The following is a 227251-nucleotide window of genomic DNA, read 5'->3' as shown; positions in this document are numbered from 1 at the left end:
TCGTCGATCTGGCCTTCCACCGGGCGCACCTCGATCTTGGGGTCCAGCAGGCCGGTGGGGCGGATGACCTGCTCTACGATCTGGCCGGAGCGCTCCCGCTCGTACTCGCCGGGGGTGGCGGACACGTACACCACCTGGTTGAGCCGCTTCTGGAACTCCTCAAACTTCAGGGGCCGGTTGTCGAAGGCGCAGGGGAGACGGAAGCCGTAGTCCACCAGGGAGGTCTTTCGTGCCCGGTCGCCGTTGTACATGGCCCGCACCTGGGGCAGGGTCACGTGGCTCTCGTCGATGAAGAGAACAAAATCCTTGGGGAAATAGTCCAGCAGGGTGTGGGGAGGCGACCCGGCGGGGCGTCCCTCAATGACCCGGCTGTAGTTCTCGATGCCGGTGCAGTAGCCCAGCTCCTGCATCATCTCCACGTCGTACATGGTGCGCTGCTTGATGCGCTGGGCCTCGATGAGCTTGCCCTCCTTTTCGAAGAAGGCCACCCGCTCCTCCAGTTCCTTATAAATCTCCTGGATGGCGGCGTCCATCTTCTCCTTGGGGGTGACGTAGTGAGTGGCGGGCCAGATGGGGATGGTATTCAGCCGCCGGATAGGGGTGCCGGTGACCACGTTGATCTCGCTGATGCGGTCGATCTCGTCGCCGAAAAACTCCACCCGGATGGCGGAATCCTTCCAGTAGGCGGGGAAGATCTCCACCGTGTCTCCCCGGACTCGGAACATATTGCGCTCAAAGGCGATATCGTTGCGCTCATAGCGGATGGCTACCAGCTTTTTTAAGAGTTCATCCCGCTCCATCTGGGCGCCTACCCGGAGGGACACCATCATTTTGGCAAAATCCTCCGGCTCGCCCAGGCCGTAGATGCAGGACACCGAGGACACCACGATCACGTCCCGCCGCTCCATCAGGGAGGCGGTGGCCGCCAGCCGCAGCCGGTCGATCTCCTCGTTCACCGCCGAATCCTTTTCAATAAAGGTGTCGGTGTGGGGGATATAGGCCTCGGGCTGGTAGTAATCGTAGTAGGACACGAAGTACTCCACCGCGTTGTTGGGGAAGAACTCCTTGAACTCGGCGCACAGCTGGGCGGCCAGGGTCTTGTTGTGGGCCAGCACCAGGGTGGGGCGCTGAACCGCCTCGATGACCTTGGCCATGGTGAAGGTTTTGCCCGAACCGGTGACGCCCAGCAGGGTCTGCTCATCCAGACCGTTTTCAATGCCCGCCGCCAGGGCAGCGATGGCCTCGGGCTGATCGCCGGCGGGGGAGTATTCGCTGACTACTTCAAATTTGGGCATACCATCACCTCGTGGTCCCATTGTATCAGAACATCAGTTCCATTGCAACGGGTAATCGAATAAATGTTCCTATGGCTTGTAGAAGCCGCTGTCCCGCAAAGACACCATGTCGTCATCTACGAAGATCACGTGGTCCACCAGCTCCACGCCCAGCTTGGCCAGGATGGGGGCCAGACTGTTGGTGGTGGCGATGTCGTCCCCGGAGGGGAAGGCGATGCCGGAGACGTGGTTGTGGGCCAGCACCACCCCGGCGGCGTTGAGGGAGAGGGCTGCCTCGGCGATGAGCCGGGTGGTGACGTTGACAGCGTTCACGTTGCCCTCGCCCAGCTTGCGGATGCCTAGGACTTTGCCTTTGCCGTCCATGCATAGCAGGCAGAGCTGCTCGTTGCGGGCCCCGAAAAAATAGGGCTGAAGCAGGGCAAAATAGTCCCGGGAATTGCGGGCGATGTCGTCCATCTGGGTGCGGGCGGTGAGATACCGGCCCGCCAGCTCCTTGGCTGTTTTGAAGAGCACAGCGGCGTGCTCGCCCACCCCTTTGACCTTCTGCAGCTCCTCAGGGGTGGCGTCCAGCACGCCGGCCAGTGATCCGAACCGGTCCAGCAGCTCATGAGCCAGGGGATTGGTGTCACTGCGGGGATTGGCGTAAAAGAGCAGCAGCTCCAGCAGCTTATGGTCGGGGAAGGAGTCCGGCCGGGCCAGAAATTCAGTTTTCAGCCGCTGACGGTGACCGTCGTGGGTACCCATGGCCGGACTCCTCCTCCTTTCATACCGGAATGCTTAGGCCTTGGCGCCGTACTGGGCCAGGTAGGCTTCCATCTTGCCCTTCATCTCGTCGTCGATGTACACCTTGCCGTCGATCTCCTTGTTGTGGAGGAAGGAGATGATCTCCTTGACGGTGACGATGGGGAACACCTGGATGCCATAGTCCTCACGCAGCTCGTCCAGGGTGGAGCAGTCCTTGGTGCCCCGCTCCATGCGGTCCACGGACACGATGAGGGCCTTCATGTTCACGTTGGCCACGTGCTTGAAGAGCTCGATGGTCTCGCGCACGGCGGTGCCGGCGGTGACCACGTCCTCCACGATGACCACATCGTCCCCGTCCTGGGGCTTGTAGCCCACCATGGAGCCGCCCTCGCCGTGGTCCTTGGCCTCCTTGCGGTTGAAGCAGTAGGGCAGGTCGCGGTCGTAGTTGCGGTACAGGGAGGCGGCGGCGGTGACAGCCAGAGGGATGCCCTTGTAGGCGGGGCCAAACAGGCAGGTCACGCCCTCAGGCAGGTTCTCCTGGATGCAGGCGGCGTAGTAGTCGCCCAGCTTGGCGGCCTGAGCGCCGGTCTTGTAGTTGCCGGTGTTAATGAAATAGGGGGTCTTGCGGCCGGATTTGGTGGTGAAATCACCAAAAGTGAGCACGCCGGAGCGCACCATAAAGGTAATGAATTCTTCTTTGTAGGTCATGTCAGAAAACCTCACTTCCCGAAATTGTCGAACTATTATATCATTTATTACGGAACAGAACAAGAGCCTGTGCCGTCTAAAAAAACGTCTGCTTTCATCATTTTTAAATGGTCTTTTTATTCACCCTGTGATACAATACAGAAACTGACATAGCGAGGTGTTTCGGTTTTGGATCTGTTAGAATGGTTTACGCACAATGATCTGGGCGAAATGTTGTTTACCATGCTGGTCTCCATGGTGCCCATCATCGAGCTGCGGGGCGGTGTGCCCTTCGGTACCGCACTGGGACTGGCCCCGGCGCAGGCCCTCATTGCCGCCATCATCGGCAACATGCTGCCCATCCCCTTTATTATTGTCTATATCCGCCGGATTTTTTATTGGATGCGCCGGAAATCGGCCAAACTGAACCGGCTGGTGGATAAGCTGGAGAAGAAGGCCCACCTGAAGGGGCAGAAGGTAACCAAGTACAAGTATATCGGCCTGTGGCTCTTTGTGGCCATCCCGCTGCCCGGTACCGGCGCCTGGACGGGCGCTCTGGCGGCCGCTTTTCTGAATATGCCTCTGCGGAAGGCCCTGCCCTCCATCTTCCTGGGCGTGATTACCGCCGGGCTTATTATGACCTTCGCCACCGGCGTGGTGGTGTCCACCGTAGGAGGCTGAGTCCCTTTTGCCCCTCCTTGCATAGGATAATGCGGAGGTGAAGGGACTTGGACGGAATTTTACAGGTGGTCCTGGCCCTGCTGGCGGCCATCGGACTGCTGGCTCTGGGCTGGGCCCTCTTTGGTCAGATGCTGCTGCCGGAGGACTGGAGCGGCCCGGTGTACGCCGTGGTCCCGGCGGCGGGGGAGGGGGAGCATCTGGAACAGGATGTGAAGAGCCTTCTCTGGCTGCGGGGCCATAAGAAGAAGCAATTCACCATTGTCATTGCCGATGGCGGCCTGGACCCCACAGGAAAGGCTGTGGCCGCCGCGCTGCTGTCTGGCGCCACCGGGGTGGTGGTCTGTCCCGCCGACCGTCTCAGCCAGTACATCACAGAAAAATAGCGTTCGACAAATCCGCCGCCAGATGGTATCATATTCTCCGAGTAACACAAGGAGGGGCAGCCATGCAGGAGGCGGAACAGGATTATATGCAGGGCACCGTGTCAGCCGTCATCTACCAGAACGAGGAGAACGGCTACACGGTGCTTCGTCTTGACATCGGGGACGGGGCGCTGGTCACCGTGGTGGGCTGTATGCCGGGAGTAGCCCCCGGCGAGGGCATCTCGGTCCAGGGCACCTGGACCCGCCATGCCTCCTACGGCGAGCAGTTCAAGGCGGAGACGGTGGAGCGGCGGCTCCCCGCCGGGGCCAAGGCCATCTTCGATTACCTGTCCTCCGGCGCGGTGCGGGGCATCGGCGCTGCCACTGCCCGGAGGATGATCGAGGAGTTCGGGGAGGATGCCCTCACCGTGCTGGAGGAGAACCCGGAGCAGCTCACCAAAATCCGCGGCATCACCCGCAAAAAGGCCCTGACCATCGGCGAGAATTTCCGGCTCCAGATGGGTATGCGGCGGCTGCTGGCCTTCCTGGGGGAGCATGAGGTGCCCCTCCAGCTGGCCATGCCCCTGTACCGCCGGTACGGGGACCGGGCTCTGGAGGTCATCCGGGGCAACCCCTACCTGATGGTGGACGAGGAGCTGGGGGTGGATTTCTCCACTGCCGATGCCCTGGCCCTGTCCATGGGCATGGAGGGGGACGACCCCCAGCGCATTGAGGCGGCCCTCCTCTTTGAACTGACCTACAATCTGGACAACGGCCACGCCTTCCTGCCCCGGCGCAAGCTGCTGATGGCCACCGGCCAGCTCATTGGCGTGGAGGGGGAGAGCCTGGAGGACGCCCTGGAGACCCTGCTGGAGCGGGGCGAGGTGATCCAGGAACCGGTAGCAGGGGAGGAGGCCGTCTACCTCCAGGCCCTGTGCGAGGCCGAGCAGTATGTGGCCTGGCGGCTCACCGAGATGTCCCGTGGGGAGCTGGTGGCCCCCCACGGGCTGGACGATCTCATCGACCGCATCCAGGAGGATCAGGGCATCGTGTATGCTCCCCAGCAGCGGGAGGCGGTGGCTCTGGCGGCAACCAGTCAGGTGATGCTTCTCACCGGCGGCCCCGGTACCGGTAAGACCACCTCACTGCGGGGTGTGCTGGCCCTCTTTGACCAGCTGGGGCTGGAGACTGCCCTGGCCGCCCCCACCGGCCGGGCCGCCAAGCGGCTGGGAGAGCTGTGCGGGGCGGAGGGGTACACCATCCACCGACTGCTGGAGACCCAGTACGACCCCCGCTCCGGCAAACTGATCTTCGCCCACGACGAGAGCGATCCCCTGAAGGCGGACGCCGTCATCGTGGATGAGACCTCCATGGTGGACATCGTGCTGATGCAGGGGCTGCTGGCCGCCCTACGGGACGACTGCCGCCTGATTTTGGTGGGAGACCCGGACCAGCTTCCCAGCGTGGGCCCGGGCAATCTGTTTTCCGATCTCATCCGCAGCGGAGCCATTCCCATGGTGCGGCTCACCGAAATTTTCCGGCAGGCCGCCGAGAGCGCCATCGTCCGCAACGCCCACGGGGTCAACCAGGGCAAGCTGCCCGACCTGAAGGACCGGGAGCATGATTTCTTCTTCCTCCGCCGGAAGGACCCGGCCCGGGCGGCCGAGACCATTGTGGAGCTGATCCAGACCCGGCTGCCCAACAATATGGGCATTCCCGCCGACCAGATCCAGGTTCTGTCGCCCACCCGCAAGCGGGTCACCGGTACCGCCTCCCTCAACCGGGCCATTCAGGAGGCGGTGAATCCGCCCGGAGCCGACAAGCCGGAGAAGCGGTTCGGCGAGTACGTGTTCCGTCAGGGGGACCGGGTCATGCAGGTGCGCAACAACTACGACGTGCTCTGGCGGGACGGCGCGGACAGCGGCATGGGTATTTTTAATGGAGATATCGGTACCATTACCCGGGTGGACAACCGGGAGGGGACCCTCACCGTGGACTTTGAGGGCAGGGTGGTGGAGTACACCCAGGATATGCTGGTGGAGCTGGAGCCAGCATATGCCATCACCGTCCACAAGGCCCAGGGCAGCGGTGCGACTCGTTCCTTAGTGAAAAGCTAAGGCACTTAAGAAGTCGAAGTAGTAAAGTAAAATTGGTACAAAAGTGGTTAGAACCCGCCTGTTTGAAATGCTACGATAGATAATTAAGGAGAACTCTTAACTTGAATAGTCAAATGATAGAGCCAACGAAAGTTGGGCAACCCTCTTGAAGGACTATCCCTAATCCTCCGACTGGCTATATATAGCGAAAGCTAAATAGTCAGAAGCTCGGTGAAGTCGGCAGAAAGAGTACCTAAGTCAATGAAATAGGTAAGTAAAGATTGGTACACAAGTGGCTAGAGCCCACCTGTCAAGAAAACCTAAAGTAAAAGATATGGGAAATGATATGTCGGGGGTCTATAAATCTCTCATGGTTAGAATGTACGAAATGTACTGACGAATCTGCGAATGTACGGGTCTAAACTGGCGAAACGTGGAAACACGGAGATTCCCCTTAGAGGGACGTCGGTGAGGTAAAGTAAAAATCTGCTACTATGAAATACCTTATATGCGGCAGGCGCATATGAATCCGACAGGCCTATAGCAGAAACCTAAAAGAGAAAATGCACAGATAAAGTTAAGGGAACGAGGAAAGGTATCAGGTTCTCGAAATGAGAATAGGCGGACGAAGAATAATAAGCCGTCGAACTGGTGCTGAAAAGTAGTGGTCGAACCGTAGATAGCCTTTGTAATGAAGGCAGAAGGAATGGCCACAAGTCGTTACACTAATATACACTAAACATCACTTAGCATTGGATGTGAGTAAGCCTAAAAGAGGCACCTCAAACAATGGAGGTGATGAACCAGTGGATGAACAACTTTCAGCAAGACCGCCTGTAGAAATACAGAAGGTCAAAAAGATTAAGCAGAAGAAAATTAACAAACTTCGATATGCTGAATACTACGACCAGCAAGAGTTATTAGATAGTCTGTATAAGGACAGTCAAAACGGTGCTATCTTTGATAAGCTGATGAAGCATATTGTTTCGGATGCAAATATATTGATGGCATACCGTTCCATAAAACGGAACGCAGGTAGTAAAACACCTGGAACTGATGGCCTGAACATCACAGATATTGAGAAACTTGAACCGGAAGTAGTATGCAAACGAGTGCGTAATATTCTTAACAACTATCAGCCCAGAAATGTCCGAAGAAAGGATATTCCAAAACCCAACGGAAAAACAAGACCACTTGGTATTCCGTGTATATGGGATAGATTGATACAACAATGTATCCTTCAAATACTCGAACCTATTTGTGAAGCAAAGTTCTTCGATGGTAGTTTTGGTTTCCGTCCACTAAGGTCTGCGGAAAATGCAATAAATGAGGTCTACCGATATATCAATCGGTCAAATCTGTATTATATGATTGAAGTAGACATAAAAGGATTTTTCGATAATGTCAACCACTCAAAGTTGATTCGACAAATGTGGGCTATGGGTATAAGGGACAAACAACTCCTATGTGTTATCAAGAAAATACTAAAGGCAAAAATACTAATGCCAGACGGTACAATCTTAGAACCCACAAAAGGCACACCGCAAGGTGGTATTATATCTCCTCTCCTTGCTAACATCGTTCTTAATGAACTGGACTGGCATATGGAAAGCCAATGGGGAGAAAATCCACTTGCGTACAAATGGAAAGGTGGAGTAGCACCAAACGGAACATTCAGTAAAGGAAGTTCCTTTCGGGAAATGCGAAAAACCAATCTAAAAGAAATGCACACCATCCGCTATGCGGATGACGTGCGCATACTATGTGCCACAAAAAGTGAAGCACACAAAACATTATACGGAGTTGCGGAATGGCTCAAAAAACGCCTTGACCTTGATGTTTCAATGGAAAAGACCAGAATCGTAAATCTTCGGAAACAATCTGGAGAATTTCTGGGAATTGAGATTAGAACAAAAAGAAAAGGCAACAAAGATGTCATTGCGTCCCATATGTGCCCTAAAGCGATTGAGCGCACAAAGGTTGCATTGAAAAAGCAAATCAAAGTCATTCAACGAAGCGGTAATAGCAATCAAGCCATTGCTAACATTCGGTTGTACAATTCCGAAGTCAGAGGAATACACAATTACTTCTGTATGGCAACGGATATTACAACGGATTGTCAAGAGATACACAACTCGATCTACAAGGCATTGTATAATCGGCTGAAACCCTTAAAGAAATGTTCCTTATCTCCAAAACTTGGAGATTACAAAAACTATGGGAAGTGCAAGCGGATAATGGAATGTCAAGGACATTACATTTTACCGATAGCGTATGTACACCATCGGAAAACCGCAGGCAAAAAGAAAGCCGTAAACCTATACACGCCGGAAGGTCGAAAGTGGAAACACGACAATCTAATGTTTAGAAATGCCTGGTTACTTGGGGAACTGTATAAGTACCCTGTTGGAAATCGCTCGATTGAGTATAACGATAACCGTGTATCGCTCTTCTCAGCACAAAGAGGTCGATGTGCCATAACTGGCAGAGACTTTCTGTGTCAAGAAGAAATACATTGCCACCACAAAACTCCAAGAGCCAAAGGCGGCAAAGATGGTTATAACAATCTTGTGCTTATACTGGAAGATGTGCATAAACTGGTACATTCTACAAAGAAAAGCACAATAGATTTCTATTTGGGTTTACTCAAGTTGAATGGCAAGCAACTCAAAAAGCTTAATCACTTAAGGGAACTCGCAGGATTGCCTGCAATTAGCCAAGAGTAAAATCCTCAAGGCGAATAAATGCTGAAATCTTGTAAAATTGTGATGTTAAAGTGATATTAAGTGAAACGATGGAACGCCGTGTGCGGTGAAAGTCGCACGCACGGTGTGGACCGGGGGAAAAGCCGGACGAATTAAGCCAAACAACCTATCAAAAAGCGAGTGCTTAAAGAGCACTCGCCGAAGACGAAAAGTGAGAATTATCTAACAAGCTTTTCAACTGCTTCATCAAGAGTAGTTACAAAGAATACGTCACTACCCTTGTTACTTTCATAAATGAAATCGTGCAAAGGCTTACTGGTATAGTGGGAATAATCGCCGTAAATGGCAATACGACCACCATAATTGATGTATTTCTGTAACATCTCACCAGCAAACCCAGAGCTGAGAATAAAGAAGTCATCGCAAATCAAGGATTTACTGATTGCAATGTTCTTTGTTCCAACTTCATATTTTGCACTCATAAGTAAGTCAAGAGCAGAAGAAGTATCTGTTATCACCTTATCTTCGCTGTGTACTACGGCGCAGACGGTGTTATTTCTCACAACCTTCTCAATAGTCAAAATTATCCCTCCTTCTGATAGAATTGTGCTATATTGTAGCATAAACTATCAATGAAAGCAAGGGCTTTGACAAAAACAGGAAGTTTTAGCTTAATTCCAAGGTTTACCTATCGGTATAGTACCGGGCGGTGATCCTGGCGGTGAGCGAGGGGGCACCCATGCTGCTTACCCGGGGGGTGCTGTACACCGCCATCACCCGAGCCCGGGAACTGCTCATCCTGGTGGGGGACGAGGAGGTTGTGGCCACCATGACCGCCAACGACCGCCAGCAGCGGCGGTATTCCGGCCTGCGGTGGCGGCTGGTGCAGATGAAAGAGGATTCCATATGAAAGATGCTTTTATGGCAAGTCTGTTCCATAAGGGTGTCCATGGCGGCGCGCTCTATCTCCAAAGGGATAACGTGTTATACAGGACCAATAAGAGCCTGCTGGAAGCAGAATATCGCAGCCTGGAACTGCCGTATCACAGGATCGAGACGGTGAAAACAGGATGGGCACTCTGTTTTCCGACGGTCACATTCTCCATGAAAAATGGTGTTTCCTACCGGTTTCTTGTATTCCGTCGCAAAACGTTTTTATCCAGATATCATGTACTTGCCGGGGGAGCGCGATGACTCCGGCACACCAATAAAAAAGGTCCTCTTCCTGATGGAAGAGGACCTTTTCGCTTATTCTCTTACTTCGTGCCGAAGATGCGGTCGCCGGCGTCACCCAGTCCGGGAACGATGTAGCCGTGCTCGTTCAGCTTCTCATCCAGAGCGGCGCAGTAGATGTCCACGTCGGGATGATCGTGATGGACGCGCTCGATGCCCTCGGGGGCGGCGATGATGTTCATCAGCTTAATGTGCTTGACCTCGTAGTTCTTGATGAACTGGATGGCAGCGGAGGCGGAGCCACCGGTGGCCAGCATGGGGTCAAGGATGATGACCTCGCGGTCCGCGATGTCGTTGGGCATCTTGCAGTAGTACTCCACGGGCTCCAGGGTGTCGGGGTCGCGGTACAGACCGATGTGGCCCACCTTGGCGGAGGGGATCAGGGTCAGGATGCCGTCCACCATGCCTAGACCGGCCCGCAGAACGGGAACGATAGCCAGCTTCTTGCCGGCGATGGTCTTGAACTTGCCGGTGGTGATGGGGGTCTTGATCTCAACCTCCTCCATGGGCAGGTCGCGGGTAGCCTCATAGCACATGAGGGTGGCGATCTCGGAGACGACCTGACGGAAGTCCTTGACGCCGGTCTTCTCATCCCGGAGGATGGACAGCTTGTGCTGCAGGAGAGGGTGATCGAGAATGTGTACTTTTTCCATATCCATGGCGCTATTCCCCTTTGCTTTGTTCTTTTGTCAGCCGCTCCCGTTCAGCCTGGGAGAGCCGGTGGTAGTCGGGCGCCAGACCCGCCGCGTCGGTGAGTCTGTCCTGCCGAGCCAGCTCCAGACCACACCGGGCCACGCCCCATGCGCTCTGGAACCGGAGATGGGGGGGCGCCAGGCGGACGTCCAGCCCCAGCTCTTTGAGGGTAGTATAGCATAAAACCGCGCCGTCTCCAACCAGTAATTGCGTTTTTCCGCTGATTTTTAATTCTTCCCCCAGCTCCTCCAGGGAGATGGCCCGGTCGGGGGTCAGCCGTTCCAGGGTTTCGCCGTCGCTGGCAAAGCGGGCGTTGTACACCTGATGCCGCCGGGCGTCCATGACGGCGCAGATCTCCAGCCCGGTGTGGGCCAGGTTCCAGGCCATGGACTCCAGGGTGGAGCAGGCGGCGCAGGGCTTGTTGCCCGGCCAGGCCAGGCCCTTGGCGGCGGCCACGCCGATGCGCAGTCCGGTGAAGGAGCCGGGCCCCGCCGCCACGGCGATCACGTCCACATCCTCCAGGGTAAGGCCGCAGCCGGAGAGCAGGGAAGTGGTCATGGGCATCAGGGTGACCGAGTGGGTCAGGCCGTTGTTTTGGTAAGTCTGGGCGATGAGCTTTTCATCCTCGCACAGGGCCGCCGAGCAGGCGGTGGCGGAGGATTCCAGCGCCAGTATCTTCATGGTTGGGTCCCTCCCGTGATGGTGATGATGCGCTGGTCGTCGTGCGCTCCCCGGCGGATGTCCACCCGGATGGTGCCCTCCTCCAGCGCGTCGGCGATGTTTTCGCTCCACTCCACGGCGCACACGCCGCCACGGGCCAGGTAGTCCTCCCAGCCGATGTCGAAGAGCTCGTCCGCCGAGCCCAGCCGGTACATATCAAAGTGGAACAGGGGCAGCCGCCCCCCCTCGTATTCATTGACAATGGTAAAGGTAGGGCTGGTGACCCGTTCCTCCACCCCCAGGCCTCTGGCCAGTCCCCGGGTAAAGGCGGTTTTGCCCGCTCCCAGATCGCCGGTGAAGGCGATGACGCTCCCCGGTTTCAGCTCTGCGGCCAGTGCAGCGCCTGCCGCCTCGGTCTCAGCAGGGGAGTTGGTTATAATTTCCATACAGCACCTCTTCAAATGTGAAGATTCTGACAAGATTATATCACACCTGTTTACCAAACGCAAAAAAGATGGTAAACTAATTTGACGTACGCCCCGGACGGTGGGGCGAATGTGAGAAACCAAGGAGGTGGACCGGTGTCCTGGCTGAGAGATTCTATCCGCGCCTTCTGGCAGCAGGGTGACCGGCTGCTGCTGACCCTGTGCCTGCTGGCCAGCGGATATGGCATGGTGCTGATCTTCAGCGCCACCCGCTATCTGGAAACCAACCGCAATATGATTGTCCAGGGATTAGGCATCCTGCTGGGCGTGGCGGTCTATATCATTATGTCGTCGGTGGATATCGAACTGCTGACGGAAAAATCCTGGAAATGGCTGATCCTGTTTAATGTGGTTATCAACGCCCTGGTGCGTACCCCTCTGGGCGTGGAGGTCAACGGCAACCGCAGCTGGCTCCACATTCCCGGCTTTCCGGTCAACCTGCAGCCCGCGGAGATCGCCAAGCTGACCTTCGTGCTGCTGCTGGCCTGGCAGATGAGCCGCCTGCAGGAGCGGGGCATCAGTAAGCCATCCTCGGTATTCCAGTTTGCCGGGCACACCCTGTTCATGTTCGGCGTGGTGGCGGTAACCTCCGGCGACTTCGGTATGGGTCTGACCTATCTCATTATTTTTGTGATCATGTCCTGGTCCGCCGGGGTGAAGAAGCGCTGGTTCCTGCTGGCCGCCGTGGTGTGCGTGGTGGGTGTGGTGCTCATCTGGCCCCACGTGAAGGACCTGTATTTCATGAAGCGTTTTACGGTGGTCATCGACCACATCACCGGCAACCCGGATACCATCAGCGAGCAGACCCTGGGCCAGGGCTGGCAGCAGACCCGCAGCATCCTGGCCATCGGCAGCGGCGGACTCACCGGCATGGGCTACCTCCAGGGTATTCAGACCCAGAGTAGCTACAAGTCCAGCCTGCCCGCCCGTGAGACCGACGAGATCTTTGCTGTCTGCGGCGAGGAATTCGGCCTCATCGGCTGCCTGCTGCTGCTGGCCCTGCTGGCGGCCATCATCCTGCGGTGCGTCTGGGTGGCCCGCCGGGCCTGCTCTCCCCAGAGCGCCCTCATCGCCATGGGCTACGCCGGTATGCTGCTGGCCCAGGTGGGGGTCAACGTGGGCATGTGCCTCTATGTCTTCCCGGTGGTAGGCCTGACCCTGCCCTTCTTCAGCTATGGCGGCTCCTCCATTGTTACCATGTTTGCCGCCATGGGTGTGGTATCCAGCATTAAAATGCGTTCTTTGCCCAGCTGGCTGCGGGACCGCAGCAGGCTGTAAATGGATAGAGCCCGCCCAACGGGGCAGGCTATGGTGGTAAACAAGAAAGGACGGTTCGCAGCACATGAAGGTCACAAGGATCGAATTGCAGCCCGGCGTCTGGCTGACGGCGGTACAGACCAAAAAATTCAAGTCCAGCGTATTGGGGGCCCAGTTCCTCACCCCTTTGACGGCGGAGGACGCCTCCCGCAACGCACTGATCCCCATGGTGCTCCGCCGGGGCACCGCGCAGTATCCCGACATGGAGTCCTTGTCCGCCGCCCTGGATGAGCTGTACGGCGGCTCCCTGGAGCCCATGGTGCGCAAAAAGGGAGAGACCCAGTGCGTGGGCTTTGTGGGCAGCTTCCTGGACGACGCCTACACTCTGAATAAGGAGCAGGTGCTGGAGCCTGCCGCCGCCCTGCTGGCGGAGCTGGTGGGCAAGCCCTATACCAAAGACGGCGCCTTCTGCCCCGACTACACCAAGCAGGAGAAGGCCAATCTCATCGACCGCATCAAGGCCCAGGTCAACGACAAGCGGCAGTACGCCCAGATCCGGGTAGTGGCCGAGATGTGCGAGGAGGAGCCCTTTGGCGTGGACAAGCTGGGCAGCCAGGAGGCGGTGGAGGCCATTACCCCGGAGAAGCTGTGGGCAGGTTATCAGGACCTGCTGAAGGGTGCCCGGGTGGAGCTCTACTACTGCGGCTCGGCGGACGCGGAGCGGGTGCAGGCGGCCTTCGGGCCTCTGGTGGACCTGCTGCCGGAGGGGAAGCGGGCTGAGCTGGCCCGTCCCGCCAAGCAGAAGGCTCCCAAGAAGCCCCGCCGGGTGGAGGAGGCTCTGGACGTGACCCAGGGCAAGCTGGCCATGGGCTTCCGCACCAACTGCGATGCCTGGGATGAGCGGTACCCCGCCCTGATGCTGGTCAACGCCATCTACGGCGGCACCACCACCTCCAAGCTGTTCATGAACGTGCGGGAGAAGCTGAGCCTGTGCTACTACGCCAGCTCCGGCCTGATGAAATACAAGGACGTGATGCTGGTATCCTCCGGTGTGGAGTTTGACAAGGTGGGCCAGGCGGAGGCCGAGATCCTCTCCCAGCTCTACAAGTGCCAGAGCGGCGACTTCACCGACGACGAGCTGGAATGGGCCCGCCGGTCGGTGGTGAGCACGCTGCGCACCACCCTGGACACCCAGGGACGGCTGGAGGACTACTGGCTGGGCCAGTCCGCCGCCGGTCTCACCGACGGCCCCGACCAGGTGGCCCAGAAGGTGGAGGCCGTCACCCGGGCTCAGGCGGTAGAGGCCGCCCAGGACCTGACCCTGGACACCGTGTATTTCCTGAAAGGCAGGGAGTGATTCTATGGTAAGCAAGCAGTACCCCCGTCTGGGGGAGACCGTATTTCATGAGATCCTGGAGAACGGGCTTCACATCTACGTGGACCGCCGCCGGGATTTTCAGAAGAGCTACGCCTTCTTTGCCACCAACTACGGCGGCATGGACATGCGTTTTCACCAGGATAGCCGGTGGAAGGATACCCCGGCGGGTGTGGCCCACTTCCTGGAGCACAAGATGTTCGACACCGAGGACGGCAACGCTCTCCAGGACCTGGCGGCCAACGGAGCCTCTCCCAACGCCTTCACCAGCTCCGCCATCACCGGCTACTACTTTGAGAGCACCGAGAAGTTCTTCGACAACCTGAAGATCCTGCTCTCCTTCGTGTCCATCCCTTATTTCACCCAGGAGAGCGTGGACAAGGAGCAGGGCATCATCGGACAGGAGATCCGCATGGTGGAGGACGACCCGGACAACCAGGTGTTCTACGCCCTGATGGAGTGCCTGTACGACCACCATCCCATTCGGGTGCCCATTGCCGGTACCCAGGAGTCCATCTCCCACATCACCGCCGGTACTCTGTACGCCTGCCACAAGGCCTTCTATACCCCGGCCAACATGGTGCTTACTGTGGCGGGTGATGTGGACCCGGAGCAGGTGTGCGCCATTGCCAGGGAGATCCTGCCTAAGGAGTCCACCTGCCAGATCCAGCGGGACTACGGCGGGGAGGAGGCTCCCAAGGCGGCCTGTTCCGAGAAGGAGCTGACCATGGAGGTGTCCACTCCCATCTTCATGCTGGGCTTCAAGTGCGACCCTGCCAAGGCCGGCGAGGAGTGGATGCGTCGGGAGTTGGCGGGCGAGCTGGCCTGCGAGGCCCTGCTGGGCAACTCCACCCCTCTGTACGCCAAGCTGTACAGCGAGGGGCTCATCAACAAGAATTTCAGCTACGGCTTCGAGCTCTATCCCGGCTGCGCCATGATGGTGGCCGGCGGCGAGAGCCGGGACCCCAAGAAGGTGCGGGATGCGGTGCTGGCCGAGGGCGAGCGCCTGGCCAAGGAGGGCATCGACCCCGGCCTGTTCCAGCGGCTGAAGAAGGGTGTTTACGGCGCCAAGGTCCGTGGCCTCAACTCCTTTGAGTACACCTGCATCGCCATGGCCCAGTCCCACTTTGCCGGCATGGACTACCTTAAGTTCCCTGAGATCTTTGACTCCATCGACCAGGCCTATGTGGAGGACTGCATCCGCAGCTGGGTGACCGCTGAGCGGTGCGGCCTGGCTGTGGTCCGCCCGGGGGAGGGAGCGGTATGATGGGCACCGTCTCGTTCCCCGGCCTGGGGCTGGAATTTCAACTCAATCGGGTGGCCTTCCACCTGGGCAGCTGGCCCGTCTACTGGTACGGGATCATCATCGCCGCCGGCTTTTTGCTGGCGGTGGTGTTCTGCTCCCGGAAGGCCCCCCAGTTCGGTATCCGCCAGGATGATATCATCGACATGCTCTTTTTTGCCGTGCCCCTGTCCATCATCGGGGCCCGGCTGTACTACATCATCTTCTACCTGGATCTCTACCGCCGGGAGGACGGCTCCCTGGACTTCGGTGCCATGGTACGCATCTGGGACGGCGGCCTTGCCATCTACGGCGGCGTCATCGCCGCGGTGATCACCCTGTTCGTGTTCTGCAAGGTGCGCAAGATCAAGTTCCTGGCCTTTGCGGACCTGGGCGTCTTCGGCCTGCTCATCGGCCAGATGATCGGCCGGTGGGGCAACTTTGTCAATATTGAGGCCTACGGCGGGCCCACCGACCTGCCCTGGCGCATGGGCATCTACCAGTACGTGGACGGCGTGCGCCAGTATGTGGAGGTCCATCCTACCTTCCTCTATGAGTCTCTTTGGAACCTGGTGGGGCTGGGACTGCTCATCCTCATCGCCAAAAAGTGGCGCAAGTTTGACGGCCAGATGTTCCTGAGCTACTTCGCCTGGTACGGCGTGGGCCGGGGCTTCATTGAGGGCCTGCGTACCGACAGCCTGTACTTCTTCAACACCCCCATCCGGGTGTCCCAGGTGTTCGGCTTTGCCACTGCCGCCATCTCCATCGTGCTGCTCATCGTGCTGCTGGGCTTCCGCAAGCACGACCCCGCCGATCTGTGGGTGAATCAGATGAAGGCTCATCCCCGGCTGGTGGCTCTGGTGTATCCCGAGGGCAAGGGGGAGGCCTGGCTGGCCAAGCAGAAGAAGCGGCTGGAACAGGACTTTGCCCGCATCGAGTCCTACGCCCTGCCTGCCGACGTCCCGGCTGAGGACAAGGCGGAGCTCATCGCCGCCCTGAAGGAGCGTTCCGACCTGAAGGAAGTGCTGGTCATGGACGAGAAAAAGAAATAACGATGTCTGTTTTACAAAGCGTCTGCCGCGTCTGCGGCAGGCGCTTTTTTGCGGTCATAAATGGGGACGGGCCCTCATAGGTATGTTGCAGATACCAAAGAAGGATGTGACGACATGAGGGAACAAGGGGACGGGAAGCGCTACTTACAGGCGGCGGCCCTGCTGCCGCCCCATCTGCGCCGGCAGGCGGAGGGGGTGGACAAGGCCACTCAGGCGGTGGCGGAGGAGCTGCGGCTGCGCTCCGGCTGGCCCATGACGGTGGTGTGCCCCCAGGGGGAGCGGCAGGTGCCGGGGGAGGAGCCAGTGACGCCGGGAGATTTGGAGCTGGTACTGGAGATCGCCACCAGGGCCTCCGCCCACACCGCTCTGGAGCGGATGCGCAGCGGCTTTTTCACCGTGCAGGGGGGCCACCGCATTGGTATCTGCGGCAGTGCGGTGGTGAAGGATGGTGCGGTATACAACCTGCGGCAGCTGTCCTCCCTGGCCATCCGCATTGCCCGGCAGGTTCCGGGCGCTGCTGCCTCGGTAGCGGACAGGCTGTGGGAGGGGGAGCGCTTTCAGAGCACCCTCATCCTCTCCCCGCCGGGAGGCGGCAAGACCACCCTGCTGCGGGATCTGATCCGGCGGCTATCCGATGGGGAGGGCCATCCTCCTCTGCGGGTGGGCATCGCCGACGAGCGGGGAGAGCTGGCCGCCATGTGGAACGGCATGCCCCAGCTTCAGGTGGGGCGGCGCACCGATGTGATGGACGGTTGCCCCAAGGGGACTGGGCTGCTTATGCTGCTGCGGGGCATGAACCCCCAGGTGCTGGCCGCCGACGAGATCACCGCCTCGGAGGATTGCGCCGCCCTTTTGGCAGCCGCCAACTGCGGGGTAAGCCTGGTGTGTACTGCCCACGCCGCCGATCTGGCCGATCTGGAGCGCAGGCCATTATACCGGCCCCTTCTTGAGAACCACTGCTTTCAAAAGCTGGTGGTGCTCACCCGGGGGGAGACCGGGCGGGCCTGCCGTGTGAGCGGGCTATGATCCGGCTGGTGGGGGCCCTGCTGACGGCGGTGGGCGGGGCCTATCTGGGCTTTACCGCTGCCCGGCGGCTGAAACGGCGGGCCGCGGTGCTGCGGCAGCTGGCCGGGGCCATGGAGCAGATGGAGCGGGAAATTTCCTTCCGGCTCACCCCCATGCCGGAACTGATGGAGCGTCTGGCGGCGGAGTACCCGCCCCCGGTGGGGGAGCTGTTTGCCAACTGCCGGAAGGGGATGGACCAGCTGGGAGAGCGGTCCCTGGCAGAGATCTGGCGGCAGGCCCTGGCGGACACCAACCTGGACCTGGAGGGCCGGGGAGGCGCCGTGTTGGACGAGCTGGGGGAGGTGCTGGGCCGGTTCGAGGAGTCCGGCCTGCGCACAGCCTTGGCCCATGCGGGAGCCGAACTGACCCGGGAGGGCGAGCTGGCCCGGGAGGATGGAGAAAAACGGGGCAGGATGTATCAGGTGCTGGGGCTGGCCTCCGGCGGGCTGCTGGTGATCCTGCTGCTGTGAAGGAGCGAAGCATATGGATGTGGATCTGATCTTCAAAATTGCCGCCATCGGGATTCTGGTGTCGGTGCTCAATCAGGTACTCTCCCGGTCGGGCCGGGACGAGCAGGCCACCATGACCACCCTGGCGGGGCTGGTGGTGGTGCTCATGATGGTGGTCCAGCAGATCAGCAGTCTGTTTGAACTGGTCAAGGACCTGTTCGGGCTGTAACCATGGAGACCATGCTGAAGGTGGGGGCGGTGGCGGTCATCGCCGCCCTATGCGCTGTCATGGTCAAGGGGACCGCCCGGCAGCTGGCCCTGGCCCTCTCCCTGGCCGCCGCCGCCGTCATTCTGGGACTGGCCCTGGGGGCCCTGGAGGATGTGGTGGCCATGGCGGAGGATTTACAGGACATGGCGGGGCTGTCCCCGGCGGTGGTGGCCCCCGTCCTCAAGACGGTGGGCATCGCCATCCTCACCCACATTGCCGCCCAGGTGTGCAAGGACGCGGGTGAGGGGGGCATCGCCGCTGTTACCGAGACAGCCGGCTCCGCCATGGCGCTGTGCACCGCCCTGCCGCTGCTGCGGGCGGTGCTGGACACGGTGGAGGCGCTGCTGTGAGTTTGTACCAAAGAGGAGGGAAAGACCATGATACGGCGGCTGGCGGCTTTGGCGGTACTGCTGCTGGTGCTGACGGGGACGGCCTCCGCCAGCCAGGGGGTGCTGGAGGCCCAGTCAGAGGCCCTGGGCCTGGACGAACTGGAGGAAGCCGGGTCGGAGTGGATGCCCGACGTGGACCTCGCGGCCGGGCTGGATCTGGACGAGAGCATCAGCCAGATCCTGGACACCGGCAGCGCCGAGCTGGGAGGGGTGATCCGCAAGGCTCTGCGCAGCGGCGCCCTGCTGCTGGTGGTGGTGCTGGTCTGCTCCCTGGCTGAGGGCATGGGAGCGGGGAATGGACCGGTGGACGCGGCGGCGCTGGTGGGGGCTCTGGCGGTGACGGCGGTGGCGGCCACCGACGCCAACTCCCTCATTGGAATGGGGCGGGAGGCCATCGAGCGCATGGAGACCTTCTCCAAGCTGCTGCTGCCGGCGGTGACAGCGGCGGCCTCCGCCGCCGGGAATCCCAGCGGCGCGGTGGCCCGGCAGCTGGCCACCATGCTCTTCTCCGACCTGCTCATCACCCTCATCAACCGGGTGCTGCTCCCCCTGGTGTACACCTATATCGCCGCCAGCGTGGCCTGGGCGGCGGTGGGCAACGAGGGGCTCAAGCGGATGGCGGCCACCCTGAAATGGGCGGTGACCACGGTGCTCACCGGTACCCTCATCCTCTTTGTGACCTACCTGACCATCAGCGGGGTCATTGCGGGCACCACCGACGCCCTCACCGTCAAGGCCGCCAAATTCACCATGTCCAGCATGGTGCCGGTGGTGGGCGGCATCCTGTCCGATGCAGCGGAGACCGTGCTGGCCGGGGCGGGGGTGCTGAAAAATACAGTGGGGGTGTTTGGTATGCTGGTGGTCATCGGCATCTGTCTGATCCCATTTTTTCAGCTGGGGTTCCACTATCTGACCTATAAGGTGGCCTCCGCCCTCAGCGCCGCCCTATCGGGCAGTCGGGTGGCCGCCCTCATCGACCAGATTGGCGGCGCCTTTGGCCTGATTCTGGGCATGACCGGCTCCTGCGCCCTGCTGCTGCTCATTTCCATGATCACCGCCGTGTCGGTCACAGGGGGGTGAGGATATGGTAGAGCTGTTGGGCAACTGGCTCATGGGGATGACCTGCGCAGCCATGATCCTGGCGCTGGCGGAGGGCCTGTCCCCGGCAGGGGGGCCCAAGCGGGCGGCCCGGCTGGCGGGAGGGCTGCTCCTGCTGCTGGCGGTGATCAAGCCCCTGCTCAGTCTGGACGGCACCGCCCTCACCCGGGCCATGACGGAATACCGCCTGGAGGCGGAGTACTCCGCCCAGGCCTTGGAGGGGGAGAACAAAACCCTGATGAAGGACATCATAGAAGCCCAGACCGCCGCATATATTCAGGACAAGGCGGCGGCGTTGGGCATCACCTGCACGGTACAGGTGGAGGCCGACGAGGCGGCGGAATACCCCGTCCCCGAGGTGGTCACCATCACCGGGGAACTGAGCCGGGAGGAGCGGCAGACCCTCACCGAGCAGATCGAGGCCGATTTTGCCATTCCGGCGGACCGGCAGTATTACGAAAGCGGGGGAACAACATGAACGGGCAGGAACCGGAGGCGGGCAAGGCCCTGAAGCTATGGAAGGAGCGGCTGTGGAAGCTGCTCCAGCGGTATAAATACGCGCTGCTGGTGGTGGCGGCGGGGGTGCTTCTCATGGCGCTGCCCGCCCTGGGCGGGGAAGAAGCTCAGGAACCCGACCGGCAGAGCGTCCAGGAGGTGGAGTTTGGAACGGAGGAGCTGGAGGGGCGTCTGGAGGAGGCCCTGTCTCAGATGGACGGCGTGGGTGAGGCCCAGGTGGTGCTCACCCTGCGGGGCGGTCCCGCCCAGGTCCTGGCCCAGGACACCCAGAACGCGGTACGGGAGGATCAGAGCGAGTCCTCCCAGACCACGGTGGTGGTCTCCAAGGGCTCGGGAAATGAGGAGCCGGTGGTCCTCCAACAGCTTTCGCCCCAATATCAGGGGGCCCTTGTGGTATGCTCCGGCGGGGACGACCCCTCGGTGCGGCTGCGGGTGGTGGAGGCGGTGGCCGCCCTCACCGGTCTGGGGGCCGACAAGATCTCAGTATCAAAAGGAAAGTGAGGCAGTAACAGTATGAACGTATGGAAACGCAACGCGGTGGTGGCCGCAGTGGTGCTCTTCGTGTGCGGCGCGGTGTATCTCAACTGGTCCTATCAGAAGGGTCAGACGGAGGCGGCGGGCAAGACCCTGGGGGAGGCGGAGCTGGTGTCCATGCAGACCAGCGATCCGCTGCTCTCGGCCAGCCCGGACCCGTCGGCCTCTCCGGCAGCGTCGGCCGCCCCCAGTGACGCCGCCAAGGGCAGCGGCTACTTCGATTCCGCCCGGCTCAACCGGCAGGAGGCCAGAGACAGCGCCCTGTCCATCCTCCAGGAGGCGGTGGCCGATGAGAACGCCAGCGAGACCATGAAGAAGGAGAGCAGCGCGGCCATCCAGACCCTGGCCGATTACACCGTGTCCGAGGCCCAGATCGAGAATCTGGTCACCGCCAAGGGGTACGCCGACTGCGTGGCCTTCATCAGCGACGGCAGCGCCAGCGTGGTGGTGTCGGCCACTGAAGAGGGCCTTACCGACGCCGACGTGGCCCGCATCACCGAGATCGTCACCGACGAGACCGGCTTCGAGGCCAGCAGCATCAAGATCATCGAGGCTCAGCCCTGAGCCGTCGCCCCCGCCCAAAAATCAGTTGTAATTTTTCGGATTTGTGGTAAAATGGGTCCATAGCACACAAAAGGAGCGTGACCGGAATGGGCGACGGAAAGGAATATATCTCCCGGCCTGATGAGCTGGGCAACATCCACATCTCCGAGGATGTCCTGGCTGTCATCGCGGCGGCGGCCGCCACTGAGATCGAGGGCGTGGGCAGCCTGTCCACCAATCTGAGCAGTGACATCGCGGAGCTGCTGGGCGGGAAGAAGAACCTGTCCAAGGGCATCCGCATTACCATGGTGGAGGAGAGCGTCCGGGTGGACGTATCCCTGCTCATCAAATACGGCTACACCATCGTCGACGTGGCCAAAGAGGTACAGAACGCGGTGTACAACGCCATTGAGAACACCAGCGGCCTGTCCGTGGAGAACGTCAACGTCCACGTGGCCGGCATCGTGTTCGATAAGGACAACAAGTAAACAGCCGAAGACCCGGGGTGGAGACGCCCCGGGTCTTTTGTGCGTTTTGGCCGGACGGCTCCAGGAAAAGGGGCTGGAATCTGGAGTCTAATTTTGAATTAGCCCTTTTCTTTTTGTATATATTTGATGTATAATCATAGTAACTGTGAATATCACCGGCGCAGGACGCCGGAATGGAGGAACCATCATGACCAGAACTGCCGCCCGAGAGATCGCCGTTCACCTGACCTTTGAGCTGGGCTTTACCGGACAGACCGCCCGCGAGCTGCTGGAGGAGGCCCTGAACCGCAAGACCTTTGCCCTCATCGGGGAGGAGGAGCCCCTCTACGCCGAATTCCCCAACGAGGCCCAGCGCGCCTATATCACCCGCCTGGTGGAGGGGGTGTACGACCACGCCCCCGAGCTGGACGAGTATATCTCCAAGTACGCCATCGGCTGGAAGTTTTCCCGCATGAACCGGGTGGCTGTGGCCATTATGCGTGTGGCCATGTATGAGATCCTGTACATGCAGGACATCCCCAACGCCGCCGCCATCAACGAGGCCCTGGAGCTGGTGAAGCACTACGAGGAGCCCGAGGTGGTCTCCTTTGTCAACGGCATCCTGGGTTCCTTCGTCCGGGGTGAGCACATTCCCGACCCCGTGGGCCTGAAGGAGCAGCCGGAGGCCCAGGACTGATGCGTACCCTGGGCATCGACACCAGCAACTACACCACCTCCGCCGCCGTCTTTGACGGGGAGGGGGGCGAGAACGCCGGCCGCCTGCTGGAGGTGCGCCCCGGCGAGCTGGGCCTGCGGCAGAGCGACGCCCTGTTCCAGCACGTCAAGGCCCTGCCCGACCGCTTTGCCCAGTTGAAGGAGGGCGGCTGGCTGGACGGTATTGCTGCCGTGGGAGCCTCCACCCGCCCCCGGGCGGTGGAGGGCTCCTATATGCCCTGCTTCCTGGCGGGGGAGAGCCAGGGCCGCACCCTGGCCGCCGCGCTGGGGGTGCCCTTTTTTGCCTGCTCCCACCAGCAGGGCCACATTGCCGCCGCCGCCTGGTCGGCGGGCCGGATGGATCTGCTGGACAGGCCCATGCTGGCCTGGCACCTGTCCGGCGGCACCACCGAGCTGCTCCACGTGGAGCCGGAGGGTGTCAATGTAAAAGCCACCCTGCTGGGAGGCACCAGCGACATCTCTGCCGGACAGCTCATTGACCGCACCGGCGTGCTGCTGGGACTAGATTTCCCGGCGGGCAAGGCGGTGGACCAGCTGGCCCGGGAGGGTCAGGCCAAGAAATTTACCGTAAAGCTCAACGGCTTTACCTTTTCGCTCTCCGGTATGGAGAACAAGGTGAAGGCCATGGCGGAGCAGGGGGAGAAGCCGGCGGACATCGCTCGCTTTGCCCTGCTGACGGTGGCCGACGTGGTGCGCCGCACCACCCTGGCCGCTCTGGAGCAGTATCCCGGCCTGCCGGTGCTGTGCTCCGGCGGCGTAGCCTCCAACTCCCTGCTGCGGCAGGTGATGGAGCCCCTGGGCGCTGTGTTCGCCCAGCCCCGGTTCTCCACCGACAATGCCATGGGCACCGCCATTCTCACCTGGAGAGCCGTAAAGGCGGGTGACCTTACATGAGTAACATCTACACGGTCTCCCAGGTCAACCAGTATATCAAAGCCCTGTTGGACCGGGACCGGGAGCTCACCGCCCTGTACGTCCGGGGGGAGATCTCCAACTACAAGGCCTATCCCTCAGGCCACCATTATTTTTCCCTGAAGGACGGGGAGGGGGCCATCCGCTGCGTCATGTTCAAGCGGGAGGCCATGTCCCTCCGGTTCCGGCCGGAGAACGGCATGAAGGTCATTGCCTTCGGCCGGGTGGCGGTCTTTCCCCGGGATGGGCAGTACCAGCTGTACTGCTCCGCCCTCACTCCGGAGGGGGTGGGGGATCTGCATCTGGCCTTTGAGCAGCTGAAGCAGAAGCTGTATGCCGAGGGCCTTTTTGACTCGGCCCACAAAAAGCCTATCCCCAAATTCCCCAAGCGGATCGCGTTGATCACCTCCTCCGCCGGTGCGGCGGTGCGGGATATGCTGCGCATCCTGGGGGCCCGGTGGCCCATGGCGGAGGTCTTTCTCCTGCCGGTGCGGGTCCAGGGGGCGGAGGCCCCCGGTGAGATCTGCGCGGCTATTGCCTGGGCCAACCAGCATCAGGTGGCCGATCTTATCATCACAGGCCGGGGCGGCGGGTCCATGGAGGACCTGTGGGCTTTCAACGACGAAAATGTGGCCCGTACCATCTATCACTCGGCGATCCCGGTGATCTCGGCGGTGGGCCATGAGCCCGACGTGACCATATCCGACTTTGTGGCCGACCTGCGGGCGGCCACCCCCTCCAACGCCGCCGAGCTGGCGGTGCCCGATCAGAACGAGGTGGCCGTATGGCTGCGTCAGATGGAGGGACGGCTGGCCCAGGCCATGGGCCACAAGCTGGAGAGCGCCCGGAAGGATCTGGACCGGGCGGCCCGGTGCCGGGCCCTCCAGGACCCCATGAACTATGTGGACGACAAACGGATGGTGCTGGACTACCAGCGGGAGAAGCTGGCGGCGGGGCTGAGCCGCGCCCTCAACCGGGAGCGGCAGCGCTTCGGCGCCCTGGCCTCCAAACTGGACGCTCTCAGCCCCCTGAAGGTGCTGGGCCGGGGCTACGCCATTCCCCGGAAGGAAGACGGCGCTGTGGTCCGCTCCACCGCCGACGTGGCTCCCGGCGACGCTCTGAAGCTGCGGGTGGCCGATGGCGAGATAAACTGTCAAGTTGTTTAGCTTTACTGCTTTTGGAAAGGAATTCTGGGCATGGCAGAAGAAAAACGGACGTTTGAGCAGGCCATGGGCCGGCTGGAGGAGATCGTAAAACGGCTGGAGCAGGGGGATGCCCCCCTGGAGGAGGCCCTGACCCTCTTTGAGGAGGGGACCCGGCTGCTGGGCGGCTGCTCGGCTCAGCTGGACAGCGCCGAGCAGAAGGTGCGCAAGCTGCTGGCGGGGCCGGACGGTCAGCCGGTGGAGGAACCGTTTGAGGAGGGACAGGCATGAGAGAGCAGGAGCGGCTGGACAGCCACAGAGCCATGGCGGAGGCCTGGCTCAAGACCTGTTTTCAGGACCGGGCGCCCCGGGGAGACCTGTACGACGCCATGAATTACAGCCTGCTGGCCGGAGGCAAGCGCATCCGGCCGGTGCTGATGCTGGAGACCTGCCGCCTGTGCGGCGGGGAGCCGGAGCACATTCTGCCCTTTGCCGGGGCCATTGAGATGATCCATACTTACTCCCTGATCCACGACGATCTGCCCTGCATGGACGACGATGACCTGCGCCGGGGCCGGCCCACCAACCACAAGGTGTACGGCGAGGCTACCGCGGTGCTGGCGGGAGACGCTCTGCTGACGGCGGCCTTTGAGTGGATGCTGGACCCGTCGGTGGAGCTGCCTCCCCAGCGGGTGCTGGAGGCTGCCGGGGTGCTGGCCCGGGCGGCCGGCGCCCAGGGCATGGTGGGCGGCCAGGTGCTGGACATGGCGGGGGAAGGCCACGCTATGGGCCTGACCGAGGTGGAGGAGCTGCAGCGGCTCAAGACCGGCGCCCTCATCCGGGCTGCCGCCGAGATGGGCTGTGTGCTGGCCGGCGGCAGCGAGGAGCAGCGGAAAGCTGTGTGCCGCTACGCCGAGCGCCTGGGCCTGGCCTTCCAGATCCAGGACGACATCCTGGATGTGGTGGGCGACGAGGCAACTCTGGGCAAGCCGGTGGGCTCCGACGCGAAAAGCGAGAAAAACACCTTTGTCACTCTGAAGGGACTGGACGAGTGCCGCTGCCTGGTGGATAAGCTCACCGACGAGGCGGTGGAGGCCCTGTCCCTGTTCGGAGAAGAGGGCGAGAGCCTGTGCTGGCTGGCCCGCTCTCTGGCAAGCCGCGAAAAGTGAGGGACCTATGCGAAATGTAGTAGACTTTTTGACCGGCAATCTGATTTTGAACCTGGCCATTCTGGCCTGGGCCGTGGCCCAGGTGCTCAAGGTGTTTGTGGTGCTCTTCACCAAGCGCAAGCTGGACTGGCACTACATCATGGCCAGCGGCGGCATGCCCAGCTCCCATTCCGCCTTCGTGTGCGCCTGCGCTTCTTCCGTGGGATTCATGTACGGCTGGTCCTCGCCGCTGTTCAGTATCGCGGCGGTGGTGGCCATCGTGGTCATGTACGACGCCGCCAACGTCCGCAAGGCGGCAGGGGAGCAGGCCAAGATCCTCAACTATATCATGGAGCACTGGACGGAGATGAAGCCCGCCATTTTCGGCAAGGAGCTGAAAGAGCTGCTGGGCCACACCCCCTTCCAGGTGCTGATGGGCGGCCTGCTGGGCGTGGCCATCGGCCTTGGCGGCGCCTGGCTGTGGAGCTAAAGCCGCTCTGCCTCATCCTTCACCGGGAGGTGTTACCATTCTTAGTCTGGAGCAATGTTCCAACGATCTCAGCGCCCTGACCGACAGTGAGGCTGCTGCGCTGTGCGGCCTGCTGCGGGCCCGCATCCTGGATGTGGTCTCCCGCACCGGCGGCCATCTGGCCTCCAGCCTGGGGGCGGTGGAGCTGATCGTTGCCATTCATCGTGTGTTTGATACCGGTCGGGACCGGCTGGTGTTTGACGTGGGCCACCAGTGCTATGCCCACAAGATCCTCACCGGCCGCAACGGCGCCATGGAGACTCTGCGCTCCTTCGGCGGTCTGGCCGGTTATCCCAAACCCACCGAGAGCGAGACCGACGCCTTTATCGCCGGTCACGCGTCCAACTCGGTTTCCGTAGCCCTTGGAATGGCAAGGGCAAGAACTTTACAACATAAGGACTACAGCGTGTTGGCCCTGATCGGCGACGGCGCCCTCACCGGCGGCCTGGCCTACGAGGGCCTGTCGGATGCGGGGGACAGCATGGAGCCCCTCATCGTCATCCTCAACGATAACGGTATGTCCATCACCAAGAGCGTGGGCGGCGTGGCCGACCATCTGGCCCGCCAGCGGCTCAAGCCCCAGTACCTCCGCTTCAAGCGGGGCTACCGGAAGGTGATGGGAGCCACCGCTTTGGGCCGGGGCATCTACAAGGTGACCCACAAGGTCAAGACCGCCATCAAGGAGACCCTGCTGCCCTGCAGCCTCTTTGAGGACATGGGCTTTACCTACCTGGGTCCCGTGGACGGCCACGACGTGAAGGGCCTCACCCGACTGCTGACCTACGCCCGGGACCTGAAGGGCCCGGTGCTGCTCCACGTCAGAACAGTAAAGGGAAAGGGCTATACACCTGCCGAGCGAAATCCCGACCAGTTCCACGGCGTGGGACGCTTCTGTGTGGAGACCGGCGAGGTCCTCAAAAGCGGCGGCACCAACTTCTCCGCTGTCTTTGGCCAGACCATGTGCCGGCTGGCGGAGGAAGACCCCAAGCTGTGCGCCATCACCGCCGCTATGCAGGGGGGAACAGGCCTCAACGGCTTTGCTGCCCAGTTCCCCGACCGGTTCTTTGACGTGGGTATCGCCGAGGGCCATGCGGTGGCTATGGCCGCCGGTATGGCCAAGCAGGGGATGCTGCCGGTGTTTGCGGTGTACTCCTCCTTCTTACAGCGCGCTTATGACCAGCTGCTCCATGACGTGGCTCTTCAGGGGCTCCACGTGGTGTTCGGTGTGGACCGGGCCGGGCTGGTAGGGGAGGACGGCGAGACCCACCACGGCGTCTTTGACCCCGCCTTCTTGGACACAGTGCCCGGCATGACGGTGCTGTGCCCCTCCAGCTATTCGGAGCTGGAGGCCATGCTCCGCCATGCCATCTATGAGGTGAAGGGGCCGGTGGCCGTCCGCTATCCCAGAGGGGGCCAGGGGGACTATCAGGAGGACTCCGGGCCGGTAAAGACTGCGGTGCTGCGTACCGGCAAGGATATTACCTTGACAGGATACGGCATCACCATCAACGGCCTGCTGGAGTGCGCGAAGCTCCTGGAGGCTGACGGCATCCAGGCCGAGGTCATCAAGCTCAACACCATCACCCCGCTGGACCTGGAGCCGGTAGTGGAATCGGTCCGCAAGACCGGCCGTCTGCTGACGGCGGAGGAGTGCGCTCCCGGCAACTGCGTGGGCCAGCGTATTGCCGCCGGACTGCTGGAGCGGGGGGTATCCGCCCAAACGGTGCTGGTCAATACCGGCCCTGATTTCGTGACCCACGGCTCGGTGGCCCAGCTGCGGGCCCTGTGCGGGCTGGACGGGGCATCCCTGTACAAAAAGGCGTTGGAGGTCTGCGGACATGGCAATCGTTAAAAAAAGACTGGATGTGCTGATGGTGGAGCAGGGTCTGGCGGAGAGCCGTCAGCGGGCCCAGGCCATCATCATGAGCGGCCAGGTCTATGTAAAAGAGCAGAAGGTGGACAAGGCCGGGGCCCAGATCCCCGAAGACGCCCACATCGAGGTGCGGGGCCAGACTCTAGCCTATGTGAGCCGGGGCGGCCTGAAGCTGGAGAAGGCCATGAAGACCTTTGAGGGCATCCACCTGGACGGGGCGGTGTGCGGCGACATCGGCGCCTCCACCGGCGGCTTTACCGACTGCATGCTGCAAAACGGCGCGGTGAAGGTGTATGCCGTGGACGTGGGCTATGGCCAGCTGGCCTGGTCCCTGCGCAGCGACGAACGGGTGGTGTGCCTGGAGCGCACCAACGCCCGCTACTTGACCCATGAGCAGATCCCCGATGAGCTGGACTTTGCCAGCGTGGATGTGTCCTTCATCTCCCTGAAGCTGATCCTGCCCGCTCTGCGCGGCTTGCTGAAGGAGAATGGGCAAGTCGTTTGCCTTGTCAAGCCTCAGTTTGAGGCCGGACGGGAAAAGGTAGGCAAGAAGGGCGTGGTGCGGGACCCCGCCGTCCACCTGGAAGTCATTCAGAATTTTCTCGGTCATGCCGCTGAAGCGGACTTTACCGTAAAGGACATGACCTTTTCACCAATCAGAGGACCCGAGGGCAACATTGAATACCTGGGACACCTGCTGGCCGGCGGGGGCGGAACGCCCTGGGCTGGTGATCCGGCGGCCCTGGTGGAGGCTTCCCACGCGGCCCTGGAAGGAGCCGGATAATGAAGGTAGTACTGAGCCCCAACCCCTATCGGGACCGGGGATTGAAGGCCGCACAGGCGGCGGAAAAGATTCTGAAGGCGGCGGGAGTGGAAACCGCCATCTGCCTGCCTTTCTCTGTGGAAGGGAGCAACGTGGAGTTCCCCAAGCACATCCAGTTCAAGCAGACCGAGGAGGAGCTGAAGAGCGCCGATATCCTGGTGTGCTTCGGCGGGGACGGCACCATCCTCCACGCCGCCAAGGACGCTAACCAGTTCAATGTGCCCATTCTGGGTGTCAACCTGGGCAGTGTGGGCTTTATGGCGGAGCTGGAGCTGGGGGAGCTGTCCATGCTCTCCAAGCTGCCCGCCGGTAAGTACGACGTGGAGCGGCGGATGATGCTGGACGTGACAGTGCGCCGGGACGGCAAGGTGATCTACTCCGACATCGCCCTCAACGACGCCGCCCTCACCAAGGGCGCCGTGGCCCGGGTGGTGGACCTGGAGGTGCTGGGGGACAAGACCACCATCACCAAGATGTCTGCTGACGGCGTGGTCATCTCCACCCCCACGGGCTCCACCGCCTACTCCATGTCGGCGGGCGGACCCATCGTGGAGCCCACGGCGGAGAACATCATCGTGACCCCCATCTGCCCCCACGCTCTGTCCGCCCGGTCCTTCGTGCTGGGTCATGAGCGGACGGTGTCCATCAAGCTGGGGCGGATGGCCCGCAAGACCGCCTTCCTATCGGTGGACGGAGGCAAGGCCTTCAAGCTCAACGGAGGCGACGTGGTGGAAGCCAAGGTATCCAAATCTAAAACCAGACTGGTCCGGGTCACCGGCCGGACTTTCTATGAGATCTTGAATCACAAATTGGGAGGTGCGTAAGCCATGAAGGCGAAACGGCAGCAGGAGATTTTGCGAATCATTGCAGAGCAGGATGTGGACACCCAGGACCAGCTTCTGACCGAACTGCGGGCCAGAGGCGTGCAGTCCACCCAGGCCACCATTTCCCGGGACATCAAAGAGCTCCATCTCATCAAGGAGCTGACCGGGTACGGTACCTATCGGTACGCCGTTTCGGAGCGGAAGGCCTCCCTGAACATCGCCGGCCGGCTGCGCACCATCTTCAAGGAGGGTGTCACCTCCTTCGATGTGGCTCAGAACATCGTGGTACTCAAGACCATGCCCGGCCTGGCCTCGGCGGCCTGCGCCGCCATTGACGGCATGGATATTCCCAGCCTGGTGGGCAGTCTGGCAGGCGACGACACCGCCATTCTCATTATGCGCACCAATGAGGATGCGGCGGAGTTCTGCAACGAGATCCACGCCATGCTGAAATAAGATCCATATCTGACCCGCGCCCGAGGGCGCGGGTCTGCTAAGGTGGTGGCCTTTATGCTTTCTTTGCTTCACATTGAGAATATTGCGGTGATCCAGGCGGCGGACATCCAGTTTGACAAGGGCTTCAATGCCCTCACCGGCGAGACCGGCGCGGGCAAGTCCATCGTGGTGGACGCCATCGGGGCCATCATCGGAGAGCGGACCAGCCGGGACCTGATCCGTACCGGGGCCAAGTCCGCCCTGGTCAACGCCGTGTTTACCGGCCTGCCGGCCCTGGACTGGTTCCGGGAGAACGGCGTGGGTCCCGACGAGGACGGCAACCTCCTCATTCAGCGGGAGATTCAGCCCGACGGCAAGAACATCTGCCGCATTAACGGCCGGCTCATCACCGTGTCCCAGCTGCGTCAGCTGGGCCGTCTTCTGCTCAACATCCACGGCCAGCACGACGGGCAGCAGCTGCTGGATGAGCGGTGTCACCTGGACTACCTGGATGGCTTCGGGGACACCGGGGCCGACCTGGAGCGGTTTCGCACCGCCTACAACCGGCTGGCCGCCATCCGCCGGGAGATCTCCGCCCTCCAGATGGACGAGGCGGAGAAGGCCCGCCGCATCGACAGCCTGGAGTTCCAGATCGGCGAGCTGGAGCGGGCCGAGCTGCGCAGCGGGGAGGAGGAGGAGCTCACCGGCCGTCGGGACCTGCTGCGCAATGCCGGCAAGCTGATGGAGAGCGTAGAGGGGGCCCATCTGGCCCTGTCCGGCGACGATGAGCGGGAGGGAGCCGCCGCCATGCTGGGGGAGGCGGAGCAGTCCCTCCACAGCGCGGCCCGTATCAGTACCCAGGCCGCCGAGCTGTTGGAAAAGCTCACCGAGGTCCGGTGCGCTGCCGACGACATTGCCGAGCAGATCCGGGATCTGCGGGACGCCTTCGACTTCGAGCCGGGGGAGCTGGACCAGATCGAGAGCCGGTTGGACGTGCTCCACCGGCTGAAAAAGAAGTACGGCGGCTCGGTGGAGGAGATGCTGGACTACCTGGACCGCTGCAAAAAGGAGCTGGATGAGATCCAGTTCTCCACCGACACCATCGCCCGGCTGGAGAAGGAGAAGACCAAGGCACTGGCCGACGCCCAGAAGGCGGGGCAGGCCCTGACCGAAGTTCGAAAAACAGCGGCCAAGGCTCTGGAGCAGCGCATTCAGAGTGAATTGGCCCAGCTGGACATGCCGAAAGTCCGGTTCATGGTGGAGTTTCAGCCCAAGCCGGGGGAGTTCGCCATGGACGACACCGGCATGGACGAGGTGCAGTTCCTCATGTCTGCCAACGTGGGCGAGGATTTGAAGCCCATCCAGAAGATCGCCTCCGGCGGTGAGCTGGCCCGCATCATGCTGGCCCTGAAAAACGTACTGGCCGAGAACGACCAGGTGGGTACCATGGTCTTTGACGAGGTGGACACCGGCGTGTCCGGCCGGGCTGCCCAGAAGGTGGCCGAGAAGCTGGCCGACGTGGCCCGCACCAAGCAGGTGCTGTGCGTTACCCATCTGCCTCAGCTGGCCGCCATGGCCCACGTCCATTTCTCGGTGGAGAAGGGGGAGCGGGACGGCCGCACCTACACCCAGGTGGAGCGCCTGACCCGCCAGCGCCGCTGCGAGGAGCTAGCCCGGCTCACCTCCGGCGAGCATATCACCGACGCCACCCTGGGCGCCGCCGAGGAGCTGCTGGACAGCGCGGACGAGTACAAGCGACTGCACAAAAGCTAAGTTTTGTTAAGTTGAGAACCTGCAGGACGGGTCAGCGATCTGCCCCTGCAAAGAAACGAAAGGGGAGACCGGTATGACCAACAAGGAGATCGTCCTGAAGTTTTACGAAGAGGTGTTCAACGCCCACGACCTGAGCAAGCTGGACGACTACATGCGGGAGGACTACATCCAGCACAACCCCAATGCCGCCAGCGGCCGGGAGGGCTTCCGGCAGTTTGCCAACGGCTTTTTCCAGATGAAGCCCCACATGGAGATCAAGCACATTCTGGAAGACGGGGACCTGGTGTGCGTCTTCTTCAAGTGCACCATGGAGGGCAACGGCACCATCAACAAGGTCTTCGACCTCTACCGGCTCCAGGACGGCAAGCTGGCCGAGCACTGGGACTGCGTAGAGCATGACGTGGGCGGCATCGTCCCCATGCATGACAACGGCCTGTTCTGAGCTCTTGACAAACGGCAAAAGATATTCTATAATCCATCTCAATATGACACTGCGATGACAGGGAGAAGTACCGACCCACGTCCCGCCCAGAGAGCCCCCGGTTTGGTGAAAGGGGGAGGGGACAGGCTGGGAAATACACCCTGGAGCAGCCGCCTGAACGGGGAAGACCCCTACTAGGGCCGTGTCGGGTGCGCCCGTTATCGCGCCGCCGTGTGTTGGCACGGCATGAGGCTCTTTTCGCGAGGAAAGGGCGAACCAGAGGTGGTACCGCGTTTTTACGCCCTCTGTCCGAAAGGACAGAGGGCTTTTTGTATGAAAGGGGGCGTTATATGGAACGGGAAGTGTGTCTCCGCTGCGGCGGAGAGATGGGACATGTGGGACAGGAGCGTATCCAAAAGGGACAGTTTGGCTGGATCTTTGGTGCGTGGGACAACCTGCTGTCCGGGGCGCTGACCGTAGACATCTACTGCTGCCGCCAGTGTAAAAAGCTGGAGCTCTATGCGGTGGAAGCGCCGGAAGAGGACGGAAGCGGCATCGCTCAGGTCCCATGTCCCGGCTGCGGCCAGCTCCACGACATGGACGACGCCAAGTGTCCCCACTGCGGAAAGCGGTTATACTGATCATAACATCATTGAGATAAAAGGAGAATGAACATGACTTGCTACGAAGAACTGAAGGCCCGCGGCCTCATTGCCCAGGTCACCAATGAGGAGGAAATCTCCAAGATGATCAACGAGGGCAAGGCCGTCTTCTACATCGGCTTTGACCCCACCGCCGACTCCCTCCACGTGGGCCACTTCATGGCCCTGTGCCTGATGAAGCGGCTCCAGATGGCGGGCAACCGGCCCATCGCCCTCATCGGCGGCGGCACCGGCATGGTGGGTGACCCCTCCGGCCGCTCCGACATGCGCCAGATGATGACCACCGAGACCATCCAGCACAACTGCGACTGCTTCAAGAAGCAGATGGAGCGGTTCATCGAGTTCGGCGAGGGCAAGGCCCAGATGGTCAACAACGCCGAGTGGCTCCTCAAGCTCAACTATGTGGAGCTGCTGCGTGAGGTGGGCGCCTGCTTCTCCGTCAACAACATGCTGCGTGCCGAGTGCTACAAGCAGCGCATGGAGAAGGGTCTGTCCTTCCTGGAGTTCAACTACATGATCATGCAGTCCTACGACTTCTACCACCTGTTCCAGCACTACGGCTGCAACATGCAGTTCGGCGGCGACGACCAGTGGTCCAACATGCTGGGCGGCACCGAGCTCATCCGCCGCAAGCTGGGCAAGGACGCCCACGCCATGACCATCACCCTGCTGCTCAACTCCGAGGGCAAGAAGATGGGCAAGACCGCCAAGGGCGCCGTGTGGCTGGACCCCAACAAGACCAGCCCCTACGAGTTCTACCAGTACTGGCGCAACGTGGGCGACGGCGACGTGCTCAAGTGCCTGCGGATGCTTACCTTCCTGCCTCTGGAGCAGATCGACGAGATGGACAAGTGGGAGGGCAGCCAGCTCAACACCGCCAAGGAGATCCTGGCCTTTGAGCTGACCAAGCTGGTCCACGGCGAGGAGGAGGCCAAGAAGGCCCAGGACGCCGCCAAGGCCCTGTTCGTGGGCGGCGGCGACATGAGCAACGTGCCCTCCACCACCCTGGAGGCCGCCGACCTCACCGACGGCTCCATCGGCATTCTGGATCTGATGCTCAAGTGCTCCCTGGTGCCCTCCAAGAAGGAGGCCCGCCGGCTCATCGAGCAGGGTGGCGTGGAGCTGGACGGCCAGAAGGTCACCGACGTGAATACCGCGGTCACTGCCGAGCAGCTCTCCGGCGACGGCGTCATGATCAAGAAGGGTAAAAAAGTGTTCCACCGGGCCTCTGTTCAGGGCTAAGAAAGCAGGGGGGACCGCCGCCTGGGCGGCGGTCCCCTTTTTCTGTTTTTTACATCATCCCCGTTGCAGGGGCAGCAGAGCCATGATACAATATGCTTTGCGGGTCATCCGCAGACTGTGTGTGGCAAGCTGCAAAGGAGGAAACCAACGTGCCCGACAAAGAGGATCAAGGGAAAAAGAAAAAGTGGTACATCCTGGACGGGAATCACATCCAGCTGCTCATTGTTCTGCTGGTTGCCATTCTGTTTTATGTGGGATTGAACCACTTCGACGTGGTAACCGTCCGGATCGACAAGTTCACAGGGGTGCTCTCACCCTTCATCGTGGGCTTTGCCATCGCCTATCTGCTCAATACGCCCATGTGCTTCTTTGAGCGTAAGCTGTTTGCCAATTCCAAATACAAGCGGGGCCTGTCCATCCTGCTGGTGTACGTGCTGGCCTTCGCCGTGGTGGCCATTCTGCTGGGACTCATCATTCCTCAGGTGGTACAGAGCGTGAAGGACCTGGCCGGCAATATGCAGTATTATCTGGACGGCCTGAATCAGCTGGTGCAGAACCTGACGGAGCAGTTTGACCTGGATTCCGAGGGGATCAACACCGCGCTGGGCGATTTCCAGAGCATGATGAGCAATGTCAGCGCCAAGGTGGCCCAGGCCCTGCCCCAGATCGTGGACGTGGGCTTCGCCATCGGCAACGGCGTGATCACCGGCATTACCGCCATCATCTCCTCCGTCTACATGCTGGCGGGGAAGGGGCGGCTGGTACCCCAGCTGAAGCGGCTGCTCTACGCTATCCTGCCCAAGCGGTGCTCCGACCGGTTGCTGCAGATCTGCAGCCACGCCAACGAAGTGTTCGTGGGCTTCATCAACGGCAAGATCATCGACTCCGCCATCATCGGCGTGCTCTGCTTCATCCTGTGCGCCATCTTCCGCATCCCCTATCCCATGCTGGTCAGCGTCACCGTGGGCGTCACTAACGTGATTCCCTTCTTCGGCCCCATCATCGGCGCCATTCCCTGTCTGTTCATTCTGGTGATCGTAGATCCCTGGGCCGCCCTGCGGTTCTTCGTCCTGGTCATCGGCCTGCAGCAGTTTGACGGCAACATCCTGGGCCCCAAGATCCTGGGCGACAGCACCGGCCTGTCCGCCATCTGGGTGCTGGTCTCCATCGTCACCGGCGGCGGCCTGTTTGGCTTCCCCGGTATGATCCTGGGCGTGCCCACCTTCGCGGTGCTCTATGCCCTGGTGCGGGAGTGGGTCAACAACCGCCTGAAAGCCAAAAAGATCGACGGCAACGGCCATCCTCTAGAGGACAAGGCTCAAACTCCGCCGAACGAAGAGTAAAACAAAAAGACCGCCCAATGGGCGGTCTTTTTTGTCGTTACAGAAGGGTGGCCTGGACCAGATCGGTCATGGAGTAGAGGCCGGGGGCCTCCACACCGGCCAGGAACCGGGCGGCCCGCACCGCGCCGGAGGCAAAGACCTCACGGCTCATTGCGGAGTGGCTCAGGGTGATGACTTCATCCCGACCGGCAAAGATCACGTCGTGGTCCCCCACGATGCCGCCGCCCCGGACCGAGCTGATGCCGATCTCCCGGGGCTCCCGGGCCTTGCGGACGCTGTGGCGGTCATACACGTAGTCCGGCTGCCAGGGGAGGACCTCCGCCGCCGCGTCGGCCAGCATGAGGGCGGTGCCGCTGGGGGCATCCACCTTCTTGTTGTGGTGCTTCTCCACGATCTCAATGTCGTAGTCGCTGCCCAGGGCCGCTGCCGCCTGCTTCACCAGAGCCAGCAGCACGTTGACGCCCAGGGACATATTGGCGGAGCGGAAGATAGGAATGACCTGAGCCGCACGGTCGATGGCGGCCAGCTGCTCCTCCGAGTAGCCGGTGGTGGCCAGCACCGCCGGAATGTGCCGCTCCATGCAGAACTCCAGCAGAGCGGGCAGGGCGGCGGGGGAGGAGAAATCAATGAGGGCGTCGGCCTCCGCCTTGAAGTCGGCAGGGGAGGAGTAGACGGGGAAATCCCGGTCCCCGGTGCCCAGCAGGTCAAAGCCGGCGGCGATCTCCAGGTCGGGCTGGGCGGCGCAGATGTGCTCCACCACCCGGCCCATCCGGCCGTTGCAGCCGGAGAGGATCAAACGAAGCATTTCCAACATCCTTTCCCGGGGCTCAGGCGGTGAGCAGACCCGCCTTGATCATGGACTGGCGCAGGGTCTCCAGAGGACCGTCGCTCATGTCGCACAGGGGCAGGCGCAGGGAGCCGATGTCGTAGCCCGCCAGATTCATGGCGGCCTTGATGGGAATGGGGTTGACCTCCAGGAAGAGGGAATCGATAAAGTCCATATACCCCAGCTGGAGGGCGGCAGCCTCGTGGAACTTGCCCTCCAGACACAGGTGGGTCATCTGGATCATGATCTCGGGGGCGATGTTGGCCACCACCGAGATGACCCCCTTGGCGCCCAGGCTCATCATGGGGACCACCTGGTCGTCGTTGCCCGACCAGACGTAGAAGTCGTCGCCGCAGATGGCCAGGGTGTGGGCCAGCAGGGAGAAGTTGCCGCTGGCCTCCTTCACGCCGTTGATATTGGGGTGCTGGGAGAGCACCTTGTAGGTCTCGGCAGTGAAGGAAACGCCGGTCCGGGAGGGGACATTATAGAGAATGATGGGCAGATCCACCCGGTCGGCGATGTATTCGTAGTGCTTAATGAGGCCGGTCTGGGACGCCTTGTTGTAGTAGGGGGTCACATGCAGCAGGGCGTCGGCACCGGAGTCCTGGGCGTGCTGGGACAGGTAGACGGCGGCGGAGGTGTCGTTGCTCCCCGCGCCGGCGATGACCTTGACTCGGCCATTGACCCGCTTGACACAGTATTCCACGGCGGCAATGTGCTCCCGGATGGTGAGGGTGGAACACTCGCCGGTGGTGCCGCAGACGCAGATAGCGTCCAGGCCACGCTCGATCTGCTCGTCGATGAGCTTTCCGAACTGATCGTAGTTGATGGCACCGCTGTGGTCAAACGGGGTGATGATGGCGGAACAGGCTCCGGTAAAAACAGGCTCTCTCATAATAGGGTTACCTCCTTGAAATGTAACCCTCCGCGCACAGAAGTTCGGCAAGAAGGACTGCGCCGCCCGCGGCGCCGCGAAGGGTATTGTGGGACAGGCAGACGAACTTGTAGTCGTACTGCGTGTCGGGACGCAGACGGCCAATGCAGACCGCCATGCCGCCCTCAGTCATCCGGTCCAGCCGGGTCTGAGGACGGTCGGGCTCCTCAAAGTAGTGCAGGAACTGCTTGGGAGCGGAGGGCAGGGCCAGCTCCTGGGCACGGCCCTTGTAATTTGCCCAGATCTCTTTCATCTCCTCCATGGAGGGTTTGTTCTCAAAGCGTGCGAACACAGCGGCCATGTGGCCGTTGGACGCGGGCACCCGCAGACACTGGGCGGTGATGGAAGGGGACTGGGCGTTGACGATGACCCCGTTCTCCACCTTGCCCCACAGCTTCAGGGGCTCCTGCTCGCTCTTCTCCTCCTCGCCGCCGATGTAGGGGATCACATTGTCCACCATCTCGGGCCAGGTCTCGAAGGTCTTGCCCGCGCCGGAAATAGCCTGATAGGTGCAGACCAGCACCTGATTCAGGCCGAAGCCGCGCAGGGGGTGCAGGGCGGGAACATAGCTCTGGAGGGAGCAGTTGGACTTAACGGCAATGAACCCGCGCTCCACCCCCAGTCGCTTTCGCTGGGCCTCGATGACTTTGATATGCTCGGGATTGATCTCCGGCACCACCATGGGCACGTCGGGAGTCCAGCGGTGAGCGGAGTTGTTGGAGACCACGGGGCACTCGTGCTTGGCGTAGGCCTCCTCCAGAGCCTGAATTTCTTCCTTCTTCATATCTACGGCGGAGAAGACAAAATCCACCTGGGAGGCAATGGTCTCGATGTCGGCCTCCGCATTCATGACCACCATCTTCTTGGCCTCTTCGGGCATGGGAGTCTCCAGGGCCCAGCGGGTGCCGATGGCCTCCTCATAGGTCTTGCCGGCGGAGCGGCTGCTGGCCGCAATGACGGTAAGCTGGAACCAGGGATGATTCTCCAGCAGGGAAACGAAACGCTGGCCCACCATGCCGGTGCCGCCGATGACGCCTACTTTGTATTTTTCCATGACCATACCTCCGTTGCTAAATTCCTATTCCAACACCGGCCTGTCTCAGACCGGAAAGTGGGAACAAATGAGAAAAAAGAAAATCAGCAGTTTACAGAACTGCTGATTTTGTACTATAATGACAGGGACAGTGCGACCCTGCACTAATCGACAAAAGCAGACAGCACTCCGCCGCGTTCGCGGCGACAGTCGAACGGATCTTATCCGGGCGACCAGGTCAACGCCCGGCCGGGAGCGTCCCTTCGGCGGCCTCCCCTTTCACGCGGTTCACCGGGCCCGGCGCCCTCCCCGCGCTACTCTTGAAGAGCCGCGCCTCTATCCTGCAAATGTAATTTCGCTATTTAGTTTGCAAAATTGTACCACAAGTTCTGGCAAAGTGTCAACGAAAGCGAGATGGGATTTCCGACAAATGAGAAGGAATATGTTGAAAAAAATTGTGCAGGTTGCCGCTTTGGCTCTGGCCATTGCGGTACCCATGAGCGCCGTACCGGCCTCCGCCGCCTCGGTTCAGGTGGACCCGACCATGAAGGTGGGCCTGTTTTACGGCAGCTCGGCCCTGCCCGGCGCCAATCTGCTCAACGACGTGGGCAGCGGCTATCGGCTGGGCTATTACGACAGCGACCGTGACTTTGTAGAGCTGGCCTCCACCGGTGAGACCGCCATCTCGGTGGTCAAGACCCAGAATGTCTACTACGGCAAGGTGGGGACCTGGAGCGGCTACTATGACACCATTACCTCCAACATCGCTGTGGGCTGCTGGCACTTGCAGCTGCCCGGCAGATATAGCTCCTATGAGGACGCCTATGATGCGGCGTCCTACTACCCCGACGGCTTCGTGACCTGGATCGACGGGGAGTGGCAGGTCCGAGTGGGTAACTACCTGGACAAGGAGTCCGCTCAGGACGCCCAGGACACACTGGGCCTGTACGACACGGAAGTCGTTGGCACCTCCAGCTACGGCGTGTCGGTGGTCAAGACGGGCACCAGCCAGATCCTCTTCCAGTTCGATGGCGGCAGCAGCGTGAGCCTGGGCATCCAGCCCGGCTTAAATGACCGGGAAAAGACCGAGACCATTTTCCGGGGCAATACCTATTACGGCGGGTTCCAGTACCAGCGGGTAAGCGGCGGCAACCTAACGGTGAGCAACGTCATCGGCCTGGAGGACTACGTCCAGGGCGTCATTGTCCGGGAGATGAGCTCCTCCTGGCCCCTGGAGGCCCTGAAGGCCCAGGCGGTGTGCGCCCGTACTTACGCTTACCGCAACTACACCGCCAGCAAGCACAAGAGCCAGGGCTTCGATATCTGCAACTCCACCTGCTGTCAGGTCTACTACGGTATGGATGCGGTGACGGCTTCCAGCAGCAGGGCAGTGGATGAGACGTACGGCGAGTACGCCTGGTACAATGGCTCCCTCATCGAGGCGGTGTACTCCTCCCATGACGGCGGTGCCACCGAGAGCGCCGTCAACGTGTGGGGCAGCAACGTACCCTACCTCATCGGCAAGTATGATCCCTATGAGGCGTCGGTGGCCTCCAAGATCACCAATTACAACTGGACGGTGACCTACACCGCCCAGGAGCTCAGCGACCTGCTCAACTCCAAGGGCTACACCAACTCGGGCATCGTGGACTTCCGGGTCACCAAGACCAGCCCCACCGGCAACGCCATTGAGATCACCTTCACCGACTCCTCCGGCAAGAGCTGGAGCAAGATCCGGGACGACTGCCGGACCTTCCTGGGTCTGCGGTCCATCCACTACACCGTCACCAGCTCCGGCGGCAGCGGCAGCAGCTCCTCCACCGGCGGCTATGTGGTGGACGGCAGCGGCTCCCTGTCCAGCCTGGACGGTGCCTACGCCATCGACGGCAGCGGCAGTGTGGGGGCCCTCAGCGAGAACGCCTATGTCATTGATGGCAGCGGCGCCGTAAGCCAGGCCTCCGCCTCCAGCGGGGGAGACGGCTCCACCGTGTTCACCATTACCGGCTCCGGCTGGGGCCACAACGTGGGCATGAGCCAGTGGGGCGCCTACGCCATGGCCCAGCAGGGCTATAATTATAAAGATATTCTGACCTTCTACTATACTGGAATAGAGGTGCGCAAGCCATAAAGACGTCTGATTTCGACTTTTACCTGCCGGAGGAGCTCATCGCTCAGACCCCGCTGGAAAAGCGGGACTCCTCCCGGCTGCTGGTGCTGGACAAAGAGACCGGCGCCACCAAACACATGCATTTTTACGATCTGCCCACCATGCTGAGACCGGGGGACTGCCTGGTACTCAACGACTCCCGGGTACTGCCCGCTCGGCTCATCGGCCACCGGGAGCCCGGCGGCGGCGCCGTGGAGGTGCTGCTGCTCATCGACCGGGGCAACAAGACCTGGGAGTGCCTGGTGCGTCCCGGCCGCAAGATGAAGCCGGGCACCAAAGTTTCCTTCGGCGAGGGTCAGCTCACTGCCGAGGTCACTGAGGTGCTGGAGGGGGGTAACCGGCTGGTCCGCTTCGACTACGAGGGCATCTTTTTGGAGAAGCTGGAGCAGTTGGGCAAAATGCCCCTGCCGCCCTATATCAAGGCCGAGCTCAACGACCCGGAGCGGTACCAGACCGTCTACTCCCGGGAGGTGGGCTCCGCCGCCGCCCCCACTGCCGGCCTCCACTTCACCAAGGAGCTTCTGAAGCAGGTGGAGGACATGGGGGTGCGTCTGGCCTATGTGACCCTCCATGTGGGCCTGGGCACCTTCCGCCCGGTGAAGGAGGAGGACATCCTGGACCACGAGATGCACTCCGAGTACTGCATGATCTCCGCCGAGACCGCCGAGATCATCAACCGCACCAAGCGGGAGGGAGGCCGGGTGATCTGCGTGGGCACCACCTCCTGCCGCACCATCGAGAGCTGGGCGGCGGAAGACGGCACCCTGAAGGAGAGCGCCGGATGGACCAATATCTTCATCTATCCGGGCTATAAGTTCAAGACCCTGGACTGCCTCATCACCAACTTCCACCTGCCGGAATCTACTCTCATCATGCTGGTGTCCGCTCTGGCGGGCCGGGAGCACATCCTGACCGCCTACAATGAGGCGGTGGAGCAGAAATACCGCTTCTTCTCCTTCGGAGACGCCATGTTTATCTGCTGAAACAGCCAAAGGCCTGCCGTATGAAAACGGCAGGCCTTTTTCACATTTTGCTCAGAATCTCCACGTTGCCCGCCAGACGGGGATCGGCGGGGGAGAGGGCCAGGGCCTTTTGGGCCTCCTCCAGAGCCAGACCGATCCGCCCGGTGCGGAAATAGGCCTGGCAGCGCAGATCGTGGGGGAGAGGCCCCCAGGCCTCCGCCTCACAGATGTAGGTGTCCGGCCGGACGGTGATGGCCAGAGCCACGCCGGTAAAGTACAGTACCCCGTCCCAGTTCTCCTGCTGGTAGCAGAGAGTGGCCAGATCCATCCAGGGCTCCCGCAGGTGGGGGGCCTCGGCGGCAGAGCGGAGGAACCAGCCTCTGGCCTGCTCCGGTGCGCCCTTTTGCAGGTATGCCTTGGCGATGTACCGCATGGAGGCCGCCCGCTCATTCTTCCAGGTGGCGGTGGGCATGGTCAGGTGATGCTTCAGGGTGGCGATGCAGTCGTCCCACCGGCCGTGGAAGAAGTACTCCCGGCCCAGGTAGTGGGCGTTGCGGTCGTCCTCCGGCTCCTCCCGCACCGACAGCTCCAGCAGAGGGAGGTACTGCCCCCGGGATTTGGACGGGTCCGGGTGGTGGTCCAACTGTACCCCCGGCGCCGTTACCATGGGGCCGGGCTGGCCGGGGCCCTCCCAGCGCAGGATCTCATGGACCGGGTGGACCCACCGGTAGCCGTGGCGGCGGTGGATCTTCTCGTACCAGAACACCACCCCCTCGGCCCCATCGGGCCGGAAGGACCAGGTGTAGCGGTACCGGGCCTGGCCTGCGTCCGGAGTCCAGGCGGCCTCCAGAGCGGCCCGCCAGCCGGGGTGGAACACCTCGTCCAGGTCGGTACACACGCAGATGTCCGCGTCCTCATCCACCAACTCCAGGGAGCGGTTGCGGGCCGTGTCAAACCGCCAGGGGGAGATGGACTCCACGGTGACGGCGGCCCCACGGGCCTTTAGCCGGGCCACGGTGTCGTCGGTGGAGCCGGTATCCAGCACCACCACCCGGTCCGCCTCCCCCATGGAGTCCATCCAGCGGTCCACAAACCGGGCCTCGTTCTTGCAGATGGTATAGACTACGATCTTCATGGATGCGCTTCCTCCGTGCGGAAAGAGGGAGGAGGGCGTTTGCCCTCCTCCCCGGGGTTCAGGAGTTCATCAGGCCGGCGGCCTTCAGGTTCTGAATGATCTGGTTGATGGTGTTGATGGCGTCGGCCAGGCTGGCGCCGCTCTCCAGGTTGGTGACGGCAGCAGCGGCATTGGCCGTGCCGGCAGGGCCGGTAGGTCCGGTGGGACCAGTGGGGCCGGTCGCACCGGCGGTGCCCGCGGTACCGGCAGGCCCGGTGGGACCAGTGGGACCAGTCGCGCCAGCAGTGCCAGCCGTACCGGCAGGGCCGGTAGGACCAGTAGGACCAGTAGGACCGGTAGCTCCGGCGGCGCCCACGGCACCGTCCGCACCGGCAGGACCGGTAGGACCAGTCGCGCCAGCGGTGCCAGCAGCACCGGCAGGGCCGGTCGGTCCGGTAGGACCAGTGGGGCCGGTGGCTCCGGCAGCGCCCGCAGCGCCGTCTACACCAGCAGGGCCGGTGGGTCCAGTAGGTCCGGTCGGTCCGGTAGTACCAGCAGTGCCGTCGGGGCCGGGGATGCCCTGGGGACCGGTGGGTCCGGTTGCGCCGTCAGGGCCGGGAATGCCCTGAGGACCGGTAGGACCGGTTGCGCCAGCCGCGCCGGTGGGACCGGTAGGACCGGGGGTAGCAGGTCCGGTGGGACCAGTAGGACCGGTAGCCCCCACAGGGCCGGTAGGGCCAGGAGCGCCGGAACCGGCAGGACCGGTGGGACCGGTGGCTCCCGCAGGGCCGGTGGCCCCGGTGGGTCCGGTGGGCCCAGGCACGGGGCAGGGAGGGGGACAGGGCGGCGGGCAGCAACCCGGCGGACAGCAGCAGGCAGCGCCCTCCTGTTTCCGTCTCCACTCCCGATCAGAGGGAAGATAGTGGTTCATATTGTACTCCTTTATCCGCTTGGCTTGTGGCTGTGCCACATGACAGCCTATGCCGGTGGCCCGCCGCCGGTGCCTGGCGAAAAGCCATAGTAAAAAAGTAGGGAAAGGGGGTTGACAAGACTAACTGTAACTGCTATAGTTACACTAGAAAGTGAAACAAATAAAGTTACAGATAAAAGCATAACATAAATCGGGCTAACGCCTGACACACAAACAGAAAGGAAGATGGATATGACCCCCATTACCATTACCAAAGCCAATTTTGAAGAAGTGGTGCTTCACTCCGACAAGCCCGTGCTGGTGGACTTCTGGGCTCCCTGGTGCGGCTACTGCCGCCGGATCAGCCCCGTGCTGGACCAGATCGCCCAGCAGTTTGACGGCCAGCTGGTGGTGGGCAAGATCAACATTGACGAGGAGCCCGGCCTGGAGGAGCAGTTCGAGGTGGAGGTCATTCCTACCCTGTTCCTCTTCAAGAACGGCGAGACGGGGGAGCCCATTGTGAACCCCGGCTCCAAGGCTCAGATCATCGACTGGATGGGACTGTAAAAGGAGGCGGACGGCATGACGCATTATGAAATTCTCATCGTAGGGGGCGGCCCCGCCGGTTACACGGCGGCCCTGTATGCCGCCCGAAGCGGCCGCAAGACGGCGGTGGTGGAGAAGCTGTCCCCCGGCGGGCAGATGGCCACCACCTCGGTCATTGACAACTATCCCGGCTTCCCCGACGGGGTGGACGGCTTCGAGCTGGGGGAGAAGATGGAGCAGCAGGCCCGGAAATACGGCGCGGAGACCGTCTACGCCGAAGTCACCGGGGCGGACCTGGCCGCCGTGCCCAAGGTGCTCCACACCAGCGAGGGGGACCTGACCGCCGACGCGGTGATCCTGGCCACCGGGGCCTATCCCCGGGAGCTGGGCCTCCCCGGCGAGAGCGAGCTGCGGGGAAGAGGCATCGCCTACTGCGCCGCCTGCGACGGTATGATGTACCGGGGCAAGGTGGTGGCGGTGAACGGCGGCGGCAACACCGCCGTGGAGGACGCCCTCTACCTGTCCAAGCTGTGCAGCAAGGTGTACCTCATCCACCGGCGAGACAGCCTGCGGGCCTCTGCGGTGTACCACAAGGCCCTGGAGGAGGCGGGGGTGGAGATCGTCTGGAACTCCCGCGTCACAGCCCTGCACAAGGAGAAGCGCCTGACAGGCATCGAGCTGGAGAACGTGGTCACCGGTGAGAAATCCGAGCTGGCCTGCGACGGCCTCTTCGTGGCGGTGGGCCGGGTGCCCGACACCGCCCTCTTCGCCGGACAGGTGGAGACCGATCCGGCAGGCTACCTGGTGGCCGACGAGAGCTGCCGCACCAGTGTGCCCGGCGTGTTTGCCGCCGGAGATGTGCGCACCAAGGCCCTGCGGCAGGTCATTACCGCCGCCGCCGACGGCGCCAGCGCGGCCCACTGGGCGGAAGAGTATCTGCTGAAACGAGTGTAAAGGAGAATCCCATTCCATGAACGGCCTGTTCTGTGTGGCGGTCCACGCCCTGATCTATCTGGATAAGCGGGGGTGTATGCTCTCCAGCGAGGAGCTGGCGGCCAACATCTGCACCAACCCGGCCCGGGTGCGCAAGGTGATGGCCAAGCTGAAGAAGGCGGGGCTGGTGACCACCCGCACCGGCACCGACGGGGGCTATCAGATCACCGCCGACCCGGCCCGGCTCACCCTGGACGTGGTGGCCGACGCGCTGGAGGTCCGCTTCGTGGAGCCCGCCTGGCACAGCGGCGGCGGGGTGGACTGCGGCTGCATGGTGGCCTCCGGCATGGCCGGGGTGATGGACGCCCTCTTTGACGACCTGGACGGGCGGTGCAGAGCCCGTCTGGCCCAGCTCCGCCTGGCCGATCTGGAGGGACAGCTGGAATCCATCCAAAAAGGAGAGACCCTATGAATTTACAGCTGGAAACCAGTGTGCCGGTCCTCACCGTCTTTATCCAGGGCCTGCTCAGCTTCTTTTCCCCCTGTGTGCTCCCTCTGGTGCCCCTGTACGTAGGCTATCTGGCCGGGGGCGCCCGGACGGTGGACGAGAAGGGCAACATCCGCTATCCCCGGGGGAAGGTGCTGGTCAACACTCTGTTCTTTGTTATCGGTGTCAGCTTCGCCTTCTTCCTGCTGGGTCTGGGCTTCACCGCTGCCGGCCGCTTCTTCAGCGGCCATCAGACCTGGTTTGCTCGCATCAGCGGCGTTATTATGATCCTGTTCGGTATCTACCAGTTCGGCTTCTTCGGCAAGGCTGCCGCCCTGGAGACCGAGCACCGGCTGCCCTTCCGACTGGAGCGGTGGTCCATGAACCCACTGGTGGCCCTGGTGCTGGGCTTCACCTTCAGCTTCGCCTGGACCCCCTGCGTGGGGCCCACCCTGGGCAGCGTGCTGCTGATGGCCTCTTCCGCCGCCAGCGCCGGCAAGGGGTTCCTGCTCATCGCCGTCTATACCGCCGGCTTTGTTATTCCCTTCCTGGCGGTGGGTATCTTCACCGGAACAGTGCTCAACTTCTTTAAAAAGCACCAGAAGGTGGTCAAGTACACCGGCAAGGTGGGGGCGGCTCTGATGGTTCTCATGGGCATTATGACCCTCACCGGCTTCATGAACGGCATCACCGGCTACCTGTCCGGGGTAGGCGGTGGGAGCGCCCTGGCCGCCCCGCCCAAGCAGAGCGAGAGCGTCACTCCCACACCGGAGGTCACGGAGACCCCTGCGCCGGAGCCCTCGGCTCAGCCCACCTCCAGACCGGTGATCCCGGCTCCCGACTTCACCCTCACCGATCAGTACGGCAACACTCACACCCTGTCCGACTACAAGGGCAAGACGGTGTTCCTCAACTTCTGGGCCACCTGGTGCGGTCCCTGCCAGAGCGAGATGCCCGACATCCAGGCCCTCTATGAGAAGTACGGGGAGAACAGCGGGGACCTGGTGGTGCTGGGGATCGCCAATCCCAAGACCGACGCCTATCCCACAAACCGGGAAGGCACTCAGGAAGAGGTGGAGCAGTTCCTGGATGAGCGCGGTTACACCTTCCCGGTGCTCATGGACACCACAGGGCAGGTCTTTGCCTACTACGGCATTTCCGCCTTTCCCACCACCTTTATGATCGACGCCAATGGCAACGTGTACGGCTATGTGCCCGGCGCCATGTCGGCGTCCATCATGGAGTCGGTGGTGCAGCAGACCATGGACAGCGTACAAGAAACAGGGGAGAGCGGCGCATAGCGCCGCTCTTTCTGGTTTTGGGGCGTTGTCATTTTCCCTGGTTTCTGGTATGATAAATAACACTTGCAAAATAAAGGGGTTTTACTGTGTTTGAAGTGATCAAGACCGAGGGCAAGGCCCGCCGCGGCGTCTTTACCTGCGCCCACGGCACCGTGCAGACGCCGGTTTTTATGAATGTAGGCACCCAGGGCGCCATCAAGGGCGCTCTGTCCGCCTTTGACCTGAAGGACATCGGCTGCCAGGTGGAGCTGTCCAACACCTACCACCTCCACCTCCGGCCCGGCGACCAGGTGGTGCGCCAGATGGGTGGCCTCCACAAGTTCATGCGGTGGGACGGGCCCATCCTCACCGACTCGGGCGGATTCCAGGTGTTCTCCCTGTCCGGCCTGCGGAAGATCAAGGAGGAGGGGGTCACCTTTGCCTCCCACATCGACGGCCGCCGCATCTTCATGGGGCCTGAGGAGTCCATGCAGATCCAGTCCAACCTGGGCAGCGACATTGCCATGGCCTTTGACGAGTGCGTGGAGAACCCGGCCACCTATGAATACGCCAAAAATTCCTGCGAGCGCACCCTGCGCTGGCTCCAGCGGTGCAAGGTGGAGCACGACCGGCTCAATGCTCTGCCCGACACGGTGAATCCCCATCAGATGCTCTTCGGCATCAACCAGGGCGCCACCTTCCCCGACCTGCGGGTGTGGCACATGAAGGAGACCGCCAAGATCGACTGCGAGGGTTACGCCATCGGCGGTCTAGCGGTGGGGGAGCCCACCCAGGTGATGTACGACATCATCGACGCGGTGGAGCCCCACATGCCGGCGGACAAGCCCCGGTATCTCATGGGTGTGGGCACCCCCTCCAACATCATCGAGGGCGTGGCCCGGGGCGTGGACTTCTTCGACTGCGTTATGCCCGCCCGCAACGCCCGCCACGCCAAGCTCTTTACCTGGTCGGGTGCCATGAACATCCGCAACGAGAAGTACAAGACCGATGAGCGGCCCATTGACCCCGACTGCGACTGCCCGGTGTGCCGCAACTTCTCCCGGGCCTACCTGCGCCACCTCTTCGTGGCCGACGAGATGCTGGCCATGCGTCTGGCGGTGATGCACAACCTCTATTTCTATAACAAGCTGGCCCAGCGCATCCGGGACGCCCTGGACGCCGGTCAGTTCGCCGCCTTCCGGGCGGAATATTCGGAGAAGTTGGCCGGGCGGATCTAAAACAAATTGTGAAACATAGCGAAAAACACTTGTCAAAACCTGCAAATCGTTTTATAATGTCCCATTGATGACGCATAGCGTCAAACGTTTAATTCGGAGGGGATTGTATTGACAGCACAGATCACCAATGCGATGTTGTCCAGCACCACAAGCGGAACGAGTAGTATGTTGAGCATGATTATTCCTCTGGTGCTCCTCATCGCGGTGTTTTACTTCCTGCTGATTCGGCCCGAGAACAAGAAGAAGAAGGAAGCTGCCAAGATGCGTTCCGAGCTGGCCGTGGGTGATCAGATCACCACCATCGGCGGCATCGTGGGCACCATCTGCGCCGTGAAGGAGAACACCATCGTGATCGAGACCAGCTCTGATCGCGTGCGCATGGAGTTCACCAAGTGGGCTGTGTCTACCCGCGGCACCCAGACCACTGAGGACGGCACCGGCGAGACCAAGGACGCCAAGGACAAGAAGTAATAAGAAACGCCCTCCCGGCATAGGTTTCATCAGGAACCTGTGGCAAGGGAGGGTGTTTTTTATGCGAAAAAAGGAGGAAGACCAGGGGGCGAAGCTGCTGTGCTGCGCCCTGGGGATCCTGTTGGGGGGCCTGCTGGCCCTGGGGGTGTGCCTGCTGTTCCTGCTGGGTATGTCGCTGGCCATCTCCGGCGGCGTGCTGGGCATGGAGCTGACCTACCAGATCACCATTGTGGGCTGCGTGCTGGGGGGCTTCTGCGGGGGCCTGCTAACGGTGAACCGCTGCGGCGGGGGACTGGCCGCCGGTCTGCTTACCGGAGCGGTGCTGTTTTTGCTGGTGCTCACCCTGGGCGCCCTGTGCTTCCGGGACGTATCCCTGGAGGCGGGCGGCATCGGCCTGCTGTGCGGAGCCCTGTGCGGCGGGGCCGCGGCGGGCCTGGTGGGAAGCGGTTCCGGCGGGAGCAAGCGGAAAAAACGCAGAAAGCGTTGAAATTCGAAAGACCCTATGGTATAATGACTTGAAATCTCTATTTGGGAGGGAAATCAGAATGAAGCATATCAAGACGCTCAACGGCGCTACTCTGAAGAAGAGCGCCGCCCACGGCGGCTGCGGCGAGTGCCAGACCTCCTGCCAGTCCGCCTGTAAGACCTCTTGCACCGTGGCCAACCAGAAGTGCGAGAACCGGTAACACACAAAAGGGCAAGGGTGGGCGAATAAGCCCACCCTTTGCTATGCTCTGAGGAAGGAACAAAACATTATGGTACATACCTTTCAGTGTCTCGGCGTGCGCATCGCCGTGGACGTCAACAGCGGCGCCGTCCATGTGCTGGACGAGCTGACCTATGACCTGCTCTCCGCCCTGGCTGAGCGGGAGGAAAACGGGGAGAGCCTTGGGGGAGAGCTGCCGGCCGAGCTGGCTGCCGCGCTGCCCCAGTATGACCCCGCCGCCCTGGCCGAGGCCTGGGGGGAGCTGCAGGGCCTGAAGCAGGAGGGCCTGCTCTTTGAGGCCGACGACTACATCGACCGGGACAAGGCCGCCTCCATGCAGCAGCAGGCCCTGGTGAAGGCCCTGTGCCTCCACGTGTCCCACGACTGCAACCTGCGGTGCAAGTACTGCTTCGCCTCCACCGGTGACTTCGGCACCGGAAAGCGCATGACCATGGACATCGAGACCGCCAAGAAAGCCATCGATTTCGTGGTAGCCAAGTCCGGCAACCGCCGCAACATCGAGGTGGACTTCTTCGGCGGCGAGCCCCTGATGGCCATGGACACCGTCAAGGCCACCGTGGAGTACGCCCGGTCCATCGAGAAGGAGCATGACAAGTACTTCCGCTTCACCATGACCACCAACGGCGTGCTGCTGGACGACGAGAACATCGAGTACATCAACCGTGAGATGTCCAACGCGGTGCTGTCCATGGACGGCCGCAAGGAGGTCAACGACGATCTGCGGCCCACCATCAACGGCAAGGGCTCCTATGATGTCATCGTGCCCAAGTTCAAAAAGCTCATCGCCGGCCGCGGTACCAAGGACTACTACCTGCGTGGTACCTTCACCCGCTACCACAAAGACTTTGCTGAGGACGTGAAGGCTCTGGCCGCCATCGGCAAGAACGTGTCCGTGGAGCCCGTGGTGGGGAAGGAGACCGATCCCTACGCCATCCAGGAGTCCGATCTGCCTGAGCTGAAGGCCGAGTACGAGAAGCTGGCCGAGTACCTGAAGGACCACCGGGAGACCAACTTCTTCCACTTCAACGTGGATCTGGCCCAGGGCCCCTGCGTTATCAAGCGGCTGCGTGGCTGCGGCGCCGGCTGCGAGTACGTGGCCATCACCCCCGACGGCGACATCTACCCCTGCCACCAGTTCGTGGGCAACGAGGAGTACAAGCTGGGCAGCGTGAAGGACGGTTCCTTCGACAGCAGCCTGTCCAGCAAGTTTGCCGGTCTCAACGTGTACACCCGTGAGGAATGCTCCCACTGCTGGGCCCGGTTCTACTGCTCCGGCGGCTGCTCCGCCTCCAATCTGCTTGTCGGCGGCGACATAAAGCACCCCCACAAGGTGGGCTGCGAGCTGGAGCGCAAGCGTCTGGAGTGCGCCATCGCCCTCAAGGCCATCGACGCCGGTATGGCCGACTAAGCCGATTACAAAACGTAATTATACGATTTGTAATCAATGTAATCAACAACCAAAGCCCTGTCTCTCAAGGCGCAAACCCTTGGGAGACAGGGCTTTTTTCGTGATCACCAGCCGGAGAGGGGAGAGGGCGGATCTCTGTGGGCCCGGCGGAATGAGAAGAGGGCTTTCGCTGTTTACCGCTCCTGAAAAGGAGTCTTGCTTTACAGAAAACGGCGGCGTCAATCTGCTGTTACGGCCCCAAAAGGCCACTGGACCAGGGGTGGTTGGGTGGCTCTGTTTCGTTAATTTACATAAAACTGTTAACATAATAATATGGCATAATCACCAAAAATAACTTTTTTCCTTGCTGCGTCTTGCACAATGCTCGTTGTTAAGTTATAGTTATAATCAGAAGTGAACAAGCGGGTCTGAAAATGTGGTCTTGTGCATAGGCTTTTCTGGGAGGTGAAGTGTGTGCGCAGGACCATTGTAGCGGCCTGGAACGTGCCGGCGGACGGCATCGTTCCGGCGCTGATCATCCTGTCGGCCTGCTTTGTGGCCGGAGGCCTGGTGGGCTGTCTGCTGGCCGCCCAGGTGGGCGGCGCCGGTGAGACCAGCCTCCACGCCTATCTGGAGGCCTTTTTGGCGGCTGCCCAGGGGGGCGCCGTGGATATTCCCGCCCTTTGGGGCCAGATCTGGGACACCCTGCGCTGGCCGCTGGCGGCGCTGCTGCTGGGCTTTACCGCCCTGGGTGTGCTGGGGCTGCCGGTGCTCTTTGCCGTGCGGGGCTTTTTGCTGGCCTTTTCCATTGCCTCCTTTGTGCGGGCTTTTGGCGGCACCGGCTGGCTGCTGGCCTGTCTGGTGTTCGGCATCGGCGGGGCCCTGTCCCTGCCCGTTCTGTTCGTGCTTGGGGTACAGAGCTTTCTGTCCGCCCGGGCTCTGGCGGCACGGGTGAGGGGGGACGGCAAGGGCCGGGTGCTCTGGGGCCGGGACTGTCTGATCCGCTGCGCCATGTGCGGCGGTGTTTTGTGTGTGTGTATCCTGCTGGAGCGGACCGCGGTGCCCGCCATCCTCTCAGGGGCGGCAGGCGTGCTTTTGAACCGATAGAGAGAAGCGAGAAGGTGTTGGACGGATGGAGTATCTGAACGGCTACGAACGGTATCTGACAGAAGAAAAAAAGGCGTCGCCCAACACGCTGAGTTCCTATCTGCGTGATGTGCGCCAGTATCTGAGCTGGCTGGAGGAGGAGGGACTCTCTCCCATCCAGGCCTCCCATGCCGATGTGGAGGCCTACTCCCGGAGCATGACCGCCCGGGGCAAGTCGGCGGCCACGGTGACCCGGAGCCAGGCCTCCCTTAAGTCCTTCTATTCCTGGCTGATGGAGATCGGGCAGGTGGAGGAGAACCCCGCCCGGGGACTGACCCAGACCAAGGTGGAGCGCAAGCTGCCCCACATCCTCACCTCCCGGGAGGTGGAGCTCTTTCTGGAGCAGCCCGACCCCTCCGACGCCAAGGGCTGCCGGGACAAGGCCATGCTGGAGCTGCTCTACGCCACCGGCATCCGGGTTTCCGAGCTCATCGGGCTGAATCTGGACAATCTGAACCTGTCCGCCGGTTTCGTGCGGTGCGCCAGCCGGGGGAAGGAGCGCATCATCCCCTTGTATCAGACCGCCATCCGGGCTTTGCAGCACTATGTGGACCGGGTACGGCCCCGGATGGTGGAGCACCCCGACGAGAAGGCTCTCTTCGTCAACATGAGCGGGGAGCGGATGAGCCGCCAGGGCTTTTGGAAGATCATCAAGCACTACCAGGAGAAGGCGGGTATCCAGAAGGTCATTACCCCCCATACCCTCCGTCATTCCTTCGCCGCCCATCTGCTGGAAAACGGCGCCGACCTCCACTCCATTCAGGAGATGCTGGGCCACGCCGATATCTCCTCTACCCAGATCTACACCCAGCTGGTGAGCCAGAAGCTGAAGGACGTGTACAACAAGGCCCATCCCAGAGCGTAAATCACACCGGCCGCGGAACTCCGCGGCCGGTTTTTTGCGTCCGAACGGGGCCACCGGACGCCCATTTCCTCCTTGCGCCCCATCCGCCGCCGTGATACAATATTCTCTGTATAGCATACAGAAAGGGAACCGACGCCATGCTGATTTTAGGGATCGACCCCGGCTTTGCCATTGTGGGCTTCGGCCTGGTGGAGGCGGCGGGGGGCAGAGCGCGGCTGGTCCAGTGCGGCGCCATCACCACCCCGGCGGGGGAGAGCCTGCCCGCCCGGCTCCTCCAGATCTCCGACGACATGGACCAGCTTCTGGAGCAGTTCAAGCCGGAGGCCATGGCCATTGAGGAGCTTTTCTTCAACAACAACATCACCACCGGCATCGGCGTGGCCCAGGCCCGCGGAGTGCTGCTGCTGGCAGCGGAGCGGCACGGGGTGCCCATCTACGAATACACCCCCAGCCAGGTGAAGCAGGCAGTGGTGGGCTACGGCAAGGCCGAAAAGCGGCAGGTCATGGACATGACCAAGCGGCTTTTGAACCTGAAGGCCGTCCCCAAGCCGGACGACGCTGCCGACGCGGTGGCCATCGCCCTGTGCCACGCCCGCTCGTACACCTCCCGGCTCCAGAGCCCCGACGCCAACCGGCCGGGCAGCGGCCGGTACGCCGTACGCAAGGATTAGGAGTTACATCATTATGTTTTACTATGTCAAAGGAACCGTGGCCCATACCGCCCCCTATCTGGCGGTCATCGACTGCGGCGGGGTGGGCTACGCCTGCCGCACCACCAACAACACCCTCTCCCGGCTGAAAAAAGGGGAGAGCGCCAAGCTGTTTACCCACCTGAACGTCCGGGAGGACGCCATGGAGCTGTACGGCTTCGCCACCGAGAACGAGCTTAACTGCTTCCAGCTGCTCATCTCGGTGTCCGGCGTGGGACCCAAGGCGGCTCTGTCCATCCTGTCCTCCGCCACCCCCGAGTCCCTGGCCATGAGCATCATCACCGGGGACGAGAAGGCCCTCACCGTGGCCCAGGGCATCGGCAAAAAGATCGCCCAGCGCATCATCCTGGAGCTGAAGGATAAGCTGGCCAAGGGCCAGATCAGCCCCGGCGGCGAGAGCTACGGCGGCACCGGGGTCACCGTCATCCCGGAGAACAAATCCTCCGAGGCGGCCGCCGCTCTGGCGGTGCTGGGCTACTCCCAGACCGAGATCGGCATGGCCCTCAAGGGCATCGACGTGGATACCCTCAGCCTGGAGGACATCATCAAGCAGGCCCTGAAGAAAATGATGAAGGGGTAATCCCCCGAAGGGAGGATCCATCATGGCCAAACTGGAACGGGATCTCTCCGGCAGCTTTGACCGGCTGCTGGACTATCTCCACGACGGCATTTTGAACGGTAGTTCTTCCGCCAGTTGGGAGGACAGCAGCGATTATCGCAACGGTTCCTTCCGAGTGGCTGTCCGGGTGTATGAGCGGTACAGCTTCATGGGCGGCAACCGGGTGAGCCTCAATCTGACCCTTGTGGGGAACGGCCCCCATCTGTTCCTGTCCGCCATCACCTCCGGCGGCAGTCAGGCTGTGCTGTTCAAGATCAACACCCTGGGCGAAGAGGCTTTTCTGGATAAGCTGGAGGAGCTGCTGGACGCCTGGAGGGGGTAAAAACATAGAACGCTGGATCGCCCTCTGGGTGCAGCTGGCCGTGGTCCTGCTCTGCGTCGTTCTGGGTATCCTTTTCTCCAAAGGGAAGGGTGCCTTCCTCATTGCGGGGTACAACACCGCCAGTCGCGAGGAGAAGAAAACCTACGACGAAAAAGCCCTGTGCCGCTTTATGGGCAAGCTGATGTTTGCCATCGGCGGGAGCTACTGCCTGATCGCTCTGGGCACCTTCCTGGAGCGTATGGCCCTGACCTGGGTGGGCATCGCCCTCATCCTGGGCCTGGTCCTTTGGGCGGTGATCTATGCCAATACGGGAAACCGGTTCCGAAAAGGGAAGTGAGACTTTGAGTATTGCATTTTCTGAAGACGGATTTGAGACCGAGGAGCCTCTGGTGACCACATCCCTCACCCGGGATGATGAAAACGAGGGCTCCCTGCGGCCTAAAACTTTAAATGAATACATCGGCCAGGAGAAGGCCAAGGGCAACCTGGAGGTCTTTATCCAGGCCGCCAAGATGCGCAATGAGCCCCTGGACCACGTGCTGCTTCACGGCCCCCCGGGCCTGGGCAAGACCACCCTGTCCAACATCATCGCCAATGAGATGGGGGTCAACATCCGCATCACCTCCGGTCCGGCCATTGAAAAGCCCGGCGATCTGGCGGCCCTGCTCACCAATCTGGCGGAGAACGACATCCTGTTCGTGGATGAGATCCACCGGCTTAACCGGTCGGTGGAGGAGATTTTGTACCCCGCCATGGAGGACTTTGCCATTGATATCATCATCGGCAAGGGGCCTTCCGCCAACTCCATCCGGTTGGACCTGCCCAAATTCACCCTCATCGGGGCCACCACCCGGGCGGGTCAGCTGTCCGCACCTCTGCGGGACCGGTTCGGCGTGACCCTGCGGCTGGAGCTGTATACCCCGGAGGAGCTGGCCCTCATCGTCACCCGGTCGGCGGGCATCCTGGATGTACCCATCGAGGCCGACGGCGCCATGGAGATCGCCAAGCGCAGCCGGGGCACGCCCCGGATCGCCAACCGGATGCTGCGCCGGGTGCGGGACTTTGCCCAGGTACGGGCAGGGGGCGTCATCACCCGGGAGGTGGCCGACCAGGCCCTGTCCGCCCTGGAGGTGGACCACCTGGGGCTGGACGCCATCGACCGGCGGATGTTAAGCTCCATCATCGAGCACTACGGCGGCGGTCCGGTGGGTCTGGAGACCCTGGCTGCCACCATCAACGAGGAGGCCGTCACCCTGGAGGACGTGTATGAGCCCTATCTGATGCAGATGGGCTTCCTCACCCGCACCCCCAGAGGGCGGTGCGTCACCCGCCGGGCCTATGAGCACCTGGGCCTGGCTGTCCCCGGCGGGGTCGGCATGGAGCAGCTGAGCTTTTAATGAAATGAGTGGGCCACCGACAGAAAAGGGGAGAGGGCAATGGGCTTCTGGATCTTTTGTACCGCCATGGTCCTGCTGACCCCGGCGGTCATGCTGCTGTTCGGTTGGCGCTTTCAAACGAAGCCGCCCAAAACCATCAACAGCCTGTACGGCTACCGCACCACCCGGTCCATGAAGAACCAGGACACCTGGGACTTTGCCCACCGGACCTGCGGCAAGCTGTGGTTCAAGCTGGGGCTGGTGCTGCTGCCGGTGAGCCTGCTGGCCATGCTGACCGTACTGGGCCGGGGGACTACCCCGGTGGGGACGGCGTGCTTTGTGGTTGTCATGATACAGATGGCCGTGCTGGTGGGGAGTCTGTTCCCCGTGGAGCGGGCCTTAAAGAAAACCTTTGATGATTTCGGTAGAAAGAGGTAATCAATATGGGTAAACTGTTTGGAACGGACGGTATCCGCGGCGTGGTCAACGCCGGTCTGGACGCAGAACTGGCTTACGACGTGGGCGTAGCCGCGGCCTATGTGCTGGCCCAGGCGAAAGGGGAGGGACGTCCCCGCTTCGCCATCGGCAAGGACACCCGCATCTCCTCCGACCTGCTGGAGGGCGCCCTCATCGCCGGACTGTGCTCCGCCGGAGCCGACGTGCTCCACCTGGGCGTGATCCCCACCCCCGGCGTGGCCTGGGTGACGGTGGACAGCGGCTGCGACGCCGGCATCGTCATCTCCGCCTCCCACAACCCCTTTGAGCACAACGGCATCAAGATCTTCAACAGCCAGGGCTTCAAGCTGTCCGACGAGCTGGAGGGCAAGATCGAGGACATCATCCTCAACAAGGTGTCCGTGCCCCGCAAGACCGGCGGCGACATCGGCCGGGTGGTGTATGCCGACCAGAAGGAGAGCCAGGACTACATCGACCACCTGGTATCCACCATCGACACCGATCTGTCCGGCCTGAAGATCCTGGTGGACTGCGCCAACGGCGCCTCCTCCGCCACCGCCGGCCGGCTCTTCGACTCCTTCTCCGACCTGCACACCGACATCATCAACGCCGATCCCGACGGCGTGAACATCAACAACGGCTGCGGCTCCACCCATCTGGACAGCCTGAAGGCCATGGTAACGGCAGGGAAGTACGACCTGGGCATCGCCTTTGACGGCGACGCCGACCGCTGCCTCATGGTGGACGAGACCGGCGAGGAGATCGACGGCGACCAGGTCATCGCCGCCTGCGGCCTGGACCTGCTGTCCAAGGGCCAGCTGCCCGGCAGCGCCATCGTGGGCACCGTCATGAGCAACCTGGGCCTGCACGTCTTCTGCCGGGAGCACAACATGGAGCTCTTCTGCACCGCCGTGGGCGACCGCAACGTGCTGGAGAAGATGGAGGAGGAAGGCTGGGTCCTGGGCGGCGAGCAGTCCGGCCACACCATCTTCCGCAAGTACGCCACCACCGGCGACGGCCAGCTCACCGCGCTGCAGTTTTTGGCCCTGCTCCACCGCTCCGGCAAGAAGGCCTCCCAGTTGGTGGAGGGCTGCAAGCGCTACCCCCAGACCCTCATCAACGTGCCTGTGGCCGACAACGCCGCCAAGCAGGCCATCATGAACGATCCCGACATCATGGCCGCCGTGGCCGAGCAGGAGAAGCTGCTGGCCGGTACCGGCCGGGTGCTGGTGCGCCCCTCGGGCACCGAGGCTCTGGTGCGGGTCATGGTGGAGGCCCAGAGCCAGGACGATGCAGAAAAAGTTGCATCCCTCTTGGCAAATGTCATAAAAAATCGGTGAGAATCCCGAAGTATTTTTTCATAATCGCTTGACAAATTCAGGTATCTACGCTTATAATGTGCAAGGAGAAACGGCATGAAAGCTGACCATTTCCAACCGCTGGAGCCGGACGACGAAAGGCTGTGCGCTCTGGCCGCCTCCGGTGACCGCCAGGCCGAGGAGGCCCTGGTTGTGCGCTACAACCGCCTGGTGCGCATCTGCGCCCGGCCCTATTTTCTGGCCGGCGGCGACAGCGAGGATCTGATCCAGGAGGGAATGGTGGGGCTGCTGGCCGCCATCCGGGAATATGACCCGGAGAAGGCCGCTTCCTTCCGCACCTACGCGGAGGTCTGCATCAAAAACCGCCTTTTCTCTGTTATCAAAGCAGCAGCAAGAGATAAGCACATACCGCTGAACAACTCCGTCTCGTTCGGAAACCCTCTTTTTAGTGGGAACGGCGATCCATTGGCGTTCGGCGCGTCTGACGGTCCGGAAACCGATCCGGAGGAGATCCTCCTCAGCCGGGAATCCTTTCGGGAACGTCTGGAGGCGCTGATGGGCCAGCTGTCCGGCTTCGAGGCAAGCGTACTTCGGTTGTATCTGAACGGTTTGTCCTACTCCGAAATTGCAGCCGAGGTAAACAAGTCCCCCAAATCGGTGGACAACGCGGTGCAGCGTATCCGGCGCAAGCTGGCGCAGCAATCTTCTTCCGGCGACATCAGCAAAGGCTGATCGCAATATTACACTGACCCAGCACATGGATCATCCGGACCTGGGCAAAGAAGCAAAGAGAGGGTAACATCATGTACGAAGACAAGACTCTGGTATGTAAGGAATGTGGCCAGGAGTTCGTGTTCACCGCCGGTGAGCAGGAGTTCTACGCCGAGCGCGGCTTCCAGAACGAGCCCCAGCGCTGCAAGGCTTGCCGTGACGCCCGCAAGGCTGCCTCCCGCGGCCCCCGCGAGTACTTCACCGCTACCTGCGCTGCCTGCGGCGGCGAGGCCAAGGTGCCCTTCGAGCCCAAGTCCGATCGTCCTGTTTACTGCAGCGACTGCTTCGCTCGCATGCGCGGCGAGCAGCACTAATCTGCAATGCCAAAAGGCCGTCCCATTCGGGACGGCCTTTTTCTATGCCTTCTTAACATATGTAAAGGATATCTTCAGAAGATCTTCCGCTTTCCTCAGTTGACAAAATGTGCTCCACCCCCTATAATGGGCCTACTAATTACTAGGGAATTAGTAGGAAATAAATGTATAACAGGAGACGCAAATGAAACCGACCATGAAAAAGGTGCCCGTTATGCTGACCACCATCGCCCTCGCCGGTCAGCTCACACTTCCCGCTGTTGCGGCCACACCCCTGGCACCCCGCAGCTATGAGGGAAGTATCAACATCACCGAAGCCTTCCGGGATCAGAAGCTCCAGAGCTGGCTGCTCAACGCCGCCAATCTGGGCGGCGCCGGCGCTGACGGCGTGCTCACCCAGGAGGAGCGGATGGCCGTGACCCAGCTGGACCTGTCCGGCCTGGGCCTGACCAGCCTGGAGGGGTTGGGCGCCTTTCCCAATCTTCAGAGCCTGAATTGCTCCAACAACAATCTGGAGCAGCTGCTTCTCACCGACAACACCAAGCTGGTGTTCATTGAGACCTTTGACAACCGGCTGACCAGCATCGATGTGAGCATGCTGCCTGAGCTGACCTTCCTCCATATCGACCACAACCGCCTGACCCATCTGGACATGAGCTACAACACCAAGCTGGAGGGCGGCGGCTTTGTGGCCCGGAACAACTTCATGGAGGAGATCAAGCTGCCCAACCAGCCCGGCCTGACGGTCTATCTGGACGACTACGAGGAGCAGGACCCCATCGAAGGCCACGACCGGGCGGCCTAGTTCCTGGATCAGGAGTGCACCATCCCCGCTCCGGCGGAGCTGGAGGCAGCGGGGCAGACCCTCTACAGCCAGCGGATCGCCAACCGCTACACCATCTATTTCTCCACCAACGGGGGCAACGGCTCCCTGGCAGCCGTGCCCGCCCAGTGGGGGACCGAGCTGCAGCTGCCCCAGAGCACCTTCCGGCGCTACGGCCACACCTTCGCCGGGTGGAACACCCTGCCCAAGGGGAACGGTACCGCCTACAGGGACCAGGAATCAGTGCGCAACCTGGCGGGCAAGAAAACCGACGGGGACCGGATCACCCTTTACGCCCAGTGGACTCCCAACCAGTACACCATCAAGCTGGATCCCAACAGGGGAGAGGGTGAGGTCCAGACCCAGAGCGCCGTTTACGGTCAGGCAGTGACCCTGATGGCAAACCCCTTCACCAACGGTGACAAGGAGTTTGCCGGTTGGGCTACCACGCCTTCCGGAGCGGTGCGCTACGGCAACCAGGCCCAGGTAGAGAGCCTGACCGCCGAGGCAAACGGCACCGTTACCCTGTACGCCGTGTGGCGTACCTCCGTCAGCGAGCTCCAGAAGCCCTATCTGGTCGATCTGGACGCCGCCTTCCGGGGCTATGCCCAGGGCGATTACACCAGTCAGGACTGGAGCACCCTGTCCGAGGCCTACACCGACGCCGTCGGTAAGGTCCAGGCTGCTTCCAACACCTTGGACATGAACCGGATCGTGGAGCAGGCCAAGGCGGCCATGGCGGCAGTGCCCACCGCGCAGAAGCGGGTGGAAGAGGTCATCGGTTCCTGGACGTCGGCCCATGCCGCCGCCCTGGGCTATGTGTCCGCCCACAGTCTGACTGAGTCCAACGCCAAGGAGCTGGAGGGCCTGGCCCAGGCTGCCCTGGAGGATCTGGCCCAGGACAAGCTGGCACTGCGCAGTTCCCTGACCAACGAGGCTGACCGTCAGCAGGTGGTGGGCCAGGCGGCCCAGCAGCTTCAGACCAAGGCGGACGGCCTCTTAACTCTGAGGCAGGTGACCCAGTGGGTGGAGAGCCTGGACGGACTGACCGCCCGGCCCATGGCGCAGGTGCAGCAGGAGCACATCGCCGACTATCAGAGCGCGCTGGACCGGTACAACGGTCTGGAGCTGGCCTGGAAGGAGTACACCAGCCCCGATCTGTCCCATCAGCTGGAGTTCCGGCAGCAGCTGGCCGCGGAGAAGCGGTCCGAGGCCCAGGCCATCCAGGAGAAGTATGACCAGCTGGACAAGAAGGCCTATTCCGCCGAGGGCCAGGCGGCTCTGAGCAGCGCTCTCAACAGCGGCCTGAGCGCCATCCGTGCCGCCGGCTCTGTGGAGGAGGTGCGTCAGGCCGGTACGCTGGCCTGGAACCAGATGGTCCAGGTGCCCACCACGGACCAGAAGCCCACCGTTCCGCCTACTGTGCCGCCCACCGTGCCTCCTACCGGCGGCGGTGGCAGCACCGGTGGCGGCAGCGGTTCCGGTGGTTCCAACAAGCCGACGGTACCTCCTACCACCGGCGGTGGTTCCAACAAGCCCACGGTGCCTCCCACTACCGGCGGCGGCTCCAGTGGAGGCAGCTCCAGCGGCGGTAGTTCCAGTGGTGGAAGCGCTACCGGCGGCACACAGAAGCCCACCGAGAGCACCGTCACGGTTACCGACCAAAAGACCGGCGCCACCGCCCTGGTGACCACCGGCAGCACCGGCAAGGTGACCGCCCAGGTCACCGTTCCCGCCGGTGTTTCCCACGGCACCCTGCGCATCCCCTGCACCGGAGGCACCGGCACCGTGACGGTCCAGGTACTGCCCGACGGCAGCCGCCGGGTGCTGCCCCGTTCCGTCTATCAGAACGGCGCCCTCACCGTGCAGGTGGACCGCTCCGCCACCCTGGAGCTGGTGGACGGCAGCAAGCAGTTTGCCGATGTGTCCGGCCGGGACTGGTTTGCCGATTCCGTCCAGTTTGTGGCCAGCCGGGAGCTGTTCTCCGGCGTGGGCAGCGGCAAATTTGCCCCCGCCGGTACCATGACCCGCTCCATGCTGGTCACCGTGCTCCACCGGCTGGAGGGCAGCCCCGCGCCTGCCTCCAGCGGCAGCTTCCAGGATGTGCCCGCCAACGCCTGGTACAGCGACGCGGCCAACTGGGCGGCGGAGCAGGACATCGCCGGCGGCACCGCCAACGGCCGCTTTGACCCCGACGCCCCTCTCACCCGGGAGACCCTGGCCGTCATGCTCTACCGGTGCGCCGGCAAGCCCGCGGTGACCGGCGGCAGCCTGGACCACTTCCGGGACGGGGCTCAGACCTCCGCCTGGGCCAGAGAGGCCATGGAGTGGGCCTGCGCCAGCGGCATCCTCACCGGCAGCCTGCGGCCCCAGGCCAACATCACCCGGGCTGAGGTGGCCGCCATGCTCACCCGGTTCGTGACCAACACTACAATGGCATAAGAGAAAGGCCCGGATGGTTTTCCATCCGGGCCTTTTGTATCATGGGGGAGATGGGGCGCATAGGATGGTCTGGACGGGGCTCCCGTCCCGTCCCATTCCATAGGAGGAGGGACACCCCTTGTATCCCGAGAACAACCATCAGAACAATCCCGGCACCTGCGCCGACAGCTGCGGCACGCTCCCTGAATGCGCGCCCCTGGCCGTACCCTACGTGCCGTTTCAGCAGAAGAATCCCAAGCGCTACTCCCAGCAGGAGGCCCTGGCCAACGGCACCCTGTTCCCCGGCCTGAACCTGCCCTTCCACATCAAGGAGGAGGCGGTCAAGATGCTGGGCACCCAGCTGGCGGAGCTCCAGGCCCTGGAGTTTATGCTGCTGGAGCTGGGCCTCTACCTGGACACCCACCAGGACGACAGCGAGGCCTTTCAGCTCTTCCAGCAGTACAGCGCCATGGAGGCCGAGGCCCGCAAGCGGTATGAGGCCGCCCACGGCCCCCTGACCCAGAGCGCTACTGCCAACGCGGAGAGCTGGTCGGCCTGGCTGGAGGGCGACTGGCCCTGGCACATGACCGCGGAAGGAGGGACCAAGTAATGTTCCAGTACGAGAAGAAGCTGCAATATCCGGTGCGCATCAAGACCCCCAACCCCAAGCTGGCCGCCTGGGTCATCAGCCAGTACGGCGGTCCCGACGGCGAGCTGGGCGCCTCCCTGCGCTACCTGTCCCAGCGGTATGCCATGCCCTATCCCGAGCTCAAGGGCCTGCTCACCGATATCGGTACCGAGGAGCTGGGCCACCTGGAGATGATCGGTGCCATCGTCCATCAGCTCACCCGGGGTCTGACCCAGGAGCAGCTGCGGGAGGGCGGCTTCGCCCCCTACTTTGTGGACCACACCACCGGCGTCTATCCCACCGCCGCCTCCGGCGCCCCCTGGAACGCCGCCGGCATCGGCGTCAAGGGGGACGTGATCTGCGACCTCACCGAGGATATGGCCGCCGAGCAGAAGGCCCGGGTCACCTACGACAACATCCTGCGCCTCAGCGACGACCCCGACGTCAGCGACGTGATCCGCTTCCTGCGGGAGCGGGAGATCGTCCACTTCCAGCGCTTCGGCGAGGCGGTGCGCCTGGCCAAGGAGAAGATGGACCAGAAGAATGTCTACTTCACCAACCCCGCCTTCGATTCCGCCAAGAAATAAAACAGAAAGAGGCCGGCCCGGATGGGTCGGCCTCTTTTGATAGGCTTAGTCTACGCTCTCCAGGAAGCGCATCAGAATGGTGGCCGCTTCGGCGCGGGTGGCGCTGCTCTGGGGAGCCAGAGCGCCGTTGCTGCCGGAGATCAGGCTGGAGCCGGTGGCCCACTGCATAGCGTCCAGGGCGTAAGCGCCGATCTCAGCGGCGTCGGTGTAGCCGTCCAGATCGCCGGAGGCGGTGACGTCATAGCCCTTGTAGGCGGCGTAGCGGTAGAGGATGGTAGCCAGCTGCTCCCGGGTCAGAACCTGATCGGGGCCGAAGGTGGTGTCGGACAGGCCGGTGACGATGCCGGTCTGGGCGGCCCAGGCCACGGCGTCGGCATACCAGGCGTCGGAAGCCACATCGGCAAAGCTGCTGCCGGACACGGCGGGCTTGCCCTCCAGGGCGTAGAGCACCTGCACCAGCATGGCCCGGTTCATAATGGTGTAGGGGGCGAAGGTGCCGTCACCGGCACCGTTCATGATGCCGTTTTCCGCCACATAGTGGACCGCATCGGCATACCAGGCATCGGAAGCCACATCGTCAAAGGTGTAAGCCATGTCGATGGAGTAGGTGGGCATCTTGTTCTCAGTGAGGACGGAGGGGGTGAACACGGCGTCCTCGGCCAGCTCGCCGGCCTGGTCGGCCTTGACAAAGGCCCACAGCTCGGTGAGGATGCTCTTGGCATTCTCAAAGGCCTCCTCGGAGACCGCCTTGGCCAGGGCGGTGGCCACCTGCTCGGCCTGCTCGGGCTTCTCGGCGCAGATGACCTTCATGGCCTCATCCACTGCTTCCTGCTGCTCGATGAGGGCCTTCTGGTAGTTCTCCCAGTAGAGCTTCACATTGGCGCCATAGCGCTCCCGGTCGTTGTCGCACAGGTCGTTGATGGCGGTAAAGACCCAGTAAGCGGAGGTCTCGGCGGGGAAATCCTCGTCGTCCAGTACTTCCTCAATGTTCTTGATGCTGGGGCTGTACTCGGTCTGGAAGATGTCGGAGGTATCGGTCAGCAGGTTGCTGTAGTAGGGGAGGTAGACGGAGAACTCCGCCCGGGACATGGTCTGCCACTGAATGGTAGCCAGCTCCTCGGGCATGTCGCTGCGGATCTCAAACACGTGGCACTCGGCCTGCCGCTCGTTGCCGATGGCGGTGCCGTTGGGGTTGTTCTCCGGGTTGTTGTCGGCGGCGTACTCGGTGCCCTCGCCCCGGCAGGCCAGCAGACGGAGCACCTCGTAGGTGGTCAGCTGGTGGTCGGCATCAAAGAGCATGTTGAAGGGACCCTCGGGGGCGGCCTCGCCGTCCCGCTCCACGGAGACGCTCTCGGACAGCTCCTCGTTCAGGTAGTTGACGCCCTGCCAGTAGCGGAAGTACTGGCCGTTGCCGAAGTCGGTGGAGCCGTAGGTCTTCTGGATGTCCACCTTGGTGATCTGGTCATCGGCCACCTTGCCCTGCTGGGAGGACACCAGGAAGCCGTTCTCCAGGGGGAGGGAGATCAGACCGTCGGAGGCGATGACGTTCTCGGTGTCGGACACGTCGATCTCATTCATCACTACCATGTTGGGGTTGACGGACACCTTGTCGTCGGGCATCTTCACCGCCACATACTGGTGGCCGGACAGGGTCTCAAAGTCCCACACCTCGTTGGCGTCGCTGATGGTGAAGGAGTTGCACTCGCCGGAGCCGTAGGTGTCGATGATGGCGGCCAGCTTCTCCACGCCGTCCCGAGCGGACTCCGCGGACATCAGGATCACGGAGGTGAGGGAGATCTCGCAGATGCCGGTATCCACCAGGGGATCGGCGGCCTGCACGTTCTCGTTGTTGGCGGTGGACACGGTGGCGCTGACGGACACGCCGTTCTCGTTCATGCCAACCTCGCCGTAGGCCTCCCGCACCAGGTTGCCGCTCTCGTCCACCACGGACTCACCCTGCTCGATGGAGTCCCGCAGCACGGTGTAGCGATAGGTGTGGGCGGGGTAGGGCATGGAGAAGCCGTATGTATCTTCATACATCTCGCCCTGGGCGTGATCAGCCGCCGGGCGCACCTCAAATACCTTGTCGTACAGCTTGCCGATGTCTTCCGAGCGGCCCACATAAGTAGAACCATTGACGGATTCCTGGCTGCCCACATACAGGCCGCAGCACGCACTGGCGCTGACACCGCTGCCAATTACCATGGAACCGGCCAGAACCACCGCTCCAAGCTGTTTGTACCATTTCTGTTTCATTTGCTTCATCCCTTTTGCAGATTTGCCGTATGGATCTCAGGCGCGAATCTGAGTATAGCACAACGGTCTGCATAAAGCGAATATTTTTTCACTAAAATGTGAATATTTTTTCATGGCAAAATACAACAAAACGACCGCCCTGTTGGGGACGGCCGTTTTTTTGCCGGTCAGGAGAGCTTCACTTTTGCCACGATGACCTTCACGGGCACAGGGGATTCCAGCGCCACACGGGGGGCGTGGAGGTCCTGGGGCCAGACGATGTAGAAGGTGCCGGGCCGGACGGTGATGGTATCCCAGTCGGTGGTAAAAAACTGGATATCGGGGGTATACTCACTGAGCTGGGTCAGGGGAGCGTCGGGCAGGGAATAGCCCACACCCTCGGTGCCGGACACCACGTACTGGATGTCGGCGTAGTCCCGGTGGCACTCCAGCTTGCAGTCGGCGGGGGCCTTGGTATCCACGTCGAACCGGGTGGCGTACACGTTGTCGCCGTCGATGTCCACCCGCTGACCGGGAGTCAGGCTGTCCGGGTCCACGTTCGCCAGCCACTCCAGAGCTTGCTGGAACCGCTGGCCCAGACCGTAATACAGAGAAGCGTTTTTCATCTTATCAATGACCATTGGGCTCACCTCCATGGTTGCTGCTTCCATCTTAGCCCCTGAGCGGCAAAAAGGCAACAGAAATTTGGACAAGCAGGGGCGGGCGTGGTACAATAGGGGCTGTCTATCCGTCTAATCATCTCCGCCGCCGCATATCCTTCCTTTATCAAAGGGGGGAGCGGTATGAAGCGAGTGGGACAGTGGGCCCTGCTGTGGGTGCTGGCTCTGGCCACCGCCGGTTATCTGGTGTTCTGGCCGAGCGGGGCAATCCAGACGGTGGGCCCCGCGGACAGCGGGCGGCCCGTTCTGGTGCTGGACGCGGGCCACGGCGGGGAGGACGGGGGCGCAGTGTCTTTAAGCGGCGTGCCCGAGAGCCAGATCAATCTGGCCATCGTCCAGAGGCTGGACCTGCTGCTGGGGCTGTGCGGCCAAGCGCCGGTGGTGCTGCGGCAGGAGGATGTATCTCTCCACGACCCGTCAGCGAATACCTTGAGAGAGAAGAAGGCCTCCGACCTGAAAAACCGGGTGGCGACAGTGGAGGAGACGGAACACGGGGTGCTGCTGAGCATCCATCAGAACATGTTTACCAGTGCCAAGTACCACGGGGCCCAGGTGTTTTACGCCCCCACGGAGGGGAGCCAGGAATTTGCCGTCCACACCCAGGAGGTGCTGCGGCAGGCGGTAGACCCCGCCAATGAACGCCAGGCCAAGCCCATCCCGGACACGGTGTATCTCATGAACCACATTACCCGCCCCGCCATTCTGGTGGAGTGCGGCTTTCTGTCCAACCCGGAGGAGGAGGGGAAGCTGCGCTCGGAGGGCTATCAGCTCCAGCTGGCCGCCGCCCTCACCGGGGCATGGCTTCAATATGAAGCGAATTTCACAACCTAGGGTCGGGGCGTCGGGGACGCCGCCCCCTACAGGCCTATACCAAACATGATCCCGTAGGGGCGGGCCTCCCGGACCGCCCGCCGGAGATTCACACCACAAAAGAAGGGGAGGACCATCCACCCATGAAAGCCAAGACCATGTTTTACTGTACCGAATGCGGCAACGAGCTGCCCAAGTGGGCGGGCCAGTGCCCCGCCTGCAAGGCGTGGAACACCATCGTGGAGCAGCCCGCCGAGACCAAGCGGAAGAGCTCCGTAGCCGCCGCCACGGCGGTGGAGCGGCAGGGGCGGTCCAAGCCGCGGCTGATGGACGAGGTGGAGACCACCCGGGAGCTGCGGTTCCAGACCGGCATGAACGAGCTGGACCGGGTGCTGGGGGGCGGCGCCGTCCAGGGCTCCCTGGTGCTGGTGGGCGGCGCGCCGGGCATCGGCAAGTCCACCCTCATGCTCCAGATCTGCCAGAATCTATGCCGGTTTGCCAAGGTGCTCTATGTCTCCGGCGAGGAATCCGAGCGGCAGATCAAGCTGCGGGCCGAGCGGCTGGGGGTGAGCGGTCAGCAGCTCTACCTGCTGGCCGAAACCAGCATGGACGACGTGGCCGAGGCGGTGACCCAGCTTCAGCCCGACGTGCTTATCGTGGACTCCATCCAGACCATGTACAACGGGGAGCTGTCCGCCGCCCCCGGCAGCATCGGCCAGGTGAAGGACTGCACCATGGCTCTGATGAACCTGGCCAAGGGCAGAGGCGTGACGGTGTTCGTCATCGGCCACGTGAACAAGGAAGGTTCCATCGCCGGACCCAAGGTGCTGGAGCATATGGTGGACTGCGTGCTCTACTTTGAGGGCGAGCAGCAGAACTCCTACCGCATCCTGCGGGCGGCCAAAAACCGTTTCGGCGCCACCAACGAGATCGGCGTGTTCGAGATGGCCGACTCCGGCCTCACCGAGGTGCCCAACCCCTCGGAGATGCTGCTGTCCGGCCGGCCCCAGGACACCCCCGGCACCTGCGTCACCTGCGTGATGGAGGGGGTGCGGCCGGTGCTGGCGGAGGTCCAGGCCCTGCTGGCCCCCACCAGCTTCAACGTGCCCCGGCGCACCTGCAACGGCTTCGACTTCAACCGGGCCAACCTGCTGCTGGCGGTGCTGGAGAAGCGGGGCGGGCTGATGGTCAGCTCCTGCGACGCCTACATCAACGTCATCGGCGGCCTCAACCTGGACGAGCCCGCCGCAGACCTGGCCATGGTGGTGGCCCTGGCCTCCTCCTTCCGGGACCGACCGGTGCCCGGCGACCTGGCCGCCATCGGAGAGGTGGGCCTCACCGGCGAGCTGCGGTCGGTGAACGCCCTTGGCCAGCGGCTCAGCGAGGTCCACCGGCTGGGCTTCACCAAATGCCTGGTACCCCAGCGCACCGGAGCCAAGCTGGAGGTGCCCGACGGGCTCCAGCTCATCAAGGTGCGCAACATCCGGGAGGCCCTGGCCTTTTTATAAGGTAGGGGAGTCCCTCAGAATTTTCGGACAAAAAGCAAGTCTCTCTTGCAAAAAGGGAGAAAATCGGATATACTACCAATATCCTAGAAATTTGGAGGTATTCCCTTTATGGCTCAGATCACCAAAGATACCATCATCGGCGATATCCTGGACATCGCTCCCGAGACCGCTCCCATCTTCCTGTCCATCGGCATGCACTGCCTGGGCTGCCCCTCTTCCCGCGGCGAGACTGTGGAGGAGGCCTGCATGGTCCACGGCGTGGACGTGGACGAGCTGCTGGCCAAGATCAACGCCAGCGTGGGCGCTGCTCAGTAACAAAGGCAAAAAAGGAGCGGTCAGACCGCTCCTTTTTTCATAGGAGGTGACTGGGATGCGTCCCATGGAACTGACCCCCCGGCTGCGCTCGGTGGCCGAGCTGGTGCCCCAGGGGGCCAAATTTGCCGATATCGGCACCGACCACGCCTATCTGCCGGTGTGGCTGCTCCAGCGCGGCATCATCACAAAGGCACTGGCCTGCGACCTGCGGCAGGGGCCTCTGGACCGGGCCCGGGCCACGGCGGAGCGATACGGCCTGACCGAGGAGATGGACTTCCGGCTGTGCGACGGTCTGGCGGGGGTGAATCCCGGCGAGGCCGACACCATCGCCATCGCCGGCATGGGGGGCGAGACCATCGCCGCCATCCTGTCCGCCGCCCCCTGGACGTGGCGGGAGGACTGCCTGCTGCTCCTTCAGCCCATGAGCGCCCAGCCCCAGCTGCGGCGCTGGCTCCAGGACCACGGCTACACCATTGCCCGGGAAATATTGACCCGGGAAGGGGATACCATTTACACCACCTTCCGGGTGACCGCCGGACCCATGGCCCAGCTTACCGCCGGTGAGCTGTGGGCGGGGCGGCAGAGCAGGGGGGAGGACGACCCCCTGCGGGAAACATATTTGAATCGGCTCATTGACCAGACCGCCCGTGCGGTGGAGGGGCTGCGCCGCTCCACCCGGAGCGCCGATGCCGGGCGGCTGGAAGAGCTGGAGCAGGTCCATGCCGACCTGCAACGCATGCGAGAGGAGTGGCTATCATGGCAACGGTAAGAGAAATCTATCAGCATCTGGACTCACTGGCTCCCTTTTCCCTCCAGATGGACTTTGACAACGCGGGCTTCCTGGTAGGCCGGGGCGACCGGCAGGTGGATAAGGTTCTGGTGAGCCTGGACATCACCGAGGAGGTGGTGGCCGAGGCCGCCCAGCTGGGGTGCCAGCTCATCGTGTCCCACCATCCGGTGATTTTCCACCCCGCCAAGTCGGTGACCGACGCCACCCCCGACGGCCGCATCCTGCTCTCCCTGGTAGAGCACAACATCGCCGCCATCTGCGCCCACACCAACCTGGACGCCGTGTGGGGGGGCGTGAATGACGTGCTGGCCCGCAAGCTGGACCTGACCAACGTGGAGTGCCTGAAGCAGGACGGCGTGGATCAGGCCGGCCGTCCCTACGGCATCGGCCGGGTGGGCAACACCGCCGGTGTGCCCATGTACGCCCCCGCCTTCGCCGCCTTCGTCAAGGAGGCTCTGGGCGCCAACGGCGTGCGCTTCGTGGACGCCCGTCGCCCGGTGCGCCGGGTGGCCGTGGGCGGCGGCGCCTGCGCCGACATGCTGAAGGACGCCCTGGCCCTGGGCTGCGACACCTTCGTCACCGCCGACGTGAAGTACAACGGCTTCCTGGACGCCAAGGCCATGGGGGTCAACCTCATCGACGCCGGCCACTATCCCACCGAGCAGGTGGTGGTGCCTGTGCTGGTCAAGTGGCTGGCCGACGGCTTCCCCAAGGTGGAGGTGCTCACCACCCAGACCCATAAAGAGGTGTTTTCCTACCTGTGAGGGCTTGTCAAGCACTCAAAAAAGTGATAAACTAGATGCGCTGATTTTCGACGAGAAGGGAACGAGTACCAATGTCAGGACATTCCAAGTGGCATAATATTCAGAAGACCAAGGGCGCGGCCGACGCCAAGCGCTCCCAGATCTTCACCAAGATCGCCCGCGAGATGATCGTGGCCGTCAAGACCGGCGGCAGCGGCGACCCCAACAACAACTCCCGTCTGGCCACCGTGGTCGCCAAGGCCAAGGCGGCCAATATGCCCAACGACAACATCAAGCGCACCATCGACAAGGCTCTGGGCTCCGGCAACACCGACAGCTACGAGAACGTGGTGTACGAGGGCTACGGCCCCTCCGGCGTGGCCGTCATCGTGGACGCCCTCACCGACAACCGCAACCGCACCGCCCCCGAGGTCCGTCACCTGCTGGACAAGTACGGCAAGGGCCTGGGCGCCACCGGCTGCGTGTCCTGGTCCTTCGACCGCAAGGGTGTCATCATCATTGAGAAGGAAGACCTGGACGAGGACACCGTCATGATGGACGCTCTGGACTGCGGCGCCGACGACATGCAGGTGGAGGAGGACGTGTTCGAGGTCTACACCGACCCCGACGCCTTCGGCACCGTGCTGGCCGCCATGGAGGAGAAGGGCTACACCTTCGTCCAGGCCGCCGTGGAGATGGTGCCCCAGAACTACGTCAAGCTGGAAAATGAGGACGACATCAAGAACATGGAGAAGCTCATTGACCTGCTGGAGGACAATGACGACGTGCAGAACGTCTGGCACAACTGGGACCAGGGCTAAGCACACAACCATATCACACAAAAAGGAGGACCTGCGCAAAAGGTCCTCCTCTTTTTTCTTTCAAAAGGAGGCGCTGTCTTGGATCTAAACCTGATTTGTGAATTCATCCTTCAATTTTTTCTCTTTTCCTGCCTGGGTTGGCTCACCGAGGTGACCCTGAAGTACATCCAGTTCCACCGCTTCATCAACCGTGGCTTCCTCATCGGGCCCTACTGCCCCATCTACGGCTGGGGCGCCGTCACCGTGACCCTGGTGGTTGGCGGCCTCATCGCCCGGAAGGGTACCGTGTGGGAGACCTTCCTGGCGGGCATGGTGCTGTGCGGCGCTCTGGAATATTTCACCTCCTGGTACATGGAAAAGCGCTTCCACGCCCGCTGGTGGGATTACAGCCAGAAGCCCATGAACCTCCACGGCCGCATCTGGATCGGCAATCTGCTCCTGTTCGGAGCGGCCTGCGTCATCATCGTCCAGGTCATCGACCCGGTCCTCTTTGGCTGGATGGATGGGTGGAGCCCACTGGTCCTGCGCATCGCCGCCCTGACGGTGGCGGCGGTCATGCTGGCCGACTACGTCACCGCCCACTTCCTCATGGGCATGGTGCGCCGGAGCATCGACGACCAGCCCGGCGACAACACGGAGGAGATCACAAAGCAGGTCCATATTCTGCTGCACAACCACACTCTGCTGCTCCGCCGTCTCCACCAGGCCTATCCCGACCTGCGTGCCTATCCTCAGCGGCTGACAAAGCAGCTGCAGGAGACCCGCAAGGCCTACAAGCAGGCGGCCAAGCAGGTCAAGCAGACGGTGCGCCAGGCCGCCAAGGCCCAAAAGAAGGGCCTGGAGGCCGGTCTGGAGGCCCGCCTGGAGCAGGCTATGGCCGTCAAGAAGGAGGCCCGTGCCAAGCTGAAGGAGATCCAGCAGCGGCTGACCATCCATCGGGACGAGGACTGAGCCCATTAAAAAAGCACAACCACCAGTTGGTGGTTGTGCTTTTTTGCTGCAGTTACCAGGAAAATGCGTTCTGCTGTACGCCGCGGTAGAGGAGGGAGACGATCTGACCACGGGTGCAGTCCTTGTCGGGGCTGAAGCGGTTTCCGCCGGTGCCCTGGGTGATGCCCTGGGCGCTGGCCCACTGAGCGGCGGCGGCGTAGTAGCTGCCGCTGGCCACGTCGGAGAAGGCGCTGGCCGTCCGGGCGGCGGGGGAGCCTGCGGCCCGGTGGAGGAGGGCCACCGCCTGGGCACGGGTCACCACCAGGTCGGGGCTGAAGGCGCCGTTGCCGGTGCCGCCGGTAATGCCCTGCTCCACCGCGTCATAGCAGTAGTCGCCGGGACGCACATCCCGGAAGGGGAGGGTGCGATTCTTGGGGGCGGGAGAGCCAGCCGCACGCCACAGGAAGGTGACCACCTGGGCACGGGTGCAGCGGGCGTCGGGGGAGAAGGTATTGGCCGAGGTGCCCTGGGTCACGTTCTTGCCCACCGCCCACTGGACGGCGGCATAGAAGTAGTCCTTGGAAGACACGTCCTTAAAGGGGACAGCGGCGGGGGTCACGGGAGTGACAGGAGTCGTCGGAGTCACGGGAGTGGCCGGAACCAGGGGCGTGGAGGGGACCACGTGGGTGACCGGCTGATCCGGCTTCCGGGCGGCGGACTCCTTGACAAAGGTAGCCTGGACGCTGACCGGGGAGCCGGGCATATCAAAGGTATACCGGAGGTCACTCTTTTCGGTCAGCTTCACCGTCTTGTTGTTCTGGTCGGTGACGGTGATGGTATCCAGCACATAGCCCTTCTCCGGCTTGACGGTGAGGCGCAGAGAATCGCCCTTATTGGCCCGGCTGTCACTCACCTCCACGCTGCCGTGGGAGGAGGAGAACACCCGCACGTTGTAGACGCCGTTCTTGCCGGGCTGGGGCAGGTTGGAACCGGGGCGCTTGCCGCCGGGGAGGTTGGAGCCGGGCTGGCTGGGTCTGGCGGGGGTGGTCCGGGCGGTTACATAGGAGATGATCTGCTGAACGTCCGTATAGCCGGGGGCGGCGGTGGTCCAGCGGGGGATGCGGGGATTCTCCCGCTCATTGCGGTAAAGCGTGCCGTCGTTCTTCACCGAATTGGGGGCGTAGACCCCGGCCGCAGCGGCCTTGCCAGCGGTGCCGGTAAGGGTGACAGGGAAGGCGGAGGCGCCGCCCTGGAGGTAGGCCTTGCCGGGGATCACGGTACCACTGCCGCTGACGGCGTCGCCGCCCCGATCATAGGTGCCGTCGCCGCCCACCGCGATGAGGGTGCCTGCGCCGGAGATGGTACCCCGGTCCAGCCGGATGGCGTCGCCGCCCACCGTGGCGGCATTCCCCATGCCGCCGCCGTACACCGCCAGCAGGGCGCCCTGGGACAGGGTCAGGGTGCTGCCGCTTACCAGCAGGCCGGTGCGGCCGGCGTAGGTGGTGCCGGTCTGGGCCTGATCGCCCTTGAGGAAGACATAGCCCTTCACCGTGGCGTTGCCCAGCACCGCCACCACCGGCTGGGTGTTCTTGGCGTCCCGGCTGCTGTCGGAGGAGACGGCGGCGTTTTCCAGCACCGCGCCGCTCTTGAGCCGCAGCTGGCCGTTGATGGCGGCCCCGGTAAGGAACTTGCTGCTGGTGCTGTCGTAGTTCATGGAGAAGGTGCCGCCCTGCTCCACCTCCACCACACCCTGGACCACGGAGTCCCGTAGGGTGAGTTTGCCGCCGTTCTGCACGACGACCTTCACGCTGCTGAGCAGATCCAGGTTGGTCAGGGTCAGGTCGCACCCGGCGGGGATGAGGATGGTCTGAACCGGCTCACCGCTCTCGGCCAGGGCATAGCCCAGGCTGCCCCGGGGGCTGCCGGCGGCGGCGCCCAGCCAGGTTTTGATCTGGGCGGGGACCGTGACGGTCTCGTTGACCCCGCCGAACTCCCGGATGGCCTGAGACGCCTGCTCAAACCGGTAGCTGCCGTTGGCTTCCTGGACGCTGTTGGCCACGGTCAGCCGGTCGGCCAGCTTCTCCGAGACGGGCTTGGGCTGGGGCTGCGTAGACTCCTCCGACACCACCTGAGCCTGGTAGCCGCCGTCGGTGCGGGTGGTCTTCAGCAGCAGGTCCTTGTACTGGCCGTTGGTGATGCGCAGGGTATCTCCGTTCCGAAGGGCGGGGTCCATGGCGTCAAAGTACACCGCTGAGCCGTCGGCGTCCAGATAGTAGGTGGGGCCGCTCAAGGTGGTTCTGGCGCTGACTGCCGCCAGGTCCACTCCCATGCCGTCGGCGGCGGTGCGGCGGATGCCGGTGATGCCGCCCACATAGCTGTCGGCGCCGGTGATGGTCAGCTTCAGATAGACCGACATCACCTGCTCCAGAGAGACGCGCACATCTGCCGTGGTTCCGGCGGCGGGCAGGGTACCGGTGGGGGCGGGGGGATTGACGGCCACGGTGTACCGGCCGGTGTCCACGGTGAGATCCAGATCCTCTTAGCCGTCGGCCCGGACCACGCACTTGACCGCCCCGGTGAGGCCGGGGGGCAGCACGATGCGGCCATCACTGGGCTGCACCACATAGGTGCCGGTTTTGAGATAGATGGTGCTGCTCACCTTCTCGTAGGGCATCCCGTCCACCCAGAGGCCGGTGATGCGCTCCAGCCAGCTGGAGCTCTGGTAGCCGAAGTCCAGCTTGAAGGCGTGGCTGAACAGATCGCTGTTGACCGTGGTCGCGGGGACGGGAGGCTGCTGACCGGCCGCCGCCGCATGGGCGGGAACCATAGTCAGTACCATGGCCAGCGACAGAGTCGCGGGCAGAAGACGGTGTTTGTGTGTTTTGCGTTGCATGTGTTGTACTCCTTCCGGTCGATTTTGCATTCCATCCACCTCTCAAAGCGCTGGGATCGGCATCGGTCACCCCCTTTTCTGGACATACAGCAGGGGACCGAACGGACTGGAAACCCATTTGGTTAGAATTGCCTAACCTTCAACAAAAGAACAGGCAGCGCCCCGGAGGACGCTGCCTGCAAAATTGCGTGGTCCGTTGTCCCTTGGATGGGCACAGTATAGCCAACGGGAACGGAGCTGTCAATTTCTCTTATCGAATCTTAAGGTAAGGATAAGGATCCCTTATGGTACATATTCAACGTGCCGGTAGAACCATTTGCCCAGTTTGCTGCCCACCACCAGGGCAATGGGCAGGGGAATCACGACAAAGAGCAGGACAAAAACCAGCGGATTCCAGGCAGCGGCTTGTAGCAGGGCGGAGTAATCGGAGAAGTGATCCAGCAAAAAGACGTAAAGCCGGAACATGAAATATACCGCCCACACCATGCAGAAGGACTCCACGCCGGTCAGCCAGCCCTCCGGATTTCCGTGGACCCGGTCGGACTCCGGGATGGGACGGCCCTTGACCTCCCGCTCCAGCAGCTCGGCGTAATCCTCCAGGCCGTTGGCCTGGGTGGTGTCGGTGAAGCGCAGCTTGTCATAGGCTTCTATGGCCGCCTGGAGCCGCTGGCGAAGAGCAAAGGCCGCCCCGGAGGCGTTCTTCTGAAAATCCTCGATCATGGCGCGGATCTCCTCCAGGGTGAAGCCCGCCTTCCGCAGGGTGGAGATGGCTTTCAGCCGGTCCACGTCGGCAGGGGAGAAGTCCAGCCAGGTCCGCCCGCCCCTCCGCTGGGCCAGGGGAACCACCAGTTTTTCCTGCACATAGAACCGAACCGCCCGCTCTGTCAGACCGGTCTGGGCGCATACTTCCTTCATTTTCATGGGCCATCCCTCCTTGGGTAAGGACAGTTTACCATCTGACGTAAGGGAAGAGTCAAGGGATTTTGCAAAAAAAAGACGGACCGGAGCTGTCCGCTCCGGTCCGTCGTATCTGCAAGTAAGCCTGTAAGCCGGGTTCTGTCCTTTAAGACAGCCATCTATCTCGACGCACCGTTGCCGGTACGCTCAAGCCGCCTCCCCGGGACGGCCGGGCCGGCCTATGTGTCCCTCCACGGCGTTGCTCCGGATAGAGTTTACAGCGATGGACGCTTGGCACGCCATCGGGTGAGCTCTTACCTCGCCTTTCCACCCTTACCTCGTCGGCACAAGCTTCCGATCACTCGCTTTACCCCGAGGGGTAAAGCTCGCTCCTTCCGCTGTGCCTCCTCTCCCCACGAAAGCAAACGCTTTCGCGGGGGCCCCATTAGAGGGGAACCAAGGCGGTATATCTCTGTTGCACTTTTCCTAGGGTCGCCCCCGGCGGATGTTATCCGTTATCCTTGCCCTATGGAGCCCGGACTTTCCTCACCCGCGGGCCTTTCGCCCCGCAGGCGCGGCTGTCCAGCTTGCTTGCCCGACTATTTTACGCTATCTTTGCAGGATTGTCAAATCAAAAGCGGTCAGTGTTTGCATTTTCTCTTCCGGTGGGATATAATAAATTGGTTAAACTATGAAAAGGGAGGAACTGTCATGAAGCGTTCCACCATACAGGAATACCTGGCGGGGCTGAAGGGCAAGCGGGTGGCCGTCATCGGCATCGGCGTGTCCAATACGCCCCTCATCAAAATGCTGCTGCGGGCCGGCATCAAGGTCACCGCCTGCGACAAGAAACCCATGAATTCCTTTGCCGGTCTGGCCGATGAGCTGGAGAGCCTGGGCGCCAAGCTGAAGCTGGGAGAGGACTATCTGGAGGACCTGGACTTTGAGGTCATCTTCCGCACCCCCGGCATGCGGCCCGACCTGCCCCAGCTGGTGGCTGCCCAGCAGAAGGGTGCCATCCTCACCTCCGAGATGGAGGTCTTCTTCCAGGTCTGCCCCTGCCGCACCGTGGCCGTCACCGGCAGCGACGGTAAGACCACCACCACCACCATCATCGCCGAGCTGCTCAAGGCCGCCGGTGAGACCGTCTACGTGGGCGGCAACATCGGCAAGCCCCTGCTGCCCGACGTGGACGGCATGGAGCCGGGGGACATCGCCGTGCTGGAGCTGTCCTCCTTCCAGCTTATGACCATGGATCAGAGCCCCGACATCGCCGTGGTCACCAACCTGGCCCCCAACCACCTGGACGTCCACAAGTCCATGGAGGAATACATCGACGCCAAGAAGAACATCTTCCTCCACCAGGACGAGAAGGGCCTGCTGGTGGTCAACGCCGACAACGACATCACCCGCAGCTTCGCCGGGGAGGCCCAGGGCCGGGTGGCCCTGTTCAGCCGGGTGTCTCAGCCCGCCCGGGGCGCTTTCCTGCGGGATGGCGTCATCTGGGTACGCAACGAGATGCACGAGCGCCCGGTGCTGCCGGTGGCCGACATCCTGCTGCCCGGCACCCACAACGTGGAGAACTACATGGCCGCCATCACCGCCCTGGACGGCATCGTGCCCGACTCGGTGGTGCGCACCTTCGCCCAGAAATTCGCCGGGGTGGAGCACCGCATCGAGCTGGTGCGTACCCTGGGCGGCGTGAAGTACTACAACGACTCCATCGCCTCCAGCCCCTCCCGTACCATCGCCGGTCTGCGCTCCTTCCACCAGAAGGTGATCCTCATCGCCGGCGGCTACGACAAGCACATCCCCTTTGACGTGCTGGGCCCTGAGGTGACAGACCATGTAAAGGAATTATTCCTTACAGGCGACACCGCCCAGAAGATCAAAGCTGCGGTGGAGGCCGCCCCGGATTACAGCCCGGACGCGCTGCCCATCCACGTCATCGACGACTTTACCGAGGCGGTGCTGGCCGCCCACAAGGCCGCGGGCCCCGGCGACGTGGTCATCCTGTCCCCGGCCTGCGCCTCCTTCGACAAGTTCAAGAACTTCATGGAGCGGGGCGCCGCCTTCAAGAAGATCATCTACGAGCTGGCCTAACAACACCCTCATAAGGAGGAATTACCTTTGGATATGAAACATGTACTGGAGACCCTGTGCGGCTGCACAGCGCCCTCCGGCTTCGAGGCCCCGGCGGCCCAGGCCGCCCGTGCCCTGCTGGAGCCCCTGGCGGATGAGGTCTCCATCGACCGCATGGGCAACCTCATCGGCGTGCGCCGCTGCGGCAAGCCCGGGGCCAAAAAGATCCTGCTGGACGCCCATCTGGACGAGATCGGCCTCATCGTCACCGGTGCCGAGGAGGGCTATCTCCGCTTCTCCACCATCGGCGGCGTGGACCCCCGGATGCTGCCCGGCCGGGAAGTGACCATCCTGACCAATCCCCCTATGACCGGCATCGTGGCCGCGCCCAACCCCCTGCAGGACGATGAGAGCAAGGCCGTGCCCATCCCCGAGCTGGTGGTGGACGCCGGTCTGACCCAGGCGCAGGCCGAAACGCTGCTGGGCACCCCCATGGTGTACCGGGGCTCCTGCTTCTCCCTGGGGGAGGACCAGATGTGCGGCAAGGCCATGGACGACCGCTCCTGCTTCGCCATTCTGCTGCGCTGCCTGGAGCTGCTGAAGGACAAGGCTCTGGACGTGGACGTGTACGTCATGGGCTCCACCCGGGAGGAGGTCTCCGGGGTGGGCGCCACCGTGGGCACCTGGGCGGTGCAGCCCGACTGCTGCGTGGCCGTGGACGTGACCCACGGCCGCACCCCCGACGGCCCCGCTGACAAGACCTTCGTGCTGGGAGGTGGCCCTGCCATCGGCGTGGGCCCCAATATGGCCCGCTGGATGACTCAAAGGTTTCTGGATAAAGCAAAGGAAAGGGAAATTCCTTTCCAGCAGGAGGTCATGAGCGGTCACACCGGCACCAACGGCTGGGAGATGCAGATCAGCCGGGAGGGCGTGGCTACGGCGGTGCTCTCTCTGCCCCTGAAATACATGCACAGCCCCATTGAGGTGCTCTCCCTCACCGATCTGGAGCACACCGCGGCTCTGCTGGCCGCCTTTGTGGAGGATCTGGGAAAGGAGGGTCAGCTGTGAAGGAACTGCTGAGACGACTGTGCTCCCTGCCCGGCGTGGCCAGCTGGGAGGACCAGGTGCGGGACTGTGTCATGGAGGTGGCCGGTCAGTACGCCACTGAGCTGCGGGTGGACACCATGGGCAACGTCATCGCCTTCAAGGAGGGCACCAAGGCCACCGGCAACAAGCTGCTGCTCACCGCCCACATGGATGAGGTAGGCCTGATGGTGCGCGCCATCACCGACGAGGGTTACCTGAAGTTCTCTGCTGTGGGCTCTGTGGACCGCCGGGTGCTGCTGGGCAAGCGGATGCTGGTGGGTCCCCGTCAGATCCCCGCCGTGGTGGGCATGAAGGCCTACCACCTGGTGAGCCGGGACGAGGAGAAGAACGTCCCCAAGCTGGACGAATTTTATCTGGACATCGGCGCCAAGAACAAGGAGGAGGCCGCCAAGCTGGTGAACCTGGGCGACGTGGCCGCCTTTGACAGCCCGCCGGAGGAGCCTGTCCCCGGCCTGTTGAAGGGCCGCGCCCTGGATAGCCGCATCGGCTGCGCCGTGCTGCTGTGGCTCATGCGGGAGGAGCTGCCCATGGACTGCACCTTCGTCTTTACCGCCCAGAAGGAGGTGGGGGCCAGAGGTGCCTTCGGCGCCGCCTTCTCCGTGAAGCCGGAGATCGCTCTGGTGCTGGAGGGCGCTCCCGCCGCCGATCTGGCCGGGGTGCCCGCCCACAAGAAGGCCTGCGCCCTGGGCAAGGGCGCGGTGCTCCCCGTCATGGATAAGGGAGTCATCGTGGACCGGAAGCTCTTTGAGACCCTGCGGAGCCTGGCAGAGGAGGGGGACATCCCCTGGCAGCTGCGGGAGGCCACCACCGGCTCCGGCGACGCCATGGCGGTACAGCGGGCCGTTTCCGGCGTGCGCACGGCGGTCATCGCCGCCCCGGTGCGCTATCCCCACACCCCCGCCACCCTGGCCAACGCCGCCGATATCGAGGCGGTGCTCAAGCTGACCCGGGCTTTTATCACTCAAATGTCCAAGGAGGACTGACCGATATGGATATCTTAGCGATCATGCAGAAGCTCAACGCCTGCCACGGCCCCTCCGGCTGTGAGAGCCAGGTGGCCGCCGCCATCGCCGAGCTGGCCCGGCCCTACGTGGACGAGATCACCACCGATGCCCTGGGCAACCTGATCTGCCACAAGAAGGGGAGCGGCCCCAAGGTGATGTTTGCCGCCCACATGGACTCCATCGGCTGCATCGTCACCCACATCGATGAGCAGGGCTATCTCCGCTTCGGCCAGGTGGGCGGCCTGTCCGCCCACGACCTGCCCGGCACCCCCGTCCGGTTCGCCAACGGCACCCGGGGCGTCATCGCCGCTCAGGGCAAAGTGGAGCCCAAGGACTGGAAACTGGATCACCTTTACATCGATGTCGGCGCAAAGGATCGGGCCGAAGCCAGCACCATGGTGCAGGTGGGGGACATGGCCGTGTTTGACACCGTGCCCTTCGTCAGCGGCCGTAAGCTGTTCTCCCCCTATCTGGACGACCGCATCGCCTGCGTCATCCTGCTCTCCGCCCTGGAGCGCATCAAGCGCAGCGACAACGACCTGTACTTCGTCTTCACCGTCCAGGAGGAGGTGGGCCTGCGGGGCGCCCGCACCGCCGCCTACGGCATCGACCCCGACTACGGCATCGCCGTGGACGTGACCGACTCCGACGACATCCCCGACGCCCCCCACGAGTGCTCCAGTGTGGCGGGGAAGGGCGCCGCCATCAAAGTCATGGACAGCTCTGTCATTTGCCACCCCGTGGTGGTGGACCAGCTGAAAGAACTGGCACAGGCAAGGAATATTCCTTTCCAGATGGACGTGCTCCGCTTCGGCGGCACCGACGCCGGCGCCATCCACCAGAGCCGTGCCGGTGTGTACACCGGCGGCATCTCGGTGGCCTCCCGGTATATCCACACCCCCATGGAGATGGCCGACCTGGACGACATCGAGGCCTGCGCGGCTCTGACTGCCGCCTTCGCCCAGGCCAAGCTGGAGGGATAATGGAGCCCTTTCCGGCGCTGGAATACCTTCCTCTGAGGTCTGACGCTCTGCGGCTTGACCGGATCTGCCCCGCGGATCTGGTCAGGCTGCGGCGCATGGAGGAGGAAGAGGACTTCCAGCGGGTCACCTGCCGCCCCGTACGCACGCGGACCGACGAGGAACTGCTGGAGCAGTACCAGACGGCGCTGTCCCAGCGTACCCTGCTGATCGCCGGGCTCTATTTACCGGAGCAGGATGAGCCCATCGGAAAGCTGACTGCCGGAGACTACAACCCCCGAAACGGCAGCGCGGAATTGGGCTACTATCTGGCTCCAGCTTACCGGGGCAACGGGTGTATGGCGAAAGCACTTAACGCCTTTTGTGCCTGCTTGTTCCAAACCTTCGGGCTGAACAAGGTGTACGCCCAGACCGGCGCATTCAATCAGTCCTCTGTCCGGCTGCTGGAGCGGACCGGGTTCCAGCGGGATGGGGTGCTTCGGCAGCACCACCCATGGAACGGTGTGCTGTGGGATGACTATCTCTACAGCTTATTGGCAAAGGATCTTACAGCATAGAATAGCGGGTCTGAGATCCGCCTATCAAACCCACAAACACAGATAGAACAGGATGGATCAAGGAAAATGTCTTTACAGATCAGCGACAAAGTAAAAGCCCTGGCGGCCCAGGCCCAGGCAGACCTGTCGGAGCAGTTCGCCCGCATCGATGCCATTGCCGAGGAGAACACCCAAAAAGTGCTGGCCGCCTTCCAGAAGCACCGGGTGGCCGAGGCCCACTTCGCCGGTACCACCGGCTACGGCTATGACGATCTGGGCCGGGATACCCTGGACCTGATCTTCGCCGACCTCTTCCACACCGAGGACGCCCTGGTGCGGGTGCAGTTCGTCAACGGCACCCACGCCATCTCCTGCGCCCTCTTCGGCGCCCTCAAACCCGGCGACATCCTGGTGTCTGCCGTGGGCGCTCCCTACGACACCATGCTGGGCGTCATCGGCGTGGTGGACAAGGGCCCCGGCTCCCTGAAGAGCTACGGCATCGAGTATCGGCAAGTAGATCTGGTTGACAATGCTCCCGACCCGGTGGGGCTGGCGGAAGCCGTCAAAGACCCCCGGGTGAAGGCGGTGCTCATCCAGCGCTCCCGTGGCTACGCCACCCGGGCTTCTCTGTCGGTGGCCGAGATCGGCGCATTGGCTCGCGTGGTCAAGGACAACAACCCCAACGCTGCCGTGCTGGTAGACAACTGCTACGGCGAGTTCGTGGAAACCATCGAGCCCACCCAGGTGGGGGCCGATCTGGTGGTGGGCTCCCTCATCAAGAACCCCGGCGGCGGTCTGGCCCCCACCGGCGGCTACATCGCCGGACGCCACGACCTCATTGAGGGCGCCGCCATGTGCCTCACCACCCCCGGCATCGGCAAGGAGTGCGGCTCCACCTTCGGGGCCAACCGCAGCCTCTATCAAGGACTTTTCCTTGCACCCCACACCACCGCCCAGGCTGTGAAGACTGCCGTCTTTGCCGCCCGGATCATGGAGCTGCTGGGCTACCAGGTGGAGCCCGCCTCCGACGCGGTGCGCCACGACATCATTCAGATGGTCCACTTCGGCGCTCCCGAGCCTCTGAAGAAGTTCTGCAAGGGCATCCAGTTCGGCGCCCCCGTGGACTCCTACGTCACCCCCGAGCCCTGGGACATGCCGGGCTACGACTGCCCGGTCATCATGGCCGCCGGCGCCTTCATCCAGGGCGCTTCCATCGAGCTGTCCTGCGACGCCCCCATGCGGGAGCCCTACACCGCCTACTTCCAGGGCGGCCTGACCTATGAGAGCGGCAAGGCCGGCGTCATGCTGGCGGTGGAGGAGCTGCTCCGGGCATAAGACAATCCCTATCCCGCATAGCCTGCCCTGAAGGGGGTGAGGCTATATGGGACGGCCTCTGCGCACCTATCTGCCCCGCCGCAGATCGGCCCGCCGGCGGCAGGGAAGCGGCTTGCTGCTGGCGGCGGCGGTGGGGATCGGTCTGGCCCTGCTGGTGATCTGGATGGTGGACGCTGCCCTGCGGCCCGCCGTTACCACCCTGGCCTCGGTTCAGGCGGAGAACAAAATCACCGGCATCATCAACGACGCCGTATCTTCCACCCTGGCCGACCAGGGGGTGGCCTATGCTGACCTGGTCACCGTGGAGCGGGACGAGAGCGGCAAGGTGAGCCTGGTGGCGGTGGATTCTGTCAAGTTAAATTCCTTGCGCACCCAGATATTAGAACAGGTTCTGGAACAGGTGGAGGGGCTGGATGCCCAGGAGCTGGGGGTGCCGCTGGGCAGTCTCACCGGGTTTGCCACCGCCTCCGACTGGGGGCCGGTGCTGCCGGTGGGGGTGCTGACGGCGGCGGTGCCCAAGGCGGAGTTCTCCAACCAGTTTACCGCCCAGGGCATCAACCAGACGCTGCACCAGATCATGCTGGACGTGACGGTGGAGCTGACCCTCCTGATCCCCGGTGGGCGCACTGAGACCTCCGTCACCGCCCAAGTGTGCGTGGCTGAGACCCTGCTGGTGGGGGAGGTGCCCCAGACCTATCTGGGATTGTCCGCCGCCGGTTCGTAAGAAAAGCGTAAGACACGGCTCCTTTTTCCTGTGGTATGATAAGGGAAAAGGAGGCGGTCTTATGGAAACCTTGCTGTGGTATCTGGAGATCACGCTGGATTATATCAAACAGATGCTGCCCTGTATGGCCCTTGGGGCAGTGGGCTTTCTGGCCCTGCTGCCCCACCGGAGGAAGGGCCTGTACCGCCGGGGGCTGAAAAGCGGCCCGGTGCGGGAGGTAGGCCTCTTTGTGTTCGTGCTCTTCTGCGCCGGTCTGGCCGCCCTGACGGTGTTCCCGTCCTCCTTTTGGACGCTCTACCACTGGCAGGCCGCCTTCCGGGGCGAGCAGGCCTTTTTCCCCATTACCCCCCTGAGCCAGTCGGTGCAGTACATCGGCTGGACGCCCACCCTGTTCCGGGGAGACAGACTGGGGGAGTGGGGCTTCTATATGGTGGTGGCCAACGCCCTCATCTTCGTGCCGGTGGGCTTCTTTCCCAACCTGCTGTGGCGGAAGCCCCGGTGGTGGAAGGGGCTGGCCGTGGGCTTCTGCGCCTCCTTGGCCATCGAGTTTTTACAGCTGTTTGTCAACCGCTCCACCGATGTGGACGACCTGATCCTCAACACCACGGGGGCCTTCCTGGGCGGGCTTGTGGCCCTGCTGCTGGGCAAGCTGGTCCCCAAACTGACCCGAAAATTCCAAGTGGAGGTCCGCCATGGACGAAAAACAGGAGATCCTCGACCTGCGCCGGGAGCTGGAGCAGGCCAATTATGAGTACTACGTGCTGGACAACCCCAGCATGTCCGACTACGACTTTGACCACAAGCTGCGCCGCCTGGAGGAGCTGGAGGCCAAACACCCCGAGCTGGTGACCCCCGATTCTCCCACCCAGCGGGTGGGCGGCAAGGTGGCCGACGGTTTTGCCGAGGTCCACCACCGGGTGCCCCTGGAGAGCCTCCAGGACGTGTTCTCCTTTGAGGAGCTGGGCGACTTTGACCAGCGGGTGCGGGATGCCCTCACCGGCGGGGTGGAGTACGACGTGGAGCCCAAGGTGGACGGCCTGTCGGTGGCGCTGGAGTACGAGAACGGCCTCTTCGTCCGGGGTGCCACCCGGGGCGACGGCCAGGTGGGGGAGGACGTGACCGAGAATCTCAAGACCATCCCCTCCATCCCCCTGCGGCTGCCCGAGGCCCTGCCCTCCCTCATCGTCCGGGGCGAGGTGTTTATGCCCAAGAAGAGCTTTGAGCAGCTCAATGCCGACCGGGAGCTCAACGGCGAGGCTCTCTTCGCCAACCCCCGCAACGCCGCCGCCGGTTCTCTCCGGCAGCTGGACCCCAAAATCGCCGCCTCCCGCAAGCTGGATATCCGTGTGTTCAACATCCAGTGGGCCGAAGGGAAGACCTTCACCACCCACACCGAAACCCTGGAATACTTGCAGGAACAGCGCTTTAAAGTAATTCCCCATTACACCTGTTCCACCATTCAGGAGGTGTCCGAGCGCATCGCCGCCCTGGGGGACGGCCGGGAGGAGTTCCCCTTCGACATTGACGGAGCGGTTGTAAAGGTAAATAACCTTGCAGACAGAACCACCCTGGGTTCCACCGCCAAATTCCCCCGGTGGGCCGCCGCCTACAAGTATCCCCCCGAGCAGAAGGAGAGCGTGGTGGAGGACATCGTGGTGCAGGTGGGACGGACCGGCGTCCTTACACCCAAGGCAGTTGTAAAGGCGGTCCGCCTTGCGGGCACCACCGTCACCAATGCCACCCTGCACAATCAGGACTTCATCACCGAGAAGGACATCCGCATCGGTGACACGGTGCTGGTCCAGAAGGCGGGGGAGATCATCCCCGAGATTGTGTCGGTCATCAAGGACAAGCGGCCCGAGGGCACCGTGCCCTACCATCTGCCCGACCACTGTCCGGTGTGCGGCGCGCCGGTGGCCCGGGACGAGGACGGGGCCCACATCCGCTGCACCGGCGCCGAGTGCCCCGCCCAGCGGCTGCGGCACATCGTCCACTTCGCCAGCCGGGACGCCATGGACATTGAGGGCCTGGGCCCCGCCGTGGTGGAGAGCCTGGTGGGGGCGGGGCTGGTGAAGGGCCCCGGCGATCTGTACAGCCTCACCGCCGACCAGGTGGAGCCCCTGGAGCGGATGGGCAAGAAGAGCGCGGAAAACCTGATGGCCGCCATCGAGAAATCCAAGTCCGCCGGACTGGGGCGGCTGCTCTTCGCCTTCGGCATCCGACAGGTGGGGCAGAAGGCGGGCAAGGTGCTGGCCGCCCGGTTCGGTACCCTGGACGCCCTCATGAACGCCGGGGAGGAGGCGCTGACCGCCGTGCCCGACATCGGCGGTATCACCGCCAAAAGCCTGCTGGACTGGTTCGCCAACGAGCAGAGCCGCCACCTCATCGAGGCCCTGCGGCAGGCGGGGGTGTCCTTCGACAGCACCGAGGCCCCGGTGGGAGACAAGCTGGCGGGGAAGACCTTCGTGCTCACCGGCACCCTGCCCACCATGGACCGGAAGGAGGCCGCCGCCCTCATCGAGGCCCAGGGAGGCAAGGTGAGCGGCTCGGTGTCCAAAAAGACCAGCTATGTGGTGGCGGGGGAGGCCGCCGGGTCCAAGCTGCAAAAGGCCAACGACCTGGGCATCCCGGTGCTTACCGAAGACGAATTGATGGCCCTGCTGAATCAGGCATAAGAGAAACCCGCCGCCGGGCGTACCCGGCGGCGGGTTTTTGCGTATGAGGCGAGGGCGTTACGGCCGGTCCAGGGCCTGCTCCAGCGCCTCAATGACGATCTTCATGGCCTTGATGCGGGCGTACTTCTTGTCCACCGACTCCAGGATGTGCCAGGGGGCGAAGGCGGTGCTGGTGCGCTGGAGCATCTCGTCCACCGCCACCTGGTAAGCGTCCCACTTGTCCCGGTTGCGCCAGTCCTCCTCGGTGATCTTCCACTGCTTGGCCGGGTCGGCCTGCCGCTCATTGAACCGCTCCAGCTGGGTGTCCTTGTCGATCTGCACCCAGAATTTGATGACCACCATGCCGGAATTGCTTAGTTCCTGCTCGAACTCGTTGATCTCGTCGTAGGCGCGCTGCCAGTCGTCGGTGGTGCAGAAGCCCTCCAGCCGCTCCACCATCACCCGGCCGTACCAGCTGCGGTCGAAGATGGCGATGTGCCCCGTCTTGGGCAGCCGGGTCCAGAACCGCCACAGGTAGTGGCGGGCCAGCTCGTCCTTGGTGGGGGCGGCGATGGGGAGGACCTCATACCCTCGGGGGTCCAGAGCGGAGGCCAGCCGCTTGATGTTGCCTCCCTTGCCGGCGGCGTCCCAGCCCTCGTACACGATGACCACCGGCACCTTCTTGCGATAAAGCTCGTTGTGGAGGGCGGCTAGCTTCTTGCGGCACTTCTTCAGCTGCTTGCGGTAGTCCCTCTCATCCAGCACCTTGTCCAGCTTCACCTGCTCCAGGGGCAGGGTGGGGGCCAGAGGCCAGTGATACTCCGGGTGGACGGGGGAGGGCCGATTCTTCAGGGCGGCGCAGATCTGATCGTGGAGCCAGTCCGCCGCCGCCAGATTGGCCTGGGCGGCCTGGGTGCTGTCGATGACCTTCCAGGGAGCCCAGGGCTTATCGGTAGCCGCCAGATAGCGGTCGAACACCTCCATCTGCTTGTGATAGTTCTTGTTCTGCCGCCGGTCGGCCTCGGTGGCCCGCCAGGCGGTGTCCTTGTCGGCGGCCAGGTTGTCCAGCCGCTCCTTCTGGGTCTCGGGATCGATGTGAAGGAAAAGCTTGACCAGCAGGTAGCCCCCGGCGGCCAGCTGCCGCTCAAAGATGTTGATGGAGTGCAGCCGGGCCTCATACTCCTCATCGGACAGATCCCCCCGCAGGTAGGCCTGGACGGTTTCCTCCATCCAACCGGTGTCCAGAAAAAGCACCTTGCCGGCGGCGGGGATGGGGTCAAAGTGGCGCTTGAGGAAGGGCCAGCGCTGTTCCGTCTCGGTGGGGGAGTTGACGCTGATCACCTTGAAAAAGCGGGGGTCCAGCTCCCGGATGAGGGCCTGGATGGTGCGGCCCTTGCCGGAGGCGCTCCAGCCCTCCAGAAGGACGATCACCGGCAGGCCCGCCTGGTCCAGCCGGTGCTGTAGGGCGGCCAGCTCTCCCCGGCGTACCTTCAGCAGGGCCTTGCACTCGGCCTCCGTCCGCCGTTCGGTGTGAAAGATAAAGTCACTGAGCATGGCTCATGCCTCCTTTGTGTGGGTTTGGTTCCAGTTTACACCTGCCGCCCCACGATGACAAGCCTTTGCCGCCACGGAAATTTTCCTTGTCGCTGGGCCCATTTTATAGTATACTGTAGTGAGTCGATTTTACGAAAAAGAGGTTTTTTGCCATGGATCACGCCCGTTACGAAAGTCCCCTTTCTTCCCGCTATGCCAGCGACCAGATGCAGTACATCTTCTCTCCGGACAAGAAGTTCTCCACCTGGCGGCGGCTGTGGGTCGCCCTGGCCCGGGCCGAGATGGAGCTGGGCCTGCCGGTGACCGCCGAGCAGGTGGCCGAGCTGGAGGCCCATCTCACCGACATTGATTACGACAAGGCCGCCCAGTACGAAAAGAAGCTGCGCCACGACGTCATGGCCCACGTCCACACCTACGGCGAGGTGTGCCCCAACGCCATGCCCATCATCCACCTGGGCGCCACCAGCTGCTACGTGGGCGACAACACCGACGTGATCCTCATGCGGGAGGGCCTGTACCTCATCCGGGACGAGCTGGTGCGGGTGCTGGACAAGCTGGCCAAGTTTGCCCGCCAGTACAAGGCCCTGCCCACCCTGGGCTTCACCCACTTCCAGCCCGCTCAGCTGGTCACCGTGGGCAAGCGTGCCACCCTGTGGATGAACGAGCTGCTGCTGGACCTGGCCGACGTGGAGTACCGCATTGCCAACCTGAAGCTGCTGGGCTGCAAGGGCACCACCGGCACCCAGGCCTCCTTCCTGGAGCTCTTTGACGGCGACCACGCCAAGTGCCGTGAGCTGGACAAGAAGATCGCCGCCGAGATGGGCTTTGACGCCACCGCCCCCGTGTCCGGCCAGACCTACTCCCGGAAGGTGGACTATCAGGTGGTTTCCACTCTGTCCGGCATCGCCCAGTCCGCCAGCAAGTTTGCCACCGATATGCGGCTGCTCTGCCACCTGAAGGAGGTGGAGGAGCCCTTTGAGAAGAACCAGATCGGTTCCTCCGCCATGCCCTACAAGCGCAACCCCATGCGCTGCGAGCGCATCTGCGCCCTGGCCCGCTACGTGATGGCCGACGCGGTCAACCCCGCCATTACCTCCGCCAGCCAGTGGTTTGAGCGCACCCTGGACGACTCCGCCAACAAGCGCCTCAGCGTGCCCGAGGCCTTCCTGGCGGTGGACGCCATCCTCAACATCTACGCCAACGTGGCCGACGGCCTGGTGGTCCACGAGAAGGTCATTGAGAAGCACGTGCTGGAGGAGCTGCCCTTCATGGCCAGCGAGAACATCATGATGGACGCCGTCAAGAAGGGCGGCAACCGTCAGGACCTCCACGAGCGCATCCGGGTGCTCAGCCAGCAGGCGGGCGCCAACGTGAAGGACCTGGGCCTGTCCAACAACCTGATCGACCTCATCGCCGCCGACCCGGCCTTCGCCATGCTCAGCCGGGAGGAGCTCACCGCCCATCTGGAGCCCAGCCGCTACATTGGCCGCTGCCCGGAGCAGGTGGAGGAGTTCCTCAAGGAAGAGGTGGAGCCGGTGCTGGCCCGCTATCCCCACGCTCTGGAGGGCAAGACCGCGGAGCTGAAGGTATAACCAAGGTTTCGGGAAACACAAGGAGGTAATTGTCATGGAAAAGGCAGTTCGGCGCATCGGCGTATTTACCAGCGGCGGAGACGCCCCCGGCATGAACGCAGCCATCCGTTCGGTGGTTCGTACCGCCGTTCATATGGGTATTGAGTGTATCGGCATCCGCCGTGGTTATCACGGCCTTATCAACGGCGACTTCGTGCCCCTGGACTTCGACAGCGTCAGCGGTCTGTCCCGCCGGGGCGGCACCATGCTGTACTCCGCCCGCAGCGAGGACTTCAAGTCCGAGGTGGGCCGGGAGCGGGCGGCCGCCACCTGCAAGCTGCTGGGTCTGGACGCCCTGGTGGGCATCGGCGGCGACGGCACCTTCCGGGGCCTGCTCACCCTGGCCGACAAGGGCCTGAGCGTCATCGGCATCCCCGGCACCATCGACAACGACATCGCCTGCTCCACCTACACCATCGGCTTTGACACCGCCTGCAACACCGCTCTGGAGTCCATCGACAAGCTGCGGGACACCATGCAGTCCCACGAGCGCTGCTCCGTGGTGGAGGTCATGGGCCGTCACGCCGGCCATGTGGCCCTCAACGTGGGCGTGGCTTGCGGCGCCACCGCCGTGGTGGTGCCCGAGCAGGTGGTCAACTACGAGGAGGACCTGATCGAGCCCATCCGTCGGGCCCGTCTGGCCGGGCGCACCCACTTCATGATCATCGTGGCCGAGGGTGTGGAGGGCGGCGCCTATGAGATCGCCAAGCACATCCACGAGGCCACCTCTCTGGACACCCGCGTGACCATTCTGGGCCACGTCCAGCGGGGCGGCGCGCCCTCCCTCCGGGACCGTGTGGCCGCCACCTACATGGGCTACGAGGCCGTGCGGCTGCTGGCCGAGGGCAAGACCTGCCGCGTGGTGGCCATGGACGGCGAGTCCTATGTGGACTACGACATCCATGAGGCCCTGTCCATGAAGAAGGGTCTGGACCAGCAGACCTACACCGTCATGCGGGCCCTCACCGGCGTGCAGTAAGTACATAACACAGCGCGGAGGCGCGGCAAATGCCGTGTCTCCGCCTTTTTTTGCATTTTTTGCCCTTGGGTGTACCCAAACATACAACAAATCCCCCCAAACACCCCATAGGTGAAAGGGGGGAGGACCATGAAGCTGGTGCGCTACGCCAGGGGAGGGGGGCTGACTAACTATCTGCCCCTGCCCAGGGCCCTGCTGGAGCTGGACCTGTCGGGGACGGCTCTGCTGCTCTACGGCCTTCTGCTGGACCGGGCCACCCTGTCCCAGAAGAACGGCTGGTGGGATGAGGAGGGGTGGGTGTACGTGCGCTTTCCCATTCCCAAGCTGGCGGTGGCGCTGGGGAGGGGGACTGCCTTGGTTAAAGTAAGGCTCCGGGAGCTGGAGGAGGCGGGCCTGATCCGGCGGATGACACCCAGGAGGGGAGAGGCCAGCCAAATTTTTTTATCCCTGCCCGAGGATGCTTTTTTAGCCGTGGGGAGGTCAAAAAATAAGCCTGGACCCGGCCAAAAAGTTTGCTGGGACCCGGCTAAAAAATTGGCCCCTAACAACCTAAGGGAACCACAAAAAGAAAACAACCATTCTTATCAATATGAAGAGGAGGAGAGTTTATAAGTGGATCGGGAGGAACTGCTGCGGCAGGCAATGGAAAAAGAGCGGGAAAACCGCATCTATCAGAAGCGCAAGCGGGTCTTCGGCTCGGCCCATGGGCTGATGGACTGCACCTTTGACAAGGACAACGGCAGCACGCCCCAGCTGGAGTACGTCCGGCGGTACGTGGAGCACTGGCCTGAAATGCGCAAGGAGAACATGGGCCTGCTGTTCTGGGGCCCGGCGGGAACGGGGAAGACCTTCGCCGCCGCCTGCATCGCCAATGCTCTGGTGGAGCGGGAGGTGGGCGTGCGCCTGATCACCCTGGGCGAGGCGCTGCTCAACCTGTACGGCATGAGCGGCGAGGAGCGCATCGGATACCTGGAAGTTTTGACCACCTGCGGGCTGCTGATTTTGGACGACTTCGGCGTGGAGCGGCGGACGCCGTATGCCCGGGAGCAGGTCTATGAGATCATCAACCGGCGGTATCTGTCGGGGCGGCCCATGATCGTCACCACGAATCTGACCCTGGAAGAGCTGAAACACGCCGACCGGGACGACGAACGCATCCATGACCGGGTGCTGGAGCGCTGTGTGCCGGTTTGCTTCAACGGGCCCAGCCTGCGGCGGGAAAACGCCGCCCGGAAGATCCGCCGGGCCCGAGCGCTGCTGGAGTCCCAGGACGGCCGGTTGGATTGACAAAGCCGGCGCGGAATGGTATCGTTGAGTTTGCAAATGCAAATCACACAACAGCGTTTTTTATTTTGTTGCAGCGCTCGGTGGTCGGAGGGCCGGAATTTGGCCAGGGCCGGGCCGCCGGGGGGACCCCTCTGGGCCTCCACTACGAACTCAACAAAATAAACTGCCGTTTTGTTGAGTACAAGGCGGGGCAAGGTGCAGATGACAGGGAGTGCGGACAGGTCCGTACTCCCTTCTTTCGTCCCCGCCCGTGGCGGGAGCGGGGGCCGCAGCGCGGCCCCATGCCCCTGCGCCTCCCCCCTCCCACGGGAGGGGGGACGGGAGGGGGAAGGGCAAAAAGAAAGCGCCCGCCCTCCACCATGGCCTACGTCCAGCCTTGCGGCTGGCGGTGGAGAGCGGGACGCCCCTGCATCACCTATGGTAGCACAGACGTTCCAGGTTGTCAAGACCCAGGCCCCACCGCGCCGCCCCTTGCTGTCCGAAGATCGGGCCGGGGGAGGCGGTCAAGGGCGGCCGCAGGCCGCCCCCAGCGCCCCCCGGAGGGAGGAAGGCGCGGCGGCCTATGGCGATAGCCGGGCCGCCCGACAGGGGCCCGGGGAGGGGGCACCGGCGCGGCGCGGACGGGGCGAAGGGCCGCCCGGAGCAGCCCAAGGGCGAGCACCCCCGCAGCGAGCCCGCAGCGGGCCGACCGGAGCGCAGGGGGGCCAAGGCCGAGCATACCGAAGAAGTTCCGCCGCTCACCAGCGGCGGAACAACCGGGGCCGCCCCCCTCGACGGGGGGCAGGACCCGGCTCCCTGCGGTCACGCTGCCGGGCTCCCTTACTTGATACAGGGACAGTATTCCGTCACCCACCAGACCCATGGACGACTTCATCAAGAACCCCATGAGCGTTTTGGCGCTGCTGGCTCGGTCCGGCTCTGGCCGGGGCGGCCTGTGTCATACCGCCAGGGTCAAGGCCTATCCAGACGGCTCCAGGGAGGTCCTGGTCTGCGATCAGGCTATCTTCCATCCCCAGGGATGGGAGAGGGCCGGGGAGCGCCCGCCTCGCCGCAGGCGGGCCCAGGAGACTCCCGAGAGACCCCCGGAGGTCAGGGAGCGGGACAACCTGGACCGCTCCCTGCGCCGGGCCAGGGCCCAGGTCCGGGACCTGGCACTGGCCAACCCCTTCCGCTGGTTTGTCACCCTCACCCTGGACCAGGCCAAGGTGGACCGCTACGACATGGCCAGCATCACCCGGCGGCTCAACACCTGGTTGGACAACCAGGTGCGCCGCCACGGCCTGGCCTACGTCCTGGTGCCGGAACGGCACAAGGACGGGGCCATCCACTTCCACGGCTTCTTTAACGACGCGGTGAAGGCCGTGGACAGCGGCCACAGGGACAGGGAAGGGCATCCCGTCTACAATCTCCCCGCCTGGTCCCTGGGCTTCACCACCGCCATCGAGCTCTACGGCGACTACCACGCCGCCGTGGGCTACGTCTGCAAGTACATCGGCAAGCAGGGCGACAAGCCCGGCGGGCGGTGGTACTACTCCGGAGGCGATCTCCAGCGCCCGGCGGTGGAGTTCGCCGACGTGAGCATCCGGGAGGCGGTGGACCTGGCCCCGGAGGGCGGGGTCCACCACTTCGACGTGCCGGAGGCCGGGCTATCCTTCGTCCTGGTCCGGACCCGGCCAGTGGCAAGAGAGGAGGAACCACAGTGGCAGGGATGGGACCTGCGCTGCGCTGCCCCTGGTGGGGTCAGTGCGCCGTCCACAGCTGCGTGGGCTATGTCCGCCTGTGCGCGGAGCGCTGGGCGGCAGACCAAAGCACCCGAACACCAGTTCGAGAATCAGGAGCAGTTGACAATTTTCGGAAAGTGAAGCCGACCTCCCAAAGCCTGGGGCCCAGGAGGCCCAGGCGGGGCGGGGCGGCAAAGTGCCCCCCGGATTCCGGGGGGCAGAAGGAGGAACGTATGAGGACAGGATACCTGTTGGAGCGGGAGGTGGGCCACGTTCTGGCCGCCCTCACGCCGTCAAACCGGCTGGTCTGCCGGGTCTGTTTACACACCGGCCTGCGGGTGGGGGACGTGCTGGCCCTACGGACACAGCAGCTTGCGCCCCATTTCTGGGTGGTGGAGCGCAAGACAGGCAAGCGCAGGCAGGTGGGCCTGCCTGCGGGCCTGCTGCGCGACATCAAGGCCCAGGCCGGGGAGGTCTGGGCCTTTCCGGGCCGCAACCCAGCCAAGCCTAGGACCCGGCAGGCCGTGTGGGACGACGTGAAGCGGGCCGCCAAGGCGTTCCGCCTGGTCCAGAACGTGGGGCCCCACAGCTTCCGCAAGGTCTACGCCGTGGAGCTGCTGCGCAAGTACGGCGACCTGGACCGGGTCCGCCGGGCGCTCAACCACGGCAGCTGCGCCACCACCATGATCTACGCCATGGCCGATCGGCTCATGACCGCCAAGGGCACGGCAAAGACCGGGCGCGGCGGCATCACAGTTTGGTGACATTGTCAATTCCCAGTTGACACACCGGCCCCGCCTGTGGTATGCTGGCTCCGTTGAGAGGAGGTGCCAACGTGACGGACATGCTGCGGATCGCTCCGGGCTCCCGCACCAGGCAGCCTTGCACTCAACAAAACGGCTATTTTGTTGGCGGGCGGGTCGATACCGCCCGCGGAAGTTCAGTCCTTGAAGAAGCCGGCCCCGAGAGGGGACGGCTATGAATTTAAACTATGAACTCAACAAAATAAAAATTTTGTTGAGTTGAGAGGAGGGGGAAAGCCCCCAATGGACCATAATGACTATAAACTGACCGCTCCTGAGCTGCTCCGCAACTTCCTGGTCTACCACGAGACCATTCAGGGCCACTCCAAAAAAACCGTGGATGAATACTATCTGGATCTGCGCAACTTCTTCCGCTACATCAAAATTGAAAAAGGCCGCGTGCCCCGGACCACGCCTTTGGATGAGATCGACATCGACGACCTGGACCTGGATCTGGCCCGCTCTGTGACCCTCAGCGACGTGTACAGCTACATGAGCTACCTCAGCCGTGACCGGGCCAAGCACGCCAACAGCCCCACCTCCGGCTACGGCCTGGAACCCTCCGCCCGGGCCCGCAAGATCGCCGCCATCCGCTCCTTTTATAAGTATCTGTCCAGCAAGGCCAAGCTGATTGGCGAAAACCCCATGCAGGACCTGGATTCCCCCCGGCTGAAGAAATCCCTGCCCCGGTATCTGTCCCTGGATGAGTCCATCATGCTGCTGGAGGCCGTGGACGAGCCCAACCGGGCCAGAGATTACTGCATTTTGATCCTGTTCCTCAACTGCGGACTGCGAATTTCAGAGTTAGTTAATCTTAACTTGACCGATGTCCGGGAAGAACAGCTCCGGGTGCTGGGCAAAGGCAACAAAGAACGGATGATTTTCCTCAATGAGGCCTGCCGGGAGGCTCTGGACGAGTGGCTGGAGGAACGGAATAACCAGGCTGCGGCGGACAAAAACGCCCTTTTCCTCACCCGCTCCCACACCCGCATGACCACGGCGGCGGTCCATTATATGGTAAAGCAGCGGCTTTTGAAGGCGGGTCTGGACCCGGCGCTGTACTCCAGCCACAAGCTGCGCCACACCGCCGCCACCCTGATGCTGCAAAACGGCGTGGACGTGCGCACGTTGCAGGAGGTGCTGGGCCACGAGAATCTGAACACCACCCAGATCTATACCCACGTGGACAACGAAAACCTCCGCGCCGCCGCCAAGGCAAATCCCCTGGGCCGAGCGCGGAAAAAGAGCAAAAAGAGCGAGGAAGCCTAAGGAATGGCGGGCGGGGATAAAACCCGCCCCTACGGGCTGACGTATTTGCCAGGGCGTGCAGGTACCACCGAACCGATGGCGGCATGGTCAGGGGCTGGAAAAACGCACCCACCCACAGGATTTGCGGGGTAACATTCGCTCGGCTGCCATGGGAACGACACCAGACCGGCCAAACCGGCGAGAAAACACCCTCATATAAGCCTTGTTCCGAAAACCCCACCGCCGCCGTGGGCCCCTGGGGTCCGGGGCCGAAGCCCCGGCGGCCTTTCGCCCCTTTCCGCCGGTGGAAAGGGGCCCCGCCGGAGGCATGACAAAGAAAACGTCATATCCAAGCCCACAAAAATGGCCGCCAAATGGCGGCCATTTTCTTTTTTCACTTGTTCGCCAGCGCCGACAGCTCCTCCAGGGTCACCTGATAGGCCTTTTCGGCGTGGATCAGCCAGTCCGGCTTGTCCGCCGGCACCGGCAGGGTCTCCCCCCGGTTGAACAGGATGCGCTCCGCGATCCAGGCCAGGAAGGCCGGGTTCTTCACCAGCACCGGCCCGGTGATGTGGGTACCCACCACGTTGCCGTGGCGGAAGCCCTCGGGGCCTTCCTCCTGCTCATTGCCCATGCCCATGGTCATGGCCTCAAAGAGGGGCTCCTCCACCCCGCTGGTGCGGGAACACTTGTTCATGAAGCCTACCACCGGCTGGGGGAACAGGCCGGTTTTGGCGATGGCGTCGTGAGGCGCCCGCTTGTCGGTCTCCACGGTGGCAAAGCCCCCAAAGCCCAGGCCCTCATGGGCCGTCCCCTTCTGGTCGGTGACGGCGGCCCCCAGCAGCTCCATGGCGTTGCCGGTGAAGAGCACCAGGGAATGGTCCGCCGCCCCCTTCAGGGCGTCCTTGTAGGGCGTCAGCCAGCCCAGAGCGGCCTTCTGGGTGCGCTCGGTACCGGCGCCCATGTAGATAAGATCGGCCCCGGTGAAGTCGGGAGCCTCGTCACAGCCCACGGTCTGGATCTCCACCTCAGCGCCACGCCAGGTGAGATAGCGCCGCAGCAGGGTGAGATTGGCGTACTCCCCGTACAGGCTCATGGCCTCGGGGTAGAGATGCAGCAGTTTGATGTTCATGTCCACCCCTCCTTATTCCGTCCGCTGGACCCGGCTGAGCAGCTTGTCCCGGTCGGAGAAGCAGGTGACCACATACAGGTCCTCTTCCCCGTCCTGTTCCAGCAGCTCCGCCGCCTGGGCCACGGTATCCAGGCACACGATCTTGTCCTGAGGCACCGCCGAGCAGTCAAACCGCAGGGCCAGGTCGTTGACGTACTTGCCGCACAGCACCACCCGCTTCACATGGGGGGCGGAAAGCTGGTCGAAGTCGATGTCCCACAGCCAGCTGGTCTCGCCGGTGAAGTATTTCCGGCTGATGGCGTCCACGATGACTAGCACCGAGCAGTCCTTCCCGGTGTCCTTGATGTAGCGCAGGTTGGTGTCGTAGGCCACCGAGTTCTCGTGCTTGCTGGTGAGGAGCGTTCCGTGGTGCTTACCCAGCTTGAAGGTGACCATCCGGCCGTTCTTCAGGATGTAGCTGCCCAGCACGTCGGCAATGGTCTGCTTATCCACCCCGCACAGCCGGCACAGGGACCAGGCCGCCAGGATGTTGTACACGTTGTAAATACTGCGGAAGCTGAGGGCGATCTCGGTGTCCCCGTCCAGCACCAGCGTGCCCTCCTTCAGGTCCAGGCTGGTGGCGGCAAAGTCGGGATCGTGGCGGTGGTGGCCGCACACCGTACAGCGGTAGTGGCCCACCTGATTGTAGTGGTAAAGGGTGTACTCCATCTTGCCTTTACACACCGGGCACCGGGCGCCGTCGTGGTAGATGCCGTGGTGCTCACGGGTCGCGCCCTCCCAGGCCTCCAGGCCGAACCATTTCACCTTGTCGTGGCCCTGAGCGAAGCAGGACACCAGGGGATCGTCGGCATTGAGCACCAGGGTGGTGTCGTCGTGGATGGCGGGCAGGATGGCGTCATACACCCACTCGGGATGGCCGTTGCGGGTGAGCTGATCCCGGTACAGGTTGGTGATGACGAAATGGGTGGGATGGAACCATTTGAAGCTGTAGCGGGCGTAGCGCTCATCGCTCTCCAGCAGCAGCACGTCGCCTTTCATCTTCCCCCCCAGGGTGCAGTGGGTGAGGATGAGGGTGGTGACGCCCTCGATCTGGTTGGAGCCCTCGGCGTTGTACACCACGTCCTTCCCCGCCGCCCGCAGCACCGAGGCGATCATCTCCACGGTGGAGGTCTTGCCGTTGGAGCCGGTGACGGCGATGACGTAGGAGGGCAGCTTCACCCGGCGCAGCACGTCGGGACACAGTTTGAGGGCGAACTGACCGGGGAGGCTGCTTCCCTTCCCCACCAGCTTGCCCACGAAGCGCAGAACCTTGCACAGGATGATGGCCAGGGCCATTCTCATGGACATTCACTCCTTATCCGAATGCGTACCTTTTATTATACCCACTCTGACAGGCGGAAGTCAACGGCCCGAAACGGTTTGGCGGGGATTTTGTCGGCAGGCAGGGCGGAAAAAAGCCGCCCCGAGGGGCGGCCCTTTTCCTGTGTGTTTATGTGAGATGAGGGAGGAATCAGCTCAAGTGAGGGATCTTGAGGATATCGCGGGCCTCGTCGGGGGTAGCGACCTCCAGGCCCAGCTCGCGGATGATGCGCACGGCGCGCTCCACCATCTGGGCGTTGCTCTTGAGCAGCTCGCCGGGGCCGTAGTAGATGTTGTCCTCCATGCCAACACGGGCGCCGCCGCCCTTCAGGACGGTCATGGCCATGCCGGGCACGTGGTTCTTGGCGCCGATGGAGATGGTAGAGAAGTTGACAAACTGGTCACGGGGCAGCTTCTTGATCATGAAGTCCAGGTTCTCCTCGGAGAAGGAGATGGCGCCCTGGCTGATGCGGTCCATGCCCATGACGAAGGACAGAGAGACGGGGCCGTCCAGCACGCCGGCGGGCTGCAGGACGTTGAACACGTCCTCCACGGCGGTGGGCTCGAAGCACTCCAGCTCGGGCTTGATGCCCATGTCCTTCATCATCTTGGCGTACTTCAGCAGGAACTCGCGGTACCACTCGTAGACGAAGGTGCGGCCGTCCCAGCTGGTGCTGATGAGGGAGCAGTCCAGGGAGCACATGTCGGGCTTCACCAGGTCCTTGTCGTAGAGCAGCCTCATGCCGTCCTCGGCGCCGGTGCCCGCCCGGTTGGCGGGGGCGGTGGAGTACTGGGTCACCAGGTTGCACTTGGCCCGGATTCTGGAGCCGATCTCGTTGTAGACGGCGGGATCGTTGGTGGACTTGCCCTCCTTGTCGCGGGCATGGATATGTACGATGGCGGCGCCGGCATTGTAGCAGTCATAAGCGGAATCGGCGATTTCCTGAGGGGTCAGGGGGATGTTGGGGTTGGCCTCTTTCCCGTGGAAAGCGCCGGTCTGAGCGACAGTGATGATAACTTTGCGTGCCATAGTATTTCGTTCCTTTCTTTGATTAAAGTGGATGAATGTTTCTTCAGGTGAGGGCGCAGCCCACGGAGTAGCCCACCAGGCCGATGGCCAGGGAGCTGGCGATCATCATGATGATGCCGAAGATATAGACCTTCTTGCTGTCGCTCCACTCGTTGCCGTGGAGCATGGCGATGCAGGCGAAGGAGGAAGGCAGCAGGTAGGCACAGGAGCCCGCCATGGTGGTGCACAGGGCGATACCGGCAGGATTGATGGCGCCGCCGCTGGCCAGGGCCAGAGACACGCCCACACCGGTCATGACGGTGATGGTGGACACATTGGAGGCGAAGTTGGTCAGCAGTACGCCGGCCGCCGTGATGATGATTACCACCACCACGGGAGGCACGGAGGTGGTCAGCGGGGTGATGTTGGAGGTGATCCAGGCGTTGATGCCGGTGGACTCGGCGCTCATAGCGCTGCCCAGATAGACGCCGATGGCGATAAAGATGAGGATGGCCCAGTTGATCTGGCCGTTCATGACTTCCTTCAGGTTGATGAGGGGCTCATTGTTGACACTGATCACCGACATGAGCACCACGGACAGGATGGCCCAGAAGGTGATGCCGTAGTCGTTGAGGGCGGTGACCCAGGCGGCCTCGGTGAACATGCCGGCGATGCCGGGGAGCATCCACATAACCACGGTACCGAAGAAGATGATGACAGTGATGAGTTCGCGCAGCTGCATCTTGCCCTGGTGCTTGAGCACCCGCTGTACGTCAAAGTCCTTGAACTTGCTCATGTCCACGTTGCGGCAGGTCAGGCGCATGATCACGGTGAGGAACACATAGAGCACCAGTCCGGTGGGCACGCCGAAAGCCAGATAGGTGAACAGGCTCATGCTGGCGCCGGCGGCGGCCTCGTAAATGCCCATGCCCAGCAGGGCCAGGGAGTGGGAAATGGGAGTCATGGCGCCGCCGATGATGACGGCGTAGATCACCATGATGTTGGCCACGTGGGGATAGGCGTCCTTCTTGGTGTAGCCCAGCTCCTCATAGACCTTGTTGGCGAACATCAGCATAAAAGCGGCGGCGGGGACCTGGTCCATGAAGCAGGCCAGGATCAGGCCGATGGTAGCCATGGAGATGGTAAACACCCAGGGGCTCTTGCTGACAAACTTCATGCTCATGAACTTGGCCACCAGCCGGTCGGTGAAGCCCGACTTGTTCAGGGCGTAGGTCATGACGAAGCTCATCAGGACGAAGTACACGATCCAGCTGCCCAGGGTACCGGCGATGGCCTCATTGAGGGTAGCCACACCAGTGCGGCCCAGCAGGGCTACCGCCAGAATGGCAGGCCACACGGTGTCCACCAGGCTGAGCATCAGCACCGTGCCGATGAACACACCGATGACCCGCATACCTACCTGGGTCAGCGGTGCCGGGGCCGGAGCCACCCAGAATACCGCGATGATCAGCAAGCTTACCAGGATCTTCAGGAGCTTTGGCATCGGCATTGCCAGTCTTTGTCTTTCCACACAAATCTCTCCTTTTCTGTTTTCAGCTGTGTCCAATTCCTCCCGTCCAGCTGTCGCCCCTGTTTTATAGCAATGGGATTGCCAACTCCAGTTTGCCCTGTCGCTTTGCTTGAGATTACGCTGTTATATATCCCGTTTCTTTGTGGTTTTTGCCCAATCAAAAAGCCGTTTGGCAGAAGAAAATATGATTTTATCTTTTCGAAGTGCGGGTTTATTACTACAATAACCATTTGGTTACTGTAGGATTATAGTAACATTCCGACATTCTCTTTTGAGATTTTTCAACACACAAAAAAGGAGCCCCGCCGGTTTCCCGGCGAGGCTCCTTTTCTATGTTCTCAATCGCAGTTGAGATGATATCGTTTGATTTTATCGTAGAGGATGCTGCGGTCGATCCCCAGTCGTTCGGCGGTCTCCTTTTTGTTGCCACCGCACAGCTCCAGCATCCGCTGGATGGCGGTTTTCTCCGCGTGGTCCCGGATCTGCTTCAGGGTGTAATCTCCGATGGCGTCCTCTGCTGGCGGGACTGTGGTCCCCGGCAGATTCAGGTGCTCGGTGTCGATGACCGAGCCGGTGGTGTAGTTAAAGGCCCGTTCGATGCAGTTCTCCAGCTCCCGGATGTTGCCCGGCCACTGGTACTGTTCCAGCACCAGGGCGGCAGCGGGGGTAAGGCCGGTGATCTGCCGGTCCAGCTCCTGGTTGAACTTTTGTAAAAAGCTCTCGGTCAGGGGGATGATGTCCTCCGGCCGTTCCCGAAGAGGGGGCAAGCGCAGATGAATGACGTTGATGCGGTAATAGAAGTCCTCCCGGAACTTCCCCTCCTTCATCATCTGATAGAGGTCCTTGTTGGTGGCAAAGATGAAGCGCACGTCAATGGGAATGGTCTTGGTGCTGCCCACCTTCTTGATTTCCCGCTCCTGGATGACCCGCAGCAGCTTGGCCTGCATGTTGGAGGACAGAGAATCCACCTCGTCCAGGAAGATGCTGCCGCCGTTGGCCGCCTCGAAATCGCCGATTTTGCCGCCCCGGACCGCGCCGGTAAAGGCGCCCTCCTCGTAGCCGAAGAGCTCGGATTCCAGCAGGGTATCGGGAATGGCGGCGCAGTTCAGGCGGACAAAGGGCTTGTCCCGCCGCTCACTGAGGTTGTGGATGGCGCAGGCGAACAGCTCCTTGCCTGTGCCGCTCTCTCCGGTGATGAGCACCGTGGAGCGGGTGCCCGAGATCATGCGCAGGGTGTCCTTCAGATCTTCCATCACCGGGCTGCGGCTGATGATGGTGTCCAGGTCTCCCCGCGCGGTGGAGATCTGCTTGTACTTATCCTTATAGTAGTTCAGCTCCCGTACCACGCCCGCCAGCTTCCGCTTCAGATTCTCCGATTCCAGATCGCTGGTGAGAATGGACTGGGCCACCACGCCTACCACTTCCCCGTGCTCCCAGATGGGCATCCGGTTGACCCAGAAGGCGTTGCCGTTTCGGTAGTACATATCGCCCATGGTGGCCTTGCCTGTCTTTAAAACCTGCGGCAGCCGGGAGTCCGGTATGATCTCCGTAATGTGCCGTCCCAAAGCCTCCTCAATGGACACCCCCATGTTCCTGGCATAGGCCTCGCTGATGTACACCATCCGTCCCGTGCGGTCCAGGATCAGGATCTCCCCCAGACTGACCAGAGCCATCTGGATCAGTTCTCTCATCCGCTCAGGCGCCACGTCCTTGCTGATTCCAAAACGCTGCAGCTCCGGCATGAGATCACCCCTTTCTGATGGTATTGTACGGCATCTCCCCTCTCCCGTCAAGCAAAATGTAGGGTTTTACCATTACTTCAAATGGTCAATTTTGAAAAATCCACCACACGAAATGCGCATCTCTGCGCACTTGAAACAGGAAACAGGCCGAAAACCCCTGTGCCGTCTGCCCTTTCAAATGTCGGATATCTCCGAATCAAAAATGGCATCTCCTTTGCTAGTACATGGGTGAAAGCAATCCAACAGAGAGGAGATCTATGTTATGGCACGATTGATTACGCCCCGTGAGGCTGCCGATCTGGTCCAGGACGGCGCGGTACTGGCGCTGGGAGGTTTCGGCGCCTACTGTGGGCCGGACGCCCTGCTGGACGCCCTGGCGTCCCGGTTCCAGGAGAGCCGCCACCCCGCCGGCCTCACCGTGGTTACCGGCATCAGCACCGGTGACAACACCCAGAACGATGTAGGTATGAACCGCATCGCCCAGGAGGGCCTCATTGACACCATCATCGCCGGCCACCTGGCCAATCCCCCCAAGATCAGCGCCATGGCGGCGTCCAATCAGCTGGCGGCCTATACCCTGCCCCTGGGCGTGGTGATGCATCTGTTTCGGGCCATTGCCGGCAAGAAGCCCGGCGTACTTACCCAGGTGGGCCTGAACACCTTTGTGGACCCCCGCAACGAGGGCTGCAAGGCCAACGACCGTGCCCGGGAGCAGGGCCGCGAAGTGGTCAAGCTGGTGGAGCTGGCGGGACAGGAGCAGCTCTTCTACCCCGCCTTCCCCCTGGATATCTGCTTCCTGCGGGGCACCTACGCCGACGAGGACGGCAACATCTCCATTGAGCACGAGGGCCTCACCGGCGCGGAGCTGGAGATCGCCGCGGCAGTCCACAATTCCGGCGGCATCGTGGTGGTCCAGGTGGAGGACCTGGTCCAGCGGGGCACCATCCATCCCCGCAAGGTGCGCATCCACCGCTCCCTGGTAGACTATGTGGTCAAAACCCCCTCCGCCGATCTTCATATGCAGAACTACGCCGGCACAGGCTATCAGCCCGCCCTCACCGGCGAGATCCGCTGCCCCACCGATGCCATCGCCCCCATGTCCATGAGCATCCGCAAGGTTATCGCCCGCCGGGGCGCTATGGAACTCAAGCCCGGCTGTATGATCAACCTGGGTATCGGTATCCCCTCCGGCGTGGGCTCTGTGGCCAATGAGGAGGGCATCGCAGAACAGACCACCCTGTCTCTGGAGTCCGGTCCCATCGGCGGCGTGCCGGTGGAGGGCGTGGGCTTTGCCGGGTCCATGAATCCGGAGGTCATCAACTCCATCTGCGACACCTTCGACCTCTATGACGGCGGTTTTCTGGATATGACCTTCCTTGGCGCCGCTGAGATCGACGCCCAGGGCAATGTAAACGTGTCCAAATTTGGCCCCCGCTGCCCCGGCCCCGGCGGCTTCATCAATATCTCCCAAAACACCCCCAGCGTCAACTTCATGGGTGCCTTTACCGCAGGCAAGAGCGATATCCGCGTCCAGGACGGCAAGCTCAACATCGTCACCGACGGCCCCGGCGTCAAGTTCATCAACAAGGTCCAGCAGATCACCTTCTCCGCCGACTACGCCCGTAAGACCGGCCAGAACGTGACCTACATGACCGAGCGTGCGGTGTTCAAGCTGGTCAAGGACGGCATTATGCTCACTGAGATCGCCCCCGGCGTGGATCTGGAGCGGGACATTCTGGCCCACATGGAGTTCAGGCCCCTGATCTCCCCCGACCTGAAGGAGATGGACCCGCGCATCTTCCGGGAGGAGAAAATGGGCCTCCACTTCTGATCCGAAGGAGGTCCTATGAAGCAACCGAAAAAACTCATCGGCCTGCTGGCGGGTATCCTGCTGTGCGTGGTGATCTGCCTGCTGCCGCTGGAGGGCTTGTCCCATGAGGGCCAGCTCTGCCTGGGTCTTACCCTGATGACCGTAGTGTGGTGGGCCGCCCAGGTGGCCCAGTCCGGCTATGTCAGCGGGATCTACCTCATGCTGCTCTGCCTGCTGAAGGTGGCGGATACCTCCGTCATCTTCTCCGGGTGGACCGGCTCCACCATCTGGCTGGTGGCGGGGGCCTACCTCATCGCCTCCGCCGTGCGCAGCTCCGGCCTGGGCGAACGGCTGAGTTACGCCTTCATTCTCCGGTTCGTCCGGGGCTGGCGGAGCATCATCGTCTCCATTTTCGTCCTCACCCTCATCCTCTCCCTGCTCATTCCCCATCCCTGGCCCCGGGCCTTCCTGATCATGTCGGTGATGATGGTGGTTATTCGCTCGGCCAGCATCCCCCAGAAGGACGCCGCCGTCATCGGCTTTACCGTCTTCGCCGCTTCGGTGCCCGTCTCCCTCATCTTCATCACCGGCGACTCCACCATCAACCCCCTGGCCATGAGCTACGCCGACGAGGCGGTGAGCTTTGTGGGCTGGCTGAAGGTAATGGGCCCCCCTGCCCTGGTGCTCAGCCTGCTGACCATGGTGCTCATTCTGGTCATTTTCAAGCCCTCCGCTCCGGTGTCGCTGGATCTGGAGCAGATCAAGGAGGCCCAGGCCGCCCTGGGCAAGATGAGCCAGCGTGAGATCCGGGCCCTGGTATGGGTGCTTATCGCGGTGGTGCTGTGGCTCACCAACGGCATCACCGGGCTGGACATCGGCTGGATCACCCTGCTGGTGGCCATGCTCATGAGCCTGCCGGTGGTGGGCGAGGTGCTGGGCCCCAAGGACTGGGCGGAGGTGCCTGTCCACGTCATGGTCTTCCTGACCGCCGCCATCGCCATCGGCAAGGTGGGTGCTGCCACCGGCATGAACAGCTGGATCGCCGACACCCTCCTCCCCGCCTCCATGCCGGAGCATCCGGTGCTGCTGGCCCTGGGCATCGCCCTGATCGCAGTGGTCATCCATATGTTCATGGGCTCGGTCATTGCCGTCATGGGCGTGACTATCCCCGCCTTCCTCTCCTTCACCGCCGGCAGCGGCATCTCCCCTCTGGCGGTGATCAGCATCGTCTACCTCAGCGTGGCAGGCCACTATGTTCTCCCCTTCCACCATCTGAATATCCTGGTGGGCCAGGGCGAGGAAAACGGTATGTATACCCAGCGGGAAACCATGAAAATGAGCGTTCCCCTCCTGCTGGCCCTGCTGGTCACCATTGCCCTATCCGTGGGCTGGTGGTCTCTGCTGGGGTTGATGTAACTTCCCTTGTCTCCCCTCTTTACCCTCTTCTTTTTCCTTGGAACAACGCCCCGGTGGGAAGGACCTCCCATCCCGCCGGGGCGCTGTTCTTCTTTCTATCGTTCCCGCCAGCCTCCCAGGATATGAAGATATCGGATGTCCCGGAAGGCGTAATTGCTCAGAGGCTTGCGGTCCACGTCGTAGGAGTGGGCAGCCACCAGGGTGTTGCGCAGGGTGGGGCGTGCCCCCACCTGGACCACCACGGCGGTATGGGTGAACCCCTCCCCCTGGGGGCTGAGCTGGACAAAATCCCCCGGCAGCAGCAGGTCCAGGCTGGTCTCCACGGCGTAGGGGCCGGGCCGCGCCTGGGTCTGGGTCAGATAGCGGTAAAAGAACTCCACTCCGGTCCAGGCCGGGGCCTTGTTGTTGGCATCCAGGTAGTACCAGCCGTAGTCCGGGGTGTAGTCCATCACCCCGATGCCGGCGTACAGACACTGGGAGGCGAAGCTGGTGCAGTCGCCCCCCACCTCCTCATAGTCGTAATAGGCCGGGTTGCGGCCAAAGGCCCAACGGTGGGCGTAGCGCACCGCGGCCCGGCGGTCATAGGGAACAGCTTCCCACATGGCATTCTCTCCCTTCCCGCCATTCTATGCGAAAAAAAGGAGAGGGTCTCCCCTCTCCTTTTTTATAGGTGATTTAATTAGGCCTTGCCGTCGCAGCCCAGGACGTTGATGAGCTTGTGCTTCACCAGCTCCTTGATGGCGGCACGGGCGGGCTTCAGGTACTCACGAGGATCAAACTTGTCGGGATGATCGTTGAAGAACTTGCGGATGGTGCCGGTCATGGCCAGACGCAGGTCGGAGTCGATGTTGATCTTACAGACAGCGCCGCGGGCGGCCTGACGCAGCTGCTCCTCGGGGATGCCAACGGCGTCGGGCATCTTGCCGCCGTTCTCGTTGATCATCTTCACGAACTCCTGAGGCACGGAAGAAGAACCGTGGAGCACGATGGGGAAGCCGGGCAGACGCTTGACGACCTCGTCCAGGATGTCGAAGCGCAGGGGCGGGGGAACCAGCTCGCCCTTCTCATTGCGGGTGCACTGAGCGGCGGTGAACTTGTAAGCGCCGTGGCTGGTGCCGATGGCGATGGCCAGGGAGTCACAGCCGGTCTTGGTCACGAACTCCTCCACCTCTTCGGGGCGGGTGTAGTGGGAGTCTGCGGCGGACACGTTGACCTCGTCCTCCACGCCGGCCAGAGCACCCAGCTCGGCCTCGACCACGACACCGTGATCGTGAGCGTACTCAACCACCTTCTTGGTGATCTCGATGTTCTCAGCGAAGGGCTTGGAGGAGGCGTCGATCATGACGGAGGTGAAGCCGCCGTCGATGCAGCTCTTGCAGGTCTCGAAGCTGTCGCCGTGGTCCAGGTGCAGGCAGATGGGCAGACCGGTCTCAATGATGGCGGCCTCGACCAGCTTCACCAGGTAGGTGTGGTTGGCGTAGGCACGGGCGCCCTTGGACACCTGGAGGATCAGGGGGGCGTTGACTTCCTTGGCAGCCTCGGTGATGCCCTGGACGATCTCCATGTTATTGACATTGAAGGCGCCCACGGCGTAGCCGCCGTTGTAGGCCTTCTGGAACATTTCCTTGGTAGTTACGAGAGGCATAACAGTCATCTCCTTTTTTTATTGCACCATGATTTTAGCAGGTCTTCTTGATAATTTCAAGAGGACGTGATATGATATTCCCGCAAAATCAAAATTTGTAAAAAATTTTTCAACCAACAGGAGGCAACTTTCATGAGTGAACTGAGAGGCGCTTGTATCATCGGCCAGTCCGGCGGCCCCACCGCCGTCATCAACGCCAGTGCCCTGGGCGTGATCCGTACCGCCCTGGACACCGACTGCATCACCCGCGTGCTGGGCGCTGCCCACGGCATCAAGGGCGTGCTGGACGACAAGCTGTACGACATGGGCCGGGAGGACGCCGCCGAGCTGGATCTGCTCAAGTACACCCCCTCCTCTGCCCTGGGTTCCTGCCGCTACAAGCTGGCTGACCCCGACAAGGACGATACCGATTATAAGCGTATCCTTGAGATCTTCAAGAAGTACGACGTGCGCTACTTCTTCTACAACGGCGGCAACGACTCCATGGACACCTGCAACAAGATCTCCAAGTATATGCAGAAGGTGGGCTATGAGTGCCGCATCATGGGCGTGCCCAAGACCATCGACAACGACCTGAACGGCACCGACCACTGCCCCGGCTTCGCCTCTGCCGCCAAGTATATCGCCACCTCCTGCGCCGAGGTGTGGCAGGACGCCCACGTCTATGACACCGGCATGGTCACCGTCATCGAGATCATGGGCCGTCACGCCGGCTGGCTGGCCGGCTCCGCTGCCCTGGCTTCCGTGGCCGGCTGTGGCCCCGACCTGGTCTACCTGCCCGAGACCGACTTCGACATGGATCAGTTCGTCAACGACGTGACCGCCATCTACAACAAGACCGGCAAGTGCATGGTGGCCGTGTCCGAGGGCATCCACTACGCCGACGGCCGCTTCGTGTCCGAGGCTGAGACCTCCGCCACCGACGGCTTCGGTCACGCTCAGCTGGGCGGCCTGGCTGTCAAGCTGGCCGACATCATCAAGAACAAGACCGGCGCCAAGGTCCGCGGCATCGAGCTGTCCCTGCTGCAGCGCTGCGGCTCTCACGTGGGCTCCAAGACCGACATCGACGAGGCCTTCCTGGCCGGTAAGACCGCCGTGGACGCCGCTGTGGCCGGCACCACCGACAAGATGGTGGCCTTCCAGTGCACCCGCGACGGCGGCTACAAGTGCGAGACCGTGCTGCAGCCCCTGGACATCGTGGCCAACTTCGAGAAGAAGGTGCCCCGCGAGTGGATCAACGAGGCCGGCAACGGCGTGAAGCAGGAGTTCATCGACTACGTCCTGCCCCTGATCCAGGGCGAGGCCAACGGCCCCAAGGAGAATGCTCTCCCCCGCTTTGCCCGCCTGAAGAAGGTCCTGACCGTCGACATGTAATCCAACCGACAAAAAGAGCCGTTCCCGTCATGGGAACGGCTCTTTTTTTATGCCTGAAGCAGCTGCTTGAGGATCACGCACTGATCGCAGCCGCCGTATCCATCATCCAGCGCTCTTTGATAGAGCTCCATGGCCTTGTCGGTCATGGGCAGCTGGGCGCCGTAATCGCGGGCAAAGCGCTGGGCCAGGGTCAGGTCCTTGCACATCATCTTCATACCGGTGGGATTTTCAAAGTTCAGAGGCTGGATGTGGCTCTTGTAGGTCACCTCCAGCACCTTGCTGTAGCCGTAGGAGGTCATGAGGCAGTCGTACAGCTTGTCCTCGTCCAGCCCCGCCCGCTTGGCCAGAGCCGCCGCCTCGCAGATGACGGCGTGATTCACCCAGGTGAGGATCTGGTTGATGAGCTTGAACTGCTGGGCGGAGCCATTGGGGCCCACATGGACGATATTGCGTCCCATGGCCTGGTAGACCGGCAGGATCTTCTTCATCTGGGTTTCGTCGCCTCCCACCATGATGGTGAGGGTACCGTCTTGGGCCCCCTTGGGCCCGCCGCTTACCGGGGAATCAAAATAATAGACCCCCCGCTCCAGCAGATCGGCCCCCAGCTGCCTGGCGGCGGTGACGTCGATGGTGCTGCAATCCACCACCCAGCGGACCTGGGAATTTCCGGTGAGAGCACCCCCCTCACCCAGCAGCATCTCGCCCACCACCCGGTCGGTGGGCAGGCAGAGCACCAGCACTTCGCACTGCTCCCCCACCGCTTTCAGGCTTTCGGCGGGCAGGCCACCGGCCTGAAGCAGAGGCGCCTCCTTCTCCCGGGTGCGGTTGAAGCCCATTACGTCAAAGCCGGCCTTCCGCAGGTTGAGAGCCATGCTCAGGCCCATGGAGCCCAGGCCGATGAATCCGATTTTCTTCATCCCTTTCCCTCCTCCAGTACGCCGTTGGCGTCGCGGTAGCGGTTGATCTCCTTGATCTCATATACCATGTCCAGCACCGGATCCCGGGCATACAGGCAGCGGCGGTAGCCGTTCTCCTGGTCCTCGTCCTCATAGCCGAAGAACAGGTCATGGCCCAGGGCCCGGAAATGCTCCTGCCAGTGATCGAAGTCATGGACCTTGAAGCAGATGTGGTTGATGCCTCTGCCCCCGGCCTGGATGTAGTCCCAGTGGTAGCCGCCCTCGGTCACCGGCTCCAGAAATTCCAGCTTGCAGGAGTGGTCGGCCAGGGTGACCATGGCGCACTTGCACTGCTGAGGGTGGTCCACGCCCCGGGTCCAGGCGTGCTGGAGGTAGGGCGACATGCGCACCACGCTCTTGACGCCGTACTGCTCCTCCACGTGGCGCACCGCCTCCTCCAGATCGGGTACGATAAAGCCCACGTGATCAATCCCATATTCATTCAGCGGTTTCAATGTTCCATACCTCCTGTCTCTCCGGGGATGAGGATGCCGCCCCGGTCGGCGGAGCTGACCATGGCCGCGTAGCGGGCCAGATAACCTGTCAGCTTGGGCGGCTGATAGCGCCACGCCGCCCGGCGGCGGGCCAGCTCCTCCTCGCTGACGTGGAGCTCCAAGGTCTTCTGTTCCACGTCGATGGTGATCTCGTCCCCGTCCTCCACCAGGGCCAGCGGTCCACCGGCGGCGGCCTCCGGGGAGATGTGCCCCACGAAGCAGCCGTTGTTGGTGCCCGAGAAGCGTCCGTCGGTGATGACGGCGGTGGACCGGGCCAAACCCTGGCCGTAGAGGGTCTTCATGGGCTTGTACAGCTCCTTCATGCCGGGGCCTCCCTTGGGGCCCTCGTAGCGGATGACCACCACATGGCCGGGATGGACCTTCCGGGCCTCGATGGCCTCCACGCAGGCGTCCTCTGAGTCAAAGCAGATGGCCTTGCCGGTGAAGCGGCGCACGTCCGGATGGATGGCGGCGGGCTTGGATACGCCGGTGTCGGGGGCCAGATTGCCCCGCAGGATGGCCAGCCCTCCCAAGGTGCTGTGGGGCCGGTTCAGGGGGCGGATGAGCTCGTCGTTGGGCGGATAGGGGCTGCGGTAGGCGTCCATCTCTTCCCCGATGGTGCGCCCGGTCACGGTAAGGGCCTCCCGGTGGAGATGCTGGCCCAGCTGCCGCAGTACCTGGGGCACCCCGCCGGCGTAGTAGAAGTCCACCGCATCGTGCCGGTTGGTGGCGGGGTTGATCTTCACCAGCAGAGGGATGGTCTCGCTGAACCGGTCAAAGGCGTCCAATACATCCTTTGTGTCAAAGCCCAGCTCGTGGGCCAGGGCGCAGCTGTGGATAACGGTGTTGCTGGAGCCGCCCACCGCCATCATCAGCATAATGGCGTTCTCCAGGGCCTCCCAGGTCATGATCTTCCGGGGGGTGATGCCCCGGCGGACCATGTCCACGATCTGCTCGCCGCTGCGCAGGGCGCACCGCAGCCGCTCATTGAACACGGCAGGGATGGCCGCTCCGCCGGGCAGAGTCATACCCAGAGCCTCCGCCAGGCAGCACATGCTGTTGGCGGTGCCCATGAACTGACAGGAGCCGCAGGTAGGCGCGCACACATGGCCCAGCCGCCGCACCCCTGCCTCGTCCATCTCCCCTACTTGGAGCCGACCCATGGCCTCGCTGACGCTGGTGGTGTCCGAGGTCTCCTGGTCAGCATAGCCGGGGCCGGAAAACATGCTGCCCCCGGGCACGAAGATACAGGGCAGGTCCAGCCGGGCGGCGGCCATCAGCATGCCGGGCACGATCTTGTCGCAGCTGCCCAGCAGCACCAGGCCGTCCAGGCGGTGGGCACGGGCAATGATTTCGATGCTGTCGGCGATGTTGTCCCGGGAGGGCAGCACATAGTTGTTGCCGCTGTGGCCACCCGCCAGTCCGTCGCAGCAGGCGATGGTGCCAAACTCCGCCGGCGTGCCTCCCGCTCGATAGATGCCGTACTTTACCTGCTGGGCCACCCGATCCAGAACGGTATGGCCGGGCACCATGTCGGACATGGCGTTGGCAATGCCGATAATCGGCCGGGCCATGTCGTCATCGTTGTAGCCGCACCCCTTCCAGATCACCTGGTTGGAGATCCTGTCAAGGCTGGTCAGCGGGGGTATGGTATCCCTCATTGTGATCCCCTCCTGAAAATTGAAATAGGCATATCCGCTCGGTTGAGCGGACACAAATGCGCAAATATGAATATTTATCCCCTGCATTTTTCCCGCCGGCCGCAAGACGGGCCGGTTTTCGGAGCATGCTGGGATTTGGCACTGAATTTGCAGTAATACAGAAAGAACCTGACAGACGCCACAGAAACAAGGAGGAAGCGCGGTATGGATAAATCCCAATTTGACCGGCTGGTAGACAGCGGCGTGCTGGACCAGATCCTGGACACTTCCTACGACGGCTTCACGTATACCGACGAGACGGGGACGATCGCCTATGTGAACCGGGCCTACTGTGAGATGACCGGATTCTCCGAGGAGAGCATCCTGGGACGGAGCATTTACGACCTGATTCAGCTGGGCCGTCCCCTTGCCCGGATGTCCATCAAAGTATTTGAGACCAGGCAGCCTATCACCGAGCTGGTGCGCTACCGGGCGGACACCAACCAGGAGATCATGGTCACCGTACTCCCCTTCTACGAAAAAGGGACCGACACCTTCCGGGGCATCGTGGCCAACCTGCGGGACATGACCGACCTGACCGAGCTGCGGCGGGAGCTGGAGCTGAGCTACCTGCGCTACGACGAGGTGGTCAAGCAGCACGAGGAGGCCAATCAGAAGCTCCACCAGCGGCTGGAGGAGCTGCAGGTGATGTTGAAGGATTGCGACATTGTGGGAGAAAGCCGACAGATGCGGGGGCTGGCGGAGCTGGCCTACCGCATCGGCAGCGTTCAGTCCACCGTCCTCATCACCGGCGAGTCGGGGGTGGGCAAAGATGTGTTCTGCCGCATGGTCCACAAGTTCTCCGGTCCCGACAAGCCCTTTGTGAAGATCTCCTGCGGGGCCATTCCGGACAATTTGCTGGAGTCGGAGCTCTTTGGCTACGAGGCGGGAGCTTTTACCGGAGCCAACAAACACGGCAAGCCCGGTATCTTTGAGCTGGGTGACGGTGGCACCGTGTTCCTGGATGAGATCGGAGAGCTCCCCCTTCAGCTCCAGGTGAAGCTGCTTACCGTGCTCCAGGATCGGACCTTCTTCCGGCTGGGAGGCGTCAAGGCGCTGCCCATGAACGCCCGCATCATTGCGGCCACCAACCGGGACCTGAAGGAGGAGGTGGCCGCCGGCCGCTTCCGCCAGGACCTGTACTACCGGCTCAACGTGATCCCGGTGCACATTCCGCCCCTGCGGGAGCGGAAGGAGGACATCATCCCTCTGGCGGCCCACGCTCTGGAGCGGCTGGCCCACACCAACGGAGTGCGCAAGGTGCTGGATGTACGGGTGCAGCGCATCTTTACCAACTACGCCTGGCCGGGCAACGTGCGGGAGCTGAACAATGTGGTGGAGCGGATGTATGTCTTCTGTCCCGGCGACGTGCTCACCGTGGACTATCTGCCCCGGGAACTGGCCAGCGAGTCTGAACCGGCGGTGACTCTGGACAGCGCCCACACCCTGAAGGAGACTATGGAGCGGCTGGAGGCCAGCGTACTGCTCAGCCACCTGGATGAGGAGCGCACCCTCAATGAGATCGCCGCCGGGTTGGGCATCAGCGTGTCCACCCTCATCCGCAAGCTGAGCCGATACCATCTCCCCCGCCGCTACCGCAGGAGCGACCGGGAGGAGGAAACCTGAGCGGGGACCTGCCGCCGACCTTGGCGGCAAGTCCTTTTTTTGTCTCGATCAGCCGCCGGTGAGGGCGCAGCCGATGGGATAGCCGATGAATCCGATCACAATGGAAGTAATGACGATCATCAGGATACCGAACAGATAGATCTTGTTGCGGCTGCTGTACTCATGGCCGTGCAGCATGGCAATGGTGGCAAAGGAGGAGGGCAGCAGGTAGGCACAGGAGCCGCACATGGTGGTCACCAGGGCAATGCCCACCGGGCTGATGGCCCCGCCGCTGCTCATGGCCAGAGCCACGCCCACACCGGTCATCACCGTGATGGTAGACACGTTGGAGGCAAAGTTGGTCATGATGATGGACACGGCGGCAATGAGGAAGACCACCACAATGGGGGCCACACTCTGGGTCAGGGGCGTGATGTTCTGCTGGATGGCGGCCACAATACCGGTGGACTCGGCGCTCATGGCGCTGCCCAGATAGACGCCGATGCTGATGAAGAGCAGGATGCCCCAGTTGATGCTCTGGTTGACCACGGTCTTCACGTCCAGCAGGGGCTTTCCGTTGATCTGGACCACCGCCATTACCACCACGGAAATAATGGCCCAGAAGGTAATGCCCAGATTATTAAAGGTAGTGATCCAGGCGGCATCGCTGATCATGGTCAGGATGCCGGGCAGGATCCACATGATGACGGTGACAAAGAAGATGACGGCGGTGGTGCCCTCCCGCAGGCTCATAGGGCCCTGCTTCTTGAGCACGTTCTCCACCTTGAAGTCCTTGAACTTGGACATATCCGGGTGGGAGAGCAGCCGCACCACGATGCACAGCAGCACAAACAGGATCAGGCCGGTGGGCACGCCGAAGGCCAGATAGCTGAACAGGCTCAGGGTGTTGCCGGTGGCACCCTCATAGATGCCGATGCCCAGGATGGCCAGAGAGTGGGAGATGGGGGTCATAGCGCCGCCGATGTTGACGCCAAACACGGTGAGGATGTTGGCCACATGGGGGTAGGAGTCCTTGCTTGTGTATCCCAGCTCCTTGTAGATGCGGGAGACAAAGGCCAGCATGAAGGCGGTTGCGGGCACCTGGTCCATGAAGCAGCCCAGCAGCATGCCCAGCACACCCAGAGAGATGGTAAAAATCCAGGGACTTTTGCTGACCAGCTTCATACTCATGAACTTAGCCACCAGCCGGTCGGTGAAGCCCGACTCGTTGAGGGCGTGGGTCATGATGAAGCTCATGAGCACGAAATAGATGATCCAGTTGCCGATGGAGCCGGAAATCGCCTCATTGATGGTGCACACGCCGCTCTGGCCCAGCAGCACCACGGCCAGCATGGCGGGCCACACCGTGTCCACCAGGGAGAGCAGCAGGATTACGCCGATAAACACACCAATGACCCGCATGCCGATTTCGGTCAGGGGGGCCACCGGCGGGGCGAACCAGAAGGCGGCAATGACAGCCGCGCATACCAGGATCTTGATCAATACCGACGGCTGCATGTAAAATCGTTGCTTTTCCATCTGTAGATCCTCCTCTTCAACGTTTGCAATAAGACCGGTCTGCATGTCCCCGTTCACCGGGAACTGCCATTGTCCTACTGCAACCGTGATGCCAGTTTTCCCACAATGGTCCGAAACCCTTGATATCCGGCTCAAAAAAGAGTTTCCATCCCTGCCATCCTGGGTACTGCCTCGCTGTTCGAAGGTCAGAATGCGCATTTTTGATCAATTCAGCAAGAGAAATGGGCAGAATCGCCTGCTCCATGGGACTCAGCACTTTCTCCCCTGCCCAGTGCTTACCGCCCCGGCCATTTGCGCATATTTGCCCATTTGTCCCTCTCCTGACCGGAGATAAAAAAGACCTTCCCGTGTTGGGAAGGTCCTTTCTGTGTTGTAATTGGTCCGGTCAGCTCTCCATAGCGAAGAGGGCGGCGCCCAGGGCGCCGTTGAGCTGGGCACGGTCGGAGACAATGAGCTCCACCCCCAGCTCCCGCTGGATGGCCTCCACCACGCCCCGGTTCTTGGACACGCCGCCGGTCATCATATAGTTTGCCTCGCCCCCCAGGCGGCGGCACAGGGCGGCGGTACGGGATGCCACCGACTGGTTCAGGCCGTGGATGATGTCCCCCCGGTCCTTGTTCTGGGCGATGAGGGACACCACCTCCGACTCGGCAAAGACGGTGCACATGGAGGAAATGGCGATGTCCTCCTTCCACTCCAGGCCGGCGTAGCTCATCTCCTCCATGGATAGCTCCAGGGTGCGGGCCATCAGCTCCAGGAAGCGGCCGGTGCCTGCGGCGCACTTGTCGTTCATCAGGAAGTTAATGACGTTGCCCTGGTCATCCAGCCGGATGACCTTGCTGTCCTGGCCGCCGATGTCGATGATGGTGCGCACGGTGGGGTCCAGGAAGTAGGCGCCCCGAGCGTGGCAGGTGATCTCGGTGATGGACTTGTCGCCGATCTGGATGGCGGAGCGGCCGTAGCCGGTGGTGACGGTGGCGGCAATGTCCTCCATGGTCAGTCCGCCCTGCTTCAGAGCCTCCTCCAGAGCCCGCTCCGCCCCCGCCGAGGCTCCCGCGCCGGTGGGCAGAATCACCCCCGCCACCAGCTGCTTGTTGCGGTCCAGAATGGCCACGTCCGTGCTGGTGGACCCGCTGTCGATGCCCACATAATACCGTCCCTTGTTCATCTTGCTTGCTTCCTTTCTCTGGCCGGTCCGGGCCGGGGTCATGGTCTCGGCAAAGGCCTCCAGCCGGGTGCGCAGCTGTCCGCTGCTCCCCGCCGTATAGTCCGATTCCAGCTTGAGCATGGGCACGGTGAGCTCATGGCGCAGCTTGGAATACTCAAAGCCGTAGTAGTCGCAGAATTTTACCGTGTGGTACACCACCCCCTTGAGGTGGGGGTCGTTGACCAGCTGCCGCCGCCCGGCGGCGTCGGTCATGCGCATGCAGGGGGTCTGCTCCAGCAGGGCCCCGGCGTACCACTCCATGAGGGAATCAAAGTCCCCGCCTTCCGGCGGAGCGGCCACGCTGCGGTTGTGGACGCAGGTGTCGTTGCGCACCGGCATGGGCAGGGCCTCCTCCATGGCCTGGAAGAGCTTGTCCCCCACCCGGCCTCCCAGCACGCTGAGGTAAGGCTCCGTGGGCCGGTCCAGGGGCTGAAAAGCCGCCCGGAAGGCTTTCTCGTCAAATTGGGTGCCCTTGTAGGCCCCGCAAGCCTGGGCCAGCCGCTCCAGCTCCCCCTTCATCCGGGTGCGAGCGCACTGGTCGGTGCAGTGGAGCAGGTCCATCAGGTAGAGGAAGTCCAGCTTGCCGTGCTGGAGCAGAATGTCGTACACGCTGCGGATGACGTCACAGCAGTTGACCAGCACCAGCTCCTTCACCTGGCCGGACAGGCAGGCCTCCAGCACCGCCTTGCCGAAGCCGCACAGGTTGGGGTGGCCCAGCTGGTCGCTGAGGGGAAAGCTGTCGGGCATCTGGTCCAGCACCACGCAGTCGCCCCCCAGAGCGGTGAGCAGCTCCACCGGGGTATATTTGCAGATATAGTGGGTCATGCCTCTCCCCCCTTTCCCTGTTTCAGCATCTCCACAAAGGCCTCCATACGGGTGGCCAGCTGGCCCTCGCCGCCGTGGCTGCGGTCGCAGCCGTCGCCGTCCAGCACCAGGGTGGGGATACCTGCCTTCTCAAAGGTCTCCTTGGCCAGCTGCGCGCCACCCAGGGTGTGCTTGCACCCCCAGTGGCAGAACCAGATGGCCCCGTCGGCCTTCACCTGACGGGCGGTCTGGACGCCCTTCTCAATGCGCCGGGATACCGGGCCGTTGAAGGCGGAGTACACCACCCGCTGAGCCATGGCCTGGTAGGGGTCGGCCGAGAAGGTGGGCTGGATGCCCTCAAAGCACATATCGCAGGCCACCACCTGCACGTCCCGGTTGAAGTCGGTGACCTGCCGCAGAGGGGCCACCCAGAAGGGGGTGGTGTGGTGCCACAGCAGCCGCACCCCCTCCGCCGGTCCCGCCTGTTCCACGTCCTTCAGGCACTGGAGGGTGTAGGCCTCGGTCTCCGGAGTGCCCAGCAGGATATGGAGGGCAAAGGCGGAGAACATCTCCCCCGTCATCTCGCAGGGGATGCACTTGTCCGCCTTCAGGGTAAGGTAGCGGTCATAGTTGGAGAGACTGCGGCAGCTGCGGGCCACCGCCTCCTCCAGGGCAGACTGGCTCAGCTTCTGGCCGGTCTGCTTCTCCAGGAAAGCCACCATGTCCTTCAGCTGGCGGGCCACATAGTCCACAGCGCTCTGGTCGGTGTGGTAGGGCACGTCGATCATGAAGTGGGGCACGTCGAAATACTCGGCCAGCCGCCGGAAGGTGAGCATGTTGGCGTCGCAGGCCAGGGTGGTGGACAGGATGAACCGGGGCTTGGGCATCAGGCCCTTCTCCGCCGCCCCGATGAAGATTTTATGGTAGGAGCAGAAGGTCTCGGGCAGGCCCTCGCTCTCGGCGTAGCGGAGGAAGGCCCCCTCCGCCTGGGTGCCCGACAGGAAGCAGCCAAAGCCCTCGCAGGAGTAGGGGGCCAGCCCCAGCACCTGGAGGGGCTCGCAGGGCAGAAACAGGCTGACCATGGCGGCCCGCTCCGGGTGAGCCAGAGGGGCGATCATGGACTCCATGGTCTGGACCGCCACCATCTGAGCGGACTTTGTGGTCTGCTTGTGGGGGAAGAATTTTAGTTGCAGGTCTTTGGCCCGGTAGCCGGTGGTGAGCCACTTGCGGGCCTTTTCCGGGTCCTTTTCGCACAGGGTCTGGATCCAGGCCCCGAAGGATGTGACAATGTCTTTCATGGGAAACCTCGCTTGGAAAAATGGTTGGGCGGCCGTTATGGCCGCCCGTGGGTCAAGACGCTCCCTCTCAGGGTTTGCAGATCCCGCAGGGAGAATACCCCTGGTCGATCAATTCCTGCCGGGAGCCGGTATAGTCCTGCCGGTTGGAGGGGCTCATGCTCTCCACGCCGGAGCAATCGGGCAGGTGAAACTTCTTGGAGCTGGTGTTGAGGACGTACTGCTGCGTATCCTCCTCCGAGCCGCTGGTGGTCTGGGCGGGGGCGGAGACCTGGGGGACCTCCTCCCCGCTGGCGGCGCTGGCACCGGTGGCGTAGTCGATGGTGACGCCGGGCTGCACGTTGTAGGCGTATACGCAGAAGGTGACCCCTTCCCCGCTGTCCTCCACGCTGTAGCCCTCCATCAGTACGCCGGAGGCCACCAGGTTGTCCCCCTCAAAGATGGGGGTCACCCGGTAGAGCACGTGGTTGTTTGTCTCCTTTACGTAGTCGGCCACCATGTTCTCAAAGGGCAGCATGCCCTCCACGTTCATGTACCGGGTGCCGGTGATGAGGTTCTTCTCGTTGGCGTTCTCACCGGTGAGCTGGAAGCCGATGAGGTGGCAGCGGTTGTAGAGGTACTGGCCGTCGTACTCCACGTTGATCCAGCCGGTGGGCTTCACCGAGCTGATGCTCTCCCGGTCCTCGGTGGGTATGAGGTCGGTGCCCACGCAGGCGTAGGTCACTCCGCAGCGGCCCAGCTCGTCCAGGTCGCTGTAGGATTCAAAGGAATTGGTGGTGTAATCGTCCTCGGTGAAGTAGGGCACGTTGTCGTTGACCGCCACATAGGGGCTGCCGTCATAGGCGGGCAGGCTGGTCAGGTCGTAGGACCCGGCAGGGGCGGCACTGGAAGCGACGCCGTCAGCCTGGCCGCACCCCGTCAGCAGGGCGCACAGCATGGCCAGGCCCAGCAGGGCGGAAGAAAGGCGTTTCATTTGGTATAGACCTCCTTGGTCAGGGTTTTGTGGGAGGAGCCGGGAAACTCGGCGGCGGAGACCAGGGTGAACGTGTCCGCCGGGTCAAAGTCCAGGTGCTGATCGGCGGGATAGGTCCGGTTCCAGCGGTAGACCACCAGCCCCTCCGCCCGGTCCAGCACCTGGGCCAGAGGCGGGAATTCGGCAAAGCAGTACTCGCCCTCCCCCGCTCGGGTCAGAAAGTCCTCCGCCGTTTGCAGGTTGGCGGGGGCCGGGTCAAACTGTTTGGCGGTATAGGGGCTCACCCACAGGGAACGCTCCCCCACGGTTTGCAGCAGGTCGGCCCGCAGCAGGCGGTCCATGCTCTGCCGCCGTCCGTTGAAGGCCATGCCCCCCTTGTCGTCCACGCAGATCACCAGGATCATTCCCGCGCCTCCTCTCCGATAATTGGAACGTCCGTTCAATTATAGCACCATCCTTTCCCGGTGACAAGTTGACAAGCCGGGGCTTGTGTGGTGGGATAACTCTGCTCACTTGGAGGGCAAGCTGTTCAGAAGAAATGGCAAGCCGGATAAGGTGGCAGGCTGAGATGCCTGTTCCTTGTCCGGCTTTTTTGTTTGGGAGGAATGGATATGGATCTGCTGCGGGACAAGGTACGTCCCCTCTACTTCCGCTACCTGGCCGCCGCCTTTGGCAGTACCTTCATCAGCTCCATCTACAGCATCGTGGACATGGCAGTGGTGGGCCAGTACCACGGCCCGGAGGGCACCGCCGCTCTGGCGGTGGTGGCACCGGTGTGGAACGTGATCTACAGCCTGGGTCTGCTCAACGGCATCGGCGGCTCGGTGTGGTACGGCCTGGCCAAGGGTCGGGGCTCCGGGGAGGAGAACCGCTACTTTACCACCGCCTTGCTGGGTGCCATGCTGTGCGCGGCGGCGTGCTGGGCCGCCGTGGTGTTCTGGGACGAGCCCCTGCTCACCTTCTTCGGGGCGGAGGGGAACCTGCTCCCCCTGGCCCAGGCCTATCTGGGGCCCATTAAATATGTGGTGCCCGCCTTTTTGCTCTCCCAGATGCTCTCTGCCTTCCTGCGCAGCGACGGTGCGCAGGGTCTGGCCACGGCGGCGGTGCTGTCCGGCGGCATCTTCAACATCTTCGGCGACGTGTTCTTTGTCTTCGGCCTGGACATGGGCATCCGGGGGGCCGGTCTGGCCACCGCCCTGGGGGCGGTCATCACCCTGGCGGTAGCCCTGAGCCACTTCTTCCGCAAGCGCTGCACCCTGGCCCTGGCTCTGCCGGTGGGCCTGCCCAGGCTGCTGGGCCGGGTGTGGACGGCGGGCTTCTCCGCCTTCCTCATCGACGTGGCTATGGGGGTGCTCACCATCCTGTTCAACCGGCAGATCATGGCCTGGCTGGGCACCAACGCCCTGGCGGTATACGGGGTCATCGTCGTCCAGTGCTGCGGCTACAGCGTGGGCCAGGCCGCCCAGCCCATCCTGTCCTTCAACTTCGGGGCGGGCCGCCGGGACCGGATGGCCCAGGTGCTGAAATACGCCCTGTGGGCGGCGGCAGCGTTCGGCGTGGTGTGGACGGCGGCGGTGCTGGCCTTCCCCAACGGCTTTGTGTCCATCTTTATGAAGCCGGAGGCCGATGTGCTGGCCATCGCCCCCGCCATTCTGCGGACCTACGGCCTGTCCTTCCTGCTGCTGCCCTGCAACGTGTTCTTCACCTACTACTTCCAGTCGGTGCTCCGGCCGGGCAGCGCCCTCTTCCTGTCGGTGCTGCGGGGCCTGGCCCTCAGCGGCGGGCTCATTCTGGTGCTGCCCTCCCTCCTGGGGGCGGACGCTCTGTGGCTGGCCATGCCCATCACTGAGGCAGTCACCATCTGCGCCGCTCTGGTGCTGATGAAGGCGGCCCGGCGGGGCTGAATGAAAAAAACGGACGTGCTTTTTCCAGCACGTCCGTTTTGTTTGCTATGGGGCAATTACTCCGCCAGGAACTTCTCCAGCCGGGCCAGGCCCTCCTTGATGTTGTCCATGGAGGTGGCGTAGGACCAGCGGACGAAGTTGGGGGCGCCGAAGCCGGAGCCGGGCACCACGGCCACCAGGCCGTACTTCAGGAAGGCGTCGGCGAACACGTCGTCGTTGGTGATCTCCACGCCGTGGATGGTCTTGCCGATGAGCTGCTCCAGGTTCATCATCACGTAGAAGGCGCCCTCGGGCATGATGCAGCTGACGCCGGGGATGGCGTTCATGCGCTCCACGATGTAGTTGCGGCGCTCCTCAAAGGCCTTCTTCATGGTGAGCACCTCGTCCTGGGGACCGCTGAGGGCAGCGGCGGCGGCTTTTTGGGAGATGGCCACGGGAGAGCCGGTGGAGTGGCTGACGTAGTTGGCCATGACCTTGGCCACCTTCTCGTTGGCGCAGGCGTAGCCGATGCGCCAGCCGGTCATGGCGTAGGCCTTGGATACGCCGTTGATGAGGATGGTGCGCTCCTTGGCGTCGGCGCTGAGGGAGGCGAAGCTGGTGAACTCCCGGCCGTCATAGGCCAGGCAGGCGTAGATCTCGTCGGAGATGACATACAGGTCGGCCTTCTCGCACACGGCGGCCAGGGCCTGCAGCTCCTCCTTGCTGTACATCATGCCGGTGGGGTTGGAGGGGTTGTTGAGCATGATGGCCTTGGTCTTGGGGGTAATGGCGGCCTCCAGCTTGTCGGCGGTGAGCTTGAAGTGCTCGGCCTCGGTGGCGGTGACCACCACGGGCACGCCGCCCACCATCTTGATCAGCTCGATGTAGCTCACCCAGTAGGGCGCGGGCAGAATGACCTCGTCGCCGGGGTTGACAATGGCACGCAGGGCCAGGTACACCAGATGCTTGGCGCCGCTGCTCACCACCACCTGGGCGGGCTTGTAGTCCAGACCGTAGTCGGCCTTCATGCGGTCGCACACCGCCTGGCGCAGCTCCACGGTGCCGGCGGCGGGGGTGTAGCGGGTCACGTTGTTCTGGATGGCGGCAATGCCCGCCTCCTTGATGGCGTCGGGGGTGTTGAAGTCGGGCTCACCGGCGCCGAAACCGATCACGTCGATGCCGTCGGCCTTCATCTGCTTGAACATGGCGTCGATGGCCATGGTGGTGGACGCCTGGACGGCCTGGGCGATGGTAGACAGCTCTTTCAATGGAATCTCTCCCTTGTCACACATTTTCTTGACATATTATATGCGCCAACTTGCAAAATTGCAAGTCCTTATTTGAGAAACTTCCCGGTTTTTGAATGAGCAAGCTAGAGAAGATGCAAAAGAGCCGCCGCACATGGGTGCGGCGGCTCTTTTTCGGACGGTTGCGGGGCTCAGGCGTGCTTTCTGGCGCCCACCACACGGACAATGACGGTGCTGAGCACCAGGTTGATGGCCAGCTCCAGCAGGAAATTGACGCCGGTGAGACCGAAAATGATGTAGTATACCAGATCGGTGCCGCCGGCCCAGGCCACCAGGGTGTCGTGGAAGAACAGGGTCAGGCCGATGCAGAAGATGCCGGTATTGACCACCGGGCACAGGACACCGGCGGTGATGGACGCGGCCATGGGGCTGCGCCCCTCGATAGCCCGGAAGGCCACACCGGCCACCAGACCGGCCAGGGCGCCCTTGACGATGCACAGGACACAGGTCAGGAAGGGATTGGCGGTGAACAGGATGTTGCCGCCCACGTCCCAGCCCGCCACGCAGGCGATAAAGACCACCACACCGAACACGCCGCCCAGCCAGGCACCGGCGCTTGCGCCGTACAGGGCCGCGCCGATGATGATGGGGGCCAGGGCCAGGGTGATGGAGAAGGGTCCGAACTTGACGAAGCTGGCGACTACCTGCAGGACGATGATGATGGCCGTCAACAGGGCCAGTCCGGTCAGGCGTCTGGTTTTCTCGTTTGCTCTCATGATTGCTTACCTCCTGCTGCCGCTCCTCTTTGAGGATGCAGCGCATTTTATTTACCCACGGCAGCTGCCGTTGAGTACAAGGTCAGGTACGCCGGCTCTTGCGGGTGTTCTTCTGGTAGAGCAGATAGAGACCCCGCATGACCAGGTCGGCGTCGTAGTGAGCGGTGCGCTTGCAGTAGCGCAGGATACGGGGAGCGCTGCCGCCGGTGGCCACCACCGTGACCGGGCTGCCCGCCGCCTCCTCCAGGCGGTCGATGATCCCGTCCAGCATGGCGGCGTGGCCGTAGAGGGCGCCAGAGCGCATGGCCTCCTCAGTGGTGCGGCCCAGCAGTTCCACCGGAGCGGTGGACTCCAGGGAGATGGGCGACAGGGCGTCCGCCCTCGACCACATGGCCTCCAGGGCCAGGGTGAGGCCCGGCATGATGACGCAGCCCTCATACACGCTGCCCGAGATCAAAGAGGCGGAGGTTGCGGTGCCCAGGTCCACCATGACGATGGGGCTGGGATAGGCGGCCATGGCGGCCACCGCCGAGGCCACGATATCGCTGCCCAGCTGGTTGTGGATCTCCGCCTTGATGTTGAGCCCGGTTTTGATGCCGGGGCCCACCACCATGGGGGTCTTGCCAGTGAGCCGGGTCAGGGCGTCGGTAAAAATGGCGGTGAGAGGGGGCACCACGCTGGACAGGATGGCCCCGTCCACCCCGTGGATATCGGCGCCGTACAGGCCGAACACCCCCAGCAGATCAATGGCGCACTGGTCGCGGGTCTTACTCCTTGAGGTCTCCAGGGTGGCCCGGAAGGTCAGCTTCCCCGTTTCATCAAACAGGCCCACCGTGGTGGTGGAATTGCCCACGTCTACCGCCAGGATCATGCCGCCCGCTCCCTTCATTTGTGGTCTTCAAATCCAAAATATTGTAGCAGTTTTGGCGTGGAGCGTCAAGTAGGGGCGGCCCCTCATAAAAAGGAAGAGGCGGATTTCCGCCTCTTCCCTGTTTTCTTAAATCTTGGCGCAGATAAGGTCGCCCATCTGCTTGGTGCCGATGGGGGTGACCCCGGGCTCGGCGATGTCGGCGGTGCGCCAGCCCTCGGCCAGCACCCCGTCCACAGCAGCCTCCACCGCGTCGGCCTCGGCGGCCAGGTGGAAGGAGTAGCGGAACATCATGGCCACCGACAGGATGGTGGCGATGGGGTTGGCCTTGTCCTGGCCCGCGATGTCGGGAGCGGAGCCGTGGATGGGCTCGTACAGGCCGGGTGCGGTATCGCCGATGGAGGCGGAGGGCAGCAGGCCGATGGAGCCGGTGACCATGGAGGCCTCGTCGGACAGGATGTCGCCAAACATATTCTCGGTGACCACCACGTCGAACTGGCCGGGGTCACGGACCAGCTGCATGGCGCAGTTGTCCACCAGCACGTCCTCGTACTGAACGTCGGAGTACTCCTCCGCCAGCCGGTGCATGACGGACCGCCACAGACGGGAGGTCTCCAGCACGTTGGCCTTGTCCACGGAGGACACCTTCTTGCGGCGCAGGCGGGCCAGCTCAAAGGCCCGGCGGCCGATGCGCTCGATCTCCTTCTCGGAGTAAGCCATCCGGTCGGCGGCCTCCATGCCTCGGTCCTCAGTCTGATACTTCTCCCGCTGGCCGAAGTAGATGCCGCCGGTGAGCTCACGGACCATCATCAGGTCGATGCCCTTCTCGGCGGTCTCCTTCTTCAGGGGGCAGGCGTCCGCCATGGCGGGCCGCAGGGCAGCGGGGCGCAGGTTGGCGTACAGGCCCAGGTCCTTGCGGATGGCCAGCAGAGCAGTCTCGGGCCGCTGCTCGGCGGGCTTGTCGGAGCCCCACTTGGGGCCGCCCACGGCGCCCAGCAGGACGGCGTCGCAGGCCTTGCACTTCTCAGCGGTGCCGTCGGGGTAGCTCTTCCCCACCGCGTCGGTGGCGCAGCCGCCCAGCAGCACGTCCTCATAGGTAAAGCTGTGGCCGAACTTCTTGCCCACGGCCTCCAGCACCTTGACGGCCTCGCCTACTACCTCGGGGCCGATGCCGTCGCCCCGGATCAATGCGATTTTATAATTCATTTCGCCACACCTCGCGCTTTCAGGGAGTTGAGCAGTCCGCCGGCCTCAATGATGCCGTTGACGAAAGCCGGGAAGGGCGCAGCCTGCCAGGTCTTGCCCTGGGTCTCGTCGGTGATGGTGCCGGTGGCGAAGTCCACGCTCACCGTGTCCCCCGCCTGGATGGCGGCGGCAGCTTCGGGGCTCTCCATGATGGGCAGGCCGATGTTGATGGCGTTGCGGTAGAAAATGCGGGCAAAGGAGGGGGCGATGACGCACTTCACGCCGCAGGCCTTGATGGACAGGGGCGCGTGCTCCCGGGAGGAGCCGCAGCCGAAGTTGGAGCCCGCCACGATGATGTCGCCCCGCTCCATGGTGGAGGCGAAGTTGGCGTCAATGTCCTCCATGCAGTGGGAGGCCAGGGATTTTTCGTCGGGGGCGTTGAGGTACCGGGCGGGAATGATCACGTCGGTATCCACGTTGTCGCCGTACTTATATACTTTCATGCCTGAAAACCTCCTTACAGCTTCCGGGGATCGGCCACGCAGCCCGCCACCGCGGAAGCGGCAGCCACGGCGGGGTTGGCCAGAATGATCTCGGAGGACACGGGGCCCATGCGGCCCACGAAGTTGCGGTTGGTGGTGGAGATGGCCCGCTCGTTATCGGAGAGCACGCCCATGTGGCCGCCCAGGCAGGGGCCGCAGGTGGGAGTGGACACGGCGCAGCCCGCCTCGATGAAGATCTGGATCAGGCCCTCGGCCATGGCGTCCAGGGTGATCTGCTGGGTAGCAGGGATGACGATGCAGCGCACCCCGTCGGCCACCTTGCGGCCCTTGAGCACCGCCGCGGCCTGCCGCAGGTCGTCCAGGCGGCCGTTGGTGCAGGAGCCGATGACCACCTGGTCGATGTGGGTACCCTCCACCTGGTCGATGGTACGGGTGTTGGAGGGCAGATGGGGCAGCGCCACCGTGGGCTGGAGGGTGTTCAGGTCAATGACGATCTCCTGCTCGTATTCGGCGTCGGGATCGGCCTCCACGGCCTCCCAGGCGCGGGTCACCCGGCCCTCCAGATAAGCCCGGGTCTTGTCGTCCACCGGGAAGATGCCGTTCTTGGCGCCTGCCTCGATGGCCATGTTGGCAATGGTGAAGCGGTCGTCCATGGACAACTCCCCCACGCCCTCCCCGGCGAACTCCAGGGACTTGTACAGGGCGCCGTCCACGCCGATCATGCCGATCAGGTGGAGGATCACGTCCTTACCGGAGACATAGGGCTGGAGCTTGCCGGTGAGGGTGACCCTGATGGCGGCGGGCACCTTGAACCAGGCAAGGCCGGTGGCCATGCCGGCGGCCATGTCGGTGGAGCCCACGCCGGTGGAGAACATGCCCACGGCGCCGTAGGTGCAGGTGTGGGAGTCGGCGCCGATCATGCACTCGCCGGGGGCGGTGAGGCCCTTTTCGGGCAGCAGAGCGTGCTCCACGCCCATGCAGCCCACGTCGTAAAAGTGGGTGATATTGAATTCCTTGGCAAATTCCCGGGCCTGGGCACACAGCTGAGCGGACTTGATGTCCTTGCAGGGGGTGGAGTGGTCCAGTACCAGAGCGATCTTATCTTTATCAAATACCTGAGTCAGTCCCGCCTTGCGGAACTCGGTGATGGCGACGGGCGCGGTGATGTCGTTGCCCAGCACCAGGTCCAGCTTGGCCTCCACCAGCTGGCCGGGTACCACCTGGTCCAGTCCGGCGTGGCGGGCCAGGATCTTTTGGGTCATGGTCATTCCCATACGAGGGCGCCTCCTTATTTCTTGTTGGTATCAGCATACCATACCCCCTTGTCAGAAGAATGTAAACCATGCTACAATCTCCCTGTAGGGGCGGCTGACCGCCGCCCGTCCGAAAGGAGGAACCCGCCATGCTGCGCAACATCTGGACGCCCCTGGCCGACGGTCAGCCCATCCTGCACAAGGAGCCGGGCGAGCTCATCTATCTCCAGGACACCCGGGCGGAATGCTTTTATTATATTGTATCGGGCACCGCCAAGTGCTTCATCAGCTCCCCCGAGGGCGAGGAGCGTATCCTTACCCTCCCCCACGCCGGCGAGCTGATGGGCGAGGCCGCCTTCTTTGACGGTCAGCCCCGGGTGTCTTCCGCCATGGCGGTGACAAAATGTCAGCTGGTGGCGGTGGACCGGCGGCACCTGACCCAGGTCTTTGCCGCCCACCCCGACCTAGCTATTGCCATGCTGGAGGACCTGGCCCGCCGTGTGCGCATGCTGTCTGGCCACGTGGACGGCGACTTTCTCCAGGCCGACAAGCGCATCGCCCGCCACCTGCTGTCCATCCTGCCCTGGCCGGAGGACACGGTGCGCTGCACCCACGAGGAGATCGGCTCCTCGGTGGGCGTGAGCCGGGTGACGGTGAGCCGGGTGCTGGGCGAATTCGACAAAAAGGGCTGGATCAAGACGGGCTACAAGAGCCTGAAGCTGGTGGACCGGGCCGGTCTGGAGGCCTTTTTGCGGCAGCCTGGGGAGTGAACCGACCGGTTCCCCGAAAATCTTTTTGATTTCCCACAATTTTTCTGCTTTGTACTGTACATCCATGGAAGAAGCCGGTATAATAGAATGTCTGCAAAACACGAGAAAACCCGATTTATGGGGAGGAATTGGATTTGTTCACCATCAAGAGCTACGTGTTCCCCGAGACCCTGGAGGAAGCCGACGAGCTGCTCCAGCGGGACACCCGGACCAGCGTCATCCTGGGTGGCTGCTGCTGGCTGAAAATGGGCCGCCGCCGCATCAGCCGCGCCATCGACCTCACCCGGCTGGGCCTGGACCAGATCGAAGTGAAGGACGGCTGTCTGGAGCTGGGGGCCTCGGTCACCCTCCATCAGCTGGAGACCCACCCCGCCGTCACATCCCGCTTTGATGGCATTCTGGGCGAATGTGTGTCCCACATCGTGGGCGTGCCCTTCCGCAACTGCGCCACCGTGGGCGGCTCGGTCTTTTCCCGGTTCGGCTTCTCCGACCTGACCTGCGCCCTGCTGGCTTTGGACGCCATCGTGGTGCTCTATCGGGGCGGCGAGCTTCCCCTGGCGGAGTTCATGGCCTCCCCCATCGCCTTCAACGACATCCTGCTGAAGGTGCGCATCAAGGACGACGGCCGCCGGGCCGCCTACCAGAGCGTCCGCCGCTCCACCACCGACTTCCCCACCCTGGCCGCGGCGGTCAGCTGCCTGAACGGCCAGTGGACCGTGTCGGTGGGCGCCCGTCCCGCCCGGGCGGTGCGCTGCGAGAGCGCCGCCGCCTGCCTCAACGAGGACAAGGGGGCCGCTGCCGCCGGACAGGCGGCCGCTGAGGAGCTGACCTACGGCACCGACCTGCGGGCCGGGGCGGACTACCGGAAGAAGCTGGCTGCCGTGCTGGTGCGCCGGGCATCAGAGCAGTGCATGGAGGAGAACAAGGGATGAAAGTCAAGATCACCGTCAACGGGATGCTGTACAACAAGCACATCCCCAACGATATGATGCTGCTGGAGTTTCTGCGCAAGTACGGCTATGTCAGCGTGAAGCGCGGCTGCGACACCAGCAACTGCGGCCTGTGCACCGTGTGGGTGGAGGGCAAGCCGGTGCTGTCCTGCTCCTACCCCGCCGCCCGGGCCGACGGCCTCCACGTCACCACCCTGGAGGGCGTGAAGGACGAGGCCGCCTCCTTCGGCCGGTACATGACCGCCCAGGGCGCCGAGCAGTGCGGCTACTGCAGCCCCGGCTTCATCATGGCGGTGCTGGCCATGCGCCGGGAGCTCACCGACCCCACCGAGGAGGAGATCTCCAACTATCTGGCGGGCAACCTGTGCCGCTGCTCCGGCTACGCCGGTCAGACCCGGGCCCTGCGGGCCTGGCTCCGTGACAAGCCCTGGGAGAAGGAGGGGCAGGCATGAATCTGCGATATGTAAATCAGGCCATCCCCAAGCTGGACGGCGCCGCCCTCACCGGCGGCAAGGGCGTGTACACCGAGGACATGGTACCCCGTGACTGCCTGGTGGTGCAGGTGCTCCGCAGCCCCCACGCCCACGCCCGCATCAAGTCCATCCGCAAGGACGCCGCCAGCCGGGTGCCCGGCATTTCCTGCATCCTGACCTGGGAGGACGTGCCCCAGATCCGCTACACCCTGGCGGGCCAGTCCTACCCGGAGCCCTCCCCCTACGACCGCTACATCCTGGAGCGCACCGTCCGCTACGTGGGCGACCCGGTGGCCATCGTGGCCGGACGGGACAAGGACTGTGTGGCCAAGGCCCTGGGCATGATCCAGGTGAAGTACGACATCCTGGACCCCGTGCTGGACTTTGAGACCGCTCTGGACAATCCCACCGTGGTCCATCCCGAGGAGGACTACTTCCATCACTTCGACATCGGCGGCGACCCCAAGCGCAACCTGGTGTCCAGCGGCTGCGATTCTGACGGCGACGTAGATGCCGCCATGGCCGCCTGCGACGTGGTGGTGGACCGTACCTACTACACCAAGGCCAACGCCCAGGCCATGATGGAGACCTTCCGCACCTATACCTATCTGGACTACAACCGGCGGCTCAACGTGGTCACCTCCACCCAGGTGCCCTTCCACTGCCGCCGCACCATCGCCCGGGCCCTGGGCCTGCCCAAGAACATGGTGCGGGTGGTGAAGCCCCGCATCGGCGGCGGCTTCGGCGCCAAGCAGACCCTGGTCAGCGAGCTCTTCCCCGCCCTGGTCACCCTGCGCACCGGCAAGCCCGCCAAGATCGTCTACACCCGGAAGGAGTCCTTCCAGGCCTCCAACAGCCGTCACCAGATGCGGGTCCACGTGAAGGTGGGCGCCATGAAGGACGGCACCATCAAGGCGGTGGACATGCACGCCCTGTCCAACGCCGGCGCCTACGGCGAGTACGCCTCCACCACCATCGGTCTGGTAGGCCACAAGAGCATCCCCCTCTACGCCCGGCAGGCCGCCTTCCGCTTCTCCTGGGACGTGGTGTACACCAACACCATGGCCGCCGGCGCCTTCCGCGGCTACGGCGCCACCCAGGGCTGCTTTGCCATGGAGTCCGCCATGAACGAGCTGGCCGAGAAGCTGAACATGGACCCCGCCCAGCTGCGTCTCATGAACCTGCCCCACGTGGGCGAGCACATGGCCGCCTACTACAACGAGCCCCTCACCAGCTGCAAGCTGCCCCAGTGCATTGAGCGGGGCATGGAGATGATCGGCTGGAAGGAGAAATACCCCTGCGTCAAGGTGGACGACCACCGGGTCCGGGGCGTGGGCATGGCGGTGACCATGCAGGGCTCCGGCATCTCCGCCATCGACACCGCGTCGGTGACCATCAAGCTCAACGACGACGGCTACTACACCCTGATGATCGGCGCCACCGACATGGGCACCGGCTGCGACACCATCCTGGCCCAGATGGCCGCCGAGATCCTCAACTGCCCCATGGAGCGCATCACCGTGGACGGAGTGGACACCGACCACTCCCCCTTCGATACCGGCTCCTACGCCTCCAGCACCACCTACGTCACCGGCGCGGCGGTGGTGAAGGCCTGCACCGAGCTGAACGAGAAGATCGCCGCCGAGGGCGCCCGCCGCCTGAACATCCACCCCGAGCGGGCGGAGTTTGACGGCGACAAGGTGTACGACCGCACCAATCCCGAGACCTCCATCACCCTGGACAAGCTGGCCCAGGACCTGGTGGTGGGCGAGGGCACCCAGTGGCTCACCGCCAGCGCCAGCCATTGCAGCCCCACCTCTCCCCCGCCCTTCATGGCGGGCTTTGCCGAGGTGGAGGTGGACCTGGAGACCGGCGAGACCAAGGTCGTGGACTACGTGGGCGTGGTGGACTGCGGTACCGTCATCAACAAGAACCTGGCCCGGGTCCAGGCCGAGGGCGGCATCGCCCAGGGCATCGGCATGGCTCTGCTGGAGGACGTGAACTACGATCCCAAGGGCCAGATGGTCAACTCCACCTTCATGACCTACAAGATTCCCAGCCGCACCGACCTGCCCGAGATCCGGGTGGACTTCGAGGAGAGCTACGAGCCCAACGGCCCCTTCGGCGCCAAGTCCATCGGCGAGGTGGTCATCAATACCCCCTCCCCCGCCATCGCCCACGCGGTGTACAACGCCACCGGCGTGCGGGTACGCTCTCTGCCCATCACCGCCGAGAAGATCCTCATGGGCCGGGAAGTGTAAATTCCCCTCTGTATTATTTCAAGCTATAATACGTTTTGTAACAGGCGCGCTGTCCCCACCGGACGGCGCGCCTTTTTGCTTCGCATATTTCACGGCTTATCCCCATAGTTATGTAGAGAAAACGCCGGCTTAACATGGCCGAAGGAGGAATTGCCAGTGGAACAACGCAAGCTCTATGAGGATATCGCCCTGCGAACCGAGGGAGATATCTATATCGGCGTGGTGGGGCCGGTGCGGACTGGAAAATCCACGTTCATCAAGCGGTTCATGGAGACCATGGTCATCCCGGGCATCGAGAACGTCTACCGCCGGGAGCGGGCCAAGGATGAGCTGCCCCAGAGCGGCTCGGGCCGCACCATCATGACCGCCGAGCCCAAATTCGTCCCCGAGGAGGCGGTGGAGGTCACCATGGACAGCGGTGCCTCCTTCAAGGTGCGGCTCATCGACTGCGTGGGCTACCTGGTGCCCGGCGCGGTAGGCTCCCTGGAGGACGACACCCCCCGGATGGTGACCACCCCCTGGTTCTCCGAGCCCATCCCCATGACCGAGGCCGCCGAGATCGGCACCCGGAAGGTCATTGCCGAGCACTCTACCATCGGCATCGTGGTCACCACCGACGGCACCATCACCGACATCCCCCGGGAGGACTACCTGGAGGCGGAGGAGCGGGTCATCAGCGAGCTGAAAGAGCTGGGCAAACCCTTCCTGGTGGTGCTCAACTCCGCCCAGCCCCGGTCCGAGCGGGCCCAGGCCATCCGGGCAGACATCGCCAGCCGGTACGACGTGACGTGTATGTGCGTCAACTGCCTGGAGCTGGAGGAGGACGCGGTCACCGACATCATCAAGGGTGTCCTGTACGAGTTCCCGGTGAAGGAGCTGGACCTCTTCCTCCCCCCCTGGGTGGACGCCCTGCCCTGGGACCACCCCATCAAAAACGGCCTGTACGCCGCCATCCGGGAGAGCGCCAAGGGCATGCGGCGCATCCGGGACGTGGAGGGGGCCGTAGGGGCCATGGGGGCCTGCGACACGGTGAGCGCGGCCCGGATCACCTCCATGAACCTAGGCACCGGCCTGGCCGCCGCCGACCTGGAGCTGCCCCGCAGCCTCTTTTACGACACCCTGTCCCAGCAGTCGGGCTTCACCATCCACGACGACGGTGACCTGCTGGAGCTTTTGAGCCGCCTGTCCAAGATCAAGACCGAGTACGACAAGGTGGCTGGGGCCCTGGAGGAGGTCAAGGCCACCGGCTACGGCATCGTGGTGCCCGGCACCGACGAGCTGGTGCTGGAGGAGCCGGAGATTGTCCGCCAGGGCGGCCGGTACGGGGTGCGTCTCAAGGCCTCCGCCCCCTCCATCCACATGATTCGGGCCGACATCGAGACGGAGGTCTCCCCTATCGTGGGCAACGAAAAGCAGAGCGAGGAGATGGTCCATTTCCTGCTCCAGGAATTTGAGGGGGACACCAAAGCCATCTGGCAGTCCAACATTTTTGGCAAGTCCTTTCATGAACTGGTCAGCGAGGATCTCAACGGCAAGCTCAAGCGCATGCCGGAGGATGCCCGGGCCAAATTGCAGGAGACCCTCCAGCGGATCATCAACGAGGGCTCCGGCGGACTGATCTGCATCATCTTATAAAGAAAAGGCGCGCTGCGATATGCAGCGCGCCTTTTGTACGCGGTAAGCGAACTTACAGCTTGTTGACAAAGTCCATGGGGACGTAGGTCACGCCGTCACGGACATAGGCGTAGGTGCTCAGCTCCACATCGTTGCCGTTGGCATCGGTGCAGGCATAGCCCTTGGGATAGAAGAACGCGGGATCGTCGTTGGGGGTAAAGGTATAGCTGGTAGCGCCCTTGGCGACGGTGATGCTGCCGCTGTCCCAGGACACGCTGTAGCCCTTGTACTCGGCGATCTGACGCAGAGGCACGTCAGCCACGAAGGTCTTCAGGGTGCGGCCGGCGGCCCGGCCGGTGTTGAACATCATGGTGGTCAGCAGGTTGGCGTACAGGTTGTCGGTCAGACCCATCTCCCGCTCGGCCATCTGGATGCCCAGCTCGGTGACGTAGGCGTCGCCGGCGGCGCGGCTCTCAGCGTACTTGGCCTGCATGGTCTTGGAGGCGTCCATCATCTCATCGTACATGATGTGCTCCTGCAGATCCCAGAAATCCATAACGCCCTTGCTGTAGAGGGAGCGGTTCTGCTCGGCCAGGGTGCAGACGCGCTTGAACATCCAGAACGCGCCGCTGGGATCATAGACCTCGCCGTCCACCTTGTAGGCGGGAGCGGTGTCGTTGATGCCGGAGAAGTGGGGGACGAACACGGAGTGCTGGGCGTTGCCCAGGCAGATCCAGTCGATGGCGGCACACTCAGCGGGCCACTCGGGGAAGGTCTGGAGCACATGGATCTGGGAGGAGCGCTCGGTGCCGATGACGCGGTTGTTCTCCTGGCCGGGCAGGGTCACGTCCAGAGGAGTGCCCTCCAGCCGGTTGCGGTAGACGTCCATGACGGTCAGGACGCTGACCTTCTCATCGGGGGTGTAGAACAGGGGGTAGAACTCGCCGCTCTTGTAGTCGCCGGCCTTGGAGGGGGCCAGGATGGTCATGCCGGCCCAGTTGCGCATGGCGTTGTAGTCCTCGCGGGTGTTGTTGCAGACGGACTTGGCCAGGTGATACTTCTCACCCTCCTTGACCGCCAGACCCAGCTTGTCGATGGTCTCAAACAGGCCGTCGGAGTAGTAGTAGCCGTCCTCGGGGGTGGCCTTGGGGTCCACCAGCCCGATCATGTTGTGGTTGCCGAACACGGCGACCTGGTCGTCGGGCATCTTCATGGCGCAGTAGTGATGGCCGCTGTAGATCTCCACGATCCAGGCTTCCTTCTGGTCGGTGATCATGACGGTGTTGCCCTCTTCGGAGCCGTAGTCGTCCACGTAGCCCAGCAGGACCTCAACGCCCTCACGGGCAGTCTTGGACACAGCGGCCACGGTGGCGGCCAGGATGGCCTCGCGCAGGCCGGGCTCCACGAAGGGATCCTCCGCCTCCCAGGCCTCGCAGGTGGAGGTGGAGACAGTGGCGGAGATGCTCACGCCGTACTCATTGGTGCAGGAACCGGGATACATGCCGTCGTCGCCCCGGGTGTAATCGGGCACGTAGTTGTACTTGTAGGTGGTAGCGGGCAGAGGGATCTTGAATCCGGTAGCCGTATCCTCGATGTAGCGGCCGGGCACATTCTCCACTCTGGGCTGAACAACGAACATCTTGTTGTAGGCGCCGTTGCTCTGGTCCTCGCTGCGGGCAATCATGTACGAGCCATCTGTGCTGACATCCTTACCGACGTACACGCCGGTACAGGCCAGGGCGCTGGTGCTCAGCAGCATCGTGCCGGCCAGCACCGCGGACAGAACGCGAAGGGACTTCTTCATAATTGTACACCTCTCCTTTTTTGATTCGGGTCCGGGGTCGCAGAAATAAGTTCCCTCCTTTCGTTCCGATGGTTCCGACAGATTCCGGTTGCTCCGGTAGCAATCAAATAGTTGCACAAATTCAACCATTTGTCAACACATATAATTGTAATAACATCTAATAAGTAGAAGAAGCGGGGCGTTCCGACTGTTTTTGTCGGAACACCCCGCGGTTTATTTGATCACTGCATGGATTCCACGATGGAGTCTGCCAGGGACTCCAGCTCGGCGGCCTTGTCGGCGTGGAGAGCGGAGGCGATGGACAGGCGGTCGTTGATGACCGTCATATTCTTCAGCTCCTCGTCCACAAACTTCTGCATCAGATCGCCGGACTTGGGCGCCCAGGAGCCGTTCTCCACGATGGCGAAGGTACGGTTCTGGAGGTTGAGGCCCTTCAGGTGCATGAGATAGTCGTGCATGACGGGATAGATCCCCAGGTTGTAAGTGACGCTGGCCAGCACAATGTGGCTCAGCCGGAAGGACTCGCTGACCAGGTAGGACACATGGGTGTTGGACACGTCGTACACATGCACGTTGGTGACGCCCTTCTCGCACAGCTTGGCGGCCAGGGCCTGGGCGGCGGCTTCGGTGTTGCCGTACATGGAGGCGTAGGCAATGAGCACGCCCTTCTCCTCCGGCTCGTAGCGGCTCCACTTGTCATACTTGTCGATGAAGTAGCCCAGATCCTTCCGCCACACGGGACCGTGGAGGGGGCAGATGTACTTGATCTGGTCCAGGATCGTGCCGGCCTTTTTCAGCAGCAGCTGGATGTGGGGGCCGTACTTGCCCACGATATTGGTGAGGTAGCGCCGGGCGTCGTCGATCCAGTCCCGGTCGAAGTTGACCTCATCGGCAAAGAGCTTGCCGTCCAGGGCGCCGAAGGTGCCAAAGGCGTCGGCGGAGAAGAGCGCGCCGTTGGTGGTGTCAAAGGTGACCATGGCCTCGGGCCAGTGGACCATGGGGGCGGCCACAAAGGTGACGTTGTGCTTGCCGAAGGAGAAGGTGTCCCCCTCCTTGACCTCGATGAGCTCATGGCCGTCGACCTGGAATCCGAACTGGCGCATGAAGAGGAAGGATTTCTCCGTGGAGATGACCTTCACGTCGGGCCAGCGCAGCAGGATCTCCTCGATGGAAGCGCCGTGATCGGGCTCCATGTGGTTGATAACCAGGTAGTCCAGGGGGCGCTCCCCCAGCAGATGCTCCACGTTCTCCAGCAGCTGGCGGCACACAGACCAGTCCACGGTGTCAAAGAGGACGGTCTTTTCGTCCAGCAGCAGGTAGGCGTTGTAGCTGACGCCACGGGGGATGGGATGGATATTTTCAAACAGGTGGAGCCGGTGGTCGTTGGCGCCGACCCAGTACAGGTTTTCCGTCACGTTGCGGACACAATACATGGTAGTCCCTCCTTCTATATGGTCGCGCCGATCGGCGCATTTGTGTCATTGACTGCGTTTTCCGGCACAGCCGGTATGGGCGCTCAGGCCTCGATGAACATCTCCTTGCCCTCGGCGCACTCGGGGCACACCCAATCCTCAGGCAGAGTCTCGAACAGGGTGCCGGGAGCCACCTCGGCGTCGGGATCGCCCAGCTCGGGCACATACTCGTAGCCGCAGCCGCCGCACACATAACGCTTGCCGATGGGCTCGGGCTTGGGGGGCGCGGGGCGCTTCATCTTCACCATGGGGGGCGCGGGCTGCTTCTCGCCGGTATCCAGCGCGGCGGCCAGCAGAGGCAGGATCTCGTTGACGTCGCCCACGATGCCGTAGTCGCAGTTCTTGAAGATGGGGGCGTTGCCGTTCTTGTTGATGGCCACGATGGTGGAGGCATCCTTGATGCCCTTCAGGTGCTGGATGGCGCCCGAGATGCCGCAGGCGATGTACAGGTTGCCCTTGAACTTCTGGCCGGACATACCCACATACCGGTCCAGGGGCACATACTTCAGCGTCTCAGCCACCGGGCGGGAGGAGCCCACGGCGGCGCCGGCTGCCTTAGCCAGATTCTCAATGAGCTTCATGTTCTTCTTGTCCCCGATGCCCTGACCGGCGGAAACCACACGCTCGGCCTGGCTGATGGGGGTGTCCATGGGGATACCCACGGTGAAGTCGTGGCCGTCCTTCTTCAGGTGCTCCACCAGAGCGTTGACCTGATCGTCGGCGCTTCCCTCCTTCAGCAGGATGCGCTTGCGCACGCCGGTAACGGGGGCGGGCTTCTTGGGCCGGCTGGAGGAGCCGCTCTCGCTCTTTGGGGGCTTGCCCATGATAGCGGAGGAGATAACCACTCGCTGGATCTCGTTGGTGCCCTCGTAGATGGTGGTGATCTTGGCGTCCCGGTACATCCGCTCCACATCCATGCCCTTGAGGAAGCCGGTGCCGCCGAAGATCTGAACCGCGTCGTTGGTGACCTCCAGGGCGATGTCGGAGGCGTACATCTTGGCCATGGCCGACTCGGTGCCGTAGGGCTCGTGGTGCTCCTTCAGGTCGGCAGCGGAGTAGACCAGCAGCCGGGCACAGCGGAGCTTGGTGGCCATGTCGGCCAGCTTGAAGCCGATGGACTGGTTGAAGCCGATGGGCTTGCCGAACTGGACCCGCTCCTTGGCGTACTCCACGGCGGCCTCATAGGCCCCCTGGGCAATGCCCAGCGCCTGAGCCGCGATGCCGATGCGGCCGCCGTCCAGGGTGGACATGGCGATCTTAAAGCCCTGGCCCTCCTTGCCCAGCAGGTTTTCCTTGGGCACCTTCACGTCGTTGAAGATGAGCTCGGCGGTGGAGGAGGAACGAATGCCCATCTTGTCGTAGTGGTCGCCGAAGGTGAAGCCCTCCCAACCCTTCTCCACGATGAAGGCGGAGATGCCCCGGGTGCCGATGTCGGGGGTGGTCACCGCAAAGACCACATAGGTGTCCGCCTTGGGGGCGTTGGTGATGAATATCTTGCCGCCGTTGAGGAGCCAGTGGTCCCCCTTGTCCACGGCGGTGGTCTCAGTGCCGCCGGCGTCGGAACCGGCGTTTGGCTCGGTGAGGCCGAAAGCGCCAATCTTCTCGCCGCGGGTCAGAGGCACCAGGTACTTCTGCTTCTGCTCCTCGGTGCCGTAGGCGAAGATGGGCCAGGAGCCCAGGGACACGTGGGCCGACAGGATGACGCCGGTGCCGCCGTCTACCCGGGACAGCTCCTCCACCGCAATGGCATAGCTCAGGGCGTCCAGCCCGGCGCCGCCGTACTCCTTGGGATAGGGGATGCCCATGAGCCCCATCTCCCCCAGCTTCTTGATAGCCTCGTCGGGAAAGAGATTCTCCTTGTCCATCAGGAAGGCCTGGGGTTTGACTTCCGCTTCCGCAAATGCCCGGATCTTGGCCCGCAGGGCCTCGTGTTGCTCCGTGGTCTTGAACAGCATGGTGTCGTCCTCCTTGTCTGTATTTAAAATCAATAATGAGAATCATTATTTTGTAAGACCATCCTAACACAGTGAAGTACACTATGTCAATAGGAATTATGGCATTTTAACAAAATATTTCCCATATGAAAACCAGGAATTAGAAGAACAGACAGCGCGTCCCACACAAAGTGAGGCGCGCTGTCTGTTCATTGGGCGCAATATTGTTCTTTGAGCACCGCCATCAGGGCCTGAATGCGGCTGTCCTTGATGGAATAGGTGACGAACTGGCCGTGCTTTTCCGCCTGGACCAGTCCCCCGTCCTTCAGCTTGTGCAGGTGCTGGGACAGGGCGGGGCCGGTGATGTTGGGCACGCTCTCCCCCAGTTCCCCCACCGTCCTAGGCCCGTCCAGCAGGGCGCACAGGATGAGCAGCCGGTTCTCATTGGCCATCTGGGCCATCAGTTCGGCGATGGTTTTGGCCTTTTCCCGCAGTTGTTCGTCCATAATCCTTACCTCCGGCAGCCGGAGCAGGAGGCGCAGCCCTCCGCCGGGGCCTTGCCCGAGCGCAGGGTGCAGATCAGCTGGGTCATGGTGCCCATGGGGCAGAACACGCACCAGGTCCGGGGCTTGAAGAGCACCATGACGATGAGACCGATAAGGGTGGATGTGAGCATGATGGAGTAGAATCCGAAGGCGAACTGGGCCACCCAGGGGGCAAAGAGGGTGCCATGATAGGCCCAGTGCCAGGGCACTTTGAAGGTCCAGAACAGCTTGACGAACTCCCCGATGTCACGGGCTCCCGCCCCCACCAGGTAGGTGGTGAAGAGCATCTGGAAGAACATGATGAAGAAAAAGATGAGGAAGCCGTAGCGGAACACCTTGGAGCGCATCCACCGGGGGGTGGGCCTGTTGCGGGACAGCTTCAGCCGCCCGCCCAGCAGGGACAGGAACTGGCCCCGGTCACAGTAGCGGTTACAGTACAGCTTGCTGCCGCCGAAGATGGCAATGAGCAGGGGCAGACAGAAGAAGATCATGCCCAGCCAGGCAAAGAGAATGTTGAAGAACCCCAGCCCCAGATAGATGGGGGTGACGATCCACAGATAGTCGTACCAGTGCTTCTTCCTGTTCATACCTCCACCTCCCGGTTCATGAGCTCAATGGTGCCCGCCGGGCACTCCTTGGCACACTTGCCGCAGCCCACGCACTTCTCCCGGTCCACCCGGGCGACCACGCCCCGCCAGACCGAGATGGCCGATAGGGGGCATACCTTGACACAGCAACCGCAGGCCACGCAGTGCTTCCCGACGGCGGCATAACGCTTGGACGCCATATCTTGTCCTCCCATTAGTTAAGCATTTAAGCAATTTCTAATATAACAGATAACCGAAAGAAATGCAAGGGAAAAAAAGAGGGCCTGCCGCAAGTTGCGGCAGGCCCTCTCTGCTTAGCGTTTTCTGGGAATGAGCAGCAGCTGACCGTCGGGCAGCTCCTCCTCCTCCAGGGCGTTGGCCTGCATCACGTCCCGGCCGGTGGTGCCGTAGGCCTTGGCGATGTCCCACAGCCGCTCCCCGCCGGTGATCATCCGCAGCACGATGGAGGGCTGGCCGGTGTGGTCGATGGGGCAATTCTCATCAAAGGTGACGGCACTGACGGCGGCGGCCTTGCTTCCCGTGAGGGCCAGCCAGCCGAAACGCACCGGAAACCGGACCTCCACCCCGCCGGCGGTGGGAGCGGCGTATACCGGCGCGGTGCAGGTGCACCGGCAGGAGCACCGGACCCCCTCAGGCAGCTCCACCGGGCAGGACACCGGCAGGGTGCGGGTGACCGACGTGGTCTCCCCGTCCTCGGTGCGGCAGAGCAGATGTACGTTGACCTGGGCGGTGAGGGAGACCCGCTCCCCCTCCCGGTTCTGGGCGGTGTCCCCCATGGTCACATAGGCGTCCAGCACATCCTGGGGCACCATGCCGGTCTCCAGCAGTTCCCGGACAGCCACCTCCCGCTCCCCCCGGTCGGCCACCCGGCTGAGGGCCAGGGGGCGGACCTGGGCGTTCAAGTCGTAGAGGGTGGAGTACACATCGGTGAGCAGGGTCATGCTCCGCTCCTCCCGCACCACCGCCTGGGCCAGCAGGCCCATGGTCACGCTGATGGTGCGGCCGTCCCCATCGTCCAGTTCACAGCTCAGGTCTGTAAGGACCAGCCCCACCTGACACATGGCCTCTTCCCCGGCGCCGCTCACCTCCATCAACTGGGAGATGGGCAGCTCGAACTCCCCGGTGCTCAGGCCTCCGTCGGCACAGCGATAGAGCACCTGGAGCCGGGCGGAGCCCTTGAAGATCAGCTTGCTGCCAATGACCTTGGCCTCCCCGCACTCCAGCGCCACCCGCCACTTCAGCAGGGCTTCGGCCTCGGGACGGCTCCCCGGCAAGGTAAGCTCGTCGCTGAATGGAAAGGGCTTTTCCTGTACACATACGGTGACGCAGGTCTGACAGGGTTCGCTGAGCTGCTCCACCCCCGCCTGCTCCGGCTCCAGCACCGAGGCGCAGGCGCAGTCGGTCACCGGGGTAAAGACCTGGACGTCCACCACCAGGTCGGCCCGCACCAGCACCTTCCGGGGATTGACCAGCCGGGCGTCCGCCCCCCGCAGCCGGGGCTCGGCCACCACCTTGCAGCCGGGGTTGATGCCGGCGGCGTCGGCGGTGCAGGTAAAGGGCAGATCCACCTCCAGCCGCCGCAGGCCCACCTCCCCGTCGGGCTGGCACAGCAGCAGGGCATGGATGGTGCCGGACAGCTCCACCCGGCCCTCCATGGCCTCCTTCCGGTGGAGGCACACCACCCCTTCCGTGTCACAGACGCCCAGCAGATCGGGGCAGGCGTCGGGCACGATGCTCTCCATGGTCTCTTCCTGGGCCACGGCGGTATCCAGCACCGCGGTAAACCCGTCCAGCGCCGTCCGTTCCAATTCCAGTTCCATAGCGTTCCACTCCTTGTACGGGCCATTGCCCAGACTGATTGCTGCTAGGGCAATATATGTACAAGGCGCCTCCCCTATGACCGGATTCAGGTCTCCGGGCCGGTTTTTTTGATGCCGAACACCAGCCTCAGCAGGCCGCTGAGGGCTTTGGGGGACTTCACTACCACGATCTTCATTCCTTATGCCTCCCTGTCAAGCCAATATCGTTTGAGCCAGCCAAAGCCCCGGCGGCCCAGCCAGGCCCCGGCCACAAAGACCGCCAGGGTGCCCGGGCGGAACAGCAGCACCGCGCCCGCGCCGCACAGCGCCGCCGCAGCCAGCGCCTTTTTGCCATCCAGCGTCAAAACAGCCGCCTCCCTTCACTGGTTCTGTCCCAGTATACGCGCAGGGCGGCGGTTGTGTTCTTGGGCCCGGGCAGCAAAAAAGGGGCGGCCTCTGCCGCCCCTTTCGGGTCTTGTTCCGTTATTCCCGCTGACTACGGATCACCAGCACAGCCCCCTGCTCCACCGTGATCTCCATCACCGGGGCGGCGGGCTCGTTGCTGACGGTCAGGGTATCCCCCCGGGTGATGTCCGCCCCCTCCAGAGGGTACTTGACGCCCCGCAAGGTAACGCCCTTTACGGTCTTGTCCAGGGGGATGATGGACAGATAGTGGTAGTGGGGTGCGTCTTCCAGCGTAAGGGTGCCGTTCTCCAGAAAACGCACCTCGTTGTCGCTGTCGGCCATGACGGCATTGCCGCCCCGCCGGGCGATCCACTCCAGCAGCACCAGGTTGGAGGCGGTGTGGTCCAGCCGCCCGCCGGTGCAGCCGCACAGCAGCAGCTCCCGGCAGCCCTGCTCCAAAGCCCAGTGGGCCGCCGCCTGGAGATCGGTAAAGTCCTTCTCCACCGGCAGGGTGGTACAGGGCACGTCCCCGGCGGGACGTCCGCCGGAGTCCCAGTCTCCGATCAGGTAATCCGGTTTCAGCCCGGCAGACAGGGCCGCGTTCAGCCCTCCGTCGGCGCAGATCACTGTCCAGTCATTCTCCCCCAGATGATCCCTCAGAAAAGCCAGGTCGGCGCAGGGGGCTGCGCCGACGATGAGGGCATATTGGCTTACTTTCTCTGCCATTCCGGCACTTCCTTTGCCTGCTGGTACAGCCGCACATAGCTGGCGTGGCGGCTGGCCGGGATCTCCCCCGCCTTTACCGCCGCAAGGACTGCACAGCCTTTTTCCTTTACATGAGCGCACCCGGTGAACCGGCACTGGTCCAGATAGGGGGCGAACTCCCGGAAGGTGTATTGCAGCTCCTCCGGCCGCCGCAGCTCCATCTCCTCCGTGTCAAAGGAGGAGAAGCCGGGGGTGTCGGCCACAATGGCGCCGCTGTCCAGCCGGAACAGCTCCACATGGCGGGTAGTGTGGCGGCCGCGGCCCAGCTTGTCGGACACCTCCCCCACCCGGATATGAAAGTCGGGCTGGAGGGCGTTGAGGATGGAGGACTTGCCTACGCCGGAGTTGCCTGTGAAGGCTGATACCTTTCCAGCAATGGCAGCGGCCAGCTGGTCGATGCCCTCCCCGGTCTCGGCGCTCACCCGCAGGGTGGTGAACCCCGCCTTGGTGTAGGTGTCGTACAGGCTGTCCGCTCCGTCCAGGTCGCACTTGTTGAGGACGATGATGCTCTCGCAGTCCCGCCCCTCGGCGATGGAAACCACCCGGTCGATGAGGAAGGGGTCGGTGACCGGGATAGCGCCGGAGGCCACCACCACCAGCTGGTCGATGTTGGCTACCGCAGGCCGCTGAAATTCATTTTTCCGGGGCAGAATGGCGTCCAGGATGCCGCTCTCCCCCTCCAGGCGGGTAAACTCCACCCGGTCCCCCACCAGAGGGCTCACCTTCTGGTGGCGGAATTTGCCGCGGCCCCGACAGGCGGTAAGCCTGCCGGAGCCGTCATCCACGTAATAGAAGCCGCTGAGGGCTTTTAAAATGATTCCTTCCATATCAGCCAAAGTCACGGGTCTCGGTTTTGTTCAGCTGGCCGTCAAAGTAGACGCTGATCTCCTGGGTGCCGCTGCCCTTCAGGGTGACCACCACCAGCTGCTGGACGGTCTCCAGGGTCTTGTCATACTGAGTCTGACCGTCCACCTGTACCGTCACCTGTACCATGTCCCGGTCTCGGGGCAGATCAATGTTGTAGCTGATGGCGTTAAACTGGCCGCCGGGGGTAGGCTCGGTGGAGGTATCGGGCTGATTCGGGGTGGGTTCGGTGGAGGGCTCGGTGGAGGGCTCGGGACCTTTGCTCACCTTGAAGGAGATGGTCTGGCCCTTCTCCACCTGGGTCTTGTTGTCAATGCTCTGCCAGCAGACATAGCCCGCCGGCACAGAGGCGTCGTACACTTCTTCCATGGAGGATACCACCAGGCCCATGCCCTCTGCGGCGTCCTTGGCCTGCTGGGCGGTCATATTGACAAAGTCAATGACTGTTACAGGGTCCGACTCCGGACCGGAGCTCACCACCAGGGTGACTTTCTCCACATCCTTCAGGTCGGTGTGGGCCTCGGGATCGGTGGAGATGACGTACTCCTTGGTTACATCCTCGGAGGCCTCCTCCTTGATCTCTAGGTTGCCCTTCTCCTCGCTGAAGCCCAACTCCTCCAGCTGGGCAATGGCGATGCGCTTATCTTTGTTCACCAGGTTGGGCATGGTGCCGGTCTCCTCTTCCGCACCGCTGCCGTCGCTGAGGGTGACGGTGATGATGGCACCGGACTGGGCGTTGCGGCCGCTCTCCGGGTCCTGAGACACGATCTGTCCCTCGGGCAGGTCGCTCTCTGTGGTACCGCCTACCACGATTTGGAAGCTACCCTTGACCACGTCGGCATTCTCCTTGGCCTCCTCCACGGTCATGCCATACAGGCGAGGCACGTTGAAGTCGCCGCTGTTGCCGGTGATGCCGCCGAAGAAGGAGATCCACAGAAACACGCCCATACCCACCAGGAAGAGTGCCACGGCGGCGATGGCCAGGTAGATGGGCAGGCGGCTGCCGTTGCCCCGGGGCGCATCGTAATCGTCGTAGTCGTCATCGTCGTACCGGCGCTTGCGGTTCTTGGGCCGGGTATCCTCCTCCCGCCGGACGGGCCGGGGACGGGTCCAGGTGTCCTCCTCCTCGTAGCGGTCGGCGTGAGCGGGCTGGGCACGTACGTTGCTGGGGGTGTTGGCGCCCAGCACCTGGGTGGGCTCATCCCCCTCGGTGACCAGCAGGTCCGCCGGGGTGTAGTCAAAGTTAATGGAGGGATTCTTGCGGAACTCCTCCAGGTCGGCCAGCATGGCGTCGGCGGAGATGTACCGCTGGTTGACGTCGGAGGCCATGGCCTTCATGGTGATGGCCTCCAGGGCCTCGGGGATCTCCGGGTCGATCTCCCTGGGAGACAGGGGGATGGAATTGATGTGCTGGATGGCCACCGCCACCGGGGAATCCCCCTCGTAGGGCAGGCGGCCGGTGATCATCTCATAGAGCACCACACCGGCAGAGTAGATGTCGCTGCGGGCGTCGATGTGGCTGCCTCTGGCCTGCTCGGGCGAGATATAGTGGACCGAGCCCAGGGCCTCCTGGGTCAGGGTGGCCTGGGCCGAGGAGGTGAGCCGGGCAATGCCGAAGTCGGCCACCTTCAGGGAGCCGTCCCGCAGCACCATCACGTTGTGGGGCTTGATGTCCCGGTGGATGATGCCCCGGCTGTGGGCGTGGGACAGGGCCTTCATGATCTGGGTGATGAAATGGAGGGCCTCCCGCCAGGCCAGCTTGCCCCCCTTCTTCTGCATGTACTGCTTGAGGGTAATACCGTCCAGCAGCTCCATCACGATATAGTCCAGCTCCGGCGTGTGAGACACGTCGTACACCGCCATGATATTGGGGTGAGACAGCATGGCAACAGCCTGGGACTCGTCGTGGAAGCGGCGGCGGAACTCGGCGTCGGTAGCCAGCTCCTCCTTCAGGATCTTGATGGCCACCAGACGGTTGAGGCGGTGGTCACGGCCCTTGTACACCACGGCCATGCCGCCGATGCCGATGCGCTCCAGGATTTCATATCGGTTGTCGAGTAATTTCCCTATGTACTGATCCATAGTTCATTACCCCCTTTTCAAAGGATCTGGAAGAGGACCGCCGTCACGTTGTCGGGCGCGCCTCTTGAGATGGTGATGTTGAGCAGCCGCTGGCAGCAGTCTGCGGGGTCTCCTCCGTGGATGACCTCATAGAGCAGCTCCTGGTCGGAGAGGATGTTGCTCAGTCCGTCGGAGCAAAGCAGCAGGTAGTCTCCGCTGACCAGCTCCCGTTCGTACAGGTCGGCCCGGATGCGCTCCTCCGCGCCCAGGGCCCGGGTAATCAGGTTCTTCCGGGGATGGGTGCGGGCCTCCTCCGGGGTGATGTCTCCCCGGGCTACCATGTCCTCCACCACGGAGTGGTCCCGGGTGAGCCGAGTGATGCCCTCCTCGTTGATGTGGTAGGCCCGGCTGTCGCCGATGTTCAGCAGGTAGGCGGTGTTCTCCACCAGCAGGACGGCCACCATGGTGGTACCCATGCCGAAGCAGTCGGGATCGGAACAGGCCCGGCGGTACACCGCGCTGTTGGCCTCCTCCGCCGCTTTCGCCAGCACCGCCGGCGGCGGGGTGTCCGGGTCGCCCTGGGCGTGCTGGAGGGTATCCACAAAGGTCTCCACCGCGATCAGGCTGGCAATGTTGCCCGCCTTGGCGCCTCCCATGCCGTCGCACACCACGCCGACGGCCAGGTGCTCCGAGGGTACGTCTACGTAATAACCATCCTGATTCTGAGTTCGGACCACACCTTTGTCGGTGATGCCCCACGCATTGATCATAGTTGAATCAGCCTCTTTTCCAGCCGGCCGGCCCCGCTGCCAAGGCCTCCGGCAAAACAATGGAACGGGCGCGCCTGGCGCGCCGCAGCAGCGTCAATCGGTATGCAGCATAGCCTTCCTGCGCAGCTGCCCGCAGGAAGCGTCGATATCTCCCCCCAGCTTGCGCCGCACCGTGGCGGTGATGCCGTGAGACTCCAGCCGCTTCTGGAACTGGGCCACCCGGCGGCTGGGCTTCAGCGGACTTTCCGCCACATGGTTCAGGGGGATCAGATTCACATGGCCGGGGGTGCCCTTCAGGTGACTGGCCAGCAGGTCGGCCTGCCAGTCGGAGTCGTTCACCCCGTCCACCATGGCGTACTCGTAGGAGATCCGCCGCCCGGTCTTTTCAAAATACCGGCGGCAGGTGTCGAAGAGCTTCTCCACGCCCACACTCTTGTTCACCGGCATCAGCTTGCTGCGGGTCTCATCATCGGGGGCATGGAGGGATACCGATAGGGTTAATTGTAACTGATACTCGGCCAGTTTGTCAATTTTTTCGACCAGACCGCAGGTGGACAGCGAGATGTGGCGCATGCCGATGTTGAGCCCGTCTGGGCTGTTCACCAGGGACAGGAAGCGCAGCACCGTGTCGAAATTGTCCAGCGGCTCGCCGATACCCATAAGCACAATGTTGCTGATGGTGTGGCCGGAATCAATCTGGGTAAAGAGCACCTGGTCCAGCATTTCAGCGGGTGTCAAGTCTCTCACCTTGCCGCCCAGAGTGGAGGCGCAGAAGGCGCACCCCATGCGGCAGCCCACCTGGGAGGAGATACACACAGTATTCCCATGATGGTAGCGCATCAAAACGGTTTCGATGCAGTTTCCGTCGGAAAGCCGCCATAAGTATTTGATGGTGCCGTCCAGGGCGGACACCTGCTTGCGCTCCACCTCCGGCGGGCACAGCAGGCACTCGGCCTTCAGCTTCTCCCGTAAAACCTTGGACAGGTTGGTCATCTCATCGAAGGAGCGCACCCCTCGGTGGAGCCACTGAAAGACCTGCTTGGCCCGGAAGGCGGGCTCCCCCAGTTCCTTCAAATAGGCGGTCATCTCCGCCAGATCCATGGATTTGATGTCGGTCATATCATTCTCCCCTGCCGGGCTTCTCCGGCGGTATCAGTCCGTATTTTCTATGGAGGAACGCGATCATCTCCTCCGCTGTGGCCTTCTGGGCCGGAGGCGTAGACTTCACAGGGCGGCCGTAGGGAGCCGGTCCCGGCTCCAGCGGATACTGGGCCCGGAAGGACCCCGTCTGGACCCACACCTGAGCAAAGCACCAGCCGTGGTCCTGCTCGTACTCCAGATTTTCGGGCAGTTCCTGGATCAGCTCCTGAAAGTCCGGAACCTCCAGCAGCTTGGGATGGTATGCGCTTTCCCGCCACAGCTCCAGGCCCAGGGCCGGAAATTCATAGGTACAGGCCAGCTCATGGTCCTCACAGTCGCACCCATAGCCGGTCTCTTTGGCCAGAGCCGGGATCAGGTCCTCGGCGTGGGTGCGGGTCAGATCCAGGCCGTGGTACAGGACCTTGAGATCCTCGCTCCGGTCCAGGCCGATGCGGCTCAGTTTTCCGTCCTCATACTCCAGCTGGAAGGTCACGGGATCCCCGTACCCGCCGAAGCGATGCCACACCTCCACGGCCTGGCCCTCCGCCTCATGCAGCTTTTGCAGGGCCTCTTCCGCCTCCGCCTGGCTCATACCCAGGGTGAAGGGACCCATGCCCTCGTTGGGCCGGACCTCGTACACCCCGCGCATCCGCCGCAGCTTGGCGAAGAAAAAGCCGTCGGTGCCGTGGCGGTGGGGCCAGCAGGTCACCATGCCCTCACGGGCCCCCTCAAAGTCGCCGGGCACCTGGAAGCCCTCTAATGTAAAGTCTTTATGCTTGTCTAAAAACGCCCGCACCACGTCCTCATTCTCCCGCTCCAGCAGGGTGCAGGTGGCGTAGAGCAGCACGCCCCCCGGCCGGACGTAGCGGCACACGTTGTCCAGAATGGCCTTCTGGACCCGGGGCAGCCCCTCCAGGGGCTTGGGGTCCTTGTAGCGGATGTCGGGCTTTTTGCGGATGATGCCCAGCCCGGAGCAGGGTACGTCGGCCAGCACCAGGTCAAATCCGTCAAGGAATTCTTCTTTATATTCCCTGCCGTCCAGCACTTCGGCGGTGATGCAGTCCAGGCCCAGCCGCTTGGCCCCCGCCTGGATCAGGTCCATCTTATGTGGGTGGATGTCGCAGGAGACCACCTTGCCCTGACCCCACATGGCAATGGCGGCGGCAAAGGACTTACCGCCGGGGGCGGCGCAGGCGTCCAGCACGTCCATGCCCTCTCTGGGGTCGGCGGCCAGCACCGCCAGCTTGGCGGCGGCATCCTGGATGTAAAAGAGGCCCTCCCGGAAGGCGGTCAGCTCCTCCAGGCTGCCGGTGTGGGTCAGCAGCAGGCAGTTGGGCAGCCAGGGGTGGGGCTGCACCTCCACCCCCTCCGCCTGGAGGGAATCGGTCACTTCCTCCACCGTGGCCTTGGTGGTGTTCACCTGGGCGCAGGTGGGGGGCTCCCCGTTGTTGGCCGCCATGAGGGCGGCGGCCTCCTCCCTGCCCAGCCGGCGGGTGAACAGGTCGGCCAGCCACTGGGGGTGGCTGTACCGCACCGCCGGATCGGCGGGAGGCTCCAGACTGTCCTTCTGCCGGGCCAAGGAGCGGAGCACGCCGTTGACCAGACCGGCGGACCGGGGGTTTTTGGAGCCCTTCCGGGCCAAATCCACCGCCTCGCTGACGGCGGCGTGGTCGGGTACTCTGTCAAGGAATAACACTTGATAGGCCCCAAGCCGCAAGGAGTTGCAGACGGCAGGCTCCATCTTCTCCAGGCGTACCGTGGACAGCTTGCCCAGGTAGTGGTCCAGCAGCAGCTGGTTCTGAAGTACGCCGAAGCACAGCCGGGTGGCCAGAGCGGCGTCCCGGCTGTCCAGCCCAGCGGTTTTCAAGGTTTTTTTCAAAAAGCCATCCGACCAGGCGCCCTGCTTTTCGCAGGCCACCAGGGCCCGGAGGGCCACTTCTCTGGCAGTCATATCAATCCCTCCGGCGGCTGTTGAAGGCCAGGATATAGCGCAGCAGATGGGCAATGGACACCAGCAGGGCGGCCACGTAGGTCATGGCCGCAGCGCCCAGCACCTTTTTGGCGCCCCGCAGCTCCTGGTCGTCCAGCAGATGGGTGGACCCCAGGGACCGGATGGCCCGGCGGGAGGCGTCAAACTCCACCGGCAGGGTCACCAGCTGAAACACGGTGGCCACGGCGAAGAGGAGCACGCCCACGGCGAACAGGGGCCGGGAGTAGAGCGCAAAGCCCAGCACAATGAGCAAAATGGAGATCTGGGAGCTGAAGTTGCACACCGGGATGATGGCCCCCCGAACCTTGATGGGCCCGTACTCCTGGGCGTACTGGACGGCGTGGCCCGCCTCATGGGCGGCCACCCCTACGGCGGCGATGCTGTTGGAGCCATACACCGCATCCGACAGGCGGATCACGTTGCTGCGGGGGTCGTAGTGGTCGCTGAGCTTGCCCGCCACCCGCTCAATGCGCACGCCGTACACGCCGTGGGCCCGCAGGACCTCCTCGGCGGCCTGGGCGCCGGTGAGGCCCCGGCGGCAGGCCACCCGGGAGTAGCGGTTGAAGGTGGACGACACGTTGAGCTGGGCCAGCAGCGCGATGAGGAAGGCTGGCACCAGGATCATCCAGTAATAGGGATCAAAGTAATTGAAAAAGTACATGATCAGCCTCCAGGTAAGATCACATGATTTGTCCGCCGGTGAGGAACCAGGTCAGGTTGACCAGGAAGCCCGCACCCATGACCAGGGCCACTCCCACCGTCAATTTGGGCCGGTCCTCGGTGAGGGCGGCGGCAAACAGGAAGAACGGCAGGGCGCAGGACAGATAGCGGCCCGCGCTGAGCAGCCAGGACAGGGAGTAATTGAGCACCAGGTAGACAAACCCGTACAGGGTGTACATGCTGCGGAACTTCTTCCGGGCCCACAGCAGCAGGGCGAAGAACACCGGAAAGAGCACAATCGTGGGGATCCAGATCTGATACCGCACCAGAACATTGGAATAGCTCAGGGCGTTTTGCAGCACATACCACAAGGTATCGGCAATGGGACAGAAACCCTGACTCCAGTGCTGCTGCATGATTGTAAAGGCAAACGGGTTGCCAGTCACGGACCAGTTGAGGGCCAGGTAGATCAGGGTACCCACGGCGGGCAGCAGCAAAGCGGGCAGCCTGCGGGCGATGGTCTTCCAGTCGAAGCGGCCCATATGCTCTACCAGCTCTGCCCCGGCGGCTCCGATGAGCAGGATGCCGTGCATCCGGGTCATGGCGGCAAGCAGGCCCCACAGACCCGCCTGCCACCAGCGGTGGCGGCGGATGGCCCACAGCCCTCCGGCGGTGGTGAGCAGAAACAGGCTCTCCGTCATGATGCCTCCGAAAAAGAAGGCGTAGGGATACACCGACAGAAAGAGCACCGTCCGCCGGGCCGCTCCCCTGCCCAGCTCAAAGGCGGCCAGCTTGTAAAGGAACACACAGCCCTCCCCGTAGCAGACAAAGGAAATCAGCAGCCCCGCCGCCATAGTATTGCCCGTGATGAGGGAAATCACCCGCATCAGCCAGGGATACAGGGGGAAAAACACCAGGAACAGATTTTTCCCGTCCTCCACGTAGCCGGAATAGCCCAGCTCCGCCAGATTGACGTAGTGCTGGCCATCCCATCTCTTCCAGACCCACAGAAACACATCCGGGCTGGAACCGGGATAGAGGACGAAACAGGCGATGAGGCCCACCAGCAAAAAGATCAAAATCCGGAACACAAGTGCAACGGTAAATACCTTTACACATTCTGAGCGGTTAGGAATACAGCCCTTTGCGCCCGGCGCTTTAGCAGCCATGGGCACCGGCAGACCGGCAGCGGCCAGCCACCGCAGCACCAGGTACAGACCCAGGACGGCCACCGCGCCGGTGACCGCCAGGGTCCAGATCAGCTTCATTTGCCCTGTTCCGGCAGGGACAGCACGGTGCCCACCGCAATGGGATGGCCCCGCAGATAGTCGGCGGCCTTCATACGCTTGCCGCCGTCGGGCTGGATCTCCTCCAGCCGCAGCACGGTGCCCTCCCCGCAGGCCACCGCCAGGCCCTCCTTCCCGGCGGCCAGAACGGTGCCGGGGGCGGCGTCGGTGCGGTCCTCAGGAACGACAGTTTTAAATACTTTACACCGCTTGTCTCCCAAGGTTGCCACGGCGGCGGGCCAGGGAATCAGGCCCCGGACCTGGTCGTGGAGCTGACGGGCGGTGCGGCCAAAGTCCATGGGGGACAGCTCCCGGCTCAGCATGGGGGCCAGGGTGGCCTTGTCATGGTCCTGGGGGGTGCGAGTAGCGGTACCGGCGTCGATCTGAGCCACCGTCTCCACCAGCAACTTGGCGCCCAGCACGGCCAGCCGGTCGTGGAGGGTCACCACCGTCTCGTCGGGGTCGATGGGGGTAGCGGCCTGGGAGATGATATCACCGGCGTCCAGGTCGTGGGCCATGTGCATGATGGTCACGCCGGTCTCCTGGTCCCCGTTGAGCACCGCCCAGTTGATGGGGGCGGCCCCCCGGTAGTTGGGCAGCAGAGACGAGTGGACGTTGATGCACCCCTTGGGAGGCGCGGCCAGAATGTCGTCGGGCAGGATGCGGCCGTAGGCGGCCACCACGATAAGCTCGGGGGCCAGCTCCTGAATGAGGGCAAGGGCGGTGCCATCCCGCAGCTTGGTGGGCTGATGCACCGGGATGTCGTGGGCCAGGGCGCACTCCTTCACCGGGGGCGCCTGGAGCTTCATGCCACGGTTCTTGGGCTTGTCGGGCTGGGTAAATACCCCACAGATCTCATGGCCCGCCTGGATCAGGGCCTCCAGGGAGGGCACGGCGAAGTCCGGGGTGCCCATAAAGAGGATTCTCATGCCTCCTCCTCCTCCGCCATCAGCTCGTCCAGCTCCTCATTGGTGTACAGGCGGCCCGCCAGCTCGGTGAACAGGTGGCCGTCCAGATGGTCGATCTCATGGCAGAAGCAGCGGGCCACGATCTCCTCACCCTCCACCTCAAAGAAGTTGCCGTTGCGGTCCTGAGCCCGCACCTTAGCCTTCATGGGGCGCTTCACCACGCCCCAGCGGCCGGGAACGGACAAGCAGCCCTCAAAGCCCTCCTGCTCCCCTTCCCGCTCGATGATCTCGGGGTTAACCAGCTCCAGCATCTGGTCGTTGGCGTCCACCACGATGACCGCCCGGCGGAGGATGCCCACCTGGGGGGCAGCCAGACCGGCACCGTTGGCGTGAGCCAGGGTCTCCTTCAGGTCGTCCAGCAGGTCGTGGAGCTTTTCGTCAAACTGGGTCACAGGGCGGCAGGCCTTGTGCAGGGCGGGATCGCCGTCGGTGAGAATGGTACGCAGAGCCATAATCATTTCCTCCTAATCCAGTGGGTTCACGTCGGCGGTCACCGACACCCCTCGGTTTTCTTTATCGGTCTGGGCCGCCCGCAGCAGGGCGGCAATCAGTTCACGCACCGGCTTGGTGTTGGCGCAGGCCATGGTGAGCCGGTAGCGGTAGCGCTCGTTGATTTTGGCGATGGAGGCCGGGGCGGGGCCCAACAGCTGGACCTCCAAAGCCTGATAGGCGGGCAAGTGTAGCCAGCCCTCCAGGGTGCGCCGCAGGCGCATGCAGGTCCGCAGCACCGCCGCTTCCAGCTTGCCGGAGGCGGTGAGCACAAACAGGTCCCGGAAGGGCGGGCAGCCCCGCAGCCGCCGCAGGGCGATCTCCTGCTGATAGAAGGCGTCGTAGTCCTGGCGGGCGGCGCAGCGGATCACGTCGTTGTCGGGGGTATAGGTCTGGATGATGGCCCGTCCCCCCTTCTCCCCCCGGCCCGCTCGTCCTACCACCTGGGTGAGCAGCGAGAAGGTGCGCTCACCCGCCCGGTAGTCGTCCACGTACAGGGACTGGTCGGCGGAGATGACGCCCACCAGGGTCACGTTGGGAAAGTCCAGGCCCTTGGCTACCATCTGGGTACCCAGCAGCACCGGGATATTCTCCTGTTCAAACCGGGCAAACAGCTTCTCATGGCTGTGGGTAGCCGAGATGGAGTCGGCGTCCATCCGCAGCACCTCCCGGCCGGGCAGAGCCTGGGTCAGCTCCTCCTCCACCTTCTGGGTGCCCGCCCCGATGAAGTTCAGGCCGCCGCCGCAGGATGGGCAGGCGGGGGGCAGGGGCTGGGAGTGGCCGCAGTAGTGGCACATGAGCCGCCCGTTGGCCGAGTGGTAGGTGAGATGGACGGAGCACCGGGGACAGGTGGGCACCTCGCCGCACTCCCCGCAGGTCACCATCCGGCTGGCGCCCCGGCGGTTGAGCAGCAGGATAGCCTGCTCCCCCCGGCTGGCGGTATCCTCCAGGGCCCGGGTGAGCACGCCGCTGAGGTCGCTGCCGTTACCGGAGCGCAGCTCTCCCTTCATGTCCACGATATCCACCGGCGGCAGAGGCCGCTGGTTGTACCGCTGGGTCATGGTAAAGAGGTGGTAGGCCCCCTTCCGGGCCTGGTACATAGTCTCAATGGACGGGGTGGCCGAGGCCAGCAGCAGCAGGGCCTTATGCTGGACACAGCGGAACTTGGCCACGTCCCGGGCGTGGTATTTGGGTACGTTTTCCGATTGATAGGTCCCCTCCTGCTCCTCATCCAGCACGATGAGGCCCAGGTCCTTCAGGGGCGCAAAGACAGCGGAGCGGGTACCGATGACCACCCGGGCCTCCCCTGTCCGGATGCGCTTCCACTCGTCGTACCGCTCCCCCGCTCGCAGGGAGGAGTGGAGTACGGCGATCTGTTCCCCGAAGTGGGAAGAAAACAGCCGCATCAGCTGGGGGGTCAGGGAGATCTCGGGCACCAGCACCAGAGCGGTGCGGCCCCGCCGCAGGGTCTCGTAGATCAGTTTCAGATACACCTGAGTCTTGCCGCTGCCGGTGACGCCGTAGAGCAGGGCGGCGGCGGGCTTGTTTTCCGCAGCCAGGGCGTTGAGGCCGTCGAAGGCGGCCTGCTGCTCCCCATTGAGGACCGGCTCCTGGGCCGGTTCCACCCCTTCCACGCTGATCCGGCGGTAGACCTCCCGCTTTTCCAGGGTGATGATCCCGCTTTTGGCCAGGGAGCGGAGGGTGGACATGCTGGCTCCGGTAAAGTAGCACAGCTCCTTGGTGGAGGCCGACCCGATGGAGCACAGCAGCTCCACCACCGCGTAGCGCAGGGGTGCGGTCTTCCGTTTGGCGGCGGCCTGGTCCAGGGCCTCCTGGGCGGGGACGGCCAGGGTGGCCACCTGCTCGGTCTTGTCCCCCACCCCACGGGAGGCGCTGGTCTCCAGGGTGATGATCCCCTTGTCCCGCAGCAGCTTGAGGGCGGGGTTGGGGTTCTTGGTGCCAAAGGCCTCCCGGATGGTGGTCACGTCGGCACAGCCGCCGTTTGCAAAGAGCAGCTCCACCACATGGCGGGCGTGGTCCGACTTACCGGCAGCCTCAAAGGCCGCCTCCCGGTCCATCCCATCGGCCACCTTCCACTGGTCCTGAAGGGCGTAGTACAGCCCCGCCGGCAGCATGGCCCGGGCGGCGTCGTACACGGTGCAGAACCACCGCTCCCGCATCCACAGGGCCAGACGGATGGCCTCCCCGTCCAGCACCGGGCCCTCGTCCAGGGCGGTGAGCACCGACTTCAGGGGCACCTCCGCCGGACCGCTCTCCTCCAGGGCCAGCACAATGCCCTCGGTGTGGCGGTTGCCCGCGCCGAAGGGCACGATGACCCGCATACCAGGAGCCAGCTGGGGAGCCAGCTCGGTGGGCACAGCGTAGTCGTAGGGCTTGTCGATGGCGTAGGTGGCGGCCTTCAGGGCGATTTTCGCTACCATGTCCATCTCCTCCCCATTTCCCCTAAGGACAGCCCGAGGCAAGCGGCAGACGTTCCCGCCTGTCGCTTGCCTCTCATTCCTCTCATGTTAGGCCTCTTCTTCGTGAAGGTCCACCTTGCCCTCGGCCACCTCGCGGATGGCGATGGTGACGGGCTTATCATCCAGGGAGATGCCGGCGTCCTCCGCCTCGGTAGCCACCTGGCGGGCCCGCTGGGCCACCACGTTCACCAGCATATAGCGGCTGGGCACCTGCTCCAGCAGTTTATTCATAGGGGGTTCGAGCATCATATTGTATCAGACTCCTTCTACCAGATTCATGCGATTTTTGGTGCGGCAGCCCTCCGCGGTGAGGATGGCGATGATCTCTTCCGCCGCGTCGGACACCTTGTCGTTGACCACCAGATAGTCGTAATTTTGGATCTCGCGGTACTCCTCCCGGGCCTTCTGGAGCCGGCCCTGAATCACCTCTTCACTGTCGGTAGCCCGGCTGTGAAGACGGCGGGAGAGCTCCTCAAAGGAGGGGGGCACGATAAAGATACACACCGCTTCGGGGCACTTGGCGCGCACCTTGGCGGCCCCCTGCACCTCGATATCCAGCAGCACGTCGATGCCGGCGGCCAGCTGTTCCTGGATTACCCGCAGGGAGGTACCGTAATAATTATGGACATATTCCGCGTATTCCAACAGCTCATCGTTGGCGATCATCCGCTCAAACTCATTCCGGGAGACGAAGTTGTAATTGACTCCGTGCTCCTCGCCCACCCGGGGCTGCCGGGTAGTGAAGGACACAGAAAAGTGGATGTCCTTACGCTCGCTGAGCAGCTCGGCGATCACCGTACTCTTTCCAACACCGGACGGACCGGAGAGCACGATCAGCGTGCCCCGTTCTTTCTTTCTTCCCATCAAGGCGTCTCTTCCTCCTCTGCGGCTTCCACGGTCTCCTTTCCGGCCAGACGGCCGGCCACCGTCTCCGTCTGGAGGGCGGAAAGCACGATGTGGTCGCTGTCCATGATGAGCACCGCCCGGGTGCGCCGGCCATAGGTGGCGTCGATGAGGGTGCCCTTGTCCCGGGCCTCCTGCACCATGCGCTTGATGGGGGCGGATTCGGGGCTGACGATGGCGATGAGGCGCCCCGCGGATACCATGTTGCCAAAGCCGATATTGATCAGTTTCATCGGACCGCTCCTTACTCGATGTTCTGGATCTGCTCCCGGATCTTTTCGATCTCGGCCTTGATCTCCACCACGTAGCCGGCGGTCTCAATGTCGCTGCACTTGGAGCCGATGGTGTTGGCCTCCCGGTTGAACTCCTGAATCAGGAAGTCCAGCTTGCGGCCCATGGCTCCGCCCTGGCTGAGCATGTGCTCCAGCTGGGACAGGTGGCTGCGCAGACGGACGGTCTCCTCGTCCACCGCCACCTTGTCGGCGTAGATGGCCGCCTCGGTGAGGATGCGGCTCTCGTCGATCTGGGTGTTCTGGAGCACCTCGTTCATCCGGGCCAGCAGCTTGGCCCGATAATCGGCCACGATGCCGGGAGAGCGGGTCTCCACCTTGGACACCAGGCCCTCAATGGTGGCCGCCCGGGACCGGACGTCCTGGCACAGCTTCTCCCCTTCCCGGGTGCGCATGGCGTCAAAGTCATCCAGGGCCAGGTCCAGCACCGAGCAGATGTCGGCGGCCAGGGCCTCCAGATCCTCCTGGGTCTTCTCCACCAGGAACACATCCTGGAACCGGGAGAGCAGGGACACAGAGATGTCGTCCCGCAGACCGTAGGTGTCTCTCAAATCCTTCAGAGCGGCAAAATAGCCGTCAGCCACCGGCTTGTTGACCGAAATGGTGACGTCGCCGTTCTGAGAGGGGCCGATGGTGACGAACACGTCCACCTTGCCCCGGGAAATACGGCTCTGGACCCGGGATTTCACCGCGTCCTCGGCAAATACATAGATGCGGGGCAGCTTGACGGTGCAGTCCAGATAGCGGTTGTTCACCGAGCGCAGCTCCACCGTAATGGATCGGCCGTTGACGTTGGCCTCTCCCCGGCCGTAGCCGGTCATACTCTTGACCAAATGGGGTTCCCCCTGTTCGCGTATAGTGTCTCCCGCCAGCGGCGGAAGGAACGCTTCTTATCTTATATAGTATACCAAACTACCGATTCTTCCGCAAGACCCTGTCCACCCGGGCGGCGTAGAAGGCGATGAGCTTGGAAAAGCCCACATCGTAGATCACAAAGCCCACGTTGCCCACCAGGAAGACCATCCAGGTCTGACCCAGGGCAGCGGGCAGGAAGGGCAGAAAGAGGGCCTTCAGGCCAAACCACAGCACCGCCAGGGCAAGGTTGCAGCAGGCCAGCTTGCCTACCCACTCCAAAGAACGGGAGGACAGCCGCTCCAGCAGGCTCTTCACCATGGGCCACAGCCCGAAGAAGATGAGGTAGAGCAGAGCCACGCTCTTGGCGGGGATGAGCAGCAGGCCCAGAATGCCGGTGGCGGCATAGCAGAAGAAGCCGGCGGCCAGATTGGCCGACACCACCGCCCCCGCCGGGAAGATCCCGGCCAGAGCCACCACACCCAGCTTACCGCTGGGAGCCAGGAAGGCCAGATAGAGACAAATCAGGGACAGGCCGGTGAGCAGGCCCACCAGAGCCGTCCGTCCCGCGCCGCCGCGGTAGGAACTGCGCGCCGCCACGGCTCAGTTCCCGCAGCCGCCGCACAGGCAGTTGAGACACATGCAGGCGGTACACAGATCACAGGCGTCGGGGCCGCCGCCGTAGCCGTAGGGCCGGTAGGCCTGGCCTCCCTGACGCATCATCAGCAGGGCCTGCCGGTACTCCGCATTGGAGGGGTCCATGTTGCAGGCCATCTGGATGTGCTGGGTGGCCTCGTCCAGCCAGCCCTTGCGGTAGGCCAGAGAGCCGGTGAGGAAGTGCCACTCGGCGTCCTGGTTGGGGGCGGTGCGGAGCAGCTGCTCGGCCCGGCTCAGATCCCCCACGTTGATGGCCTGGCGGATCTGGTTGTAGAGGGCGGAGCCACCCTGGGAGCTATACTGCTGCTGATATCCCCCCTGGTAACCACCCTGATAGCCGCCGCTCTGGTAGCCCCCCTGACGGCTGCCGCCGCCGGAGCGCATCTTGGTGATGGCATCGTAGGCCTCGTTGATCTCCTTCATCTTCTCCTCGGCCAGATCGGCCAGAGGATTGTTCTGGTAGTTGTCCGGATGATACTTCCGGGCCAGCTCCCGATAGGCCCGCTTGATCTCGTCATCGCTGGCGTCGGGTTTGACCCCCAGTACGCGGTAAGGATCGCTCATGTACGTTTTCTCCTGTCTGTATGATTGGCGGCCTTCCATCGGCCGGTGAAAACCAGTTCTTCCACGGCGGGCAGGCCCAGGTAGAGAATGTTCTCCACCGTCTCCTGCCAGTGGTCCAGCTCCAGCAGCGCCATGGCGGAGCAGGCCAGGTTCAGGGAGTGGCGCAGGGTGGTACGCAGGGTCTCCCTTCCCTCCTCCGCCCTGCCGTCAAAGCGGGCGAGAATGGGGTTATAGGCGCCGGTGCGCTTGTCGTCCTCCAGGTCGTCCCAGGCGTCCACCAGATAGATCCACCGGCCCACATGGTAGAGCAGCTGTTCCATAGCCCGGTCCCGGGCACTGTCCCCTGAGGGGGGCGCCGCTCCGGCCAGCAGCCGGGCGAAGGTGTCCGCCGTCCGGTCCATGGAGGGGCACTTCTCCCCCTCCAGGGCGGTCAGCTCTGCCAGGCATTGGCGCACCTGAGCGTCAAACTCCGGCCGGGCGGCCGCCGCCTTCTTGTAGCCTCTGCGGAGGAGCAGGGAGAGCAGCCGGGCAGGCAGGCCCTTGAAAAAGGAGCTGTCCGCCACCGTGTCCCGCAGCTTCCAGTAGCTGAGGATGGTACCGGCGTCAGCCGCCGCGTCCACTCCGGCGGAGAGGACGCAGTTCTTCTTCCGGCACCACAGCCGGGCGGGACAGCGCCTGGCCGCGGGCTCCGGCTTGCTGCCGTCCAGCAGCATGGCCAGAAAGGTAAAGTCGTAGTTGAGGAACATCCGGGCCACAAAGCCGTGGCGCTTGCCCAGGGCGTGGCACACCCCGCAGTAGAGGGCCTCGTAGTCCCGGTTCTGGCGCACCTTCAGTTCGTCCCGCCAGGGACGCACATAGCCGAACATCAGTCGGCGGGATTGATGGAGGTGATGCAGAAGGTAATGGAGCGGCTGCGGCGGACCTGACGGTCCAGCAGCACCGCCAGCAGCACTCCCACGGCAAAGCCCACGCCGCCAGCCGCGGCGCTGACGCCGCCGCTCAGGCCCAGGCCCGCGCAGATGAAGTAGCCCAGGAAGAAGAGCAGGAAGGGCACCAGATAGACCACCAGGGCGGCCTTCAGAATGCCGCTGGTGGAGGATTCCACCCGCACCATGTCTCCGGGCATGGCCCGCACCGGGTTGGCGGCCATGACGGCCACGGTGGAGCTGACCATCAGCTCACTGCACCCGCCGCCGCACTTGGAACAGTCGTGGCCGCAGGCGGACTGGCGCTTTACCGCCACCTCCGCCCGGCCGTCGGGAAATACTTTGGTCACTTTTGCTGTCTGAATCATGGAATCACCTTTATATTGAAATCGTTCCGAATCTCATGTTGCTAGGACAGGGACACCGAGATGGAGTAGTCCCCCACCACGCCCACTTCACTGCTGCCGTCCAGATAGACCTTGACGGGGACGGTGCGGCTGCCGGTGGACGGGTCGGTGTTGGACAGGTCAGCCACAATGCGCAGCTGGGACTCGGTCACCTTGTTGACCTCCTCCTCCGGACCCCGGATGAGGACGCTGCACGACTTGGTGATGGCCTCCGCCTGGTAGCCCACCGGCTTGTTGATGATCTCGATGTTGTCCACCTTCATGGTACGGGTGGCAAGGCCCTGGATGGTGACGGTCACCTTTGCCTCCGTGATACCGCTGACGTTGGTCAGCTCGGGAGCAAGCTCGATCTCCTTCACGAAGGTATTGGTACCGTAGACATCGGACAGATCGATATCGCCCAGGGAGATCTCCTTCAGCCCCTCCAGATCGGACTGGCTGCCCGACACCATGATGGTGTCGGCGGGCTCGATGGTCACCTTGGCGTTCTCCGCCGTGGCGCCGCCGCCTTCGATGAGGTTGACGGTAAGGGGTACCTCCTTGAGCACCTCCACCGGCAGGGTGACCAGCACGCTCTCCGGATCGGTCTTCAGGTTGCTGCCCGACACCACGCCGCCGTCCAGATCCACCAGACTGTAGGCACACTGCTCGCTGTAGGTTTCGGTCAGGCCGTCCTGAGCAATGGTGACCTGGGCGTGATCCACCAGATCCACCAGCTCCTCGGGGCCGCTGATGCTGATGCGCTGAGGCGTGACCGTGATCTCGCCCCGCTGGTAGCCCTCGGCCACGCTGCCCTCAAAGGCGGCCTGCACGTCTACCTCCTTGGTCTTCCAGCGGGACACGGTAAAGTCCACGGTGGCGGGACTGGTGTACCGCAGTTCGATAGCGTCGGTGGAGGTGATGGACCTGGGATAGCTGATGATGCGGGTGGTGATGGGGACGGACTGCTCCCCCGGCTCGGTGATGGAGGACACGTCAATGGTGACGGTGACCTCCCCCTGGGAGATCCGGTTGAACACGTCACGCCGGGCCTGAATGTTCAGGCTGACGGTCTGACTGGCGCCCTCGGAGATCATCAGGCCCCGCTCCTCCAGCACGTCCAGGCCGCTGTACACCACCTGCACGTTGCGGATGGTGCTGGTGGTGATGGGGTTTGCATCCTTGCCCACATACACCCACAGCACAAAGGCCATCAGGATGGAGACCAGAATATAGAACCACCGGCTGTCAGTGATTTTTTTCATCATTCTGCTTCTCCCCCTTTCCGCCCCGGAGCAGGTTCAGCAGCTTGGACCTGGCGGGCGTCTCCGTCTGCTCCTTCTCCGGCATCAGCTCGTTGCGCAGCAGCCGCTCCAGAGTCTCGGGGGCCAGGTGCCGCTTGAGCATGCCGCCCACCGCCACCGAGATGGAGCCGGTCTCCTCGGAGACAATGGCCACCACCGCGTCGGTGTGCTCGCTGGCGCCGATGCCCGCCCGGTGGCGCATGCCCAGCTCCCGGGACAGGTTCACGTTGCCCGACATGGGCAGCATGCAGCCGGCGCCCACAATACGCCCGCCCCGGACGATGACCGCGCCATCGTGGAGGGGGGCCTTGTTCCAGAAGATGTTTTTCAGCAGCTCGGCATTTACCGAGCAATCCAGGGCGGTGCCCGTTTTGATGGCTTCCTCCAGCATGTTCTTCCGCTCAAACACCATCAGCGCACCAGTTTTGGTCTTGGACAGCGAGGTGTAGGCCTCCACCGTCTGGGTGATGGCGCTGTCCAGCTCGTTGCGCTCCTCGGCGTGGGTAAATACCTGGCCCAGGGTGGTGCGGCCCATCTGCTCCAGGAAGCGGCGGATCTCCGGTTGGAAAATGACCACCAGGGCCACGCCGCCCCATTCCACCAACTTGCCCAGCAGGAAGTTGAAGGTATTCAGCCCAATCATGCTGGATACCCACAGGACCACAATGAACACCAATACGCCCTTGGCCACCGCCCCGGAGCTGGTGCGGCGGATGAGCATGATGAGCTTGTAAATGATAAAGGCCATGATGAGGATATCGATGATATCGGAGATCCCGATGGGGGTCACCATGGCTTTCAGCTGCTGTAAAAGGTATAAAATGCCTTCCATACTCCCTCGTCTCCCGCTCTCCGGCGGCGCCGGTCATTCCTCCTGGCCGGAACTTGTTGTCCGACCTACTTTAACCAATTTATTATACTGTATTCCCCTACGATTGACAAGGGTAAGCAAGATCAATTTTCTGTGAATTCCTCTGCCGATTCCCCTCGATCCGACAGAGTCTGAGCAGCAAAAAACCCTCCGGGCCAAGGGCCCTGGAGGGCATTTCGCTTACCGGGATGATTGGGCCAGACAGGAGACCTCCCACACAAAGCGCTCCACCTCCGCGGTTGTGTTGAAATCGGACACGCTGGCCCGGACGGTACCTGCCTCCAGGGTGCCGGCGCTCTCGTGGGCCAGGGGTGCGCAGTGGAGCCCCGCCCGCACCGCGATGCTCCGGCGGCTCAGGGACTCCCCTACTGCCTCGCAGTCCATCCCCGCCACCTGGAAGGAGAGCACGCCGCTCTGGCAGGCCGGGTCCCGGGCCCGAAAGACCGTGACGTGGGGCAGCCGTGCCAGACCCTGGGCCGCCCGGCGGATGAGGGCCCCCTCCTTTTTGCCGATGGCCTCTGGCGTGCGGCCTGCCACATAGCGCAGCCCTGCCAGCAATCCGGCGATGCCGGGCAGGTTGTGGGTGCCCGCCTCCAGCCGGTCGGGCAGGTAGTCGGGCATGGTCTGGAGCGCGGAAGCGCTGCCGGTGCCCCCCTGGAGCAGGGGGATGGCCTCCACCCCGCCGCAGAGGAGCAGCCCAGTACCCTGAGGGCCACATAACCCCTTGTGGCCGGGCATGGCGATAAAGGCCGCTCCCAGCACATCCTGCCGCACCGACAGACAGCCGGCGGACTGTGAGGCGTCCAGGATGAGGGGCACTCCCCGGCGGCGGCACAGGGCGGATATCTCCTCCACGGGCAGCACGAAGCCGAACACATTGGACACGTGGGTGCACACCACCGCGTCCGGTCGAGCCTCCAGTCCCGCCTCGAAGGCATCCAACTGCCCCTGCCTGTCAAACAGGGGCGCCTTGGCCACCACGATCTCCGCCCCCAGGGCGTGGAGGGGCCGGGTGACGGCGTTGTGTTCCCAGGGGGAGATGAGCACCCGGTCTCCCGGCTTGACCAGGGAGCGGATGGCGATGTTCAGGCCGTGGGTGGCATTGGAGGTGAACACCACCTGCTCGGGGCTCTCCACCCCGAAGAGCTCCGCCGCCGCCTGACGGCAGGCAAAGGCGGTCTCCGCTGCCCGACGGGCTGGCAGGTGACCTCCCCGGCCAGGGCTGGCCAGATGGCCCACCGCCCAGGCTGCCGCCCGGGCCACGGCGGGGGGCTTTTGCAGGGTGGTGGCGGCGCTGTCCAGGTAGATCACAGCCCCACCTCCCGGTAGCCGCCGTCCTCCGCCTGGAGGAAGATCCGTTTGGGGTTGAGGCCCGCCCGGTTGAGCACCACCAGGGCGGCGGTGAGATTGCGCTCGGCCACCTTGACGGAGTGGCTGCACCCCTCCCGGTCGATGAGTTTGGGGGATCGAAGGATCCGCGCCGTGATCCCCGCCCGCTCCAGCGCGGCGGCCGTCCGCTGGGCATAGGTCAGGGAGCGGCAGACGATGAGATAATAGACCATAAAAAAACGCTCCTCTCGCACCAGCATATGTGCGAGAGAAGCGAAGGGTGAACCGTATCTTAAATGGACTCCAGCAGGCACACCGCGTGGGCGGCCATGCCCTCCCCGGTGCCGGTGAAACCTAGGCCCTCCTCGGTGGTGGCCTTCACGCTGACCTGATCCACGTCCAGCCCCAGCCGGTGGGCCAGATTGGCCCGCATCTGGGGGATGTGGGGAGCCAGCTTGGGGCGTTGGGCCAAGATGGTGGCGTCGATGTTGCCCACCCGGTACCCGGCCTGGGCAATGCGCTCCCCTACCCGCTCCAGCAGCACCAGACTGTCCGCTCCGGCGTAGGCCGGGTCGTTGTCGGGGAACAGCTTACCGATGTCCCCCAAAGCCGCCGCCCCCAGCAGGGCGTCCATAATGGCGTGGGTGAGCACGTCGGCGTCGGAGTGGCCCAGCAGCCCCTTCTCGTAGGGGATGTCCACCCCGCCCAGGATCAGCTTCCGGCCCTCGGTCAGCTTATGTACGTCGTATCCATGTCCGATTCTCATGCGTCATTCCTCCATGCCATCAGGGCCTCGGCCACCGCCACATCCTCGGGGGTGGTCAGCTTCAGATTGCAGTAGTCTCCCTTTGTCAGGGCCACCGCCACCCCCAGCCGCTCCACAGCGGAGCAGTCGTCGGTGAGGGGCGCCCCGTCCTCCAGGGCCTTACGCAGGGCGGCCCCGATCAGGTCCCGCTGGAACACCTGGGGGGTCTGGACGGCGTAGAGAGCCGACCGGTCGGGGGTGGATTCCACCAGCCCGTCGTGGGCCACCTTCACCGTGTCCTTCAGAGGCACAGCGGGTGCGGCGGCACCGCAGCCCTCGGCCCGGTGGATCACCTCGTCCAGCACCTGAGGGGTCACCAGGGGCCGGGCTCCGTCGTGGATGGCCACCAGCTCCACCGAGCGGCTCAGCTCCTCCACCCCGGCCAGCACCGACTGGGTGCGGGTAGCCCCGCCCCGCACCACCTTGCGCACCTTGGACAGGGCGGCGTCCTTGCATAGGCCGCTGATGGGCACGATCAGGTCCTCCCGGGTGACCACCACGATCTCGTCGATGAGGGGGCAGGCGTCCAGGGCCTGGAGGGTGCGGAGGATCACCGGCACCCCGTCCAGGGGAAGAAGCACCTTATCCTGCCCCATCCGGGTGGAGCTGCCCGCCGCCGGCACCACCGCACCGCAGCGGATGGACGGGGACTGGCCCCGATGAAACAGGCGGGAAAAGAGCCCTGCCATGTTGTTTCCTCCTTCTGCAAAAAAGGAGCCTGACGGCCCCTTTTCTTTGCCTGATATGGGCGGGGCGGCTTGCCGTCCCGCCGTTGTATTCCTATTACGCCATGGCGGTGTTGATGCGCTTTTCCACATCCTCATAGCTGGCGTTCTGGGAGAGTACGATCTCCGAGATCAGGATCTGTTTGGCGGAGTGGAGCATCTTGCGCTCTCCGGTAGACAGGCCCCGCTCCTCGTCCCTGTGGGTCAGTCCCTTTACCACCCGGGCCACTTCCAGCAGGTCCCCGCTCTTCAGCCGGAGCATGTTCTCCCGATAGCGGCGGTTCCAGTTGGAGGTCATGTCCACCTCAATGCTGGGTATGGCGGCAATGACACGGTCTGCCTCCTCCCCGTCAATCACCGGGCGCACACCGATCTCCTCGCTGTTTTCCGTGGGGATCATGACCAGCATGCCGCCCACAGGCAGCTTGAGGATGTAGTACTCCCGCACGACGCCGTTGATTTTCTTCTGCACAATGCTGTCTACGATACCAGCACCGTGCATTGGGTGAACGATTTTGTCCCCTACCTGAAACACGATCCCACCTCCAAGCAGATCTGTCCGGCTGATTGATACACTCCTTACCTTGTTTTATCCTATATAAGTTCATTATAGACTTCATTTTGACGCTTTGCAAGTAAAATCCCTTGCCTATGTGTAAAAAAACGGGGACGCCATCACTGGCGTCCCCGTTTGGGTGACGGAATTACTCCTCCACAGGAGCGGACTCCTCCTCGCCGCCCTCCAGCAGAGCGCGGATGGACAGGGAGACCTTCTTGTGGTCGTAGTCGATGTCGATGATCTTCACGTCCACCATCTGGCCCTCGCTCAGCACGTCGCCTGGCTTGTCGATGCGGTGATCGGCAATCTGGGAGATGTGGATCAGACCGTCCACACCGGGCACGATCTCGGCAAAGGCGCCGAAGGTCATCAGCTTGACCACGCGGACATTGGCCACGTCGCCCACCTGATACTTGCCGGTGAAGACCTCCCAGGGATTCTGGGAGCGGTCCTTCATGCCCAGAGAGATCTTCTTCTTCTCGGGGTCGAAGGAGATAACATACACCTCAACGGTGTCGCCCACGGAGACGACCTCGGAGGGGTGCTTGATGCGGGACCAGGACAGCTCGGAGATGTGGACCATGCCGTCCACGCCGCCGATGTCCACGAAAGCGCCGTAAGAGGTCAGGCTCTTCACGGTACCGGTGTAGCGCTTGCCCTCCTCGATGTTGGCCCACACCTCGGCGGCCTTAGCGGCGCGCTCCTCGGCCTCAACGGCGCGGATGGAGCCCACCACGCGCTTGCGGGCGCGGTTGACCTCGGTGATGCGCAGGCGGACATGCTGCTTGACCAGCTGGCTCATGGGAGTCTCACGGGGCAGACCGGTCTGAGAAGCGGGCACGAAGACGCGCACGCCCTTGATGGACACGACGACGCCGCCCTTGTTCTCCTCGGTGACCACGCCCTCGACGGTGGTGTGATCCTCCTTGGCCTGCTCCACGTCTTCCCAGCTCTTCACGGTGTCAAGGCGCTTCTTGGAGAGGGTCACAACACCCTCCTGGTCGTTCACGCGCATGACGTAGGTTTCGATCTCATCGCCAACCTTAACCAGATCCTCGACCTTAACGGTAGGGTCATCGGTCAGCTCGGACACCGGTATGTAACCGGCGTGCTTGGTGCCAAGATCCACATAGATCTCAGTAGGCGTAATGCCAGTGACAACGCCCGTGACCTTCTCCCCTGTATTTAAAGTCTTGATCGATTTCTCCAGCATTTCAGCGAAGGATTCCTCGATCTCAATGTTTTCGTCGCTCATTTTGTCATAGACCTCCTTTATAATCCACTCAGGCGTGGACGCGCCCGCAGTGATTCCAATAGAAGCCTTCCGGTACAGGGTGGAAGGTTCCAGCTCCGCCGCCCGTTCGATCCAAACGACCATGGGGCAGAGCGCCTTGCATAACTCGGCAAGCCGTCGGGTGTTGGAGCTTTCCCGTCCACCGATGACGACCATAGCATCGCTTTTCGCGGCCAGCGCCTGAGCCTCAGACTGCCGTTTATACGTAGCATTACATATTGTATCAAAAATTTTTAAATTTGTACACTCTTTTTTTGCTTTTTCTACGCACTTTGTCCAGATGAAGTGCGTGGAGGTGGTTTGGGACACCATGGTGACGGGGATCTCCCGCCGTTTCGGGTCCTCCTCCAGCCACTGGGTCAGGGCCTCTTCCCCTTCCAGCACAACGGGATGGACACACCAGCCAGCGATGGCGGTCACCTCGGGATGGTCGGACATGCCGATGATGAGCACCTGCCTGCCCTCCCCCTCTGCCTCCTCCACGATGCGGTGGATGCGGGAAACATTGGGACAGGTGGCGTCGATGACCGGGCAGCCCCGCTCTGCCAGAGCCTGATGAACCGCCCGCCCCTCGCCGTGGGAGCGGATGATGACGGCGGTACCGGCGGGAGCCTGGTCAGGGGACTGGATCAGCCCCACCCCCTGCTCCTTCAGGTAGTCGATGACGCTGCTGTTGTGGATGATGGGCCCCAGCATGGCGCAGGGCCTGCCGCTTTGGGCGGCCTGCTCCGCCAGCTCCACCGCCCGGCGCACGCCGTAGCAGAACCCGGCGGATTTGGCAAGCTCCACCCTCATCGGCCGGCCTGAGGCTTCAAAGCCTCGATGCGCACCATCAGGTCCTCCGCAATGGCCCGGTACTCCTCCGGGGTGGCACGCTTGGCGGCGGTCTTGGGGTAGTAGGGCTCTCCGATGACCACCTGGTTCCACCGGAACCAGCGCTTCTCCGCCGGCATGTAGATGGGCACGATGGGCACGCCGGTGCGGGTGGCCAGCATGGCGGCGCCCGTCTTGGCATCGCCGAAGTCGCCGTCCTGATGGCGGGTGCCCTCGGGGAACATGAGCAGCAGCTCCCCGTCCTTCAGATACTTCATGGCGGTCTTGATGGCTCCGATGTCGGCCTGACCGCGCTTGACGCCGAAAATGCCGCCCTTTTTCAGGATCCAGCCGATGATGGGCCAGTGCATGACCTCCTCCTTGGCCATGACGTGGATCTGATGCTTCAGACCCAGGGCGTAGGCCACAAAGAGGGGGTCACTCATGCGGGTGTGGTTGGCGCACAGCAGAGCGCCTCCCTCCGGGAAGCGCTCCTTGTGGATGCATTTGGTAGGTTTGAAAATACGAAAGACCGGCCAGAGGAAAATATAGGCCAGCAGATACATGATATTCATGCCTGCAGTCGCTCCTTTGCGATGGAAATCAGCAGGTCCAGACTTTGCTCCAGATCCAGTTGAGTAGTGTCGGCCAGCACGGCGTCCTCCGCCTGGCGCAGGGGCGCGGTGGCCCGGTTGGTGTCCTTCTCGTCCCGGTCGATCACGTCCCGCAGGACGGTCTCATAGTCGGTCTCATCCCCCCGCTGCTGCAGCTCCAGCCAGCGGCGGCGGGCCCGGGCCTCAGGGGCGGCGGTGAGGAAGATCTTCACGTCGGCCTGGGGCAGCACCACGGTGCCGATGTCCCGGCCGTCCATCACCACATCGTGCTCGGCCGCCAGCTGACGCTGCCGGTCCAGCAGGAAGGCCCGCACCTCAGGCAGGGCGGACACGCCGGAGGCGTAGCGGGAGATCTCATGCTGACGGATGGCCTGGGACACGTCCTCCCCATTGAGGAACATCCGCTGCACCCCGTCCTCGCCGTAGCCCAGACGGATGTCCAGGCCGGGCAGCAGGGCCACTACCCCGTCCCGGTCCTCCGGATCCACGCCGGTGCGGCAGGCCTGCAGGCCCACGGTACGGTAGATGGCCCCGGTGTCTACGTACAGATAGCCCAGCGCCTTTGCCAACGCCCGGGCCAGGGTGGATTTGCCCGCCCCGGATGGGCCGTCGATGGCAATGCTTCTGTGCTTGGTCATATCACTCTGCCTCCTTGGTGGGACGGACGAACTCCGCCGCGCCCCGTCCCGCCGCCCGGCCGGTGGACCAGGCGATCTGCAAATTAAAGCCGCCGGTATAGGCGTCCACGTCCAGAACCTCGCCGGCAAAAAAGACCCCCGGCACCTTCTTCGAGGCCATGGTATGGGGGTCCACCTCGCCGGTCTTGATGCCGCCGGCAGTCACAATGGCCTCGGCAATGGGCCGGGGCCCGGAAATATCGATGCGGATGCCCTTGAGCACCTCCACCAGACGGCGGCGCTGCTGCTTGGTGACCGAGTTGGCCTTCAGGTCGCCGGGGATGTTGGTGAGCTCCAGCACCACCGGCACCATGAGCCGGGGCACCAGTCCCTCCAGCACATGGCGGAAGTCCTTGTTGGGCTGGTCCCCCAGGTCCCGCAGCACCCGGGCGTCCAGCTTCTCCTGGTCCAGGGCGGGCTTCAGGTCCAATAAGATATAGTAGTGCTCCTTCCCCATGTCTCGCATGTGGGCAGAGGCAGAGAGGATGAGGGGCCCGGTGAGGCCGAAGTGGGTGAAGAGCATCTCCCCCTGCTCGGCGTACACCGTCTTTTTCTTGCTGTTGCGCACCTGGATGGCCACGTTGCGCAGGCTGAGCCCCTGCATTTTGGGGCACAAATCTCCCTCCGCCTCCAGAGGCACCAGAGAGGGCCGGGGCTCCACGATGGTGTGGCCCAGGGCCCGGGCAAAGTCGTAGCCGTCGCCGGTGGAACCGGTGAGGGGGTAGGACACGCCGCCGGTGGCCACCACCGCTGCCTTGCAGGGGTAGGTCCCCTTCTCCCCCTTCACGCCGGTGAGCACGCCGTCCTCCAGAACGAGGGCTGCCGCCCGGTCCTGGACGATGTCCACCCGGGCCTTCCGCAGCGCCCGCAGCAGGGCGTCGATGATGTCGGCGGCCTTGTCGGACTGGGGAAACACCCGGTTGCCCCGCTCCACCTTCAGGGGCACCCCCAGCTTTTCAAAAAAAGCCTCGGTGTCCTCGGTGGGAAAGCGGGTCACCGCGCTGGTGAGGAACCGGCTGTTGCCGGGCACATTCTGAAGCAGTTCCTGCACCGTGCAGTGGTTGGTCACGTTGCACCGGCCCTTGCCGGTGATGTACAGCTTGCGGCCCAGCTTGGGGTTGCGCTCCAGCAGGGTGACGGACGCACCCTGCTCCGCGGCGGCCAGGGCCGCCATACAACCGGCGGCACCGCCGCCGATGACGATGATCTCACTCAACTGTTTTCGTCCACCTTCTCATAGACCTCATACTCGTCCCAGATCCGCTCCAGACTCTCAAAGGTCTGGGAGAGGTCGTCGTTCTTCTTCCGGCCGATGGCCACGATGAGGGCGTTGACCAGGCTGAGGGGGGCCACCAGGGAGTCCACGAAGGAGGCCATGTCGCTCTTGGCCAGCAGGGTGATGGTGGAATAGGGGGCCAGGGGCGAGGTGGCCGAGTCGGTGATGGCGATGGCCTCCGCTCCCCGGTCGTGGGCAAACTGCATGGCCTTCACCGTCCGGCGGGAATACCGGGGGAAGCTGATGCCCAGGATCACGTCCTCAGGGCCAATGTGGAGCAGCTGCTCAAAGACCTCACTGCTGGAGGTGGTGTGGATGATGGTCACATTGTTGAAGATCAGGGTGAAGTAGAACCCCAGGAAGCTGGCAATGGCAGCAGCCGAGCGCACGCCCAGAATATAGATGTGGCGGGCCTTCACAATGGCGTCCACCGCCCGCTGGAACTGGGCCTGGTCGGTCTCCTCCATGGTCAGGCGGATCTTCTCAATGTCGGACTGCATCACCATGGACAGAATGTCGTGGTCCCCGATGCGGTCGTTGGTCACCTCAATGCGCTGGATGGAGGTGAGCTTGCTGCGGATCATCTCCTGCAGGGCCTTCTGCATGGCGGGATAGCCGTCGTACCCCAGCTCGGCGGCAAAGCGCACCACCGTGGACTCGCTCACCTTCACCGTCTTGCCCAGCTTGCTGGCCGTCATGAAGGCGGCCTTGTCGTAGGACTCCAGGATGAAGTTGGCAATGAGCTTCTGCCCCTTGGAGAAGGTATTCATTTCCGCTTGAATGGTAGAGAGAATATCTTTCGGCATGATCTGTACCTCCCGGCGTCGTTTGGTTCTTGTTGACATAACGCCGTTAACCTTACTGGTAAAGAATCCCGACCCGCTCGCCGACGTCCCGGCGAACAGACCGGATCGACGCGGTGCTCCGCGCAGCCGCAGAGCCTCCGCAGATTCAGTAACCAATATCATACCGGTTTTTCAGGGGAAAAGCAATCCCCTTTTTGCAAGAATTCCATCAATTCCTGCAAAAATCCTCCGCCGCCTGGCCGGGGACCTGCTCCAGCAGAGCCACCTCCGACGGGCTCAGCCGCCGCCAGCGGCCCGGCTTCAGCTCCCCCAGGGTGAGGGCTCCCTCCCGCACCCGGCGCAGGCGGGTGACCTGCAGCCCGGCCTGGGCACACATGCGCCGCACCTGCCGGTTACGGCCCTCGTGGATGGTGACGGACAGGATGCCCTCCCCCGCTCGCTCCACCCTGGCTGGACTGAGGGGCACGCCGTCCAGTTCCATGGGGCCCCGCAGCACCGGCAGGGCGGCGGGGATATCCCCTTTCACCCACACCAGGTACTCCTTCTCCACCTCATGGCTGGGGTGGAGGAGCCGCTGGGTCAGCTCCCCATCGTCGGTGAGGATGAGCAGGCCCTCCGAGTCCAGGTCCAGCCGGCCCACCGGCCACACCCGGGCCCCGCAATCCTTCACCAGGTCGGCCACCGTCCTCCGTCCCTTCTCGTCGGACAGGGTGGTGACGTAGCCCCGGGGCTTGTTGAGCAGCAGATAAGTACGCCGGTCCGGCCCCTTCAGGGGCTTGCCGTCCACCCGGATGTCGTCCTTGTCCGGGTCGGCCTTGTCACCCACCACGGCAGGCCGGCCGTTTACCGTTACCCGGCCCGCCGCCAGCCAGGTCTCCGCCGCCCGGCGGGAGCAGATCCCGTGGGCGGAGAGTATTTTTTGCAGCCGTTCTTCCACCGGCAGTCTCCTTTCCGCAGTTGAGGTCTGCCGCCGGAGCGGCAGACCTCTTTTCCTTTATCCAAATAGCCGCTGCCACCACCGCAGGGGTGCCAGGTTGTTGGCTGCTCCCCAATCGTAGAGCAACGACAGCTGACCGATCTCGTCTCCGTTGAGGGTAAAGGTCACCCGGCCCGCCGGGAATCCGGCCAGCACCGGCGCGCTCACCTGCTGAGGCAGGTCCACTGTTTGGGTCACCTGTTCCCCCTCCGCCAGCGGGTAGTAAAAGTCGGACACCGTACTCACCCGGGTAAACCGGCACAGACTGTCGGTCACCGGGATGTCAGTCCCCTCCCCCGCCGCTGCCACCAGCGTCCGGGGATAGGTGGCAAAGCCGTAGTCAAAGAGGGCGGCGTGGTCGGCCCAGTCGTTGGGGGCATTGAGGGTGACGGCGATGAGCTCCTGGCCGTCCTGCATGGCGCTGGACACCAGGGTACGCCCCGCCTCGTCGGTGTAGCCCGTCTTCAGGCCGGTGCACCCCTCATACCGCCACAGCAGCTTGTTGTGGTTGGTCAGGCTCCGCCCGGCGATGAAGATGGACCGGGTGGACGCGATGGTGCGCAGCTCCTCCTGCTCCAGCACCGCCCGGGCCAGAAGGGCCATGTCGTAGGCGGTGGAGTAGTGCTGCGGGTCGTCCAGGCCGTTGGGGTTTGCAAAGTGGGTGTCGTTCATGCCCAGCTGGGCCGCCTTTTTGTTCATCTCCGCCACGAAGGACTCCACGTCCCCGGCGCAGTACCCGGCGACGGCCAGAGCCGCGTCGTTGCCCGAGGACAGCAGCAGCCCGTAGAGCAGGGCCTCCAGACTTAGCTCCTCCCCCGGCTTGAGGTACATGGAGGAGCCCTCCGCCCCGGTCCACTCCCGCTCCACGGTCACCGTGGAGGACAGGTCGGGGTGGAGCTCCACCGCCACCAGGGCGGTCATCAGCTTGGTGATGCTGGCAATGCTCCGCCGCTCCCCTGCGTTCTTTTCATACAGCACCCGCCCGCTCTCTCGATCCATCAGGATGGCGGAACAGGCGGACAGGGTGGGCTGTGCCCCGTACACGGGCAGGACCAGCAGGGACAGGACGATCAAAAGGGCGCACCAGCGTTTCAAAACAGCATCACCTCACGTTGATGCCGTTAGTATACGCCTCCGAAGCCCGGTTTATCCTCGGTCTGCTTGGAGGCCTTCTCCGCCGCCTTCTTCTCCTGCTGCTTCTCAATGAAGTCGGTGATTTTGTCGATGGCCTCGGGCACCATCTCCACCACCCGGTCCACGGTAGTGGCGGCGGGAGGCGCCACAGGCAGCAGCTTCACAGAGCCGTCCTTGACCACCAGAAAGCCCACCGGGATCAGGTTGACGCCCGCGCCGGCGCCGCCGCCGAAGCAGCTGTTGTCCTCCGGCTTCTTGTGCTTGCTGCCGAACTCGGTACCGCCGGAGCCCACGCCCACGCTGAGCCGGGAGATGGGGATGATGGTCACCCCACCCGCCGTAATGGCCTGGCCCACAATGGTATTGGTATCCGCGATCTCCCGGACCTTGTCCACGATTTCACTCATCAGATCACCAATGGGATGCTGCTTTTCCATACCTTAAACCGCCTCTTTCTGTGTTTCCTGGGGGGATTTCTTCCCGTTCTTCTGCTGGGAAAGGATGGGCAGTACCTTGCTCGCCGCCCAGATGCCCAGGACGACGATCTGCCCAATGGTCAAAGTGGCTGCCGCATGCAGCTCCGCCGTGGCATGCTCGGCGATGAAATCCATCCGCGTGCGGATGTGCCACTCCTTCACCTTAAAATTCTGCTCCACCAGAGGCCAAAACATACCGATGGCCATGTTGAGCTTGCCATAATTCACCGCCGTGCGCACCGGATCGGTGGAGGCCACGGTGACATCCAAATCAAACAAATCAATGCGGATCTTGTTCTTCAGCCGCCCGGCGGCCTCCGCCGCCATGGGCAGCAGCTGCTTGGCCAGGGGGATGAGCTCCTCCAGGGGAGGCAGCTTCTTCTCTTCTTTGGGGGCAGCCTGGGCCTTTTGCTGTTTGGCTTTGCAGGGCTTTTTGGCCTTCCTGGGATAGAGGGTGATCTTCACCGGGCCTGCCAGCAGCCGGACGGACAGGCGGTTTTGGACGTACTGCGCCCGTACCCCTACCCGGACCAGGCTGACCAGCACCAGCGCCAGCACCACGATCCCCAGGATCAGCAGCACAATCATGCCCCAGACTCCTCCTCAGACTTGGCCAGCTCTCTTGCCGCCGCCTCGATCTCTTCCTCGGTGACTTCCGCCAGGTCCTCCCCCGCTTCCGTCGCCTTCAGCCGCTCCACCGCCGCCTGCATTTCCATGGTGATCTGCCCGTCCTCCGGCGGCATGTTGGGCAGCTCGGGCAGCTCGTCCAGGCTGGACAGGCCGAAGGAACGCAGGAAGGTCTGGGTGGTGCGGTACTGGATGGGCCGGCCGGGCACCGCCAGGCGGCCGCACTCCTCGATCAGGTCCCGCTCCAGCAGCAGGCCGATGGTGTAGGAGCTGTCCACGCCCCGCACCTGGTCCACATAGGCCCGGGTGGCGGTCTGGTGGTAGGCGATGATGGCCAGCACCTCCAGCGCCGGCTGGCTCAGCCGGGCGGGGCGGCGGGTCTCAAAGGCCTTGCGGATATAGGGGGCAAACTCGGGGGCGGAGCACAGCTGATAGCTGGTCTCCAGCCGCACCAGCCGGATGCCCCGGCGCTCATAGCTGTAGTTGTCGGCCATCCGCTTGCATACCGTGTCCACGGTGCTCCGGTCCAGATCCAGGGCCAGACACAGCCGCTCCACGCCCACCGGCTCCCCGGCGGCAAAGAGGATGCCCTCGATGGCCGATTGGATTTCCTTCACTTCCATTGGATTATTCCCCCTCCTCCGGCTGGTAAACATCGGTGGAGTAAACCGGCTCCTCGCCGCCCTCCCCGGTGCTGGTGATGGTGCAGTCCTGCTCGGTCCCCGCCAGACGCACCCGGCGTGCCTTGCACAGCTCCAGCACCGCAATGAAGGTCGCCACGATCTCCGACCGGCTCCGGTTACCCTTGAACAGGGCGGAAAACCGGGTGACGCCGAACCGGGCCAGCCGCTCCAAAATCTCGTCGGCCTTGTCGGCCACCGGGTAGGGCTCCCGGCCCACGATGCCCTCAAAGGCGGCCATGGGGGGCGGCAGCCGGTTGTCGGTCCGGGCCAGCACGGACTTCATGGCCTTCAGCAGGTCCTCCGGCTTATGGACGTAGCGGTAGGTCTTGTCCGCCTGAATGGCCTCGGGCTGCTTGGTCAGGTAGTCCCGGCCCACGGCATACCGGTCGGACAGGGCAGGCACCACCGCCTTGATGCGGATGTAGTCCTCCCGCCGCTGATGCTCCTCCAGAGAGGCCATCAGCTGTTCCAGTTCGGTGAGGGCCTCCTCATCGTGGATGGACAGCAGCATGCGGGTCTTGATATAGACCAGCTGGGCCGCCATGGTGACGAACTCGCTGGCTACCTCCAGGTCCAGCTGCCGCCGCTGGTCCATCCAGGCCAGATATTGGTCCAGAATGAGGGAGATCTGAATGTCCTTGATCTCCATTTTGTTCTTGCTCAGCAGATGGAGGATCAGGTCCAGGGGGCCGTTGAAGTCCTCCATGTCCTCCCGGGTCTTGACCACTTTTTCCAGATGATAAATGGGCGTTTCGATGGCACTCACCTCAGAACAGGTTCAGAATGGCGGACACATCCTGGAGGTAGAGCAGCCACTCCAGGGGCATGCCGGTGAGGGCACAAAGCCCCCGGAGGCACTGGATCATCAGGAAGGTCAGGGGCTTGTTGAAGGCCCCCAGCAGCACCAGGACAATGAGCAGGCCCATCACATACTTCTCGTACTTGAGGATGGTATAGTAGGCCCGGTCAGGCAGCAGGGCGAAGAGGATCTTGGACCCGTCCAGGGGAGAAATGGGGATCAGGTTGAACAGGCCCATGCCCACCCCCAACAGGGCCATATTGGACAGAAAACACAGGATGAGCAGGCTCACCCGCCCCAGAGGAGCAAAGTGCCAGATGGCCGAGGACAGGCCCACCGCTACAAGAGCGGTGAGGAAGTTGGCCAAGGGGCCTGCCAGCGCGGTGAGGGCCATCCCCCACTTGGGGTGCTTGAAGTAGCGCATATTGACGGGCACCGGCTTGGCCCAGCCCACCTTGGCCACCACCATCATCAAAAGGCCCATCAGGTCCAGGTGCTTGATGGGGTTGAGGGTGAGCCGTCCAGCGTTCTTGGCAGTGGGGTCCCCCAGCCGATAGGCCATCATGCCGTGGGACAGCTCGTGGAGCGTAATGCAAAGCAGGGCGGCCACGGCGCTGATGAGCAGGGTGATGAGTCCCCACCAGTCCATATGCCAGGCAAATTCACTCAAAGAACCCAATGGCTATTCCTCCAGCAGCTTGTCTTTCAGCTTGTTCAGCGTGTCCTCGGTGAGCCCGGCGGCACGCAGGTACTCCATGACGGAGCCGTAGGTCCCCTCCAGCCGGTCCAGGCAGTCCTCCAGGTACTCCGGCTTGGAGGAGCCCACATAGGCGGGCAGGTTTTCCCGGGTCTCCCTCATCCACCGGATCACCGGGCGGATGTACAGCTCGGACACCTGGTAGTCGGCCAGAATGTCCAGCTTGTCCACCCCCACCAGGGTGAGCAGCAGGGCGGCAATGCAGCCGGTGCGGTCCTTCCCCGACATGCAGTGGAAGAGCACGCCTCCGGGGGCCTCGGCGATGGTCTCCAGCACCGTGCGCACGATCTCCTTGCGCTCCAAAGTGCGAAAATAGCCCAGACCGATGAGCTCCTCCTCGTTGGGCAGCTTCTCGCCGCCGGACATGGGGATGAAGTGATAGGAGAAGCCGGGCCGGTGCTCCAGCTCGTCGGGCAGATGGTCCCGCTCCGCCGGGCTGCGCAGGTCGATGACGGTGGTGAAGCCACGCTCCAGCAGCCAGGCGGCGTCGGCGTCGGACAGCCCCATGGGGTTGTCCCCCCGCAGCAGGGTGCCCCACCGGGTGGTCCTCCCCTCCGACGCGGGATAGCCGCCCAGATCCCGCAGGTTGAGCATCTTCCCCAGCACGATCCGCCGCTCCATCCCGGTCCCCTCTCTTTCGTCCATAATTTGATTCCGATTATATCAAATTTTCCCGAAAAACACAAGCCGGACCGGCGGGTCTGGCCGCCGGTCCGGTATGCACTCAAACGATATGGTTCCGCAGGGTGCCGATGCCCTGGACGGTGACCTCCACGGTGTCGCCGGGCACCATGGGGCCGATGCCCGCCGGGGTTCCGGTGGTCACCACGTCGCCGGGCTCCAGGGTCATGGAGGCCGTGATGAACTCCAGCAGCTGGGGCACCGCCGTCATGAACTGGCTGGTGTTCCCCTGCTGCACCACCGTCCCGTTGAGCCGGGTCTCGATGGCCAGAGCAGCGGGGTCCACCTCGTCGGTGACCACGGGGCCAATGGGGGCAAAGCCGTCCATGCTCTTGCCCCGGGTCCACTGGCCGTCCCCCTTCTGCACGTCACGGGCGGTGACGTCGTTGAGGCAGGTGTAGCCCAGGATATAGTCTGCAAAGTGCTCTACCTTTACATCCTTTGCACGGCGGCGGATGACGAAGGCCAGCTCTCCCTCATAGTCCAGCCGTCCCACAAAGGCGGGGGCGTGGACGGTCCCCTCCGGGTGGTTGAGGGTATTGGGGGCCTTCAGGAAGAGGATGGGCTGCTCGGGCACGCCCTCCCCCATCTCCACGGCGTGGTCGTAGTAGTTCTTGCCTACGCACACGATCTTGGTGGCCTCGCAGGGAGCCACCAGACGGCAGGCCTCCAGGGGCAGGCTCTCTCCGTCGTAGCAGATCTCCTCAAAGGGAGGCTTGGTCAGGGTACGCACCAGGTCCCCCTGAAGCACACCCCACACGCCCTTGCCGTCCCGCAGCAGCTTTACATATCTCATGCCAGTCCCTCCGCATGGTCCAGAATCAGATTGAGCAGTTCCTGCTTGCCGTCTCCCTTCTCAGCCGAAAAGGGAATTACCTTTACACTCTCGTCCAGCTCCAGGGTCTCCCGGATGCGGGCCAGGTTGGGCTCGATGTCGCTCTTGCGCAGCTTGTCCAGCTTGTTGGCCACCACGGCAAAGGGCTTGCCGCTGTTCTTGAACCACTGGGCCATGGTGCAGTCGTCGGCGGTGGGCTTGTGGCGGGAATCCACGATCATCAGCCCCAGGGTCATGAGAGAGGGGTCGGCAAACCACTCCTCCATGAGGCGGCCCCACCGCTGCTTCTCCGCCATGGACACCTTGGCGTAGCCGTAGCCCGGCAGGTCCACCAGGTAGAAGGCGGAGTCGATGAGGAAGTAGTTGATGTGGGTGGTCTTGCCGGGGGCGGCGCCCACCCGGGCAAAGTTCTTCCGGTTCAGCAGCCGGTTGATCACCGACGATTTGCCCACGTTGGACCGGCCGGCAAAGGCCACCTGGGCCAGCCGGTCCCGGGGAAAGTCGGACGCCTTGGCGGCGGAGCGGACAAATTCCGCTTTTTGCAGATTGATGGGCATAATTACCTCCCAAATGTGTATGCGCGGCGGGGGTTTGCCCCCGTCTTACTGGCGCAGGTTGGGGCGCTCGGCGGTCTGGGCCGGGGCGTGGGGCTGGGTCATCTGGTCCGTGGGGTCACTGACCTTCAGGTCAAGAGCCTCGGCCAGCACCTGGTCCACCTGCTCCACGGTGACAAACCGCAGGCCTGCCTTAACGGTGGGATCGATCTCCTCCAGATCCTTCTCGTTGTCCGCCGGCACGATGACGGTGCGGATGCCGTTGCGGTAGGCGGCCATGGTCTTTTCCTTCAGGCCGCCGATGGGGAGCACTCTGCCCCGTAAAGTAACCTCGCCTGTCATTGCCAACTCCGCCTTAACCGGCATGCCGGTGAGGGCGGACACCATGGCGGTGGTGATGGCAATACCGGCGGAGGGGCCATCCTTGGGCACCGCTCCCTCCGGGAAGTGGATGTGGATGTCCTTCGTCTTGTAGAAGTCGGCCTCTATGCCCAGCTGGGCGGCACGGCTGCGGATGTAGGTCAGGGCGGCATGGGCGGACTCCTTCATGACGTCGCCCAAGTTACCGGTGAGCTCCGCCTTGCCGGTGCCGGGCACCACGGCCACCTCCACCTCCAGGATCTCGCCTCCCACGCTGGTCCAGGCCAGGCCGTTGACCACGCCCACCTGCTCGGTCTGGGGGATACGGTCGGGGTGATATCTGGGGATGCCCAAGAACTCTTCCAGGTTCTTTTCAGTCATGCTGACAGACTTTACAGTCCCTGTCACCAGGCGCATGGCAGCCTTACGGCACAGGGCGCCGATCTGCCGCTCCAGGATACGCACGCCGGACTCCCGGGTGTAGCCCCGGATGAGGGCCCGCAGGCCGTCGTCGGACAGCTTGAACTTGGCTTTCGTCAGTCCGTGGCGCTTGAGCTGCTTGGGGATCAGGTGGCGTTTGGCGATCTCCACCTTCTCCTCGTCGGTGTAGCTGGTCAGCTCAATGACCTCCATCCGGTCCAGCAGGGGCCGAGGGATGGTGTCCAGGGTATTGGCGGTGGTGATGAAAAGCACGTCGGACAGGTCGAAGGGCACCTCCAGGAAGTGGTCCCGGAAGGTGCTGTTCTGCTCGGCGTCCAGCACCTCCAGCAGCGCAGAGGCAGGGTCGCCCCGCTGGTCGTTGCCCAGCTTGTCGATCTCGTCCAGCAGCAGCAGCGGATTGCAGCTGTCGGCCTGCTTGATGGCGGCAATGATGCGGCCGGGCATGGCGCCCACATAAGTCTTTCGGTGGCCACGGATCTCGGCCTCGTCATGGACGCCGCCCAGAGAGATGCGGGCCATGTTCCGGTGGATGGCCTTGGCCACGCTGGTGGAGATGGAGGTCTTGCCCACGCCGGGCGGACCCACCAGGCAGAGAATCTGCCCCTTCAGCTGGGGGGCCAGCTGCTTGACGGCCAGGAACTCCAGGATGCGCTCCTTTACCTTCTCCAGACCGTAGTGGTCGCCGTCCAGCACCTTGCGGGCGGCCTCCACGTTGACCCGCTCCTTGGTATGCTTGCCCCAGGGCAGCTCCAGCACGGTGTCCAGGTAGTTACGCAGCACGGTGGCCTCGGCGGAGCCGAAGGGCTGCTTCTCCAGCCGGCCCAGCTCCTTGTTCAGCTTGTCCGCCACCTCCTGGGGCAGCTTGGCCTGGGCGATGCGCTGCCGGTACTCGGCAAGCTCGCTGTCCCCCTGGCCGTCCTCCCCCAGCTCCTGCTGCAGGACCTTCAGCTGCTCCCGCAGCACGTAGTCCCGCTGGCTGCGGGTGAGCTGGTCCCGCACCTTATCCTGCATCTCGTGCTCCAGCTCCAGGATGGCCACCTCCCGGCGGAGGTTCTGGCACAGCTTCTCCAGACGGCGGACGGGACGGAGCTCCTCCAGGATGACCTGCTTGTCCCCGGTGCGCATGGGCAGGTTCTGGGCGATGTAGTCGGCGATGTAGCCCGGCTCCTCGCTGGAGAGCACCGACAACAGGATGTCGGGGGTCATCTTGGGGGCCAGGTCGATGTAGTTTTCAAACAGATCGTAGGTCTGGCGCATCAGCGCCTCGGTGCGGGCGGAGCGGCGCACCTGCTTCTCCTCCTGGATCTCCTCCACCTGGGCGGTGAAGTAGGGCGTGGTCTGGGTCAGGCACTGGAGACGGCCACGGCTGACGCCCTCCACCATGACCCGCACGTTGCCGCCGGGCAGGCGGAGAATCTGGCGCACGGTGCTGATGGTGCCGATACGGTAGAGGTCCTCCTCCTTGGGGTCCTCCACCGCCATGTCGCGCTGGGCCACCAGGAAAATAGGCTGGCCGGAGGTCATGGACTCGTCCAGGGCCTTGATGGAGGCCTCCCGGCCCACATCGAAGTGGAGCATCATATTGGGGAAAATGGTCAGCCCCCGCAGAGCCAGGGCGGGCATAACGGCTGGCAGATTGGTTTGTTGCATGGGATTCCCTCCTCTCCGGGATATGAAAGAGGAGACAGGACCGAGGGCGGCCGGTCCTGCCCAGTCTCCCGGTTCCTGTCTCCTGTCATGCTCTTATGGTTGTGGGTCAGGACACGTTGCCCTTGGGCGCCTTTCCGCCGTGCTCGGCGTGGAGGGAAGCGCCGCCCAGCCGGGGACGGTTGGTGCGCTCCGGGTCGTGCTCCACGGCGGGGGCCGCGTGATCCTTAACACTTTCAGCGGTAATCGTCACCTTGGTGATGGTGGGGTCGGAGGGCACATCGTACATGACCTGGGTCATGACCTCCTCCAGCACCGCACGCAGGCCGCGGGCGCCGATGCCACGCTCGATGGCCTTGTCGGCGGCCGCCTCCAGGGCGGCGGTATCAAAGGTGAGATCCACCATGTCGTACTCCAGCAGCTTCTGGTACTGCTTCACCAGGGCGTTCTTGGGCTCGGTGAGGATGCGCACCAGCTGGTCCTTGTCCAGGGCGTTAAGGGTGGTGATCACCGGCAGGCGGCCCACCAGCTCGGGGATGATGCCGAACTTCAGCAGGTCGTGAGGCTGGACCTCCTTGAAGATGGCGGTGTCCTTCTCCTTCTTACTCTGGATCTCAGCGCCGAAGCCGATGGTCTTCTTGTCCAGGCGCTGCTCGATGATCTTCTCCATCCCGTCGAACGCGCCGCCGCAGATAAAGAGGATATTCTTGGTGTTGATCTGGATGAACTCCTGGTGGGGGTGCTTGCGGCCGCCCTGGGGAGGCACATTGGCCACAGTACCCTCCAGGATCTTCAGCAGGGCCTGCTGCACGCCCTCGCCGGACACATCACGGGTGATGGAGGTATTCTCGCTCTTGCGGGCGATCTTGTCGATCTCATCCACGTAGATGATGCCCCGCTCGGCCAGCTCCATGTCGTAATCGGCGGCCTGGACCAGGCGCAGCAAGATGTTCTCCACGTCGTCGCCCACGTAGCCCGCCTCGGTGAGGGTGGTGGCGTCGGCGATGGCGAAGGGCACCTTCAGGATGCGGGCCAGGGTCTGGGCAAAGAGGGTCTTGCCGCAGCCGGTGGGACCCATGAGCAGGATGTTGCTCTTCTGGAGCTCCACGTCGTCCCCGCCGCCGAAGTAGATGCGCTTATAGTGGTTGTACACCGCCACGGACAGCGCCACCTTGGCGTCCTCTTGGCCGATGATATACTGATCCAGCACATCCCGGATCTCCCGGGGGGTGGGGATCACGTCAGGGATGTCGGGGGATACGGTCTCCTCCGGGTCATAGTTGTCGTCCAGAATGCTCATGCACAGGTGGACGCACTCGTTGCAGATATAGGCGCCGGGACCGGCAATGATACGGGCCACCTGGTCCTGGTGCTTGCCGCAAAAGGAACAGCGTACGCTTTTGCGCTCGTCATTTTTTGGCATATTCTTACCTCATAGTACTCTGGATTAGGAACCGTGCAAAAAGCCGGAAAGGGAGCGGGGCGTTTCCTCCCCGCTCCCCCGCAGATTACCGGGAATAGATGACCTTGTCGATGAGGCCGAAGTTCTTGGCTTCCTCGGCAGACATGAAGTTGTCCCGCTCGCAGGCGGCGGTGACTTCCTCCACGTTCCGGCCGGTGTTGTCGGCCAGGATCTGGTTCATGCGCTTCTTGATGATCTCCAGACGCTTCAGGTGAATGGCCATATCGGTGATCTGGCCCTGGGTGCCGGCGGAGGGCTGATGGATCATGATCTCCGCGTTAGGCAGCGCCAGACGCTTCCCCTTGGCGCCGGAAGAGAGCAGGAAGGCCCCCATGCTGGCCGCCATACCGATGCAGATGGTAGACACATCACATTTGATGTACTGCATGGTATCGTAGATGGCCATACCGTCGGTGACAGAGCCGCCGGGGCTGTTGATATAGAACTGAATGTCCTTATCCGGGTCCTGGGCCTCCAGGTACAGCAGCTGGGCCACCACCAGACTGGCAGTGGTCGCGTTGACCTCCTCGCCCAGGAAGATGATGCGGTCGTTGAGCAGACGGGAGAAAATGTCGTAGGACCGCTCGCCCCGATTGGTTTGCTCCACTACATAGGGTACTAAGCTCATGATTGCGAAAACTCCTTTATTCTGATGTCAGGGCACCGGGCCTCCCTCTCAGAGACCCGGGCCCCGGACCATCCCCACCCTTGGGCAGGCTTACCTCAAAGTATGCCCACCCTGCGGCGTCTTATTCCTCGGTCTTGGCCTCCTCAGCGGGGGCCTCCTCGGTCTTCTTCTTGGTGGTGCGGCGCTTCTTGGGCTTCTCCTCGCCCTCGGCGGCCTCACCCTCGGCCTCCTCGGCCTTCTTCTTGGTGGTCTTCTTGGCGGGAGCCTTGCCCACCTTGGCGCTGTCATAGATGACCTGCTCGGCCTTCTGGAGGGCCAGGCCCTTCTTCACGTCCTCAGCGGGAGCGGCAGCCTTGACCTGATCCAGCTCCATGTGGTACTCGTCGGCCAGGCGCTTGTACTCGGCCTCCAGGTCCTCGTCGGAGATCTCGATGTTCTCGGCGGCAACCACGGCGCCCAGAGCCAGATCGCGGCGCACGCGCTCCATGGCGGCGGCAGCGGCCTGAGTGCGGACGATGTCGATGGTCATGCCGGTCATAGCCATATACTGCTCGAAGGGAATGCCCTGAGCCTGCACGCGGCGGGCCATGTCCTCCACCATCTGGTCGGTCTCATAGGCCACCATGGCGTCGGGGATCTCCACCTCCATGTTGTCCATGACCTGCTCCATGATGGCAGCCTCAAAGGCGCGCTTGGCCTGAGCCTCGCGGCGCTGGGTCAGCTTGTCGGCCAGATCCTTCTTGAAGGCCTCCAGGGTGTCAAACTCGGACACGTCCTTGGCGAACTCGTCGTCGATGGTGGGCAGCTGCTTCTCCTTGACCTCGTGGACCTTCACCTTGAAGACCACGGGGGCGCCGGCCAGTTCCTCAGCGTGATACTCCTCGGGGAAGGTCACGTTGACGTCCTTCTCGTCGCCGGCCTTGGTGCCAACCAGCTGATCCTCGAAGCCGGGGATGAAGGCGCCGGAGCCCAGCTCCAGGCTGTGGCCCTCTGCCTTACCGCCGTCGAAGGGCACGCCGTCCTTGAAGCCCTCGAAGTCGATGACCACGGTGTCGCCGTTCTGAGCCTCACGCTCCACGGTCACCATGCGGCTGGCGCGGTTGATGTAGGGCTTGAGTTCGTTGTCGATATCCTCGTCGGTGATCTTGACCTCTTCCTTCTCAGCGGTGAGGCCCTTGTACTCGCCCAGCTTCACCTCGGGACGGACGGTGACGGTAGCCTTGAAGGTCAGGCCGTCCTTGCCGGCCTCCACAACCTCCACGTTGGGCCAGGACACCACGTCCAGCTTCTCCTGCTCCACGGCCTCGGCGTAAGCCTTGGGGTAGAGCTCGTTGATGGCATCTTCATAGAACACGCCGGAGCCGAACATACCCTCGATGATCTTCCGGGGAGCCTTGCCCTTCCGGAAACCGGGCACGTTGATCTTGTTGCGCTGCTTCAGATAAGCCTTCTGGACCGCGGCCTCAAACTCCTCGCCGCCGATCTCGATGACCAGCTGAACGGCGCTCTTTTCCTGCTTCTCGACGCTTTTGACATTCATCTTGTTAACTTCCTCCTGTCAGCCCCGGGGCCTAAACCTTGGTTTGGGACGGGGCAGCTTTCGCGTTATCCGCTATATATTATCAGATATGCGCGGAAATTGCCATAGTTTTTTTGAATTATTCCAGGATTTTTTGCGGACGGAACCCAACATAGTCCGCCGCGACCAGGTGATAGGCCACCGGTCCGTACTTTCCTTCCACCGCCAGACGGTGGCTTCCGCCGTGGAGATGGCCATAGTAACAGGCCTCCACTTCATACCGCTCCAGCAGGGCGATGATCTCCGGACAGCGGTAGCCCTGGTAGAGGGGCGGGTAGTGGAGAAAGCACAGCTTCTTCCTCTCCCCCGCCGCCTTCAGGGAGGCCTCCAGCCGGATGAGCTCCCGGTTGAAGACCTTCTGCTCCCCCTTCTCCTCGTAAAACCAACCGCGGGTGCCGCACAGGGCGTACTCCCTGTACTCATAGCAGTTGTTGTGTAGGATATTCAGGGTGGAAAAGCCCTTTTCGGCGAAAAAGCGGTTCATTTTGGAGGCGGTGTTCCACCAGTAGTCGTGGTTGCCCTTGAGCATCAGCTTGCGGGCACCGGGAAGACCGTCCAGAAAGGCGAAGTCAGCCTCCGCCTCCTCCAGGCTCATGCCCCAGGACAGATCGCCGCACAGCACCACGGTGTCCTCAGGACCCACGTCCTGAAACCCTTCCCGCAGCTTGTCCACGTAGCCCTCCCAGCCGCCGCCGAACACGTCCATGGGCTTGTTGGAGCGGAGGGAGAGGTGGGTGTCGCCGATGACAAACAGGGCCATTTACTTGAGCATCTCCAGCACCTGGTCCACCATGTGGTCCTTTTCCACCGTCTGGTCGAACCGGGGGCTCTTGTTCTTCAGGGCGGCCAGGGGCGCGGGCACCGGCACGCCGGTGAGCTCGGACAGCTGGTCCAGGATGGCGGTACCCTCCGCCAGCTCGGTGACGCCCAGAGCGCCCAGCACGCTGTCGCAGAACTTGAAGGGGCTGGCGGTGGACACCACCACGGCGGGGGTGTTGTCGCCGGTCTCCTGACGGTACTGGTTCAGCACGTCGAAGGCCACGGCGGTGTGGGGATCGATAAGGTAGCTGTGGTCCTTCCACATCTGGCCGATGACCTTCTGGGTCTGGGCATCGTCGCAGCAGCCGGCGGCGAAGAGTTTGGTGAGCTTGGTCTGGATGGCGGGGCTCACCTTGTACAGGCCGCTGGTGTTCAGCTGGTTCATGTACTCCCGTACCTCGGCGTCATTCTGCTCACTGAGGGCGAAGAGCATCCGCTCCAGGTTGGAGGAGATCAGGATGTCCATGGAGGGAGACATGGTGTTGTAGAAGGTGCGGTTGCGGTCGTACTGACCGGTACGGATGAAGTCGGTGAGCACGTTGTTGGAGTTGGAGGCGCAGATCAGCTTGTTGATGGGCACGCCCATCTCCTTGGCGTAGTAGGCCGCCAGGATGTTGCCGAAGTTGCCGGTGGGGACGCAGACGTTGATGGGGTCCCCCTTCTGGATCTTCTCGTCCCGCAGCAGGTCGCAGTAGGCCGAGATGTAGTAGACGATCTGAGGCAGCACCCGGCCCCAGTTGATGGAGTTGGCGGAGGACAGGAAGAAGCCACGCTCGGCCAGCTGCTCCCGCAGAGCCTCGTCGGAGAAGAGCTTCTTCACGCCGGTCTGGGCGTCGTCAAAGTTGCCCACCACAGAGCAGACGCCCACGTTGCCGCCGTCCTGGGTGTTCATCTGCAGCTCCTGGATGGCGGACACGCCGTCCTTGGGATAGAACACCAGGATGCGGGTGCGATCCACGTCCCGGAAGCCCTCCAGGGCGGCCTTGCCGGTATCGCCGGAGGTAGCCACCAGGATGCACACCGTCTTGGTCTCCTGATTCTTCTTCAGAGAGGCGGTGAGCAGGTGGGGCAGCATCTGCAGGGCCATATCCTTGAAGGCGCAGGTGGGACCGTGCCACAGCTCCAGGCAGTAGGTGTTGTCATCCACCTGGCGGACGGGAGCCACCTCAGGCTCGTCGAACTTGGCGCTGCTGTAGGCCTTGGCGGCGTAAGAGGTCAGCTCGGAGGAGGTGAAGTCGTCCAGATAGGAATTCATCACAAAGACGGCCCGCTGCTGATAGGACATATCCCGCATGGTATTCAGGCCATTGGGGGACAGCTTGGGAAAGACCTCAGGGGTCATCAGACCGCCGTCGGAGGCCAGCCCCTGGGCAATGGCCTGGGCCGCGGTGCAGCGGTCCTGCTTGTTTCTCGTGCTTACATAGTACATACTTTGCTCACTACCCTCATCAGATTATTGAAGAACAGATCCTGCAAAAGGGCCTCGCTGTAGCCCTGCGCCTGCAGGAAGTGGTAAAGCCGTTCATAGTCCTGGACCCCGGCCATATTGCCGGCCAGCGGGCTGCACCCGTCCAGGTCGCCGCCCAGAGCGATGTTCTTCTCGCCCCCCAGCTCCAGCCAGTGGTCCAGATGGGCGGCGGCAGCGTCCAGATCCGCCTTCCCGCCCACGAACTCGGTGAACAGGTTGAGCCCCGCCACACCGTTGTGGTCTATTATGGCAGTAAATTGCGCGTCGGTCAAGTTCCGCGGATGAGAAAACACCGACCGGCTGTTGGAATGGCTGGCGAAAAAGGGACCGGACAGGGTGTCCGCCACATCCCAGAACCCCGGGTCGGACAGGTGGGACACATCCACCAGCACCCCCAGCTGCTCCGCCTTGCGGACGAACACCTTTCCCTGGGCCGTCAGGCCCTTGTCGGTCTCCTCCGCGTTGGTGCCGCCCAGGGCGTTGGCCCGGTTCCACACCGGATTCACCGCCCGGACACCCAGGCCGTGGGCCTCCTCCAGCCGCTCCGGGGAGCAGTCCAGCACCTCCGCCCCCTCCACCGACAGGAAGGCCGCCATCTTTCCGGCGGCAAAGGCGTCCTCCGCCTCCTGGGCCGTGCGGCAGTGGGTGATCACAGCGGCGTTCTGCTCCATCTCCCGGGCGAAGATGCCGTACTCCGTCCGGAAGATCTCCCCAAAAGACATCCCAGGAAAGTCCTCCGGCTGCCCGAAGAGGGCAAAGAACTGGGCGTACCGGCGGTACTTCCCCGCCCGCTCCAGATCCACATGGTAGCCGTTGCGGCCAAAGCCGCCGCCCTTCAAATAGCACATGAGCACCGTGTCACAGTGTCCGTCAAAGACGTCGATCTCCGGCAATGCTCCCGCCTCCTTTTAAAATGCATTTTCCCAGTAGTGAAACTCCGGCTCCCTGGTGGCCATACCCTGCGGGGCGTACAGCTCCGCCACGTCAAACCGGGGCTGAAGGCCCTCTGACGGGTGCTCCGCCAGATAGAACTCCGCCGTGGTGCGCAGCTTCTGCTGCTTGCGCTTGTCCACCGCCGCCCGTCCGGGGGCGAAGGAATCGTTCTTCCGCAGCTTCACTTCTATAAAGCATAAATACTTGTCAGTTGTTGCAATCAGGTCGATCTCGCCGAACCGGCAGTGGTAACCGGCAGCCAGGATGGTGTAGCCCCGCTTCCGCAGGAGCTCCGCCGTCTTGGCCTCTCCCCACCGGCCCAGCAGCTTTGCCTCTCCCCCGCTCACGCCTTCTTCCTCCGCTTTTTCAGAAAGGTAAGGCGGTGGATGGGACAGGGGCCATACTGGTCCAGCCGCTCATAGTGGAGTTTGGTGGGGTAGCCCTTGTGCTTTTCAAAGGCATACTGGGGGTACTGGACCGCCATCTCCTCCATGTACCGGTCACGGCTCACCTTGGCCAGAATGGAGGCCGCGGCGATGGATGCCGACAGGGAATCTCCCTTTACAATCGTTGCATGGGGCGTGGTGACGGCTCCCTGCTTTCCGTGGTCCCGGTTGCCGTCGATGAGAGCGAAGTCGGGCTGGATCGCCAGGCCGTCAATGGCCCGCTGCATGGCGTTCATCCGGGCACTGAGGATGTCGGTGGCGTCGATCTCCTGGTGGTCCACCCAGGCCACGCTCCAGGCCTCTGCCTGCTCGATGATGATATCATAAAGCCCGTCCCGCTTTTTGGGGGTCAGCTTTTTGGAGTCGTTCAGGCCGGGAATGTCCAGCTCCCGGGGCAGAATCACCGCCGCGGCGTACACCGGACCGGCCAGGGGGCCTGCCCCCGCCTCGTCGCAGCCGCACACCAGCTTATGGCCTTCCGCCCAGCAGCCTCGTTCCAGCTCCCACAGATCCATACAGGTATACTCCTTTACACCTCTTCCGGTGTCTCCAATGTAAAGTTACCCAGCTTGCCGCTGCGGTACTCCTCCAGCAGCACACGGGCCATGCGCTCGGTGTCCACCTCGCCGCCGGAGATGAGGAAGCCCCGCTTGCGGCCGCAGGCCTCCAACAGCTCCCAACCGGCCAGACCGGGCTGGGGCTCCACCTTGTAGCGGTCGGTGATGGCCTGGGGATACCGGGCGCCCAGGATCTCCATCAGGTGGCAGGCCAGGGTCTCCCGGTCCATGATCTCATCCTTCACAGCGCCTGTAAAGGCCAAATGCATGCCAGTGGTCTCGTCCTCAAACTTGGGCCACAGAATACCGGGGGTATCCAGCAGGTCCAGGCCGGGGTCCACGTTGACCCACTGCTTGCCCCGGGTGACGCCAGGCTTGTTGCCCGCCTTGGCGGACTTCTTCTTGGCTACTTGGTTGATGAAGGTGGACTTGCCTACATTGGGGACGCCCACTACCATGGCCCGCACAGGACGGCCCACCAGGCCCTTGGCCTTCCACTGCTCGATCTTGTCCTTCAGGGCGGACTTGATGGCGGAGGAGAACTGGTTGACGCCCTTGCCGTCCCGGGCGTTGGTCTCCATGACCCACCAGCCCTGCTTGCGGAACCACTCCCCCCACACCTTGTTCATGGCGGGGTCGGCCTGGTCCGCCCGGTTCAGGATGATGAGCCGGGGCTTATCCCCCACGATCTCGTCGATATCCGGGTTCCGGCTGGAGATGGGGATGCGGGCGTCGATGATCTCCGCCACCAGGTCTACCAGCTTCAGATCCGCCTGGATCTGCCGCCGTGTCTTCGTCATATGGCCGGGATACCATTGAATATTCATATTCCCGCCTCCTCGATCCGGCCCCGTTTGCAGGGGCCTGCATTTTAACCTTCATTATACACAAGATGTAGTAGTTTGAAAAGAGCCAACCCGCACAAAAAAGCGGCTCCGGATGGAACCGGAGCCGCTTTTGGATGCAAAAGGAAACTTACTTGAGCCAGCCGACGGAGATGCAGGAGCTGAGGCTGTACCAGGTCACATTGCGGCCCAGGCCCTCGAAGAGGGCGCGCACGCCTACGTACTCCACACCGTTGACCGTCTTCACGTCCACCTGGGCGGTCTTGTCTTCCACGGTGATGGTGGCCTTGGAGCCGTCCTTGGTCACGGTGGCGGTGAGGCCGTTGGCCAGGTCGTTGAGGGAGGCGTAGACCACGCCGGGCTCAATGTGGAAGGGGCTGTTGAAGGTCAGGGGCAGGCCGTTCCACATGACGGTGGGCTTGCTGTTGTCCCGGGTATACACCACTTCGCCGCCGGAGACGGTGAGCAGCGCCTGGGTGTCCTTGATGTCCTCCTCGGGGCAGGTCATCACGTCGCGGTCCAGGACCACGAAGTCAGCCAGCTTGCCCACTTCCAGAGAACCCTTGATGTCCTCGTTGAACTCGGCATAGGCGGACCAGTTGGTGAAGGAGCGCAGGGCCTCCTCACGGGTCATGGCCTGCTCCATGTGCCAGCCGCCCTCGGGGGAGCCCAGACGGTTGCGGCGGGTCACGGCGGCGTAGAGGCCGTGGTAGGGGTTGACCAGCTCCACGGGGGCGTCGGAGCCGTTGGGGATGATGCCGCCCTTGTCCAGGATGGTGCGCCAGGCGTAGGAAGTCTTGATGCGCTCGGAGCCCACACGGTCCTCGGCCACCAGCATATCAGAGGTGGCGTGGGTGGTCTGCATGGAGGGCAGGATGCCCAACTCCAGAGTCCGGTCGATGTCCTCGGGAGTCACGATCTGGAAGTGCTCGATGCGCAGGCGGTGGTCCTCTCTGGGATTGGCCTTGATAGCCGCCTCGTAGGCGTTGATCATCTGGTGGTTGGCGCCGTCGCCGATGGCGTGCGTCGCGACCTGATAGCCGGCGTCATAGGCCACCTTGACGATGGGGTCCACCTCTTCCTGGGTGTAGCGGTAGTCGCCGATGTGGCCGGCGCGGTCGCTGTATTCCTCCAGCATGGCGGCGGAACGGGCGCCCAGAGAGCCGTCGGCAAACATCTTCACGCAGCGCAGGCTCAGGTGGTTGTTGTACAGGGGCTCATAGTTTTCGTTGTCGATGGGGTGATCCTTCAGATACTGCGCGGTCTCGTTGTCGGCGGCGGTGTGGGAGATCATGCCGTACACACGCAGCTTCAGCTGGCCGGACTCATACAGAGGCTTGAACACCTGGTCATAGACCTGGATGCTGTTGCCGGCGTCCATCGCGGAAGTCAGGCCGTAGGAGAACAGCTGCTCCTGGGCCTTCAGCAGGCCCTCCCGCTGCTGCTCCAGCGTCAGGTCTGGGATCTTGGCGCGGATGGGATTCATAGCGGTATCGGTCATGCAGCCGGAGGGCTCGCCGTCCGCGTTCTTCAGATACTCGCCGCCCTGGGGATTGGGGGTATCCTTGGTAATGCCGCCCAGCTCCAGCGCCATGCTGTTGGCCCAGCCCATGTGGCCGCAGGCCCGGGTCAGGAACACGGGGTTATTGGGGGCCACCGCGTCCAGCTCTTCCTTGGTGGGATAGTCGGTATTCTCCCAGACGGTGTTCATCCAGCCGCGGCCCTGGATCCACTGGCCGGGCTCGGCCTTCTCGGCCGCCGCCTTCACCTGGTCCAGAATGGCCTGCTTGGGCATCCAGAAGCAGTCCAGATTCATCAGGCTGCTGCCCAAACCGGCCACGTGCATGTGGCCCTCCACCAGGCCGGGGACCATGACCTTGCCGCCCAGGTCCACGACCTTGGTGCCGCTGCCGATGTAGGCCTCCACACCGGCCTCATCGCCCACATACACCAGGCGGTCGCCCTTGATGGCGATGGCGCTGACAACGTCAAAATCTTCGTTTACAGTATAGATCTTCGCGTTGCGGTACACACTGTCGGCGGGCTCGGTGCCTGCCGCAGAGGCGGGGAAGAGGGAGAGAAGCATCGTGAGGGTCAGCAATGTGCAGAGAATGCGTCCGAAACGTTTCCGTAACATAAGGTTCGCCTCCTAAATCAATTCTTCTTTCTCGGTTTCCCGGTGTGCGCTGCGGTACGGTCCCCCTTTCCTGTTGGAATCACTGTATGTAGCGTACCATGGGGTTTAGACTTTTGCAATACATTTTTTCAAAAGTGCCGGACCGATATTGATGCATTTCTGACGGCAGTTTATCCATTCTTTCCACTTTTTTTTGTTCCGTCGTACTTACTTTTTTACTTCGCCCATCACATAACGCCCCCTCCGAAATACATATTATCCCATCTTTTTTGTTCAATAGTACCAAAGCAATACCTGGTGATTCCCTGCGGAACTGCGATAAAAATAACAAATTTGAGCCACTTTTCTGCTGAAAAAGGCGCCCCACCGGCTGAGCCGGGGGGGCGCCTTCGGTTCCATCAACAAAAAAGGAGAGAGACTGTGACAGTCTCTCTCCTTTTTCCGGACGAATCGAATAGGATTAGATGCGCTCCTTAACCTTGGCGCTCTTGCCCACGCGGTCACGCAGGTAATACAGCTTGGCGCGGCGCACCTTACCCTTGCGGACGATCTCGATCTTCTCCACAGCGGGAGCGTGGATGGGGAAGACCTTCTCCACACCGACACCGTAGGACACGCGGCGAACGGTGATGGTCTCCTCGATGCCGCCGTGCTTCTTGGCAATCACGGTACCCTCGAAGACCTGGATACGCTCACGGTTGCCTTCCTTGATGTGCACGTGCACACGGACGGTGTCGCCCACATTGGCCACGGGGGGCTCAGCCTTCTGATACTTGGCGCTGAAAGCCTGCATAAGATCCATTTTTATTTCCTCCTGTTGATAGGCGTTCGTACCGGCCGTTTTCGCCGTCTCTTTGGACGGCAGCCGCAGAGGACCGCCCTTTAATTGAGTCCGAGATAGTATATCATGCTCTGCGGGGAAATGCAAGCAGAATTTTCATTTTTTCATCCGAATGGGGGTGGCCAGCAGCCACACCGCCATCAGAGGCAGGGTCAGGTTGTACTCCCCTGCCCGCCACAGCAGCAGAGCCCCCATGGTCAGGCCCATACACAGCCCGACAGAGAGCACTCCCACCGCCGGCTCCGCCCAGTCCTCGTGTCCGGCCAGCGCCAGCAGGCACCCCAGTGCCCGCCCGCCGTCCAGAGGGCCCACCGGCAGTAGATTGAAGAGCCCCAGAGCCAGGTGGATGCCTGCAAAGCAGTACCACCGCTCCCCCAACCCGGCCCACAGTCCGGCACACAGCAGATTGACCGCCGGCCCGGCCAGGGCGGCGGTCAGCTCCCGGGCGGGACCCAGGGGAAAGCGGGCGGACAGAACCATCACCGCCCCCACACAGGTGATCTTCAGCCGGGCCACCCGGCCGCCCAGCAGGCGGATGGCGGCATAGTGGCCCAACTCGTGGAGGGCACAGGCCGCCAGCACCTGGGGCACCATGCCGCCGCTGTCCAGATAGTACAGCAGGGCCCACAGCAGCAGGGCTCCTGCCGTGATCTCCACACGCCCCCATCTCATTCAGCTGGTCTCGATATAGTAGATGGGGTTGATGCGCACCCCGTTGAACCGCAGCTCCAGGTGCAGGTGGGGTCCGGTGGTATTGCCGGTGTCGCCGGACAGGGCCACTGTGTCTCCCGCTTTCACCGTCTGGCCCTGGCTCACCAGCAGCTGGCTGCAATGGGCATAAAAACTCTTCACCCCGTTGGCATGGCTGATCTGGAGGTAGAGGCCGTACTGGTCCGGGTCGTCACCGATGTAGTCCACCACGCCGTCCGCAAAGGCCTTGACCTGGGTACCCATGTTCACCGCCAGATCCACCCCGTTATGGAACTTCTCTTCCCCGTCCACCGGGTGCTCCCGCCAGCCAAAGGGGGAGGTCAGCACCCCCATCACCGGGCTTACCGTCTCCTCCAGGTCCAGCCGGTACTTGTCCATGGAGGTGTTTTCCGGCAGGGCAGGTCCGTTGTATTCCACGTGCTCCACCGCCGGTTCCGGCGTCGGGGTAGGCTCCGGCGTGACCTCCGGCTCTGGGGTAGTCTCCTCCTCCGGTACCTCCTCCACCTCCAGGGGACGGCCCAGCATGCCTGTCTCCCCCTGTCCGGGGAAGCCGCTGAGGTAGGAGACCTGAACGGCATACAGGGGGCTCTCCCCCGCTGCTGAATCAACCTCTCCCCCGCCCAATACCTCCGTCCACAGCCCGCCCAGGGTTTCTGCCATGGGCTTGCCGTCGGAGAGGGACTGGCCCAGATCGGCAAAGACCGCCTCAAAATCCGTGTCCCCCCGCAGGAGCGTCAAAACCTGGGTCCGCAGGCCCGCGATCCGCTCGGGAAAGATCCCCTTTCCGATAAATACCGCCAAAAACAGGGCCAGACACACCGTAAGCTGGATGATCCGCCGTTTTTCTCGGGGACCCAACACGGTTTTTGATCCCTTTCGTCCAGGCCGCTGTGTTCCTCTGTTGATGCCCGCGCTTCGCCGGGCGCTTCGCTGTTCCGTCATCCCCATGCCGGCCCGCATCCCTTCTGTATGAGTGTGGGCTATCTATATGCATCCGAGGACCGGCTTATGCGGACAAACCTGGAATTTTAACGCTGTGAACCGAAAATGGCCTCCCAATATCGCTTGGCGGCCTGTTCCACCTTGTTGTCTCCGTACTCATAGTAGTGGGCGCCCACCAGAGGGTCGGGCAGGTATTGCTGTTTCACCCAGTGGTTGGGGAAATCGTGGGGGTACAGATACCCCTGGTCCCGCTCCATGCCCGCTGAATCGGCGTGGACGTTCTGGAGGTGTCGGGGGTAGTCCCCCGTCTTGCCCTTGCGGATATCGGCCTGGGCGGCGGCAATGGCCTTGTACACCGAGTTGGACTTGGGTGCGGTAGCCAGCAAAACCGCCGCCTGGGCCAGAGGCAGCCGGGCCTCTGGCAGACCCAGCTGGAGGGCGTTGTCCACCAGGGCCTTGACGATAAGGGCGGCCTGGGGATAGGCCATGCCCACGTCCTCACTGGCCGAGCACAGCAGCCGCCGGATGGCGGTGATCATGTCCCCCGCCTCCAGCAGCCGGGCCAGATAGTGGCAGGCGGCGTCCGGGTCGGAGCCCCGCAGGGACTTCATCAGGGCGGAAGCGATGTCGTAGTGGTCGTCCCCCTCCCGGTCGTACCGCATGGCGGAGCGCTGGGCCACCGTCTGGGCGTCCTCCAAGGTGACAAGGAGTTTTCCTTGCTCACGCTTGGCGGAGTTGAGAAGCAGCTCCACGGCGTTCATGGCCTTGCGCACGTCCCCGCCGCAGGCGGAGGCAATGTGCTCCTTCACGCCATCCTCGCACACCACCTCGCCCTCCAGCCGCTCTCCCATGAGCCGGATACCCCGCTCCACGGCGGGCAGCACGTCGGCGGCAGACAGGGGCTTGAACTCAATGACGCTGGAGCGGCTGAGCACGGCGTTGTAGACATAGAAGTAGGGATTCTCCGTGGTGGAGGCAATGAGGGTGATCTTGCCGTTCTCCATGAACTCCAGCAGGGACTGCTGCTGCTTCTTGTTAAAATACTGGATCTCATCCAGGTAGAGCAGCACCCCGTCGGGGGCCAGCATGGTGCCAATCTGGCCCATGATATCCTTGATATCGGAGATGGAGGCGGTGGTGGCGTTGAGCCGGTGGAGTGGCCGGTTAGTCCGCTTGGCGATGATGTTGGCCACCGTGGTCTTGCCGGTGCCCGAGGGACCGTAAAACACCAGGTTGGGGATGTTCCCCCCCTCAATGATGCGGCGGAGCAGTCCCCCCTCCCCCAAGATGTGGCGCTGGCCCACCACCTCCTCCAGAGACTGGGGCCGGATCTCGTCCGCCAAAGGCCGGTATGTCATGGGAACGACCTCCCTTACAAAGCAGAATGGAGCGGAATTTCTTCCGCTCCATTCTAACACGTGTTCGAGTATTCGTAAAGGGTCAGGTGGCCAGATCCGCCGTGTACACGGTGCCGTCAATGGTGTAGGTCAGGGTAGTCTGGTCCGCGCTGAGGGTCCAGTTCTCCCCTGCGGACTGCCCGGACAGGGTGACCGTCTGTCCGTCTTTGGGGATGAAGAGCAGGGTCTCATAGAACTGCATCATGCCCGAGTATTCCAGGGCCAGCACGGTGCCGTAAGGTGTATCCGCCCGGAAGCGGACCTGCGAGTCGGCAACGCCCAACTTGTGCAGGGCGTTCCACACCGCCCGCTGGTAAGCCGCCTCTTCCAGCTTGATCACGTTGCCCTTGACGGCGCTCACCGGGGCATCCTCATACAGCCGTAGGAAGGTGACCGCCGCCTGCTCCCGGCTGTAGGTGCCCGACGGTTCAAAGGTCAGCGCGGAGGCAGAGGTGCTCCCCATGATGCCCAATCCCACCATGGACGAAATGCTGTCCACCGCCCAGGTAGCCATAGCGCTGTAATCGGTATAGCTGCTGTACAGGGCCACCCGGTGGTCCTCCGGGTCCAGCTTTTCATAGGCCCGGGCCAGCAGGCAGGCCGCCTCCTGCCGGGTGATGGCCCCCTCCGGGTCATAGACGGTACCGTCCCCCTTGCCGTTGACCAGCCCCATGTGGTAGGCCGACTGGATGTAAGCCCGCTGCTCCCCGGTGGGCAGGTCGGTGAGGTAGGAGCCGCTCTTCTCATCGGAGAACCGCTGCCACCAGGTCAGCCCGTCGCCGAAGTCCTCCTCCCCCCAGAACTCGCCGTTGCGGTCGGGGCAGTAGGTCATATAGTCGTTGACCAGTTGCTCATCGGTGCGGCCATAGGTCACGGCCAGATAGCGGATGACCAGCATGGCAAACTCGCCCCGGGTCACCGGCTGCTGCCAGTCCCCCTGAATGGACTGGGGCACCAGCCCTACCTCCACGGCGCGGTTCACCTCCTCTTCCGCCCAGGAAGAGGGCCCCTCCGTCGCCAGGGCAGCGGGCAGACAGCCCAGCAGCAGTACCAGGGAGAGGGCCAGAGAAGCAATTCGTTTCATGATCATGACCTTCCTTTCTGTTTGGTATCTGTACGACCATTCTACTATAAAATCGCTTCAACCGGGCCATTTGTGACATGATTTTCAGAAAAACTTCAGAAAGAACACAAGGCCGCCCGAAGGCGGCCTTGTGAACACACTTATTCGTACAGGGGATATTTGGCGGTGAGCTGGGCCACCTGGGCGCGCAGGTTCTCCTGGTTGCCCTCGAAGTTGGTGGCGGTCTGCCACATGACCTGGGCGATGACCTTCATGTCCTCCTCCTTGAAGCCGCGGCTGGTGGCGGCGGGGGTACCCACCCGGATACCGGAGGTGACGAAGGGCTTCTCGGGGTCGTTGGGGATGGCGTTTTTGTTGACGGTGATGTTGACCTCGTCCAGGCGGTGCTCCATCTCCTTGCCGGTGAGGTGGGCGGGCCGCAGGTCCACCAGCATCAGGTGGTTGTCGGTGCCGCCGGACACCAGATCGAAGCCCTCCTTCAGCAGGGCGTCCGCCAGAGCGGCGGCGTTCTTCACGATCTGCTCCTGGTAGGTCTTGAACTCAGGCTTGAGGGCCTCGCCCAGGGCCACCGCCTTGGCGGCGATGATGTGCTCCAGAGGGCCGCCCTGGCTGCCGGGGAAGATGGCGGAGTCGATCTTCTTGGCCAGCTCCTCCTTGCAGAGGATCATGCCGCCGCGGGGACCCCGGAGGGTCTTGTGGGTGGTGGTGGTCACCACGTCGGCATAGGGCACCGGGTTGGGATGGAGCCCGGCGGCCACCAGACCGGCGATGTGGGCCATATCCACGAAGAGGTAGGCTCCCACCTCGTGGGCGATGTCGGCAAAGGTCTTGAAGTCGATGATGCGGGGGTAGGCGGAAGCGCCGGCCAGGATCATCTTGGGCTGGTGCTTCTTGGCCAGATCCCGGACCTGGTCGTAGTCGATGTAGCCCTGCTCATTGACGCCGTAGGCCACCATGTGATAGTTCTTGCCGGAGAAGTTGACGGGAGAGCCGTGGGTCAGGTGGCCGCCGTTGGCCAGATCCATGCCCAGCACGGTGTCCCCGTGCTCGCACAGAGCCTGATAGACAGCAAAGTTGGCGTTGGCGCCGCAGTGAGGCTGCACGTTGGCGTGGTCGGCTCCGAAGAGTTGGCAGGCCCGCTTGCGGGCGATCTCCTCCACCACGTCCACACACTGGCAGCCGCCGTAGTACCGCTTGCCGGGGTAGCCCTCGGCGTACTTATTGGTGAGCACCGTGCCCGCCGCGGCCAGTACCGCCTGGCTGACGAAGTTCTCCGACGCAATGAGCTCAATGTTGCGCTGCTGCCGGGCATACTCCGCCTCAACGGCCTTGCCTACCTCCGGGTCCTGAGCGGTGAGAAACTCCATGATATCCTTGACCAATGTCTGTCGCCACCTTTCAAATTTTTAGCGATTTAACTCATTATACCGGAAGGTTTCCAAAATTACAATCGTCACCGTGAGAAAAACACACTCGTTTTTTGGGGCATTGTGTGTTATATTGTCTAACGAGGTGATCCTATGAAAGACCATCAGGATGTCATTGCCATCGTGGAGGAGCTCAAGCGCCTCTACCCCGACGCCCTGTGTTCCCTGCAATATCCCAAGCCCTATGAGCTGCTTTTCGCCGTCCGTCTGGCCGCCCAGTGCACCGACGAGCGGGTCAACATGGTCACGCCTGCCCTGTACGCCCGCTTCCCCACCCTGGAGGCTCTGGCGGAGGCCGACGTCAGCGAGGTGGAGACCTACATCCACTCCACCGGCTTCTTCCGTGCCAAGGCCCGGGACATCGTGGCCGCCGCCCGGATGCTGGTAGACGTGTACGGCGGCGTAGTGCCCGACAATATGGAGGACCTGCTGAAGCTGCCCGGCGTGGGCCGCAAGACCGCCAACCTGATTCTGGGCGACGTGTACAAGACCCCCGGCGTGGTGGTGGCTGACACCCACTGCATCCGCATCACCGGCCTGCTGGGCCTCACCGACGGCACCAAGGACCCGGTCAAGACCGAAATGCAGCTGCGCAAGGTGCTTCCCCCGGAGGAATCCAGCGATTTCTGCCACCGGATGGTGCTCCACGGCCGGGCGGTGTGCGTGGCCCGGCGGCCCGACTGTCAAAACTGCACCCTGCGGCCCTGGTGCGACTTTTTCCAGAAGAGCACCGGCGCGTAAGCCCCTGCAATGCCTTCCGCCCTTCCTGCTGGGGAGGGCGGATTTTTCTCCAATTTTGTGCGTGCAATTTTGTGCACTCCCCCATATTCCATCTAATCTTTCATACTATATATCCAGGATGCGTGCAATCGCACGCAAAGACGGATGGAGGTGTGAAAGATATGGAAAAAGAGGTCAAACACATTGGCTTACGGGTCACGCCTGAGATCCATCAGAAATTGCGGTATATTGCATCTTACGAGGGCAGAACCATCAATGGACAGGCACATTATCTGATCCAAAGCTGCATCCGGGAATTTGAAAAGGAGCACGGGCCGATTCCGGCGGAGGAATCAAAATGAGCGGGCCGCTGGGCTTTGTGCTGGACCTGCTCTTCCCGCCCAAGTGCGTCTTCTGCGGGAAGGTGCTGGACACCGGCGAGGATGGGCTGTGCGCCCGTTGTCAGCGGGAGCTGCCCTGGCTGACCGACGGTGAAGCGGAGCTGACGGGAGAATTTTTCTCCCTGTGCGCCGCACCCCTGCGCTACCAGGATAAAGTACGAGACTCCGTGCGCCGCTACAAATTCAAGGGCCGCCGGGGTTACCATAAACTTTATGGGCGGCTGGTGGCCCAGTGCGTCCACGACCATCTGGCGGGGCGGTACGACCTTATCACCTGGGTCCCCCTCTCCCCCCAGCGCAAAAAGGAGCGGGGCTACGACCAGGCCTTCCTGCTGGCCAGCGCCGCCGCCCTGGAGCTGGGCGAGGTGGCGGTGGAGACTCTGCGGAAGGAGCGGAACACCGATCCCCAGTCGGGGCTCACCGAGGACGCCCAGCGCCGGGCCAACGTGCTGGGGGCCTACACTCCGGTAGACCCGGAGCTGGTGGCGGGCAAGCGTGTGCTCCTCATCGACGACGTGGTGACCACCGGCTCCACCCTGTCCGAGTGCGCCCGCACCCTGCGGACCATGGGGGCGTCCGATGTGGTATGTGCCGCCTTAGCCCGGGCCAGATAGGCGGTCTGACCGTGTGTTGTCTGGGAATCTTCAGAAAATTAGCGGAAATTTACGTTGAAATAGCGGACATACTTCTGTATAATAAAGGAGATTCCATGCAAATGTGAACACTGGAAGAATCACTCCATTCACAAGATAGATCAAAGAACTTCGAGGTGCAGGTATGTTCAGTAAGGATATCGGTATCGACCTGGGTACAGCTTCCATCCTGGTTTACGTAAAGGGTAAGGGCGTGGTGCTGCGGGAGCCCTCCGTGGTAGCCATTGACAAGAATACGGGCAAGCTGCTCAAAGTGGGCACGGAAGCGCAGCAGATGCTGGGCCGTACCCCCGGCAACATCGTTGCCATCCGTCCTCTGCGTGAGGGCGTCATCTCCGACTACGACATGACCGAGCGTATGCTCAAGGAGTTCATCCGCAAGGTGACCTCCTTCCGGCTCTTCAAGCCCCGCATCGTCATCTGCGTCCCCTCCGGCATCACCGAGGTGGAGGAGCGCGCCGTCATCGACGCCGGCATCCAGGCCGGCGCCCGCCGGGTGTACCTCATTGAGGAGCCCGTGGCTGCCGCCATCGGCGCCGGCATCGACATTGCCAAGCCCGACGGCCACATGATCGTGGACATCGGCGGCGGCACCACCGACATCGCCGTCATCTCCCTGTCCGGCATCGTGGAGTCCACCTCCATCAAGATCGCCGGCGACCAGTTCGACGAGGCCATCATCAAGTATATCCGCCGCAAGCACAACGTGCTCATCGGCGAGCGCACCGCTGAGGAGCTGAAGATGCAGATCGGCTGCGTCTTCCCCCGCCCCGAGGAGCAGACTGTGGAGATCAAGGGCCGCTGCCTGATGACCGGCCTGCCCCGCGTGTTCTCCGTGTCCTCCAGCGAGATGATCGAGGCCTTTGAGGAGGTCTCCACCCGCATCCTGGAGGCCATTCACGGCGTGCTGGAGCGCACTCCCCCGGAGCTGGTGGCCGACATCTCCACCAACGGCATTGTCATGACCGGCGGCGGCTCCCTGGTCTGGGGCTTCGACAAGCTCATCGAGTCCCACACCGGCATCGAGACCCATGTGGCTGACGACGCCATCTCCTGCGTGGCCTACGGCACCGGCAAGAGCCTGGACGACGTGGACTCCATGCAGGACGGTACCATCAACCTGTCCCGCCGCAAGCAGATGAACTGAATATGACCCTCGATCGGGCGTGCTGCACACCTGCAGCACGCCCCTTTTTTCTGCCCGGATTGACAAAGAAATATCATACTTGACTTTTGGCCTTTTAAGTGCTAAACTGCAAAAGCAAGATGAGCTTTTTGGAAACGCTCACCTACTTACGCAGGAAAGAGGTTTGATGTGATGAAGAAGAGAATGCTTGCCGGCCTGCTCACCGGCGTTATGGCCCTGTCCCTGACCGCCTGCGGCGGCGGTTCCGATTCCGGCAATGCCAACAGCCCCTCCGGCGGCACCGAGACCGGCTCCGGCTCCGCGGGCAGCTACAACGTAGGTATCGTTCAGTTGACCCAGCACGAGGCGCTGGATGCTGCCACCCAGGGTTTCCAGGATAAGCTGAAGGAACTCATCGAGGCTGACGGCGGCTCCGTTACCTTTGATCTGAAGAACGCCTCCGGCGACTCCGCCAACTGCACCACCATCGTCAACGGCTTTGTCTCCTCCGGCGTGGATCTGATCATGGCCAACGCCACCGCTTCCCTGCAGGCGGCTCAGGCCGGTACCGTGGACATCCCCATCCTGGGCACCTCCATCTCTGACTACGGCACTGCGCTGGGTGTCAGCGACTGGACCGGCACCACCGGCACCAACATCTCCGGCACCACCGATCTGGCTCCTCTGGACGGCCAGGCCGAGATGCTCCAGGAGCTCTTCCCCGACGCCACCAACGTGGGCCTGCTCTACTGCTCCGCTGAGCCCAACTCCGCCTACCAGATCAACACCATCAAGCCGATCCTGGAGGAAATGGGCTACACCTGCACCGAGTACGCCTTCACCGACTCCAACGACGTGGCTTCCGTGGCGCAGAACGCCGCCTCCAACAGCGACGTGATCTACATCCCCACCGATAACACCGCCGCCTCCTGCACCGAGGCCATTGCCAACGTGGTCCTCCCCGCCCAGGTGCCTGTCATCGCCGGCGAGCAGGGCATCTGCGCCGGCTGCGGCGTGGCCACCCTGTCCATCGACTACTACGAGCTGGGCGAGGTCACCGGTGAGATGGCCTACGAGATCCTGGTGAACGGCGCCAACCCCGGCGATATGGAAGTGCAGTCCGCCCCCAACTTCACCAAGATGTACAACGCCGCCAACTGTGAGGCTCTGGGCATCACCATTCCCGACGGCTACACCGCCATCGAGGGCTGAGCCGCTCTTCCCTTCCTGGCACTCTAAAAAAATCAAAAAGCGGAAAAGGCCTTTCCTTTTCCGCTTTTTGCTGTATCATATAACACTGTGTGTACGCAGCACAGATAATCGTACGGGAGGAATCAAACGTGGACTTTTTCACTAGCCTGCTCTCCGCGCTGCCCGGCGCGGTGGCGCAGGGACTGATCTGGGGCCTGATGGCCATCGGCGTGTACATCACCTATAAAGTACTGGATCTGGCCGACCTGACGGTGGACGGCACTATGGCCACCGGCGGCGCGGTCTGCATCATCCTGATGACCAACGGCGTCAATGTGTGGGTCGCCATGCTGTGCGCCTTCCTGGCCGGCATGCTGGCTGGTCTGGTCACCGGCGTGCTCCATACCTTCATGGGCATCCCCGCCATCCTGGCCGGTATCCTGACCCAGCTGGCCCTCTACTCCATCAACCTGCGGATCATGGATGGCAAGGCCAACACCGCCATCAACCCCAACAACTTCGACCTGCTGGTCTCCCTGCGCAACGTGCGCAGCCTGACCCTGGAGAATCCCATCTTTGTGGCCATCATCTTTACCATCGTGGTCATCGCCGTGCTCTACTGGTTCTTTGGTACCGCGCTGGGCTGCTCCATCCGTGCCACCGGCGCCAACCCCAACATGAGCCGGGCCCAGGGCATCAACGTCAACTTCAACAAGGTGCTGGGCCTGATGATCTCCAACGGTCTGGTGGCTCTGGCCAGCGCCCTCTACTGCCAGTACCAGGGCTTCGCCGACGTCAACGCCGGCCGCGGCGCCATCGTCATCGGTCTGGCCGCCGTCATCATCGGTGAGGTGCTCTTCAGCCGCATTTTCCGCAACTTTGCTCTGAAGCTTTTGTCCGTGGCTCTGGGCGCGGTGATCTACTATGTGGTCATCCAGATCGTTCTCACCGCCGGTCTGAACACCAACGACCTGAAGCTGATCACCGCCGTGGTGGTAGCCATCTTCCTAGCTATCCCCTACTGGAAGGGCAAATATTTCCGGGGCAAGATGAAGATTCCTGCCGCCGCCGGAAAGGAGGCCAACCCCAATGCTTGAACTGAAAGGGATTTATAAGACCTTTAACCGGGGCACCGTCAACGAAAAAGTGGCCATCAACGGCCTGGACCTGACCCTGGAGGACGGCGACTTCGTCACCGTCATCGGCGGCAACGGCGCCGGTAAGTCCACCACCCTGAACCTGATCGCCGGTGTATATCCGGTGGACGCGGGCACCATCACCCTCAACGGCGTGGACATCACCAACCTGCCCGAGCACAAGCGGGCCAAGTACCTGGGCCGTGTGTTCCAGGACCCCATGATGGGCACCGCCGCCACCATGGGCATCGAGGAGAATCTGGCCCTGGCCTACCGCCGGGGACAGTCCCGCGGCCTGCGCTACGGCATCAACAATGAGGAGCGCAAGCTGTACCGGGAGAAGCTGGCCATTCTGGGCCTGGGCCTGGAGGACCGCATGACCAGCAAAGTGGGTCTTCTCTCCGGCGGCCAGCGGCAGGCCCTCACCCTGCTGATGGCCACCCTGCAGAAGCCCGACCTGCTGCTGCTGGACGAGCACACCGCCGCCCTGGACCCCAAGACCGCCGACAAGGTGCTCCAGATCACCGAGAACATCGTGGCCCGGGACAACCTGACCACCCTGATGGTCACCCACAACATGAAAAACGCCATCCAGTACGGCAACCGCCTCATCATGATGGACAGCGGCCGTGTGGTGGTGGACATCCGGGGCGAGGAGAAAAAGAACCTCACCGTCCGCGATCTGCTGGACAAGTTCAACGTGGAGAGCGACCGGATGCTGCTCAGCGAATAAAAGAAAACCGGGTACCTGTGAGGTACCCGGTTTTTTTACGCATTTCCGGCCTTTTTCTCCCGCTCATAGATGATGCGCAGGCCATCCAGCACCAGCTGGGGGTCCACCACATCGATGAGGTCGGTGTTGTCCGCCACCATCCGGGCCAGGCCGCCGGTGGCGATCACCTTCACGTCAGGCTCCCCGATCTCCGCCTTGGCCTGGCGGATCAGGTACTCCATGGCCCCGATGTAGCCCATGACGGCGCCCGCCTGGATCTGGCCCACGGCGGTGGTGCTGAGCACGGTGTCCGGCTTCACCAGCTCCACCCGGGGCAGCAGGGCGGTCTTCTGGAACAGGCCGTCAATGGATACCCGCACACCGGCGGTGATGCAGCCGCCCAGATATACCCCGTCCCGGCTCACCGCGTCCAAGGTGGTAGCGGTACCGAAGTCCAGCACGATAAGGGGCGCGCCGTACTTGGCCATGGCGGCGATATCCGCTGCCGCCCGGTCGGGGCCCAGCCGCTCCTCGCTGGCGCAGGGCACATAGGGCAGCCGGGGGTCCAGTCCGTCGTCCAGCACCAGCGGGGTCTTGCCCACGTACTTCTTCATGGCGTTGGTCAGGGTGTGCATTACCTGAGGCACCACCGAGCCGATGACCACGTCCTCGATCTGGTCCAGCTCCAGCCCGAAGCGCTGAAAGTACTGGCACACCAGCAGACCCAGCTCGTCCGAGGTGCGGTCTCCGTCCGTCATGGTGCGGAAACTGCCCTTCAGCGCCTCCCCTTCATAGATGCCGAACACCATATTGGTGTTGCCCACGTCTACCGCAAGCAGCATAGCCATCCCTTCCCTTTCTTATAATTGACTGAGGTAGCACACAGCGCCGCCGTCCTCCAGCACGGCCACCGCGTAGGTGTGCGGTCCAAAGGTACCCACCGAGCCGGGATTGACGATCCACAGCCCGTTTTCAAACTCACAGAAGGCCTCATGGGTGTGGCCGAAGCAAAGCAGATGGGCGCCCGCCTCCCGGGCCGCCCGGATGGCCATGCCCATGCCCATCTTCACGTGGTAGATGTGGCCGTGGGTCATGAGGATCTTGCAGCCGTCCAGGGTGAACACCCGCTCCTCCGGCAGGTCGGGCCGCCGTCCGTCGCAGTTGCCCGGCACATAGGTCACCGGAATGTGGGGGAATTTCTCCGCAAGCTCCTGAGCATCCCGGGCCAGATCGCCCAGGTGGAGGATGCGGTCGGGGCTCTCCAGCCGCACCACGTCCTCCATATTGGCCACATTGCCGTGGGAATCGGAAAAAATCAGCAGTTTCATACAATCACCTTCCCCATGGGGGCACATATAATGAAGTGAACGCCATTATAATAATGCGTATAGAACGGAGCTGATGGTATTGGATCAGAAGAAAGCCGACCCCGCCGCCATGCTGGAGCAGAACCGGGCCATTCTGGAGCAGGTGGTCCACTCAGAGGACGCCCAGCGGCTCATGGAGCTGCTCAACCGCAATTCCGGCGGCAAGCTGAAGAGCGCCGCCGCGTCCGCCGCCCTGGGCGACACCAAGGACCTGCTGGCCATGGTACGACAGGTGATGCAGAATCCTGAGGGCTCCAAGCTGGTGGAGCGGCTCAGCCAGACCGCACCCAGGCAAGACTAGCAGTTCAACAAGGAGGGATGGCCCATGGCCCAGTGGGAAGAACAACTGAACCAGATCCTGGGCGATCCCCAGGCCATGGGGCAGATCATGTCTCTGGCCCAGTCCCTCTCCGGCAAGCAGGAGGAGCGCCAGGAGGAACCGCCTGACCAGGCGGAAGGGTCGGAAGCCGCCCCTCCTCCCGTGGAAGAGGAGCCCTCTCCCCTGTCCGCTCTGGCGGGGCTAGATCCCAAGCTGCTCCAGATGGGCATGGGGCTTTTGTCGGAATACTCCGCCCAGGACGACAAAAAGACCGCCCTGCTGGCCGCCCTCAAGCCCTTTCTCAAGCCTGAGCGCCAGGAGAAAATGGATCAGGCCGTCCGCATCGCCCGACTCACCCGGGTGATCCGGACGGCCCTGAAGATGTTCCGTGACCGGGGAGAGGAGGAGGACGATGTATAACCGCTACATACCCAACGGTACCTCCTACACCAGGATTCCCCAGGAGGACGCGCCCACTCCCCCGCCCCGGGAAGAGAAGCGCCCCCCGAAGGCGGGGGGCAAGGGCAAAGGCGGGCCGCTGGGCGACCTGCTGAAAAGTCTGAAGCTGGACAGCCTGGACACCGGAGATGTCCTGCTGCTGCTCATCCTGCTCTTTCTCTTTCTGGAGGGGGACGACATGGAGCTGGTCATCACCCTGGCCCTGGTGCTATTGCTGGGCCTGAGTTAGCTGCCGCTCCCCACGGTGTGGAGCACCGTGCCGTCGGGCAGCGCAAAGGAGGCGTCCGCCGGAACCGGGCGTTCCACTGCAAAGGCGCTCATCCGGTAGACCAGCTGGCCTTCCAGGCTGGTCTCGGCACAGGCCAGCAGGCCGCTGTCCACCGAGATCCAGTAGCTCTCTACATAGCCCTGGCTGTCGGGGACGGTTTCCACATGGATGCAGGCCACACCTTCCTTGTCCTCATAGCCTGCGGCGGCGATGTCGCTCTCCTTCAGCTTGAGGACGTCCTCATAGGTGGGGATGCGCTGGCCCTCCAGGTCGGCGGAGTCCTCGTCCGCCGAACCGGTGAGCACCCGGCTGCTTCCCTCGTACCACAGCCAGAACTGGTCGTCCCCCACGATGGAGTGGCGGACGGTGCCGCCGGGCTGGGTGGCAGTGGTATGGGTCCACCCGCCGTCCACCCAAACGGTGGCGCGGGTGACGCCGCTCTGACCCTCGCCCCAGAAATCCTCAATGGTGACGGTGCGGCCGTAGCTCTCCGGCCGGGAGAGGGTGTGTTCAATGACATATTGGACGGTCTGTGGGGTGATCTCCACCCGCACATAGTCCTCATTCCCCGCCGGTTCCGGCGACTGGCTGGCGCCGGGGGTGGGGAGCTGGATCTTGGCGGTATCGGGGGCAAAGAGCCCCAGTCCGAAGCTGGAGAGCATGGCGACCACAATGACGATGCCGATGAGCACCACCAGAATATTCCGATTGCGCCGTTCCATGCCCTTCCCTCCTTATATCAGCTTTTGAGACAAGCTCAGGCCTTAAATTCCTCTGGCTTCTCCTCCCGCAGGCCGAACTGCCACTCAATGGCGTCGGCGATGCGTCTGCAGGCGAAGCCGTCGCCGTAGGGGTTGACCGCGTGGGCCATGGCGTGGTAGGCCTTCTCGTCGGTGAGCAGCTGGGAGGCCATCTGGAAGATGGTCTCCTCCTCGGTACCCGCGATCTTCACGGTGCCCGCCTCCACAGCCTCGGGCCGCTCGGTCTCCCGGCGCAGGACAAGCACAGGCCGTCCCAGAGCGGGAGCCTCCTCCTGCAGGCCGCCGGAGTCGGTCATCACCAGATAGGACCGGGCCATCAGGTTGTGCATCTCCTCCACGTCCAAAGGATCGATGAGATGGATGCGATCGTGGCCGGACAGATACTTGTCCGCCGCCTCCCGCACCACGGGAGACAGGTGGACCGGGTACACCAGCTCCACGTCCTCAAAGGTCTCGGCCACCCGGCGGAGGGCGGTCATGATGTTGGCCATGGGCTGGCCGTAATTCTCCCGCCGGTGGCAGGTGACCAGGATGACCTTCTTATGTTCATAGTCCAGCTTGTTGAGCAGTTCCGTCGCAAAGTGATAATCCTTTACAACCGTTGTCTTGAGGGCGTCAATGACGGTATTGCCGGTGATAAACACCCCGTCGGTGATGTCCTCCCGGGCCAGGTTGGTCACGTTGGCGGGAGTGGGACAGAAATGCAGGTCGGCAATGTCGCCCACCAGCTTGCGGTTCATCTCCTCCGGGAAGGGGGAGTACTTGTCCCAGGTCCGCAGACCGGCCTCCACATGGCCCACCTTGACCTGATGGTAGAAGGCGGCCAGAGCACCGGCAAAGGTGGTGGAGGTGTCACCATGGACCAGCACCAGGTCGGGCTTTGCCTCCTCCAGCACCCCCTCCATGCCCAGCAGGCACTTGGTGGTGATGGTGGACAAGGTCTGCCGGGGCTCCATGATGTTCAGGTCATACTCCGGCTTGAGTCCGAAAATGTCCAGCACCGAGTCCAGCATCTGGCGGTGCTGCGCGGTAACACAGCAGATAGAGGTGATGTTGGGCCGACTCTGAAGCTCCTGCACCAAGGGGGCCATCTTGATGGCCTCCGGCCGGGTGCCGAAAATGGTCATAACACGAATCTGTTTCATTTCTCTTCTTCCTCCTGCCCCTTTTCCTGTTCCTGCTCCTGTTCCTTACGGTTGTTGCTCAGGAAGATATGCCCGGCAATGGCCCCAGCAAAGCACAGAGCCATCATCAGCAGCATGGCCTTCACCGGGCCGCTGGTGGTGAGCACCACGGCGGACAGACCCAGGATGGCGCTGATGATATAGAGCACCGCCACCGCCTGCTTCTGGTTGAAGCCCATGTCAATGAGCCGGTGATGCACATGGCTGCGGTCGGCGTGCATGGGGCTCTGGCCGTGGGCGATACGGCGGATGAAGGCAAAGGCGGTATCAAAGATGGGCAGGCCCAGCATCAGGAAGGGCACGGCAAAGGAGATGATGGTGTAGAACTTGAAGAGGCCCTGCACCGACACCACCGCCAGGATATAGCCCAGGAAGGTGGAGCCCGTGTCCCCCATGAAGATCTTGGCCGGGTTCATGTTGTAAGGCAAAAAGCCGATACAGCCGCCGGCCAGGGCGGCCATGAGGATGGCCACGTTGCCCTCGCTCACCACCAGGGCGATGACCAGCAGGGTCATGGAGCTGATGGTGGATACGCCGCAGGCCAGGCCGTCCAGGCCGTCGATCAGGTTGACGGCGTTGGTGATGGCCACGATCCACAGCACAGTCACCGGGATGGACAGCCAGCCCAGGTCCCAGTACAGGTCGGAAGAAAAGACATTGGGGTTGGACAGGGTCTCGATGACGTTGCCGGAGAGCACCGCCACCAGGGCGGCTCCGATCTGGATCAAAAACTTCAGCTTGGCGCCCAGGCTGTAGATATCGTCAAAGATGCCCAGCACCACAATGATGGTGGCGCCCAGCAGCATGCCCCGCAGCTGCTCGTCCAGATCCAGGAAGAGGAGCACGCTGAGCAGGAAGCCCAGAAAAATGGCAAGGCCGCCCATCCGGGGAATGGGATGGTCATGCATACGGCGGTTGTCCTTGGGCACGTCCACCGCACCCATTTTGAAGGCCAGGCTCTTGACCACAGGGGTGGCCACCAGGGCCACCAGCAGGGCCACCACCAGCGCGGCCGCCACGATCCCCATCAGGGGGAGCTCGGAATTGATCGGCATAGGAAAGATGCTCCTTTTGTATCAGCGGGGGATGAAGCCCACTTTTTTATGGACCTTGCGCAGGGTCCGCTGGGCCACCGCGTTGGCCTTCTCGGCACCGGCGCGGTAGAGGCCCTCCAGATAGGCCTTGTCGCCCAGCAGGCGGGTGGTCTCCTCCCGGATGGGACGGAGCAGCTCCACCACGGCCTCGCCCACGGTGGGCTTGAAGGCGCCGTAGCCCTTGCCCTCAAACTCCGCCTCAATCTGCTCGTAGGTCTTGCCGGTGACGGCGGCGTAGATGTCCATGAGGGTGGCCACACCGGGCTTGTTGGCCCGGTCGTAGCGGACGCAGCGCTCGGTGTCGCTGTCGGTGATGGCCCGCTTGAACTTGCGCATGATCTCATCGGGGCTGTCCATCAGGTAGACGCAGCCCTCGGGGATGGACTTGCTCATCTTGTTCTCCGGCTGGTTCAGGCTCATGACCCGGGCGCCCACCTTGGGGATATAGGCCTCGGGCATGGTGAACACGTCGCCGTACACGCCGTTGAAGCGCTGCACGATGTTGCGGGTGAGCTCCACGTGCTGCTTCTGGTCCTCGCCCACCGGCACTAGGTCGGCCTGGTAGAGCACGATATCCGCCGCCATCAGGGAGGGATAGGTGAACAGACCGGCGTTGACGTTGTCGGCGTGGCGGGCGGACTTGTCCTTGAACTGGGTCATGCGGGACAGCTCGCCGAACATGGTGTAGCAGTTGAGCACCCAGGCCAGCTCCGCGTGGGCGGGCACATGGGACTGGATGAAGAGGATAGACTTCTCCGGGTCGATACCGCAGGCCACCAGCTGGGCAAAGAGCTCAATGGTCTGGCGGCGGAGGGCGGCGGGGTCCTGACGGACGGTGATGGCGTGCTCATCCACCACGCAGTAGACGCAGTTGTACTCATCCTGCATGGCCACCCAGTTGCGCAGCGCACCCAGATAGTTGCCCAGATGGAGGGCGCCGCTGGGCTGGATGCCGCTGAAAATGACTTTTTTATTGGTTTCCATAACAAGTTCACACCCTTGTAAGAGATTTCCGCATAGTTGACGATATAATACCACAATTCCTGCCGGTTGACAAGAATAAGAGGGCTGCACTATTGACAATTCTAAGGGCAAAACGGTAAAATAAAGGTTACGATTTGACACCCGATCACCGGGTATTTTTTTGACGGAGGGATCTGTATGGATCTGAAATGGTTTGAGGAACTGGAGGCGCGCATCCCCCACGACGGCGTGCGTACCCGCTTTGCCCCCTCCCCCACCGGCTACATGCATGTGGGCAACCTGCGCACCGCCCTGTACACCTGGCTCATCGCCCGCCACAACGGCGGCAAGTTCATCCTGCGCATTGAGGACACCGACCAGGGCCGTCTGGTAGAAGGCGCCACCGAGGTCATCTACAACACCCTGCGCAAGTGCGGCCTGACCTGGGACGAGGGTCCCGATCTGGGCGGCCCCGTGGGCCCCTACATCCAGACTCAGCGCCGGGACCTGTACGGCAAGTTTGCCGAGCTGCTGGTGGAGAAGGGCCACGCCTACTACTGCTTCTGTGAGAAGACCGAGTCCGAGGAGGACTCCGGTGACTTTGACCGGGCCGCCGATCCCTGCCGGGATCTGGACCCGGAGGTAGCCAAGGCCCGTGTGGCCGCCGGCGAGCCCTACGTCATTCGCCAGCGCATCCCCGCTGAGGGCACCACCACCTTCTCCGACGCTGTCTTCGGCGACATCACCGTGGAGAACAAGACCCTGGACGACCAGGTGCTCATGAAACGGGACGGTCTGCCCACCTATAACTTCGCCAACGTCATCGACGACCACCTGATGGGCATCACCCACGTGGTCCGCGGCTCCGAGTACCTGTCCTCCGCCCCCAAGTACAACCTGCTCTACGAGGGCTTTGGCTGGGAGGTGCCCACCTACATCCACTGCTCCCCCGTTATGCGGGATCAGCACAACAAGATGTCCAAGCGCAAGGGCGACCCCTCCTACGAGGACCTGATCGCCATGGGCTACCTGTCCGAAGCGGTTGTGAATTATGTCACCCTGCTGGGCTGGTCCCCCAAGGGCGAGTACGCCGAGCGTGAGTTCTTTACCCTCAGCGAGCTGGCCGACGTCTTCGACATCGGCGGCATCTCCAAGTCCCCCGCCATCTTTGATATTGAGAAGCTGAAGTACTTCAATGCCAACTACCTGCGGGCTCTCTCCCCCGAGGCCTTCTACGAGGGCGCCGAGCCCTACCTGAAGGAGGCCGTCAAGACCCCCGGCATCGACCTGAAGCTCATCGCTCCCCTGGTGCAGCCCCGGTGCGACACCTGGCTGGACATCGCCCCCCAGGTGGACTTCTTCGACGCGCTGCCCGAGTACTCCAACGAGCTGTACTGCCACAAGAAGATGAAGACCAACGAGGAGAACTCCCTGGAGGCCCTGGAGCAGGTGCTGCCCGTGCTGGAGAGCCTGCCTGAGTGGACCTACGACGCCATTCACGACGCCCTCATCGGCCTGGCCCAGAATCTGGAGCTGAAGAACGGCCGCATCATGTGGCCGGTGCGCACCGCCCTGTCCGGCAAGGCGGTCACCCCCGGCGGCGCGGTGGAACTGTGCCACATCCTGGGCAAGGAGGAGACCCTCCGCCGCATCAAGCTGGGCATGGCTCAGCTGGCAAAATAAGTGTCACATAGCATGCCCCCTTTTACCCATACTAGCGGTAAAAGGGGGCGTTTTTTATGTCAAAACAGAAGATGCGGGTGCTGGCCGTCAGCTTTTTGGCGGCGGCCTTCGCCGTTACCGCCGGCTTTGCCATTCAGGGCCACGCCCAGGCCAGACAGTACCGCCGGCTGCTGGACAACAACTACCTCCACGCCTTTGCCGAGCTGACCACCGCCACCGGGGAGCTGGAGACGGCCCTCACCAAGGTGAGCCACGCCACCTCCCCTGCCCTGTTCGCCTCCCTGTGCGCCCAGGCCTACTCCAAGGCCCAGGCCGCCCAGGCGGCTCTGGGTGAACTGCCCTACGGCAACGTGGAACTGGAGCAGACCGCCGCCTTTCTGGCCCGGGCGGGGGATTACGCCATGGCCCTGGCCCAGGGGACCACGGCGGAGCTGGTGTGCACCGACGACCACCGGGACACCCTGTGTCAGCTATCGGAAGCCGCCGGCCAGCTCTCCCTCACCCTGGAGACCCTCCAGGCTCAGCTCAGCACCGGGGCCATCCGCCCGGAGGATCTGGCGGAAGCCCGTGAGCGGCTGGCAGCGGAGGATGGCAGCGATCAGGTCAACGGCGGCTCCGCCTTCCAGAGCGTGGAGTCCGACTTCCCCGAGGTGCCCACCCTGATCTACGACGGCCCCTTCTCCGAGCACCTGGACGGCCGCGCCCCCCGTATGCTGGAGGGTCTGCCCCAGGTAACCGAGGAGGAGGCCCGGGAGGCGGCGGCTTCCCTCCTGGATCTGCGGCCCGAGGTGTTCACCCTCAGCGCCAAGTCGGAGGGGAACCTGCCCTCCTACGGCTTCACCGCCCTGGTGGACGGCGGGCAGCTCTATGTCCAGGTCACCTGCCAGGGAGGCCAGATTTTAGAGCTCTTTACCTCCCGCACCGCCGGAGAACCGGTGCTCAGCCGGGCGGAGGGCTGCGAGAAGGCGGCCGCTTTCCTGGCGGAAAAAGGCTATGCCAACATGGCCCCCAGCTATTTCATGGAGCAGGACGGGGTGCTGTCGGTGAACTTCGCCCCGGTGGAGGACGGCGTGTACTGCTATCCCGACCTGGTGAAGGTGTCGGTGGCCCTGGACACCGGGGACATCGTGGGCTTTGAGGCAGCAGGCTATCTCACCCACCACGGCGGCCGGTCCCTTCCCTCCCCCACGGTAGACGCCCAGACCGCCCAGGCTCTGGTGGACGACTCCCTCACCGTTCTCTCCCATCAGCTGGCCCTCATCCCCACCGGCGGCGAGGACGAGGTGCTGTGCCATGAGTTCAAATGTCAGGCCCAAAACGGCACCCATGTGCTCATTTATGTCAACGCCCTCACCGGCAAGCAGCAGCACATCCTTCTGCTGCTGGAGGACGAAAACGGCACTCTGGTGCTCTGAGTGCTGTCTTAGGCGCACATCTGTGCGCTCTACATAGCCTTTTCTCTGTTGTTTGGTAAAACGTAAAGTTTGGAACACATAGTTTCTTTTGAGATGATTGACAAAGAATTAACAATATGCCATAATAGGGGCCGTCAGATCGTTAAACATTTAACGATTGAATATTTATGAATTATCCGGAGGTACTTACCATGTCCCGTTTTACTCTTCCCAGAGATATCTACTATGGTCCTGACGCCCTGGAGAACCTGAAGAATCTGAAGGGCACCCGCGCTGTGCTGGTGCTGGGCGGCGGCTCCATGAAGCGCTTCGGTTTCGTGGACAAGGCTGTGGCTTATCTGAAGGAAGCCGGCATTGAGACCAAGCTCATCGAGAACGTGGAGCCCGATCCCTCCGTGGAGACCGTCATGAGCGGCGCCGCGGTGATGCGTGAGTTCCAGCCCGACTGGATCATCTCCATGGGCGGCGGCTCCCCCATCGACGCCGCCAAGGCCATGTGGGCCTTCTATGAGTACCCCGAGACCACTTTCGAGGACCTGATCACCCCCTTCTCCTTCCCCGAGCTGCGCCAGAAGGCCAAGTTCTGCGCCATCCCCTCCACCTCCGGCACCGCCACCGAGGTCACCGCCTTCTCCGTTATCACCGACTACCAGAAGGGCATCAAGTATCCTCTGGCCGACTTCAACATCACCCCTGACGTGGCCATCATCGACCCCGCCCTGGCGGAGACCATGCCTCCCAAGCTGGTGGCTCACACCGGTATGGACGCCCTCACCCACGCCATCGAGGCCTATGTGTCCACCCTGCACACCGTGTTTACCGATCCTCTGGCTCTCAAGGCCATTGACATCGTGAACAATGATCTGATCAAGTCCTTCAACGGCGACATGTCCTGCCGCGAGGAGATGCACTACGGCCAGTGCCTGGCCGGTATGGCCTTCTCCAACGCCCTGCTGGGCATCGTCCACTCCATGGCCCACAAGACGGGCGCCGCCTTCTCCACCGGCCACATCACCCATGGCCTGGCTAACGCCATGTACCTGCCCTACGTCATCGCCTACAACGCGAAAGCGCCCGGCGTGGCGGAGCGCTATGCCGACATCGCGAAGACCATGGGCATTACCGGCACCGTGGAGGAGTGTGTGGAGGGCCTGCGCGCCAAGATCCGCTCCATGAACGACGCCATGGGCATCCCCAACACCCTGAAGGACTTCGGCATCATCGAGGACGAGTTCAAGGATAAGCTGGCTGCCATCGCGGAGAACGCCGTGGGCGACGCCTGCACCGGCTCCAACCCCCGTCCCATTGATCCCGAGACCATGGCCAAGCTCTTCACCTGCATCTACTACGGTGAAGAGGTCAACTTCTGATTCCCCTCAAACCCTTACCCATAAAACAAGAGGAGCGCAGTCAAACGACTGCGCTCCTCTTGCATTTAATCCATATCAAAGGGGGGCATGTCCCGGCTCTGAGGAATGGCGTCCCCTTCGAACTCCAACTCGTCGGGAACGGGCTCAGGGGGCACCTCCTGCATGTCCTGTTTGAACTGCATCTGCTGCCACTGCTCCTTGGTGATGAGCACCTGGCGGGGCTTGGAGCCCTCGAAGGGGCCAACCACGCCCTTCTCCTCCATCTGGTCCACCAGCCGGGCGGCCCGGGAGTAGCCCAGCTTCAGCCGCCGCTGGAGCATGGACACGGAGGCCATACCGGTCTCCACCACCACCTCGATGGCGGAGGGCAGCAGCTCGTCGTAGTCGTCTCCCACATCCTCCGGTGCGGAGCCGCCCACACCCTTGGAGCCCTTCTCCTTCTCGGCGGCGTGCTTCTCGATGTCGTGCATGATCTCCTGATCGTACTCGGCCCCGCCGCTGTTCTGCTTGATGAAGCCCACCACGGCGGCCACCTCCTCATCGGAGATGAGGCAGCCCTGGACACGCTGGGGCTTGCCGGAGCCCAGGGGGAAGTACAGCATATCGCCCCGGCCCACCAGCTTTTCCGCGCCGGTGGTGTCCAGAATGATGCGGGATTCCAGCGAGGACGCCACGGCGAAGGCGATGCGGCTGGGGATGTTGGCCTTCATCAGGCCGGTGATCACGTCGGCGGAAGGACGCTGGGTGGCGATGATCAGGTGCATACCGGCGGCACGGCCCATCTGGGCCACCCGGCAGATGGATTCCTCCACCTCCTTGGCGGCCACCAGCATCAGGTCGGCCAGCTCGTCGATGACCACCACGATCTGGGGCATCTTCTCCATGTCGTCGGTCTTGGCGGCATGGGCGTTGTAGCTGGCCAGGTCCCGGACTCCGATCTCGGAAAAGGCCCGGTACCGCTTCATCATCTCCACCACCGCCCACTGGAGGGCGCCGGCCGCCTTCTTGGGGTCAGTAACCACCGGGATGAGCAGATGGGGAATGCCATTGTAGATGCCCAGCTCCACCATCTTGGGGTCCACCATGATGAGGCGGACCTCTTCGGGGGTGGCCTTGTACAGCAGGGAGATGATGAGGGAGTTGGTACACACCGACTTACCGGAACCGGTGGTACCGGCGATCAGCAGGTGGGGCAGCTTGGCAATGTTGCCCACGATGTTGTTGCCGCCGATGTCCTTACCCACGGCAAAGGACACCTTGGAGGGGTTGTCCCGGAATTCCTTGGAGTCGATGACGTCGTGGATATAGACGGGAGACACCAGACGGTTGGGCACCTCGATGCCCACCATGGAGATCTTGTTGGGAATGGGCGCGATACGTACACCGGTGGCGCCCAGGGCCAGGGCGATGTCGTCGGCCAGATTGGTCAGCTTGTTGAGGCGCACGCCCTGGTCCAGCTCCAGCTCATACCGGGTCACCGAGGGACCGCGGGTCACGTTGGAGATACTGGCGTCGATGCCGAAGGAGCGGATGGTGTCGGACAGACGGGCCTGATTGGCTCGCAGCTCCCCCGCCACGTCGGAGCTGGATACCCCCTCCCCTTCCGTCAGCAGAGAGACGGGGGGATACTGGTAGGCCATGGGCTCCTCCTCCAGGCTGCGGGCAATGTCCTGGGCCACCTCGGCGGCAGCCTGGGCGGCCTCCTCCTTCTGGCGGGCCTTGGTGGTAGCAGCCGGAGCGGGAGGCACCGCCGGCTCCCGCTCGATCTCGGGTACCGGCTGAGGTGCAGGTTCCGGCACAGGCTGGGGCTGCTGCACCGCCACGGGCTCCGGCTGGACCGGCTGGGGCGCGGGCTCCACCGGCGCGGCAAAGGGCAGGGCTTCCTCCTCGGTGGGCTCGGCTGTGACCGGAGCCTCCGTGGTCCCGGTAAGCACCTGGTCGGGGGTGGGCACCGACGGCTTGCGGTTGAAGAAGCGCTCCTTCTTCTCAATGGGCTTGGGCTCCCGCTTCTTGCCCACCAGGGGACCCTCGTCCACAGGAATGTCGATCTGGGGGACCTGTCTCTCCCGCACCGGCTCCGGCTCCGCTGCTCTCCGGCGGGGACGGGGCTCGGGCAGCTCCTCCTCTTCATACTCCGCCCGGGGACGGCTGCGCAGGCTGTCCACCACTTCCGTGGGCGAGATGCGGAAGGCCACCATCACCAGCACGGCGCCCAGCAGCGCAAAGATGATGCCGGCGCCGATCTTGCTGAAAACGGCAGTGAGGCCCAGGGCCATGACGCCGCTGACCACGCCGCCGCTGGCCAGAGTCTCACCCTGGGTCCACAGCAGCTTGGGCAGCTCCGCCGTCCAGGCGTACTCCCCTTTGGCCAGCAACAGGTGGAAGAACCCACCGGCCAGTACCGGCAGCAGCAGGGCGCACCACACCCGCAGCCGCACCGGACGGCCGCGATGGAAGGCCAGGATGCCGCTGGCCACCAGCAGCATGGGAGGCAGCAACAGATAACCGTAGCCGATGAGGCCCTTCACCAGGCCGCAGAAGAAGTCGATGAAGATGGCCTGGATATGAAAGTAGCCCAGGGCGGCAAAAATGGCCAGCAGCAAACACACCACCGCCCCCACCTCCCGGCGCACAGGCCGGGGAGCGGGCTTTTTGCTGCGGGTACTGGTGGTGGTGCGTTTGGAAGAGGAGGACCGGCTGGAAGACGCGGTCCGCTTCCCGCCGGTACTTTTCTTCTTAGCTGTGGCCATGGTATCAAATCCTTTCGGGGTCGGTTTCCCGCCAAAGGGCGGGTGGCAGCGCAAAGTGCTTTACAGCACCACTGTCTTCACGATGCCGGCGATGAGGCTGCCAAGACCCACCACCCAGCAGTAATAGGCGAACTTACCGAACTTGCCCTTGTCGGACAGCATCTTGACCAGCCGGATGGCGAAATAGCCCACCACGGCGGCCACCACTACGCCCACCACATACATGGGCAGCTCGGCCATATTGAAGCCGCTCTCCACCGCATCCTTCAGCTCAAGGATGTTGGCACCAACGATGGCGGGCATGGAGAGCAGGAAGGAGAAGCGGACAGCAAAGGACCGGTCAAAGCCCCGCATCATGCCCACGGAGATGGTGGTACCGGAGCGGGACAGGCCGGGGATCACCGCCAGAGCCTGGCCACAGCCCACGATGAGGGCGTCCACCACGGTGGCGTTCTTGGCGGTCTTATGGCCGTTGGCCATGCGGTCGGAGAAAAACAGGATGAAGCCGGTGACCAGCAGAGCGATGGACACCATGATGGAGCTGGAAAACAGCGTGTTCACCGCATCCTGCAGGAAGACCATCACAAACAGGGGCAGGGTGCCGATGATGATGAGCATCACCATCCGCCGGGCCGGGGGCGGCGGAGTGCCGGTATCCTTCCCCGCCAGAGCAGCGATGCCCAGGAAGAACTCCCGGATCATCTCCACCACGTCCCGCCAGTAGACGATAAAGACCGAGATCAGGGTGCCGAAGTGGAGCAGGACGGTAAAGAACATGTACTTCTCTTCCACATTCTCCATATTGAAGAAATGCTGGAACAGGGCCAGGTGGCCGGAGCTGGAGATGGGCAGAAACTCCGCCACGCCCTGGATAATTCCCATGAGGATGGCCATCAAATAGCTCAAAACAAATCCCTCCGTTTGGATTGGTGGGCACCGCCCGAGCCACCGGGGCAGGACGGACCCGTCTGAAAATAGCTGACCGGCCCGGGGTATCCCCTGCCGGACCTGTCCCGCGGTGAGACAGTTACATTATATAATACCATATCCCGCCCCACATTTCCATCCCCTTTTCACTTCCTCCCCCCTCCCCTTTCCGACATTTGACAAAGGTTGGCAGATGTGACATACTGAAACCAACCAGCGGCACCGGACCCGTCCGGCGCCAGGTATACTACCTGCGGGCCTTCCCGGCCCGGGATCGGAGATGACACGTATGTACCCCTGCAAAACCAGCCGTTCCATGCGAGTCATGGGACTCGTCCTGCTCCTTGCCCTCCTGCTCAGCCAGATGGCGCTGGCCGCCCCGGCCCCTCAGGAGCCCTCCGTCACCGCCGCCAGCGCCATCGTCATGGACTATGATACCGGCGAGGTCCTCTATGAAAAGGACGCCGATACCATGCGGGTCCCCGCCTCCATGACCAAGATCATGACCGCCTACATCATCTTTGAGGAGCTGGAGGCCGGAAACCTGACCCTGGACACCATGGTGCCCATCAGCGCCGCCAACGCCCAAAGTCCCGGGACGGCAGCAATTACCCCGCCTCAGTGCCCCTCACCGCCGGGTCCTCCGTGTCGGTGGACACCCTGCTCCGGCTGATTATGATTCCCTCCGCCAGCGCCAGCTGCATCGTCATGGCCGAGTACATCTCGGGCAGCGAGGCCGCCTTTGTCCAGCGGATGAACGAAACCGCCCAGCGGCTGGGCATGACGGCGGAGTATGAAAACTGCCACGGCGCCCACGTCCACTACCTGACCGCCCGCTCCCAGGCCATCCTGGTCCGGGCCTTCATCGACCGCTTCCCCCAGATTCTGAACTACACCTCCCTCACCGGAGTCACCTTCAACGGCAAGTGGTACCCCAACACCAACAAGCTGCTGCCCGGCCTGGACTATGCCTATGACGGCGTGGACGGCTTCAAGACCGGCACCATCTCTGCTGCCGGCTACTGCCTCAGCGCCACCGCCGTGAAGAACGGCCGCCGCATCATTTCCGTGGTCATGAAGTCCTCCAACGACCGCACCCGCCACACCGACAGCGCCGCCCTGCTGGACTACGGCTTTGCCATGCTGGAGTACCAGTCCCCCTATGACGACGTGACCTATCACTGGTGCCGGGAGGACGTAGCCGATCTGAAGGAACTGGGCGTGGAGCTGCACGCCGACGGCGACTCCTTCCGCCCGGACGACCAGGTGACCCGTGCGGAGTTCACCGCCATGCTGTACACCGCCCTGGAGCAGTCGGGCGCCCTGCCCCAGCCCACTGAGGAGCCGGAGGAGCCGGTCTTTACCGACGTGGAGGGCACCTGGGCTGCCGACTACATCCTGCCCGCCGCCCGCCTGGGTCTGGTCACCGGCACCGATGACAAGTTCCTGCCCGATCAGCCCATTACCCGCCAGGAGATGATGGTCATTATCGACCGCTGCCTGGATCTGCCCGATGAAAACGGCCTGGGCTTTGCCGACGACGGCGACATCACCTTCTGGGCTCTGGAGGCCGCCGCCCGCACCTCCGCCGCCGGTCTGTTCCAGGGAGGCAGCAGCAACAAGCTGATGCCCCTGTTCACCTCCACCCGTGCTGAGGCTGCCGCGGTACTCAGCCGTGTGACCGATTTGCTGTAACTTAAAAGGTGAACCACTATGATGAGACGAGGCGCCGCGCTGCTCTGCGCGCTGGCCCTGCTGGCCGGTCTGGCCGCCTGCGGCGGACCAGACCCACAGCCGGAGGGGTCCGCCAGCCCCACCCCATCGGTATCCCTCGCCCCCTCTCCCACGTCGGAACCGACTCCCTCCCCCTCTGCGGAACCTACACCGGAGCCTACCCCAACCCCGCCCAGCTGGGAGGAGGACCACACCCTGGACCGGAACACCCCCAAGCTCACTGGCGGACTGGAGCTGCCGGTGACCGGAGCCACCGGCTACGCGGCGGTGGAGATCGGCCTGTGGGATGCGATTCCCACGCCCACACCGACGCCGACTCCCACACCCACGGCAACACCCACTCCAACCGCTACGCCTGCCCCCTCCCCTGCTGTGGTCAGCCCCACACCGGCGGAGTCCCTGCCCCCGGTGGAGGAAACCCAGCCCGTCCAGGTCGTGCCGGAGGAGCAGCCCTCCCCCACTCCGGCGGTGGTGGCCCGCACCCTGGCCGCCTCGGCGCAGCCCACCCCCGATCCCTATGCCGGGGCCCTGGCGGTACTGCCTCCCGGCACCTCCTTTACCATTCTGGCGGAAAAGGGCGGCTGGTGGAAAGTGTCCTCAGGCTACGGCACCGGCTGGGTGGAGCACCGGTTCTGCATGATCAACCTGCCCGACGTGATCCCTTCTATCCTATATGACGCCACCAATGCTTATGACTCCCGGTACACCAGCTCGGGAAAGGATATCCCCGGCATCACCGGCAAGGCCCTCTACCAGGGCAAGGTGTACAACCCCCGCTTTGACGAGGAGCAGTTCCTCATGCCGGCTCTGTATGCCACCGCCAAAAAGATCTGTGCCGCCCAGCAGAAGGCCCTGGCCCAGGGCAACAGCCTGAAGCTGTACGAGGCCTACCGGCCCTACGACACCCAACGGGCGGTGGTCAAGGCACTCACATCCCTGGCGGAACGGGACCCGGAGGTAAAGGCGGGCATCACCACCGAGCCCTGGTCCATGACCTACTTCATCAACACTGGCTATTCCAACCACCAGAAGGGCTTTGCAGTGGACGTGAGCCTGGTGAAGGTCACCCGCACTGAGGTGCACACCACCGGCGGGTACTCCTACCTGAAGCCGGTGGAATATCATGAATATGAGATGCCCACCCCCATCCACGAGCTGAGCATGGCGGCCGCCTCCACCACCGGCCCCGGGGAAACTATTCTGGCCGATACCATGAATGACCCGGCCATCGCTCTGCGGTACTACTTCCGCAAGGCGGGCATGACCCCGCTGGAGTCGGAGTGGTGGCACTTCAACGACTACGCCGCCCGCACCCTGGCGGAGGGGCGCACCTCTACCGGCGGCTTTGAGATCACCCGCTGCCGGAGCACCGCGCCCTGACAAATTCCATAGACGCAAAGAAGACCCCTCCGGCCCATGCCGGAGGGGTCCTGTTCGTTCATTCAAATGGCTCAGGCCTCAAAGATGGCCTTCATGCCCTTGTAGGTCATATAGCAGTCCAGCTTGGCCACGGTCTCGAAGGGGGCGTGCATGCTCAGCACGGGCACGCCGGCGTCGATGGTGTCGATGTCACGCTCAGCCATGAAGCAGGCCACGGTACCGCCGCCGCCGGCGTCCACCTTGCCCAGCTCGGCCATCTGCCACACCACACCGGCAGCGTCCAGCACCTTGCGGGTGTAGGCCACCACCTCGGCGGAGGCGTCGGAGGCGCCGGACTTGCCCCGGGCACCGGTGTACTTGCACAGACCCATGCCGTAGTTGACGCGGGCGCTGTTGCGCTTCTCATACACCTCGGCGAAGTTGGGGTCAAAGGCGGCGGTCACGTCGCAGGACAGGCAGAAGGACTTCTCATAGCACACCTTCAGGGGCACCCGCTGGCTGTCACACAGGTCGCTCATGAAGGTATCGAAGGCGGCGGACTCCATGCCGGACACGCCCACGGAGCCGATCTCCTCCTTGTCGGCCAGCATGCACACGGCGGTGCGGGTGGGAGTGCCCAGGGTGAACAGGGCGGCCAGGGCGGCGAAGCCGCACACACGGTCGTCGTGGCCGTAGGCGCCAATGAGGGAGCGGTCAAAGCCGATGTCCATGGCCTTGAAAGCGGGCACGGCAGACAGCTCGGCGGAGATGAAGTCCTCCTCCAGGATGCCGTACTTCTGGTTCAGCAGGTCCATGATGGCCAGCTTCACCCGGTCGGCACCCTCGTCACCGGCGAAGGGACGGCTGCCGATGAGCAGGTTCAGGCTCTCGCCGGGAATGGCCTCGCCCAGGGGCTTCTTGGACTGCTCCACACCCAGGTGGGGCAGCAGGTCGTCAATGGTGAAGCGGGGCTCGTCAGCGCCCACGCCCAGAGCAACCTTCACGGTGGAGCCGTCCTTCAGGGCGATGACGCCGTGGAGCTCCAGGGGGATGGTCACCCACTGATACTTGCGGATGCCGCCGTAGTAGTGGGTCTTGAAGAAGGCCAGCTCGGAATCCTCATAGAGGGGGTTGGGCTTCAGGTCCAGGCGGGGGGAGTCGATGTGGGCAGCGCCGATGTTGACGCCCTCGCTGAGGGACTTGCTGCCGATGACGGCCAGCATGATGGCCTTGCCCCGGTTGGAACGATAGATCTTGTCGCCAGGATTGAGGGTCATGCCCCGGGTGAAGGGCTTGAAGCCGTGATACTCGGCCAGGCGGATGGTCTCATCCACGCACTCCCGCTCGGTCTTGCCGGCGTCCAGGAACTTCTTGTAATCCTCACAATATGCGTTCAGATCCGCCTCTTCCGCAGCGGGCAGGCGGTCATAGCCGTTCTTTGGCTGATAGAGCAGGGCTTCCCGCCGCAGCTCGCCAGGGGTCTTCTGTTTCTCTTCCATTTGGAATGCCTCCTATATCTAAACTTTTACCGGATCAACGATTCAAAGAGCGTACGGGCGCGCCTGCCGAATTCCTCCGGCGAGCCCTCCCCGTTCTCCAGGATGTGGGTGCAGTGGGCGCGGAAAAAATCGTCCCCCTGCTGGGCCTCCACCCGCTTGCGGGCGTATTCTTCGGAAATGCCCTCCCGGGCCATAATGCGGCGGACCCGCACCTCCTTGGGGGCCAGGATGCCCACCACCGCGGAGCAGGTCTCCCCCACCCCGCTTTCAATGAGGGCGATGGCGTCGATGGCCACGGCGGGCCGTCCCTCCGCTTCCGCCTGGGCCGCCTGCCGGTCGATCTCATCAATGATAAACCGGTGGGTGATGGCGTTCAGGTCGGCCAAAGCCGCCGGGTCTGCAAAGACCACGTTGCCCAGAGCCTTCCGGTCCACCTTCCCTGCATCGTCCAGAATGGCGGGGCCGAAGCGGGCCGTGAGGGCCTCCTTCATGGGGGCGCTGTTTGCCAGCAGGTCATGATACACCTGGTCGGCGTCGATGATGTGGACGCCCAGCTCCGCCAGTGCGTTGAGGGCCGTGGTCTTGCCTGCCCCGGTGGGACCGGTGATGCCGATGCGTTTCATGTCCTTCGCCTCCAGATGCTAGTATACCACACTGTACAAGGGGTGTGTGAGCGATTTGTAAATTGTGGCCGCCCGCTTAGTATACCACAAACGGAGGCCGATTGAAAAACGATTTTTTCCAAACACGAAAAAATGGGACGGCGAAACACTTCGCCGTCCCATTTCGGTTATTCATGCCAGCCGTAATGGTGGCCGTGGCCGGTCTGGCTCTCTCCTACCGTCGTGCCTCCGCGCTCCAGCGATGCAATCCAGTCCCGGATCTGCCGCATGGTCAGCCCCGCCACATCGTCGGTGGTGACGGTGGGGTCCAGAGCCTGGAGCTCCAGAAAGGCCTCATACTTGCCCAGGGACAGCCCCGCATGGTGGGCCTGCTCCAGCTTCTCTGAGTCGCCGTGGCGGCAGTGGACATTCTCCTGCCCGGCGGTACAGGCCTCCGCTCCCGCCAGCAGGCGGCCGCACTGGGTCTCGTTCTCTCCCGCCACCGTGATGGACAGCAGGGCCCCCTGGGCCAGCCGGTCCGCAATATCGGGGCTGGCCAGCAGCTCCTCCAGGGCGTCCCGGTAGTCCAGATACTTCAATTCCAGGGTATCCGCTAAAATCTGGCCGTCCTCGTTGTAGCTCTGAACCGATACCACCTTGTCAAACCGGTTGACCCCCAGCTCCAGGGAGGGGTTGATGTCGATACTGAGGACAGAAGTAGGTGTAAAGTAAAACTGGTATCCACCAATTCCCACCACCAGCAGCACCAGGCAGGCCACGGCTGCCGCCAGGGCGCGGGCAGGCCGCCGGCGGCGGGTGCGGGCTTGTTCCAGAACAGCCCGGGTGGACTCCTTCAGTTCTTCCTCGGCGTGAATGGACGCAAAGGCGTCTCTGATCCGCTCATCCATAGTCTTCCCCTCCCAGCCGTTCCCGCAGCCGCTCCCTGGCCCGGGCCAGGTTGGTGTAGATGGTATTGACGTTCTTCCCCAGCAGCTGCCCGATCTCCGGGGCAGTATATCCTTCATAGTAGTGGAGATACACCACTTGCCGCTCCCGCTGGGGCAGCTCCAGCACAGCCCCCAGTACCTCCCGATGCTGGTCAGGCAGGTGGGCGATCTGGGCGCTCAGCTCCTCCAGGGGCACCGTGCGGCTGCGGAAGACGCTTTTGAGCAGGTCCTTGCAGGCGTTGATGGTCACCCGGATAAACCAAGCTTTTTCATGCTCCTGGCTCTCAAAGGGCCTGTCATGGAGCAGATATTTGAGAAACACCGCCTGAAAAATGTCCTGGGTATCCGCTTCATTTTTCAGATGGATCATGCACAGCCGCCGCACGGTGTCGCCGTACCGCTCAATGGCCCGGTTGGTCTCCGCTTCGTCCCGCATGGCCTGCCCTCATCTCCCCTCCGGTCTCTCCCGATGTTGTTACCAGCCGCCGTGGCAGCCCCGGCCCCAGCCGCGGCAGCCGGTGCCGCCGTTCCGGCAGTGGGTACCGTAGTTGTCGCACACGCCGTCGCCATTCGCATCCATGTATTGACAATAGGTCCCCCGGTTGTCGCACACGCCGTCGCCGTTTGCGTCCACATAGTTCCGGCCGCTGGCGGCAAAGGCGGTGGTGAATCCCACCATCAGCACCAGGGCGGTAACGGCAGCGCCGATCAACAGCTTTTTCATACAAATTCCTCCTTGCCTGATTTGGTCTCACCCTGAATACGAGCCAGCAGGAGGAATCCTTTCAGCCGGATGAAAAAAAGATGGCCGTGTTTTCACGGCCACCTTTTTAATCTGCTTCATCCGCCCGGATGATATGGAATCCGGCCGCTTTGTTCAGCCGGTTTGCCACCGCCAGACCGATGCCGGTGGCATCGGGACACTGGGCCCAGATGTGGGTGACGCTGGTGCCGTCAAACCACCGCAGGGCGTCAAAGACCCGCCGGGCCTGCTCGGGCACGTCGGTGCTGGGGCCCAGCTGCTCCACGGGATGGCCCTCAAAGAGCTGGGTGTACTCGTCAAAGCAGATCACCCCGTCGCCGGGGTCCATATGGGTCTGGATGTACCGGGCCGCGGTCTCGGGCGCGCCCTGCACCACGGTGACCGGAGCCTTGGGGGCATAGTGGCGGTACTTCATGCCGGGGGCCTTGGGCTGCTCCCCCGCTCCCATGAGCCGGGTCACCGCCGGGTCCACCGCCACCTCACCCAGCACGCTCTCCAGCTGCTCCAGGGTGATGCCGCCGGGCCGCAGCAGCCGGGGAGGCTGCTCGGTCAGGTCGATGATGGTGGACTCCACCCCCACGGAACAGGGGCCGCCGTCCACGATGCCGTCGATCTTGCCGTCCATATCCTCCAGCATGTCCGCCATGTTGGTAGGGCTGGGCCGGCCGGAGGTGTTGCCCGAGGGGGCGGCCACCGGCACATCGGCGGCGGCAATGATGGCCCGGCACACCGGATGGGCCGGGCAGCGCATCCCAACCGTGTCCAGACCGGCGGTGACCGTGTCGGGCACGATGGGCTTATGCTTCAGGATCATGGTCATGGGACCAGGCCAGAAGCGGTCGGCCAGGGCGTAGGCCGCCTCCGGGATATCCTCGCAGTACCGCTCCAGCCAGTCTGCGGAGGGGATGTGGAGGATCAGCGGGTTGTCCTGAGGCCGTCCCTTGGCCTCAAAGATGTGAGCCACCGCCTCCCGGTCCAGGCCGTTGGCTCCCAGGCCATACACCGTCTCCGTGGGGATGCCCAGCAGGCCGCCCCGGCGGAGGATGTCTGCCGCCTCCCCGATCTGTTTGTCATTCAAACGCAGGGTTTGCATCACTCATACCCGCTTTCTCAGAAACGCCGACGGCGGCGGCGATGGCGGCTCTTCTGGACCACCGTCAGGATACCAGCCGCCATCAGGGCGGCGCCGGAGAGGATGTGCAGGATACCAATGGCCTTTTTCATACAAAACCGTCTCCTTTGTTATTCGTAGATGCCCACCGGGGTGCCCGCCAGCTCAATGGTGGTGTCGGGGGCAAACTTTGCCTTCTGCAGATAGCCCTTCACGGTGAGGATGCCGTACTTGGGGTTGACCTTCTCGTCCTCCAGTTCCAGCTCCAGATAGTTGGCGCCGGAGCCGGTGAGCCAGCCGTCGTCCTCCAGAATGCCGGCCAGATCGTCCTTCACCAGATCCAGGGTCAGGCCCTCGGGCAGGGTGTTGAAGTGAATGATCAGTTCCATGGTCATAACTCCTTTTCTAGGATTCCGGGAAATGCCCCGTTTATTCCGCCTGGCTGTGCCGCAGCTTTTCCGCCTGGTCAGCGGTGATCAGCCCGTCAATGATCTCGTCCAGGTCGCCGTTCATCACATTTTCCAGTTTGTACAGGGTCAGGCCGATGCGGTGGTCGGTGAGCCGTCCCTGGGGGAAGTTGTAGGTACGGATACGCTCGTTGCGCATGCCGGTGCCCACCTGGCTGCGGCGCTCGTCGGTCACCGCCTGCTCCTGCTCCCGCACCTTCTCTTCGTACAGCCGGGAACGCAGGATCTGCATGGCCTTGTCCCGGTTCTGGAACTGGCTGCGCTCCTGCTGGCACTCCACCACCGTGCCGGTGGGCTTATGGATAAGCCGCACGGCCGAGGAGGTCTTGTTGACGTGCTGACCGCCGGCGCCGGAGGAGCGGAACACCTGCATTTCAATGTCGGCGGGGTTGAGCTCAAAGTCCACCTCGTCCACCTCGGGCAGCACTGCCACGGTGGCGGTGGAGGTGTGGATGCGGCCGCCCGACTCGGTCTCGGGCACCCGCTGGACCCGGTGGACACCGCTTTCAAACTTCAGACGGG

At 62.9% G+C, this 227251-nt stretch carries 231 protein-coding genes, 1 other RNA gene, 1 riboswitch and 1 other annotated feature (2 of these 234 cut by a window edge); of the genes, 109 read left to right on the top strand and 123 right to left on the bottom strand.

Annotated features, from left to right (window positions below):
- The 3 genes from uvrB to pyrE all read right to left on the bottom strand — a co-directional run.
- On the bottom strand, positions 1-1295 hold the 5' portion of the coding sequence (gene uvrB, locus J9789_RS05955) for an excinuclease ABC subunit UvrB (protein WP_209343534.1). Its footprint begins 667 nt before the window's first position; 1295 of the gene's 1962 nt are visible here — the first part of the coding sequence; it begins with the start codon at positions 1293-1295; its stop codon lies beyond the left edge, outside the window.
- 69 nt (positions 1296-1364) lie between these two features.
- Positions 1365-2039 carry a JAB domain-containing protein gene (locus J9789_RS05950; RefSeq protein WP_209343532.1) on the bottom strand — a complete coding sequence of 225 codons (675 nt, stop codon included), beginning with the start codon at positions 2037-2039 and terminating at the stop codon, positions 1365-1367.
- 33 nt (positions 2040-2072) lie between these two features.
- Positions 2073-2747 (bottom strand): orotate phosphoribosyltransferase, encoded by a 675-nt coding sequence (pyrE, locus tag J9789_RS05945; protein WP_209343530.1) that lies wholly within the window; start codon positions 2745-2747, stop codon positions 2073-2075.
- A gap of 168 nt (positions 2748-2915) precedes the next feature.
- On the opposite strand from pyrE, the gene J9789_RS05940 reads away from it, so the two are divergent.
- The 4 genes from J9789_RS05940 to ltrA all read left to right on the top strand — a co-directional run bounded on the left by J9789_RS05940 (position 2916) and on the right by ltrA (position 8591).
- Complete coding sequence (locus J9789_RS05940) at positions 2916-3407, top strand: small multi-drug export protein (protein ID WP_245185087.1); 492 nt, start codon at positions 2916-2918, stop codon at positions 3405-3407.
- 47 nt (positions 3408-3454) lie between these two features.
- Entirely contained in the window at positions 3455-3790 is a 336-nt protein-coding gene (locus J9789_RS05935) for a hypothetical protein (protein WP_209343529.1), read from the top strand.
- A 62-nt stretch (positions 3791-3852) separates the two neighbouring features.
- On the top strand, positions 3853-5886 hold the full coding sequence (locus tag J9789_RS05930) for an ATP-dependent RecD-like DNA helicase (RefSeq protein ID WP_209343527.1): 2034 nt from the start codon (positions 3853-3855) through the stop codon (positions 5884-5886).
- 839 nt (positions 5887-6725) lie between these two features.
- Complete coding sequence (gene ltrA, locus J9789_RS05925; RefSeq protein ID WP_348633644.1) at positions 6726-8591, top strand: group II intron reverse transcriptase/maturase; 1866 nt, start codon at positions 6726-6728, stop codon at positions 8589-8591.
- A 197-nt stretch (positions 8592-8788) separates the two neighbouring features.
- Here the strand turns inward: ltrA and J9789_RS05920 are convergent, their stop codons facing one another.
- On the bottom strand, positions 8789-9151 hold the full coding sequence (locus tag J9789_RS05920) for a DUF4180 domain-containing protein (protein WP_209343525.1): 363 nt from the start codon (positions 9149-9151) through the stop codon (positions 8789-8791).
- 128 nt (positions 9152-9279) lie between these two features.
- Between J9789_RS05920 and J9789_RS05915 the strand changes: the two genes are divergently transcribed.
- Positions 9280-9480 (top strand): hypothetical protein, encoded by a 201-nt coding sequence (locus tag J9789_RS05915; RefSeq protein WP_348633637.1) that lies wholly within the window; start codon positions 9280-9282, stop codon positions 9478-9480.
- Positions 9477-9764: a hypothetical protein gene (locus tag J9789_RS05910; protein ID WP_209343521.1), complete on the top strand. Its 288-nt coding sequence runs from the start codon at positions 9477-9479 to the stop codon at positions 9762-9764. Before J9789_RS05915 ends, J9789_RS05910 begins: the two co-directional genes overlap by 4 nt.
- A 62-nt stretch (positions 9765-9826) precedes the next feature.
- On the opposite strand, the gene upp is transcribed toward J9789_RS05910, so the two are convergent.
- The 3 genes from upp to tsaE are packed head-to-tail and all read right to left on the bottom strand — an operon-like array spanning position 9827 to position 11602.
- Positions 9827-10456 (bottom strand): uracil phosphoribosyltransferase, encoded by a 630-nt coding sequence (gene upp / locus J9789_RS05905; RefSeq protein WP_209343756.1) that lies wholly within the window; start codon positions 10454-10456, stop codon positions 9827-9829.
- A gap of 10 nt (positions 10457-10466) precedes the next feature.
- Complete coding sequence (gene tsaB, locus J9789_RS05900; RefSeq protein ID WP_209343519.1) at positions 10467-11177, bottom strand: tRNA (adenosine(37)-N6)-threonylcarbamoyltransferase complex dimerization subunit type 1 TsaB; 711 nt, start codon at positions 11175-11177, stop codon at positions 10467-10469.
- The gene (gene tsaE / locus J9789_RS05895; RefSeq protein WP_209343517.1) at positions 11174-11602 is read right to left on the bottom strand and encodes a tRNA (adenosine(37)-N6)-threonylcarbamoyltransferase complex ATPase subunit type 1 TsaE; all 429 of its coding nucleotides are present in this window, start codon (positions 11600-11602) and stop codon (positions 11174-11176) included. Before tsaE ends, tsaB begins: the two co-directional genes overlap by 4 nt.
- A 135-nt stretch (positions 11603-11737) precedes the next feature.
- Here tsaE and J9789_RS05890 point away from each other — a divergent pair, with 135 nt between their 5' ends.
- The 28 genes from J9789_RS05890 to J9789_RS05755 all read left to right on the top strand — a co-directional run bounded on the left by J9789_RS05890 (position 11738) and on the right by J9789_RS05755 (position 35798).
- A complete protein-coding gene (locus J9789_RS05890; RefSeq protein WP_209343515.1) occupies positions 11738-12919 on the top strand; it encodes an FtsW/RodA/SpoVE family cell cycle protein in 1182 nt (393 codons plus the stop codon).
- A 64-nt stretch (positions 12920-12983) separates the two neighbouring features.
- Complete coding sequence (locus J9789_RS05885) at positions 12984-14255, top strand: pitrilysin family protein (protein WP_209343513.1); 1272 nt, start codon at positions 12984-12986, stop codon at positions 14253-14255.
- A gap of 4 nt (positions 14256-14259) precedes the next feature.
- Positions 14260-15540, top strand: a complete 1281-nt coding sequence (locus J9789_RS05880) for a pitrilysin family protein (protein ID WP_209343511.1) — start codon at positions 14260-14262, stop codon at positions 15538-15540.
- Positions 15537-16607: a prolipoprotein diacylglyceryl transferase gene (lgt, locus tag J9789_RS05875; protein ID WP_209343509.1), complete on the top strand. Its 1071-nt coding sequence runs from the start codon at positions 15537-15539 to the stop codon at positions 16605-16607. The genes J9789_RS05880 and lgt overlap by 4 nt, the downstream gene beginning before the upstream one ends.
- A 114-nt stretch (positions 16608-16721) precedes the next feature.
- On the top strand, positions 16722-17633 hold the full coding sequence (locus J9789_RS05870) for a stage III sporulation protein AB (protein ID WP_209343507.1): 912 nt from the start codon (positions 16722-16724) through the stop codon (positions 17631-17633).
- Complete coding sequence (locus tag J9789_RS05865; RefSeq protein WP_209343505.1) at positions 17630-18142, top strand: stage III sporulation protein AB; 513 nt, start codon at positions 17630-17632, stop codon at positions 18140-18142. The genes J9789_RS05870 and J9789_RS05865 overlap by 4 nt, the downstream gene beginning before the upstream one ends.
- Before the next feature lie 13 nt (positions 18143-18155).
- A complete protein-coding gene (gene spoIIIAC, locus J9789_RS05860) occupies positions 18156-18350 on the top strand; it encodes a stage III sporulation protein AC (protein WP_087333928.1) in 195 nt (64 codons plus the stop codon).
- 2 nt (positions 18351-18352) lie between these two features.
- Complete coding sequence (locus J9789_RS05855) at positions 18353-18739, top strand: SpoIIIAC/SpoIIIAD family protein (RefSeq protein ID WP_209343503.1); 387 nt, start codon at positions 18353-18355, stop codon at positions 18737-18739.
- Positions 18740-18766: 27 nt separating this feature from the next.
- Positions 18767-19858 (top strand): stage III sporulation protein AE, encoded by a 1092-nt coding sequence (locus tag J9789_RS05850; protein ID WP_209343501.1) that lies wholly within the window; start codon positions 18767-18769, stop codon positions 19856-19858.
- Positions 19859-19862: 4 nt separating this feature from the next.
- Positions 19863-20354 carry a stage III sporulation protein AF gene (locus J9789_RS05845; RefSeq protein ID WP_209343499.1) on the top strand — a complete coding sequence of 164 codons (492 nt, stop codon included), beginning with the start codon at positions 19863-19865 and terminating at the stop codon, positions 20352-20354.
- Positions 20351-20893 (top strand): stage III sporulation protein AG, encoded by a 543-nt coding sequence (locus tag J9789_RS05840; RefSeq protein WP_245185086.1) that lies wholly within the window; start codon positions 20351-20353, stop codon positions 20891-20893. Before J9789_RS05845 ends, J9789_RS05840 begins: the two co-directional genes overlap by 4 nt.
- 12 nt (positions 20894-20905) lie before the next feature.
- Positions 20906-21490 (top strand): SpoIIIAH-like family protein, encoded by a 585-nt coding sequence (locus tag J9789_RS05835; protein ID WP_209343497.1) that lies wholly within the window; start codon positions 20906-20908, stop codon positions 21488-21490.
- An 86-nt stretch (positions 21491-21576) separates the two neighbouring features.
- Positions 21577-21957 (top strand): Asp23/Gls24 family envelope stress response protein, encoded by a 381-nt coding sequence (locus tag J9789_RS05830; RefSeq protein ID WP_209343494.1) that lies wholly within the window; start codon positions 21577-21579, stop codon positions 21955-21957.
- A 187-nt stretch (positions 21958-22144) separates the two neighbouring features.
- Positions 22145-22633: a transcription antitermination factor NusB gene (nusB, locus tag J9789_RS05825; RefSeq protein ID WP_209343492.1), complete on the top strand. Its 489-nt coding sequence runs from the start codon at positions 22145-22147 to the stop codon at positions 22631-22633.
- Positions 22633-23565 carry a DNA-binding protein gene (locus J9789_RS05820; protein ID WP_209343490.1) on the top strand — a complete coding sequence of 311 codons (933 nt, stop codon included), beginning with the start codon at positions 22633-22635 and terminating at the stop codon, positions 23563-23565. Before nusB ends, J9789_RS05820 begins: the two co-directional genes overlap by 1 nt.
- The gene (gene xseA / locus J9789_RS05815; protein ID WP_209343489.1) at positions 23562-24749 is read left to right on the top strand and encodes an exodeoxyribonuclease VII large subunit; all 1188 of its coding nucleotides are present in this window, start codon (positions 23562-23564) and stop codon (positions 24747-24749) included. The genes J9789_RS05820 and xseA overlap by 4 nt, the downstream gene beginning before the upstream one ends.
- A 30-nt stretch (positions 24750-24779) precedes the next feature.
- Positions 24780-25016, top strand: a complete 237-nt coding sequence (gene xseB, locus J9789_RS05810) for an exodeoxyribonuclease VII small subunit (RefSeq protein ID WP_209343487.1) — start codon at positions 24780-24782, stop codon at positions 25014-25016.
- Positions 25013-25894 carry a polyprenyl synthetase family protein gene (locus tag J9789_RS05805; RefSeq protein WP_209343485.1) on the top strand — a complete coding sequence of 294 codons (882 nt, stop codon included), beginning with the start codon at positions 25013-25015 and terminating at the stop codon, positions 25892-25894. The genes xseB and J9789_RS05805 overlap by 4 nt, the downstream gene beginning before the upstream one ends.
- 7 nt (positions 25895-25901) lie before the next feature.
- Positions 25902-26363 carry a divergent PAP2 family protein gene (locus tag J9789_RS05800; protein ID WP_209343467.1) on the top strand — a complete coding sequence of 154 codons (462 nt, stop codon included), beginning with the start codon at positions 25902-25904 and terminating at the stop codon, positions 26361-26363.
- Positions 26364-26409: 46 nt separating this feature from the next.
- Complete coding sequence (gene dxs / locus J9789_RS05795) at positions 26410-28254, top strand: 1-deoxy-D-xylulose-5-phosphate synthase (protein ID WP_209343753.1); 1845 nt, start codon at positions 26410-26412, stop codon at positions 28252-28254.
- Positions 28241-29059: a TlyA family RNA methyltransferase gene (locus J9789_RS05790; protein WP_209343465.1), complete on the top strand. Its 819-nt coding sequence runs from the start codon at positions 28241-28243 to the stop codon at positions 29057-29059. Before dxs ends, J9789_RS05790 begins: the two co-directional genes overlap by 14 nt.
- Positions 29059-29922 (top strand): NAD(+)/NADH kinase, encoded by an 864-nt coding sequence (locus tag J9789_RS05785; protein ID WP_209343463.1) that lies wholly within the window; start codon positions 29059-29061, stop codon positions 29920-29922. The genes J9789_RS05790 and J9789_RS05785 overlap by 1 nt, the downstream gene beginning before the upstream one ends.
- A 3-nt stretch (positions 29923-29925) precedes the next feature.
- Positions 29926-30378, top strand: coding sequence for an arginine repressor (locus J9789_RS05780; protein ID WP_087333961.1), 453 nt, complete (start codon positions 29926-29928; stop codon positions 30376-30378).
- A 54-nt stretch (positions 30379-30432) separates the two neighbouring features.
- On the top strand, positions 30433-32130 hold the full coding sequence (gene recN, locus J9789_RS05775; protein ID WP_209343460.1) for a DNA repair protein RecN: 1698 nt from the start codon (positions 30433-30435) through the stop codon (positions 32128-32130).
- A 73-nt stretch (positions 32131-32203) separates the two neighbouring features.
- On the top strand, positions 32204-32572 hold the full coding sequence (locus J9789_RS05770; RefSeq protein ID WP_209343458.1) for a nuclear transport factor 2 family protein: 369 nt from the start codon (positions 32204-32206) through the stop codon (positions 32570-32572).
- Positions 32573-32617: 45 nt separating this feature from the next.
- Positions 32618-32860 (top strand) — a binding site (T-box leader).
- A 41-nt stretch (positions 32861-32901) separates the two neighbouring features.
- Complete coding sequence (locus J9789_RS05765; RefSeq protein WP_209343455.1) at positions 32902-33192, top strand: hypothetical protein; 291 nt, start codon at positions 32902-32904, stop codon at positions 33190-33192.
- Between the two features lie 33 nt (positions 33193-33225).
- Entirely contained in the window at positions 33226-34455 is a 1230-nt protein-coding gene (gene tyrS / locus J9789_RS05760; RefSeq protein WP_209343448.1) for a tyrosine--tRNA ligase, read from the top strand.
- A 149-nt stretch (positions 34456-34604) separates the two neighbouring features.
- A complete protein-coding gene (locus J9789_RS05755) occupies positions 34605-35798 on the top strand; it encodes an AI-2E family transporter (RefSeq protein WP_209343446.1) in 1194 nt (397 codons plus the stop codon).
- A 37-nt stretch (positions 35799-35835) separates the two neighbouring features.
- Here J9789_RS05755 and dapB read toward each other — a convergent pair whose 3' ends face one another.
- Genes dapB through asd form a run of 3 tightly spaced genes read right to left on the bottom strand, consistent with a single transcriptional unit; the run spans position 35836 to position 38612 of the window.
- On the bottom strand, positions 35836-36603 hold the full coding sequence (dapB, locus tag J9789_RS05750; RefSeq protein ID WP_209343444.1) for a 4-hydroxy-tetrahydrodipicolinate reductase: 768 nt from the start codon (positions 36601-36603) through the stop codon (positions 35836-35838).
- A gap of 22 nt (positions 36604-36625) precedes the next feature.
- Positions 36626-37519: a 4-hydroxy-tetrahydrodipicolinate synthase gene (gene dapA / locus J9789_RS05745; protein WP_209343442.1), complete on the bottom strand. Its 894-nt coding sequence runs from the start codon at positions 37517-37519 to the stop codon at positions 36626-36628.
- A gap of 7 nt (positions 37520-37526) precedes the next feature.
- A complete protein-coding gene (gene asd, locus J9789_RS05740) occupies positions 37527-38612 on the bottom strand; it encodes an aspartate-semialdehyde dehydrogenase (protein WP_209343440.1) in 1086 nt (361 codons plus the stop codon).
- Positions 38613-38765: 153 nt separating this feature from the next.
- Positions 38766-38938, bottom strand: a riboswitch (Lysine riboswitch).
- Positions 38939-39033: 95 nt separating this feature from the next.
- Between asd and J9789_RS05735 the strand changes: the two genes are divergently transcribed.
- Together J9789_RS05735 and queA are read left to right on the top strand one after the other, a co-directional pair.
- Entirely contained in the window at positions 39034-40719 is a 1686-nt protein-coding gene (locus tag J9789_RS05735) for a SpoIID/LytB domain-containing protein (RefSeq protein ID WP_245185085.1), read from the top strand.
- Positions 40716-41741, top strand: a complete 1026-nt coding sequence (gene queA / locus J9789_RS05730) for a tRNA preQ1(34) S-adenosylmethionine ribosyltransferase-isomerase QueA (protein WP_209343751.1) — start codon at positions 40716-40718, stop codon at positions 41739-41741. The genes J9789_RS05735 and queA overlap by 4 nt, the downstream gene beginning before the upstream one ends.
- 40 nt (positions 41742-41781) lie before the next feature.
- On the opposite strand, the gene J9789_RS05725 is transcribed toward queA, so the two are convergent.
- Entirely contained in the window at positions 41782-42855 is a 1074-nt protein-coding gene (locus J9789_RS05725) for a glycosyltransferase (RefSeq protein WP_209343436.1), read from the bottom strand.
- 58 nt (positions 42856-42913) lie between these two features.
- Entirely contained in the window at positions 42914-43765 is an 852-nt protein-coding gene (locus tag J9789_RS05720; RefSeq protein ID WP_209343434.1) for a collagen-like protein, read from the bottom strand.
- 231 nt (positions 43766-43996) lie between these two features.
- Between J9789_RS05720 and trxA the strand changes: the two genes are divergently transcribed.
- The 24 genes from trxA to J9789_RS05600 all read left to right on the top strand — a co-directional run bounded on the left by trxA (position 43997) and on the right by J9789_RS05600 (position 63170).
- Positions 43997-44311, top strand: a complete 315-nt coding sequence (gene trxA, locus J9789_RS05715; protein WP_087333996.1) for a thioredoxin — start codon at positions 43997-43999, stop codon at positions 44309-44311.
- A 15-nt stretch (positions 44312-44326) separates the two neighbouring features.
- Positions 44327-45244 carry a thioredoxin-disulfide reductase gene (gene trxB / locus J9789_RS05710; RefSeq protein WP_209343432.1) on the top strand — a complete coding sequence of 306 codons (918 nt, stop codon included), beginning with the start codon at positions 44327-44329 and terminating at the stop codon, positions 45242-45244.
- 16 nt (positions 45245-45260) lie between these two features.
- Positions 45261-45695 (top strand): Rrf2 family transcriptional regulator, encoded by a 435-nt coding sequence (locus J9789_RS05705; RefSeq protein WP_209343430.1) that lies wholly within the window; start codon positions 45261-45263, stop codon positions 45693-45695.
- Positions 45692-47011: a cytochrome c biogenesis protein CcdA gene (locus tag J9789_RS05700; RefSeq protein WP_209343428.1), complete on the top strand. Its 1320-nt coding sequence runs from the start codon at positions 45692-45694 to the stop codon at positions 47009-47011. Before J9789_RS05705 ends, J9789_RS05700 begins: the two co-directional genes overlap by 4 nt.
- An 86-nt stretch (positions 47012-47097) precedes the next feature.
- Complete coding sequence (gene tgt / locus J9789_RS05695) at positions 47098-48228, top strand: tRNA guanosine(34) transglycosylase Tgt (RefSeq protein WP_209343426.1); 1131 nt, start codon at positions 47098-47100, stop codon at positions 48226-48228.
- A gap of 165 nt (positions 48229-48393) precedes the next feature.
- Complete coding sequence (gene yajC / locus J9789_RS05690; RefSeq protein WP_245185084.1) at positions 48394-48699, top strand: preprotein translocase subunit YajC; 306 nt, start codon at positions 48394-48396, stop codon at positions 48697-48699.
- 61 nt (positions 48700-48760) lie between these two features.
- The gene (locus J9789_RS05685; RefSeq protein ID WP_245185083.1) at positions 48761-49186 is read left to right on the top strand and encodes a TIGR04086 family membrane protein; all 426 of its coding nucleotides are present in this window, start codon (positions 48761-48763) and stop codon (positions 49184-49186) included.
- A 58-nt stretch (positions 49187-49244) separates the two neighbouring features.
- Positions 49245-49385, top strand: a complete 141-nt coding sequence (gene scfA / locus J9789_RS05680; protein WP_087188745.1) for a six-cysteine ranthipeptide SCIFF — start codon at positions 49245-49247, stop codon at positions 49383-49385.
- A 69-nt stretch (positions 49386-49454) separates the two neighbouring features.
- The gene (scfB, locus tag J9789_RS05675; RefSeq protein WP_209343424.1) at positions 49455-50834 is read left to right on the top strand and encodes a thioether cross-link-forming SCIFF peptide maturase; all 1380 of its coding nucleotides are present in this window, start codon (positions 49455-49457) and stop codon (positions 50832-50834) included.
- A 453-nt stretch (positions 50835-51287) separates the two neighbouring features.
- On the top strand, positions 51288-51920 hold the full coding sequence (locus J9789_RS05670; RefSeq protein WP_348633636.1) for a stage II sporulation protein M: 633 nt from the start codon (positions 51288-51290) through the stop codon (positions 51918-51920).
- 25 nt (positions 51921-51945) lie between these two features.
- Positions 51946-52824 carry a site-specific tyrosine recombinase XerD gene (xerD, locus tag J9789_RS05665; RefSeq protein WP_209343415.1) on the top strand — a complete coding sequence of 293 codons (879 nt, stop codon included), beginning with the start codon at positions 51946-51948 and terminating at the stop codon, positions 52822-52824.
- A gap of 137 nt (positions 52825-52961) precedes the next feature.
- Positions 52962-53495 carry a crossover junction endodeoxyribonuclease RuvC gene (gene ruvC / locus J9789_RS05660; RefSeq protein WP_209343413.1) on the top strand — a complete coding sequence of 178 codons (534 nt, stop codon included), beginning with the start codon at positions 52962-52964 and terminating at the stop codon, positions 53493-53495.
- A gap of 13 nt (positions 53496-53508) precedes the next feature.
- Complete coding sequence (gene ruvA, locus J9789_RS05655; protein ID WP_209343411.1) at positions 53509-54114, top strand: Holliday junction branch migration protein RuvA; 606 nt, start codon at positions 53509-53511, stop codon at positions 54112-54114.
- Between the two features lie 22 nt (positions 54115-54136).
- Positions 54137-54475: a DUF6054 family protein gene (locus J9789_RS05650; RefSeq protein ID WP_209343410.1), complete on the top strand. Its 339-nt coding sequence runs from the start codon at positions 54137-54139 to the stop codon at positions 54473-54475.
- A 28-nt stretch (positions 54476-54503) separates the two neighbouring features.
- Positions 54504-54812, top strand: coding sequence for a DUF3784 domain-containing protein (locus J9789_RS05645; RefSeq protein ID WP_348633635.1), 309 nt, complete (start codon positions 54504-54506; stop codon positions 54810-54812).
- Between the two features lie 4 nt (positions 54813-54816).
- Positions 54817-55872, top strand: coding sequence for a Holliday junction branch migration DNA helicase RuvB (gene ruvB / locus J9789_RS05640; RefSeq protein ID WP_209343407.1), 1056 nt, complete (start codon positions 54817-54819; stop codon positions 55870-55872).
- A gap of 39 nt (positions 55873-55911) precedes the next feature.
- Positions 55912-56289, top strand: a complete 378-nt coding sequence (locus tag J9789_RS05635) for an SdpI family protein (RefSeq protein ID WP_209343405.1) — start codon at positions 55912-55914, stop codon at positions 56287-56289.
- Between the two features lie 5 nt (positions 56290-56294).
- A complete protein-coding gene (gene glmM / locus J9789_RS05630) occupies positions 56295-57647 on the top strand; it encodes a phosphoglucosamine mutase (protein WP_209343403.1) in 1353 nt (450 codons plus the stop codon).
- A gap of 75 nt (positions 57648-57722) precedes the next feature.
- On the top strand, positions 57723-58358 hold the full coding sequence (locus J9789_RS05625; RefSeq protein WP_209343401.1) for a sigma-70 family RNA polymerase sigma factor: 636 nt from the start codon (positions 57723-57725) through the stop codon (positions 58356-58358).
- A 71-nt stretch (positions 58359-58429) separates the two neighbouring features.
- Positions 58430-58711 carry a zinc-ribbon domain containing protein gene (locus J9789_RS05620; protein ID WP_087334122.1) on the top strand — a complete coding sequence of 94 codons (282 nt, stop codon included), beginning with the start codon at positions 58430-58432 and terminating at the stop codon, positions 58709-58711.
- A gap of 184 nt (positions 58712-58895) precedes the next feature.
- Complete coding sequence (locus J9789_RS05615; protein ID WP_209343399.1) at positions 58896-59516, top strand: hypothetical protein; 621 nt, start codon at positions 58896-58898, stop codon at positions 59514-59516.
- 3 nt (positions 59517-59519) lie between these two features.
- Entirely contained in the window at positions 59520-61976 is a 2457-nt protein-coding gene (locus J9789_RS05610) for an S-layer homology domain-containing protein (RefSeq protein ID WP_348633643.1), read from the top strand.
- A 118-nt stretch (positions 61977-62094) separates the two neighbouring features.
- Positions 62095-62565 (top strand): spore coat protein CotJB, encoded by a 471-nt coding sequence (locus tag J9789_RS05605; RefSeq protein WP_209343395.1) that lies wholly within the window; start codon positions 62095-62097, stop codon positions 62563-62565.
- Positions 62565-63170, top strand: coding sequence for a manganese catalase family protein (locus J9789_RS05600; protein WP_209343394.1), 606 nt, complete (start codon positions 62565-62567; stop codon positions 63168-63170). Before J9789_RS05605 ends, J9789_RS05600 begins: the two co-directional genes overlap by 1 nt.
- A 45-nt stretch (positions 63171-63215) precedes the next feature.
- Here the strand turns inward: J9789_RS05600 and J9789_RS05595 are convergent, their stop codons facing one another.
- Together J9789_RS05595 and J9789_RS05590 are read right to left on the bottom strand one after the other, a co-directional pair.
- Positions 63216-65426 carry a C69 family dipeptidase gene (locus J9789_RS05595; RefSeq protein WP_209343392.1) on the bottom strand — a complete coding sequence of 737 codons (2211 nt, stop codon included), beginning with the start codon at positions 65424-65426 and terminating at the stop codon, positions 63216-63218.
- 167 nt (positions 65427-65593) lie between these two features.
- Positions 65594-66046, bottom strand: a complete 453-nt coding sequence (locus J9789_RS05590; RefSeq protein WP_245185082.1) for a YhcH/YjgK/YiaL family protein — start codon at positions 66044-66046, stop codon at positions 65594-65596.
- Between the two features lie 162 nt (positions 66047-66208).
- On the opposite strand from J9789_RS05590, the gene J9789_RS05585 reads away from it, so the two are divergent.
- From J9789_RS05585 to J9789_RS05555, 7 genes are all read left to right on the top strand, one after another.
- Positions 66209-66916, top strand: a complete 708-nt coding sequence (locus tag J9789_RS05585) for an N-acetylmuramoyl-L-alanine amidase (protein ID WP_209343388.1) — start codon at positions 66209-66211, stop codon at positions 66914-66916.
- Between the two features lie 122 nt (positions 66917-67038).
- Complete coding sequence (radA, locus tag J9789_RS05580; protein ID WP_209343385.1) at positions 67039-68403, top strand: DNA repair protein RadA; 1365 nt, start codon at positions 67039-67041, stop codon at positions 68401-68403.
- A gap of 108 nt (positions 68404-68511) precedes the next feature.
- Positions 68512-68718 carry a DUF1858 domain-containing protein gene (locus tag J9789_RS05575; protein ID WP_087188762.1) on the top strand — a complete coding sequence of 69 codons (207 nt, stop codon included), beginning with the start codon at positions 68512-68514 and terminating at the stop codon, positions 68716-68718.
- A 55-nt stretch (positions 68719-68773) separates the two neighbouring features.
- Positions 68774-69487: a class I SAM-dependent methyltransferase gene (locus J9789_RS05570; protein ID WP_209343383.1), complete on the top strand. Its 714-nt coding sequence runs from the start codon at positions 68774-68776 to the stop codon at positions 69485-69487.
- Positions 69475-70272 carry a Nif3-like dinuclear metal center hexameric protein gene (locus J9789_RS05565; protein ID WP_209343381.1) on the top strand — a complete coding sequence of 266 codons (798 nt, stop codon included), beginning with the start codon at positions 69475-69477 and terminating at the stop codon, positions 70270-70272. Before J9789_RS05570 ends, J9789_RS05565 begins: the two co-directional genes overlap by 13 nt.
- A gap of 71 nt (positions 70273-70343) precedes the next feature.
- Positions 70344-71072 carry a YebC/PmpR family DNA-binding transcriptional regulator gene (locus J9789_RS05560; protein WP_209343373.1) on the top strand — a complete coding sequence of 243 codons (729 nt, stop codon included), beginning with the start codon at positions 70344-70346 and terminating at the stop codon, positions 71070-71072.
- Between the two features lie 78 nt (positions 71073-71150).
- Entirely contained in the window at positions 71151-72023 is an 873-nt protein-coding gene (locus J9789_RS05555) for a putative ABC transporter permease (protein WP_209343371.1), read from the top strand.
- Positions 72024-72075: 52 nt separating this feature from the next.
- Here J9789_RS05555 and J9789_RS17375 read toward each other — a convergent pair whose 3' ends face one another.
- The 4 genes from J9789_RS17375 to rnpB form a co-directional block, all read right to left on the bottom strand.
- Positions 72076-74523 carry an S-layer homology domain-containing protein gene (locus J9789_RS17375; RefSeq protein WP_209343370.1) on the bottom strand — a complete coding sequence of 816 codons (2448 nt, stop codon included), beginning with the start codon at positions 74521-74523 and terminating at the stop codon, positions 72076-72078.
- Between the two features lie 18 nt (positions 74524-74541).
- Positions 74542-74895, bottom strand: a complete 354-nt coding sequence (locus J9789_RS05545; RefSeq protein ID WP_209343368.1) for a hypothetical protein — start codon at positions 74893-74895, stop codon at positions 74542-74544.
- 282 nt (positions 74896-75177) lie between these two features.
- The gene (locus J9789_RS05540; protein WP_209343366.1) at positions 75178-75816 is read right to left on the bottom strand and encodes a MerR family transcriptional regulator; all 639 of its coding nucleotides are present in this window, start codon (positions 75814-75816) and stop codon (positions 75178-75180) included.
- A 108-nt stretch (positions 75817-75924) separates the two neighbouring features.
- Positions 75925-76386: RNase P RNA component class A (gene rnpB / locus J9789_RS05535), an RNA gene on the bottom strand.
- A 117-nt stretch (positions 76387-76503) separates the two neighbouring features.
- Here rnpB and murD point away from each other — a divergent pair.
- The 9 genes from murD to ligA all read left to right on the top strand — a co-directional run bounded on the left by murD (position 76504) and on the right by ligA (position 86235).
- Entirely contained in the window at positions 76504-77895 is a 1392-nt protein-coding gene (gene murD / locus J9789_RS05530) for a UDP-N-acetylmuramoyl-L-alanine--D-glutamate ligase (protein WP_209343365.1), read from the top strand.
- A 33-nt stretch (positions 77896-77928) separates the two neighbouring features.
- Positions 77929-78942: a M42 family peptidase gene (locus J9789_RS05525; protein WP_209343357.1), complete on the top strand. Its 1014-nt coding sequence runs from the start codon at positions 77929-77931 to the stop codon at positions 78940-78942.
- Positions 78939-79964, top strand: coding sequence for a M42 family peptidase (locus tag J9789_RS05520; protein WP_209343350.1), 1026 nt, complete (start codon positions 78939-78941; stop codon positions 79962-79964). Before J9789_RS05525 ends, J9789_RS05520 begins: the two co-directional genes overlap by 4 nt.
- Before the next feature lie 5 nt (positions 79965-79969).
- Positions 79970-80968: a M42 family metallopeptidase gene (locus J9789_RS05515; RefSeq protein WP_209343348.1), complete on the top strand. Its 999-nt coding sequence runs from the start codon at positions 79970-79972 to the stop codon at positions 80966-80968.
- A complete protein-coding gene (locus J9789_RS05510; RefSeq protein ID WP_209343346.1) occupies positions 80968-81522 on the top strand; it encodes a GNAT family protein in 555 nt (184 codons plus the stop codon). The genes J9789_RS05515 and J9789_RS05510 overlap by 1 nt, the downstream gene beginning before the upstream one ends.
- Before the next feature lie 66 nt (positions 81523-81588).
- Positions 81589-82836, top strand: a complete 1248-nt coding sequence (locus J9789_RS05505; RefSeq protein WP_209343344.1) for a methionine gamma-lyase family protein — start codon at positions 81589-81591, stop codon at positions 82834-82836.
- A 46-nt stretch (positions 82837-82882) separates the two neighbouring features.
- Positions 82883-83560, top strand: a complete 678-nt coding sequence (yunB, locus tag J9789_RS05500) for a sporulation protein YunB (RefSeq protein ID WP_209343343.1) — start codon at positions 82883-82885, stop codon at positions 83558-83560.
- Positions 83561-83621: 61 nt separating this feature from the next.
- On the top strand, positions 83622-84311 hold the full coding sequence (locus tag J9789_RS05495; RefSeq protein WP_209343334.1) for a VanZ family protein: 690 nt from the start codon (positions 83622-83624) through the stop codon (positions 84309-84311).
- Entirely contained in the window at positions 84253-86235 is a 1983-nt protein-coding gene (ligA, locus tag J9789_RS05490) for an NAD-dependent DNA ligase LigA (RefSeq protein WP_209343332.1), read from the top strand. Before J9789_RS05495 ends, ligA begins: the two co-directional genes overlap by 59 nt.
- Positions 86236-86292: 57 nt before the next feature.
- Here ligA and pap read toward each other — a convergent pair whose 3' ends face one another.
- Positions 86293-87768 (bottom strand): polyphosphate:AMP phosphotransferase, encoded by a 1476-nt coding sequence (gene pap, locus J9789_RS05485; RefSeq protein ID WP_209343331.1) that lies wholly within the window; start codon positions 87766-87768, stop codon positions 86293-86295.
- Between the two features lie 152 nt (positions 87769-87920).
- Here pap and purB point away from each other — a divergent pair, with 152 nt between their 5' ends.
- From purB to J9789_RS05450, 7 genes are all read left to right on the top strand, one after another.
- A complete protein-coding gene (purB, locus tag J9789_RS05480; protein WP_209343329.1) occupies positions 87921-89360 on the top strand; it encodes an adenylosuccinate lyase in 1440 nt (479 codons plus the stop codon).
- 34 nt (positions 89361-89394) lie between these two features.
- On the top strand, positions 89395-90378 hold the full coding sequence (locus J9789_RS05475; protein WP_209343327.1) for an ATP-dependent 6-phosphofructokinase: 984 nt from the start codon (positions 89395-89397) through the stop codon (positions 90376-90378).
- 129 nt (positions 90379-90507) lie between these two features.
- Positions 90508-90990, top strand: coding sequence for a replication initiator protein A (locus tag J9789_RS05470; RefSeq protein WP_209343325.1), 483 nt, complete (start codon positions 90508-90510; stop codon positions 90988-90990).
- The gene (locus J9789_RS05465; protein WP_209343323.1) at positions 90991-91665 is read left to right on the top strand and encodes an ATP-binding protein; all 675 of its coding nucleotides are present in this window, start codon (positions 90991-90993) and stop codon (positions 91663-91665) included.
- A gap of 860 nt (positions 91666-92525) precedes the next feature.
- Entirely contained in the window at positions 92526-93527 is a 1002-nt protein-coding gene (locus tag J9789_RS05460; RefSeq protein WP_209343321.1) for a hypothetical protein, read from the top strand.
- A 92-nt stretch (positions 93528-93619) separates the two neighbouring features.
- Positions 93620-94150, top strand: coding sequence for a tyrosine-type recombinase/integrase (locus J9789_RS05455; RefSeq protein WP_209343319.1), 531 nt, complete (start codon positions 93620-93622; stop codon positions 94148-94150).
- A 282-nt stretch (positions 94151-94432) separates the two neighbouring features.
- Positions 94433-95458: a tyrosine recombinase XerC gene (locus J9789_RS05450; protein WP_209343315.1), complete on the top strand. Its 1026-nt coding sequence runs from the start codon at positions 94433-94435 to the stop codon at positions 95456-95458.
- Between the two features lie 373 nt (positions 95459-95831).
- Here the strand turns inward: J9789_RS05450 and J9789_RS05445 are convergent, their stop codons facing one another.
- The 5 genes from J9789_RS05445 to J9789_RS05425 form a co-directional block, all read right to left on the bottom strand.
- Positions 95832-96569, bottom strand: coding sequence for a hypothetical protein (locus J9789_RS05445; protein WP_209343313.1), 738 nt, complete (start codon positions 96567-96569; stop codon positions 95832-95834).
- Positions 96570-96581: 12 nt separating this feature from the next.
- A complete protein-coding gene (locus tag J9789_RS05440) occupies positions 96582-97910 on the bottom strand; it encodes a Mur ligase family protein (protein WP_209343311.1) in 1329 nt (442 codons plus the stop codon).
- A 169-nt stretch (positions 97911-98079) separates the two neighbouring features.
- Positions 98080-98958, bottom strand: coding sequence for a 3-keto-5-aminohexanoate cleavage protein (locus J9789_RS05435; protein WP_209343309.1), 879 nt, complete (start codon positions 98956-98958; stop codon positions 98080-98082).
- A 43-nt stretch (positions 98959-99001) separates the two neighbouring features.
- The gene (locus tag J9789_RS05430; protein ID WP_209343307.1) at positions 99002-100468 is read right to left on the bottom strand and encodes an SLC13 family permease; all 1467 of its coding nucleotides are present in this window, start codon (positions 100466-100468) and stop codon (positions 99002-99004) included.
- A 338-nt stretch (positions 100469-100806) separates the two neighbouring features.
- On the bottom strand, positions 100807-102210 hold the full coding sequence (locus J9789_RS05425; RefSeq protein WP_209343305.1) for a sigma 54-interacting transcriptional regulator: 1404 nt from the start codon (positions 102208-102210) through the stop codon (positions 100807-100809).
- Between the two features lie 262 nt (positions 102211-102472).
- On the opposite strand from J9789_RS05425, the gene J9789_RS05420 reads away from it, so the two are divergent.
- Complete coding sequence (locus J9789_RS05420; RefSeq protein ID WP_209343291.1) at positions 102473-104041, top strand: CoA-transferase; 1569 nt, start codon at positions 102473-102475, stop codon at positions 104039-104041.
- 15 nt (positions 104042-104056) lie between these two features.
- Entirely contained in the window at positions 104057-105436 is a 1380-nt protein-coding gene (locus J9789_RS05415; RefSeq protein WP_209343289.1) for an SLC13 family permease, read from the top strand.
- A 95-nt stretch (positions 105437-105531) separates the two neighbouring features.
- Here the strand turns inward: J9789_RS05415 and J9789_RS05410 are convergent, their stop codons facing one another.
- Positions 105532-106038 carry an amidase domain-containing protein gene (locus J9789_RS05410; protein ID WP_209343287.1) on the bottom strand — a complete coding sequence of 169 codons (507 nt, stop codon included), beginning with the start codon at positions 106036-106038 and terminating at the stop codon, positions 105532-105534.
- A gap of 77 nt (positions 106039-106115) precedes the next feature.
- Positions 106116-107081 carry a class II fructose-1,6-bisphosphate aldolase gene (gene fba / locus J9789_RS05405; RefSeq protein ID WP_209343285.1) on the bottom strand — a complete coding sequence of 322 codons (966 nt, stop codon included), beginning with the start codon at positions 107079-107081 and terminating at the stop codon, positions 106116-106118.
- A 132-nt stretch (positions 107082-107213) separates the two neighbouring features.
- Here fba and J9789_RS05400 point away from each other — a divergent pair, with 132 nt between their 5' ends.
- Positions 107214-108455 (top strand): 6-phosphofructokinase, encoded by a 1242-nt coding sequence (locus J9789_RS05400; RefSeq protein WP_209343283.1) that lies wholly within the window; start codon positions 107214-107216, stop codon positions 108453-108455.
- A 47-nt stretch (positions 108456-108502) separates the two neighbouring features.
- Here J9789_RS05400 and J9789_RS05395 read toward each other — a convergent pair whose 3' ends face one another.
- From J9789_RS05395 to ilvD, 3 genes are read right to left on the bottom strand one after another with little or no spacing between them, the layout of a single operon-like run.
- Complete coding sequence (locus J9789_RS05395; protein WP_209343276.1) at positions 108503-109372, bottom strand: NAD(P)-dependent oxidoreductase; 870 nt, start codon at positions 109370-109372, stop codon at positions 108503-108505.
- Positions 109369-109866: a VOC family protein gene (locus J9789_RS05390; protein ID WP_209343274.1), complete on the bottom strand. Its 498-nt coding sequence runs from the start codon at positions 109864-109866 to the stop codon at positions 109369-109371. The genes J9789_RS05395 and J9789_RS05390 overlap by 4 nt, the downstream gene beginning before the upstream one ends.
- Entirely contained in the window at positions 109863-111566 is a 1704-nt protein-coding gene (ilvD, locus tag J9789_RS05385) for a dihydroxy-acid dehydratase (protein ID WP_209343272.1), read from the bottom strand. The genes J9789_RS05390 and ilvD overlap by 4 nt, the downstream gene beginning before the upstream one ends.
- 204 nt (positions 111567-111770) lie before the next feature.
- Between ilvD and J9789_RS05380 the strand changes: the two genes are divergently transcribed.
- A complete protein-coding gene (locus J9789_RS05380) occupies positions 111771-113231 on the top strand; it encodes a sigma 54-interacting transcriptional regulator (protein ID WP_209343271.1) in 1461 nt (486 codons plus the stop codon).
- A gap of 48 nt (positions 113232-113279) precedes the next feature.
- Here J9789_RS05380 and J9789_RS05375 read toward each other — a convergent pair whose 3' ends face one another.
- The 5 genes from J9789_RS05375 to J9789_RS05355 form a co-directional block, all read right to left on the bottom strand.
- Positions 113280-114749, bottom strand: a complete 1470-nt coding sequence (locus J9789_RS05375) for an SLC13 family permease (RefSeq protein WP_209343262.1) — start codon at positions 114747-114749, stop codon at positions 113280-113282.
- A 385-nt stretch (positions 114750-115134) separates the two neighbouring features.
- Complete coding sequence (locus J9789_RS05370) at positions 115135-116781, bottom strand: acyl-CoA dehydratase activase (protein WP_209343260.1); 1647 nt, start codon at positions 116779-116781, stop codon at positions 115135-115137.
- Positions 116778-118058 carry a 2-hydroxyacyl-CoA dehydratase family protein gene (locus J9789_RS05365; RefSeq protein ID WP_209343257.1) on the bottom strand — a complete coding sequence of 427 codons (1281 nt, stop codon included), beginning with the start codon at positions 118056-118058 and terminating at the stop codon, positions 116778-116780. Before J9789_RS05365 ends, J9789_RS05370 begins: the two co-directional genes overlap by 4 nt.
- Before the next feature lie 67 nt (positions 118059-118125).
- Positions 118126-119028, bottom strand: a complete 903-nt coding sequence (locus tag J9789_RS05360) for a DNA/RNA non-specific endonuclease (RefSeq protein WP_209343255.1) — start codon at positions 119026-119028, stop codon at positions 118126-118128.
- Positions 119025-119432, bottom strand: coding sequence for a hypothetical protein (locus tag J9789_RS05355; protein ID WP_209343254.1), 408 nt, complete (start codon positions 119430-119432; stop codon positions 119025-119027). Before J9789_RS05355 ends, J9789_RS05360 begins: the two co-directional genes overlap by 4 nt.
- Before the next feature lie 207 nt (positions 119433-119639).
- Between J9789_RS05355 and J9789_RS05350 the strand changes: the two genes are divergently transcribed.
- Positions 119640-120932 (top strand): MATE family efflux transporter, encoded by a 1293-nt coding sequence (locus J9789_RS05350; RefSeq protein ID WP_209343252.1) that lies wholly within the window; start codon positions 119640-119642, stop codon positions 120930-120932.
- Between the two features lie 56 nt (positions 120933-120988).
- Here J9789_RS05350 and J9789_RS05345 read toward each other — a convergent pair whose 3' ends face one another.
- From J9789_RS05345 to leuC, 6 genes are all read right to left on the bottom strand, one after another.
- Entirely contained in the window at positions 120989-122179 is a 1191-nt protein-coding gene (locus J9789_RS05345; protein ID WP_245185081.1) for a pyridoxal phosphate-dependent aminotransferase, read from the bottom strand.
- 170 nt (positions 122180-122349) lie between these two features.
- Entirely contained in the window at positions 122350-122934 is a 585-nt protein-coding gene (locus J9789_RS05340) for an ECF transporter S component (protein WP_209343249.1), read from the bottom strand.
- An 82-nt stretch (positions 122935-123016) separates the two neighbouring features.
- Entirely contained in the window at positions 123017-123805 is a 789-nt protein-coding gene (locus J9789_RS05335) for a type III pantothenate kinase (RefSeq protein ID WP_209343240.1), read from the bottom strand.
- Positions 123806-123931: 126 nt separating this feature from the next.
- On the bottom strand, positions 123932-125008 hold the full coding sequence (gene leuB / locus J9789_RS05330) for a 3-isopropylmalate dehydrogenase (RefSeq protein WP_209343236.1): 1077 nt from the start codon (positions 125006-125008) through the stop codon (positions 123932-123934).
- Entirely contained in the window at positions 125005-125490 is a 486-nt protein-coding gene (locus tag J9789_RS05325) for a 3-isopropylmalate dehydratase small subunit (protein ID WP_209343228.1), read from the bottom strand. The genes leuB and J9789_RS05325 overlap by 4 nt, the downstream gene beginning before the upstream one ends.
- A gap of 14 nt (positions 125491-125504) precedes the next feature.
- On the bottom strand, positions 125505-126764 hold the full coding sequence (gene leuC / locus J9789_RS05320; protein ID WP_209343225.1) for a 3-isopropylmalate dehydratase large subunit: 1260 nt from the start codon (positions 126762-126764) through the stop codon (positions 125505-125507).
- 128 nt (positions 126765-126892) lie between these two features.
- Between leuC and J9789_RS05315 the strand changes: the two genes are divergently transcribed.
- The 5 genes from J9789_RS05315 to spoIVA all read left to right on the top strand — a co-directional run bounded on the left by J9789_RS05315 (position 126893) and on the right by spoIVA (position 132832).
- On the top strand, positions 126893-127513 hold the full coding sequence (locus J9789_RS05315) for a Crp/Fnr family transcriptional regulator (protein ID WP_209343218.1): 621 nt from the start codon (positions 126893-126895) through the stop codon (positions 127511-127513).
- Positions 127514-127647: 134 nt separating this feature from the next.
- Positions 127648-128445: an FAD binding domain-containing protein gene (locus tag J9789_RS05310; RefSeq protein ID WP_209343216.1), complete on the top strand. Its 798-nt coding sequence runs from the start codon at positions 127648-127650 to the stop codon at positions 128443-128445.
- Positions 128442-128915 carry a 2Fe-2S iron-sulfur cluster-binding protein gene (locus J9789_RS05305; RefSeq protein ID WP_209343214.1) on the top strand — a complete coding sequence of 158 codons (474 nt, stop codon included), beginning with the start codon at positions 128442-128444 and terminating at the stop codon, positions 128913-128915. The genes J9789_RS05310 and J9789_RS05305 overlap by 4 nt, the downstream gene beginning before the upstream one ends.
- Positions 128916-128917: 2 nt before the next feature.
- Complete coding sequence (locus tag J9789_RS05300) at positions 128918-131197, top strand: molybdopterin cofactor-binding domain-containing protein (protein ID WP_209343741.1); 2280 nt, start codon at positions 128918-128920, stop codon at positions 131195-131197.
- A 156-nt stretch (positions 131198-131353) separates the two neighbouring features.
- Positions 131354-132832: a stage IV sporulation protein A gene (spoIVA, locus tag J9789_RS05295; protein WP_209343206.1), complete on the top strand. Its 1479-nt coding sequence runs from the start codon at positions 131354-131356 to the stop codon at positions 132830-132832.
- A 52-nt stretch (positions 132833-132884) separates the two neighbouring features.
- On the opposite strand, the gene J9789_RS05290 is transcribed toward spoIVA, so the two are convergent.
- The 67 genes from J9789_RS05290 to glyA all read right to left on the bottom strand — a co-directional run bounded on the left by J9789_RS05290 (position 132885) and on the right by glyA (position 197703).
- Entirely contained in the window at positions 132885-134615 is a 1731-nt protein-coding gene (locus J9789_RS05290; protein WP_209343195.1) for a C69 family dipeptidase, read from the bottom strand.
- A gap of 221 nt (positions 134616-134836) precedes the next feature.
- The gene (locus J9789_RS05285) at positions 134837-136048 is read right to left on the bottom strand and encodes an FprA family A-type flavoprotein (RefSeq protein ID WP_209343193.1); all 1212 of its coding nucleotides are present in this window, start codon (positions 136046-136048) and stop codon (positions 134837-134839) included.
- 83 nt (positions 136049-136131) lie between these two features.
- A complete protein-coding gene (locus J9789_RS05280; RefSeq protein WP_209343184.1) occupies positions 136132-138042 on the bottom strand; it encodes an acyl-CoA dehydrogenase family protein in 1911 nt (636 codons plus the stop codon).
- A 188-nt stretch (positions 138043-138230) separates the two neighbouring features.
- Positions 138231-138527, bottom strand: coding sequence for a metalloregulator ArsR/SmtB family transcription factor (locus J9789_RS05275; RefSeq protein WP_245185078.1), 297 nt, complete (start codon positions 138525-138527; stop codon positions 138231-138233).
- 5 nt (positions 138528-138532) lie between these two features.
- Complete coding sequence (locus J9789_RS05270; RefSeq protein WP_209343183.1) at positions 138533-139153, bottom strand: 4Fe-4S binding protein; 621 nt, start codon at positions 139151-139153, stop codon at positions 138533-138535.
- The gene (locus J9789_RS05265) at positions 139150-139353 is read right to left on the bottom strand and encodes a 4Fe-4S binding protein (RefSeq protein WP_209343181.1); all 204 of its coding nucleotides are present in this window, start codon (positions 139351-139353) and stop codon (positions 139150-139152) included. The genes J9789_RS05270 and J9789_RS05265 overlap by 4 nt, the downstream gene beginning before the upstream one ends.
- Positions 139354-139467: 114 nt before the next feature.
- Positions 139468-140994 (bottom strand): SPOCS domain-containing protein, encoded by a 1527-nt coding sequence (locus tag J9789_RS17265; RefSeq protein WP_209343179.1) that lies wholly within the window; start codon positions 140992-140994, stop codon positions 139468-139470.
- 86 nt (positions 140995-141080) lie between these two features.
- Positions 141081-141170, bottom strand: a complete 90-nt coding sequence (gene spoVM / locus J9789_RS05255) for a stage V sporulation protein SpoVM (protein ID WP_209343177.1) — start codon at positions 141168-141170, stop codon at positions 141081-141083.
- Between the two features lie 3 nt (positions 141171-141173).
- Positions 141174-141338, bottom strand: a complete 165-nt coding sequence (locus J9789_RS05250; protein ID WP_209343175.1) for a hypothetical protein — start codon at positions 141336-141338, stop codon at positions 141174-141176.
- Between the two features lie 118 nt (positions 141339-141456).
- Positions 141457-142104 (bottom strand): thiamine diphosphokinase, encoded by a 648-nt coding sequence (locus tag J9789_RS05245; RefSeq protein ID WP_209343173.1) that lies wholly within the window; start codon positions 142102-142104, stop codon positions 141457-141459.
- Complete coding sequence (gene rsgA, locus J9789_RS05240; protein WP_209343171.1) at positions 142089-142970, bottom strand: ribosome small subunit-dependent GTPase A; 882 nt, start codon at positions 142968-142970, stop codon at positions 142089-142091. Before rsgA ends, J9789_RS05245 begins: the two co-directional genes overlap by 16 nt.
- A gap of 1 nt (position 142971) precedes the next feature.
- Positions 142972-145089, bottom strand: coding sequence for a Stk1 family PASTA domain-containing Ser/Thr kinase (gene pknB, locus J9789_RS05235; protein ID WP_209343169.1), 2118 nt, complete (start codon positions 145087-145089; stop codon positions 142972-142974).
- 17 nt (positions 145090-145106) lie between these two features.
- On the bottom strand, positions 145107-145838 hold the full coding sequence (locus tag J9789_RS05230) for a Stp1/IreP family PP2C-type Ser/Thr phosphatase (protein WP_209343167.1): 732 nt from the start codon (positions 145836-145838) through the stop codon (positions 145107-145109).
- A gap of 93 nt (positions 145839-145931) precedes the next feature.
- Positions 145932-146957 (bottom strand): 23S rRNA (adenine(2503)-C(2))-methyltransferase RlmN, encoded by a 1026-nt coding sequence (rlmN, locus tag J9789_RS05225; protein ID WP_209343164.1) that lies wholly within the window; start codon positions 146955-146957, stop codon positions 145932-145934.
- 1 nt (position 146958) lies between these two features.
- Positions 146959-148929 carry a 16S rRNA (cytosine(967)-C(5))-methyltransferase RsmB gene (rsmB, locus tag J9789_RS05220; RefSeq protein ID WP_209343162.1) on the bottom strand — a complete coding sequence of 657 codons (1971 nt, stop codon included), beginning with the start codon at positions 148927-148929 and terminating at the stop codon, positions 146959-146961.
- 1 nt (position 148930) lies between these two features.
- Entirely contained in the window at positions 148931-149629 is a 699-nt protein-coding gene (locus tag J9789_RS05215) for a zinc metallopeptidase (RefSeq protein WP_209343160.1), read from the bottom strand.
- Between the two features lie 19 nt (positions 149630-149648).
- Positions 149649-150896 carry a glycosyltransferase family 39 protein gene (locus J9789_RS05210; RefSeq protein WP_209343158.1) on the bottom strand — a complete coding sequence of 416 codons (1248 nt, stop codon included), beginning with the start codon at positions 150894-150896 and terminating at the stop codon, positions 149649-149651.
- On the bottom strand, positions 150893-151843 hold the full coding sequence (fmt, locus tag J9789_RS05205; RefSeq protein WP_209343155.1) for a methionyl-tRNA formyltransferase: 951 nt from the start codon (positions 151841-151843) through the stop codon (positions 150893-150895). The genes J9789_RS05210 and fmt overlap by 4 nt, the downstream gene beginning before the upstream one ends.
- The gene (def, locus tag J9789_RS05200) at positions 151840-152334 is read right to left on the bottom strand and encodes a peptide deformylase (RefSeq protein WP_209343148.1); all 495 of its coding nucleotides are present in this window, start codon (positions 152332-152334) and stop codon (positions 151840-151842) included. The genes fmt and def overlap by 4 nt, the downstream gene beginning before the upstream one ends.
- Positions 152335-152346: 12 nt before the next feature.
- Entirely contained in the window at positions 152347-154812 is a 2466-nt protein-coding gene (priA, locus tag J9789_RS05195) for a primosomal protein N' (RefSeq protein WP_245185077.1), read from the bottom strand.
- A gap of 87 nt (positions 154813-154899) precedes the next feature.
- The gene (gene rpoZ, locus J9789_RS05190) at positions 154900-155100 is read right to left on the bottom strand and encodes a DNA-directed RNA polymerase subunit omega (protein WP_209343144.1); all 201 of its coding nucleotides are present in this window, start codon (positions 155098-155100) and stop codon (positions 154900-154902) included.
- Between the two features lie 6 nt (positions 155101-155106).
- Positions 155107-155715, bottom strand: coding sequence for a guanylate kinase (gene gmk / locus J9789_RS05185; protein ID WP_209343142.1), 609 nt, complete (start codon positions 155713-155715; stop codon positions 155107-155109).
- Positions 155715-155987 (bottom strand): DUF370 domain-containing protein, encoded by a 273-nt coding sequence (locus J9789_RS05180; RefSeq protein ID WP_209343140.1) that lies wholly within the window; start codon positions 155985-155987, stop codon positions 155715-155717. The genes gmk and J9789_RS05180 overlap by 1 nt, the downstream gene beginning before the upstream one ends.
- A gap of 11 nt (positions 155988-155998) precedes the next feature.
- Positions 155999-156877, bottom strand: coding sequence for a YicC/YloC family endoribonuclease (locus J9789_RS05175; RefSeq protein WP_245185076.1), 879 nt, complete (start codon positions 156875-156877; stop codon positions 155999-156001).
- Between the two features lie 79 nt (positions 156878-156956).
- A complete protein-coding gene (locus J9789_RS05170; RefSeq protein ID WP_209343138.1) occupies positions 156957-157496 on the bottom strand; it encodes a hypothetical protein in 540 nt (179 codons plus the stop codon).
- 3 nt (positions 157497-157499) lie between these two features.
- Positions 157500-158117 (bottom strand): J domain-containing protein, encoded by a 618-nt coding sequence (locus J9789_RS05165; protein ID WP_209343136.1) that lies wholly within the window; start codon positions 158115-158117, stop codon positions 157500-157502.
- Entirely contained in the window at positions 158114-158983 is an 870-nt protein-coding gene (locus tag J9789_RS05160; RefSeq protein ID WP_209343134.1) for a DUF5685 family protein, read from the bottom strand. Before J9789_RS05160 ends, J9789_RS05165 begins: the two co-directional genes overlap by 4 nt.
- Positions 158983-159411 (bottom strand): SoxR reducing system RseC family protein, encoded by a 429-nt coding sequence (locus J9789_RS05155; RefSeq protein WP_209343132.1) that lies wholly within the window; start codon positions 159409-159411, stop codon positions 158983-158985. The genes J9789_RS05160 and J9789_RS05155 overlap by 1 nt, the downstream gene beginning before the upstream one ends.
- A gap of 41 nt (positions 159412-159452) precedes the next feature.
- Positions 159453-160697, bottom strand: coding sequence for a CdaR family protein (locus tag J9789_RS05150; protein ID WP_209343130.1), 1245 nt, complete (start codon positions 160695-160697; stop codon positions 159453-159455).
- Complete coding sequence (gene cdaA, locus J9789_RS05145; protein ID WP_209343128.1) at positions 160678-161565, bottom strand: diadenylate cyclase CdaA; 888 nt, start codon at positions 161563-161565, stop codon at positions 160678-160680. Before cdaA ends, J9789_RS05150 begins: the two co-directional genes overlap by 20 nt.
- A 219-nt stretch (positions 161566-161784) precedes the next feature.
- Positions 161785-162915 (bottom strand): aminotransferase class V-fold PLP-dependent enzyme, encoded by a 1131-nt coding sequence (locus J9789_RS05140; RefSeq protein ID WP_209343126.1) that lies wholly within the window; start codon positions 162913-162915, stop codon positions 161785-161787.
- On the bottom strand, positions 162912-163166 hold the full coding sequence (locus tag J9789_RS05135) for a DUF3343 domain-containing protein (protein WP_209343124.1): 255 nt from the start codon (positions 163164-163166) through the stop codon (positions 162912-162914). The genes J9789_RS05140 and J9789_RS05135 overlap by 4 nt, the downstream gene beginning before the upstream one ends.
- 59 nt (positions 163167-163225) lie before the next feature.
- Positions 163226-163699: a 2-C-methyl-D-erythritol 2,4-cyclodiphosphate synthase gene (gene ispF, locus J9789_RS05130; protein WP_209343117.1), complete on the bottom strand. Its 474-nt coding sequence runs from the start codon at positions 163697-163699 to the stop codon at positions 163226-163228.
- On the bottom strand, positions 163696-164427 hold the full coding sequence (gene ispD, locus J9789_RS05125; protein WP_209343115.1) for a 2-C-methyl-D-erythritol 4-phosphate cytidylyltransferase: 732 nt from the start codon (positions 164425-164427) through the stop codon (positions 163696-163698). The genes ispF and ispD overlap by 4 nt, the downstream gene beginning before the upstream one ends.
- Positions 164428-164521: 94 nt before the next feature.
- Entirely contained in the window at positions 164522-164998 is a 477-nt protein-coding gene (locus tag J9789_RS05120; protein WP_209343113.1) for a CarD family transcriptional regulator, read from the bottom strand.
- Positions 164999-165167: 169 nt separating this feature from the next.
- Positions 165168-167111, bottom strand: a complete 1944-nt coding sequence (locus tag J9789_RS05115; RefSeq protein WP_209343110.1) for a bifunctional 4-hydroxy-3-methylbut-2-enyl diphosphate reductase/30S ribosomal protein S1 — start codon at positions 167109-167111, stop codon at positions 165168-165170.
- The gene (locus J9789_RS05110) at positions 167108-167704 is read right to left on the bottom strand and encodes a lysophospholipid acyltransferase family protein (RefSeq protein WP_209343108.1); all 597 of its coding nucleotides are present in this window, start codon (positions 167702-167704) and stop codon (positions 167108-167110) included. The genes J9789_RS05115 and J9789_RS05110 overlap by 4 nt, the downstream gene beginning before the upstream one ends.
- A complete protein-coding gene (gene cmk / locus J9789_RS05105; protein WP_209343106.1) occupies positions 167701-168381 on the bottom strand; it encodes a (d)CMP kinase in 681 nt (226 codons plus the stop codon). The genes J9789_RS05110 and cmk overlap by 4 nt, the downstream gene beginning before the upstream one ends.
- A 1-nt stretch (position 168382) precedes the next feature.
- On the bottom strand, positions 168383-169636 hold the full coding sequence (locus J9789_RS05100; protein ID WP_209343104.1) for an NAD(P)/FAD-dependent oxidoreductase: 1254 nt from the start codon (positions 169634-169636) through the stop codon (positions 168383-168385).
- Complete coding sequence (locus J9789_RS05095; protein WP_209343103.1) at positions 169633-170502, bottom strand: MurR/RpiR family transcriptional regulator; 870 nt, start codon at positions 170500-170502, stop codon at positions 169633-169635. The genes J9789_RS05100 and J9789_RS05095 overlap by 4 nt, the downstream gene beginning before the upstream one ends.
- Positions 170503-170710: 208 nt before the next feature.
- On the bottom strand, positions 170711-171439 hold the full coding sequence (locus J9789_RS05090) for a pseudouridine synthase (RefSeq protein ID WP_209343101.1): 729 nt from the start codon (positions 171437-171439) through the stop codon (positions 170711-170713).
- Positions 171440-171496: 57 nt separating this feature from the next.
- Entirely contained in the window at positions 171497-172573 is a 1077-nt protein-coding gene (locus tag J9789_RS05085) for a D-alanyl-D-alanine carboxypeptidase family protein (RefSeq protein ID WP_209343099.1), read from the bottom strand.
- A 26-nt stretch (positions 172574-172599) separates the two neighbouring features.
- The gene (locus tag J9789_RS05080; RefSeq protein WP_209343090.1) at positions 172600-173049 is read right to left on the bottom strand and encodes a spore germination protein GerW family protein; all 450 of its coding nucleotides are present in this window, start codon (positions 173047-173049) and stop codon (positions 172600-172602) included.
- 3 nt (positions 173050-173052) lie between these two features.
- The gene (locus J9789_RS05075; protein WP_209343088.1) at positions 173053-173676 is read right to left on the bottom strand and encodes a DUF2953 domain-containing protein; all 624 of its coding nucleotides are present in this window, start codon (positions 173674-173676) and stop codon (positions 173053-173055) included.
- Entirely contained in the window at positions 173673-174338 is a 666-nt protein-coding gene (scpB, locus tag J9789_RS05070) for an SMC-Scp complex subunit ScpB (protein WP_209343086.1), read from the bottom strand. The genes J9789_RS05075 and scpB overlap by 4 nt, the downstream gene beginning before the upstream one ends.
- Before the next feature lie 4 nt (positions 174339-174342).
- Positions 174343-175164 (bottom strand): segregation/condensation protein A, encoded by an 822-nt coding sequence (locus J9789_RS05065; RefSeq protein ID WP_348633634.1) that lies wholly within the window; start codon positions 175162-175164, stop codon positions 174343-174345.
- Position 175165: 1 nt separating this feature from the next.
- On the bottom strand, positions 175166-175876 hold the full coding sequence (locus tag J9789_RS05060; RefSeq protein WP_209343076.1) for a site-2 protease family protein: 711 nt from the start codon (positions 175874-175876) through the stop codon (positions 175166-175168).
- A 3-nt stretch (positions 175877-175879) separates the two neighbouring features.
- Complete coding sequence (locus tag J9789_RS05055) at positions 175880-176599, bottom strand: tyrosine-protein phosphatase (protein ID WP_209343074.1); 720 nt, start codon at positions 176597-176599, stop codon at positions 175880-175882.
- 79 nt (positions 176600-176678) lie between these two features.
- Complete coding sequence (locus J9789_RS05050; protein ID WP_209343072.1) at positions 176679-177431, bottom strand: fumarylacetoacetate hydrolase family protein; 753 nt, start codon at positions 177429-177431, stop codon at positions 176679-176681.
- Positions 177428-178027: a ribosome biogenesis GTP-binding protein YihA/YsxC gene (yihA, locus tag J9789_RS05045; RefSeq protein WP_209343070.1), complete on the bottom strand. Its 600-nt coding sequence runs from the start codon at positions 178025-178027 to the stop codon at positions 177428-177430. The genes J9789_RS05050 and yihA overlap by 4 nt, the downstream gene beginning before the upstream one ends.
- A 45-nt stretch (positions 178028-178072) precedes the next feature.
- On the bottom strand, positions 178073-180475 hold the full coding sequence (lon, locus tag J9789_RS05040; RefSeq protein WP_209343068.1) for an endopeptidase La: 2403 nt from the start codon (positions 180473-180475) through the stop codon (positions 178073-178075).
- A 106-nt stretch (positions 180476-180581) separates the two neighbouring features.
- The gene (clpX, locus tag J9789_RS05035; protein WP_209343066.1) at positions 180582-181895 is read right to left on the bottom strand and encodes an ATP-dependent Clp protease ATP-binding subunit ClpX; all 1314 of its coding nucleotides are present in this window, start codon (positions 181893-181895) and stop codon (positions 180582-180584) included.
- Positions 181896-181980: 85 nt separating this feature from the next.
- On the bottom strand, positions 181981-182562 hold the full coding sequence (locus J9789_RS05030; protein ID WP_087334249.1) for an ATP-dependent Clp protease proteolytic subunit: 582 nt from the start codon (positions 182560-182562) through the stop codon (positions 181981-181983).
- 121 nt (positions 182563-182683) lie between these two features.
- Complete coding sequence (gene tig / locus J9789_RS05025; protein ID WP_209343064.1) at positions 182684-184102, bottom strand: trigger factor; 1419 nt, start codon at positions 184100-184102, stop codon at positions 182684-182686.
- Positions 184103-184220: 118 nt separating this feature from the next.
- On the bottom strand, positions 184221-184901 hold the full coding sequence (locus tag J9789_RS05020) for a metallophosphoesterase (protein ID WP_209343062.1): 681 nt from the start codon (positions 184899-184901) through the stop codon (positions 184221-184223).
- Entirely contained in the window at positions 184902-186389 is a 1488-nt protein-coding gene (thrC, locus tag J9789_RS05015) for a threonine synthase (protein WP_209343053.1), read from the bottom strand.
- Positions 186377-187321: a membrane dipeptidase gene (locus J9789_RS05010; RefSeq protein WP_245185075.1), complete on the bottom strand. Its 945-nt coding sequence runs from the start codon at positions 187319-187321 to the stop codon at positions 186377-186379. The genes thrC and J9789_RS05010 overlap by 13 nt, the downstream gene beginning before the upstream one ends.
- Positions 187322-187336: 15 nt before the next feature.
- Positions 187337-187708: a YraN family protein gene (locus J9789_RS05005; RefSeq protein ID WP_209343051.1), complete on the bottom strand. Its 372-nt coding sequence runs from the start codon at positions 187706-187708 to the stop codon at positions 187337-187339.
- Positions 187705-188322, bottom strand: coding sequence for a ribonuclease HII (locus tag J9789_RS05000; protein ID WP_209343049.1), 618 nt, complete (start codon positions 188320-188322; stop codon positions 187705-187707). The genes J9789_RS05005 and J9789_RS05000 overlap by 4 nt, the downstream gene beginning before the upstream one ends.
- Positions 188323-188336: 14 nt before the next feature.
- The gene (gene ylqF / locus J9789_RS04995; protein ID WP_209343048.1) at positions 188337-189191 is read right to left on the bottom strand and encodes a ribosome biogenesis GTPase YlqF; all 855 of its coding nucleotides are present in this window, start codon (positions 189189-189191) and stop codon (positions 188337-188339) included.
- 148 nt (positions 189192-189339) lie between these two features.
- On the bottom strand, positions 189340-191346 hold the full coding sequence (locus J9789_RS04990; protein ID WP_209343046.1) for an amidohydrolase family protein: 2007 nt from the start codon (positions 191344-191346) through the stop codon (positions 189340-189342).
- A gap of 460 nt (positions 191347-191806) precedes the next feature.
- A complete protein-coding gene (gene rplS, locus J9789_RS04985) occupies positions 191807-192148 on the bottom strand; it encodes a 50S ribosomal protein L19 (protein ID WP_204704888.1) in 342 nt (113 codons plus the stop codon).
- Positions 192149-192283: 135 nt separating this feature from the next.
- Positions 192284-192844 (bottom strand): site-2 protease family protein, encoded by a 561-nt coding sequence (locus J9789_RS04980; protein ID WP_348633633.1) that lies wholly within the window; start codon positions 192842-192844, stop codon positions 192284-192286.
- Positions 192845-192859: 15 nt separating this feature from the next.
- Positions 192860-193759: a M23 family metallopeptidase gene (locus J9789_RS04975; RefSeq protein ID WP_348633632.1), complete on the bottom strand. Its 900-nt coding sequence runs from the start codon at positions 193757-193759 to the stop codon at positions 192860-192862.
- 167 nt (positions 193760-193926) lie between these two features.
- Positions 193927-195198, bottom strand: coding sequence for a replication-associated recombination protein A (locus tag J9789_RS04970; RefSeq protein WP_209343035.1), 1272 nt, complete (start codon positions 195196-195198; stop codon positions 193927-193929).
- Positions 195199-195280: 82 nt separating this feature from the next.
- Positions 195281-196321, bottom strand: coding sequence for an S-layer homology domain-containing protein (locus J9789_RS04965; protein ID WP_209343033.1), 1041 nt, complete (start codon positions 196319-196321; stop codon positions 195281-195283).
- 140 nt (positions 196322-196461) lie between these two features.
- Positions 196462-197703 carry a serine hydroxymethyltransferase gene (gene glyA, locus J9789_RS04960; protein WP_280842599.1) on the bottom strand — a complete coding sequence of 414 codons (1242 nt, stop codon included), beginning with the start codon at positions 197701-197703 and terminating at the stop codon, positions 196462-196464.
- Positions 197704-197841: 138 nt separating this feature from the next.
- Here glyA and nth point away from each other — a divergent pair, with 138 nt between their 5' ends.
- From nth to J9789_RS04925, 7 genes are all read left to right on the top strand, one after another.
- A complete protein-coding gene (gene nth / locus J9789_RS04955; RefSeq protein WP_209343031.1) occupies positions 197842-198489 on the top strand; it encodes an endonuclease III in 648 nt (215 codons plus the stop codon).
- A 161-nt stretch (positions 198490-198650) separates the two neighbouring features.
- On the top strand, positions 198651-198830 hold the full coding sequence (locus J9789_RS04950) for a hypothetical protein (RefSeq protein WP_209343023.1): 180 nt from the start codon (positions 198651-198653) through the stop codon (positions 198828-198830).
- Positions 198827-199483 (top strand): phosphoribosyltransferase family protein, encoded by a 657-nt coding sequence (locus tag J9789_RS04945; protein WP_209343022.1) that lies wholly within the window; start codon positions 198827-198829, stop codon positions 199481-199483. Before J9789_RS04950 ends, J9789_RS04945 begins: the two co-directional genes overlap by 4 nt.
- A 163-nt stretch (positions 199484-199646) precedes the next feature.
- Positions 199647-200669 carry a rod shape-determining protein MreB gene (gene mreB, locus J9789_RS04940; protein WP_087334274.1) on the top strand — a complete coding sequence of 341 codons (1023 nt, stop codon included), beginning with the start codon at positions 199647-199649 and terminating at the stop codon, positions 200667-200669.
- Between the two features lie 171 nt (positions 200670-200840).
- The gene (locus J9789_RS04935) at positions 200841-201860 is read left to right on the top strand and encodes an ABC transporter substrate-binding protein (RefSeq protein WP_209343020.1); all 1020 of its coding nucleotides are present in this window, start codon (positions 200841-200843) and stop codon (positions 201858-201860) included.
- 128 nt (positions 201861-201988) lie between these two features.
- On the top strand, positions 201989-202936 hold the full coding sequence (locus J9789_RS04930; RefSeq protein ID WP_209343018.1) for an ABC transporter permease: 948 nt from the start codon (positions 201989-201991) through the stop codon (positions 202934-202936).
- Positions 202929-203708 (top strand): ABC transporter ATP-binding protein, encoded by a 780-nt coding sequence (locus J9789_RS04925; protein WP_209343016.1) that lies wholly within the window; start codon positions 202929-202931, stop codon positions 203706-203708. The genes J9789_RS04930 and J9789_RS04925 overlap by 8 nt, the downstream gene beginning before the upstream one ends.
- A 35-nt stretch (positions 203709-203743) precedes the next feature.
- On the opposite strand, the gene J9789_RS04920 is transcribed toward J9789_RS04925, so the two are convergent.
- Positions 203744-204529, bottom strand: coding sequence for a type III pantothenate kinase (locus J9789_RS04920; RefSeq protein ID WP_209343014.1), 786 nt, complete (start codon positions 204527-204529; stop codon positions 203744-203746).
- A gap of 18 nt (positions 204530-204547) precedes the next feature.
- Entirely contained in the window at positions 204548-205015 is a 468-nt protein-coding gene (locus tag J9789_RS04915) for a metallophosphoesterase (RefSeq protein WP_209343012.1), read from the bottom strand.
- 79 nt (positions 205016-205094) lie between these two features.
- Between J9789_RS04915 and J9789_RS04910 the strand changes: the two genes are divergently transcribed.
- The 3 genes from J9789_RS04910 to J9789_RS04900 are packed head-to-tail and all read left to right on the top strand — an operon-like array spanning position 205095 to position 206061.
- Positions 205095-205355: a hypothetical protein gene (locus J9789_RS04910; protein ID WP_245185074.1), complete on the top strand. Its 261-nt coding sequence runs from the start codon at positions 205095-205097 to the stop codon at positions 205353-205355.
- Positions 205356-205379: 24 nt separating this feature from the next.
- Positions 205380-205793: a hypothetical protein gene (locus J9789_RS04905; RefSeq protein ID WP_209343007.1), complete on the top strand. Its 414-nt coding sequence runs from the start codon at positions 205380-205382 to the stop codon at positions 205791-205793.
- Entirely contained in the window at positions 205786-206061 is a 276-nt protein-coding gene (locus J9789_RS04900) for a hypothetical protein (protein WP_209343005.1), read from the top strand. Before J9789_RS04905 ends, J9789_RS04900 begins: the two co-directional genes overlap by 8 nt.
- Here J9789_RS04900 and J9789_RS04895 read toward each other — a convergent pair.
- From J9789_RS04895 to trpS, 4 genes are read right to left on the bottom strand one after another with little or no spacing between them, the layout of a single operon-like run.
- Positions 206058-206822, bottom strand: a complete 765-nt coding sequence (locus J9789_RS04895; protein ID WP_209343003.1) for a hypothetical protein — start codon at positions 206820-206822, stop codon at positions 206058-206060. The genes J9789_RS04900 and J9789_RS04895 overlap by 4 nt on opposite strands.
- A gap of 35 nt (positions 206823-206857) precedes the next feature.
- Entirely contained in the window at positions 206858-208006 is a 1149-nt protein-coding gene (wecB, locus tag J9789_RS04890) for a UDP-N-acetylglucosamine 2-epimerase (non-hydrolyzing) (protein WP_209343001.1), read from the bottom strand.
- Positions 208003-209100 (bottom strand): MraY family glycosyltransferase, encoded by a 1098-nt coding sequence (locus tag J9789_RS04885; RefSeq protein WP_209342992.1) that lies wholly within the window; start codon positions 209098-209100, stop codon positions 208003-208005. Before J9789_RS04885 ends, wecB begins: the two co-directional genes overlap by 4 nt.
- 21 nt (positions 209101-209121) lie before the next feature.
- On the bottom strand, positions 209122-210123 hold the full coding sequence (trpS, locus tag J9789_RS04880; RefSeq protein ID WP_209342990.1) for a tryptophan--tRNA ligase: 1002 nt from the start codon (positions 210121-210123) through the stop codon (positions 209122-209124).
- Positions 210124-210300: 177 nt separating this feature from the next.
- On the opposite strand from trpS, the gene gltX reads away from it, so the two are divergent.
- The 3 genes from gltX to J9789_RS04865 all read left to right on the top strand — a co-directional run bounded on the left by gltX (position 210301) and on the right by J9789_RS04865 (position 214570).
- Positions 210301-211785 (top strand): glutamate--tRNA ligase, encoded by a 1485-nt coding sequence (gene gltX / locus J9789_RS04875; RefSeq protein ID WP_209342988.1) that lies wholly within the window; start codon positions 210301-210303, stop codon positions 211783-211785.
- 56 nt (positions 211786-211841) lie between these two features.
- On the top strand, positions 211842-213200 hold the full coding sequence (locus J9789_RS04870; protein ID WP_209342986.1) for a PepSY1/2 domain-containing protein: 1359 nt from the start codon (positions 211842-211844) through the stop codon (positions 213198-213200).
- 191 nt (positions 213201-213391) lie between these two features.
- Positions 213392-214570 carry an iron-containing alcohol dehydrogenase gene (locus J9789_RS04865; RefSeq protein ID WP_209342984.1) on the top strand — a complete coding sequence of 393 codons (1179 nt, stop codon included), beginning with the start codon at positions 213392-213394 and terminating at the stop codon, positions 214568-214570.
- A gap of 65 nt (positions 214571-214635) precedes the next feature.
- Here J9789_RS04865 and J9789_RS04860 read toward each other — a convergent pair whose 3' ends face one another.
- Both J9789_RS04860 and J9789_RS04855 read right to left on the bottom strand, forming a co-directional pair.
- Positions 214636-217320, bottom strand: a complete 2685-nt coding sequence (locus J9789_RS04860; protein WP_209342982.1) for a DNA translocase FtsK — start codon at positions 217318-217320, stop codon at positions 214636-214638.
- 60 nt (positions 217321-217380) lie between these two features.
- Positions 217381-218226, bottom strand: coding sequence for an undecaprenyl-diphosphate phosphatase (locus J9789_RS04855; protein ID WP_245185073.1), 846 nt, complete (start codon positions 218224-218226; stop codon positions 217381-217383).
- Positions 218227-218536: 310 nt separating this feature from the next.
- On the opposite strand from J9789_RS04855, the gene J9789_RS17260 reads away from it, so the two are divergent.
- Genes J9789_RS17260 through J9789_RS04840 form a run of 3 tightly spaced genes read left to right on the top strand, consistent with a single transcriptional unit; the run spans position 218537 to position 221361 of the window.
- Positions 218537-218920 carry a D-alanyl-D-alanine carboxypeptidase gene (locus J9789_RS17260; RefSeq protein WP_209342980.1) on the top strand — a complete coding sequence of 128 codons (384 nt, stop codon included), beginning with the start codon at positions 218537-218539 and terminating at the stop codon, positions 218918-218920.
- Positions 218899-219942 carry an S-layer homology domain-containing protein gene (locus tag J9789_RS17255; protein ID WP_348633631.1) on the top strand — a complete coding sequence of 348 codons (1044 nt, stop codon included), beginning with the start codon at positions 218899-218901 and terminating at the stop codon, positions 219940-219942. The genes J9789_RS17260 and J9789_RS17255 overlap by 22 nt, the downstream gene beginning before the upstream one ends.
- Positions 219943-219960: 18 nt before the next feature.
- Positions 219961-221361: an SH3 domain-containing protein gene (locus J9789_RS04840; protein WP_209342976.1), complete on the top strand. Its 1401-nt coding sequence runs from the start codon at positions 219961-219963 to the stop codon at positions 221359-221361.
- Positions 221362-221432: 71 nt separating this feature from the next.
- Here J9789_RS04840 and J9789_RS04835 read toward each other — a convergent pair whose 3' ends face one another.
- From J9789_RS04835 to prfA, 8 genes are all read right to left on the bottom strand, one after another.
- Positions 221433-222839 (bottom strand): aminopeptidase, encoded by a 1407-nt coding sequence (locus tag J9789_RS04835; protein ID WP_209342974.1) that lies wholly within the window; start codon positions 222837-222839, stop codon positions 221433-221435.
- A 26-nt stretch (positions 222840-222865) separates the two neighbouring features.
- The gene (gene coaE, locus J9789_RS04830) at positions 222866-223462 is read right to left on the bottom strand and encodes a dephospho-CoA kinase (protein WP_209342972.1); all 597 of its coding nucleotides are present in this window, start codon (positions 223460-223462) and stop codon (positions 222866-222868) included.
- A 167-nt stretch (positions 223463-223629) separates the two neighbouring features.
- On the bottom strand, positions 223630-224349 hold the full coding sequence (locus J9789_RS04825; RefSeq protein WP_209342970.1) for a hypothetical protein: 720 nt from the start codon (positions 224347-224349) through the stop codon (positions 223630-223632).
- On the bottom strand, positions 224342-224824 hold the full coding sequence (locus tag J9789_RS04820; RefSeq protein WP_209342968.1) for an RNA polymerase sigma factor: 483 nt from the start codon (positions 224822-224824) through the stop codon (positions 224342-224344). Before J9789_RS04820 ends, J9789_RS04825 begins: the two co-directional genes overlap by 8 nt.
- Before the next feature lie 39 nt (positions 224825-224863).
- Positions 224864-225112: a hypothetical protein gene (locus tag J9789_RS04815; RefSeq protein ID WP_209342966.1), complete on the bottom strand. Its 249-nt coding sequence runs from the start codon at positions 225110-225112 to the stop codon at positions 224864-224866.
- A gap of 106 nt (positions 225113-225218) precedes the next feature.
- Positions 225219-226244, bottom strand: a complete 1026-nt coding sequence (locus tag J9789_RS04810; protein WP_209343726.1) for an L-threonylcarbamoyladenylate synthase — start codon at positions 226242-226244, stop codon at positions 225219-225221.
- Between the two features lie 149 nt (positions 226245-226393).
- Positions 226394-226651 (bottom strand): hypothetical protein, encoded by a 258-nt coding sequence (locus J9789_RS04805; RefSeq protein ID WP_209342964.1) that lies wholly within the window; start codon positions 226649-226651, stop codon positions 226394-226396.
- Positions 226652-226691: 40 nt separating this feature from the next.
- On the bottom strand, positions 226692-227251 hold the 3' portion of the coding sequence (gene prfA / locus J9789_RS04800; protein ID WP_209342961.1) for a peptide chain release factor 1. The gene runs 505 nt beyond the window's last position; only the last 560 of its 1065 coding nucleotides appear in the window; its start codon lies beyond the right edge, outside the window; the stop codon is at positions 226692-226694.

The organism is Flavonifractor sp. AGMB03687 (assembly GCF_017811815.1).
Classification (GTDB): Bacteria; Bacillota; Clostridia; order Oscillospirales; family Oscillospiraceae; genus Flavonifractor.
This window is presented reverse-complemented; position numbering and strand designations above follow the sequence as displayed.

Coding starts and splice junctions, on each gene's coding strand:
- rlmN (WP_209343164.1), bottom strand. CDS start 146,957: ATGACCGACATCAAATCCATGGATCTGGCGGAGATGACCGCCTATTTG.
- pknB (WP_209343169.1), bottom strand. CDS start 145,089: ATGGATCAGTACATAGGGAAATTACTCGACAACCGATATGAAATCCTG.
- J9789_RS05505 (WP_209343344.1), top strand. CDS start 81,589: ATGTCTTTACAGATCAGCGACAAAGTAAAAGCCCTGGCGGCCCAGGCC.
- mreB (WP_087334274.1), top strand. CDS start 199,647: ATGTTCAGTAAGGATATCGGTATCGACCTGGGTACAGCTTCCATCCTG.
- J9789_RS05765 (WP_209343455.1), top strand. CDS start 32,902: ATGGAACGGGAAGTGTGTCTCCGCTGCGGCGGAGAGATGGGACATGTG.
- J9789_RS05880 (WP_209343511.1), top strand. CDS start 14,260: ATGGTAAGCAAGCAGTACCCCCGTCTGGGGGAGACCGTATTTCATGAG.
- J9789_RS05075 (WP_209343088.1), bottom strand. CDS start 173,676: ATGATTGTGCTGCTGATCCTGGGGATCGTGGTGCTGGCGCTGGTGCTG.
- J9789_RS05525 (WP_209343357.1), top strand. CDS start 77,929: ATGAAACATGTACTGGAGACCCTGTGCGGCTGCACAGCGCCCTCCGGC.
- J9789_RS05435 (WP_209343309.1), bottom strand. CDS start 98,958: ATGGCACGCAAAGTTATCATCACTGTCGCTCAGACCGGCGCTTTCCAC.
- J9789_RS04840 (WP_209342976.1), top strand. CDS start 219,961: ATGATGAGACGAGGCGCCGCGCTGCTCTGCGCGCTGGCCCTGCTGGCC.
- spoIIIAC (WP_087333928.1), top strand. CDS start 18,156: ATGGATGTGGATCTGATCTTCAAAATTGCCGCCATCGGGATTCTGGTG.
- J9789_RS05585 (WP_209343388.1), top strand. CDS start 66,209: ATGAAGCGAGTGGGACAGTGGGCCCTGCTGTGGGTGCTGGCTCTGGCC.
- pap (WP_209343331.1), bottom strand. CDS start 87,768: ATGCTCAGTGACTTTATCTTTCACACCGAACGGCGGACGGAGGCCGAG.
- lon (WP_209343068.1), bottom strand. CDS start 180,475: ATGCAACAAACCAATCTGCCAGCCGTTATGCCCGCCCTGGCTCTGCGG.
- J9789_RS05020 (WP_209343062.1), bottom strand. CDS start 184,901: ATGGCCCTGTTTGTCATCGGCGACACCCACCTCTCCCTCCGCTCCAAC.
- scfB (WP_209343424.1), top strand. CDS start 49,455: ATGGTACATACCTTTCAGTGTCTCGGCGTGCGCATCGCCGTGGACGTC.
- J9789_RS05115 (WP_209343110.1), bottom strand. CDS start 167,111: ATGAGGGTGGAGCTTGCCAAATCCGCCGGGTTCTGCTACGGCGTGCGC.
- J9789_RS05265 (WP_209343181.1), bottom strand. CDS start 139,353: ATGGCGTCCAAGCGTTATGCCGCCGTCGGGAAGCACTGCGTGGCCTGC.
- J9789_RS05510 (WP_209343346.1), top strand. CDS start 80,968: ATGGAGCCCTTTCCGGCGCTGGAATACCTTCCTCTGAGGTCTGACGCT.
- rpoZ (WP_209343144.1), bottom strand. CDS start 155,100: ATGATGCTCGAACCCCCTATGAATAAACTGCTGGAGCAGGTGCCCAGC.
- J9789_RS05625 (WP_209343401.1), top strand. CDS start 57,723: ATGAAAGCTGACCATTTCCAACCGCTGGAGCCGGACGACGAAAGGCTG.
- J9789_RS05590 (WP_245185082.1), bottom strand. CDS start 66,046: ATGGTCATTGATAAGATGAAAAACGCTTCTCTGTATTACGGTCTGGGC.
- J9789_RS05885 (WP_209343513.1), top strand. CDS start 12,984: ATGAAGGTCACAAGGATCGAATTGCAGCCCGGCGTCTGGCTGACGGCG.
- tyrS (WP_209343448.1), top strand. CDS start 33,226: ATGACTTGCTACGAAGAACTGAAGGCCCGCGGCCTCATTGCCCAGGTC.
- J9789_RS05375 (WP_209343262.1), bottom strand. CDS start 114,749: ATGGAAAAGCAACGATTTTACATGCAGCCGTCGGTATTGATCAAGATC.
- J9789_RS05455 (WP_209343319.1), top strand. CDS start 93,620: ATGAGGACAGGATACCTGTTGGAGCGGGAGGTGGGCCACGTTCTGGCC.
- J9789_RS04870 (WP_209342986.1), top strand. CDS start 211,842: ATGTCAAAACAGAAGATGCGGGTGCTGGCCGTCAGCTTTTTGGCGGCG.
- J9789_RS05355 (WP_209343254.1), bottom strand. CDS start 119,432: ATGATCCTGGTGATCTGCGTGGACGACAAGGGGGGCATGGCCTTCAAC.
- J9789_RS05350 (WP_209343252.1), top strand. CDS start 119,640: ATGGATCTGCTGCGGGACAAGGTACGTCCCCTCTACTTCCGCTACCTG.
- J9789_RS04970 (WP_209343035.1), bottom strand. CDS start 195,198: ATGACATACCGGCCTTTGGCGGACGAGATCCGGCCCCAGTCTCTGGAG.
- J9789_RS05595 (WP_209343392.1), bottom strand. CDS start 65,426: ATGAAACAGAAATGGTACAAACAGCTTGGAGCGGTGGTTCTGGCCGGT.
- J9789_RS05855 (WP_209343503.1), top strand. CDS start 18,353: ATGGAGACCATGCTGAAGGTGGGGGCGGTGGCGGTCATCGCCGCCCTA.
- J9789_RS05410 (WP_209343287.1), bottom strand. CDS start 106,038: ATGTGGGAAGCTGTTCCCTATGACCGCCGGGCCGCGGTGCGCTACGCC.
- rsmB (WP_209343162.1), bottom strand. CDS start 148,929: ATGACTGCCAGAGAAGTGGCCCTCCGGGCCCTGGTGGCCTGCGAAAAG.
- fba (WP_209343285.1), bottom strand. CDS start 107,081: ATGCCTCTCGTAACTACCAAGGAAATGTTCCAGAAGGCCTACAACGGC.
- J9789_RS05270 (WP_209343183.1), bottom strand. CDS start 139,153: ATGAACAGGAAGAAGCACTGGTACGACTATCTGTGGATCGTCACCCCC.
- J9789_RS05850 (WP_209343501.1), top strand. CDS start 18,767: ATGATACGGCGGCTGGCGGCTTTGGCGGTACTGCTGCTGGTGCTGACG.
- clpX (WP_209343066.1), bottom strand. CDS start 181,895: ATGCCAAAAAATGACGAGCGCAAAAGCGTACGCTGTTCCTTTTGCGGC.
- rplS (WP_204704888.1), bottom strand. CDS start 192,148: ATGGATCTTATGCAGGCTTTCAGCGCCAAGTATCAGAAGGCTGAGCCC.
- J9789_RS05560 (WP_209343373.1), top strand. CDS start 70,344: ATGTCAGGACATTCCAAGTGGCATAATATTCAGAAGACCAAGGGCGCG.
- J9789_RS04935 (WP_209343020.1), top strand. CDS start 200,841: ATGAAGAAGAGAATGCTTGCCGGCCTGCTCACCGGCGTTATGGCCCTG.
- J9789_RS05380 (WP_209343271.1), top strand. CDS start 111,771: ATGGATAAATCCCAATTTGACCGGCTGGTAGACAGCGGCGTGCTGGAC.
- J9789_RS05285 (WP_209343193.1), bottom strand. CDS start 136,048: ATGTATTGTGTCCGCAACGTGACGGAAAACCTGTACTGGGTCGGCGCC.
- J9789_RS05565 (WP_209343381.1), top strand. CDS start 69,475: ATGGCAACGGTAAGAGAAATCTATCAGCATCTGGACTCACTGGCTCCC.
- J9789_RS04835 (WP_209342974.1), bottom strand. CDS start 222,839: ATGGAAGAGAAACAGAAGACCCCTGGCGAGCTGCGGCGGGAAGCCCTG.
- J9789_RS17260 (WP_209342980.1), top strand. CDS start 218,537: ATGTACCCCTGCAAAACCAGCCGTTCCATGCGAGTCATGGGACTCGTC.
- J9789_RS04805 (WP_209342964.1), bottom strand. CDS start 226,651: ATGGAACTGATCATTCACTTCAACACCCTGCCCGAGGGCCTGACCCTG.
- J9789_RS04950 (WP_209343023.1), top strand. CDS start 198,651: ATGGAAAAAGAGGTCAAACACATTGGCTTACGGGTCACGCCTGAGATC.
- J9789_RS05400 (WP_209343283.1), top strand. CDS start 107,214: ATGAGTGAACTGAGAGGCGCTTGTATCATCGGCCAGTCCGGCGGCCCC.
- J9789_RS05800 (WP_209343467.1), top strand. CDS start 25,902: ATGCGAAATGTAGTAGACTTTTTGACCGGCAATCTGATTTTGAACCTG.
- J9789_RS05370 (WP_209343260.1), bottom strand. CDS start 116,781: ATGACCCACTATATCTGCAAATATACCCCGGTGGAGCTGCTCACCGCT.
- J9789_RS04865 (WP_209342984.1), top strand. CDS start 213,392: ATGTCCCGTTTTACTCTTCCCAGAGATATCTACTATGGTCCTGACGCC.
- J9789_RS05870 (WP_209343507.1), top strand. CDS start 16,722: ATGAGGGAACAAGGGGACGGGAAGCGCTACTTACAGGCGGCGGCCCTG.
- xseB (WP_209343487.1), top strand. CDS start 24,780: ATGGCAGAAGAAAAACGGACGTTTGAGCAGGCCATGGGCCGGCTGGAG.
- J9789_RS05620 (WP_087334122.1), top strand. CDS start 58,430: ATGTACGAAGACAAGACTCTGGTATGTAAGGAATGTGGCCAGGAGTTC.
- J9789_RS04925 (WP_209343016.1), top strand. CDS start 202,929: ATGCTTGAACTGAAAGGGATTTATAAGACCTTTAACCGGGGCACCGTC.
- J9789_RS05470 (WP_209343325.1), top strand. CDS start 90,508: ATGAAGCTGGTGCGCTACGCCAGGGGAGGGGGGCTGACTAACTATCTG.
- J9789_RS05440 (WP_209343311.1), bottom strand. CDS start 97,910: ATGAGAATGGCCCTGGCCATCATCCTGTGCAAGGTTCTGCGCTTCGTG.
- nusB (WP_209343492.1), top strand. CDS start 22,145: ATGACCAGAACTGCCGCCCGAGAGATCGCCGTTCACCTGACCTTTGAG.
- ylqF (WP_209343048.1), bottom strand. CDS start 189,191: ATGAATATTCAATGGTATCCCGGCCATATGACGAAGACACGGCGGCAG.
- J9789_RS05365 (WP_209343257.1), bottom strand. CDS start 118,058: ATGAAAGACATTGTCACATCCTTCGGGGCCTGGATCCAGACCCTGTGC.
- J9789_RS05705 (WP_209343430.1), top strand. CDS start 45,261: ATGAACGGCCTGTTCTGTGTGGCGGTCCACGCCCTGATCTATCTGGAT.
- J9789_RS05780 (WP_087333961.1), top strand. CDS start 29,926: ATGAAGGCGAAACGGCAGCAGGAGATTTTGCGAATCATTGCAGAGCAG.
- J9789_RS04885 (WP_209342992.1), bottom strand. CDS start 209,100: ATGCCGATCAATTCCGAGCTCCCCCTGATGGGGATCGTGGCGGCCGCG.
- J9789_RS05340 (WP_209343249.1), bottom strand. CDS start 122,934: ATGAGAGCAAACGAGAAAACCAGACGCCTGACCGGACTGGCCCTGTTG.
- J9789_RS05615 (WP_209343399.1), top strand. CDS start 58,896: ATGAAACCGACCATGAAAAAGGTGCCCGTTATGCTGACCACCATCGCC.
- J9789_RS05805 (WP_209343485.1), top strand. CDS start 25,013: ATGAGAGAGCAGGAGCGGCTGGACAGCCACAGAGCCATGGCGGAGGCC.
- tig (WP_209343064.1), bottom strand. CDS start 184,102: ATGAATGTCAAAAGCGTCGAGAAGCAGGAAAAGAGCGCCGTTCAGCTG.
- J9789_RS04810 (WP_209343726.1), bottom strand. CDS start 226,244: ATGCAAACCCTGCGTTTGAATGACAAACAGATCGGGGAGGCGGCAGAC.
- J9789_RS05575 (WP_087188762.1), top strand. CDS start 68,512: ATGGCTCAGATCACCAAAGATACCATCATCGGCGATATCCTGGACATC.
- leuB (WP_209343236.1), bottom strand. CDS start 125,008: ATGAATTATAAAATCGCATTGATCCGGGGCGACGGCATCGGCCCCGAG.
- J9789_RS05165 (WP_209343136.1), bottom strand. CDS start 158,117: ATGAGCGATCCTTACCGCGTACTGGGGGTCAAACCCGACGCCAGCGAT.
- J9789_RS05835 (WP_209343497.1), top strand. CDS start 20,906: ATGAACGTATGGAAACGCAACGCGGTGGTGGCCGCAGTGGTGCTCTTC.
- J9789_RS05325 (WP_209343228.1), bottom strand. CDS start 125,490: ATGAAAGTATATAAGTACGGCGACAACGTGGATACCGACGTGATCATT.
- J9789_RS05275 (WP_245185078.1), bottom strand. CDS start 138,527: ATGGACGAACAACTGCGGGAAAAGGCCAAAACCATCGCCGAACTGATG.
- J9789_RS04895 (WP_209343003.1), bottom strand. CDS start 206,822: ATGGAACGGCGCAATCGGAATATTCTGGTGGTGCTCATCGGCATCGTC.
- tsaE (WP_209343517.1), bottom strand. CDS start 11,602: ATGGAAATTATAACCAACTCCCCTGCTGAGACCGAGGCGGCAGGCGCT.
- J9789_RS04990 (WP_209343046.1), bottom strand. CDS start 191,346: ATGTTACGGAAACGTTTCGGACGCATTCTCTGCACATTGCTGACCCTC.
- J9789_RS05910 (WP_209343521.1), top strand. CDS start 9,477: ATGAAAGATGCTTTTATGGCAAGTCTGTTCCATAAGGGTGTCCATGGC.
- J9789_RS04965 (WP_209343033.1), bottom strand. CDS start 196,321: ATGAAACGAATTGCTTCTCTGGCCCTCTCCCTGGTACTGCTGCTGGGC.
- J9789_RS05700 (WP_209343428.1), top strand. CDS start 45,692: ATGAATTTACAGCTGGAAACCAGTGTGCCGGTCCTCACCGTCTTTATC.
- ispD (WP_209343115.1), bottom strand. CDS start 164,427: ATGGCAGGGCTCTTTTCCCGCCTGTTTCATCGGGGCCAGTCCCCGTCC.
- gmk (WP_209343142.1), bottom strand. CDS start 155,715: ATGGGAAGAAAGAAAGAACGGGGCACGCTGATCGTGCTCTCCGGTCCG.
- def (WP_209343148.1), bottom strand. CDS start 152,334: ATGGCTCTGCGTACCATTCTCACCGACGGCGATCCCGCCCTGCACAAG.
- J9789_RS05445 (WP_209343313.1), bottom strand. CDS start 96,569: ATGAACATCAAACTGCTGCATCTCTACCCCGAGGCCATGAGCCTGTAC.
- scpB (WP_209343086.1), bottom strand. CDS start 174,338: ATGGAAGTGAAGGAAATCCAATCGGCCATCGAGGGCATCCTCTTTGCC.
- J9789_RS05000 (WP_209343049.1), bottom strand. CDS start 188,322: ATGGATCTGTGGGAGCTGGAACGAGGCTGCTGGGCGGAAGGCCATAAG.
- tsaB (WP_209343519.1), bottom strand. CDS start 11,177: ATGAAGATACTGGCGCTGGAATCCTCCGCCACCGCCTGCTCGGCGGCC.
- ligA (WP_209343332.1), top strand. CDS start 84,253: ATGGACGAAAAACAGGAGATCCTCGACCTGCGCCGGGAGCTGGAGCAG.
- J9789_RS05110 (WP_209343108.1), bottom strand. CDS start 167,704: ATGAATATCATGTATCTGCTGGCCTATATTTTCCTCTGGCCGGTCTTT.
- J9789_RS04920 (WP_209343014.1), bottom strand. CDS start 204,529: ATGCTGCTTGCGGTAGACGTGGGCAACACCAATATGGTGTTCGGCATC.
- J9789_RS05080 (WP_209343090.1), bottom strand. CDS start 173,049: ATGGAAAAGCAGCATCCCATTGGTGATCTGATGAGTGAAATCGTGGAC.
- J9789_RS05570 (WP_209343383.1), top strand. CDS start 68,774: ATGCGTCCCATGGAACTGACCCCCCGGCTGCGCTCGGTGGCCGAGCTG.
- xerD (WP_209343415.1), top strand. CDS start 51,946: ATGGAGTATCTGAACGGCTACGAACGGTATCTGACAGAAGAAAAAAAG.
- ilvD (WP_209343272.1), bottom strand. CDS start 111,566: ATGAGGGATACCATACCCCCGCTGACCAGCCTTGACAGGATCTCCAAC.
- J9789_RS05635 (WP_209343405.1), top strand. CDS start 55,912: ATGGGCTTCTGGATCTTTTGTACCGCCATGGTCCTGCTGACCCCGGCG.
- J9789_RS05845 (WP_209343499.1), top strand. CDS start 19,863: ATGGTAGAGCTGTTGGGCAACTGGCTCATGGGGATGACCTGCGCAGCC.
- trxA (WP_087333996.1), top strand. CDS start 43,997: ATGACCCCCATTACCATTACCAAAGCCAATTTTGAAGAAGTGGTGCTT.
- J9789_RS05865 (WP_209343505.1), top strand. CDS start 17,630: ATGATCCGGCTGGTGGGGGCCCTGCTGACGGCGGTGGGCGGGGCCTAT.
- J9789_RS05790 (WP_209343465.1), top strand. CDS start 28,241: ATGGCAATCGTTAAAAAAAGACTGGATGTGCTGATGGTGGAGCAGGGT.
- J9789_RS05305 (WP_209343214.1), top strand. CDS start 128,442: ATGAAAGTCAAGATCACCGTCAACGGGATGCTGTACAACAAGCACATC.
- cdaA (WP_209343128.1), bottom strand. CDS start 161,565: ATGGAAGGCATTTTATACCTTTTACAGCAGCTGAAAGCCATGGTGACC.
- lgt (WP_209343509.1), top strand. CDS start 15,537: ATGATGGGCACCGTCTCGTTCCCCGGCCTGGGGCTGGAATTTCAACTC.
- J9789_RS04945 (WP_209343022.1), top strand. CDS start 198,827: ATGAGCGGGCCGCTGGGCTTTGTGCTGGACCTGCTCTTCCCGCCCAAG.
- glmM (WP_209343403.1), top strand. CDS start 56,295: ATGGGTAAACTGTTTGGAACGGACGGTATCCGCGGCGTGGTCAACGCC.
- J9789_RS05420 (WP_209343291.1), top strand. CDS start 102,473: ATGGCACGATTGATTACGCCCCGTGAGGCTGCCGATCTGGTCCAGGAC.
- trxB (WP_209343432.1), top strand. CDS start 44,327: ATGACGCATTATGAAATTCTCATCGTAGGGGGCGGCCCCGCCGGTTAC.
- J9789_RS05840 (WP_245185086.1), top strand. CDS start 20,351: ATGAACGGGCAGGAACCGGAGGCGGGCAAGGCCCTGAAGCTATGGAAG.
- radA (WP_209343385.1), top strand. CDS start 67,039: ATGAAAGCCAAGACCATGTTTTACTGTACCGAATGCGGCAACGAGCTG.
- J9789_RS05685 (WP_245185083.1), top strand. CDS start 48,761: ATGCGAAAAAAGGAGGAAGACCAGGGGGCGAAGCTGCTGTGCTGCGCC.
- spoVM (WP_209343177.1), bottom strand. CDS start 141,170: ATGAAGATCGTGGTAGTGAAGTCCCCCAAAGCCCTCAGCGGCCTGCTG.
- coaE (WP_209342972.1), bottom strand. CDS start 223,462: ATGAAACGCATCGGCATCACCGGTCCCACCGGGGCAGGCAAGACCACG.
- J9789_RS05215 (WP_209343160.1), bottom strand. CDS start 149,629: ATGTACTTTTTCAATTACTTTGATCCCTATTACTGGATGATCCTGGTG.
- dapB (WP_209343444.1), bottom strand. CDS start 36,603: ATGCTTCGTTTGATCCTCTCCGGCTGCAACGGCCGGATGGGCCGGGTG.
- J9789_RS05180 (WP_209343140.1), bottom strand. CDS start 155,987: ATGAAACTGATCAATATCGGCTTTGGCAACATGGTATCCGCGGGGCGC.
- priA (WP_245185077.1), bottom strand. CDS start 154,812: ATGGTAGCGAAAATCGCCCTGAAGGCCGCCACCTACGCCATCGACAAG.
- J9789_RS05515 (WP_209343348.1), top strand. CDS start 79,970: ATGGATATCTTAGCGATCATGCAGAAGCTCAACGCCTGCCACGGCCCC.
- J9789_RS05150 (WP_209343130.1), bottom strand. CDS start 160,697: ATGATGAAAAAAATCACTGACAGCCGGTGGTTCTATATTCTGGTCTCC.
- J9789_RS05335 (WP_209343240.1), bottom strand. CDS start 123,805: ATGATCCTGGCGGTAGACGTGGGCAATTCCACCACCACGGTGGGCCTG.
- J9789_RS04820 (WP_209342968.1), bottom strand. CDS start 224,824: ATGCGGGACGAAGCGGAGACCAACCGGGCCATTGAGCGGTACGGCGAC.
- yajC (WP_245185084.1), top strand. CDS start 48,394: ATGTTGAGCATGATTATTCCTCTGGTGCTCCTCATCGCGGTGTTTTAC.
- J9789_RS05450 (WP_209343315.1), top strand. CDS start 94,433: ATGGACCATAATGACTATAAACTGACCGCTCCTGAGCTGCTCCGCAAC.
- gltX (WP_209342988.1), top strand. CDS start 210,301: ATGGATCTGAAATGGTTTGAGGAACTGGAGGCGCGCATCCCCCACGAC.
- wecB (WP_209343001.1), bottom strand. CDS start 208,006: ATGAAACAGATTCGTGTTATGACCATTTTCGGCACCCGGCCGGAGGCC.
- J9789_RS05785 (WP_209343463.1), top strand. CDS start 29,059: ATGAAGGTAGTACTGAGCCCCAACCCCTATCGGGACCGGGGATTGAAG.
- J9789_RS04860 (WP_209342982.1), bottom strand. CDS start 217,320: ATGGCCACAGCTAAGAAGAAAAGTACCGGCGGGAAGCGGACCGCGTCT.
- J9789_RS05725 (WP_209343436.1), bottom strand. CDS start 42,855: ATGAAGATCGTAGTCTATACCATCTGCAAGAACGAGGCCCGGTTTGTG.
- yunB (WP_209343343.1), top strand. CDS start 82,883: ATGGGACGGCCTCTGCGCACCTATCTGCCCCGCCGCAGATCGGCCCGC.
- J9789_RS05545 (WP_209343368.1), bottom strand. CDS start 74,895: ATGCAACGCAAAACACACAAACACCGTCTTCTGCCCGCGACTCTGTCG.
- J9789_RS05210 (WP_209343158.1), bottom strand. CDS start 150,896: ATGAAGCTGATCTGGACCCTGGCGGTCACCGGCGCGGTGGCCGTCCTG.
- purB (WP_209343329.1), top strand. CDS start 87,921: ATGGATCACGCCCGTTACGAAAGTCCCCTTTCTTCCCGCTATGCCAGC.
- J9789_RS04825 (WP_209342970.1), bottom strand. CDS start 224,349: ATGGATGAGCGGATCAGAGACGCCTTTGCGTCCATTCACGCCGAGGAA.
- ruvA (WP_209343411.1), top strand. CDS start 53,509: ATGTTTTACTATGTCAAAGGAACCGTGGCCCATACCGCCCCCTATCTG.
- J9789_RS05135 (WP_209343124.1), bottom strand. CDS start 163,166: ATGGTCTATTATCTCATCGTCTGCCGCTCCCTGACCTATGCCCAGCGG.
- J9789_RS05540 (WP_209343366.1), bottom strand. CDS start 75,816: ATGAAAATGAAGGAAGTATGCGCCCAGACCGGTCTGACAGAGCGGGCG.
- J9789_RS05360 (WP_209343255.1), bottom strand. CDS start 119,028: ATGAAACGCCTTTCTTCCGCCCTGCTGGGCCTGGCCATGCTGTGCGCC.
- J9789_RS05735 (WP_245185085.1), top strand. CDS start 39,034: ATGTTGAAAAAAATTGTGCAGGTTGCCGCTTTGGCTCTGGCCATTGCG.
- J9789_RS05290 (WP_209343195.1), bottom strand. CDS start 134,615: ATGAAGAAGTCCCTTCGCGTTCTGTCCGCGGTGCTGGCCGGCACGATG.
- J9789_RS04915 (WP_209343012.1), bottom strand. CDS start 205,015: ATGAAACTGCTGATTTTTTCCGATTCCCACGGCAATGTGGCCAATATG.
- J9789_RS05160 (WP_209343134.1), bottom strand. CDS start 158,983: ATGTTCGGCTATGTGCGTCCCTGGCGGGACGAACTGAAGGTGCGCCAG.
- upp (WP_209343756.1), bottom strand. CDS start 10,456: ATGGAAAAAGTACACATTCTCGATCACCCTCTCCTGCAGCACAAGCTG.
- xseA (WP_209343489.1), top strand. CDS start 23,562: ATGAGTAACATCTACACGGTCTCCCAGGTCAACCAGTATATCAAAGCC.
- J9789_RS05650 (WP_209343410.1), top strand. CDS start 54,137: ATGGCCAAACTGGAACGGGATCTCTCCGGCAGCTTTGACCGGCTGCTG.
- J9789_RS17265 (WP_209343179.1), bottom strand. CDS start 140,994: ATGGAACTGGAATTGGAACGGACGGCGCTGGACGGGTTTACCGCGGTG.
- J9789_RS05030 (WP_087334249.1), bottom strand. CDS start 182,562: ATGAGCTTAGTACCCTATGTAGTGGAGCAAACCAATCGGGGCGAGCGG.
- J9789_RS05950 (WP_209343532.1), bottom strand. CDS start 2,039: ATGGGTACCCACGACGGTCACCGTCAGCGGCTGAAAACTGAATTTCTG.
- J9789_RS05460 (WP_209343321.1), top strand. CDS start 92,526: ATGGACGACTTCATCAAGAACCCCATGAGCGTTTTGGCGCTGCTGGCT.
- J9789_RS05720 (WP_209343434.1), bottom strand. CDS start 43,765: ATGAACCACTATCTTCCCTCTGATCGGGAGTGGAGACGGAAACAGGAG.
- J9789_RS05055 (WP_209343074.1), bottom strand. CDS start 176,599: ATGGACGAAAGAGAGGGGACCGGGATGGAGCGGCGGATCGTGCTGGGG.
- rsgA (WP_209343171.1), bottom strand. CDS start 142,970: ATGGAAGGAATCATTTTAAAAGCCCTCAGCGGCTTCTATTACGTGGAT.
- murD (WP_209343365.1), top strand. CDS start 76,504: ATGAAGCGTTCCACCATACAGGAATACCTGGCGGGGCTGAAGGGCAAG.
- thrC (WP_209343053.1), bottom strand. CDS start 186,389: ATGTACTATGTAAGCACGAGAAACAAGCAGGACCGCTGCACCGCGGCC.
- J9789_RS05230 (WP_209343167.1), bottom strand. CDS start 145,838: ATGATCAATGCGTGGGGCATCACCGACAAAGGTGTGGTCCGAACTCAG.
- asd (WP_209343440.1), bottom strand. CDS start 38,612: ATGGAAAAATACAAAGTAGGCGTCATCGGCGGCACCGGCATGGTGGGC.
- J9789_RS05930 (WP_209343527.1), top strand. CDS start 3,853: ATGCAGGAGGCGGAACAGGATTATATGCAGGGCACCGTGTCAGCCGTC.
- J9789_RS05475 (WP_209343327.1), top strand. CDS start 89,395: ATGGAAAAGGCAGTTCGGCGCATCGGCGTATTTACCAGCGGCGGAGAC.
- J9789_RS05770 (WP_209343458.1), top strand. CDS start 32,204: ATGACCAACAAGGAGATCGTCCTGAAGTTTTACGAAGAGGTGTTCAAC.
- trpS (WP_209342990.1), bottom strand. CDS start 210,123: ATGGAAACCAATAAAAAAGTCATTTTCAGCGGCATCCAGCCCAGCGGC.
- J9789_RS05095 (WP_209343103.1), bottom strand. CDS start 170,502: ATGCCGAAAGATATTCTCTCTACCATTCAAGCGGAAATGAATACCTTC.
- J9789_RS05395 (WP_209343276.1), bottom strand. CDS start 109,372: ATGAAGAAAATCGGATTCATCGGCCTGGGCTCCATGGGCCTGAGCATG.
- J9789_RS05280 (WP_209343184.1), bottom strand. CDS start 138,042: ATGCTGTTCAAGACCACGGAGCAACACGAGGCCCTGCGGGCCAAGATC.
- J9789_RS05820 (WP_209343490.1), top strand. CDS start 22,633: ATGCGTACCCTGGGCATCGACACCAGCAACTACACCACCTCCGCCGCC.
- J9789_RS05495 (WP_209343334.1), top strand. CDS start 83,622: ATGGAAACCTTGCTGTGGTATCTGGAGATCACGCTGGATTATATCAAA.
- cmk (WP_209343106.1), bottom strand. CDS start 168,381: ATGACCAAGCACAGAAGCATTGCCATCGACGGCCCATCCGGGGCGGGC.
- J9789_RS05050 (WP_209343072.1), bottom strand. CDS start 177,431: ATGAGATATGTAAAGCTGCTGCGGGACGGCAAGGGCGTGTGGGGTGTG.
- J9789_RS05830 (WP_209343494.1), top strand. CDS start 21,577: ATGGGCGACGGAAAGGAATATATCTCCCGGCCTGATGAGCTGGGCAAC.
- J9789_RS05315 (WP_209343218.1), top strand. CDS start 126,893: ATGCTGCGCAACATCTGGACGCCCCTGGCCGACGGTCAGCCCATCCTG.
- scfA (WP_087188745.1), top strand. CDS start 49,245: ATGAAGCATATCAAGACGCTCAACGGCGCTACTCTGAAGAAGAGCGCC.
- J9789_RS05425 (WP_209343305.1), bottom strand. CDS start 102,210: ATGCCGGAGCTGCAGCGTTTTGGAATCAGCAAGGACGTGGCGCCTGAG.
- J9789_RS04905 (WP_209343007.1), top strand. CDS start 205,380: ATGGCCCAGTGGGAAGAACAACTGAACCAGATCCTGGGCGATCCCCAG.
- ruvC (WP_209343413.1), top strand. CDS start 52,962: ATGCTGATTTTAGGGATCGACCCCGGCTTTGCCATTGTGGGCTTCGGC.
- pyrE (WP_209343530.1), bottom strand. CDS start 2,747: ATGACCTACAAAGAAGAATTCATTACCTTTATGGTGCGCTCCGGCGTG.
- fmt (WP_209343155.1), bottom strand. CDS start 151,843: ATGAGAATCCTCTTTATGGGCACCCCGGACTTCGCCGTGCCCTCCCTG.
- J9789_RS04815 (WP_209342966.1), bottom strand. CDS start 225,112: ATGAAAAAGCTGTTGATCGGCGCTGCCGTTACCGCCCTGGTGCTGATG.
- nth (WP_209343031.1), top strand. CDS start 197,842: ATGAAAGACCATCAGGATGTCATTGCCATCGTGGAGGAGCTCAAGCGC.
- J9789_RS04900 (WP_209343005.1), top strand. CDS start 205,786: ATGTATAACCGCTACATACCCAACGGTACCTCCTACACCAGGATTCCC.
- dapA (WP_209343442.1), bottom strand. CDS start 37,519: ATGAGAGAGCCTGTTTTTACCGGAGCCTGTTCCGCCATCATCACCCCG.
- J9789_RS05245 (WP_209343173.1), bottom strand. CDS start 142,104: ATGGCAGAGAAAGTAAGCCAATATGCCCTCATCGTCGGCGCAGCCCCC.
- ispF (WP_209343117.1), bottom strand. CDS start 163,699: ATGAGAATCGGACATGGATACGACGTACATAAGCTGACCGAGGGCCGG.
- J9789_RS05155 (WP_209343132.1), bottom strand. CDS start 159,411: ATGATTCAGACAGCAAAAGTGACCAAAGTATTTCCCGACGGCCGGGCG.
- yihA (WP_209343070.1), bottom strand. CDS start 178,027: ATGCCCATCAATCTGCAAAAAGCGGAATTTGTCCGCTCCGCCGCCAAG.
- leuC (WP_209343225.1), bottom strand. CDS start 126,764: ATGGGAATGACCATGACCCAAAAGATCCTGGCCCGCCACGCCGGACTG.
- J9789_RS05415 (WP_209343289.1), top strand. CDS start 104,057: ATGAAGCAACCGAAAAAACTCATCGGCCTGCTGGCGGGTATCCTGCTG.
- recN (WP_209343460.1), top strand. CDS start 30,433: ATGCTTTCTTTGCTTCACATTGAGAATATTGCGGTGATCCAGGCGGCG.
- J9789_RS05600 (WP_209343394.1), top strand. CDS start 62,565: ATGTTCCAGTACGAGAAGAAGCTGCAATATCCGGTGCGCATCAAGACC.